Raw genomic sequence first — 227,225 nt, forward strand, 5'->3', positions numbered from 1 at the left:
GCCGCAGGCGCCTGGTCGCGGATGAAGGTTCGGAGGCGCCGCCCGTGTGGCGGCGCATCCATCCCGTCACAACCGACTGAGCGAACCCCATGGATATCGGTTTTACCCTCATCGCCCAGGCCCTGGCCTTTGCCGCCCTGATCTGGCTCATCGCGACCAAGATCTGGCCGCCGCTGATGAACGCGATCGAAGAGCGCCAGCAGAAGATCGCTGAAGGCCTCGCTGCTGCCGACCGCAGCCAGAAAGATCTGGCCCAGGCGCAGGACAAGGTCAATGAAGCGCTGAAGGAAGCCCGCACCAAGGCCAACGAGATCATCGACCAGGCCCACGCGCGTGCCAACCAGATCGTCGACGCGGCCCGCAACGAAGCTGTTGCCGAAGCCACCCGTCAGAAGGACCTGGCCCAGGCCGAAATCGACGCCGCCGCCAACCGTGCCCGTGAAGATCTGCGCAAGCAGGTGTCCGCGCTGGCCGTGACCGGTGCCGAAAAGCTGCTCAAGCGCGAAATCGACGCCAACGCCCACAAGGCGCTGCTCGACGAGCTGGCCTCGGAGATTTAAGGATGAGCCAGGCCCTCACGCTTGCCCGCCCGTACGCCCGCGCCGCCTTCGCGACCGCGCGTGACGAAGGCGCGTTCGCGCCGTGGTCGGACGCTTTGGCGTTCTCCGCCCACGTCGCCGCCGACCCGCGCGTGGCGGCCCTGCTCGCCAACCCGGAGCTGGGTCGCGATGACGCCATCGCCCTGCTGGCGCCGGAGTCCCGCGGCGAGACCTACTCGCGCTTCCTGGCTGTGCTTGCCGAGTCGCATCGTCTGCCGCTGCTGCCGGAGATCGCCGGCATGTTCGACGCCCTGCGCGCCGAGGCCGAGCACGTGGTCAAGGCCACGGTGACCTCCGCGGCCGAGCTGTCGGTTGCCGAGCTGGACGCGATCAAGGCCGCGCTGCGCAAGCGCTTCAACCGCGAGGTCGAAGTGACCACCGCGGTCGACGCCTCGCTGATCGGCGGCGCTGTGATCGACGCCGGCGACGTGGTCATCGATGGTTCGCTGAAGGGCAAGCTGGCCCGTCTGCAGACCGCGCTCGCTAACTGAATTCATTTAACGTCCGGCCCCGCTGCCGGCACTAGGACTTGACGATGGCAACCACGCTCAACCCCTCCGAAATCAGCGAACTGATCAAGAACCGCATCGAGAAGGTCAAGCTGGCCGCGGAATCGCGCAACGAAGGCACCGTGACCAGCGTGTCCGACGGCATCGTGCGCATCTTCGGTCTGGCCGACGTGATGCAGGGCGAAATGATCGAACTGCCGAACAACACCTTTGCCCTGGCCCTGAACCTGGAGCGCGACTCGGTCGGCGCCGTGGTCCTGGGTGGCTACGAGAACGTGCGCGAAGGTGACGTCGCCAAGACCACCGGCCGCATCCTGGAAGTGCCGGTCGGTCCGGAACTGCTGGGCCGCGTCGTCAACGCGCTCGGCGAGCCGATCGACGGCAAGGGCCCGCTGGCCACCCAGCTGACCGCTCCGGTGGAGCGCGTTGCTCCGGGCGTGATCTGGCGCAAGTCGGTCGACCAGCCGGTGCAGACCGGTTACAAGTCGGTCGACTCGATGATCCCGATCGGCCGTGGCCAGCGCGAGCTGGTCATCGGTGACCGCCAGACCGGCAAGACCGCACTGGCCATCGATGCGGTGATCAACCAGAAGGGCACCGGCATCAAGTGCGTGTACGTAGCGATCGGCCAGAAGGCTTCGACCGTTGCCAACATCGTGCGCAAGCTGGAAGAGAACGGCGCCCTGGCGCACACCATCGTGGTGGCTGCCACCGCGTCCGAATCGGCCGCGATGCAGTACATCAGTGCCTACTCGGGCTGCACCATGGGCGAGTACTTCATGGACCGCGGCGAAGACGCGCTGATCGTGTACGACGATCTGTCCAAGCAGGCCGTGGCCTACCGCCAGATCTCGCTGCTGCTGAAGCGCCCGCCGGGCCGTGAAGCCTACCCGGGTGACGTGTTCTACCTGCACTCCCGTCTGCTCGAGCGCGCTGCCCGCGTGTCCGAAGAGTACGTCGAGAAGTTCACCAACGGTGCGGTGACCGGCAAGACCGGTTCGCTGACCGCGCTGCCGATCATCGAGACCCAGGCCGGCGACGTTTCCGCGTTCGTTCCGACCAACGTGATCTCGATCACCGACGGCCAGATCTTCCTGGAAACCGATCTGTTCAACGCCGGCATCCGCCCGGCCGTGAACGCCGGTATCTCGGTGTCGCGCGTCGGTGGTTCGGCGCAGACCAAGATCATCAAGAAGCTGTCCGGCGGCATCCGTATCTCGCTGGCCCAGTACCGCGAGCTGGCTGCGTTCGCGCAGTTCGCCTCGGACCTGGACGAAGCCACCCGCAAGCAGCTTGAGCGCGGCCAGCGCGTCACCGAGCTGATGAAGCAGAAGCAGTACGCGCCGATGTCGATCGCCAACCAGGCGCTGTCGATCTACGCCGTCAACGAGGGTTACCTCGACGACGTGCCGGTCAGCAAGCTGCTGGCGTTCGAAGAAGGCCTGCACGCGCACTTCGCCAACACCCAGGGCGAACTGATCGGCAAGGTCAACGCCACCGGCGGTTGGGACAACGACATCGAAGGTGCCTTCAAGAAGGGCATCGTCGAGTTCAAGACCACCGGCAGCTGGTAATCGAGGTCCTGTAGAGCGGAGCGATGCTCCGCTGGACCAGACGATCAAACGGTTGAACAACGCGGGGCCCCGGCCCCGCGCCACGGGAATAAAAGATGGCAAGCGGACGCGAAATCAAAACCAAGATCAAGAGCGTGCAGAACACCCGCAAGGTGACGCGCGCCCTGGAAATGGTCTCGGCCTCCAAGATCCGCAAGGCGCAGGATCGGATGAAGACCTCGCGTCCGTACGCGCAGGCGATGAAGCAGGTGATCGGCCACCTGGCGCAGGCCAGCACCGACTACCAGCATCCGTTCCTGGTCGAGCGTGAGCAGGTCAAGCGGGTCGGTTTCATCGTGATCTCCTCCGATCGCGGTCTGGCCGGCGGCCTCAACAACAACCTGTTCCGCAGGATGCTTGGCGAAGCCAAGGCCTGGCAGGACAAGGGCGCCGAAGTGGACCTGGTGACCATCGGCCAGAAGGCATCGACCTTCTTCCGCCGGGTCAAGGTGAACATGGTCGGCACGGTGACCCACATCGGCGACACGCCGAAGCTGGAATCGCTGATCGGTGTGATCAAGGTCATGCTCGACGCCTTCACCGAAGGCAAGGTCGACCGCGTGTACCTGGTCTATAACCGCTTCGTCAACACGATGACGCAGAAGGCCAGCTTCGATCAGCTGCTGCCGCTGCCGGCCGCTGAGAAGCAGGTTGCGCACCACGACTGGGACTACCTGTACGAACCCGATGCCGCGACCGTGCTCGAGCACGTGATGACGCGTTACATCGAGTCGCTGGTGTACCAGGCGCTGCTGGAAAACGTCGCTTCCGAGCATGCCGCGCGCATGGTGGCGATGAAGTCGGCCAGTGACAACGCCAACAAGCTGATCGGAACCCTGCAGCTGGTCTACAACAAGGCCCGCCAGGCAGCGATCACCCAGGAAATCTCCGAAATCGTCGGCGGCGCGGCAGCAGTCTGACCGCGTTCGTTAAAAGCACACATTTAGAGGATGCAGCAATGAGTCAGGGCAAGATCGTTCAGATCATCGGCGCCGTCGTCGACGTCGAATTCCCCCGCGAGTCGGTGCCGAAGGTGTACCACGCGCTGAAGGTGGACAACACCGAAATCACCCTGGAAGTGCAGCAGCAGCTCGGTGACGGCGTGGTCCGCTGCATCGCGCTGGGCTCCACCGATGGCCTGAAGCGCAACCTGGTGGCCACCAACACCGGCCGCGGCATCTCCGTGCCGGTCGGCGCTGGCACCCTGGGCCGCATCATGGACGTGCTCGGCCGCCCGATCGACGAAGCCGGTCCGGTCGCCTCCAGCGACAACTGGGAAATCCACCGCGCTGCTCCGTCGTATGAAGACCAGTCCCCGGCCACCGAGCTGCTGGAAACCGGCATCAAGGTCATCGACCTGATGTGCCCGTTCGCCAAGGGCGGCAAGGTCGGCCTGTTCGGCGGCGCCGGCGTCGGCAAGACCGTCAACATGATGGAACTGATCAACAACATCGCCAAGGCGCACAGCGGTCTGTCCGTGTTCGCCGGCGTGGGTGAGCGTACCCGTGAGGGCAACGACTTCTACCACGAGATGAAGGACTCCAACGTCCTGGACAAGGTCGCGATGGTGTACGGCCAGATGAACGAGCCGCCGGGCAACCGCCTGCGCGTCGCCCTGACCGGCCTGACCATGGCCGAGTACTTCCGCGACGAGAAGGACGAGAACGGCAAGGGCAAGGACGTGCTGCTGTTCGTCGACAACATCTACCGCTACACCCTGGCCGGTACCGAAGTGTCGGCACTGCTGGGTCGTATGCCGTCGGCAGTGGGTTACCAGCCGACCCTGGCCGAGGAAATGGGCGTCCTGCAGGAGCGCATCACCTCGACCAAGAATGGTTCGATCACCTCGATCCAGGCCGTCTACGTGCCGGCCGATGACTTGACCGATCCGTCGCCGGCGACCACCTTCGCCCACCTTGACTCGACCGTGACCCTGTCGCGTTCGATCGCTTCGCTGGGTATCTACCCGGCAGTCGATCCGCTGGACTCCACCAGCCGCCAGATGGACCCGCTGGTCATCGGCCACGAGCACTACGACACCGCCCAGCGCGTCCAGCAGACCCTGCAGAAGTACAAGGAACTGAAGGACATCATCGCCATCCTGGGCATGGACGAACTGTCCGAAGAAGACAAGCAGGCCGTGTCGCGCGCCCGCAAGATCGAGCGCTTCTTCAGCCAGCCGTTCCACGTGGCCGAAGTGTTCACCGGCTCGCCGGGCAAGTACGTGTCGCTGAAGGACACCATCCGTGGCTTCAAGGCCATCGTCGATGGCGAGTACGACCACCTGCCGGAGCAGGCGTTCTACATGGTCGGCAGCATCGAAGAAGCGGTCGAGAAGGCCAAGAAGATGGCCGAGAAGGCCTGATGCGGCGGGGACGGGCACACGCCCGTCCCGACCGTGACACGGGGTGGGCCTGCGCCCACCGCTGCGGAATCCCTGCGGTGGGTTCGACCCGCCCCCTAGCGAAGAGAGTTACATGAGCACCATCCGTTGCGACATCGTCAGCGCCGAGCAGGAAATCTTCCGTGGCGAAGCGACCCTGGTCGTGGCCACCGGTGAGCTGGGCGAACTGGGCATCGCGCCCAAGCACGCACCGCTGATCACCCGCCTGAAGCCGGGCAAGGTGGTAGTGACCACGCCGAGCGGCGAGCAGCTGGATTTCGCCATTTCCGGCGGCATCCTGGAAGTGCAGCCGCAGGTGGTGACCGTGCTGGCCGACACCGCGATCCGCGCACAGGACATCGACGAAGCCTCGGTCCGCAAGGCCAAGGAAGAAGCCGAACGCATCCTGGCCAACCGCGGCGAAGCGATGGAAGTGGCCGAGGCCCAGCAGAAGCTGGCAGAGGCCGTTGTCCAGCTGCAGGCGCTGGAGCGCCTGCGCAAGACCCTCAAGCACTGAACGGTGCCGAGGTGATGCCTGCGCCGGCAAGGTGCAGGTGAGTGCAGGAACGCCGGCTGCCAAGCCGGCGTTTTCGTTTGTTCTCTACGAGGGCAGGGAATGCAGCAGTCATCGACAGCGACGCAGGGCACGGGCAGCTGGCAACGTTCCTGGCGCACACCGGAAGGTATGTTCCTTGCTGCCTGGGTGGTGCTGTGCCTGCCATGGCTGCTGGGCATCAAGACCATTCCATTCGACGCGGTGCAGCAGTTCTTCCCGGCAGTGAGCTTCAGCGCTGAACAACTGCGCCATCTACAGGCGCCGTGGTGGAATCCGTATCTGTACGGGGGCTACCCGCAGCTGGCCGACCCGCAGATGATGACGTTGCAGCCGAGCATGCTGCTGCCGATGCTGTTGGCTCCGACGTCGCTGCACCTGTTCAACGTGGTCGTGCTGCTGCACGTGCTGGCAGGTGGCTTCGGTGCGCTGCGGCTGGGCCGCGTGCAGGGAATGACGCCACCGGCGCAGCTGCTGTTCGCGCTGGTACTGATGTTCGGCGGGGTGGTCGCCTCGCGCCTCCAGCACACGCCGATGATCGTCAGTTACAGCCTGCTGCCGTGGCTGTGGCTGGGCATGGAGCAGGTCCGCCGCCAGGGGCGGCTGCGTGACGCACTGCTGGCCGGCATTGCCGGAGGCCTGTGCGCGCTGCAGCTGACCCAGGTTACCTACTTCATCATCCTCGCCTGTGCGATCCATGCGCTGGGCGCGGTTGTGCTGGCGAAGGGCCAGCGCGTGCGGTTGCTGCTGCGATTTGGTCTTGTCGGCGTGCTTGCCGGGCTGATCAGCGCGCCACAGTGGTTGTCCACGCTGGCCTGGCTGGGCGAGACAAATCGCGATGGTTTCTCGTTGGAGGCTGCGTTGCCGGGGGCGATGCACTGGCAGACCCTGGCTACGCTGCTGTCGGGCAACGTGTTCTCGCAGGGGCGCGGTGACAGCTGGGCCTTTGGCGACATCAGTGCCGATTACCTGTATCTCGGCGCGGTGCCCCTGGCGCTCTGGCTGGGATGGGGCGGTGAGGTGCTGCGGCGCAGACCCGCGGCGACCCGCATCGCGCTGGCAGTGGTGATCCTGATGATCCTGGCTGCACTGGGTGGGGCGACGCCACTGTTTCCGTGGCTGTTCACCTGGCTGCCTGGGCTGGATCTGTTCCGACGACCTGCCGATGCCTTGTTCCTCTCGGTTCCCGCTGCGGCTTGGCTGGCTGCCAACGCCTTGCAGGTTGCATTGCAGCGAGGCCCGTTGCGGCCGCCGTGGACATCGGTGGCCGCCGTCATGCTGCTTGCCGTCTCCAGTGCATGGATGGCGATGGAACGCGGCCACCCCGTGGCCTTTGTCTGGCTCGGCATCAGCGCGGCCGTGGGAATCGCCGCGGTGCTGCTGCTGCGTCGTCACCGGGCACCCGAGCGCTGGCTGTTTGTGCTGGTGCTGTTCGACCTGCTGCTGTTCAACGTGGGGACCAGCTTCAACGCAGGCAGTGGCACCAAATCGGTGCTGACCGCCGACCGCGCCGGGCCGGCGCAGCGGGCCTACGCGCTGCTCGCGGCAGAGCGGCAACCCGGTTTGCCTGAGCGCGCCGTGGTCTTCGGCATCGGTGGGCTCACCAACGGTGCTGCGGTCCATGCGATCGCGCTGGCAAACGGCTACAACCCGATGTTGGCCAGCGACTACCTGCAGATGACCGGCATGCCGGGTGAACCGGTGGATACGTTCCAACAGAAGCTGCCGACGGCCTGGGCAACGGACACAAACGCGCCTGTGTACGATCTGCTGGGCGTGCGCTGGCTGCTGGCCCAGGATCCGTTCCCGGGTTCAAGCGCGCAGGGTGACCAGGTCGAGCTCGCGCGACGCGACAGCGTGCTGCCGCGCGTGCTCAATCCTCGGAATGTCCGACGCCACGATGCGCGTCTGCCGCCTGCGGATGAATTCAACCAGACCGATTTCAGCCGGCAGCTCTGGCTGCCAGCCATGGCCGTCGCCGCATGCCCGGAGCATGATGCCGGTGAGGCCAACATCCAGGTGCAGCACTACCAGCCTGGCCGTATCGAGCTCACGGTGGAAGCCGACCGCCCCGCGTGGGTCGTGGTCAACGAGGTGGCTGCCCGTGGCTGGCAGGCCCGCTTGCCCGATGGCACCGTACTGCCGCTGCTGCGTGGCAATGGCCTGTTCCATGCGCTGTGCGTGCCGGCAGGCCGCCATCAGGTGCAGTTGCGTTACAGCCCGCTGCAGTTGTGGCGCGAGGGATTGAGCGTGCGCCTGGCCGGCGACGGTAGCCGTCGCTGAATGCTGGTCAGCGGTACACCACGTGCCGCAGCAGCAGGAACGACACCAGCGCCAGACCACCTTCCACCAGCGGCTTGGCCAGCCACGCGTACTGCAGCCCCAATGCGTGGTCGGCCGCGGTCACCAGCAGGGTGCTGGCCGCGGTGAGCAACGTCCACAGCAGGAGGAAGCGCGCGAAGCGCTTCCAGCCCAGGCGCTGTTGGCCGGCGGCCGAAAAGGTGTAGCGGCCGTTGAGCCAGAAGCCGAGCAGCATGCCGGCCAGGCGGCCGACGACGTTGGCAGGGGCGACGGGCAGCCCGAGTGCGGTGCTGCCCACGAACACCAGCCAGTCCAGCAGCAGCTGCACCAGGCCGACGACGATGTATGAGCTGCCCTGGCGGATGAGCGTCATGACCGTGGGATTGCGATACCGCCCAGCAACAGCGGAGCCATCCAGGGCAACAGATCGGGAAATCGTTCCTGCAGGAAGAGCACGGTTCACGTCGGGTGGGGAAAGAGCTCGGCTATCCTATCAGCCAACCCCCAGATTGCCGCCGCCGTGCGGCCCCTCTCCATGACCCAACCCCTGCACGTGATCATCCTCGCCGCCGGCGCCGGCAAGCGCATGAAGTCGGTGCTGCCCAAGGTCCTGCAGCCGATTGCCGGCCAGCCGATGCTGGCGCATGTGATCGCCACCGCGCGCGAACTGCAGCCGGCCGCCATCCACGTGGTGTACGGCCACGGTGGGGACCAGGTGCGCAGCTGTTTCGCTGACCAGCCGGACCTGTTGTGGGCTGAACAAGCGCAGCAGCTGGGTACCGGTCACGCCGTTGCCCAGGCCATGCCGGAGGTGCCCGACGCCGCACAGGTGCTGGTGTTGTATGGAGATGTGCCGTTGATCCGTGCGCAGACCCTGCGCGACCTGCTGGCCCAGCCGGGCCGGCTGGCCGTGCTGGTGGCCGATGTGGAGGATCCCACCGGCTACGGTCGCGTGCTGCGCGATGCCGAGGGCAAGGTCGGGGCGATCGTTGAGCAGAAGGACGCCGACGATGAACAGCGTCGGGTGCGCATCATCAACACCGGCATCATCACTGCCGAATCGACGGCGCTGCGCCGCTGGCTGTCGCAGCTGTCCAACAGCAACGCGCAGGGCGAATACTACCTGACCGATGTATTCGCCTTTGCCGCCCGCGAGTTCACTCCGGCGGAGATGGCCCTGGTGGCCGATGCGCAGGACGCCGAAGGCGCGAACGATCCGTGGCAGCTCTCGCAGCTGGAACGGGCCTGGCAGCGGCGCGCGGTGCGCGCGCTGTGCATCCAGGGTGCGCGCGTGCGCGATCCAGCGCGGGTAGATGTCCGGGGCGAGGTGATCGTCGGCAGCGATGTGATGATCGATGTCGACGTGATCCTTGAAGGCAAGGTGGTCCTCGGCGATGGCGTGACCATCGGGCCGTTCACCCGGCTGAAGGACGTCACTCTCGGCGCGGGCACCGAAGTGCGTGCGCACTGCGATGTGGAAGGCGTGATCAGCGAGGGCGCGGCCCAGATCGGCCCGTTCGCGCGCCTGCGCCCGGGCACCGTGCTGGCCGACGGCGTGCACGTGGGCAACTTCGTGGAAACCAAGAAGGTCACCCTGGGCGTGGGCAGCAAGGCCAACCACCTGACCTACCTGGGCGACGCGGTGATCGGCAGCAAGGTCAACATTGGCGCGGGCACCATCACCTGCAACTACGACGGCGTGAACAAGTCGACCACCACCATCGGCGACAACGCTTTCATCGGCTCCAACAGTTCGCTGGTGGCGCCGGTGCTGATCGGTGAAGGGGCCACGATTGCGGCCGGTTCGGTCATCACCCGCACTGCGCCGGACGGCAAGCTGACCGTGGCCCGTGCGCGCCAGGAAACCATCGATGGCTGGCAGCGCCCCATCAAGAAAAGCTGAGCCGAGGCCGCCGCGCGTCGAGGAACTGAGTGCGCTGCCGCGCATCGAACAGCGTGCGGGCGAACTGCTGCGCGGGCACGAGGCGTACCCGGTGTTCGCTGGCCATGGACTGGAGCTTCCCACGTTGCAGGCCGGACTGCGGCGTGGCCAGTTGTGGATCATCGAAGGCGCCGATGGCGGCATCGCCGGCTACCTGCTGGGCGATGCGCTCGACGGCGATTTCCATGTGCTGCAGATGGATGTTGATCCCAATCATGCTCGCCGGGGCTACGGACGGGCGTTGCTGCAGCACGCACTCGCCGAGGCCAAGGCGCTTGGCTATCCGGCGGCGGTGCTGACCACGTTGTCCGATGTGCCGTGGAATGCGGCGTTCTACGCCAGCGAAGGATTCACCCTGCTGCCGGAGCCAGAGTGGAACGCGGGCCTGCGAGGGGTGATGGCCGAGGAAGCCGCGTTGGGATTCCCGATGCACCTGCGGGTGGCGATGCGACGGGTGCTTTAGTTCTGCTTCTTCTGTTGATTGCTGAAGGTTGATAACGGTTCATGGGTGTCACTTTTCTTTTCGCGCGAAAAGAAAAGTAACCAAAAGAAACGCGCCGCCAGTCCGCGAGCCGTCGTGCTGCACACGCCGGTACCCTGCGCTCCTCGGTCCGCCGAGGGACGGCGCGGGAACTCGCTGCGCTCAGACACCCGCGCCTCTTCGCCCTCGCCGGACCTGCGGTGCTCGGCTCGCTCAAGGCGGACTCAAGGTCAAATGCCACAGCTGCACCCAGTAGATCCACGCCATGCGTGGATGCTTTTGCTCTGCTTCTCGAGTCCGTCTTGAAGCGAGCCGAGCACCGATGCGCAGCACGACGGCTCGCGGCCGGCGGAACGCTTCTTTTGGTCACTTTTCTTTTCGCGCGAAAAGAAAAGTGACACCCATGAACAATGATCAACCTTCAGCAATCAACAGAAAAAGAAGGAACAAACCTACCCCACCGGCAACAGGATCGACACACACAGCCCGCCCTCGGTGCGGTTCTGCAGTGACACGCGACCACCGTGCGCCTCGACGATCTCGCGGGTGAGGGCCAGCCCCAGCCCGGTGCCGTTGCGCTTGGTCGAATAGAACGGCATCAGCGCATTCTGCAGCACCTGCTCGTTCATGCCCTTGCCGCGGTCCAGCACATCCAGCCGCAGCCACTGCGGCAGCCGGGTCAGCTGCACCTGTACGTCGTCGTTGGGCGGATCGGCTTCGGCGCAGGCCTCGTGTGCATTCTTCAGCAGGTTGAGCAGGGCCTGGCCGAACTGGGCGATGTCGATCCGGCTGCTCAGCTCCTCGTCGGGTGCACGCTCCATCGTGAACGGAATCTGCTGGCACAGGCTGGACAGGAACGGCGCCCAGTGCACGGTCTGCAGCTGCGGCTGCGGCAGCTTGGCGAAACGTGCATAGCCGCGGATGAAGCCTTCCAGGTGGCGGGCCCGGTCTTCGATGGTGGTGAAGATCTCCGGCAGCCGGTCGAAGCGCTCGCGCTTGACCAGTTCGCCGCCGGAGTGCGCAAGCGAGGCGATCGGCGCCAGCGAGTTGTTGAGTTCGTGGCTGATCACCCGGATCACCTTCTTCCAGGTCTGTACTTCCTGCCGGCGCAGTTCGGCGGTGAGCTGGCGTACCAACAGCAGGTCATGCGGGCGGCCGTTGAGCTGGAATGCGCGCCGCGACAGGTGATAGACCTGTTCGTCGTCCTCGTCGCCTTCCACACCGTCTTCGCTTTCCGACTTCACCGCAAACAGGCTGTCGCCGCCGCGGCCGATGGCATCGCGCAGTTCCACCGGCAGCTGCTCGAGCACGTCTTCCATGCGCTGGCCTTCCAGCTTCCAGCCGCTGTGCAGCAGCTTGCGCGCGGCCAGGTTGGAGAACACCACGCGGGAAATGCCATCGCCACCGGCGGCGATCAGCAGCATCGCCACCGGGGTGTTCTGCACCATGGTGTCCAGCAGCAGTTCGCGCTGCACCAGGCCCTGGCGTTGTGCGCGCAGCACTTCCCCGAGCTCGCGGTGTGCCTGCACCAGGTCACCCAGTTCGTCATTGCCGGGCCAGTAGATGCCGAAGTTGTACTCACCGTCGCGGTAGCTGCTGGTGGTCCCGGACAGCGCCCGCATCAACGAGCGCACCGGTGCGGTGGCGCGGCGCAGCGTCCACCACATCAATGACAGCAGGATGATCGTGGAGACCGTGGTCACCACCCAGCCATGGTCCATCCAGTAGGCCAGCAGCCACGGCAGCGCGGCAGCCAGCGCCAGCACCGGCAGCAGGCGCAGGAACAGGCGGAAGGTGAAGGAGCGTCGCTTCATTCGCGTGGGATGCCGTGACGGTCCATGCGCCGGTACAGCGCCTGCCGGCTCAGTCCAAGCTCGTTGGCCGCCTGTGCGATGACGCCGTGGTTGCGCGCCAGCACTTCTTCGATGCGTGCGCGATCGGGATCATTGCCGGCGCTTGGCGTCGGGCGCGACGCAGCCGGTGCACGCGGCAGGTTGAGATCGGCCACTTCGATGCGGTTGCCGGTGGCCAGCAGTTCGGCACGCTGGATCACGTTGCGCAGCTCGCGCACGTTGCCCGGCCACGGGTGGCGCTGCAGTGCGGTGGCCGCCGTGCTGGACAGCGGCTTGCCGATGCTGAGGAAATGCTCGGCCAACGGCACGATGTCGCCTGGGCGGTCGGCCAGCGGCGGCAGCGTCAGTTCCACCGTGTTGAGCCGGTAGTACAGGTCTTCGCGGAACGTACCTTCGCGGATCATCGCCGGCAGGTCGGCATTGGTCGCGCTGACCACGCGCACCTTGACCTGGCGTTCGCGGTTGGAGCCCAGGCGTTCGAAACGTCCTGTCTCCAGCACGCGCAGCAGCTTCATCTGCCCACCCAGCGACAGGTTGCCGATCTCGTCCAGGAACAGCGTGCCGCCGTCAGCTGCCTCGAACTTGCCTTCGCGCGCCTTGTTGGCGCCGGTATAGGCGCCGGCCTCGGCGCCGAACAGTTCGGCCTCGATCAGTTCGGAGGGCAGGGCGCCGCAGTTCACCGCCACGAACGGGCCCTTGGCCACCAGCGAGTTGGCCTGGATGATCTGCGCGATCTTCTCCTTGCCCGCGCCATTGGGGCCGGTGATCAGCACCGGCAGCTCAGAGCGCGCGACCTGGCACGCCAGGGCGATCACCCGCTCGCTGGCGGGGTCGGCGAACACCGCACCACACAACGCGTACTTGTCTTCCAGCGCATGCCGCTGGCGTTGTTCGCGCTGGCGTCGCTGGTCCAGTTCGCGCCGCGCTTCGGACAATTCCAGCAGGTTGTTGACCGTGGTCAGCAGCTTGCGGTCATCCCAGGGCTTGGCCAGGTAGTCGGCGGCACCGGCCTTGACCAGGTCCACCGCGCTGCTCAGGTGGGTCCAGGCGGTCAGCAGGATCACCGGCAGATCGGGGTGGCGTTCGCGGATCTGTGCGAACAGCGCCTCGCCTTCCTCACCGGAGGTGGTGTCCTCGCTGAAATTCATGTCCTGGATCACCAGGTCCACCGGCTGCGATTCCAGCAGCGCCAGCCCTTCGGCCGGGCTCTGCGCCAGCAGGGTGTCGATGTCGTGCAGGGAGAACAGCACGTCCAGCGCGGTACCCACGCTGGCGTTGTCGTCGATGATCAGGATCGCAGGCATGGGTCGCAAAGAGGGTAGCGCCGGGCCATGCCCGGCGGGGCGGGTGCAGTTGCAGCGGCTGGAACCGCCGGGCATGGCCCGGCGCTACCGGGCCGCTCTGCAATATAGCGAAACCAGCGGTAGCGCAGGGGCGTCCGGACTCAGCGCCGTGGCGGGGGCGGCGGTGGCGGTGGTGCTGGCGGGTTCAGCGCCGCCCGCCACGCCGACACCGCCACCGGCACGGTCAGCATCCGGCCATCGCGCCGCAGCAGCAGGTGGACGGTGGGCGTCGATGCCGCCCGTACTGCGTCGGCGAGCTGTTCGATCTGCCGCACCGGCGAATCGTCCACCCGCAGGATGCGGTCGCCGCTTCGCACGCCGAAGCGCGCCTCCGGGCTGGCCGCATCCACCCTCACCACGCCTTCGGTCGAGCGCAGCGCCAGCCGCGCATCGTCCTGGCGCCACGCCAGCGTCTGCGCGCTGCGGCTGCCGGCGAGTACCGGCAGCGGCAGGGCCAGCAACAGAAACAGCAGGCTGGCGCGCATCTCACGCCCCCCGCGTGGCGACGGCCGGTGGCACCGCCGCAGCGCGGCGGGCCGGGCCGAACACGGCGATCTGGCCGAGCAGCCACAGCAGCGCTGCGCCCAGCGGCAGGTACAGCAGCGGCATGCGCGGCAGCTCGTACATGTTCATCAGGGCCAGGTTGATGGCGTACGCCGCCAGCATGCCCAGCACGATGCCCAGCGTGGCCAGCAGGAAGTTCTCGGTCTGGAAGTAGCGCAGGATCTGCCCGCGGGTGGCGCCCAATGCGCGGCGGATGCCGATCTGCTTGCTGCGCTGCTGCACCCAGAAGCTGGCCAGGCCGACGATGCCCAGGGCGGTGACAACCAGCAGCGCCACGCAGACCGTCACCAGCAGGCCGACCATCGAGCGGTCGTTCTTGAAGTAGTCGGCACGCTGTTCCTGGTAGGTCAGTTTCTCGCGCACCAGGCGGTTGGGGTCGTTGTGCTCCAGCGCGGCCAGCGCACCTTTCAGCACTTCATCGCGGCGTTCCGGCGAAGTGCGCAGCATGTACGGGCCGCGGGTGAAGTCGGTACGCACCGGCAGCATCATCGACAGGGTGCTGTTGTCGTTGTAGTCGGTAGGGGGGGCCAGATGGGCGACCACGCCGACCACATGCAGGGCCTGGTTGCCCATGTAGAACGTCTTGCCCAGCGCGCTCTGGTCCGGATACATCTTGGCGGCGACCTGCTGGTTGATGATCACCGGCGCGGCGCGGTCAGGCTTGGGATTCTTCTGGGCTTCCTCATAGTCGATGTATTCACTGGGCAGGAAGTCGCGGCCGGCGACCAGCTGCAGGCCAAGCGTCGGAAGTGCGTTCTCGCTGAACATGTACAACGACACGAACGCGGTCGGGCGCTCCTGGTCACGTTCGCGCGAGATGCTGGTGTTGCTCGAGTTGCGGCGGAATGGCAGCTGGTTGACCTTGGTCACGCTGGTCACGCCGGGAATCGCGCGCAGCGATGCCAGGTCTTCGTTGGTGCGGGCCATGGCGTTGGTCTGCTTGCCGATGCCGCTGACCCGGACCATGACCAGTTCGTTCTCGGCCAGGCCGCTGGGCTGGCTGATCTTTTCCACGCGCTGGGTGACCAGGAACAGGGCATTGCAGACGATGGCGCAGGTCAGGGCGATTTCCAGCACGATCAATGCGGCTGCGGTCTTGTGCCGGCGCAGGGTGCTGAGGATGGGGCGGATGTCCATGGGAAGTCCTCGTTCTGGTGCTTACTGCGACTTGAGCTGGATGGCCGGGGTGACCTGCATTGCGCGCCAGGCGGGCAGGAAGCCGGCAGCAATGCTGGCCAGCAGGGTCAGGCCGAGGGCGAGCAGCAGCATGCTGCCGTCGAGGTGGGCCAGCTTGGCGTAGTCCACCGGCTGCTGGCGTACTGCATACAGGCCCAGCAGTGCCAGGCCGATGCCGAGCACGCCGCCAACCACGCCCACCGCGCCCGCCTCGACCAGGCACTGCAGGAAGATCTGCCCGCGGCTGGCACCCAGTGCGCGGCGCACGCCGATCTCACCGCTGCGGCGCAGGAACTTGGCCAGCAGCAGGCCGACCGTGTTGACCAGGCAGACACCGAGGAAACCCAGGGCCAGCCACATCTGCAGGCGTACGTCGCTGGGTACCGCGTTGTTGAAGGTCAGCCACTCCATCACGGTGCGCAGGCGCACGTTGGCCGGGCGCTCGAAACGGCCGGCAGCCCGCTGCTGGTCCGAGTAGTTCACCAGGTAGCGGCGGTAGTCCTCGGCCTTGGACGGGTCAAGCTCCACCCAGTACTGGATCCAGGTGCACGGCGCGTTGATCGAATTGCTGTCGTCATCGGGTGCGCCGTCGCGGAAGCAGTTCATGTTGCCGTTGCTGCCGAGCTTGAGGTCCATCGCGGTGGACAGCGGCATCATCAGGTCCTCTTCGCGGCCGTAGTTGCCAACGGTCAGGTCGAAGAAGTGCGGTTCCGGATTCCAGGTATCCATTACGCCGATCACGCGCAGCGAATGGCCATCGACCCGGATCTCACGGCCGACACTGTCGGCGCCCTGGAACAGCTTGTCGTTGATCACCTTGGACAGCACCACCACGCGGGAGCGACGGTCATCGTCGCTGGCCGTCCAGGCACGGCCATACAGCATCGGCACATTGAACAGCGGGAAGAAGTCAGCCGAAGTCCAGCGGGTGTCGATGTTGAACGGCTTCAACGTGCTGCCTTCCGGCTCGATGGTCGCGTCACCGGCACTCATCATCGCCTGGCGCTCGCCACGCTTCTCGCGCAGCAGCGTCTCGGCATCGAAGCGGGTCATCTGGGTCTCCGGCTCTTCGCCGGTCAGGTAACCCGAACGCGGGCGCGGATCGACCTGCACGTAGAACAGGCGGTCGCTCTTGTCAGGGATCGGGTCGCCGGACAGCACGTGGAACACGGTCAGGGTGGTCATCGAAGCACCGATGCCCAGCGCGATGGCGACCACCATCAGCGCGGTCAGTACCTTGTTGCGGCGGAAGCTGCGCACCGCCAGTCGGGCGTAGTAGGCGAACATGGTCGTGCCCTCACTCGTTGACGGCGACGATGCGACGCGGGGTGGCCAGCACTGGCTCGCGCACCAGGTCGGTGACCTGGCCGTCGACGATGTGCACGTTGCGCTGCGCGCGTGCGGCCAGTTCCGGGTCGTGGGTGACCATCACGATGGTGGTGCCGGCGGCGTTGATCTCCTCCAGCAGTTCCATCACCCCGCGCGCCATCTGCGTGTCCAGGTTGCCGGTCGGTTCGTCGGCCAGCAGCAGGCGCGGGCTGCCGGCCAGGGCACGGGCGATCGCCGCGCGCTGCTGCTGGCCGCCGGAGAGTTCGTTCGGGTAGTGCTTCATGCGCGAGCCCAGGCCAACCTGGCTCAGCGCCTTCTCGATGCGCTCGCGGCGCTCGCCGGCGCTCATCTTGCGGTAGCGCAGCGGCACGTCCACGTTGTCGAACAGGTTGAGGTCCGGAATCAGGTTGAAGCCCTGGAAGATGAAGCCGATCTTCTGGTTGCGCAGGCGGCTGCGGGCATCATCGCCGAGCTTGCTGACGTCCTGGCCATCAAGCATGTAGGTGCCGCTGGTGAAGGTTTCCAGCAGGCCGGCGATGTTGAGGAAGGTGGTCTTGCCGGAGCCGGACGGACCGGTGACGGCGACGAACTCGCCTTCCTTGACCTGCAGTTCCAGTGAACGCAGCGCGTGGGTTTCCACCTGTTCGGTACGGAAGACCTTGGCGACCGAACGCATTTCGAGCATGTACATGGGGTTTCCTCTCTCCAGGATGTATGAGTTGTCAGTTGACGGAGACGCGTTCGGCGTCCTTGAACAGGTCGCTGCCCGAGACCACGATGCGGTCCCCCGGCTGCACACCCGACTTGATTTCCACTTCGCCCAGGCTGCTGACGCCCAGTTCGATCGGACGACGCACCGCGGTGCGGCCATCCATTACGTACGCCACACCGTTGCCCTGTTCCACGAACGGGCCGCGCTCGATCTTCATGACATTCCTGCGGGTATCCAGCAGCACCCGCACCGACATCCGCTGGCTCTGGCGCAGCCCTTCAGGCTGGGCCGCAGCGAAGCGGACGCGAGCGTTGACTTCACCATTGACCACTTCCGGCGACACCGCACTGATCTCGCCCGGCAACGGCTGGCCATTGCCACCGGTCAGCTGCGCCGGCATGCCGATCGCCAGATCGCGCGCGAAGCTCTCCGGCACCTTGATCTCGACTTCGAACTTGGACAGGTCGACCACGCCCAGCACCGGCGCGTTGGCGGCAAGGTTGGTGGCCTGGGTGGCCTGCACCTGGCCGACCTGGCCATCGAACGGTGCACGCAGGGTCAGTGCGTCCACCTGGCGCCGCACTTCGGCCACTACGGCCTTCTGGCGGTCGGCCAGCAAACGCTTGTTGCGTGCGTCCAGGTCCGCGCCCTGGCTCTGCAGGCGTGCATCGGTGGTGGCATTGACCAGGCTGATGTCGGCCTTCTTCAGGGTGTCCTGGGCCTTGGCCAGGTCGATCTGCGGCACCGCACCGCCATCGAAGCCACGCTGGTAGCGCTGCAGGTCGCGGTCGGCGGCCTGCCGCTCGATGTTGGCCTGGTCGGTTTCCTTGCGTGACTTGGCCCGGGCCAGGGTGGCATCCAGGTTGGCGCGGCTGGCCTCGGCTTCCAGACCGGCCAGGGTGGCCTCCTCCTGGGCGAGCTTGCTGCGCAGCTCGGGGCTGTCGATGATCGCCAGCTCCTGGCCCTTCTTGACCACGTCGCCGGCCACCACTTTCAGGTCCACCGTGCCGGCGGAGATGGCGTACAGCACCGGGCTGTTGGCGGCGATCACGCGGCCGTCGGCGGCGATGTCGCGCACCAGGTCGCCGCGCTGCACTTCGGCGATGCGCACCCGGCTGCTGTCGAACGAGCTGCTGGCATTGGACCACGCATGCACGGCCCAGCCGATGCCGGCCAGCAGCGCGATCCCCGCCAGGGCCGGCCAGCGGTAACGATGCCATGCGGCCTTGGGGGCACTGGCTGAAGCGGAGGAAACGATCTGGTCCTGGGCGGAGGTGTCGCGGATCATCGGGTTCGTGCCTGTCGGTGGTGCCAGAGTGGTGCCAAGGACAAAGCACACAGCGTGCCAACTTTATTTCCTTTCCCATCAATTAGTTGCGGATTTTTCATGACTGTCCGGGTGTCCGCGGACACCTTTCCGGACACTTTCATTAAGCGGACAGGAGGGGGCTGGCGGACACGCACGCTAGAATGCGGCGACCGTCTTCAAGGAACTGCGTGACATGTGTGGAATCGTAGGTGCGATCGCCGGGCGCGACGTGGTGCCGCTGCTGATCGAGGGACTGAAGCGACTGGAATACCGCGGCTACGATTCCTCCGGCATCGCCGTGATCGATCAGGCCGAACGGCCCGAGGTGCGCCGCGTACGCCGCACCGGTCGTGTCTCGGAGATGGCCACTGCTGCCGAGGCTGAAGGCTTCAATGCCAGCCTGGGTATCGGCCACACCCGCTGGGCCACCCATGGTGGTGTCACCGAGGCGAACGCGCATCCGCACATCAGCCATGGCGTGGCGCTGGTGCACAACGGCATCATCGAGAACCATGAGGAGCAGCGCGAGAAGCTGCGCGCGCTGGGCTACACCTTCGAGTCGCAGACCGACACCGAAGTGATCGCCCACCTGATCCACCACCATCTGAAGAATGGCGATGACCTGCTGGTCGCGCTGCAGCACACGGTGAAGGAACTGACCGGTGCCTATGCGCTGGCCGTGGTCAGCCGTGCCGAGCCGCAACGTTTCGTCTGTGCCCGCATGGGCTGCCCGCTGCTGGTCGGTCTGGGCGAGGGCGAGAACTTCGTGGCGTCCGATGTGTCGGCCGTGCTGTCGGCCACGCGCAAGGTGATCTTCCTGGAAGAGGGCGACACCGCCGAGATCCGCCGTGATGGCGTGAGCATCTTCGATGGCAACGATCAGCCGATCGAGCGCGATGTGCATCTCTCCGATGTCTCGCTGGCATCGCTGGAGCTGGGCCCGTACCGCCACTTCATGCAGAAGGAGATCCACGAGCAGCCGCGTGCGCTGGGCGACACCATCGAAGCGGCGATCGACGCTGGTGGCTTCCCGGCCGAACTGTTCGGCAAGAATGCCGAAGCGGTGCTGTCGGGCATCGAGGGCGTGCAGATCCTGGCCTGTGGTACCAGTTACTACTCGGGCCTGACCGCGCGCTACTGGATCGAGGCCATCGCCGGCCTGCCGTGCAGCGTGGAGATCGCCAGCGAATACCGCTACCGCGCGGCCTATGCGAATCCGAAGCACCTGATCGTGACCATCTCCCAGTCCGGCGAAACGCTGGACACGATGGAAGCGCTGAAGTACGCCAAGTCGCTGGGCCACACGCACACGCTGTCCATCTGCAACGTGCCGGAAAGCGCGATTCCGCGCGCCAGCGAACTGGTCTGCTACACCCGTGCCGGCGCCGAGATCGGCGTGGCCTCGACCAAGGCGTTCACCACCCAGCTGGCCGCGCTGTTCCAGCTGACCGTGGTACTGGGCAAGCTGCATGGCCGCGTTGATGCCGCACAGGAAGCGGACTACCTGGAGCAGCTGCGTTTCCTGCCGGGGAGCGTGCAGCATGCGTTGAACATGGAACCGCAGATCGCTGCATGGGCCGAGCGCTTCGCACGCAAGAGCAGTGCGCTGTTCCTCGGCCGTGGCCTGCACTATCCGATCGCCCTGGAAGGCGCGCTCAAGCTGAAGGAAATCTCGTACATCCACGCCGAGGCCTACCCGGCCGGTGAGCTCAAGCACGGGCCGCTGGCGCTGGTGGACGAGGACATGCCGGTGGTGGTGATCGCGCCCAACGACAGCCTGCTGGAGAAGGTCAAATCCAACATGCAGGAAGTGCGCGCGCGTGGCGGCGAGCTGTTCGTGTTCGCCGACCAGGACAGCAACTTCAACGAGTCCGAAGGCGTGCACGTGATCCGCACCCCGCGCCATGCCGGCGTGCTCAGCCCGGTGGTGCACACCATCCCGGTGCAGCTGCTGGCGTACCACACCGCGCTGGCGCGCGGCACCGACGTGGACAAGCCGCGCAACCTGGCCAAGAGCGTTACGGTGGAGTAAACACTCGGGTCCATTGGATGCTGCATGCGAAAGGGGCCCACGTGGCCCCTTTCGTTTACGACGGTGGCGCTGCCAAGTGGGACAGCCGCCGGGTTTTCTGTCCGCGGTCGGCAGCAGGCAATCAATCTTTAATGCGCGACATCGCCTGTATTCAGCGGCGGTTTCAGCCGCGGTGCCATTCTCTGGATCGTCAGTTGGTTCCTACGACGAACTGTCCCATCGATGCCGCTAGTGACCGATGGTCGCAGTCGTAGAATCGAGTTGACCGAGATCCGGGTTGAGCCGTTGAACCCCCTCGTTCGTGTTGCAGCACGACGTCTGCCGATCCATTCCAAGCGGCAGGTGGGTGCGCCAGACGTGCACTGAAAGGTCTGTTCCCGGGGAGGGGGCGAATCGGCAGAGCACACTTTTTTGACTTGAGTGACCTGCACCAGGAAACAAGAATGAACGTCCGCGAGCTCCTGCAATCCAAGAAAGAAGCTGTCATCACCATCGACACGGAAGACACGATCGGTGCCGCTGCGCACAAGATGAGCGCGAATAAAATCGCCGCACTGGTAGTGATGAAGGATGATGCGCCGGTCGGCATCATTTCCGAAAAGGACATCGTCCGCAGCCTGGCCGATGATGGCCCGCAGGCCGGTCGCCGGGTGATTTCCAGCCTGCCGTCCACCGGCCTGGAAGGCATTGCGCCGGACGCCACGTTGAAGCAGGCCATGTCCCTGATGACCTACTCGCGTCGTCGCCACCTGATGGTCACAGACGGCAGCAAGCTGGTCGGCATCCTCAGCCTGGGTGACATCGTGAAGAACCTGCTGGGCGAGCTGGAGCTGGAAAAGGCCGTGTTGCAGGACATCTACATGGCGGCCCACTGAGGCCTGCGCTGCGTGATGAAACGAAGCCGGGCATTGCCCGGCTTCTTCGTTGGTAGCGCCGGGCCATGCCCGGTTTCATTCGTTGGTAGCGCCGGGCCATGCCCGGCGAGTGCGTAGCGCAGGAATCAGAAGCTGACCTTCACCGAATCGGCGCTGTAGTTCGCCGGGCCATGGTAGACAACCTCGATGTTGTTGCCATCCGGATCGAGCACGAAGGCGCCGTAGTAGCCGGGATGGTACGGGCGCTCGCCGGGCGCGCCGTTGTCCTTGCCCCCCGCCGCCAGCGCAGCGCTGTGGAAAGCATCGACGGTGGCGGTATCGCGGGCCTGGAAGGCCAGGTGATGGCGACCGGTCAACTGGCCGGCAGCGGCCTCGCTGCTGGCGCTGGAAATGAACAACTCGTCGGCCCAGAAGTAGTCATCGCCTTCGCCGGCCACCGGGATGCCGATCGTGTCGAACACCGCCTGGTAGAAGCGGCGGCTGGCGGCCAGATCGCGTACGACCAGCTGGATGTGGTCGATCAATCGCCCGCGGTGCAGTTCCATCGTTTCCATACGAACCTCGCAAAAAAGGGGGATGGAGTCGGTAGCGCCGGGCCGTGCCCGGCGAGCGCGCAGCGCGGCCTGCTCAAGGCCGCCGGGCATGGCCCGGCGCTACCGGAATTGTGCCCCTTTCTGCCGGTCAGGCGTTGGCGATGATCTCGACCCAGTAGCCGTCCGGGTCCTTGATGAAGGCCAGGTTCTTCATGCGGCCGTCGGTCAGGCGCTTCTGGAAGGTCACGCCCAGGCCTTCGAAACGCTGGCAGGCCGCTTCGATGTCCGGCACCGACACGCAGATGTGGCCGAAGCCGCGCGGGTCGCTGTTGCCGTCGTGGTAGACGGCGCCTTCCTGGTTCTCGGTGCCATGGTTGTGGGTCAGTTCCAGCACGCCCGGCAGGCCGGCCATCCACAGGCGGCGGGTGTTGTCATCTTCCGGCACCACGGTGCCGGCAGGTACGTAGGCCAGGAAGTACAGGCTGAACTGGGCTTCGGCGAAGTCGCGCTTGTCGATCAGCTGGTAGCCCAGCACGCGGGTGTAGAAGTCCAGCGAGGCGGTGGCGTCCTTGACCCGCAGCATGGTGTGGTTGAAGACGAAGCCGGTGGTCTCGGACGGGGCCTGGGCGGCGACGCCGGGGACATCGCGCAGGGCGGGAATGGTCATGGGGGAGGTCCTTCAGACAGGGCCGTTGCCGGCCGGATGGGTGTCATTCTACGGGCCGGCAGCTGACGGCACCGCGACGTACAATGGCCGGATCGCACCGTTCCGTCCTGATGACCATTGCCCGCCATGTCGCAGCGTGAATGGGTGGCCGCCGCCATCCGCAAGATCGAAGCCGATTTCAACCGTTCCGCCGATACCCACCTGATCCCGCTGGCGCTGCCCGGGTTCGAGGGCATCGAGGTGTACCTGAAGGATGAATCGAGCCATCCCACCGGCAGCCTCAAGCACCGGCTGGCGCGTTCGCTGTTCCTGTATGCGCTGGCCAACGGCTGGCTGCGTGAAGGACGGCCGGTGATCGAGGCCTCCAGCGGCTCTACCGCCGTTTCCGAGGCCTACTTCGCGCGCCTGCTCGGCCTGCCGTTCATCGCAGTGATGCCGGCCACGACGTCGCCGGAGAAGATCGCGGCGATCGAGTTCCACGGTGGCCGCTGCCATCTGGTCGAGCGCGCCTGCGACCTCAACTGCGATTCGGAAAAGCTGGCCCGCGAAACCGGCGGCCACTTCATGGACCAGTTCACCTATGCCGAGCGCGCCACCGACTGGCGTGCCAACAACAACATCGCCGAATCGATCTTCAAGCAGATGGCCGAGGAGCCCAGCCCGATTCCGGACTGGATCGTGTGCAGCCCCGGCACCGGCGGTACCGCAGCAACGCTCGGGCGCTACGTCAGCTATCGCCGGCATGACACCCGCATCCTGTGTGCGGACCCGGAAGTCTCGGTGTTCTACGATGGCTACCAGGCTGCACTGGCCGGCGGCAACGAGTGGCGCGGCATGACCTGCAACGGCGGCTCGCGGGTGGAAGGCATCGGCCGACCGCGGGTGGAGTCCAGCTTCATCCCGACCAGTGTCGATGCCATGGTGAAGGTGCCCGACGCCTTGAGCCTGGCTGCGATGCGTCATGTCAGCCGCCAGCTGGGGCGCCGCGTCGGTGGCTCCACCGGCACCAACTTCATCGGCGTGCTGCAGGCCGCGCAGTGGATGCGCGAGGCCGGCCGCCAGGGCAGCATCGTCAGCATCCTGTGCGACAGCGGCGATCGCTACGCGCACAGCTATTACGACCCGGCCTGGTATGTGCGGCAGGGAATCGATGTGGACGCTGCCGACGCGCAGGTGGCGGCGGCGGTGGCCGGGCAGGGCCTGCCTGGATTGCCGTGGTGCAGTCTGGAAGCGCTGTAAGCCCGTCAGGCATCCGCCGGGCATGGCCCGGCGCTACCAGGACAGGTCGGCAGCGCCGGGCCATGCCCGGCGAGCGCGGCGGCGCATTGGATCGCGCTCAATACCCGGCGGCCATGAAGGCCTCCAGTACCGCATCGCGCAGCGCGTCGGGCAGGGCCTCGATCTCCACGGCGCGGTCGTCCAGGTGCAGTCGCGGGTCCAGGCTGCTGGCCCGGCCCTGGGCCAGGGCCTGCAGCCACAGCAGCACGCAGATGACGAACTCGCGCTCGTGGCCCAGCCGCACCTGGCTGGCACCGCGCTCGATCACTTCGAAGGGATACCATTCCTGCTCGTCGCTGAATCTTCCACCCTGAAGCTGCAGTGCCTGCAACTGCTGCAGGTGGCGCGGTGCATCATCGCCCGCATCGCACAGCGCGGCGATCCAGGCCAGCTCGGTCGGGCTGGCCGACAGCGCCAGCGATGACGTACGTACTGCGGATGGAGCTGGAGCCAGACCTTCCATGTGGGGCCTCCTCGATACGTTCCGCTGCGGTCTCCCCCGCGCCGCAAGCTTCAGCCGACGGACGTCAGGCCGACGTGAACAATGGCCCGCCGCCCCTTGTCTGCCGGCCTGGCCAGCGCCATATCGATCTGGCTGCCCGCGCTGCCGGGCCCGTACCCTGGAGACCTGCCGTGACCGTTGCCAACCCCCTGCTCGATTTTTCCGGCCTGCCGCGCTTCGAGGCGATCCGCCCCGAGCATGTGGCGCCGGCGCTGGACGTGCTGCTGGCGCAGGCCGAAGCGGCGGTCAGCGCTGCCGAGCAGGTGCAGCCGGTAACCTGGCAGACCTTCGTCACCCCGCTGGACGACGCCACCGAACGCCTGTGGCGCGCCTGGGGCCTGGTGGGCCACCTGCAGGGCGTGGTCAACACGCCGGAGCTGCGTGAGGCCTACAACAGCAACCTGCCGCGGGTGACCCGTTTTGCCAGTGCGCTGGGCCAGAACCTGGCGCTGTACCGCCAGTACCAGGCGCTGGCGGCCAGCACCGAAGCGGCCGGTTTCGATGAGGCGCGCCGCAAAGTGATGGACAACACCCTGCGTGATTTCCGCCTCGGCGGTGCCGAACTGGATGCGGACGCGCAGCAGCGTTTTTCCGCCATCAAGGAGGAACTGTCGGCGCTGTCGGCGAAGTTCTCGCAGAACGTGCTCGACGCCACCGATGCGTGGTCGCTGATCGTCGAAGACCCGGCGCGCCTGGCCGGCGTGCCGGACGACGTGAAGGCTGCTGCACGCGCCGCTGCGGAAAAGGACGGCAAGGCGGGCTGGAAGCTGACCCTGCAGATGCCGTGCTACCTGCCGGTGCAGACCTGGGGCGAGGACCGCGACCTGCGCGAGATCCTGTATCGCGCCAGCGCGCAACGCGCTTCCGAGTTCGGCGACGATGCACTGGACAACGGCGGCAACATCGATCGCATCCTTGCACTGCGTGCCGAGTTGGCCGCGCTGCTGGGCTTTGATTCCTACGCCGATTATTCGGTGGCCACCAAGATGGCCAGCGACCCCGCCGAAGTGCTGGGCTTCCTGCGTGACCTGGCAGCGCGCGCCAAGCCGTTCGCCGCCAAGGACCGCGCCGGGCTGGAGCAGTTCGCCCGCGAGCATCTCGGTATCCACAGCCTGCAGGCCTGGGATCTGGCGTTCGCCGCCGACCGCCTGAAGCAGGCGCGTTACAGCTACTCCGAGCAGGAAGTGAAGCAGTATTTCACCGAACCGAAGGTACTGGGCGGCCTGTTCTCGGTGATCGAGCAGCTGTACGGCCTGCGCGTGCAGGAAGACAGCGCGCCGGTCTGGCATGAGGACGTGCGCTTCTTCCGCCTGGTGGATGCGCAGGGCGCCCTGGTGGGCCAGTTCTACCTGGACCTGTACGCCCGCGAGGGCAAGCGTGGCGGCGCGTGGATGGATGACTGCCGCAACCGCCGCGAGCGCGCCGATGGCAGCGTACAGACGCCGCTGGTGTACCTGGTGTGCAACTTCGGCCGTGGTGCCGATGGCAAGCCGGCAACCTTCAGCCACAATGAAGTGACCACGCTGTTCCATGAAATGGGCCATGGCCTGCATCAGCTGCTGACCCGCATCGGCGAACTGGGCGTGGCCGGCATCAACGGAGTGGAGTGGGATGCGGTGGAGCTGCCCAGCCAGTTCATGGAGAACTTCTGCTGGGAATGGGACCACCTGCAGGGCATGACCGCGCATGTGGAAACCGGCGAGCCGCTGCCGCGCGCGCTGTACGAGCGCATGCTGGCCGCACGCAACTTCCACAGCGGCATGGCCACCGTGCGCCAGTTGGAATTCGGTCTGTTCGACATGCTGCTGCACAGCCAGTTCGAGGCGGCGCAGGACAGCGTGCTGGCACTGCTTGAGCGGGTGCGTGCGGAAGTGGCGGTGAACCATCCGCCGAGCTGGAATCGCTTCCCGCACCAGTTCAGCCATATCTTCGCCGGTGGCTATGCCGCCGGTTACTACAGCTACAAGTGGGCCGAAGTATTGAGCGCCGATGCCTACGCCGCGTTAGAGGAAGCACCGCAGGCGCTGGCCGCAACCGGCGCGCGTTTCCGCGACGAGGTGCTGTCGCGCGGCGGCAGTCGCCCGGCTGCCGAGAACTTCAAGGCCTTCCGCGGCCGTGCGCCGCAGATCGACGCGCTGCTGCGCCATTCGGGCATGGCGTAAGCACGTTGCCGCCATCCACGCATGGCGTGGATCTACCGGAATGCTCCGGCATGGCGTAAACGCAGAAAAGGGCAGCGCTCCGGTAGCGCCGGGCCATGCCCGGCGAGCACGTAGCGCGGCGCAGGAAAGCCGCCGGGCATGGCCCGGCGCTACCGGGGCGTCCCGCTTTCAATCGGCGTAGATCATCTTCCGGGTCATGCCGCCGTCGACGATGAAGTCCTGGCCGGTGCTGAAGCCGGACAACGAGGACAGCAGGTACACCGCCAGTGCGCCGATGTCCTCGGGTTCGCCGACGCGGCCAACCGGATGCTGGGCGTGGTCGGTGGCCGAGTACTGCGGCACGTGCTGGCGTGACGGCGCCTGCCAGGCATCGGTGCTGATCCAGCCGGGGCTGATGCTGTTCACCCGCACCGCCGGCCCCGCACTGATGGCCAGAGCGTGGGTGAAGGCCACCAGCCCGCCCTTGGCCGCAGCGTAGGCTTCGCTGTGCGCCTCGGACTGCCAGGCGCGCGTCGATGCGATGTTGATGATCGCGCCTGCGTCGGCCGACAACGCCGGCAATGCGTGCTTGCTGCACAGGAACGCGCCATGCAGCGATGACAGCCGGCGCTGCCATTCTTCCCAGTCCATGTCCTGCAGCAGGGTGCCGTGCGGCCCGGCGATGCCGGCATTGTTGACCAGGCCGTCGATGCGCCCGAAGCGTTGCAGGGCCGCCGCGATGAAGTCGCGCACGCTGCTTTCGTCGGTGATGTCCAGCCGCTGGAACGCGGCATCATCGCCGCGCTGCCATTCGGCCAGGCAGGCCTGGCCCGCCTCTACGTCCAGATCGCCGATCAGCACACGGCCGCCGGCCCCGAGCACCGCCTGGGCGATGCCGCGGCCGATGCCGTTGGCACCGCCGGTGACCAGCACCACCCTGCCGTGCAGTGGCGCGGCCGGCCAGGTGGCAATCGGCGGCACCGTGCTCATGACAGGTCGTCGCCGCGCAGGCGACGGTGCCAGCCCTCGACACCGATCCGGTCCAGGGTCTGGATGTTGCGCTCGACGATCACGTCCGGGTCCGGGTAGACATCCACCGCGCGTGCCACGCTGTCTTCGCGCAGCAGGTGCAGGGTGGGGTAGGGCGCGCGGTTGGTGTAGTTGCTGGCGTCATCGGCGGCGACGCCATCGAACTGGTAGTCCGGATGGAAGCTGGCCACCTGCAGGATGCCCTGCAGGTCCAGCGCCTCGATCGCCGCATCGGCGTTGTCGAGGAAGTCGTTGTAGTCGAGGAAGTCGGTCAGTACATGCGGATGCACGATCAGGGTGGTATCGATCTGCTCGGCCGGCGTGTCGCGCAGCAGCACCAGTTCTTCGGCCAGTTCTTCCACCAGGGCTTCGGGTGTGGTCGCGTCGCTCAGCACGATGCGGACCTGGTCCTTCACGTACACCGCCTTGGCGAACGGGCACAGGTTCAGGCCGATGACGATGCGCTCCAGCCACAGGCGGGTGGCGGCGATCGGGTCATCGGTGGGCAGGGGGGTGTCGGTCATGGCGGGCGCATCGGCTGGCGGGGGTAGCCATTGTAGGCGGGCCGCTGCAGGGGCGCCGTTCACTGTCCAGGAACTGGACAACGGCGATGCTGGAAATTCCCGTCGATTCAATCCCTTGCCGACATCACGCCAATGGCCGATTGCCGACGCTGCGGGCCAGGCGTGCAATGGCGGCACGACACAGGAGGACTTTTCATGACTGCATCTTCCCCATGGCTGCCGGACGCACTCTGGTCAGGCGCCTTCTTCGACGGTCAATGGAGCGCCGCTGCACAGCGCCAGCCGGTGATCGAGCCCGCCACCGGGCAATCGCTTGGCGAAATCGGCCTGGCCGATGCGGCGCAGGTCGCACGTTCGGCGGCCGCGGCGGCGCAGGCGCAACAGGCATGGGTGGCAGCGCCGTACGAACAGCGCGCCCAGGTGCTGCGCAAGGCTGCACGCCTGGCTGAAGAAAACATCGACACGCTGATCGACTGGCTGGTCCGTGAAAGTGGCTCCACCCGCCTGAAGGCCGGTTTCGAAGCCAAGGTGACCATCAAGGCGCTGCATGAGGCCGCCGCGCTGCCTTCGCGCAGCGTGGGTGAGATCCTGCCGTCCGAACCTGGGCGGCTGAACCTGGCGCGGCGCCGTCCGCTGGGTGTGGTGGGGGTGATCTCCCCGTTCAATTTCCCGCTGTACCTGGCGATGCGCGCGGTGGCGCCGGCGATCGCGCTCGGCAATGCCGTGGTGCTCAAGCCGGACCCGCGCACGGCGGTGTGTGGTGGTGCGGTGATCGCACGCCTGTTCGAGCAGGCTGGTCTTCCGCAGGGGGTGCTGCAGATGCTGCCCGGCGACGGCGCCGCCGGTGCCGCGCTGACCAGCGACCCGCATGTGGCGATGATCCAGTTCACCGGCTCGACGGCGGCCGGACGCAAGGTTGGCGAAGCCGCCGGCAAGCACCTGAAAAAGGTGTCGCTGGAGCTGGGCGGCAAGAACGCGCTGATCATCCTTGACGATGCCGATCTCGACCTGGCCGTGGCCAACACCGCCTGGGGCGTGTACCTGCACCAGGGCCAGATCTGCATGGCCACCGGCCGTGTGCTGGTACAGCGCGGCATCCACCAGGCCTTCCTGCAGAAGCTGGTGGCCAAGGCGAAGTCGCTGAAGGTGGGTGACCCGGCACGCGAGGATGTTGCGCTGGGCCCACTGATCAATGCCGCGCAACGCGACCATGCGGCGCGTGTGGTCGACGACGCGGTGAAGGCGGGTGCCACGCTTGAAACCGGCGGCACCCACCAGGACCTGTTCTTCGCACCCACCGTGCTCGGCAACGTCAGTGTCGACAATCCGGCGTTCAACGAAGAGATCTTCGCGCCAGTAGCGGTGGTGGTGCCGTTCGATGACGACGACGAAGCCGTGCGCCTGGCCAATGACAGCGAGTACGGCCTGTCGATGGCGATCGTCTCCCGCAATGTCGGCCGCGCGCTGAAGCTGGGCGAGCGCCTGCGCACCGGTCTGCTGCACATCAACGACCAGACCGTGAACGACGAGGTCATCAATCCCTTCGGCGGGGTAGGGGCGTCCGGCAACGGCACCAGCATCGGCGGCCCGTCCAACGTGGAGGAATTCACCCAGTGGCAATGGATGACGGTCAAGGGCGAAGCCCCGGCCTATCCCATCTGATCGAGGAGAACGCAACGATGAGCAGCAACAGTGGATCGCGTGACATCACCGCAGCGGTGGTGCGCGGCAAGGAACTGCCCTTTGTCATTGAACAGGCGCGCCTGCGGGGCCCGCAGGACGACGAAGTGCTGGTGAAGATCGTAGCGACCGGCCTGTGCCATACCGACCTGATCGTGCGTGACCAGTACTATCCGGTGCCGCTGCCGGCAGTGCTGGGCCATGAGGGTGCGGGCATTGTCGAGGCGGTCGGCCCCAACGTACGCGAACTGAAGGCTGGCGATCATGTCGTGCTGACCTACGGCCAATGCGGCCACTGCAATCCCTGTCGTGGGGGCCACGGTGCGTACTGCCGCGATTTCTTCGCGCTGAATTTCGGTGGTGATGATGGCCACGGCCATACCGCCATCACCGATGCACAGGGCCAACCGCTGCACGATCACTTCTTTGCACAATCGTCGTTCGCTACGTTTGCGCTGGCGCGCGAGATCAATGCGATCAAGGTGCCTGACGATGCGCCGCTGGAGCTGCTCGGTCCGCTGGGCTGCGGCATCCAGACCGGTGCCGGTGCGGTGCTCAACGCGCTGCAGGTGCGATCGGGCAGCAGCTTCGCCAGCTATGGCGCCGGTGCGGTCGGCCTGAGTGCGGTGATGGCGGCCAAGGTCGCCGGTGCCACCACCATCATCGCCATCGACGTGGTGCCCTCGCGGTTGCAGTTGGCCATGGAGCTGGGCGCCACCCATGTGGTCAACAGCCGCCAGACCGATGTGATCGAGGCGGTACGCGCGATCACCGGTGGTGGTGCCGATTTCGCGCTGGAATCGACCGGGCGCCCGGAAGTGCTGTCGGCCGGCATCGAAGCGCTCGGCGGGCTTGGCATGATGGGCGTGGTCGGTGCGCCGAAGCTGGGCACCACTGCCAGTTTCGATGTGAACAACCTGCTGCTGGGCGGCCGCAGCATCCGCGGCATTGTCGAGGGCGACAGCGTGCCGCAGGTGTTCATTCCGCAGCTGGTGACGCTGTACCAGCAGGGGCGCTTCCCGTTCGACAGGCTGGTGAAGTTCTATCCGCTGGAGCAGATCAACCAGGCGGCCGAGGACAGCACGAGGGGGATTACGCTGAAGCCGATTCTGCGGATCGCGGCGTGAGGTGAGGGTGGGTTTGCAGGGCTGCGCCCTGCACCTGCCGAATCAACGGCAACGGCAACGGCAAAAGCGGGCATTCCGTGGGATGGCGGGGTGGGTCCGGTTGCGGGGGACGCTGCAAGTCCCCCTCCGGGGCCCGGCCCAGCCGCTGGCGGCTGTGCGTTCGGGCGCTTGCGAAGCAGTGCTTCGCAAGCAAAGCGCCCTCACCCATGTAAGCTCGGTCGCCGCTTGCTCGTGTGCGCTGTCCTGCGCACACGGCAAGGCCCGGGTTGGGCGTCCTGCCCAACCCGCCCGAGGCATGCCTCGGGCCCATGCGGCTCACGCCCCCGCAACCGGACCCACCCCGCCTTCGACGGGTTCCCGCTGCTGTTGGTGGGTGTCGACCCTGGTCGGCACGTGGATCCACGCCATGCGTGGATGAATGCCGGACGAAATTGGAAACGCTCCGTTGTTGGCACGTAACGCGGGCATGGCGTGCGTGGGTGTACGCTGCATGCATGATGGCCACGACAGTCGGGCAACAGCAGCTGGTGGCGGCTCGGGCCGCCTTCGCCGAGGGTGACGTGCAGTCGCTGGCGATGCTGCCCCTGCCGTTGCAGCAGTCCTGGCAGCGCTCGCATGCGGCCGGTGTGCGCCCCGGGCAGGAGCCGTATTATCCGCCGTTGCAGGGCAATGGACACCGCTTGGAGTCCCGCGATGACCGCCGCCTGGCGCGTTGCGTGCAGCCGGAACTGGAGCAGTTGTGGGCGGCGTTCGGTGCGCGTGGGTGGACGATGTTCTGCGCCAACGGCGAGGGCATGGTGATCGTGCATCGCGCCCATGGCCTGGAAGATGCGCCGCTGCTGCGGCCGATCCAGGTGGGCCGGCGGCTGGGCGAGGCCGAGATCGGCACCACCGCGCCTGCGGTCAGCCTGGCCGACGACCTGCCCGCGCTGGTACGCGGCAATGAACACTATCTGCAGCGGTTCGCCCCCGTGTTCTGCCTGAGTGAGCCGCTGCATGACCTGCAGGGGCAGGTCTGCGGTGCGATCGACATCACCGGCCTGGGGGAACGTGACCCGGCATTGCTGCAGGGCTATTTCCGGCAGGCGGCGCTGGCCATCGAGAACCGCTTGATCCACACGCTCAGGGATGTCCACCTGCTGGCGGTACAGCATGATCCGCGCTGGCTGGCATCTCCGCTGCAGGGCCTGTTGGCGGTGCAGGAAGACGGCCAGTTGCTTTGCGCCAATCGCGTCGCCCGGCGTCTGCTCGGACTGCCGCGGCGTGGGCCGCTGCCGCTGCTTTCGCTGGAAACACTGTTTGCCGGCGCCAGCGCTGCGCAGCGACGTCGACTGCTGCAGCCCGGCCCTGCGCATCGGGTGCGACTGGGCGAGGGCAGTGCGGTCCATCTGCAGCACCTGCAGGCACCGCGCGCCGCACGGACACGTTCACCGGCTACGGCCGCAGCGCCCGTGCAAGCGGCACCATTGCGTGACCAGCAGCGCGATGCGGCAAGGCGAGCCGCCCATACTGCCGACGGCAACCTCAGCCTCGCCGCACGCCAGCTCGGCATCTCGCGGACAACGCTGTACAGACTGCTGCGCGAGTGAGGCCGGCCACCGAGGCCGGCGCTACATCGCGGTGTTGATCAATCGCGGAAGTTGTTGAACTGCAGCGGCAGGTCGAACTTGCCGGCCTTGAGCACCGCGATGGCGTCCTGCAGGTCGTCGCGCTTCTTGCCCTGCACGCGCAGCTTGTCACCGTTGATCTGGCTTTCCACTTTCAGCTTGGCGTCCTTCAGCGCAGCGGCGATCTTCTTGGCGATCTTCTGCTCGATGCCCTGCTTGACGGTGATCTTCTGCCGCGCCTGGGCCAGGTTGGTCTCGATGTCACCAAACTCCAGGCTCAGCACGTCGATACCGCGCGCGGCCAGGCGCGCACGCAGGATGTCGTTCATCTGCTTGAGCTGGAATTCGGTCGGTGCGGTCTGGTTGATGACATCGCCATCGCGCTCGAATTTCGCATCCACGCCCTTGAAGTCGAAGCGGGTGGCCAGTTCACGGTTGGCCTGGTCGATGGCGTTGGTCAGCTCGTGGGTGTCGACTTCGGACACGACGTCGAAGGAAGGCATGGGCGTTACTCCGCAGAAATCAGTGGCGGCCATTCTATCGCGCCGGTCGCGGCGGCAACGCCCGTGGTCGGCGATAATGGGCCATGAACGTGCAACGCTCCCCTTCGCGCGCCGTGGCCTGGATGGTCGCTGCTGTCGCCTGTTTCTCGCTGATGGACGCCGGCATGAAGCAGCTCTCGGCCGGCTATCCCTCGCTGCAGGTCACCTTCCTGCGTGGCGCGGCGTCGCTGCCCTTCGTGCTGGTCTGGGTGCTGGCCAGTGCCGGGCCACGCTCGCTGATCCCGCGCCGCTGGGGGCTGCACCTGCTGCGCGGCGGGCTGGGCATGGCGATGATCGGCTGCTTCGTGTTCGCCCTGCGCGACCTGCCGCTGTCCACCGCCTACACCATTTATTTCGTCGCGCCGCTGCTGATTGCCGCACTGTCGGTGCCGCTGCTGGGCGAGCGGGTCGGGCCGCGGCGCTGGGTCGCCATCGGCATCGGCCTGGTCGGCGTGCTGGTGGTGCTGCGGCCGGGCGTGGGCGGTTTCATCTCGGTGCCGGGCCTGATGGTGCTGGCCGCCGCCACCGCCTATGCCATCGCCGCGATCACCGTCAGCCTGCTGACCCGCACCGATACCTCGCAGTCGATGGTGGTCTGGTTCCTGGTCATCATGGCCATCGGCGCCGGGCTGCTGGCTATTCCCGGCTGGGTACCGCTGCAGCTGGCGCATGCGCCGTTGATTGCCGGCATGGGCCTGGCCGGGGCGCTGGGCCAGATCGCGCTGACCAAGGCCTTCCAGCTGGGTGAGGCCTCGATGATCGCACCGCTCGAATACAGCGGCCTGGTCTGGGTGATCGGCTGGGACCTGGCCTTCTGGGGGCAGCTGCCCGATGGCTACACCTGGGCAGGCGCGGCAATCATCGTCGCCTCGGGCCTGTACCTGCTGCACCGCGAACGGGTGAACCGGCAGGAGCCGCCGAAACCGTTGGACCATCCCTGAACCGATCTGGCTGGGGAAGGGGCTCTGACCGCCGCCGATGTACCGACGTGGGCGGCTTAGAACCAAAAGGAATAACATTCTGGCCCATGGCGCGGGCGCGCGAGCGCCGGCGCTGGTAGGCTGCACGCCCCCTTCCATCGCCCTTCCGGTGAGCTGATCCCGTGATCGAGTTCCAGCGCCTGCACAAATCCTATGCCGTTGCCGGCCGCGCGGTCAGCGCGCTGCAGCCGCTGGACCTGACCATCGAGGCCGGCGAGGTGTTCGGCATCATCGGTCATTCCGGTGCGGGCAAATCGACGCTGATCCGCATGATCAACCGCCTGGAGGAGCCCAGTGGTGGCCGCCTGCTGATCGCCGGCGAAGATGTCACCGCGCTGGATCCGGAAGGCCTGCGCGCGCTGCGCCGCCGGATCGGCATGATCTTCCAGCACTTCAACCTGCTGTCCTCGCGCACGGTGGCCGGCAATGTCGCCTTCCCGCTGGAGCTGGCCGGTACGCCGAAGGCCGAGATCGATGCGCGCGTCGCCGAGCTGCTGCAGACCGTGGGCCTGCAGGCGCATGCGGACAAGTACCCGGCGCAGCTGTCGGGCGGCCAGAAGCAACGCGTGGGCATCGCCCGTGCGCTGGCCACCCGCCCGCAGATCCTGCTGTGCGACGAGGCCACCAGTGCGCTCGACCCGCAGACCACGGCGTCGGTGCTGGCACTGCTGTCGAAGATCAACCGCGAGCTGGGCCTGACCATCGTGCTGATCACCCACGAGATGGATGTGATCCGTCGCGTCTGCGATCGGGTGGCGGTGCTCGATGCCGGCCAGCTGGTCGAGACCGGGCCGGTGACGAAGGTGTTCCTGCATCCTCAGCACCCGACCACGCGCCGCTTCGTCAGCGAATCGGAACAGGTGGACGAGGGGACGCTGCACCGCGATTTCGACGCGGTCGGTGGCCGTGTCGTGCGCCTGACCTTCCTTGGCGCCGACACCTACGAACCCCTGCTCGGCAGCGTCGCGCGGCAGACCGGGGTCGACTACAACATCCTGTCCGGCCGTATCGACCGGATCAAGGACACCCCGTATGGCCAGCTGATCGTCGCCCTGGTGGGCGGCGACCAGTCCGCCGCGCAGGCCGCGTTCGTGGCCGCCGGCGTGCACGTTGAGGAACTGCGTCGATGATCATCGCCACCGCTGGCGGCTTCTTCCGTCACCTGGATGCAGGCAAGTGGGCCGACATCGGCCAGGCCACCATCGACACCCTGCTGATGCTGGCCGGTTCGCTGCCGCTGACCCTGGCCATCGGCCTGCCGCTGGGTGTGCTGCTGTACCTGTTCGGTGCGCCACAGCTGAAACGCCGGCCGGTTGCCTACGGCGTGCTGGCGCTGGTGGTGAACCTGCTGCGCTCGGTGCCCTTCATCATCCTGATGATTGTGCTGATCCCGGTCACCCTGTTCATGATGGGCACCTCGCTGGGCGTGCGTGGCGCGATCGTGCCGCTGGTCATCGGCGCTGCGCCGTTCTATGCGCGGCTGGTGGAAACCGCGCTGCGTGAAGTGGACCGTGGCGTGATCGAGGCGACCCAGGCAATGGGTGCCACGACCTGGCAGCTGGTCACCCGCGTGCTGCTGCCCGAAGCGCGGCCGGGCCTGATTGCCGGTGCTACGGTGACCACCGTGGCCCTGATCGGCTTCACCGCGATGGGCGGTGCGATCGGTTCCGGTGGCCTGGGCGACCTGGCCTTCCGCGACGGCTACCAGCGCTCGCACACCGACGTGGCGCTGGTCACGGTGGTCCTGCTGCTGGTGCTGGTGCAGCTGCTGCAGATGCTCGGCGACCGCCTGGTCGCGCATTACAGCCGCAGATAACAGAATGCCGGGCGGCGCCCGGCATCGTTCACGGTAGTGCCGGGCGCTGGCCGGCAACTTCATGTCTGGTAGTGCCGGCCGCTGGCCGGCACTACCACCGTGCGCAGTCAACGCACGTTCGGTACTTCGTAGCCCAGCTTGCCCACCTGCTCGGGGTGCTGCGGCACGCGCTTGAGCTTGTCGGTGTTCACCCCGTACTCGTCGCGCAGGCGTTCGGCCAGGTCCTTGTACAGGGCCTTGTCCATGTCAGGTGTGCGCGCGAAGATCCAGGCCATCTCGCGGCCCGGGTAGCCGATCAGCGCCCAGGAATAGTCCGGTGCTACTTCCAGTACCCGCGAATGGGTCGGCACGACCCGGTAGAACCAGGTGCGCCAGCCATGGTTGCCACTGTCGGGATCGACGCTGGCGCGCGCACGGATTTCCTGCAGCGGCTCACCGAAACCATCGCGGTAGCGATAGGTGATGGCGACCTTGTGGTCCTCGCGCAGCTCGTACTGATTGACGCTGGTGACGTGGCCGCGCTCGATGAAGTTCGGCACGCGGCCGATCACGTACCAGGTCCCCATGAAGCGCTGCAGGTCGATCGCCCCATCTGCAGAGGCTTCCGCGGCGCTGTTGCGGGACGACGGTGGGGAATTGGCAGCCACTGCCGGACCGCCCAGGGACAGGGCCAGCAACACAGCGCAGAGCGGGCGGATCGAGGTCATGCGGCGGCGGGCTCCAGTGGGCTTGCCCGCGCATGGTCACTGTGTGCAGGCCATCCGTCAATGGTGTCGCAGCCGGTGAGAAGCCCCACAGCCAAGCTGGCCGGCATCGACCCCCGGAGAATCCGCATGCGCACCCGTCCCCGCCACCGCCGGCCAACTGAACGCGTCAGCGAACGCGCCGATCCGCGCCTGTTGCGGGTGGTGCCGCAGCTCGCCCTCGCTGGCCTGGCCGTGGTGCTGGTGTGGCCGGCCGCGCGTGGCAGCAGTGCCTGGCTGGGCTGGTTGCCGCTGTGGCTGGTCGGCATGCCGTTGGCGGCCTGGTGGGCACTGCTGCGCTGCCCGTTGCCAACGCTGGCCATGCTCCGCTCGCTGCAACGCGACCATGGGCAGGCCCGGCGGCGCTCCCCCACGCGTACGCGCAAGGCGCACACCGCCACGGCCTGACCTTCGACACGGGGGCGGCCCCGGTGATCCATGCTAGCGTTTCACGGCTAATGACTGCCTGGAGCTGCAATGTCACGATTCGCTTCCGCCTGCCTGCTGGCCGGCATGATGACCGCTGCCTCGGTGGGTACCGCCGTGGCCGCTGAAGACACCGACCGTTACGCCTGGCTGGAGGACGTCACCGGCGACAAGCCGTTGGCCTGGGTCAAGGAACAGAACGCCAAGTCCGAAGCGCGCCTGGCGCAGACCCCGGCCTTCAAGCAGATGGAGAGCAGCATCCGCGAGGTGCTTGATTCGGACGCCAAGATTCCCGGCGTGCAGAAGATCGGCGATTACTACTACAACTTCTGGAAGGACAAGCAGCACGAGCGCGGCCTGTGGCGTCGCACCACCCTGGCCGAGTACCGCAAGGCCTCGCCGACCTGGGAGACCGTGCTCGACCTGGATGCGCTGAACAAGGCCGAGAACGAGAACTGGGTCTGGCACGGCGCCGACTGCCTGCGTCCGGACTACAGCCGCTGCCTGATCGCGCTGTCGCGCGGTGGTGCCGACGCCGATGTCACCCGCGAGTTCGACCTGACCAGCAAGAGCTGGATCAAGGACGGCTTCTTCCGTCCCGAATCGAAGGGCGGCCTGAGCTGGATCGACCGCGACACCGTGTTCGTCTACACCGATTTCGGCAGCGGCTCGATGACCACCTCCGGTTACCCGCGCGTGGCCAAGCTGTGGAAGCGTGGCACGCCGATGTCCGCCGCCAGCCTGGTCTACGAAGGCAAGCCGGAAGACATGTACATCGCGGCGATGCACGATGACACTCCGGGCTTCGAGCGCAACCTGGTCAGCCGTACGCTGGCCTTCTACAACAACGAGATCTACCTGCGCGGCGACGATGGCAAGCTGACCAGGATCGATGCGCCGAACTCGGCCGAGAAGGGCCTGCACAAGCAGTGGTTGACCCTGGAACTGCGCGACCCGTGGACCGTGGGGGGCAAGACCTACGCCTCCGGCGCGCTGCTGGTGACCAAGCTGGATGATTTCCTGGCCGGCAAGCGTGATTTCGAGGTGCTGTTCACCCCGACCGCGACCACCTCGCTGGCCAGTGCCTCGTGGACGAAGAACCACCTGGTGCTGAATGTGCTGGACGACGTCAAGAACCGCCTGTCGGTGCTGACCTCGACCGCCAAGGGCTGGCAGAAGAGCGATTTCGTCGGCGCGCCGGCCTTCGGCACCCTGGGCGTCAGTGCGGTCGACAGCAATGACAGCGATGCAGTGTGGCTGACCGCCACCGATTACCTGACCCCGACCACCCTGGCGATCGCCGACATCGGCAAGGCGCCGGAAGTGCTCAAGACCATGCCGGCGTTCTTCGATGCCGACGGCAAGGTGATCGAGCAGCATTTCGCCACCAGCAAGGACGGTACCCGCGTGCCGTACTTCGTGGTGCACGACAAGGCGATGAAGCTCGACGGTTCCAACCCGACCCTGCTGTACGGCTACGGTGGTTTCGAGATTTCGCTGACCCCGTCGTACTCGGGCGGCATGGGCCGCGCCTGGCTGGAAAAGGGCGGCGTGTACGTGGTTGCCAACATCCGTGGTGGTGGCGAGTACGGCCCGCGCTGGCACCAGGCGGCGCTGAAGCAGAACCGTCACAAGGCCTATGAAGACATGGCCGCGGTTGCCCAGGACCTGGTCACCCGCAGGATCACTTCTGCCAAGCACCTGGGCGTGCAGGGCGGCAGCAACGGTGGCCTGCTCACCGGCAACATGCTGACCCAGTACCCGGAGCTGTTCGGTGCGGTGGTGGTGCAGGTTCCGCTGCTGGACATGAAGCGTTACAGCCACCTGCTGGCCGGCGCATCGTGGATGGCCGAGTACGGCAACCCGGACACCAGCGACTGGGAGTTCATCAAGACCTTCTCGCCGTACCACCTGTTCGACGCGAAGAAGAGCTACCCGCCGGTGCTGTTCACCACCTCCACCCGCGATGACCGCGTGCATCCGGGCCACGCCCGCAAGATGGCCGCGAAGATGATCGATGCCGGCAAGGACGTGACCTACTACGAGAACATCGAAGGCGGTCATGGCGGTGCAGCCAACAACGCGCAGGCCGCGCACATGTCCGCACTGGCCTACAGCTTCCTGTGGGAGCGGTTGGGCGGTAAATGATGAAATGAAGAACGCCGCCCCCGGGCGGCGTTCTTTGTTGGGCATTCGCTGAACGGTAGCGCCGGGCCATGCCCGGCGGCTCCTTTGCCGCGCTGCGCGCTCGCCGGGCACGGCCCGGCGCTACCGGAATCGTTTCAACCCGCGCGCGATACGCTCCACCGCTTCCTGCAGCCGCGGCACTTCCTGGGTATAGGCCAGGCGTACGTGCTGGTTCGATCGATGGAAGCCGAAATCCAGGCCCGGGGTGAATGCCACGTGCTCGGTTTCCAGGAAGTGCGCGCAGAACGCCTGCGCGTCATCGGTGAACGCGCTGACGTCGGCGTACAGGTAGAACGCCCCCTGCGGCTCCACTTCGATGCGGAAGCCAAGTTCGCGCAGTGCCGGCAGCAGGAAGTCGCGGCGCTGCTGGAAGGCCTGGCGGCGCTGCTCGAAGATCGCCATCGCCTCGTCGCTGAAACAGGCAAGGGCCGCGTGCTGGGCGATGCTCGAAGCGCTGATGTACAGGTTCTGCGCCAGCTTCTCCAGGTCGGGTACCGCCGCCGGTGGCGCCACCAGCCAGCCCAGTCGCCAGCCGGTCATGCCGAAGTACTTGGAGAAGCTGTTCAGCACGAAGGCACTGTCATCGACCTGCAGCACGCTCGCTGCATCCAGGCCGTAGGTCAGGCCGTGATAGATCTCGTCGACCACCAGGTGGCCGCCGCGCGCATGCAGCGAAGCCGAGAGGGCCGCCAGTTCATCGGCTGACAGCACGGTGCCGGTGGGATTGGCCGGCGACGCCACCAGCGCGCCGACGCTGTCGGCGTTCCAGTACTGCTGCACCAGCGAAGGAGTCAGCTGGTAGGCCGTTTCGGGGCCGACCGGAACGAGCTGCGCGCCGCCTTCCACCAGCCGCAGGAAGTGGCGGTTGCACGGATAACCGGGATCGGCCAGCAGCCAGTGGCGGCCCGGGTCGACCAGCAGGCTGCTGGCCAGCAGCAGCGCGCCGGAGCCGCCCGGCGTGACCAGGATGCGTTCGGGGTCGATATCCAGGCTGTAATGACTGCGATAGAAACCGCTGATCGCCTGGCGCAGGACCGGCAGGCCGCGTGCGGCGGTGTAGCGGGTGTGGCCGGCGGCCAACGCCGCCTGGCCGGCACGCACGACCGGCTCGGCGGTGGTGAAGTCCGGTTCGCCGATCTCCAGATGGATCACATCGTGACCGGCCTGTTCCAGCGCCTGTGCGCGGGCCAGCAGGGACATCACATGGAAGGGAGCGATTTCGTGGCTGCGCCGGCTGTAGCCCGGCGTGTGGGGCAGGGTACTCATGCCCCACATGGTACGCCGGGTGTCCCGGTAGTGCCGGCCGCTGGCCGGCAACCTCGGGATGAACAGTCTGCTGCCGTTGCCGGCCAGCGGCCGGCACTACCTCCGCGCGTCCATGACGATCCGCAGGGTTGCCCGCAGCCCCCCTGCCACCCAGACTCAGGCGCAAGGACGCCATTGCATTGCCGATCAAGGAGCCTTATTTCATGAAATCCACTCTCTGCCTGTTGCTTGCGAGCCTGATGACCAGCACCGCTACCGCCGCCACCCCGCCCGTTCCGCCGGATGTTGAGAAGCGTCCGCACGTGGTCAAGGCGCCGTTCGGCGCGACCCGCAACGATGACTATTACTGGCTGCGCGACGACAAGCGCGAGGACAAGGCCATGCTGGCCTACCTGCAGGCCGAGAACGCCTACGCCGACCAGCTGCTGGCACCGCTGAAGCCGCTGGAGGACGCGCTGTACGGCGAGATCGTCGGCCGCATCAAGCAGGACGATGCCAGCGTGCCGGCGCGCGAGCGCGGCTACTGGTACTACAGCCGCTACGAGACCGGCCAGGACTATCCCATCCATGCACGCCGCAAGGCCAGCATGGACGCGCCGGAGGAAGTCCTGCTCAACGTCAACACGATGGCTGCCGGCAAGGGCTATTTCAGCGTCGGCTCGATGGAGGTCAGCCAGGACAACCAGCTGCTGGCCTGGGCCGACGATGACGTGGGTCGCCGCCAGTACGTCATCCGCTTCAAGGACCTGAGCACCGGCGCGGTGCTGCCGGACACGATCACCGGCACCTCGGGTGACCTGGTCTGGGCCGATGACAACCGCACCGTGCTGTATGTCGAGAACGATCCGGAAACCCTGCTGACCGTGCGGGTGAAGAAGCACGTGCTGGGCACCCCGGCCAGCGCCGACACCGTCGTTTACGAAGAGAAGGACGACAGCTTCTACATGGGCATCGGCCGCACCCGCGACGATCGGTTCATCACCATCGGCGTGCACAGCACCGTGTCCTCCGAAGAGCGCTATGCGCCGGCCAGCGACCCGACCACGTTCACCGTGCTCGCCCCGCGCCAGCGCGACGTGGAGTACGACGCCGACCACTACGACGGCCGCTGGGTGATCCGCACCAACGATGGCGCGAAGAACTTCAAGCTGGTGACCGCACCGACCGATGCCACCTCGCGTGCGCAGTGGAAGGACTGGATCGCCCATGACGATGCGGTGTTCATCGAAGGCTTCGAACTGTTCGATACCTACACCGCCATCGCCGAACGTTCAGAAGGCCTGGAGCGCATCCGCCTGCTGTTCAAGGACGGTCGCAACGACTATGTAAAGGCCGACGAACCGGCCTATTCGATGGGCCTGGGCGACAACACCGAGGCTGACACCACGTGGCTGCGCTACGTGTACACCTCGATGACCACGCCGACCACGGTGTACGAACTGAACACCGCCACCGGCGAGCGTCGCCAGCTGAAGCAGCAGCCGGTGATCGGCTATGACGCCTCGAAGTACGAGACCGACCGGGTGTGGATCACCGCGCGCGACGGGGTGAAGGTGCCGGTGTCGCTGGTCTATCGCAAGGGCTACAGGAAGGATGGCACCGGCGCGCTGTTCCAGTACGCCTACGGCAGCTACGGCATGTCGATGGACCCCTACTTCAACCAGACGGCGGTGAGCCTGCTCGACCGTGGCGTGGTGTACGCCATCGCCCACATCCGCGGTGGTCAGGAAATGGGCCGCGACTGGTACGAGAACGGCAAGCTGCTGCACAAGCAGAACACCTTCAACGACTTCATCGACGTCACCCGTGGCCTGGTGGCACAGGGCTGGGCGGCGAAGGATCGTGTCGCCGCGTCCGGTGGCAGCGCCGGTGGCCTGCTGATGGGCGCCATTGCCAACCAGGCGCCGCAGGACTACCGCGTGCTGGTGGCGCAGGTGCCGTTCGTGGACGTGGTCACCACCATGCTCGATCCGACCATCCCGCTGACCACCAACGAGTATGACGAGTGGGGCAACCCCGAGCAGAAGCCGTACTACGAGTACATGCTGTCCTACTCGCCCTACGACAACGTGAAAAAGCAGGCGTACCCGGCGCTGTTCGTGGGTACCGGCCTGTGGGATTCGCAGGTGCAGTACTGGGAACCGGCCAAGTGGGTGGCCAAGCTGCGCGATGACAACACCAGCTCCTTCCCGATCCTGTTCCGCACCAACATGGAAGCTGGCCACGGCGGCAAGTCCGGGCGCTTCCAGCGTTACCGCGAACTGTCCGAGTCGTACGCATTCGTGCTGCAGCAGCTGGGCATCGAAACGCCCGCGGCCGGTGCTGCGACGGAATGACGCATCGTGGCGGCGGTGATATCGCCGCCGCCACCTGCGCTCGGTATCCTTGCGCGATGCGCCCGCCCGAACCGCCCGCCAGCAAGGACCTGCCAACGCCCGCCCGGCCGGTGCGGTTCCGTTGGGCGTGGTGGCTGCTGGCCTACGCCAGCCTGGGCACCGGCATCGTCGGCATCTTCGTGCCGGGACTGCCCACCACCGTATTCATCCTGATCTCGGCCTGGGCCGCCTCGCGCGGCTCCGAGCGCCTGCACGCCTGGCTGCTGCAGCACCCGCGCTTCGGCCCGGCCATCACCCACTGGCAGGCCCACGGTGCGGTCAGCCGCTACGGCAAATGGATGGCCACGATCACCATGGCGGTATGCGCCGGCATCATGCTGTGGTGCGTGCCGGTGGCCTGGGTGAAGTGGTTCTCGATCGGCAGCATGACCGTGGTGGCGATCTGGCTGTGGACCCGGCCGCTGCCGCCGGCCGATTGATCTCTCCGGCCGGGCATGGCCCGGCGCTACCAGGGGTGCTGGGTTGCGGCAGCGCCGGGCCATGCCCGGCGGATGCGTGGCCCGGCGCCCTGCACCAACCGCTCAGCCGCCAATGGCTATACTCGGGGCATGAACATCCCCCATCGCAATGTCATCCTGATTCCGCTGGCAGCGGCCTCGCTGCTGTTCCTCGCCGCATGCGGCAACAAGGGCCCGCTGGTGCTGCCGCAGAAGCCGGTGCCGGTGGAAGAAACCGTCGAACCGGCCACCGATACCGACACCACGCCCGCTGCCACCCAGGACCCCCGCGACGGCAGTCCGTCGGTGACCCCGGACCCGGTCAAGAAGGTGGACGACGGGAATGAGTAAGGCGGTTTCCAACGGCCTGCGCTTCAGCAAGATGCACGGGGCGGGCAACGATTTCGTAGTGATCGACCTGCGCGACGGCACCCCGCCGCCCACCCCGGAACTGGCCGCGCGACTGGCCGACCGCCATACCGGCGTCGGCTGCGACCAGATCCTGACCATCGAGCCGCCGCGTGCCGAGGGCTCGGTCGCTTCGTACCGGATCTGGAACGCCGACGGCTCCAACTCCGAGCAGTGCGGCAACGGCGCGCGCTGCATCGCGGCCTGGCTGGTGCGCGAGGGCAGTGCGCAGGGCGATCGCTTCGTCATCGACAGCCCCCTGGCCAGCCACGCCGTGGACGTCCTGGGCAATGACCAGTACGCGGTGGCGATGGGTGTGCCGGTGTTCGATCCGGCGCAGGTGCCGCTGATCGGCTTCGCCCACCCGCGCGAGGAGTACCTGCTGCCACTGCAGGGCGAGACCGTGCGCTTCGCGGCGGTGTCGATGGGCAATCCGCACGCGGTGATCGAAGTGGGCCTGGTCGATGCCGCACCGGTCGAGCGCGTGGGCGGACTGCTGCAGCAGCATGCCTCGTTCCCGAAGTCGGTGAACGTGGGCTTCGCCCAGGTGATGGGCCCGGAACATGCGCGCCTGCGCGTGTTCGAGCGCGGCGTGGGTGAAACCCTGGCCTGTGGCAGTGGCGCCTGCGCTGCCGCCGTGACCCTGATGCAGCGCGGCCGCCTGCAGCGCGATGCGCGCATCAGCCTGCCTGGTGGCGACCTGCGCATCCAGTGGCCGGGCGATGGCCAGCCGGTGGTGATGGCGGGCCCGACCGCATTCGTCTTCGAAGGGGAGTGGATCGCATGACTGAGACCGTCGACAAGCTCGGTGCCCATGAAGTCGCGGCCTGGTTGCGGCGCCATCCGGGCTTCCTCAAGCAGTTCCCGGACCTGGCGCTGACCCTGGTGGTGCCACGCGATGACGGCCCGACCGCATCGCTGGCCAGCTACCAGCTGGAAGTGCTGCGGGAGAAGAACCGCGAGCTGGCGCGACGGTTGGCCGACCTGGGCGCGACCGCGCAGGTCAACGAGCGGCTGGCGGTGCGCACGCATCAGCTCACCCTGGCCCTGATGAAGCAGGACAACGCCGCCGATACGCTGCGCGCGATGGCCGCATCGCTGCAGGAGGACTTCGCCGGCGATCTGGTGCGGTTGGTCGTGCATGCGCCGGTGGCGGGGCTGGAGCAGGCCGAGTGGCTGCAGGTGCTGGCTGCCGATGATGCGCAGCTGGGCCCGTTCCGCGACTGCCTGAAGGATGGCGAGCCGATCTGCGGCCGCCTGCAGAGTGACAAGAACGCGGTGCTGTACGGCGCGCGCAGCGAGGAAGTGCAGACCACCGCATTGCTGCCGCTGCCGGGCGTCGGCCTGATCGCGGTGGGCAGCCATGATCCGAACCGCTTCTATCCCGGCATGGGCACGCTGTTCCTGCGGATGATGGGCGAGGCCCTGGTGACCGGGCTCAAGCGCTTCGCGGATTGAGCGGGAAACGACGACGATGAGCGCGGTGCAGGCGTTCCTGCAGCACCTGCAGGTGGAGCGGCGGATGTCGGCGCATACGCTCGACGCCTACCGCCGCGACCTGGAGGCGTTGTCGGTGTGGGCCGAACCCCGCGGGGTGGCCGTGGAGGCGCTGGATACCGACGCGGTGCGCCAGTTCGTTGCCGATGAACACCGCCGTGGCCTGTCGGCCAAGAGCCTGCAACGCCGGCTGTCGGCCTGCCGCAGCTTCTATGCCTGGCTGCTCAAGCATGGCCGCATCGAGGCCAGCCCGGCAGCGACACTGAAGGCGCCGCGTGCGCCGCGACGGCTGCCGCAGGTACTCGACGCCGATGAAGCCGTGCAATTGGTTGAACTGGAACCGGAAGGCGAGCTGGGACGTCGTGACCGCGCGCTGCTGGAACTGTTCTATTCCTCCGGCCTGCGCTTGAGCGAAGTCTGTGCGCTGACCTGGCGCGATCTGGATTTCGCCAGCGGCCTGGTCAACGTGATGGGCAAGGGCAACCGGCAACGTCGCGTCCCCTTCGGAAAGCCGGCACGCGAAGCGCTGCTGACCTGGCGCAGCGAAAGCGGTGGTGATGCTGCCACACCGGTGTTCCCCGGCCGCAACGGTCCGATCAGCCAGCGCGCGGTGCAGATCCGCATCCGCCAGTTGGCGCAGCGCCAGGGCCTGTTCAAGCACGTGCACCCGCACATGCTGCGGCACAGTTTCGCCAGCCACATCCTGGAATCCTCCGGTGACCTGCGCGGCGTGCAGGAACTGCTCGGCCATGCCGACATCGCCACCACGCAGATCTACACCCACCTGGATTTCCAGCATCTGGCCAAGGTCTACGATGCGGCGCATCCGCGCGCGAAACGCCGCAAGGACCCGCCCGACACGGGGGGGTAGCGCCGGGCAATGCCTGGCGGCTGTGTGATCCATGTGGCGTGTATGCGCCGCCGCCCGCGCTGCGCGCTCGCCGGGCATGGCCCGGCGCTACCGTTACTGCGCCGCCGATGCACTGGCCTGTGGCAACGGCTCGGGCCGCACCCAGCACCCGATCGAAACCCAGGGTGAAGACTGGTACACCGCCCGGGAGTCGAGCCGAATCCGGACCGGCCATCGCAGGACGAGCGCTGAACGGCAGCTATCGGCACGGGCTTGATCGCTTCGGCGGCTGTCCCCATGTCCCGTGAACAGCTATCGGAGGCCGCATGGACCCCAGTCAGAATCCCACCGTTTTCCACGCCACCACCATCGTCTGCGTTCGTCGCGGCGAGCACGTGGCCATTGCCGGCGACGGCCAGGTCACCCTCGGCCACACGGTGATGAAGGGCAACGCGCGCAAGGTCCGCCGCCTTGGCCGCGATGGCCAGGTGCTGGCCGGCTTTGCCGGTGCCGCCGCCGATGCCTTTACCCTGTTCGAGCTGTTCGAAGCCAAGCTGGAGAAGCATGGCCAGCTGCAGCGTGCCGCGGTGGAACTGGCCAAGGATTGGCGCACCGAGCGCCGCCTCGGCAAGCTCGAAGCCCTGCTGGCGGTGGCCGACAAGGAAACCTCGCTGATCATCAGCGGCACCGGCGACGTGATCGAGCCGGAGGACGGCATCATCGCCATCGGTTCCGGTGGTTCGTATGCGCTGTCCGCTGCACGCGCGCTGATGGCGCACACCGAACTGGATGCACGCACCATCGCCAGCGAAGCGATCAACATCGCCGGTGACATCTGCATCTACACCAACCGCAACGTGGTGGTCGAGGAGTTGTGACGCGGAACTGTCACACGCATTCCTGATCCGCCGGGCATGGCCCGGCGCTACCGACAACGCATTCGTGAGCACACCCATGCCGCACAAGATCGAAGTTTCCTCCGCCACCATGACCCCGCGCGAGATCGTGCAGGAACTGGACCGGCACATCGTCGGCCAGCATGACGCCAAGCGCGCGGTCGCCATCGCCCTGCGCAACCGCTGGCGCCGCATGCAGCTGCAGCCCGAGCTGCGCAACGAGGTCATGCCCAAGAACATCCTGATGATCGGCCCGACCGGCGTCGGCAAGACCGAGATCGCGCGCCGCCTGGCCACGCTGGCCAACGCGCCGTTCGTCAAGGTCGAAGCGACCCGCTTCACCGAAGTCGGCTATGTCGGCAAGGATGTCGAGCAGATCATCCGTGACCTGGCCGATACCGCCGTCAAGCTGTACCGCGAACAGGCCAAGGTGCGCGTGCGCACGCAGGCCGAAGAGCGTGCCGAAGACCGCATCCTCGATGCGCTGCTGCCGCGCCGCAGTGGTGGCATCGGCTTCGACCCGGAGGCTGCGCGCAACGAGCCGTCGGCGCAGGACAACGAGACCCGCATCAAGTTCCGCAAGATGCTGCGCAACGGCGAGCTGGACGATCGCGAGATCGAGCTCGACCTGACCGCCAACGTCAGTATGGACATCATGACCCCGCCGGGCATGGAGGAAATGGGCCAGCAGCTGAAGTCGATGTTCGCCAACCTTGGTGGTGGCGCCAAGGCCCACAAGCGCACGCTGACCATCAAGGCCGCGCGCCCGCTGCTGCAGGAAGAAGAGGCCGGCAAGCTGGTCAACGAGGATGACATCCGCACCGCCGCGATCGAAGCCTGTGAACAGCACGGCATCGTGTTCATCGACGAGATCGACAAGGTCGCCAAGCGGGGTGACAACGTGGGCGGTGGCGATGTCTCGCGCGAAGGCGTGCAGCGCGATCTGCTGCCGCTGGTGGAAGGTTCCAACGTGTCCACCAAGTACGGCACGATCAAGACCGACCACATCCTGTTCATCGCATCGGGTGCCTTCCACCTGGCCAAGCCCAGTGACCTGATCCCGGAACTGCAGGGCCGCTTCCCGATCCGCGTGGAGCTGGGTGCGCTGAGCAAGGCTGATTTCGTGCGCATCCTGACCGAGCCGAAGGCTGCGCTGACCAAGCAGTACGAAGCGTTGCTGGCCACCGAAGGCGTCAAGGTCAGCTTCACCACCGATGCCATCGACCGCCTGGCCGAGATCGCCTTCCAGGTGAACGAGCGCCAGGAGAACATCGGTGCGCGCCGCCTGCATACCGTGCTGGAGCGCCTGCTGGATTCGCTCAGCTACGAAGCACCGGACCGCGATGGTGAAACCCTGGCCATCGACAGTGCCTATGTCGATGCGCACCTGGGTGAGCTGGTGCAGGACCCGGACCTGAGCCGTTACATCCTGTAACCGGGAATGCGAAGAGGCCGCCGAAAGGCGGCCTTTTCGTTATGCAGGGTGGCCGAATCTGCGGCAGCGCCGGGCCATGCCCGGCGGCGCCGTCACGCCTCCGGCAGCGGCTCGGGTAACGAACCCGGTACGAACACGCCTTCCTTCACGTAGGCGGCCAGGGTCATGTCCAGCGCCAGCATGCCGTCGCGCTTGAGGTCCATCAGGTCCGGTTCGACCATCGCCCCGTGCAGCACGCCGAGCACGGTGGCGTGCAGCATGCGCGCGGCGATCTTCGGGTCGGCGCCGTCGCGCAGCTGGCCCAGGTCCTGGGCACGGCGCAGGGCGCGTTCCATCCGGTCCAGGGCATCGCGGAAACCGCTCTGCTGCAGTTCGGTCAGCACCCTGGTGTCGGCCGAGGCATCGCTGCGCAGCATGATCTCCATGGTCTTGCGCAGGCGCTCGTCCTCGGACAGCTCGATGAACGAGTGGATCATCACCGCGCGCAGGTCATGCACCGGCGTGTCGCGCTGGTCGGTGGAGGTGCGCTCCAGCTCCTGCATGAAGGGCAGGTGCACCCGTTCGACGATCGCGGTCAGCACCTCGCCCTTGTTCTTGAAATGCCAGTACACGGCGCCGCGGGTGTAGCCGGCGCGGGCACCGATCATCTCCAGCGTGGTCCGGGCCACGCCGTGTTCGTGGAAACAGGCTTCGGCGGCATCCAGGATGCCTTCGCGGGTTGCCTGGGTGTCCTCTTTGGTCTTGCGGGCCATGAGCGGGTACGAGTGCAGGTGAAACGTGGCTGAATTGTACCTCTTTACAAACAAACACGCATGTATGTATATTTCCGTCCCATCATTCCCGTCGTGTGCGTGGCAGGCCCGTCCCGGCTCCCACTTCACGCGGGTGGGCGCTGTCAGCGCGGTCTTCTCCTGCAAGGGGAGGGGCCTTCGTATCAGCCCCTTCTGAGATCCCTCCCTTCAAGAGCCATTCCCATCATGTTGCTGAGCCGAATCCGACCCTTCGCGTTGTCGCTGGCGATCGCTGCCACCGTCGCTGCCTGTGGCGGCCAACCCCAGGCACCTGAACAGGGACCGGGCCAGGTCAGCGTGGTCACGCTGAAGTCCGAGACCGTCGGGCTGACCCGTGAGCTGCCGGGTCGTACCAACGCCTTCCTGGTGGCCGAAGTGCGCCCGCAGGTCAACGGCATCGTCGCCAAGCGCCTGTTCACCGAGGGTGGGATGGTCAAGGCCGGCGAGCCGCTGTACCAGATCGAGGACGCCAGCTACCGCGCCCAGGCCAACAGTGCGCGTGCACAGCTGGCCCGCGCCGAAGCCACCGCCAATGCGGCGCGGCTGAGCGCCAAGCGCATCACCGAGCTGGCCAAGGTCGACGCGGTCAGCCAGCAGGATCTGGAAAACGCCGTGGCTGCGCAGAAGCAGGCAGAGGCCGATGTCGGCGCCGCCAAGGCCTCACTGGATGCCGCCAACGTGACCCTCGGCTATGCGCGCATCACCGCGCCGATCAGCGGCCGCATCGGCAAGTCCAGCGTCACCCAGGGCGCGCTGGTCAGCGCCGGCCAGGCCACGGCGCTGGCCACCGTGCAGCAGCTGGACCCGATCTACGTCGACCTGACCCAGTCCTCGGCCGAGCTGCTGCAGCTGCGCCGCGAACTGGCCGCCGGCCGCCTGCAGGACAACCAGCAGACGCCGGTCAGCATCCTGATGGAAGACGGCAGCACCTTCGAACACAAGGGCACGCTGGAGTTCTCCGAAGTCAGCGTCGATCCGGCCACCGGCAGCTTCGCGCTGCGGGTCAGGGTCGACAACCCCGATGGCCTGCTGATGCCGGGCATGTACGTGCGCGCGGTGATTGGCGGCGGTGTGCGCAGCGATGCGGTGCTGGTGCCGATGCAGGGCATCGCCCGCGATCCGAAGGGCGATACCAGTGCGATGGTGGTCGGCAAGGACAACAAGGTCGAAGTGCGCCCGGTCAAGGTCAGCCGCACCGTCGGCGACAAGTGGCTGGTCGAGGACGGCCTGAAGGCCGGCGACAAGGTCATCGTCGAAGGCCTGCAGAAGATCGGCCCGGGCATGCCCGTGAATGCCACCGAACAGGGCGCCGCCCCGGCCAAGCCGGCCGCCGCCCAACCTGCAGCTGCGGCCGCAGGCGCGAAGTAAGCGGAGAACTCCATGGCACGTTTCTTCATCGATCGACCCATCTTCGCGTGGGTCATCGCGATCATCATCATGCTCGCCGGCGGCCTGGCCCTGTTCAAGCTGCCGATCTCGATGTACCCCAACGTCGCACCGCCGGCGGTGGAAATCAGCGCCAGCTACCCGGGTGCTTCGGCCAAGGTGGTCGAAGACTCGGTGACGCAGATCATCGAGCAGAACATGAAGGGCCTTGATGGCCTGATCTATTTCTCCTCCAACAGTTCGTCCAACGGCCAGGCCACCATCACCCTGACCTTCGAGAGCGGGACCAACCCCGACATCGCCCAGGTGCAGGTGCAGAACAAGCTGCAGCTGGCGATGCCACTGCTGCCGCAGGAAGTGCAGCGGCAGGGCATCAACGTGGCCAAGTCCAGCTCGGGCTTCCTGAACGTCATCGCGTTCGTGTCCGAAGACGGCAGCATGGATGCCAACGACATCGCCGACTACGTCGGTTCCAACGTCGTGGACCGTCTCAGCCGCGTTCCGGGCGTGGGCAACATCCAGGTGTTCGGTGGCAAGTACGCCATGCGCATCTGGCTGGACCCGAACAAGCTGCACACCTACGGCATGTCGGTGCCCGAGGTGGTCGCTGCGGTGAAGGCACAGAACGCGCAGGTGGCCATCGGCCAGCTGGGTGGTGCGCCGTCGGTGAAGGGCCAGCAGCTCAACGCCACCATCAACGCGCAGTCGCGCCTGCAGACCCCGGAACAGTTCCGCAACATCATCGTGCGCGGTGCGCAGGACGGTGCCGAACTGCGCCTGGGCGATGTAGCCCGCGTCGAACTGGGCGCCGAGTCGTACGACTTCGTCACCCGCTACAACGGGCAGCCGGCCAGCGGCCTGGCGGTCACCCTGGCCACCGGCGCCAACGCGCTGGATACCGCTGCCGGTGTCGATGAAACGCTGAAGGAACTGGAAGGCTTCTTCCCGGCCGGCCTGAAGGCCGAGATCCCGTACGACACCACCCCGTTCGTGCGCGTGTCGATCAAGGGCGTGGTGCAGACCCTGCTCGAAGCGATCGTGCTGGTGTTCGTGGTGATGTACCTGTTCCTGCAGAACTTCCGCGCCACCCTGATCCCGACCATCGCCGTGCCGGTGGTGCTGCTGGGTACCTTCGGCGTGCTGTCGGTGCTGGGCTTCTCGGTGAACATGCTGACCATGTTCGCGATGGTGCTGGCCATCGGCCTGCTGGTGGACGATGCCATCGTGGTGGTGGAGAACGTCGAGCGCATCATGTCCGAAGAGGGCCTGTCGCCGCTGGAAGCCACCCGCAAGTCGATGAGCCAGATCACCGGCGCGCTGGTGGGCATCGGCCTGGTGCTGTCGGCGGTGTTCGTGCCGATGGCCTTCATGAGCGGCTCCACCGGCGTGATCTACCGGCAGTTCTCGGCGACGATCGTCTCGGCGATGGCGTTGTCGGTGCTGGTCGCGATCGTGCTGACCCCGGCGCTGTGCGCGACCATGCTCAAGCCGCTGAAGAAGGGTGAGCACCATGTCGCCCACCGCGGGTTCGCCGGTCGCTTCTTCAACGGCTTCAACCGTGGCTTCGACCGCACCAGCGAGAGCTACCAGCGCGGCGTGCGCGGCATCCTGCACCGTCCGTGGCGGTTCATGGGCATCGTGGCCGCGCTGTTCCTGCTGATGGGCGTGCTGTTCGTGCGCCTGCCCAGCTCGTTCCTGCCCAACGAAGACCAGGGCGTGCTGATGGCGCTGGTGCAGGCACCGGTGGGCGCAACCCAGGAGCGCACGCTGGAATCGATCGCCGCGCTCGAAAAGCACTTCATGGAAAACGAGAAGGGTGCCGTCGAATCGGTGTTCTCGGTGCAGGGCTTCAGCTTCGCCGGCATGGGCCAGAACGCGGGCATGGCTTTCGTCAAGCTGAAGGACTGGAAGGATCGTGACGCCGACAACGGGGTGATGCCGATCACCGGACGTGCGATGGCTGCGCTGGGGCAGATCAAGGATGCCTTCATCTTTGCGTTCCCGCCGCCGGCGATTCCGGAACTGGGCACGGCCTCCGGCTACACCTTCTTCCTGAAGGACAACAGCGGCCAGGGCCACGAGGCGTTGCTGGCGGCCCGGAACCAGCTGCTGGGCCTGGCGGCCGGCAGCAAGAAGCTGGCCAACGTGCGACCGAACGGCCAGGAGGACACGCCGCAGTTCCGCATCGATATCGATGTGGCCAAGGCCAGCTCGCTGGGCCTGTCGATCGACCAGGTCAACACCACCCTGGCCACCGCGTGGGGCAGCTCGTACATCGATGACTTCATCGATCGCGGCCGCGTCAAGCGCGTGTTCGTGCAGGCTGACCAACCGTTCCGCATGGTGCCGGAGGACTTCGATCTCTGGTCGGTGAAGAACGACAAGGGCGAGATGGTTCCGTTCAGCGCCTTCGCCAGCAAGCATTGGGACTACGGCTCGCCGCGCCTGGAACGCTACAACGGCGTGTCGGCTACCGAAATCCAGGGCGAACCGGCCCCGGGCGTGGCGTCCGGTGATGCCATGGCCGAGATCGAACAGCTGGCCAAGCAGTTGCCGGCGGGCTTCGGCGTCGAGTGGACGGCGATGTCCTACCAGGAACGCCAGGCGGGCTCGCAGACGCCGCTGCTGTACACGCTGTCGCTGATGATCGTGTTCCTGTGCCTTGCCGCGTTGTATGAAAGCTGGAGCGTGCCGACCTCGGTGCTGCTGGTGGCGCCGCTGGGCATCCTCGGTGCGGTGCTGGCCAATACCTTCCGTGGCATGGAGCGCGACATCTATTTCCAGGTGGCGATGCTGACCACGGTGGGCCTGACCAGCAAGAACGCGATCCTGATCGTCGAGTTCGCCAAGGAGCATCTGGAGAAGGGCGCGGGGCTGATCGAAGCGACGATGCACGCGGTCCGTGACCGCCTGCGCCCGATCATCATGACCTCGCTGGCCTTCGGCATGGGCGTGCTGCCGCTGGCGATCTCCAGCGGTGCCGGCTCCGGTGCCAAGCAGGCGATCGGCACCGGCGTGCTCGGTGGCATGGTGGTCGGCACCGTGCTCGGCGTGTTCTTCGTGCCGCTGTTCTTCGTCGTGGTGCAGCGCGTGTTCAAGAAGCGCAACGCCACCGAGTGATGAAAACCGGTAGCGCCGGGCCATGCCCGACGGATGCCTCACCGCATGGTCGCCGGGCCCGGCCCGGCGCTACCACCGTGACCCCCAAGGTGTCGCTATGAAATTCTCTTCTCTTGCAGTATCCCTTGCCACCGCGCTGGCGCTCAGCGCGTGCGGCACCCTGGCGCCGAAGAACACCGCAGTGGCCCCGGCCATTCCTTCACAGTGGCCGGCCGAAGCCGCGCAGGGCGAAGTGGCCGATGCAGCCGCGGTCGGCTGGCGTGACTTCTTCACCGACGAGCGCCTGCAGCAGGTGATCGGCCAGGCGCTGGACAACAACCGCGACCTGCGCGTGGCGGTGCTCAACGTCGAAAAGGCGCGCGGCCAGTACCGCGTGCAGCGCGCAGACCGCGTACCGGGCGTGGCCGTGACCGGGCAGATGGACCGCCGCGGTGGCGATGTGCCGGTCACCGAGCAGTTCAGCGCGGGCGTCGGCGTGGCCGAGTTCGAACTGGACCTGTTCGGCCGCGTGCGCAACCTGAGCGAAGCCGCGCTGCAGCAGTACTTCGCTGTAGCCGCCAACCGCCGCAACGCGCAGCTGAGCCTGGTGGCCGAGACCGCCACCGCGTGGTTGACCTACGGTGCCGACGCGCAACAGTTGAACATCGCCGAAGCCACGGTGAAGACCTATGAGGATTCGCTGCGCCTGGCCGAAGCGCGCCATGAGCGCGGTGGCAGTTCGGGGTTGGAACTGACCCAGACCCGCACCCTGGTGGAAACCGCGCGTACCGATGCCGCACGCCTGCGTGGACAGCTGGCCCAGGACCGCAACGCGCTGGCGCTGCTGGCCGGTGGCCAGCTGGATCCGGCGCTGCTGCCGGACAGCATCTCACCGCAGGTGCTTGCGTTGGCGCCACCGCCGGCCGGCCTGCCCAGCGACGTGCTGCTGCAGCGCCCGGACATCATGGCGGCGGAACATCAGCTGCTGGCGGCCAATGCCAACATCGGTGCCGCACGCGCAGCCTTCTTCCCCAGCATCTCGCTGACCGGCAGCATCGGCAGTGGCTCGGGTGAATTGTCCGGCCTGTTCGACAGCGGTACGCGGGTGTGGAGCTTCCTGCCGAAGATCACCTTGCCGATCTTCCAGGGCGGCAAGCTGCGCGCGAACCTGGCCGTGGCCAACGCCGACCGCGATATCGCGCTGGCGCAGTACGAAAAGTCGATCCAGAGTGGTTTCCGCGAAACCGCCGATGCGCTGGCATTGAATGTCAGCCTGGATGAACAGGCGGCCTCGCAGCAGCGCCTGGTGGAAGCGGCCGAGCAGGCCAACCGCCTGTCGCAGGCGCGCTATGACGCGGGCCTGGACAGCTTCGTCACCCTGCTGGATGCACGTCGTACCGCCTACAACGCGCAGCAGAGCCAGCTGCAGACACAGCTGGCGCAGCAGGCCAACCGCATCACGCTGTACAAGGTGCTGGGCGGCGGCTGGCACGAGCGCGGGTAAGCCGCTCTGATTCCGGTAGCGCCGGGCCATGCCCGGCGGCTTTCTCGTTCGGTGTTTACGGTGTCTGCTGCGTTCCGCGCTTCGCGCTCGCCGGGCATGGCCCGGCGCTACCGCATCGGCCAGCGGCACCACGCAAAGGGATACTCATCCAATTGGCTGGTGAGTCCCGCCCGAATGGGATTGCCCAGGATGTAGAGAGCGTGACGCCTCAAGGCTTCCTCGTGACGCACCGCATGGTCAAAGTAGCTGGGCTGCCAAAGCGGTGTATCCACTCCGAACTGCTGCCCCAAGTGTCTGCTGCTGCGTGACTTCACCGTTCCCATCAGTCGGGCAAGTGTTCCACTGCGCAGTTGCACCAGCCAATGGAGATGATCGGGCATGATGACCCATGCAAACGAGTGGCTCATGCCTGCACGTTCCACGAACCGCAGCGCTTCCAGGAGGCATGCGGCATGGTCGGGGTCTTCGAAAACCCGACGCCGCTGGCGTACGACAATGGTGAGCACATAGCAGCTATCGACCCGGGAATCGCGGCCACGAGCAAGATGACGACTGGACATGAAGCCAGTCTGTTGGAACAGCGTGTCTGCTGGCATCGGCAATCGCCACTGATTCTTGTGGGGATCCTCCAGTCTGCGCGCTGGTTGAGTGCCATCCGTATGTGCACACTGCGGTAGCGCCGGGCCATGCCCGGCGAGCGTTGCTGCTGTCACACCGCTTCGTCGTCGCGCCGCTCGGTGCGGCAGGCGCGTACCCGCGTCAATGCGTCGCCGGCTTCGCGTGCCATGCGCTCATATTCGCGGCGGATCTCTTCCAGGCGCTCTTCGTCCAGCTCTTCCAGGTCCAGCAGCTCGTTGTTGGCCTCGGCGGTGGCGCGGATCAGTTCATCCAGCTTGATCTGCATCGCGGCGGTGTCCGAGTTCTGCGTGTGCTGGATCAGAAACACCATCAGGAAGGTGATGATGGTGGTGCCGGTGTTGATCACCAGCTGCCAGGTGTCGTTGAACTTGAATATCGGGCCGGTGATGCCCCACAGCGCCACGATCGCCACCGCGGCCAGGAAGGTCCACGGCGAGCCGGTGGCGGCCGCGGCCTTCTTGGCGATCGTATTGAACAGGTTCCTTGCGCTCATCGTCATCGTTCCACGGAAATGGCGACGATCATCGGCACATGGCCGTGCAGGTACCGTGCAGCAGGCGTGGACTCAGGCGCGCAGGCGCGGTGCTTCCTGGCTGCGCACCGGGCTGGCCAGGTACACGTGCTGCCAGCAGCGTTCGACGAATTCGCGGGCCTGCGCTTCACTCAGGCGCGGCATGATCTGCAGGGCGTACTGGGTCTGGAACAGCTCATCGCGCTGGGCGTTGCTGGCGCGTGGCTGGGTGATCAGCGAATCACAGGCGAACTTGATCCACGGGACATAGGTGCCGAACGAGGTATGCGCGAGTGCGCCATCGGCGTGCTGGCGGCGCCAGTAATCCAGCTCCGCATCGACATTGATGACAGGGGGAATGGCGGGAACTTCAGCGTGCATGACGATCCAATCGGTTGGAGGTGAAGGGAGTGGGGGACCATCACAGTGTGGCCCGGGCGACGGTGCATGCCGCGTCAGCGCGATGTGCAGCCAGCGTGGCGATGGTGCAGCAGCTGCGCGTGTTCAACCGCGCCCAGTTGTTCGGCCATGGCGGCCATCGCATTGCACAGGCGCACCAGGTCGCGGGGATGGTCGTGCAGCAGATTCTGCTGCATGTCCTGGTAGGCGCTCCAGAACGGGGCACTGCGCTGGTGCAGTGCGTATTGCTGCTGCAGTCGGCTCCAGATCGCGGCCAGGGCCGGGTCGCTGCGAGGACGTACGGCATGCGCTTGCATGGTCGGCTCCAATCCGGGGCGGGGGCCCGGTTGCATTCCACCCTAGACGTCGCTGCGCAGCAGGATGTTAGTAGCGCGTGTTGACTGCACACAGCTGACTGCGCAGCAGTTCACGTTGAAGCGTGCAGACGCTGCCGGCACAAGGCTGTGCCGGCACTGAAGCGTTCATCAAGGCGGGCTCATCAGCCGTGGCGGATGCTCATTCGCCGATGTCTTCGTTCCAGATTTCCGGATGTTGCGCAATGAAACCGCCGAGCAGGTCCACGCATTCCTGGTTGTCCAGGTCGATCACGTTGACGCCGCTTTCCCGCAGCCAGTCGATGCCGCCCTGGAAAGTGCGCGATTCGCCGACCACCACCGTGCCGATGTTGAACTGCCGCACCAGGCCGGAGCAGTACCAGCAGGGAGCCAGGGTCGTGACCATGATGGTGTCCTGGTAGCGGCGCTGGCGGCCGGCCTTGCGGAAGGCGTCGGTCTCGCCATGCACGGACGGGTCACCTTCCTGCACGCGGCGGTTATGGCCGCAGCCGAGCAGGCGGCCGTCGTTGTGGTACAGCGCCGCGCCGATCGGCACGCCGCCTTCGGCCAGGCCCTGGCGGGCTTCGGCTATGGCGGTCTGCAGCAGGGCCTGGTAGTCGGGCGTGGTGATCATGCGGGGCTCCGGTAGGTCGTGGGGCGCCATGATACGGCCAGCGTTCCCCGCAGGGGCCCGGCGGTGCGATAATCGGGGGCATGAGCGAATCCCCCTACAAATCCGGTACCACCCATTTCGGGTTCCGCGACGTTGACGCCAAGGACAAGCAGAAGCTGGTCGGCCAGGTGTTCACGTCGGTCGCGCGCAACTACGACCTGATGAACGACCTGATGAGCATGGGCGTGCACCGGGCATGGAAGCGCTACTACGTCGCCACCGCGCAGGTGAAGCCGGGTGACCGCGTGCTCGATCTGGCCGGTGGCACCGGCGATATCGCCGCGCTGCTGAAGGAGCGCGTCGGTGCCGAGGGCTCGGTGGTGCTGGGCGACATCAACGCCGGCATGCTGTCGGTCGGCCGTGACCGCCTGACCAACCGCGGCCTGGTGCTGGGCCTGGACTACGTGCAGTGCAACGCCGAGGCCCTGCCGTTCCCGGACAACAGCTTCGACCTGGTGACCATCGCTTTCGGCCTGCGCAACGTGACCGACAAGGACGCCGGCCTGCGCGAGATGTACCGCGTGCTGAAGGTAGGCGGCCAGGCCCGCGTGCTGGAGTTCTCCGAAGTCACCGCCGACTGGTTCAAGCCGATCTACGACTTCCACTCGTTCAAGATCCTGCCGAAGCTGGGCAAGCTGTTCGCCAACGATTCGGACAGCTACCAGTACCTGGCCGAGAGCATCCGCAAGCATCCGCCGCAGGAAGAACTGAAGGCGATGATGGGGCAGGCCGGCTTCGAGCGCTGTCACTACAAGAACCTGACCGGCGGCATCGTCTCGATCCACTCCGGCTACAAGCTGTAAGCCTTGACGGTCGCCGGGCATGGCCCGGCGCTACCACGCAACGCCCCGGTACCCGTCGGTAGCGCCGGGCCGTGCCCGGCGAGCGCGCTGCGCATGCGCCATTACCCCGCACCGCGCAACGCTTCCCGGCCGGGGGAGAGGTACCATTGGGGTTTGTTCCCCGTAACGGTCCCGATTCATGCGCAATCCGCTGATGCTCCTTCCGCTGGCCGTGGCCCTGGCCGCCGGCTGCTCCCAGGAGGCGGCCGCACCCGCCGCCACCCCGACTGCCCAGAAGGCTCCCGCCGCCCCCGTGAACGCCGAAAACCGCAGCCACGATGAAAGCTCGTACGCCGAGCCGGACAAGGTCGTCGTCAAGGACATCGCGCTGGACCTGAAGCTGGACTTCGACCAGAAGCAGATCGGCGGCACCGCCACCTACACCCTGGAATGGAAGCAGAAGGACGCCAAGCAGCTGGTGCTGGACACCCGCGAGCTGAGCATCGCCAAGGTCGAAGCGATCGCCGCTGACGGCGCGCGCAGCCCGCTGCAGTTCGTGCTGGCCCCGGCCGACAAGGTGTTCGGCAGCAAGCTGACCATCGAAACCCCGGAACAGCCGGCCAAGGTCGAAGTGACCTACCACACCGCACCGACCGCTTCGGGCCTGCAGTGGCTGGCGCCGTCGATGACCGAGGGCAAGAAGCTGCCCTTCATGTTCAGCCAGTCGCAGGCGATCCACGCCCGTTCCTGGGTGCCGCTGCAGGACACCCCCAGCGTGCGTTTCACCTACAGCGCGCACGTGGTCTCGCGCCCGGACGTGATGGTGCTGATGAGCGCCGACAACGATCCCAAGGCCGCGCGTGACGGTGACTACACCTTCAAGATGCCGCAGCCGATTCCGTCCTACCTGCTGGCCATCGCCGCCGGCGACCTGGTGTTCGAGCCGATCTCCGGCCGCTCCGGCGTCTGGGCCGAGCCGACCATGGTCAACAAGGCCGCCAAGGAATTCGAAGACACCGAGAAGATGATCGGTGCCGCCGAGAAGCTGTACGGCGAATACCGCTGGGGCCGCTACGACATGCTGGTGCTGCCGCCGTCGTTCCCGTTCGGCGGCATGGAAAACCCGCGCCTGACCTTCGCCACGCCGACCGTGATCGTCGGCGACAAGTCGCTGGTCTCGCTGGTCGCCCATGAACTGGCGCACAGCTGGTCGGGCAACCTGGTGACCAACGCCAGCTGGAAGGACATCTGGCTCAACGAAGGCTTCACCACCTACGTCCAGGGCCGCATCACCGAAGCCCTGTATGGCAAGGAGATGGCCGAAATGGAAAAGCAGATCGACCAGACCGATCTGCTGGCCGAAGTGAAGGATATGAGCCCGGCCGACCAGGCGCTGGCGCTGCCGCCGCTGAACGAGCGTGACCCGGACGAAGCCCTGAGCCAGGTGGCCTACGTCAAGGGTGCGTGGTTCCTGGAATTCCTGGAACAGCGCTTCGGCCGCGAAACCTTCGACCCGTTCCTGCGCGGCTGGTTCGATGACCACGCCTTCCAGAGCGCCAACACCGACCAGTTCGTGGAGTACCTGAAGAAGAACCTGCTGCCGAAGAATCCGTCGGCGGTGACCGAGGCCGAACTGAAGGCGTGGCTGGACGAGCCGGGCATTCCGGCGTTCGCGGCCAAGGCGCAGTCGCGCAATTTCAGCAGCGTCGATACCGCGCGCATCGCCTTCGCCAGCGCCGGCACCGTGCCGAGCAGCCAGGTGATTGCCGAGTGGAGCACCCAGGAGTGGGTCCGCTTCATCGACGGACTGGGTGCTACCCAGCCGCTGGACAAGCTGGCCACGCTGGACAAGGCGTTCCACTTCACCGGCACCCCGAACGGCGAGATCGCCATGCGCTGGTACCCGCTGACCATCCGCAGCGGCTACGAGCAGGCCAATGAAGCGGCTGCTGCGTTCATCGAGCGTGTCGGCCGTCGCAAGCTGATCCTGCCGATCTACGCTGAACTGGTGAAGACCCCGAAGGGGCTGGAGCTGGCCAAGCAGGCGTTCGAGAAGGCCAAGCCGGGCTACCACCCGATCACCACCGCCTCGGTGCAGGACATGCTGGCCAAGGCTGAAGCAAAGTAAACGGTAGTGCCGGCCGTCGGCCGGCAACCTGATGCTGCGTCACCAGCAACGGCGGGGAAACCCGCCGTTGCTGTATCCGCTTTTCGCTGCCGATAGAATCGGGATGCACCCGTAAAGGACTCCGCCATGAAACGACTGATCCTGCTCACCGCCTGCACCCTGGCCCTGGCCGCCTGCAGCAACCCCGAGGAAGAACGCAAGGCGCAGGAGGCCGCCGCTGCCGCCGCGCAGGCGCAGAAGGAGGCCAAGGCCGAGGACGTGGCCAAGCAGTACGACATGGCCGTGGCCGCGCAGGACTGGGAGCGTGCGCGCCTGCATGGCGCCTCGCTGCTGGACCAGTACAAGGACACCGCCGCCGCCGAGCGCATCGCCGCCGGCTTCGACGAGGTCAAGGCCAAGGGCGATGCCGCGCGCGATCTGCGCCGCATGCAGGCGCTGTGGCAGTACAACCAGATTCCGGTCGGCAGCAAGGGCAACCAGGTGTCGGCACAGATCTTCAGCAAGGAGCGGGTGGATGTGGATGGCAGCGGCGCCAAGCCGGTGCAGCTGGTGTTCCGCGACCACCCCGAATGGAAGCGTCATGCCTACCTGGTGCTGCAGGCCGGCGATTTCCGTTGCCCGCAGTGCACGGTGAAGGTCACGGTGGACGGCGGCAAGCCGGTCTCCATGGCGGCCTGGCGGCCGAAGACCGACGAGGCGATCGCCCTGTTCATCACCGACCAGAAGGCGTTGTGGAAGCTGGCAGCCAAGGGCAAGTCGATCAGCATCGAGTTCCCGGTCAAGGCCGGTGGCACGCGCACGGCCGTGTTCGAGACCGGTGGCGTGGATGCCAGCCGCATGCCGGCGTGGTGGCGTTGACTGTGCAGGCACCGGCGGCTGCGTCGTCGCTGTCGGCGATCCGCCACTGGGTGTTCGACATGGATGGCACGCTGACCGTGGCGGTGCATGATTTCGCGCGGATCAAGCGCGAACTGGCGATTCCGCAAGAGGATGACATCCTCACCCATCTGGCCGGGTTGCCGGCCGCAGAGGCCAGCGCCAAGCACGCCTGGCTGCTGGCGCACGAGCGTGCGCTGGCCGCCGCTTCCCAGCCGGCAACTGGAGCGGTGGCGCTGGTACGCGCGCTGCAGGGCGCCGGCTGCCGGCTGGGCATCCTGACCCGCAACGTGCGCAGCCTGGCTCAGGTCACCCTGCAGGCGATCGGGCTGGGCGACGTCTTTGCCGAAGACGACATCATCGGCCGCGACGAGGCCGAGCCGAAACCCTCACCGGCCGGCCTGCAGTACTTCCAGCAGCGCTGGCAGGTGGAGCCCGCGCGGGTGGTGATGGTGGGCGATTACCGCTTCGATCTGGAATGCGGCCGCGCGGCGGGCAGCCGCACGCTGCTGGTCAATGCCCCGGACAACCCCTGGCCGGGCATGGCCTGTTGGCACCTGGCCGATTGTGCGGCGGTGCTGGAGCGCTGGCGGCACTAGCCCGGCGCTACCAGAGCGGAGCCGGCCGCTGGCCAGCAGTAGGGCAGGCCCTGAGCCGGAGGTAGCGCCGGGCCATGCCCGGCGAGCGCGCAGCGCGGGCTGCATCCGGAATGGAAGGTGTCTGATTGGAAAGCCGCCGGGCGTGGCCCGGCGCTACCAGAGCGGAGCCGGCCGCTGGCCGTCAGTAGGGCAGGCCCCTGAGCCGGAGGTAGCGCCGGGCCATGCCCGGCGAGCGCGCAGCGCGGGCTGCATCCGGAATGGAAGGTGTCTGATTGGAAAGCCGCCGGGCGTGGCCCGGCGCTACCAGAGCGGAGCCGGCCGCTGGCCAGCAGTAGGGCAGGCCCTGAGCCGGAGGTAGCGCCGGGCCATGCCCGGCGAGCGCGCAGCGCGGGCTGCATCCGGAATGGAAGGTGTCTGATTGGAAAGCCGCCGGGCGTGGCCCGGCGCTACCAGAGCGGAGCCGGCCGCTGGCCGTCAGTAGGGCAGGCCCTGAGCCGGAGGTAGCGCCGGGCCATGCCCGGCGAGCGCGCAGCGCGGGCTGCATCCGGAATGGAAGGTGTCTGATCGGAAAGCCGCCGGGCGTGGCCCGGCGCTACCAGAGCGGAGCCGGTCGCTGGCCGGCAGTGTCGACCAAGGTCGACACGTGCCGGTGGCATTCCCCCCGGCGCATCGGGTGGAGTGCGCGGGCAGTTCGCTTACACGCTCAACGCGTAACCGAACTGCTGCTTGAACTGCTCGTTGAACTCATCGAAGGTGAAGCGCTGGTTCTGGGTGCCCGGGTGCTCGACCTTCAGCGCGCCCATCAGGTTGCCCATGCGGCCGATGGTCAGCCAGTCGAAGCCCTTCTGGATGCCGTAGATCAGGCCGGCGCGGAACGCGTCGCCACAGCCGGTCGGATCGACCACGCGGCGCTCGTGCGCCGGCGGGATGTCATAGCTCTTTTCCGGGGTGTGGATCACTGCGCCCTTCGGGCCGCGGGTGGTGATGTAGGCCTTGACCCGGCTGACGATCTCTTTCTCGTTCCAGCCAGTGCGTTCCTGCAGCAGGTTCGACTCGTAGTCGTTGACCACCACGTAATCGGCCTGCTCGATGAATTCGCGCAGTTCCGGGCCGTTGAACAGCGGCATCGCCTGGCCCGGGTCGAAGATGAACGGCACGCCGTCTTCGTGGAATTCCAGCGCGTTCTGGATCATGCCTTCGCGGCCGTCCGGGCCGACCAGGCCCAGGCTGACGCCCGGCACGTCGCGCACGTGGTTTTCGTAGGAACGCATCATCGCGCCCGGGTGGAAGGCGGTGATCTGGTTGTTGTCGTGGTCGGTGGTGATGAACGCCTGGGGGGTGAACAGCTCATCGATCACGCGCACGCGGGTGAGGTCGATACCCAGCGCATCGAAGTGTTCGCGGTACGGGCCGAAGTCCGAACCCACCGTGCCCATCGGAATCGGGTCGCCACCCAGCAGGTGCAGGTTGTAGGCGATGTTGCCGGCGCAGCCGCCGAACTCGCGGCGCATGCGCGGCACCAGGAAGGACACGTTCAGGATGTGCACCTTGTCCGGCAGGATGTGATTCTTGAACTGGTCCGGAAACACCATGATGGTGTCGAAGGCAAGAGAACCACAGATCAGAGCGGACATCGATGTAAGCCTATGCGGTGAATTTTGGGGTGGGCCGGCCCACTTCGGCAGGCAAGCAAACGGCGCCCTTGGGCGCCCGACGGCGCAAAGGTTACCCGCTGGTGCCGCTCAGGGCCAGAACCGGGTGATGCCCGATCAGGCCGAAAGCCTGTGAAGGCGCGGGTTCAGCTAGTTTTCTCCTTGCTCGGCGGCAGGCGGGTTGCTAGGCTTGTCGACCTCGATTTCTGCCCATTTTTTCGCCATCCCGCGTTGGGCGCGACACCCCTCAGGATCAACTCCCAGATGTTCAAGAAACTGCGCGGCATGTTCTCCAATGACCTGTCCATCGACCTGGGCACGGCCAACACCCTCATCTATGTGCGTGGGCAGGGAATCGTGCTGAACGAGCCGTCCGTGGTCGCCGTGCGCCAGGACCGTGCCATCGGCGGTACCCGCTCCGTGGCTGCCGTCGGCGCCGAGGCCAAGCAGATGCTGGGCCGTACCCCGGGCCACATCACCACCATCCGCCCGATGAAGGATGGCGTCATCGCCGACTTCACCTACACCGAGGCGATGCTCAAGCACTTCATCAAGAAGGTGCACAAGTCGCGCTTCCTGCGCCCGAGCCCGCGCGTGCTGGTCTGCGTGCCGGCCGGTTCGACCCAGGTCGAGCGCCGCGCCATCAAGGAATCGGCCGAGGAGGCCGGTGCCCGCGACGTGTTCCTGATCGAAGAGCCGATGGCGGCCGCGATCGGCGCCGGCATGCCGGTCACCGAAGCCCGTGGCTCGATGGTCATCGACATCGGCGGCGGCACCACCGAAGTGGCGGTGATCTCGCTCAACGGCATCGTCTATTCGGCATCGGTACGCATCGGCGGCGACCGCTTCGACGAGTCGATCACCAACTACGTGCGCCGCAACCACGGCATGCTGATCGGTGAAGCCACCGCTGAACGCATCAAGGTCGAACTGGGCTGCGCCTACCCGCAGGCGGAAGTGATCGAGATGGAAATCTCCGGCCGCAACCTCGCCGAGGGCGTGCCGAAGATGATCAAGATCAGCTCCAACGAGGTGCTCGAAGCCCTGCACGAGCCGCTGTCGGGCATCGTCAGCGCGGTCAAGCTGGCGCTGGAGCAGACCCCGCCGGAACTGTGTGCCGACGTCGCCGAGCGCGGCATCGTGCTGACCGGTGGTGGCGCCCTGCTGCGCGACCTGGACCGCCTGATCTCCGAGGAAACCGGCCTGCACGTGCAGGTGGCCGATGACCCGCTGACCTGCGTTGCCCGTGGTGGCGGTCGTGCGCTGGAACTGGTGGACATGCACGGCAACGAGTTCTTTGCGCCGGAATAAGCCGTCCCGGCTGCTTGCGCCCGCAGCGCCCCTCCGGGGTGCGGCCCGCCACGTTGGCGGGTCGGCACCGGCGGGGCGCCCGCGCGTTTCCCTTTCGCCTTCTGCCAGTTGAATCGTTGCCGTGCCGCCCTACGCCGGACCTCCCGTCGCTTCCCGATCCGGTGATGCCGCCAGCCCGCTGCGGCTGCTGGCCTATCTTGCACTGGCAATCACCTTGATCGTCCTCGACGACCAGGCCGGCTGGCTGGCGCGCCTGCGCGAGCAGGCCAACAGCCTGGTGCAGCCGGTGTGGGCGCTGGCCGGCCTGCCCGGCAAGCTCGGCGGGCAAGTGCGTGACACCGCTGCCAGCCACGGCCAGCTGGTGACCGAGAACCGTGAGCTGCGCAACCAGCTGCTGTTGGCCAACGCCCGCCTGACCCGCCTGCAGACCGCCGCACTGGACAACGCCCAGCTGCGCGAACTGCTGAACGTGGCCGAGCGCAGTGGCCTGGACGTGCAGTTGGCGCCGATCCTGGACATCGACCTGGACCCGGTCAAGCAGCGCCTGGTGCTGGACGCTGGCAGCCGCGAAGGCGTGCACGTCGGCCAGGCGGTGATCGACGCCGGCGGCCTGATGGGGCAGGTGATCAGCGTGACCGGTGGCAACGCCACCGTGCTGTTGTTGACCGACCCCGACCATGCGGTGCCGGTGACCGTGGCCCGCAATGGCGTGCGCCTGATCGTCTACGGCCGCGGCGACAAGCTGGAGTTGCGCGACATCCCGCTCAGCGCCGGCGTGGAAGTGGGCGACGAGATCGTCACGTCCGGCCTTGGTGGCCGGTTCCCGGCCGGGTTCCCGGTCGGCACCATCACCGGCCTGCGCCCGGACGATACCCACGCCTTCCTGGTGGGCGAACTGAAGCCGGCCGCTCAGCTTGATCGCGGCCGCGATGTGCTGCTGCTGCGCCCCGGCGCGGCGATCCGTATTCCGCCGAACCTGCGCCTGCAGATGGAACAAGCCGCTCCCGGTGGCCCGGCCGATGCCACAACGCTGCCGACCGGTACCGCACCGACTGCGCCTTCGACGCCGCCGCCCTCCACGGTAGTGCCGGCCGCTGGCCGGCAGCCGTCCTCGTCTGCGAGCCCGGCTGCCCGCGCATCCTCCCTTACCCCCGCGCCTTCGGCGCGCGCCCCTCAACAAGAGGGGGGCTCTCCCCCAGCCAGCTCCCCGGTAGTGCCGGCCGCTGGCCGGCAACCGCAGCAAACTCAACCGCAGCCCACCCAACCGCAGCCCACCCAACCGCAGCCGGAGGCGCAGCGATGAGCCGCCTTCGCGATAATCGCTGGGTGCTGCCGGCCAGCCTGGTGGTGGCCCTGCTGCTGGGCCTGCTGCCGTTGCCGGCGCTGCTGCAGCCGCTGCGTCCGTACTGGCTGGCGCTGGTGCTGGCCTACTGGGTCATCGAAACGCCCGAGCGGGTCGGCCTCGGCATCGCCTTCGCCAGCGGTGTCGTCGCTGATCTCCTGTATGGCGGGGTACTGGGCGAACAAGCGCTGCGTCTGGTGATGCTGGCCTTCATCCTGCAGCGTTTCCGCGCGCGCATCCGCTTCTTCCCGATGTCGCAGCAGATGCTGGCCATCGGCGGCCTGCTGTTCAACGATCGCATCGTCAGCGCGCTGGTCCACATCATGGTGGGCGAGCCGACCCTGCCGTGGTCGTACTGGTGGGCACCGTTGCTGGGCATGGGCCTGTGGCCGCTGGTGTTCGTGCTGCTGGACGCGGTGCGCTTCGGCAAGCGCGGGCGCTGAGCCATGCTGCCGCGCCGCCAGGTCAAGAATCCGCACGCCGAAGCCGAACAGTTCCGGCGCCGTGCGGCGTTGGGCTTCTTCGGCGTACTGGTCTGCCTGCTGGGGCTGGGCGGCTGGTACTTCAAGCTGCAGGTGCTGGACCACGACATCTACGCCACCCGTTCCGAAGCCAACCGCATCAAGCCGCGGCCGGTAGTGCCCGGGCGCGGCATGATCTACGACCGCAACGGCCGCCTGCTGGCCGAGAACGTGCCGGCCTTCCGCCTGGACATCACCCCGGACAAGGTCAAGGACATGGACGCCACCCTGGAAGGGCTGGCGAAGATCATCCAGATCAGTCCGGAAGAGCTGGAAGCGTTCAACAAGTCGCGCAAGGCGCGCCGCAAGTTCCTGCCGGTCACGCTGAAGCTGCGCATGAGCGATGAGGAAATGGCGCGCTTCGCCGTGGACCGCTGGCGCTTTCCCGGCGTCGAGCTGGAGCCGTACCTGACCCGTCGCTATCCCTATGGCGACCTGTTCGCGCACATCATCGGCTACGTCGGCCGGGTCGATGACAAGGACCTGGAGATCCTCGGCGAGGGCAATGCCGCGCTGACCCACATCGGCAAGTCCGGCCTGGAGCGCTATTACGAGCAGGAGCTGCGCGGCAAGGTCGGCTATGAACAGGTCGAGACCAACGTGCAGGGCCGCGCGATCCGCACCATCGGCCGTGTCGCCGCGCAGTCCGGCGCCGACCTGCGGCTGTCGATCGATGCCGACCTGCAACGGGCGATGGTGGCCGCCTTCGGCGAGTTCGAAGGTGCCGCGGTGGCGATGGACCCGCGCACCGGCGAAGTGCTGGCGATGGTCAGCCTGCCGTCGTACGACGCCAACCTGTTCGTCAACGGCATCTCGCACGCCGACTTCAAGGCGCTCAATGAGAATCCCTCGCGGCCGCAGTTCAACCGCCTGGTGCTGGGTGGCGTGGCCCCCGGTTCGACCATCAAGCCACTGATCGGCCTGGCCGGCCTGGACAGCGGGGTGCGCCGCCCCGAAGACAAGATTCTTTCCACCGGCATGTTCTACCTGCCCGGCACCTCGCGGGGCTGGGGCGATGCCAACCGTGGCGGCCATGGCTGGACCGATCTGCGCAAGTCGATCACCCAGTCGGTCAATACGTACTACTACAAGCTGGCCCTGGACATGGGCATCGAGCGTTTCGACCACTACATGGGCTACTACGGCTTCGGCCAGCCGACCGGCATCGACCTGACCGGCGAGATCGGCGGCATCCTGCCGTCGCCGGCATCGAAGTACAAATCACGCAAGGAGCGCTGGTATCCCGGCGACACCGTCAACGCCAGCATCGGCCAGGGCGACTGGAAGGTCACCCCGTTGCAGCTGGTGCACGGCGTGGCCGGCATTGCCAACGGGCAGCTGCGCCAGCCGCACCTGGTGATGCAGCAGCGGGCCGGCTTCGATGCGGACTGGACGCCCATGCCGCAGGGCGAGAGCAAGCCGATCAGCCCGACCCCGAGCAACCTGCAGGCCGTGCGCGAGGGCATGATGGGCACCATGCAGCCCGGTGGCAGCGGCGCGCGCGCAGCGGCCGGCGCACCGTATGTGATGGCGGGCAAGACCGGTACCGCACAGGTGATCAGCCGCCGTGGTACCGCTGCGGTGAACCCGAAGAGCCTGCCGATGCACCTGCGCCATCGCGCGCTGTTCGTTGGCTTCGCACCGGCCGACAACCCGGTCATCGCCGTGGCGATTGCCGTGGAGGGCGGCGGCTACGGTGGTTCGGCAGCCGCGCCGATCGCTCGCAAGGTGTTCGATGCCTGGCTGCTGGGCAAGATGCCCGAAGGCATGCAGCCGCTGGACAGCGAACGCGGTACGACCGCGATCGGCGCCACCGCGTTCGACAACGAAGACGTGGGTGCGCGCCAGGCCGGCGACGCGGCTGCTGCGCAGCTGGGCGAGCATGCGGTCGTGGTCGGTATACCGCCGCCGGCACCTGCACCTGCTCCGGCCACGCATCCTTCTGCGGCACTGCCGGCCACGTCACGTCCCACGGTTGCTGCGGAGGGCGCCCGATGAGCGCGTTCCTGCGTTGGGCCGGGGAAATGCTGCAGCGGTTCTTCAGCAGCCTCGACTGGCTGCTGTGCCTGGCCCTGGGCGCGCTGATGGTGATCGGCCTGGCGACCCTGAAGAGTGCTGGCGGCGACAGCCTGGTGATGGCACAGGGCGTGCGCTTTGCCGTGGGCCTGGCGGCGATGTGGGGCATCTCGCGGGTGCCGATCCTGCGCATCCGCTCGGCTACGCCGCTGATCTACGCCATCTCGATGATCCCGTTGCTGGCGGTGTTCGTGCTGGGCACGGGCAAGTACGGCCGGCAGTGGCTGGACCTGAAGTTCTTCTACCTGCAGCCGGCCGAACTGCTCAAGGTCAGCCTGCCGATGATGGTGGCCTGGTACCTGCACAGGATGCCGCTGCCGCCGCGCTTGAACACCGTGCTGGTGGCGATGGTGATCATCGGCGTGCCTACCGGGCTGGTGATGCTGCAGCCGGACTTCGGCACCGGCGTGCTGATCGCCGCCAGTGGTGTGTTCGTGTTGCTGCTGGCGGGCCTGCCGTGGTGGTGGGTGGGACTGGGCGTGGGCGGTGTGGCAGCGGTGGCGCCGGTCGCCTGGTTCTGGTTGCTGCGGCCGTACCAGAAGGACCGCATCATGATGTTCCTCGACCCGGAAATGGATGCGCTGGGTGCGGGCTGGAACATCATCCAGTCGAAGATCGCCATTGGTTCCGGCGGTTTCGATGGCAAGGGCTGGGGCGAAGGCTCGCAGTCGCACCTGAATTTCATTCCCGAGCAGACCACCGACTTCGCATTCTCGGTGCTGAGCGAGGAGTTCGGCTGGATCGGCGTGGCGCTGGTGCTGACGTTGTACCTGGTGGTGATCGGGCGCTGCCTGTGGATCGCCAGCCAGTCGCGCGATTCGTACTCACGCCTGCTGGCCGGTGCCACGGGTCTGGCGTTCTTCGTCTATGTGCTGGTGAACGGCGGGATGATTTCCGGCCTGCTGCCGGTGGTGGGCGTGCCGATGCCGTTGATCAGTTACGGCGGTACATCGGCGGTGTCGCTGCTGGCCGGGTTCGGGTTGGTGATGGCGGTGCGCAGTCATAACCCGGTGCACGGCGGTTACGGGTAGTTTCCAGCCATCGGCGCAGCCCCTCGTGGGTGGTTGCTGAAAGCAACAGCCGTGGTTGGCCGGGCGGGGTGGATTCGCGGGGGGGCTTGGCCGCGGCATCCATGCCGCGGACACCCCCGCGAACCCACCGCGCCCGGCCTCTGACAGTTTCCTGCGGTGGCCACCCACGCAAAGAGAAATAAAGCAGAGCAGAAGCGGGTCGCTTCGCTCTTTGTAGTGCCGAGCCATGCTCGGCTCAGGGCCGGCATGCGCTGTACGAGAGGCAGGCGAGGGCACAGCGACGTGCGCATCACGCGGCCTGCAGCTGCACGCCCACATATTCCGACAGTCCTCGGCAGGCCAGCAGCAGGCCTTCGCGGGCGTCGTCGGGCAGATGCTGCGTGTCGTCGCCGTCCACGCGCACGCGTTCGCTGGCGTGCAGCAGTTCCAGCAGGAAGGTCAGCCCGGCATTGGCGCGGTCGATGCGCGCCATCGCCATGCACTGCGCCTGCGTTCGCCCTTTGCTCGGCCACGGCTGGCCATCTGCCGCTTCCACTTGGCCGATGCGCTGCAGGCAGTCCAGCAGGGTAGGGCCGCCGGGCGCGTTGGCGGCCTGCGTTGCGGTGAGCGTGGTTTCCAGTGCGCGGGCGATGTCATGCGGCAGCTGGTGAGCAGCCTCGCCCAGCGTGGCGAACAGGTACGGGTAGGTGGAAGCGGACATGGCGGGGCCCTCGTGCGGTCGGCAAGGGCCACCCCGCGTGGAGGCGAGGGTGGCAGGCGATGCGTGGCTCCAATACCGGTGATAGACGCTGGAACGCCGGCGGGCACGAGTCCCTCCACGCACCGCCCGCCAAAGACGCACGGACGGATTGCCAGCCGACGCCGCTCAACAAGGAAAAAGCGACGCCGGCTGGCAAGCGTAAACAACGCATCTATCAAACGGGATTGGAGTCCCGTGCCACCCGTTGTCGGTGGCCGCACATGATGTGCACGGGCCCTTGCGGCTCCAATCAGAATTGTTTGAAACCCGGAGAATCCGGTCGCCCAAGGCAGGTGTCGCCGAAGGAGTCGATAGCGTCAAACAGCGCTGACAGCTTCGCGAAAGCGCCGGTTGCTACCGTGCCGCGGGTGAAATGGAAACGAATGCTTGGTGGCTGCCGTGAGGCGCTGCGTACGATCGATCTGCCGTTGCTGATCGCGTTGTTGATCCTGATGGGCGCAGGCCTGGCGGTGCTGCACAGCGTGAATGGGCCGGTGCACGGGCAGGCGATGCGCTTTGCCGGTGGCTTGGTGGCGATGTGGCTGCTGTCGCGGGTTTCGCTGCTGCGCCTGCGCGCGTGGACGCCGGCGATCTATGCACTGTCGATGCTGCCGCTGATGGCGGTGTACGTGATCGGCACCGGCAAGTACGGGCAGCGCTGGCTCAACCTGGGCGTGTTCTACCTGCAGCCCTCGGAACTGCTCAAGCTCAGTCTGCCGTTGATGATGGCCTGGTATCTGCACCGCCAGCCGTTGCCGCCATCGCCGCGCACGGTGCTGACGGCCGCAGTACTGATCGGGGTGCCAGCGCTGCTGATCCTGATGCAGCCCAATCTCGGTACGGCCACCCTGGTCACCGCCAGCGGCGTGTTTGCCCTGCTGCTGGCGGGCCTGCAGTGGCGCTGGGTGGCGGCCGGACTGGGCGCGGTGTCGGTGGCTGCGCCGTTGGCCTGGTTCGGGCTGCTGCGGCAATACCAGAAGAATCGCGTGCTGACCTTCCTGGATCCGGCTGCCGATCCGTTGGGCACCGGCTGGAACATCCTGCAGTCGCGCATCGCCATCGGCTCCGGTGGCATGCAGGGGCGCGGCTGGGGGCACGGCACGCAGGCCACGCTGGATTTCCTGCCCGAGTACACCACCGATTTCGCGTTCTCGGTATTGGCCGAGGAATTCGGCTGGATCGGCGTGGTGACGGTGTTCGCGCTGTATCTGTTCGTGGTCGGGCGTTGCCTGTCGATCGCGGTGCAGGCACGCGACACGCACGCGCGGTTGTTGGCCGGCAGCCTCGGCCTGGCGTTCTTCGTGTACGTGCTGGTCAACGGCGGGATGATTTCCGGATTGCTCCCGGTGGTGGGCATTCCCATGCCGTTGATCAGTTATGGCGGCACCTCGGCGGTGTCGTTGCTGGCGGGGATCGGGCTGGTGATGGCGGTGCGGGGGCATCGGCCGGTGCACGCGTAGGAGCCTGCTGAAACAGTGCCCGTTGTGCCAAGTGGTGCATTGAAGTGCGCCATTGACGCATGTGCGCCAATGGCGTACATTCATGCCATGATCTTCATTGAGACCCCGACGTTCACGCGCCTCATCAAAGAACTGATGACGGATACGCAGTACAGCGGCTTTCAGCACACCCTCGCCCAAGCCCCCGAATCGGGCGACCTGATCGAGGGCACGGGCGGACTGAGGAAGATTCGTGTCGCGCTACCAGGACGTGGCAAGCGAAGTGGGGCACGCGTGATCTATTACCACTTCGCTTCGGCCTCACAGATCGTGTTGCTTCTCGCATATCCCAAAAACGAGCAGGACAACTTGACCGCAGAGCAGAAGAAGGCGCTTCGGTCCATCATTGAAAACTGGAAGTGAGCTATGGACAAAAATCTTTTTGCTGAGCTGATGGGCAGCGTGTCCGAGGCCAATGAAATTCTCAAGGGAGAGCGGAGCCCCTCGCGTGAGCTTTACATCAGCCCTGTGGAGGTGCGCGAGATCCGCAAGGCCACGGGCCTGTCCCAGCAGAAGTTCGCAACCATCATCCACGTGGAAGTCGGAACACTACGGAACTGGGAACAGGGCCGCCGTGACCCAACAGGCCCTGCGCGAGCCCTGCTTCACGTCATCAAGAAGAACCCCAAGGAAACCTTGCGAGCGCTGGCTGATGTCAGCTAGCGCTTGGAGGCTGCTGAAACATCAATGCGTCCGGTACCAAGCAGCGGCGCGTCGAATGCGTTGCTCTGGCAATTCATGGCGTGGACTGCTGTGCGGGCACAGCAGTCCACGCCATGCACCGGCGCCCTGCGCGCCCGCTGAATCTGCGCAATCCCTGTTGTGCAAACGTTCTCAGACCACCTCCTGTCGGCACCACTCACGACGAAGTTCCATTAAAAGTGGGCGCCAATTCACATTTTGACGCCGCGTTGATCCTGATCAATGGACTTGTCGCAATCGGCCTGCACAATGGCGGCCCGTTCGGCATGGCGCGCCGTCTTTGATGCAGCGCGAGGGGCGTCGGATGGGAAAGCAGTACTGATCCAACGGGTACAGGGAGCGCGGAGCACTGCCACTGGGGAGCGGCAGCCGCGCAGGTACCGACCGGGTCCGGCGGCCGGTTGCGTCTGCGGGGATGGGGACGCAACCGGCAACCTCTGCCTGAATGGGGCAGGTCAATCACAACGTCTTCACATTTCGTGCTGAACGCGAGCAAATCGTTGTGATTCATGGTGTTAGGGGTTTTAATTCATCCATGACCTGCTAACCTGCGGTGATGATTCGACGTTCTCTGGCCTGCATGCTCACCCTCGGCCTGGTCGCCTGCGCGACCCAGCCGACGTCCCCACCGACTTCGCCACAGGCCAGCAGTACGCCACGCCACCCGGCGGCCAAGCCCCACGGCCCGGCCGAGGCCGCGCCGGAAGCGACCGCGGCCACGGCAGCACCGGTCGATCTCACCCCGGTGCCGTTCGAAACCGCGCGCGCCAGATTCATTGCCGACACCGCCAAGCGCTACGGCCTCAAGCCCGACGAGATCCGCAACGTGCTCGACCAGGCGCAGGTGCGCCAGCCGATCATCGCCGCCATGTCGCGGCCGGCCGAACGGGTCAAGCCGTGGAACGAATACCGGCCGATGTTCATCAGCAAGGCACGCATCGATGGCGGCAAGGCGTTTCTTGCCCAGCATCGCGCCGAACTGGACCGTGTGCAGCAGCGCACCGGCGTGCCGGCGGAAGTGATCGTGGCGATCATCGGCGTGGAAACCAGCTACGGCAAGAATGCCGGCAGCCATCGCGTGCTCGATGCGCTGTACACCCTGGCCTTCTATTACCCGCGCAGTGGCGACCCGGCCAAGCTGGAGCGCGAAGTGCGCCGCGAGCTGTTCTTCCGCGATGAACTGGCCAAGCTGTTCGAGCTGGGCCGCGAGGAAAAGCTGGACATCACCACGCTCAAGGGCAGCTATGCCGGCGCGATGGGCATGGGCCAGTTCATGCCCTCCAGCTACCTCGATTACGCCGTGGACGGCAATGGCGATGGTCGCCGTGATCTGTTCACCAGCTACGACGACGTGTTCTCGTCCATCGCCAACTACTTCGTGAAGAAGGGCGGCTGGGTGCGCGGTGGCCAGGTCGCCGTGCCGGCCACGCTCGCCGCCGGCCGCGAGGAGTTCAACCCGACCGAGTGGATGCCCACCTGGTCGCTGGCCGACCTGGCCCAGCGCGGCTACCAGCCCAGCGCGCCGGTGCAGCCGGGTGCCACTGCCACCCCGATCACCCTTGAAGGCAGCACCGGCAAGCAGTACTGGCTGGGCTTCCAGAACTATTACGCAATCACCCGCTACAACCTCTCGAAGATGTACGCGATGGCCGTGTTCCAGTTGTCGCAGGCCATTGCCGGACAGGAGCTGCCCCCGGCATGAACATCAGATGGCTGGTCCCTGGATTGATCGTCCTCGCGCTGGCCGCCTGCAGCAGCGCGCCGAAAAAGCCGGCGACCGCCGGACACGGTGGCAAGCCGTCCGGCACGGTGGTGCAGGGCAAGGGCGGGCGTCCGGCGCATTGTCCGGAGGGCTCGCCGTACGCGGCGGCCACCGAGGACCTGTCCACCCGTGGCAACTACACCGCCGGTGGCCTGTACAAGCCCGGCGTGAAAGACACCACGCCCAGTTACGTGCCCAACGTGGCCTGCATTCCCGAGCCGGTGGTGACCGACGAGGATCGCTCGGCAATCGGCAACAAGTCGCCCTACGTGGTGCTGGGCAAGCAGTACAAGGTGCTCGACGACACCCGCAACTACGTTGAACGCGGCACCGCTTCGTACTACGGCGCCAAGTTCCATGGCCGCCTGACCTCCAACCGCGAGGTCTACGACATGTACCAGTTCACCGCTGCGCACAAGACCCTGCCGCTGCCCAGCTTCGCCCGCGTGACCAACCTGGACAACGGCGAATCGGTGATCGTGCGCGTCAATGATCGTGGCCCGTTCCACGATGGCCGCGTGGTTGATCTCAGCTATGCCGCCGCCGTGCGTCTGGGCATCACCCAGCGCGGTACCGGCAACGTGGAAGTGCGCGCGCTGCAGCCGGGCGAAGGCAACCTGATGGCGCAGAAGCCCTCGCGCCGCGAACGCCGTGCTGCGGAAGCGGCTGCGGCCACCGCTGCCGTCGCCAGCGCGCGCCCTGTACCCGCCGCACGCGCAGTTGCCGACAGTGACATCGATCGCCTGGTCAAGCGCCTGCCGGCCGACGCCGCGCCCGAGCGCGGCCAGCCGGCCACCACCCAGGCCGCCGTCAGCACGATGCCGGAAGTGGCGGTCAGCAGCCTGCCGCCCAGCGCACCCGCGTCGCGTCCGGCAGCGCAGGTCGTGGCCACCGCCGCGCCGCGCAGCCCGGCCCCGGCCAGCAGCCCCAGCCTGTCGCAGAAGGTGGTGGGCGCGGTGATGCTGCAGGTCGCCAGCTTCTCCAACCGCGACAACGCCAATCGGGCGATGGGCCAGCTCAACGCCGCCGGCATCGTCGGTGCCACCATCAGCGACATCGCTGCCGGTGGCCGTACCCTGTGGCGCCTGCGGGTACCCGCCAGCGACCATGCCAGCGCGGCGGAACTTGCCGGGCGCATCTCGGGTCTGGGCTTTGGCTCGCCACAGATCGTCAAGGACTGATTCCGCCCGGGCCGGTGCTGCCGGCCCTTGCCACCTCGGCCTTACAATGGCCACCTCGCCCCATCCTTCATTTTCCGGCCGTCCCCTGGAGCCTGCTGTCCCATGAATTTCCGTTCCGCCGCCACTGCCCTGGCCGCCACCCTGGTGGTGGGCCTGGCCTCCGCCCAGACGCCGCTGCCGACCCCGGCCACCCCGGCGCCTGCCGCCGCTGCTGCCCCCGCCACCGTGGCCACGCCGCCGGCGCCTGCACCCAGCGTTTCCAAGGCCTGGGTGCTGATGGACTACGCTACCGGCCAGGTGCTGGCAGGCGAGAACATCAACGAGCAGCTGGCCCCGGCCAGCATCACCAAGGTGATGACGTCGTACGTGATCGCCGCCGAGGTCAAGAACGGCAAGGTCCGTCCCGATGACCAGGTGATGATGAGCGAACGCGCCTGGCGCGAAGGTGGTGCCGGCACCGACGGCAGCTACAGCGGTTTCCCGGTCAACCAGACCGCGCGCCTGGAAGACATGGAAAAGGGCATGGCGATCCAGTCCGGCAATGACGCCGCGATCGCCCTGGCCGAGCACGTGGCCGGCAGCGAAGAAGCCTTTGCTTCGCTGATGAACAGCTACGCCGCCAAGATCGGCATGAAGAACTCGCACTTCGTGAACGCCCACGGCCTGACCGCCCCGGGCCATCACAGCAGCGCCTACGACCTGGCCCTGCTGGGCCGCGCGATGGTGCGCGACTACCCGGAAACCTACGCTTACAACAAGATCAAGGAATTCCAGGTCGGCACCATCAAGCAGCCCAACCGCAACCTGCTGTTGTGGCGCGATGGCAGCGTGGACGGCATCAAGACCGGCCACACCTCCGAGGCTGGCTACTGCCTGATGAGCTCTGCCCAGCGCGGTGACCAGCGCCTGGTCGCGGTGGTGCTGGGCGGCGCGTCGGAAAAGCAGCGCGCCGATGACAGCCTGGCCCTGTTGAACTGGGGCTTCCGCTTCTTCGAGACCCACCGCCTGTACGAGCCGGGCAAGGCCGTGGCCGAGCACAAGGTATGGAAGGGCACCACCGACAAGGTGCAGCTGGGCGTGGCGCAACCGATGCTGGTCAGCGTGCCGCGCGGTCGTTACAACGACCTGAAGCCGAGCATCGACGTGCCCAAGACCCTGGAAGCGCCGTTCACCGCTGGCCAGCAGATCGGCACCGTCAAGGTCACCCTGGATGGCAAGCTGGTGGCCGAAGCGCCGCTGGTGGCTGTGGCCGCCGTCGAGCAGGCCGGCTTCTTCAAGCGCCTGTGGGACAGCTTCTGGATGTGGTGGGAATCGGAATGATCCGCAGCCTGCTGCGGTGAATGAAAAAGGCCGGCGAATGCCGGCCTTTTTCGTGGGATCCCGCCGGGCATGGCCCGGCGCTACCGGCGATCGGGTAGCGCCGGGCCATGCCCGGCGGACGCACGATCGGGTAGCGCCGGGCCATGCCCGGCGGACGCAGCCCTGGATTACAGCGAGCGATTCAATCCGGTGTGCCGACCAACGGTCGGCACCTACCCGCTTCACCATCAGCCCTGGATTACAGCGAGCGATTCAATCCGGTGTGCCGACCAACGGTCGGCACCTACCCGCTTCACCATCAGCCCCTCGCTTACAGCGAGCGGCTGATGGTGAAGCTGCCGAACACCGGGGCTTCGCGCTGGCCATTGAACTCGCGGGTGCTGTGGTAGCGGGCTACCGCGAACTTCCAGCGGCCGCGCATCACTGCCACGCCGTAACCGCCGTAGGCGACCACATGACGCTTGTCCACGCTGTGGCTGTTGCGGAATGTGTTGCCGTCCAGGGTGATATCGCGGATCACCCATGCCGCATCGGTGGTGGCAAACATGTGCCACGACCAGCCACTGGGCTTGCCCCCCCGGGTCGGCGCGGTGTTCTCGCCGGCCGGGCGCAGCGGGGTGCTGCCGAAGTCGTCGGGAAGCTTCCAGCCGAAACGCACTTCGCCGCCGACGTTGGCCTTGGTTTCCAGGTTGCCGATCGAGCCGCCGTAATGGCTGATCGCATCCCAGCCCCAGCCGTCGGCATTGATGCTGGCATCGCCCGGCCAGCGGCGCATGCGCTCGTGGGTCAGCATGAACACCGGTTCGTTGTGCAGCTGGTTGTCCCAGCCCTGGAACTTCTCGTCACCCAGCACGTCGTGCACCGCGTTCTGCACCTGCCGGCCCTGCGCCCACGGCCCCACCACGCCCAGGGTCAGCTGGGTGGTCTGCAGGTGGTCGCCGCTGCGCGCGTTGTAGCCGAAGCTGGCCACCAGCACGCCCGCATACGGGCGGTCGTCTTCGATCAGGTCCTTCCGGGTGAAATCGGTGGGGGTGAAGATGCCCTGGGCCAGGCTGAAGATCATGTTCTGCTGTTCGAACCTGCCCGGGTGCAGTGCCTCCAGGTGGCTGTTCACCCAGCGCGCCAGGCGCGGCAGGCACGGGTCGTCGGTGTAATCGACCAGGTTGGGCGAGACCAGGGTCAGCTGGGCGCCGTTGGTATAGCCCTGGTCCTGGTGGCGGCCGCCGAACAGGTCGTTGTCGACGCGGAAATTGACCTGCGGCGGATGCTCGCGCATCGCGTCCGGGCCGCATTGCTCGGCTGCGTAAGCGGAAAGGGGGAGGGCGGTGGCCAGCAGGCCGGACAATCCAAAGGATGCGAGATAGCGCATGGATGGGATGATCATCGGGAAGGGGGCATCTGTCTGTCGTTTTATGCAACGACACGGTACTCCCGGCGCTGTGATGGAACGAGCGCGCTGGGATCACTTGTCTGTTCCGAAAACAACATTGTCTGATCGATACAATCGGTTACCGCAGGTGAAGCCGCAGCGATGGGGCAGGGGCCCTGGGAGGTGTCTCCCCGCCTGAATGGACGTTCAGCTGCAACGCAGCGGCCCGCCCGCAGTGCCGCCGGCTTACATGAATACTCTTGGGTTTGTTGCCCTGCGGCCCGATAATGGGCGCATGGAAATCAAGTCCGACAACCCCGAACACGGCTTCCAGTTCCCCGGTCAGTTCGAGCTCAGCGCGATGGGCCCGGCCAACCGCGGCCTGGAGCATGAACTCCCCCGCCTGCTGCTGGCTGCTGGCGTCGACGTGGTGAACGAGCGCATCAGCTGGAAGCATTCGTCCAACGGCAAGTACGTCTCGGTGCGCCTGGTCTTCCGGGCCGAGAACCGTGAACAGTACGACGTGGCCCACCAGGCCCTGCGCGACCACCCGGAAGTGAAGTGGACGGTGTAGCCGTCAGCTGCCCTGCCGAGGCGGCGGCCCCCGAGGCGCGCCCGCCGCGCCCGGCGGTGGTGCGTGACCTGGGGCGCCAGGCCTACGAGCCGGTCTGGCACGCCATGCAGCGTTTCACCGACCAGCGCGACGATGACACGCTGGACGAGCTGTGGGTGGTCGAGCACGATCCGGTGTTCACCCTGGGCCAGGCCGGCAAGGTCGAACACGTGCTGGCACCGGGTGAGATCCCGGTGGTCCACGTCGATCGCGGTGGCCAGGTGACCTACCACGGCCCCGGCCAGATCGTGATCTATCCGCTGCTGCGGCTGCCGCGGCTGGGCATCGGTGTGCGCGACTACGTATGCCGCATCGAGCAGGCCATCATCGACACCCTGGCGGAATGGAACATCGGTGCCGAACGGCTCGATGGCGCCCCGGGCGTCTACGTCGGCGGCGCCAAGATCGCCGCGCTCGGCATCCGCGTGCGGCGCGGCTGCACCTTCCACGGCCTGGCCTTCAACGTGGCCATGGACCTCGACCCTTTCCACCGCATCAACCCCTGTGGTTACGAGGGGTTGCAGGTGACCACGGTGCTAGACTTGGGCGGTCCGTCCGGGATGGACGCCGTCAAGCCGGTGCTGCTGGACCACTTGGCCCGCCAGTTCGGCCTGCTGCTGCAGCCCGTGCCTGAACTGCCTGATCTCTCTGCGGCCGCCTGACCGCCCCCGGAAACGCCATGACTGAAACCACTGCCCGCACCATTCCCCTGCAGATCGTGCAGGCCGAGCTTCCGTCCACCGCGCCGTTGCAGGCCGGGGTCAAGCAGATGGGTGGGGACAAGATCAACCGTTCGCCGGTGCAGTTCGCCGACGTGCCGGTGCTGCGCAAGCCCTCCTGGATCCGCGTGCGCATTCCTTCGGGCAATGCCGTGCAGAACCTGAAAGCCAAGCTGCGCGAGAACCGCCTGGTGACCGTGTGCGAGGAGGCCAGCTGCCCCAACATCCACGAATGCTTCGGCCACGGCACCGCCACTTTCATGATCCTGGGCGAGGTCTGCACCCGCCGCTGCTCGTTCTGCGACGTGGCACACGGCCGGCCGAAGCCGCCCGATGCCAACGAGCCGGCCAGCCTGGGCCAGACCGTGGCCGACATGGGCCTGAAGTACGTGGTGGTGACCAGCGTCGACCGCGATGACCTGCGCGACGGCGGTGCCCAGCACTTCGTCGACTGCATCACCGCCATCCGCGAGAAGTCGCCGGGCACCCGCATCGAAGTGCTGACCCCGGATTTCCGCGGCAAGGGCCGCATGGAGCGCGCGCTGGAAATCCTCGCGCAGAACCCGCCGGACGTGTTCAACCACAACATCGAAACCGTGCCGGACCTGTACCGCAACGTGCGCCCGGGTGCCGATTACCAGTGGTCGTTGAACCTGCTGAAGAACTTCAAGGCGCAGCACCCTGACGTACCGACCAAGTCGGGCATCATGCTGGGCCTGGGCGAGGACTTCGAACAGATCAAGGCCACCATGCGCGACCTGCGTGCGCACAATGTGGACATGATCACCATCGGCCAGTACCTGCAGCCGACCGCGCACCACCACCCGGTGCTGAAGTACTGGACCCCGGACGACTACAAGGCGCTGGAAGTCTACGGTTACGAGCTGGGCTTCAGCCACGTGGCCTCCGGCCCGATGGTGCGCTCGTCGTATCACGCCGACGTGCAGGCCAAGGGCGCCGGCGTTTCCTGACGCTCCGCCGGTGGGTGCGGACTGTTGGTCCGCACGCCTCATCCCCGCCGGGCATGGCCCGGCGCTACCGATGGGTGTCACCACCACCCTGGTGGGTGTCACCACCACCGATGGGTGTCACCATCACCCTGGTGGGTGCGGACCGTTGGTCCGCACGCCTTTGCCTGCATTCACAATTTGCTACACCGGCCCCGCTAGGCTGGTTTTCCACCGGAAGTGGACGGGTGACAAACCCGGCAACTTTCGGCACTGTCGTGGTGTCTGAACACCCTGCAGTCTCCCCCTTGGCAAGGCGCCTTCGAGCACGTCAATGAAATTCAAAGCCCCCGCATTCCTGATGGCCCTGGCGCTGGTTGCGCCGTTGGCGCTGGCGGCCAAGGCCGACTCGCCGGCGTTGCCGGCGGCGGCTACCGCCGATCAGGTGACCACCTCCAAGTTGGTCTACGGCCTGTTGTCCGACAGCCGCTACGCCTATCGCCCGCGTGCGCTCGATGAAGCCACCTCCAAGGATGTGTTCAAGCGCTACCTGGAGACCTTGGACGGCGGCAAGCAGTACTTCACCCAGGCCGACATCACCCGCTTCGCACCGTTCCAGGCCGGCATTGCCAATGCCATCCGCGGCGGCGAGCTGGAGCCGGCCTTCCAGGTGTTCGCGGTGTACAAGCAGCGCGTCGGCGAGCGCGTGGCCTACGCGCGCAAGCTGCTGAAGCAGGAACCGGATTTCACCACCGACGAGCGCTTCGAGTACGACCGCAAGGACGTGCCGTGGGCAGCGTCCAACGCCGAGCTCGACGAGCTGTGGCGCAAGTCGGTGAAGAATGACTGGCTGCGCCTGAAGCTGGCCGGCAAGAAGTCCGATGACATCCGCAAGACGCTGGACAAGCGTTACGCCACGCTGGAAAAGTCGGTCAACGAGCTGAAGGGCGAAGACACCTTCCAGTTCTTCATGAACGCGTACACCAGCGCGGTTGATCCGCACACCGATTACTTCACCCCGCGTACCGCCGAGAACTTCAACCAGGCGATGTCGCTGTCGCTGGAAGGCATCGGCGCGCAGCTGCAGCGCCAGGACGACGTGGTGGTGATCCGCGAGATCATCGCCGGTGGTCCGGCAGCAGTGGATGGCACGCTGAAGCCGGGTGACCGCATCGTCGGCGTCGGCCAGGGCAAGTCCGGGCTGGTGGAAGACGTGATCGGCTGGCGCATCGATGATGTCGTGGCCAAGATCCGTGGCGCCAAGGACACCCAGGTGAAGCTGGAGTTCATTCCGGCCGAAGCGGGCGTCGACGGCAAGCACCACACCCTGGTGCTGACCCGGCAGAAGGTGCGCCTGGCCGAACAGGCCGCCAAGGGCGAGACCATGACCATCCCGGCCGCCAATGGCGAGCCGGCACGCAAGGTTGGCGTGATCAAGCTGCCGACCTTCTACCAGGACTTCGAAGGCCGTCGTCGCAACGCCACCGATTACGCGTCGGCCACCCGCGACGTGGCCAAGCTGCTGGCCGGTTTCAAGGCCGACAAACTGGACGGCGTGGTGCTGGACCTGCGCAACAACGGCGGCGGTTCGCTGGATGAAGCCATCGAGCTGACCGGTCTGTTCATCGAGCAGGGTCCGGTGGTGCAGGTGCGCGAATCCGGTGGCCGTGTCACCGTCAACAGCGACCGCAACCAGGGCGTGGCATGGGACGGTCCGCTGGCCGTGCTGATCAACCGTGGTTCGGCCTCGGCGTCGGAGATCTTTGCTGGTGCCATCCAGGACTACGGCCGCGGCCTGGTCATCGGTGAAACCAGCTTCGGCAAGGGCACGGTGCAGAACATCGTCGACCTGGACCGTTGGCCGAGTGGCGAAGCCCAGCGCTTTGGCCAGGTGAAGCTGACCATCGCCCAGTTCTTCCGCATCAGCGGCAGCAGCACCCAGCACAAGGGTGTAGTGCCGGACCTGGCGTTCCCGGCCAGCGTCGATGCCACCGAGTTCGGCGAGAGCACCTACGACAATGCGCTGCCGTGGACCCGCATCGCCGCGGTGCCGCACACCCAGTACGGCAACTTCGCGCCGCTGCTGCCGAAGCTGGAAACGCGTCACGACGCGCGCATCGCCACCGACAAGGAATTCCAATGGTGGAACGAGGATGTGGAGCAGTTCCGTGCTGAGGCGGCGAAGAAGTACGTCTCGCTGAATGAGGCGACCCGACGTGCCGAGCGCGAGCGCCAGGATACCCAGCGCAAGCAGCGCCAGATCGTGCGCAAGGAACTGGGCCTGGCCCTGGACCCGCTGGCCGATGACAGCAGCGATGACGGCCTGACCGGCAACGAACGCGACATCGTCAAGGATGCCGCCCGCGAGAAGGCCGCCGAGAAGCGTCCGGATCCGTTGCTGCGTGAATCGGCCTCGATCCTGGCCGACGCGGTGAACCTGCTGGAGGCCGACCGTCCGCTGTCGGCGCAGGTGCTGCCGCAGTCCACCGCCGCAGGCCGCTGGGCCGACTGATTGACCGGAAAAGGGGACGGAGGAACAAGTCGTTAGTGGTACAAACGACTTGATCCTTCCGTCCCCTTTTTGCATGAACCGGGTACAACGGTGGGGGACGGGACCAGTGTTTTCGACCCGGCGCACACGGGCAGGGGGCTACCCTCGTGGATACCGTCTTCGCAGGAGTACCCATGCGGGCCTCCCTTCTTTCTGCTTCCCTGCTGGCTGCCACCAGTGCCCTGGCCTTGACCGCCTGTGGCGGTCGTGCCGCCGACAGCAGTCTGTTGCGGGAGTCCTTCGACTCCGGCGACACCTTTTCGCGCACCGTCGATGGCCGTCCGGCCGAAGCCTGCGAAGCAGCCCGGCGCACGCTGCTCAGCCAGGGCTATGCGATCGCACGCTCGGACGATGCGCAGGTGGAAGGCAACAAGAACTTCCAGCCGCGCGAGGACGACCATGAGCAGCTGGTGCTGCGTATCTCGTGCGCGCCGCGTGGCAGCCAGGCGTTGGTGTTCGTCAGCGCCGTGCAGGACCGCTATGCACTGAAGAAGAGCCCGACCTCGGCCAGTGTGGGCGTGGGCGCGCTGGGCTCGGTGTCGCTGCCGTTCGGCAGCAATGACGACTCGCTGGTGAAAGTGGCCAGCAGCACGATCACCGATGCCGAGTTCTATCGGCGCTTCTTCCAGCGCCTGCAGCAGTACCTGCCAGCGGCAGCGAAGCCAGAGCCGCAGCCGCAACCGCAACCGGCCGCGTCGCCGCAGCCTCCTGCCGGGCCTGAGCCCGAACCAGCGCCGGCAGCAACGGACCAGGGCTGAGCGTGCGCGGCAGGGTGATGGCGTGGGCCCTGCTGCTGGGCTGGCCCCTGAGCACGCTGGCCGCTACGGCCGAGTGCAGCCAAGGCCTGCTGCAGCGGCTGGGCTGGCGCTTTGAAACCGCAGCGATCACCACGCCACAGGTACAAGGTGGGCCGGTGTGTACGCGTGCCTCGCTGGCCGAGGCGCAGGCGGCCGGTGATCTGCGCGTGCGTTGGCCGGCAACGCTGGCCGAGGCCGACCGGCAGGCCCTGTTGCAGCAGTTGCTGGATGAGCCGGCCACGGTCTGCGCTTACGCCTTTGAACTGGGCGCCGCCGTGCAACGCGCTACGCAGGCACTGCAGGACAATGAATCCTTCCGCTTCACCGGGGTGCAGCTGGGTTGGATCGGCTTTGGCGCACGTGGCGCCCCGGCACAGGGATGGCAGCGGGTGCGCAGCTTCGGCCGCGGCTATGTACCGGCCGCCAGCAACAGCCGCGCACTGGACGCCTTCTATACGGGCCACGTGCGCGCCGAGTGCGGTGTTGGCCGCCAGGTCGCGCAGCTGGCCACGCAGCGCGAGCTGTACGGCGATACGGCCTTCGATGCGGAATTCGCGCCCGCCGAGCTGTCCATCGGCACGCTCCTTGGCCTGCACGACACCGACAGCATCCTGCTGGGCGCGCAGGCCGGCCAGTTCCTGGCCGACGGCAAGGCCGTGCGCACGTCGGCGATGGGGCGACAGGCCTTTGTCGGGCTGCCGGGCTTCATCGAGCACGTCTTCGACAAAGGCACCTTGGACGATCTGAGCAACCAGGCGGAGAACTTCGTCGTGGTGGAGGTGGGCGAAGGCGCGGCGCAGGCACTGGCGGAGCACGGTGGGCTGGCCTGGTATGACCAGCGCAACCGTGCCCTGTGGCAGCTGGCGCAGGGCATTCCGCGTGTCGGCCAACGCTATTTCGAGCGGTTGCTGTACGAACGCGATCCGGCGCTGCGTGCGCAGCTGGCCCCGCGCTATCGGGACGTCGTGCAGCAGATGGACCAGTTGCTGGACGATGCGTTCTACCAGCAGTTCGTGATCTACGCGCACCCACGCGGTATACGTCCTGTCGGTTATCACATCATCCGCCTGCTCGACCGCAATCCGCGCACGCCGTTTTCCATCGACCTGGCGTTGCACAATCTGCATACCACGCTCTACCGGCGTTGGCGCGAGGCGCAGTTGCGCCACTGCGCAGCCACCGGCAGGCCAGGCAGCCTGACCCTAGACCCCAACTGAAGGTGAAACAATGGATATTGCAATGATCGGCCTCGGCCGGATGGGCGCCAACATGGCCCAGCGCCTGCACCGCGGTGGCCACCGCGTTGTCGGCTACGATCCGGGCGAGGGCGCCCGCCAGCGCGCCGCCGAGGCCGGCCTGGAGGTGGTTGATTCGCTGGCCGCCGCAGTGGCCGCGTTGCCGGTGCCGCGCGTGGTGTGGCTGATGGTGCCCGCCGGCGAGACCGTGGACCAGACGCTCGGCCAGTTGACCCCGCATCTGGCCGAAGGTGACATCGTCATCGACGGTGGCAACTCCAACTACCAGGACTCGATCCGTCGCGCCAAGGCGCTGGCCGAAGATGACCTGGGCTACGTGGACTGTGGCACCAGCGGCGGCGTGTGGGGCCTGCAGGAAGGCTACAGCCTGATGGTGGGTGGCGATGCAGCGGTGGTCGAACAGATCGCACCGCTGCTGCGCACGCTGGCACCGGCCGAGGACCGCGGCTGGGCGCGCGTCGGCCCTTCCGGCGCAGGCCACTTCACCAAGATGGTCCACAACGGCATCGAGTACGGAATGATGCAGGCCTACGCCGAAGGCTTCGCGTTGATGGAGCGCAAGCAGGAGATGGAACTGGACCTGGCCCAGGTGGCCGAGGTCTGGCGCCACGGCAGCGTGGTGCGTTCGTGGCTGCTGGACCTCAGCACCGAAGCGCTCAAGCGCAATCCCGCGCTGGATGGCATCGCACCATACGTGGAAGATTCCGGTGAAGGCCGCTGGACCGTCGCCGAAGCGATCGCGCTGGACGTACCGGCCCCGGTGATCACCTTGTCGCTGCTCGAACGCCTGCGTTCGCGCGAATCCAATTCGTTCACCGACCGCCTGCTGTCAGCGATGCGCAACGAGTTCGGCGGCCACGCCATCAAGAAGTCGTAAGCACCGGTTTTATGTAGATCCACGCATGGCGTGGATCTACTGTGTCGACCAAGGTCGACACCCACCAAGAGCAGATCATGCCGTGTCGACCAAGGTCGACACCCCCAAGAGCAGCGGACAACTGTCGAAGGCGGGGTGGGTCCGGTTGCGGGGGCGTGAGCCGCATGGATGCGGCGACCGAGCTTACATGGACGTACTTGCAGCGTCCCCCGCAATCGGGCCCACCCCGCCATCCCACGCATAGCCCGCTTTTGCTGTTGCTGTTGCTGTTGCTGTTGCCGGCCAGCGGCCGGCACTACCGCTTCGGCGGGTGCAGGGCGCAGCCCTGCCGATCACCCCACCTGCACCCGCCGCCCTTCGCGTGCGCTGTCCATCCCCGCCTGCAGCAATCGCATCACCTGCAGCGCCTGCTGCGCGCTGACCGTCGGCTCGCCCTCACCCTGCATCGCCGCCGCGAAGTCGGCATACAGGCGCCGGTAGTCGCCCGGCAGGTTGTCCACGGTGCTGCGCAGGACGTTGTCCTCCGCATCGCAGTGCAGCAGCTCGCCGTGGCGCGGATCGATACCCCATCCCGGCGCACCTGGCGCGATGCCGCGACGCAGCTGCGCTTCCTGAACGTCCAGGCCCTGCTTGATCCAGCTGGCCCGTGTGCCATGCACGGCGAAACGGGGGCCAGGCGCAGCGACCAGTGAACCGGCATGCACGATCGCGCGATGGCGCGGGTAATGCAGTACCGCGTGGAAATAGTCGACGCCGCTGCCGCCTTCGCGCTGCACCGCAAGGTCCGCATCGATCGCCTGCGGGCAGCCGAACAGCACCAGCATCTGGTCCAGCAGGTGCGGCCCCAGGTCGTACCACAGGCCGCTGCCCGGTCCGTCCTGCTCGCGCCAGCGTTCGCGCACCTGCGGACGGTAGCGGTCGAAATGTGCGTGGCATTCGGCGATGTCACCGAGCGTGCGGTCGGCAAGCAGCGCCTGCAGGGTCAGGAAGTCCGCATCGAACCGCCGGTTCTGGAACACGGTGGCGATGCGTCCAGCGTCGCGCGCTGCGGCCAGCACCTGTTCGGCTTCGCGCACGGTCACGGCGAACGGTTTGTCTACCAGCACATGCTTGCCGGCGGCCAGCGCGGCGATGGCCAATGGCGCGTGCTGTTCGTTCGGCGTGGCGATGACCACCGCATCCACCGCAGGGTCATCGAAGACCTCCTGTGCGGTAGCGCGTACGTGGACGTCGCTGAAGGTGCGCAGCAGCGTATCGCGTTGCGAACTGACCACGCTGTGCAGGGCCAGCCCCGGCGTGTGCTGGATCAGCGGGGCGTGGAAGACGCGACCGGCAAGGCCGTAGCCGATCAGGGCCAGTTGCAGCTCAGGGCGCATGGGAGGACTCCGCGCAGATCGTGAAGTGCAGGACAGGAACCTCAGGGTAAACGAGATGACTACGCGCCCGGAAGCTGAACCATTCCCGCTGCGGGTGCGCCCATTCACGTGAGCGTGACCGCAGCGCCACGCCTGCACTACAAGCACTTGGCGACACTGGGCGCACCAACCAGTAGGAGAACCAAACGATGAGCACCACGACCCGTACGCTGTTGGCTTCCGCCCTCACCCTGGGCCTGGCGCTGTCCTCCTCGGCCGCATTCGCCCAGGACGCCGCAGCGAAGAGCCCGCCGAAAACCGATCATTCGGCGATGACCCACGCAGACCGCCATGATTCCAACGAGCCGGTTACCGACAGCTGGATCACCACCAAGGTCAAGGCCGATCTGCTCGCCAGCAGCAATGTGCCGGGTACCGAAGTAAAGGTGGAGACGGTCAATGGCGTGGTCAGCCTGAGTGGCACCGTTGCTACCAAGGCCGAGCATGACAAGGCCATCGCAACCGCCAAGGGCATCAAGGGCGTGACCCGCGTTGATGCCGCCGCACTGAAGGTCAGTGCCGCCAAGCGTTGATCGACGCCGCAGGTTATCGACAGGGGCGCTCCCACGGGGGCGCCCCTGTCTTGTGCTGTGGGGCCTGCTCGATGCGCGCTGCCGGGCGCCCCGCCGAATGACCCATTAACCCCAGAGATGTGACCGGCTGCGCTATATTGCCGGTTCCGCCGTGGCTGGTCCTGCCCGGATCGCACTCCCCGGCTGAGCTGACGAGGAACTATGGCGCTGGTTTTCAGTGATGACATCTGGGATCGCTGGCGACTGCCTGCTTTGGCACTGGCAGCGGCAGCCATCATCGTGGTCCCGTGGTTGACCCTGCGCAAACTGCAGCAGGACAACGAACTGGCCATGGGCTGGGTGACCCATACCCAGCAGGTGACCGTGGCCCTGCAGCAGCTGCAGACCGACGTGCGCGACATCGAGTCGGCGGCGTTGACGCTGTCCAAGGGCGTGGATGCGCCGGGCCTGCGCGAGCGCATGGCCAAGGCCAACGACATTCCCGAACGTCTGGCCGAACTGGGCCGGATGACCCGCGACAATCCCGACCAGCTGATCCGCATCGGCCGCATCCAGTCGATGCTGGAAGGCCGGCTGGGGGTAGCGCGTGAACTGGCGAAGTCCGAGCCGAACAGCGACCAGCGCGAGCTGGTGCAGGACCTGAGTACGCGCTACCCGATCCGCGGCCTGGTGGAAGAGCTGCAGGCCAGTGAGGAAGCGCTGCTGGCCCAGCGCGCCGCGCAGGCGGAGCGACAGAAGCGGCAGACCAACTTCGTATCGTGGAGCTCGCTGCTGGTGCAGCTGGCGCTGCTCGGCCTGGTGCTGTGGCTGCTGCAACGCCAGATCGGCCGCCGCCTGCAGGCAGAGCGGCAGTCGCAGCGCGCGGCCGCACGCGCGGCATCGGTGCTGCAGACCGTGCGCGAACCGATCGTGCTGCTGGATCGCGAGCTGCGCGTGCAGCTGCACAATCCCGCGTTCTCCGAGTTGTACGGGCTGCAGGATGAGCGCGCCGATGGCCTGCTGCTGGAAGACGTAGGCGACGGTGCATGGCGTGACCCGGTGGTGCGCCAGCGTCTGGCCGACGTGTTGCTGCGCGGCCGCGAACTGTGGGATTTCGAACACGAACAACGCACCGTTGACGGCATGTCCCGTTACATGCTGCTCAACGCACGGCGCATGCCGCTGCCTGACACCGACGATGAAGTGGTGCTGCTGACCGTCAGCGATGTGACCGTGCAGCGTGCGGTGCAGACACGTGTTGAAGAACTGAACCGGCAGCTGGAGGGCAAGGTTGCCCAGGTCTCGGAGGTTAACCGCGAACTGGAAGCGTTCAGCTACTCGGTGTCGCACGATCTGCGCGCGCCGCTGCGCCATGTCGCCGGGTTCTCGGACAAGCTGTCGCGCCATCTGGGCGAGGCTGCCGACGAGAAGAGCCAGCACTACCTGGGGGTGATCTCCGGTTCAGCGCGGCGCATGGCCACGTTGATCGACGACCTGCTGGTCTATTCGCGCCTGGGCCGTGTGGCGATGCGCCAGCAGACCGTGGACATGCAGTCGCTGGTGGCCGATACGCGCGCGATGCTCGACGCGAACGTGCAGAGCGAAGCCGAGAGCAGTGGCCACGCCCATCAGGTGGAGTGGAGCATCGCGCCGCTGCCGATTGTGGTGGGCGACGAAAACATGCTGCGCCAGGTCTGGCTGAACCTGCTGGGCAACGCGGTGAAGTATTCAGCCAACCGCGAGCCGGCCAAGGTCCGTGTGGACTACCAGCAGCAGCCCGATGGCGGTCATCAGTTCACGGTCAGCGACAATGGTGCAGGCTTTGACATGGCCTACGCCGGCAAGCTGTTCGGTGTATTCCAGCGCCTGCACAAGGCCAGCGACTATCCCGGCACCGGTATCGGCCTGGCCAGTGTTCGCAGGGTGCTGACCCGCCATGGCGGCCGCATCTGGGCCGAAGCCGCACCGGATGCCGGCGCCACCTTCCACTTCTATCTTCCCCCCGTGCTCGACGCGGACAAACAGGGCCCCATCGCATGACGACGCTGCGCACCATCCTCCTGGCCGAAGACAGCCCGGCCGACGCCGAAATGGCGATCGATGCGCTGCAGGAAGCGCGCCTGGCCAATCCCATCGTGCACGTCGAAGACGGCGTGGAAGTGATGGATTACCTGCTGCGCCGTGGCGCCTTCGCCAGCCGCGAAGAGGGCCTGCCGGCGGTGCTGCTGCTGGACATCAAGATGCCGCGCATGGATGGCCTGGAAGTGCTGCGGCAGATCCGTGAACACGATGAGTTGAAGCGGTTGCCGGTGGTGATCCTGTCCTCCTCGCGCGAGGAGAGCGACCTGGCCCGCAGCTGGGACATGGGCGTGAACGCGTACGTGGTCAAGCCGGTGGACGTGGACCAGTTCTTCGGCGCGGTGCAGACCCTGGGCAAGTTCTGGGCACTGATCAACCAGGCTCCGGAGATCGAGTAGGCCCATGCCCCTGACCGGTCCCGCGCTCGGCGCATTGCGCATCCTGCTGGTGGAAGATTCCCCGGAGGATGCCGAGCTGATGTCCGAACAGATGCTCGATGCAGGCCTTGAGGCCACCTTCGAGCGTGTCGAGAGCGCGGACGACCTGCGCCATGCGCTGGCGCGCTTCCAGCCGGACATTGTCCTGTCCGACCTGAGCATGCCCGGTTTCTCCGGCGACGACGCGCTGCGCATCGTGCGCGAAGCGTTGCCGGAGGTACCCTTCATCTTCGTCTCCGGCACCATGGGCGAGGAGAATGCGGTGGCGGCCCTGCAGAAGGGCGCCAACGACTACATCATCAAGCACCAGCCGGCGCGCCTGCCGTCGGCCGTGGCGCGCGCGGTGCGCGAGGCACGCAGCGCCATCGAGCGCTCGCGGGTGGAAACCGAGCTGATGCGCGCGCAACGGCTGGAGAGCCTGTCGTTGCTTGCCGCTGGGCTCAGCCACGATCTGCGCAACATCCTGCAGCCGCTGCTGATCATGCCGGACCTGCTGAAGGCGCGTACCAAAGATCCGCAGCTGCACCACCTGGCCGACGTGATCGCCGAGTGCGGCCGTCGTGGTCATGAGATGGCCGAATCGATGCTGTCGTTCGTGCGCGGCTCGCGCAAGGCCAGCGAACGCATCCACATCGATGACCTGTTCCAGGCCGTGGCGCTGCTGTTGCGCAGCAACGTGCCCGATGGCGTCCGCCTGGACCTGGTGGTCGAGGATGAGGGGCTGGTGGTTGATGCCAACTACACCGAGCTGCAGCAGGTGCTGTTGAACCTGGCGCTCAATGCGATCCAGGCGATGCCCCAGGGGGGCAACCTGAGCCTGACCGCCAGCCATGGTGGCCAGCGCGATGGCGAGGACTGGCTGCGCATCGCGGTGGTCGATGAAGGTACCGGCATGGATGCGGACACGTTGTCGCACCTGTTCAACCCGTTCTTCACCACCAAGGCCGATGGCACCGGGCTGGGCCTGATTTCCTGCAAGCGCATCGTCGAAGGTGCCGGTGGTAGCATCCACGTCGACAGCCAGCTGGGGCGGGGCACCTGCTTCGAGCTGCGCTTGCCGATGCATGCCAGCGCCGAGGGCGGCGAACCGATTGAACAGCTCGTGGCACTGGGCAGTGGCCAGTCGATCCTGGTGGTCGATGGGGAAGCCACCCGCCTGTCGCTGTTGGGCAATGCGCTGTCCAGCCAGGGCTATCAGCTGCAGTTGGCCTCCGATGGCCCGGCCGCGCTGCGCTGGATGCAGCAGGAGGCGATGCCGGCGCTGGTGATTGCCGATGCCGGCTCCAAGCTGTTGTCGGCCAGCCAGTTGCTGGGCGAAATGGCCACGCTCGGCTACCGCGGCCCGGCGCTGGTGCTGGAAGACGCTGCCGGGGAGATGCCCGAAGATGTGTTCCCCGCTGGCATCGAGGTGCACCTGCTGCGCAAGCCGCTGCAGATGCAGCAGGTCTTCCGCGCGGTGGCCGACGCGCTGGGCTGAAACAGGGATAGTGCCGGCCGCTGGCCGGCATCCGCAATGATCTGACCACACGCAGTTGCCAACCAGCGGCCGGCCCTACCGGTCCTGCGGTTCCCACGGGAACCGCGGCAGGCTTTCCACCGCCTGTTCCAGCCGCCGCGACCAGTTCTGGTGGATGTCGGCGTACAGCGGTGAATCGGCGCCCAGCCGCAGCTGCTGGTTGATCCGCAGTTCGCCGGCGCGCAGCAGCGCCAGGTCCACCGGCAGGCCCACCGACAGGTTGGAACGGATGGTCGAATCCAGCGAGACGATCGCCGTGCGCGCGGCATCTTCCAGGCGCGTGGATGGGGTCAGGATGCGATCCAGGATCGGCTTGCCGTACTTGGATTCACCGATCTGCAGGTAGGGCGTCTCCGGCGAGGCGGCAATGGCGTTGCCCAGCGGATAGACCATGTACAGGCCGGGCTGTTCACCGGCAATCTGTCCACCGAAGATCAGCGTCGCCTGGGTGTTCACCCCGTCGTGGCCATGCTCGGTGTGCTGGCTCTGTACCTGGCTGTCCACCAGCAGGGAGCCGACGTAGGCCGCAGCCTCGAACAGATGGGCCATGTCGCGCAGGTTCGGCGTGCGCCGCTCCTCGGCATCGCGCTTCAGCCGCGACACCAGCAACTGGGTCGTGGCCAGGTTGCCGGCGGCCATCACCACGTAGGCGGCCTGGCCGGGATATTCGAACACGTGCAGTTTGCGGTGCACGCGGACATCGTCCAGCGCGGCATTGGTGCGGGTGTCGGCGGCGAAGACCAGGCCCTCGTCCACCTCGATTCCAACGCAATAGGTCATGTCGGTGCCCTATCATATGCGTCCCGGATTGTAGGCAGGCCGTTGTGACGATGGCATGCCCGCGCTCCACCTGATTGCCGTCACCGGAACCGCATGACCACCGTGCTCCTGAGCCTGGGCAGCAACGTCCATCCCCGCCGCTACCTCCACGCTGCGGTGGCGGCCCTGCGCGAGCGCTTTGGCGCGCTGCAGGTATCTGCCGCCTACCGCACCGCTGCCGTCGGTTTCGACGGCCCGGCCTTCCTCAACAACGGCGTTGCCCTCGAGACCGACCTGCCGCTGCAGGAACTGGATGACTGGCTGCATGCGCTGGAAGATGCGCATGGTCGTGACCGCAGCGGCCCGCGCTTCTCCGACCGGACCCTGGACGTCGATGTGGTGTTCTATGGCGACCTGGTGGTGGAGGGCCCCGGCCATCTGCGCATTCCGCGCCCGGAACTGAAGCATGCCTTCGTGCTGAAGCCGCTGGCTGACATCGCCCCGGACTTCGTCGATCCGGTCAGCGGCCTGGACCTGGCCACGTTGTGGCGCGCGCACAAGCAGTTTGGTGAAGCGTTCGAGGTCGTGGACCTGGAATGACGGGTGGTTGTTGCCGCTGCGCTCGCCGGGCATGGCCCGGCGCTACCGGTGGTGCCGGCCGCTGGCCGGCAACATTTCAGCTGACCGTACGCCCACCATCCACGCGCAGGGTGTGACCAGTGACGAAGCTGGCCTCGGCCGCCAGCCAGTACACCGCTTCGGCGATTTCCTCGACGGTGCCGATCCGCGCCAGCGGCGTGCGCGCCAGCAGCGCCTCGCGGGCGAAATCGTCCTTGCCCTGTTCCGGCCACAGGATCGCACCGGGTGCCACCGCGTTCACCCGCACCTTCGGCGCCAGTTCCAGCGCCAGCGAGCGGGTCGCCATTTCCAGCGCGGCCTTGGCCATCGTGTAGGCGACGTGGTCGCGCATCGGGTCGGTGCCGTGCAGATCGGTCAGGTTGACGATGCAGCCGTGCTGGCGGCGCAGGTAAGGCGCGGCGGCCTGGGCCAGCAGCAGCGGCGCGCGCGCGTTGACCGCGTACAGCTCGTCCATCGCCTCGGCGGTGACCTGGCCGAGCGGGGTGGGGAAGAAGTTGGAGGCGTTGTTGACCAGCGCATCCAGGCGGCCGAAGTGGGTGACCGCCTGCTCGACCAGATCGGCCAGGGCATCGGCGTCGCGCAGGTCGGCCTGCAACGCCAGCACGCTGCCGGGGCGCTCGTTGTCCAGGTTGAAGGCGGCCTGCTGCAGTTCGGCGCTGGAGGTATGGGCGTGCAGCACCACCGACCAGCCACAGGCGTGGAACTGGCGGGCGATGGCCGCGCCGATCCGGCGTGCGCTGCCGGTGATCAGGGCCACGGGGGCGGTGTCACTCATCGAGGGTCCTCCAAGGCTCGGCTATCCTGTGCACCATTGTCACCGTATTCGAAGACGCCATGCAGCCTACCTTCCCCCTGCCCGAAGCCGATGCCCTGGCCCACAGCGATCAACTGGCCGCCGCCCTGCGTGCCGAGATCCTCGCACAGGGTGGGGCGATGCCGTTCTCCCGCTTCATGGAGCTGTGCCTGTACGCGCCGGGCTGGGGCTATTACAGCGCCGGCGCCAGCAAATTCGGCGGCAGCGGCGATTTCACCACCGCACCCGAGCTTGGCAGCCTGTTCGCCGGCAGTGTGGCCAATGCACTGGCGCCGGTGTTCGGCCAGCTGGATGTGCATGCACGGATGCTGGAACTGGGCGGCGGCACCGGGGCCTTCGCCGAGGCGGTGCTGCTGCGCCTGGCCGAGCTGGAGGCGCTGCCGGCCCGTTACGCGATCCTCGAACCCAGTGCGGACCTGCGCCAGCGCCAGCAGGAGCGCCTGCAGCAGAACCTGCCGCCCGAACTGGCCAGCCGGGTGGAATGGCTTGATCGTCCGTTCGAGGACGACTGGGACGGCGTGGTGTTCGCCAACGAGGTGATCGATGCGCTGCCGACACCGCGCTTCCTCATCAAGGACGGCGAGGTGTACGAGGAAACCGTCGAACTGGACGCGCAGGGCAACTTCATCCGGGGCGCGCAGCCGGCCGACCTCCTGCTCAACGGCGCGGTGCGCCATCTCGAACGCTATCTGCAGAAGCCCTTTGCCGACGGCTACCGTTCCGAAGTGCTGCCGCAGCTGCCGTACTGGCTGCAGGCGGTGGCCGGCGGCCTGCGGCGCGGCGCGATGCTGTTCGTGGACTACGGCTACAACCGGGGCGAGTTCTACCAGGAAGAACGCGATGACGGCACCGTGCGCGCGTTCTACCGCCACCACGTGCACAACGAGATCCATCGTTGGCCGGGCCTGCAGGACATCACCGCATCGGTCGATTTCACCGCCATGGCCGAGGCCGGCCTGCACGGCGGTTTCGAACTGGCCGGGTACTGCAGCCAGGCCAGTTTCCTGCTCGGCAACGGCCTGGACCAGGTACTGACCCTGGCCGAGGAGCGGACCGATGAAGTGGGCCGCATCCAGCTGCGCGACCAGGTGAAGAAACTGACCCTGCCAACGGAGATGGGCGAGCGCTTCCAGGCCATTGGCCTGCAGCGCGACGTCGATTTCGAACCGGCCTTCGAACTGGGCGACCTGAGCTGGCGCCTGTGAGTGCAGCGTTGCCGGTGATCAAGCCGCTGCGGCGGCCGCGACTGTGGACCGCGTTGTGGGTGTTGGCGGTGCTGACGGTGATCGTGGTCTGCCTGATTCCGCCGCCGCCGATCCCGCTGCCGGAAAACAGCGACAAGGGCGAGCATTTCCTGGCCTATTTCATCCTGGCCGGAAGCGCGGTGCAGCTGTTCCGGCGTGGCCGTCCACTGCTGTGGGTGGGTGCCGGCCTGGTGCTGATGGGCGTCGGCATCGAGTTCGCGCAGGGCGCGTTGACCAGCAACCGCATGGCTGATCCGATGGATGCGGTGGCCAACACCGTTGGCGTGTTGGCGGGGATGGCTATCGCGTTGACCCCGCTGCGCGACATGCTGCTGCGCTGGCGGGGGTAAGGCAGCCAGGCATGGCCTGGCTCTACTCTGGGTCCACACCGCGTGTGGCTGAAACTTTCAGAGGCGCGTAGATGCCCAGTAGATCCACGCCATGCGTGGATGGATCTCGCCGGCGCCAACCAGGGTTGGCGTCCACCAAGGCAGCCAGGCATGGCCTGGCGCTACAGTAGATCCACGCCATGCGTGGATGAAACCGCCGGCGCCAACCAGGGTTGGCGTCTACCAAAGGCAGCCAGGCATGGCCTGGCGCTACAGTAGAGCCACGCCATGCGTGGATGGAACCCGCTACAAGAAGATCCGCCGCTATTTCCCCAGCGTCACCTCATCCAGCACCCACATCGCCGGGCGCGTGTCGCCGGTGAAGTTGATGCACAGATCACCCGTACCCGAGGTGCCCTTCGGCAATGCCGCACGCAGGGTCACGAAGCCGTCGGCATCGGTCTGCGCCGGCAGCGGCACCTGCGCCAGGACCTTGCCGGTGCAGTCACCGCGACGGATCAGCATTTCGCCGTGCGCGCTCCGGGCCTTTTCGAAGCGACGCTTCGGCTCGTCGTGGGCCAGCTGGAAGTAGTACGGAATGCGGCCTGCGCGCACTTCCACGCTGCCGATGCCATCCAGCTGTGCCTGCGGCCAACGCCAGCACGGCTGGAAGATGTCGACGGTGAACACCGCTCGCGCACCTTCGCGCGGACCATCATCTTCCAGGCGCAGGACCAGGCCCTTCTCGCCGACGCAGCTGCGCAGTGCTTCGCTGTGACGCGACAGCAGCGACTGCGCGGTGTACGCCGCCACCGTCGGCTTCGCGGCCAGCGGCTGGCCCTGGTAGAAGGCGGCAGCCTGCACCGTCGCCGGCAGCGTGGACGTCAGTGGCTGCCGGTACAGCGGCGATTGCGCGGTCACCGGCTTGCCGTCGCTGCTGTAGCGCACTTCATAGCCCAGTGGATTGGCCAGCGACACGGTCACCGCGTTCGCCGCGCGGTCATCGGTGTAGGCCACGCCTACTTCGAACGGCGTCTGCGCGTAGGCCAGGCCCCAGGCACGGTAGCGCTGCAGCTGCGAGGGCAGGCGGGCCAGGAAGTCGCGGTAATCGCGATGCTCCGGCGTGCTCCAGCCGGTCTCGGCCACGGCGGCCAGGCGCGGGAACAGGTTGTGCTGCAGGCGTGCGTAAGTGCGCGTGTGCTCGGTGAACATGTTCGCCTGCAGGCCGAGAATGTGCCCGCGCTTGTCGGCGGCCAGTTCGGCCGGCACCGGTTCGTAGTTGTAGAGCTTGGCCAGGTTCACCTGCGTCGGTCGGCCCGGCGGCTCGTTCGGCGAGGCCGTCTGCAGGTAATCCAGGTACAGGTGGCTGACCGGCGACATCACCACATCGTGGCCGGCGCTGGCCGCAGCAAGGCCGCCTTCGGTGCCGCGCCATGACATTACCGTGGCCTGCGGCGGCAGGCCGCCCTCAAGGATTTCGTCCCAGCCGATCAGGCGGCGGTCGTGTTGTTCCAGGAAGGTCTCCAGGCGCTTGATGATGTGGCTCTGCATGGCCATCTCATCCTTGATGCCGAGCGCGCGCATGCGCTGCTGCACCTTTTTTGAGGCCTCCCACTGGTCCTTCACCGCCTCGTCGCCACCCACATGCACATACCTGGCCGGGAACAGCTGGATCACTTCTTCCAGCACGTTTTCCAGGAAGGTGACGGTGCCGTCCTCGACGTTGAACAGGTTCGGGAACACGCCCCATTCGCTCAACGGCTTCAATGGCGTGTCGATCGTACCCAGTTCCGGATAGGCGGCGATGGCAGCGGTGGCGTGGCCGGGTACATCGATCTCCGGAATGACCTGGATATGCAGCTTGGCGGCGTAGGCGATCACTTCGCGGATCTGGTCCTGCGTGTAGAAGCCGCAGTACGGATGCTCCTTGCCACTGACCGGATCGATGCCGCCATCACCGGCCGGAAGGCGGCAGCTGCCGACTTCGGTCAGCTTCGGGTAGCGCTTGATCTCCATGCGCCAGCCCTGGTCGTCGGTCAGGTGCCAATGGAAGGTGTTGAGCTTGTGCGCGGCCATCGCATCGAGCACGCGCTTGATCTCGTCCAGGCTCTGGAAGTGCCGCGCCGAGTCGAGCATGAAGCCACGCCAGCTGAAGCGCGGCGCATCCTGGATCTGCACGGCCGGCAGCACGCCGTTGCTGCCGCCGGTGGCGAGCTGGGCCAGGGTGGTGGCGCCGTAGAACAGGCCGGTCTCGTTGCCGGCCTGCACCAGCACGCCCTGTGCGGTGCTTTCCAGCGTGTAGCCCTCGCCGCTGTCGCGGAAGGTCGGCACGATCTGGAAGCGGATGCTGTTGCCCTCGCCGGCGGCCTTGCCGTTGGCCACGGCCAGTCGCGGCCCACCACTGCGCGCCAGCAGGTCGGCGAACTGTGCGGCCACGCGCTGTGCGGCTTCGCCATCGGCATGCAGCACGGTAGCGGCGCCCACGGTGATGCCCGCGCCGTTGCCGCGCTGCACGTTGGCCGGTGCGGGAATCAGCATCAGGCTGCCGGCGCGCAGCTGCGGGCCAGGGCCGGTATCGAGTGCCGGGGCATCGGCGGCCAGTGCCGGCAGCACAGGCAGGGCGGCCAGCAGGCTGCCCAGCAACAGAAGGCTGCGCATCCTGGCGCGGGTGGGCTTCGTCATCGGAAGGACTCCTTGGATCGGGTGCGATGTTCGCTATACATGAAAAACGCCGGGCCCGGAATGACCCAGGCCCGGCGTGCGTGCACGACTCGGCGATGAGGCTGCCGCTGGATCAGTACTTGAAGCGGAAGTTCAGGTAGTACTGGCGACCGTTGCTGTAGAACGAGGTCGGAATGGCAGCGGTCTGGTAGTACTTGTAGGTCGGGTTGTTGAGGTTCAGGCCATCCAGGCTGATGCTCAGCCAGTCGGTGGCCTTGAAGCTCAGCGACGCCGACAGCGTGCCGAAGTCATCCTGGTAGTACGGGTTGGTGCCCGACAGGCTGATCAGGAACGAGGAACGGTGGGTGTAGCTGACCCGTGCACCGAAGCGCTCGTTCTCGAAGTAGGCGCCCACGTTGTAGGTGTTCTTCGAGGTGCCCAGCAGGTTGTGCGAACCATCGGACCAGGTGTGCGCGGTCGTGCCGTTGGCGTAGGTGTAGTTGGCGTTGACGCCGAAGTATTCGCCGATCGGCTGCTCGTAGGCCACTTCCACGCCGGTGACCTTGCCGTCGGCATTGATCGGGGTGGAGATCTGGTAGGTCTCAAGCTGGTTGGTCAGTTCGCTGTACAGCTGGCGCGAGACGACGTCGAAGGCAATGTAGTCCTTCAGGTCCATGTGGTAGGCGCCGACCGACAGCAGGCCACGCGGCATGAAGTACCACTCCAGGTTGGCATCCAGGTTGGTGGACAGGGTCGGCTTGAGATTCGGGTTGCCGCCGCCGCCGGTCCGGTTCAGGTCGGAACCGTACGAGGACGCGCCCAGTGCCGAGTAGTCCGGCAGGGTCTGGGTCTGCGACGCGGCCACGCGCAGCACGAGGTTGTCGTCCAGGTCGAACTTGATGTTGGCGCTGGGCAGTACGCGGTTGCGCTTGTTCTGGAAGGCCATGCGTTCCCACATGCCGAACAGGCTGCTGACATCCGCATCGGCAGCATTGCTGACGGCGTTGTAGGTATCGATGTCCTGCTTGATGTTGACGTAGCGCAGGCCCAGGTTGCCGCTCCACCAGTCACCGCGGAAGTTGGCCTGCACGTAGCCGGCGAAGTTCTTTTCCTTCACCTGCCACTCGGCGCCGTAATTGTGGCGACCGGTCGGACCGTCGTTGCCCGCCAGCCAGGTGGAGTTGTTGGTCACCGCATCCTTCAGCGCACCCGGGGTGAAGTACCAGATGTTGCGCGGGAAGGTGCCGCCGATATCGCCGGCGAAACCGCTCGGATAGTTGGAGGTGGCGCCGTTCTTCAGCGCACTCCAGATGTCACCCGGCGTTGCACCTTCCGGCGACAGCGCTTCGCGCTTGTGGTCGGCGAAGCGCAGGCCGAAGTCGATGGAGCTCAGCACGCCGCCGTCGTTGAAGTACTGGTTGAAGTCGAGCGTGGCCCACTTCTCCTTGTCTTCGGCGGTGACCTGCTGGTTGCCCCAGGTGCCGAAGCTGGTCACGCCGTTGGGCGAGAGGTCGCCGCCGACGTTCCAGTCGATGGGCGAGCCGCTGCCGTGCGTAGCCCAGCTGGCGCCACCGCCGCCGGCCAGGGTGACCTCGGCGATGTACTGGCGCGGGGTCTCACCGGTGCCCTTGGTGCTGCCGGCCTGGAACTTGGCGGTCAGGCTGTCGCTGATCTGCCAGTCGGCGTCGAAGGTGACGTAGCTCGACTTGGCCTTCGACTCGCGGTAGATCATGTCGTACACCGCGTAGTTGGTGCCCGGCACGCCTGCGTAGGTGGCGTTGGTCAGCACGCCATCCTTGACCACATAGCCCGGGTTCGGCGCCTGCGACTTGGCGAAGCTGTTGCCGAACATCATGAAGTTGCGGTTGTAGTTGTTCGCCTTCAGCTCGGAGCTGAAACCATTCAGGCCCAGGGTGAGGGTATCGGTCGGCTTGAACTGCAGCGAGACCAGGCCGCCCTTGCGCTCACGGGTCTGCTCGAACAGGGTCGAGCCCAGCAGGCCGGGAACATTGACGCCGATCAGGTCCGGATTGGTCAGGGCCACCGGGTCGTCGGCGCCGATCTTGAAGAAGCCACCCGGAATTTCCTGCGCTTCACGGCGCAGTTCGCGCTTCTGGCTGAAGCCCTGCACCATCACGCCGAAGGTGTTTTCTTCGTTCTTGTAGTTGAACAATGCCGAGTACTGCGGGTCGTTCGACTTGGCCTGGTCCGAACGCACCATGCCGATCGAACCTTCAGCGGTGAACTGCTTGGAGAACTCCAGCGGCTTGCGGGTGATGATGTTGACGGTACCGGTGGTGCCACCGTCCTGCAGCTTGGCCTGCGAGGACTTGTTCACTTCCACCGAGCTGACCAGTTCCGACGGCAGCAGCGAGTAGCTGACGCTGCGACCGACGTTGTTGCCCTGGCTGAGCACGAACCAGTCGGCCGAACCGACGGTGTGGCCGTTGATCAGGGTCTGGGTGAGGCTGGGGCTGGTGCCGCGCAGGCTGACACGGTCGGCTTCGTCGAAGCCGCCCTCATCGGCGCTGGACGAGCTGATGTTGACGCCCGGCAGGCGCTGCAGGGTGTCGGCGACGTTGTGCGCCGGCAGCTTGCCCACGTCTTCGGCGGTGACCACTTCCACGCGCGCGTTGGCTTCGCGCTTGGTGTCCAGCGACTTCTCCATCGAACCGCGGATACCGGTAACGGTGACGGTGTCCAGATCGGTGGCGGTCGGGGCGGCCTGCTGCGCGTGCGCACTGAAGGCGATGCAGCTGACGATGGCGGCCGAAAGCAAGGTCTTGCGGGTATTCATGATGTCTCTCCTCATCACTCGATTGGATGCCGGCGGCGATATGGGATTGCGGTTGCGATGACGTGCGCGGGGCGGCGGCGATGTCCCGGCATTGGCGTGCCACGTACTGCGTGCTGCGATTGCGTTGAAGCCGATTGCAGGTTCAGGCGTCGGCGTGGAGCAGGTACCAGCTGGCAGCGCCGATCACGCCCAGCTGTCCGTGCTCGACCACCTTCACCGGGATGCGTGCCAGCGCCTCGCCCATCGGCCCCTTCTGCAGGTAGCGTTCGACGAAGGTGCTGGTGCGCAGGTACTCGCGGATCTGCGGCAGGATCCCGCCGGCCAGGTACACCCCGCCGTGGGCGCCGTAGAACAGGGCCATGTCGCCGATGGTGCTGCCGAGCAGGCCGCAGAACACATCCAGCGCCTGCCGTGCCAGCGGATCGGTGCCGGACATCGCCGCAGCGGTGACCGCATCGGGGCTGGCCAGCGCCGGTGCCTGCCCCTGCAGCGCGCAGATCGCGCGGTACAGGTTCATCAGGCCGGGGCCGGAAAGGGCATGTTCGATCGACACGTGCGCGCGGTCGCGCTGCATGTGGCGGACGATCGCCATTTCCAGCTCGGTGCTGGCGGCCAGGGTCGGCTGCCCGGCCTCGGTGGCCAGCACCACCGGGCCGTTGGCGGTGGGAATCCACAGCGCTGCGCCCAGGCCCGTGCCGGGGCCGACCACCAGGGTCGGGCCGCGCGGCGCCGTTTCCGGGCCGCACAGGTGCAGCACGCCGCTGGCATTGACCTGCGCGGCTGCGTAGGCCACCGCTTCGAAGTCATTGACGATGTGCACCCGCTGCAGGCCGACGTCGGCCTCGATCTGCCGCGCCGACAACGGCCACGGCACGTTGGCGGTGATCACCGTGCCGTCTTCGCGGGCGTAGCCGGCGGTGGCGACCACGCAATGCGACGGGCGCGGGCCTTCGGCCAGGAAGTCGGCGAGGATCGCGCTGAGCCCGGCGTGGTCGGCGTTGCGGTACTTGCGGTAATCGAGCACCTGCACCGGATGGGCATCGTCGCCGCTGGCCTGGACCCGGGCGACACGCACATGGGTGCCGCCAACGTCGGCAGCCAGGAACGAGGGCGCGACGCGGGACAGGACATGGGCCGGGGCGGGATGGCTGGCGGTCACGCGGGCTCCTGCTGCAGGTGGGGCCGGCCCCGGGAAGGGCAACGATGGAGCCGGCGATTGGGCGGAGTCTGTAACCGCGTTGACAACGATGTCAACGAGTTCGTGACACTTTCGTTGCTGCGCCGCAACGAATGCAGATCGCCGTAAACGTTTACATGGCGTGAGTACTGCATCCCGGGCGGAACCGTTGCAGCAAGGGGCTTCAAGGGCCAAGCGCATTCAGCGGATGGCCGTGCAATGCGCTGGCGCAGTGCAGCATGAGGTGGGGTGACCCGTGCGTGGAAGTTGACAAACGGTCGCTGTCCATCGAAAGAATGTGACAACGTTGTTCCCAGCCACTCTCCGACGCCGTGTTCTGCGGCCGTCGCCGCAGGAGCCTTCCTGATGTCAGCCGTCCCCGCTGCAAGCGCACGCCCGAATGTGGCCTCGTCCATCGCCATCGTCGGCGTGCTGTTCTTCCTGATCGGCTTCTTCACCTGGCTCAACGGCCCGTTGATCACCTTCGTCAAACTCGCCTTCGAGCTGAGCGAGGTCGGCGCCTTCCTGGTGCTGATGGTGTTCTACCTGTCCTACTTCTTCCTGGCCCTGCCGGCCTCGTGGATCCTGCGCCGCACCGGCATGAAAAAGGGCCTGAGCCTGAGCCTGCTGGTGATGGCCGGTGGCGCGGCGTTGTTCGGTGAATTCGCCACCCAGCGCTGGTATCCCGGTGCACTGGGCGGCCTGTTCGTGATCGGTAGCGGCCTTGCGCTGCTGCAGACCGCGATCAACCCGTACATCTCCATCCTCGGCCCGATCGAAACCGCCGCACGGCGCATCGCGATGATGGGCATCTGCAACAAGATCGCCGGCATCCTTGCGCCGATATTGATCGGCACCCTGGTGCTGCATGGCATCGGTGATCTCGACGCCCAGGTGCAGGCCGCCGATGCGGCCACCAAGGCCACGCTGCTCAACCAGTTCGCGGCCAAGATCCACGCGCCGTATCTGGCCATGGCTGGTTTGCTGGTGCTGCTGGCGGTGGCGGTATTGTTCTCGCCGCTGCCCGAAATCAAGGCATCCGAGGCCAATGCCACACCGGCCGGCGTGCCAGGCAAGGCCGAGCGCAGCAGCATCTTCCAGTTCCCGCATCTGTGGCTGGGCGTGCTCTGCCTGTTCGTCTACGTCGGCGTGGAAGTGATGGCCGGAGATGCCATCGGTACCTACGGTCATGGCTTCGACCTGCCGCTGGACCAGACCAAGATGTTCACCGCATTCACCCTGTTTGCGATGCTCATCGGCTACGTGGTCGGCCTGGTGTTGATCCCGCGAGTGGTCTCGCAGTCGCGCTACCTGACCGTCTCGGCGGTACTGGGCGTGCTGTTCTGCCTGGGCGCCTTCTTCACCCACGGCTATGTGTCGGTCGCCTTCGTGGCGCTGCTGGGCTTTGCCAACGCGATGATGTGGCCGGCGATCTTCCCGCTGGCGATCCGTGGCCTGGGCCGCTTCACCGAAACCGGTTCGGCACTGCTGGTCATGGGCATCGCCGGCGGCGCGATCATTCCGCAGCTGTTTGCCGTGCTCAAGCAGCACATCGACTTCCAGCTGGTGTTCCTGCTGCTGATGGTGCCCTGCTACCTGTACATCCTGTTCTACTCGGTGGTCGGCCATCGCGTCGGCCTGCCGCAGGACAAGGTCTGATCGGCGATGATGGACGGCAGCCAACCCCAGGAAAAGCCGATGCGCAGAGCGACCATCAAGGACGTTGCCGAAAAGGCCAAGGTCTCGCTGAAGACGGTGTCGCGGGTGATCAACAACGAGCCCTCGGTGATGCAGGCCACCCGTGCGCGGGTGCTGCGTGCCATTGCCGAGCTCGACTACGAACCCGATCCGTCGGCGCGCAACCTGCGCAGCGGCACCACCTTCGTGATCGGGCTGGTGTACGACAACCCGAACCCGTACCACATCATCGGCGTGCAGAACGGCGTGCTCGCGGCCTGCCGCGAAACCGGCTTCGGCCTGCAGATCCATCCGTGCGATTCCAGTTCGCCGCTGCTGGCCGATGAACTGGCCGACTGGGTGCAGCGCTCGCGCCTGGCCGGGCTGGTACTGACCGCGCCGATGTCCGAACGTCGCGACCTGGTCCAGGCGCTCACGGCGCGCGGCATCAAGCTGGTGCGGATCATCGCCGCCACCGAAGACCCGGCCGATGGCGCCTGCGTGTTCGTTGACGACCGCGAAGCCGCCTATGAAATCACCGAGCACCTGATCCAGTTGGGCCACCAGCGCATCGGCTTCCTCTGGGGTGGCACCTCGCACCGTTCTTCGGGCGAACGCTACGCCGGTTACGAGGCCGCGCTGAAGGACTACGGCATGACCGTGGACAAGCATCTGGTGGTGCAGGGCGACTACACCTTCGACGATGGTTTCCGCGGTGCGCGGCGCCTGCTGGCACTGCGCGAACCGCCCACCGCCATCTTCGGTTCCAACGATGAAATCGCCGCCGGCGTGCTGGCCGCAGCGAAGTCGGCCGGCATGAACGTGCCCTACGACCTGTCCATTGCCGGCTTCGAGGACAGTCCGTTCTCGCGGCAGTCGTGGCCGCCGCTGACCACCGCCAAGCAGGCCACCGAAGACATCGCCCGCCATGCCGCGCGCCTGCTGATCGCACAGCTGCGCAGCGATGCCTACGACGATGCGCCGGCGCCGCTGCACAACCAGGGCTTCGTGCCGCAACTGGTGGTGCGCGGCTCGACCGCACCGATGCGTCCTGCCGCCGCGCGCCCCCTTCCTTCCGATCCTTCCTGAGCCTGCCATGTCGCTGTCCGATCCCACCGCCACCCTGATGTTCGCCGAGGCCGCCGAAGCGGCCGAGGTCGTTGCCCGCCAGTTCGCCCGCAACCACGCCGTGATGGAGACGCTGGCAGCCAGCCTGCGCGCTGCGCCGCCGCCGTTCGTGGTGACCTGCGCACGTGGCAGCTCCGACCATGCCGCGACCTACGGCAAGTACCTGCTGGAAACCCAGCTGGGCCTGGTCGTTGCCTCGGCCTCGCCATCGGTGGGCTCGGTCTACGCCGCACCGCTGCAGCTGCGCGGTGCGTTGTTCATTGTCATCTCGCAGTCCGGCAAGAGCCCGGACCTGCTGCGCAATGCTGAAGCGGCCAAGGCCGCTGGCGCGCGCGTGGTGGCGCTGGTCAACGTCGAGGATTCCCCGCTGGCACAACTGGCCGATACGGTCATTCCGCTGCATGCCGGCGTGGAGAAGAGCGTGGCAGCGACCAAGAGCTACCTCGCTTCGTTGTCCGCGCTGCTGCAGCTGGCCGCCTACTGGAAGCAGGACAGCGCGCTGCGCAACGCTCTGGACCTGCTGCCCGATGCGATGCGCGAGGCTTGGCAATGCGACTGGAGCGCGGTGACCGATGGCCTGGTGGAGGCCAACAACCTGTTCGTGCTCGGCCGTGGCCTCGGCCTGGGCGCGGCGCAGGAAGCGGCGCTGAAGTTCAAGGAAACCTGCAGCCTGCATGCCGAGGCCTACAGCTCGGCCGAGGTCAAGCATGGTCCGATGGCGCTGGTCGATCGCGGCTTCCCGGTGCTGGCCTTTGCCCAGCCCGATGAGACCGGCGCCGGTACCCGTGCCGTGGCTGAAGAGTTCACCGCACGTGGCGCCAAGGTGTGGCTGGCCGGTGCCGGCGGCAACCTGCCGGTCGCTGCCGCGCCGCATCCGCTGTGCGCGCCGCTGCTGACGGTGCAGAGCTTCTACCGCGCGATCAATGCACTGGCGCTGCGCCGCGGCTTCAACCCGGATCTGCCGCCGCATCTGAACAAGGTGACGGAGACGGTGTGATGGCAACCGTCCTGCGCAATGCCCGCATTCTTGCCGGCGATGAGTTCCGCGATGACCTTGCGGTGGTGATCGAAGACGGCCACATCAGCGCGCTGCTGCCCGACGCGGCGCCGCAGCTGGGTACGGCCGACGAGCAGGTGGACCTGGGCGGTGGCTGGCTGCTGCCCGGCTTCATCGATGTACAGGTCAATGGCGGTGGCGGTGCGCTGTTCAACAACACGCCCGACGTCGAGTCGCTGCGCACGATTGCCCGTGCGCATCGCCGCTTCGGCACCACGGCGATGCTGCCGACCCTGATCAGTGACGACGTGGTCGTGATGCGCGAGGCGATCGGCGCGATGCGCCAGGCCATTGCGCAGGGTGTGCCCGGCGTGATCGGCATCCACCTGGAAGGCCCGTACATCGCACCGGCGCGCAAGGGCACGCACGATGCCAGCAAGTTCCGCGTGCCGGACGAGCAGGAAATCGAACTGGCGTCGTCGCTGGACAACGGCGTGACCCTGCTGACCCTGGCGCCCGAGCGCGTGCCGCTGGAGACCATCCGCGCGCTGGTCGAGCGCGGTGTGATCGTCGCTGCTGGCCACACGGCCGGCACCTATGAAGAGATCCGTGCCGGCCTCGATGCCGGCGTGCGTGGCTTCACCCATCTGTACAACGCGATGTCGCCGCTGCAGGGCCGCGAACCCGGCGCAGTCGGCGCGGCACTGGAAGATCGCGACAGCTGGATCGGCATCATCGTCGATGGCGTGCACGTGCATCCGGCCAGCCTGCGGGTGGCGCTGGCGGCCAAGCCGCGTGGCCGCCTGCTGCTGGTGACCGACGCGATGCCGCCGGTCGGTGCCGACGATCCGAGCTACGTGCTGTATGGCGAAACCATCACTGCCATCGACGGCGTGGTGCGCAACGCGGCCGGCTCGCTGGCCGGTTCGGCGCTGGACATGGCCACTGCCGTGCGCAACACCGTGCAGTTGCTGCGCCAGCCGCTGGCTGAAGCCGCGCGCATGGCCTCGACCTATCCGGCGCAGTTCCTCAATGTCGATGATCGCCTGGGTTACATCGCCGAGGGCTACCAGGCCGACCTGGTGCTGCTGGACGACGCGCTGCAGGTGCGTGGTACGTGGATCGCCGGCCAGTACGAGGCGGCCTGACGATGAACAGCGCGCCGCCACGCCGGTTGGGCTCGATCGACGCCCTGCGCGGCATGACCGTGGCGGCGATGCTGCTGGTCAACAACCCAGGCGACTGGAGCGCGGTGTTCGCACCGCTGCGCCATTCCGACTGGCACGGTTGTACGCCGACCGATCTGGTGTTCCCGTTCTTCCTGTTCCTTGTTGGCGTGTCGATGGCCTTCAGCGTCGCACCGCGCGCGCTGGATCCGGCGGCACGGCCTGCGCTTGCACGTGGCGTGCTGGAACGCGCGCTGCGCATCGCCGTTGCCGGTGTGCTGCTGCACCTGCTTGTTTGGTGGGCACTGCACACGCACCATTTCCGCATCTGGGGCGTGCTGCAGCGCATTGCGCTGTGCGCGGCCGTGGTGGGCGTGCTGGCGGTGTATGCGCGCCCGCGCGTGCAGGCGGCCGCGCTGGTGGCGCTGCTGGTGGGTTACGCCGCGCTGCTGCTGGGCGTGGGTGACCTGGCGCCGTGGACCAACCCGGCCAGTCGCCTGGATACCACCTTGTTCGCGCCATGGATCTACCAATGGCAGGCCGATACCGGTCTGGGCCATGACCCGGAAGGATTGCTGAGCAGTCTCGGCGCATTGGCCAGCACCGTGCTGGGCCTGCTGGCCGGGGGCCTGCTGCGCAGTGGCCGCGCCGGTGCATTGGCCGCGCTGGGTGCGGTCACCGCCGTGCTTGGCCTGCTGCTGGCAACCGTACTGCCGCTCAACAAGCAGCTGTGGACGCCCAGCTACGTGCTGTGGACTGGTGGCCTGGCCGCGCTGGCATTGTGGCTGGGCCACCTGCTGATCGACCGCAAGGGATGGCCCGCGCTGGGCCGGCGCTTCGGCGTCAATGCCATCACCGCCTATCTGGGGGCCTCGGTGATGTCGGTGATCCTGTTGGCCACCGGCGCCTGGGGTTGGGTCTGGCAACAGTTGGCCGCAGCAATGCCACAGGCGCTGGAGCTGGCCTCGATGCTGCAGGCGCTGGCGTTCGTCGCGCTGTGGTGGGGCGTGGCGTGGTGGTTGGACCGACGTCGCATTTATCTGAAGATCTGAGCGCGGCAAACATCGAGGAGAAACGCCCATCCACGCATGGCGTGGATCTACTGGGCATGGCCCATCCGTGTGTGGTGTGGCGCCACGGTTCATCCACGCGTGGCGCGGATCCGGCCCATCCATGCGTGGCATGCCTGCTGTAGATCCACGCCATGCGTGGATGTTCCATCCCGGGCGATGGGAAATGAATCGGTTCATCGACATGCGGGCGGCGTGACTACTACCCGGTTTCACAACGAAAGCGTGACCGACTGCCGATAAGTTCACCTGTCGAAACCATTCATGGCAGGGCAGACTGCATCAGCAGTGTCGTACAGAGCATCCGCAGTTCCTGATCCCCCGACCCAGGAGTGCTGTATGTCCCATGTCGTCCCGCGCGGGTTCCGCCAGCGCCGCTTGACTGTTTCCCTGCTGCAGATCCTGGCGATGCCCTCGCTGCTCGCCCTGTCCGCCCCTGCCGCCTGGGCCGGGTGCGACGCGACGGCTCCCGTAGCCGGGCAGACCGTCACCTGCAGCAGCACCGCCCCCAATCCCGAGACAGCAGCCATCAGTGCCACTGGCGCGGCGGGCATCACCGTGAATGTTGGCAATGGCGCGCAGCTGCAGCAGGCCGGCGCGGGCAGCGCCATCTCCCTGCTCGGCGCTGTCGGGCACGTGCTCACCAATCTCGGTGCCATCAGCTCGGCGAGCGGTACCGCGGTACAGCTTGGCGGCGGCAGCCGCGTCGACAACACCGGCAGCATCAGTTCCGGCAGCGGTATCGCACTGCAGTTCAGCGGTGCCGGCAACAGCGAACTGGTCAACCGCGGCACCATCAGTGGCAGCAGCGGCGTGCAGTCCGGTGCCGGCAACGATCGTCTGCAGATGCTGGCCGGCAGCATCAGCGGCGGCGTGCAGCAGGGCGATGGCAACGATGTACTGCTGCTCAGCGGCGGCACCATCGACAGCCTCGACCAGGGCAATGGCGATGACCAGCTGACCGTCAACGCCGGCACCATCACCGGGCTGGTGACGCAGGGCAGTGGCCGCGATGATTTCGTCATGACCGGCGGCACCATCGGCGCCCTGCAGCAGGGCGACAACATCGACACCTTCCGCATGAGCGGTGGCCGCATCGTCGGCGCGTTCGAAGATGGCGACCAGGCGTGGATGACCGGCGGCCGCATCGGCCGCGTCAACATGAAGCTGGACAAGAACCTGTGGGACATGTCCGGCGGCACCGTCGACGGCAACGTGGTCACCGGCTTCGACACCGACACCATCATCATCTCCAACGACGCCTACATCGGCGGCAACATCAGCGTCAGTGGCGGTGCCGACAGCGTCACCATCACCGGTGGCACGGTGCGTGGCCAGGTGCTGCTGAGTACCGGCAACGACACCTTCAACTGGAATGGCGGCGGCATTGTCTACGGCGCCATCGACATGGGCCCCGACGATGACGTCGCGACCCTGGGCAATCTCAACCAGGCCAACCTCGGCGCTGTACCGCTGTTCGATGGTGGCACCGGCAGCGATCGCCTCAGCTTCAACAACGTCAAGACCGCTGGCGTCGGGCGCTTCCAGAACTGGGAAGCGGTCAGCCTGGCCAGCAGCACCGAGCTCACCTTCGATGGCGACCTGGTGCTGGGCGACAGTGCCACCGGCACCGGCAGCTTGACCGTGGACGAGACCAGCACGCTGTTCGGCGGTGGCGGCAACCATGCGATCCGTCCGTTCGCGGCAGCTGCGCTGGTGAACATGGTCAACGCCGGACGCATTGATCTGACCAACAACAGCGGCGCCGGCGATGCCTTCACCATCCGTGGCAACTACCGCGGCGACGGCGGTGGCGTGTACCTGCAGACCGTGCTGGGTGCGGACGACTCAGCCAGCGACCGCCTGGTCTTCGATGGCGGTACCGCCACCGGCAGCACCGGCCTGGGCATCATCAACACCGGTGGCGCAGGAGCGGCCACGCTGGTCGACGGTATCCTGGTGGTGCAGGCGCTGAACGGCGCAACCACCGCGCCAGGCGCGTTCTCGTTGTTCGCACCGGTCTCGGCCGGTGCCTACGAGTATTTCCTGTTCAAGGGCGGCGTCAGCGCCGGCACCGGCGAGAACTGGTACCTGCGTTCGACATTGGCGGCCGGGCCGGCCCCCGCACCGAACGGCGGCGGCGAAGTACTGCCACCGCCACCGCCGACGCCACCGGTGGCGCCACCGCCGCCGATTCCCCCGGCACCCCCGCCGCCGCCAGAGGGTGCCACCGATCCGGACCTGACCGCAGGCGAGACCGCACCGCCACCACCACCGCCGGAACCTGCGCCCGTAGCGCCGCCCAGCGATCCACCCGTACCGGACGTGCCGGTGGCCGGTGGCAGCCTGCCTGGTACCGGTTCGCCGCCGCCCAGTGCGGGGGCAAGGCCCGCCGCGCCGAACGAGAACGGCCTGGTGCCGCTGTACCGCCTGGAGACCGCGGCCTACGCCGTGGTGCCACCGCTGCTGCGCGAGACCTCGCTGGCCAGCCTGGGGACCTTCCATGAGCGCCAGGGCGAACAGCGCCTGCTGTACAACCAGGGCGCCTTCCGCACGGCATGGGGACGGCTGGTCGGGCAGAGCAGCGAGATCCACTGGAAAGGCGATGCACGGCCCGGCTTCGATGGTGACGTGATGGGTGTGCAGGCAGGCCTGGATGTGTGGGCTGCCAGCGGTGACAGCCACCGCAACCAGATCGGCGTGTTCGTCGGCCGCACTCGCGCCGATGGCAGGATCACCGGCCTGGCGGTGGGCTGGGACAACGTGTTGGTCGGCCAGAGCCGGTTGGACGACAAGCACGTGGGCCTGTACTGGACGTTGACCGACAGCAGCGGCGGCTACATCGACGCGGTGGCGATGCAGAGCCGCTACGACGGCCGCACGCGCTCCTCGCGCGGGCTGGGCATCGACCTCAAGGGCGATGGCACCACGCTGTCGCTGGAAGCGGGCAAGCCACTGCTGCAGTTCGGGCAGTCATCGTGGTGGCTGGAGCCGCAGCTGCAGGTGATCTGGCAGCGCAGTTCACTGGATGACCAGCGTGATCTGGTGTCCACCGTTTCCTTCGACAACGACAACGCGTGGACCGGCCGCGTCGGCCTGCGCCTGGCGGGCGATTACCAGTTGGCCGACAACGGCTGGCAGCCGTACTTCAAGTTGAATTACTGGCATGGCCGTTCGGGCGAGGACCGCATCCTGTTCGACAGCGACGCGATCATCAATTCGCAACGCTCGCGTGCTGTGGAGGCCGGTGTCGGCGTGGTCGGGCGCTTCAACCGCACGATCAGCGCGTATGCCGTGGCCGACTACACCCGCGAGGTTGGTGGCAGCGACAACGGCAAGCGTCGCATCATCGAAGGCAACATCGGCCTGCGCGCGGACTGGTGACGATCGCCGCTTTGGTGGGTGTCGACCTTGGTCGACACGCCTTTCCACCAGTCAAGCAATCCCAACGCCGCTGCATTACAACGGCGAACGCCCCAGCAACGCGCCCGCGTGATCGGCCAGCAGCTGCACCGCGTGCAACAGCCCTTCCTCCGTCAGCGGCGGGCACTGCGCCTCCGCGTCGTCCAGTTCACGCGCTGCCTGCGTCGCCAGCAGCACACCCCCCAGCGCCGACAACGCCAGCAGGCAACGCGTGGTGCAGGCCAGATCGCGCGCCCGCGCCGGCGTGATGCGCAGTTCCGTCCACGGCTCGCCGTCAGCGGCGTGGCAGCGCGTGACGTCGCGCAGCCGCTTGAAGAAGGCGGGCGTGGGGGCAGCTTCATCGGCTTCGGCCAGCGCGTCTTCCAGCGCTTCGGCGGTGGCGTTGGGCAGCTGCAGGTCGGGCAGGGCATCACCCAGCAATGCGTGCAGGCGCGGATAGGTGGGGTAGAGCGTGGTCATGGCAACAACCTCACAGGGCTGGGCCACCTGCGGGATGCAAGGTGGCGGGCGGTGCGGGTTGGCGTGCCGGTCAAAATCCAAGCGAAAAAGCCGACGGATCGCGAGGATCCCCACGCACCGCCCACCATGGGCGAGCAGGTGCATTGTCGTGATTGCCGTTGAAGCGGCAACGCGATCGCTTGAATGTTTGATTCGGGACGCCAATCCCGGCCAGCGCAGGTGGCGCCGGCACAGCGACCTTCGCGCGTTTGCCAGCATGCCGACATGGGCAAAGTTGTAAATCGCAGTCCGATCCTGACGTGCCTTATGCGACACGCCGCGCGGCGGCCAAGGCGCTATGCTTCGCCTTCATTCAACGACAGGGAGATGTCGATGCGGAACAGCAAAGGATTGCCGGGACGCGCCCTTCTCATCGCCGCGCTGCTGGCAACGACCGCTGCCACGGCGGCCGACGCCATCGAGATCCCATCACCCGCCGCACAGGCACAGCTGCTGGACATGCTTGAACGCGAGGCGCTGTACCGAGGCAGGGTCGATTGGCCTGCCACGCGCACGCGGCTGAAGGATGCGCAGGGCGATCCGGCCAAGGTCCGGACCGTCCTGGCCGAGGCCATCGGTCGCAGTTCAGGCGGTCACGGCAGCTGGATGACCCCGCAACGACAGCAGCAACGCGTGGAGGGTTTCGCCCGCGAAAACGCCACTGCCGCTGCCCGCAGCGAAAGCGACACCACCCGCGCACGTGACCCGCGTATCGGCCAGGTGCTGATCGAGGGCTATGCGGCAGATCCCGGTGCGCCGCCGCAGCAGCTGCAGCAACAGAACATCCAGCGTGCGGTGCGTTGGCAGAACATCATCCGTGAAAAGGACAGCACGCCTCGCTGTGGCTGGATCGTCGACCTGCGCGACAACACCGGCGGCAACATGTGGCCGATGCTGCTGGGCGTTGCGCCGCTGCTGCGCACCTCGGCGATGGCTATCGAGGACGTGGGCTCATTCGAGACCGCCGACGGTCCGGTACGCTGGCAGACCACTGCCAGTGGCGTGCGCATGGGCGAGGCGACGCGCCTGGATTTCGGCCAGCCCGGCTATCTGCCCCGCCAGGTTGGCGCGCCGGTGGCGGTGTTGACCGGCCCGCGCACCGCCAGTTCCGGCGAAGCGACCGTACTGGCGTTCCGTGGCCGCGCGCAGACCCGCAGTTTCGGACAGCCCACGGCGGGTGTATCGACGGCCAACGTGGTGCGCCGGCTGGTGGACGGCAGCGCGTTGGTGCTGACCACCAGCGTCATGCGCGATCGCAATGGAAATGGCGACGGGCGGAAGATCGCGCCGGACCAGGCCACCGTCGGCGATGACGCCACGGTGGCCGCGGCCGAAGCCTGGCTGCTGGCCCAGCCCGCCTGCAAGGAGGGCTGAACCTTGCTGCTGATCGGCCAACACGAACGGGTGCTGATTGTCGTCCCCACCGAAGCACACCACTGCCTGCGCTGCCAGACCGAAACCGAATTCGCCCCGCAGCTGCGCTACAGGATGGCGCGCATCGACCTGCTGTTCGGCTTCGTCTACCAGCGCCGCTACGAGCTGGCCTGCACCGGCTGCGAGCACGGCTGGGTGCTGGATACCGAAAGCATGGACCAGCAGCTGGGCGGGGTGCCGATCCCGTTCCGGCACCGCTTCGGCCTGCCGGTGATGCTGATGGTGGTGGCCGGGCTGGCGGTGGCGGGGTGGATGTGGCGGCATGGACACGTCGCTTGAAGACGCGGGCTGCTAAAGTTGCAGCCAGTAGCCACGCAGTCGGACCCCTACCATGGACCACGAAACGCCTTTCGAACCCGCCAACGACCTGGAAGTGCGCCTGTTGCAGGCCCAGGACGGAACCCTGACGGCCTCGCAGTTCCTTGATGGCCTGTTGACCGCACCGGTGTTCGTGCTGCTGGACAAGGCCATCGGTGAAGACGGCGCCTGGGACGAGAGCATTTCGCCGCTGGTGCTGACCAGCGAAAGCGGCGAGCCGATGTTTGCGGTGTTCACCGCGCCCGAGCGCGCGGAGATCTGGCACGAGCAGCTGCCGCAGTTTGCCCACGCCATGCCCATCGCGGTGCATGCACTGCTGTCGGGCATCGGCGAGGGCGTCGGCCTGGTGCTGAACCCCGGCCTGGACGTGGGCATGGAGATGATCCCCGACGCGGTGGCGCAGCTGAAGGAACGTGCTGCGGCGATCACCCGTGGGATGGCGCACTGATAGCGCTGTGGTTGCCGGCCAGCGGCCGGCACTACCGGTAAAAGTGCCGGATAAGCATCAGCGGGCGGCGGCGATCGCCTTCACCCGCGCCTTGGCCAGCGCCTCACCAATGGCCGGGCCTTTCAGGTGTGTGGTGTCCAGGTCACGCGCCTGCACTGACAGCGCCGCCCGGTGCAGGCGCTTCAGCGTCTCGCCCTGTGGGTAGTCGCTGTCCTCGAAACCGAGCCGGCCGCGCTTGTCGGCCTCGCAGCACAGCGCGATGCGTGCCACCCGCTCCGGCCGGCGCAACGCATCGCAGCGGCCCAGCAGTTCCAGCACGGTGGCATCGCGCAGTTCGTCGATGCGATGCACGTTCAGATGCTCGCGGCAGACGGCCTCGGCCAGTTGCTGGTGCTCGGCCGGAATCTTCAGGCGCGCGCACAGTGCTTTCAGCGGTTTGATGCCGCGCTGCTCGTGCATGATGTGGCGCGGCCATTCCTCGGCCGGGGTCAGGCCCTTGCCGAGGTCGTGGGTCAGTGCGGCGAAGCCGACCAGATCATCACCGGGCGCCAGCGTCGCCGCCATGTCGCTGACCATTTCCTGGTGGATGCCGGTGTCGACTTCCGGATGGAATTCCGCGCGCTGCGGCACGCCGTACAGCGCTTCCAGCTCTGGCAGTATCGGGCCAAGCGCGTGCGCGTCGTGCAGGGTGCGCAGGAACGCCGATGGGCGCTCGCACACCAATGCCTTGCGCAGTTCCTGCCACACACGTTCCGGCACCAGCGCGTCGAGTTCGCCACTGGCGGCCACCTCGCGCATCAGCGCCATGGTTTCCGGCGCGACGGTGAAGCCGAGCGAAGCGAAGCGGGCCATGAAGCGCGCCGCACGCAGCACGCGTAGCGGGTCTTCAACGAATGCGGGACCGACATGGCGCAGCACGCGCTGCTCGATGTCGCGCGCGCCGCCATAGGGATCGACCAGCGCGCCGCTGTCTTCATCGCAGGCGATGGCGTTGATGGTGAAGTCGCGGCGCTGCAGGTCTTCTTCCAGCGTTACCGCCGGATCGGCATCGACCACGAAGCCGCGGTAGCCACGGCCGGATTTGCGTTCGGTGCGGGCCAGCGCGTATTCCTCGCCGGTCTTCGGGTGCAGGAAGACGGGAAAATCACGGCCCACGGCGGTGAAGCCCTGCGCTTCCATCTGCGCGGGCGTGGCGCCGACGACGACCCAGTCACGGTCGCCGGCAGGCCGCTGCAACAGGCGGTCGCGCACGGCGCCGCCGACAAGATAGATCTTCATGGGGGGATGATGGCACGGTAGCGCCGGGCCGTGCCCGACCGAACACATGGCGTTCGCCGGGCATGGCCCGGCGCTACCGATAGCACGTGATCAATCGCCGCCCTGGTCGGCGTTGGCGGCGCAGGTGAAGGCCTTGCGCTTGTCCACCAGGCGACCCATCAGGCGGTCGCTCAGCGGCAATGCGTCGCCATTGAGTCGCCAGTCGTAAATCACGCTGAAGGCCAGCACGCGGGCGACATACTCGCGCGTTTCCTTGTAGCTGATGGTCTCGATCCACAGGTCCGGATCGAAGCCCGGGCGCTGGGTCTGCCAGCGTGCGGTCGGCGTCGGGCCCGCGTTGTAGGCGGCGATGGTCACGTAGGGCAGGCCGTCGTACTTGTTCATCAACTGCCGCAGGTACGCGGTGCCGATGGCGATGTTGGTATCCGGGTCGTACAGGCTGTCAGCGCCGCCGTAGCCGGTCAGGCCGATGGACCTGGCCACGCCGGCGCCGGTCGCCGGCAGTACCTGCATCAGGCCCATGGCGTTGGCAGGCGAACGCGCGCGCGGGGTGAAGGTGCTCTCGGCGCGGATCTCGGCGGCCACCCAGGCCGGGTCGATGGCATTGCGTGCCGATTCACGGCGGATCGTGGCGTCGTGGTGCAGCGGGAAGCGCAGGTCGTACAGGCGTTGCTCCTGCGGTTGCTTGCCGAGCGCGAACACCGCGCGGTCGAACCAACCGTTGTCCTGCGCCACGCGCACGGCGAGGCGACGCTGGGTGTCATCGAAGCGCGACAGCGCATTGTTCCATTCGGCCACCGCCCAGCCGGCGCGGTCGATCTGGTACAGCGCCATCGCCCGCTGGATGGCCGGATCGCGGGCCACCGCGGCCTGCGCCTGTGCGCTGTCGTTGGGCTTCCACGGGCACAGCGTGTAGGGCTGCTGCAGTTTGTCCGCAGCGAGGAAGCCATGGAAGGTCGGTGCGCGCGCGGCTTCGCGGAACAGCGGCTGCGCCTGCTGTGCCTGGCCGGTCTTTTCCAGCATGCGGCCTTCGAAATAGCGCCAGCGCGAATCGTTGCGCTGGGTCGGGCCCATCTTGCGGATCGCTGCCAGCGTCGCCGGCCAATCGCCGCGCGACATCGCTTCGCGCGCGCGCCATTCGTGCAGGCGTTCGTCGTAGGCCGCATCGGGCACGGCATTCAAGCGGCGGGCAGAGTCGGGCAGGTACGACGCCACCGTCCACAGGGCGATCTGGTAACGCACCTGGACCTGCTGTTCGGCGCTCAGGCCCAGCGCCTGCGCGTACTGCGGCAGCTGCTGTTCGGTAGCATCCGGGTCGGCCTTGGCCAGCTTGGCCAGGCCGTCGGTGGCGATGCGCCGGCTGCGCTCGTTGCGCGGCCAGTTCAGGGCGCTGGCATTGGGCTTGTCGACGAAGGCGGCGTAGGTGTTGGCCAGGGCCAGATCACTGGCCGGCAGGCCGCGCGCGGCCGAACGCATCACCGCCGGCTGCTGTGCATCGGCAGCGGCATCGATGCGTTCCCAGCGCAGCGCATCGCTCATGCCACCCTGCGCCTGCAGCACGGCGAACACGGCGTCGCAGGCATCGGGCAACGACTTGCCGTTCTTGCGCCACAGATCCTGGGCTTCACCGATCCACTGCGGGTCCAGCTTGCCGGTGGCCTGGCGCGCTGTCAGCTGGGCACAACGCAGGCCGAGGTTGTCGGTGGGAGCCCAGTTGGCCAGCAGCGTCGGCCAGTCCTGGCGGCGCGCTACAGAGGGCAGCCACGCGCTGCGGAAGCTGTTGGCCACGGCCTGGCCCTGGTAACGCTTGAGGAAGGCCTGTGCCTGCGCAGTATCGACGGTGTCGATGTTGCGCCGCAGGTTGGCGAACTCCAGCCAGCCATACGCGGGATGGCGGCTGAGCGCGGCGGCCTGGCCGGGATCGAACTGGCCACGTTCGGCGGCGGCGATGGCGGCCTTCAGCTGGGCGTTCTGGGCATCGAGGGACTGGGCACTCGCGCAGCCGATCAGCAGCGTGGTGGCCAGCGGGAGCAGGGACAGGGCGGTCGAAGATCGTCGGGTCATGGCGACCAGCATAGCGGGCAGTGGCTGAATTCAGTTTCGCATTGTGTACACGGCCGAAGACGGCAACGACAGCTGAATGATGGTGGGATCCGCACTGCCGCCAGGGCGGTTGTGCGGCGTAGGTTTGGGCTGGGGCGACCGGCCCTGCTGCAGGGAGCGGCACATGGCATTCAGTAGCGCAGGAAGAAGCGGCCCGCTGGCGGACATCAACGTCACGCCACTGGTGGATGTAATGCTGGTGTTGTTGATCATCTTCATCGTGACCGCGCCGATGTTGTCGCGGCCGATCAACGTGCAGTTGCCGCAGGCCACCGATCGCGTGGTGGATCGCCCCGAGCTGCCGCCGCCGATCGAACTGCGCCTGGATGCGTCCAGCCAGTTGAGCTGGGACGGGCAGCCGATGGCCATCGGTGATCTGCAGTCGCGCCTGCAGGCGCAGGCCAGCGAGCATGCCGGCAACCTGCCGGAGCTGCGCATCAGCACCGATCCGTCGGCCGAGTACGACGGCATGGCCAAGATCCTGGCCGCCGCCGAAGCCACCGGCATGCAACGCATCGCGTTCGTGCAGTGAGTGGATCACCGGTGCGGCCTTCCCAAGGGAAGGCCGCACGTGCACCGGTAACGCCGGGTCATACCCGGCGGCAGGCCTGCGATGCGCACCGGGCTTGGCAGAGGCGTGTTCGACAATTCGCCGGGCATGGCCCGGCGCTACCGTGACCCCGGCGGGAGAATGACCCAGCGCTACGGCGATGTTGTCGTACGCACATTTCGGTGAATGCGTAGGCAATTGACGTTATCTGCTCTCAGAATCGTCAAATTCGCGTGAAAGAGTGTCGGGCATCACGCCGCGATGTTTACCGCTTGTTTACAAAGGAGACGCTGCCGCCATGCAGGGGGGAGCGCGGCAGTCCATGTCCCGACATTCCTTTGGAGAGAGAGCGAATGAATTACCTGCATCACCGCCCCTTGGCGGTTGCCGTCGCGCTGTGCGTGACCGCACTGGCCCCGTTGGGGGCTGCTGCCCAATCGGCCACCACCGACCTGGATCGCGTCGAAGTCACAGGTACCCGCATCAAGCGCGCTGAAGTGGAAGGCCAGGTGCCGGTGCAGACGCTCAATCGCGCCGACATCGAACGCACCGGCCTGACCTCGATCGGTGAAGTGCTGCAACAGCTCACCGGCTCGGGCTCGGCGCTCAATGCCAAGTTCAATTCGTCGGGCAACTTCGGTTTCCCACCCGACGGTAGTGGCGTCGGCGCGGGTTCGGCGCAGGTGGACCTTCGCCATCTCGGAGCCAAGCGCGTACTGGTGCTGGTCGATGGCATCCGCTGGGTCAATGAATCCTCGGCCTCGGGCGTGGGCTCGGCCACCGATCTCAACACCATCCCGCTGGCGATCGTTGAGCGCATCGAAGTGCTGGAAGACGGCGCATCGTCGCTGTACGGCTCCGATGCCATCGCCGGTGTGGTCAACATCATCACCCGCCGCGATTTCGATGGCGGCCAGGTGACGTTGAACTACGGCCAGTACGGCAAGGGCGATGGCACGCAGAAGGGCGTGGACCTGGCCTGGGGCAAGAGCGGCGACCGTTACAGCCTGTTCCTGGGGGCAAGCTGGACCAAGCAGGACCCGGTGTATGCGAAGGACCGCGAGCAGTCGCGCTTCCCGATTCCCGGTACCGGCCTGGCCTTCGGCAGCGGCGGCATTCCGCAGGGGCGCTTTGCCTTCGTCGATCCCAACACCGGTGCCGAACAGGACATCGTGCCCAACACCGGCGTGAGCAGCCCGCGTTACGACGGCAGCGCCGGCTGCAACCGCACCGACGACTACCACTGCTTCACCAGCGCCGACCGCTTCAACTTCGCCGAATACAACATGGTGCTGACACCGTCGGAGCGTAAGGGCCTGTTTGGCCAGTTCCGGTTCGACATCACCGACAACGTGCAGTGGTACGTCAAGGCGCTGGGCAACCGCCGCGAGTCGACCAACCAGGCCGGCCCGGAACCGCTGTTCTTCGGCCCTGATGGTGCCACCGGCAATCCGCTGGCCGACAACATCGTGGTCTCGGCACTGAACCCGTACAACCCGTTCGGCTTCGACCTGGTGTCGTCGGGCAACATGAGCCTGATCGGCCGCCGTCCGGTGGAAGGCGGCGCACGCGTATTCGAACAGCAGGTGGACACCACGTACTTCGCCACCGGCCTGGTCGGCAACTTCCAGGCCGCTGACCGCAGCTGGTACTGGGACGTCAACGGCATGTACAGCAAGAACAAGGCCGAGCAGACCAACTACGGCAGCTACAACATCTACAACGTCAACATGGCGCTGGGCGATCCTGCGGTGTGCGCGGCCACGCCGGGCTGCGTACCGCTGAACATCTTCGGTGGCGCCGGTTCGATCACCCCGGACATGCTGCGCTGGATCCAGCCGGTGGTGCGCGACCGCAGCCAGAACGAGCTGAGCCTGTTCACCGCCAACCTGTCCAGCGATCTGTTCACCCTGCCGGCCGGCCCGGTGTCCTTCGCCACCGGCCTCGAACACCGCAAGTACAAAGGTTCGTACCAGCCTGATCCGCTGACGGTGATCGGCCACTACAACGGCGTACCGTCGCAGCCGACGTCCGGCTCCTACGACGTCAACGAAGCGTACCTGGAGCTGAGCGTGCCGATCTTCGCCGACTCGGCACTGGGCAAGAAGCTGGACCTGAGCCTAGCTGGCCGCTACTCGGATTACTCAACCTTCGGTGGCGAGTTCACGCCCAAGTACGGCCTGCGCTGGCAGGTGACCGATGACTTCGTGCTGCGTACCACCTATGCCGAAGGCTTCCGCGCACCGTCGATCGGCGAGCTGTACGGCTCGGCCGCGCGCGCCGATCTGCAGTTGTTCGATCCCTGCTCGGTGGGCCTGGGTGGCACACCGCCGCGTGGCAGTGCGGCCAACTGCGCGTCGCTGGGCGTGCCAACCGGCTTCCAGCAAGCCAACTCGCAGATCTCGGTGACCACCGGCGGCAACCGCGAGCTGGAGCCGGAGCAGTCACGCAGCTTCAGTGCCGGTTTCGTGTGGAGCCCCTGGTTCGGCAACGATGCATCGTGGTCGGAGCGCTTCGACGTGGAAGTGACGTTCTACCGCCACAACATCGATGGCGCGATCCAGGCGATCAACGCGCAGACCCAGCTGGACCTGTGCGTGGATACCCTGGACCCGATCTACTGCGACGGCATTACCCGTGCCAGCACCGGTGCGGTCAGCAGCTTCAACAACCGCCTGACCAACCTGGGTTCGATCAAGACCGACGGCTGGGATGTGGACCTGTTCTGGACCCTGCCGCAGAGCTCGATCGGCCAGTTCAAGCTGGGCTGGAAGAACACCTTCGTCGGTCGCTATGAGGCCACCGGTGCGGCCGGCCAGCGGCAGCCGCAGAAGCCCGGCGTGGAAGTGGCTGACAGTTCGATTCCGGAGTGGACCAGCAACGCCAGCATCGGCTGGACGCTGGACAACTGGAGCGCCAACTGGACGGTACGCCACATTCCCGAACTGACCGAAGACTGCGGTGACGCCGTGGCGTTCCCGGTGTGCAGCAACCAGGCCGCCGGCACCAACACGCTGTCGGCCACCACCTTCCATGACATGCAGGTGGGCTACAGGATCGACTGGATGAAGGGCCTGCAGCTGACGGCGGGCCTGAACAACGTGTTCGACAAGGACCCGCCGATCTGCCTGTCGTGTTCGTTGAACGGCTATGACGCCTCGACCTACGACATCCCGCGTGGCCGTTACTGGTACCTGCGCGCGGACCTGCGGTTCTGATGTGAGTACAGCAGCGCCGGAGAGATTCCGGCGCTGCTGTTGCCGCGGTAGCGCCGGGCCATGCCCGGCGACGTTTCCTTCAGAACGACCAGGTAAACGTCAGCGAGCCGTTGCGACCATCGCCATACGCACCGTAGCCATTGATCTGCGAGAGGTACTTCTTGTCCAGCAGGTTGTTGAGGTTGGCCTGCACGCTGAACTCCGGCGAGATGCGGTAGCGCACGAAGGCGCTGACCAGTGCGTAGCCGCTCTGCTCGATGCGGCCATAGGCCGGCACCGGGTAGTAGATGCGGTTCTGCCAGTTGGCGCCGCCACCGACAGTCAGTTCCTGCAGCGACTGCGGGGTGTAGCTGGTGAACAGCTTCAGCGCGGTCTGCGGCAGGTTGGTGTTGATGTCGGCATCGTTGGCATCCTTGGCCACGTAACGGGAGGCGCCGAACGTGGCGTTCCAGCCCGGTGCCAGTTCGCCGTTGAGCTCGAACTCGAAGCCACGGCTCACCGTGCCGCGTGCGGCGCGATAGGCGAATTCGTTCTGGCTGCCGGGCACCGGTTCGCCAGTGATCTGGCCGACGTTGTCCTGCTCGATGCGGAACACCGCCAGCGAAGCATTCAGGCGGTTGTCGAACCAGGCGCCCTTGACCCCCACTTCGTAGCTTTTGCCATCCACCGGGTCCAGATAGCTGCCGTTGCGGTCCTTCAACGTCTGCGGCTGGAAGATCTCGGTGTAGCTGGTGTACGCCGAGTAGGTGTTGTTGATGTCGAACACGAGGCCGGCATACGGCGTGGTCACCTTGTGCTGGCGATCCGCGCCTTCGCCCTCGCTCTTCCAGTCGGTGTAGCGCGCGCCGATGATCAGCTTCAGCGGATCGGCCAGCGATAGGCGTGCGGCGGCATAGCCGGCCTTCTGGGTGATGGTGCCCTCGCTGGCCAGCGCCAGCGGGTTCCAGTCCGGCTCGCTGATGTTGCCCGTCCAGTTGAGGTAGCTGGCGAACGGGTCCCAGCTCTGGCCGGCGCCGCCGACCTGGTAGTCGCCGTAGTTGGCGTAGTCGCGCTTGTTGTAGCTCAGCCCGGCCATGAACTGGTGCTCGCGGCCGAACAACTGGAACGGACCATCAACGTAGCCATCGACACCGGTGACCTTGCGCTCGGTGTTGTAGAAGCCTGCGGAGGGCGAAATGCCCGCACCGGTGGTCTTGTCGAAGTTCGACGCGCCGGTGGTCCAGTCGTTGTAGGCCGGGTAGAACAGCTTGTCGTCGGCCCGGGTCTCATCGTGGGTGGCACCGACCTTGAACTTCCAGCCGTTGCTGAAGGCGTGCTGCAGGGTGGCGAAGGCGCGCTTGCTGGTGGTGTCCCAGTAGGTCCACTTCGGGCTCGCGTTGAACGATTCGTCGTAGCCGGTGGGCGAGCCATCGGAATACAGCATCGGGAAGCCGCCCCAGGTAGCGCCGTTGGCGCGCTTCTGCTGGTAGTCGTAGCCCACGCTGAGCTGGGTGTCCGGCGTCAGGTCGGCATCGATGACCGCATAGCCCAGCGTCTTGCGCTGGTTGTAGCGATCCATCTGGCCGTCGGTGTCCAGGTAGCTGCCGATCACACGGCCGCGCACGGTGCCGCTGGCGTTGAGCGCGCTGCCCACGTCCACGGTGGTGCGGGTGCGGCCCCAGCTGCCGACGTTTACCGACACGCTGCCGGTCAACTCAGCGCTGTCGGCGTGCTTGCGGATCAGGTTCACCGATGCCGAGGGGTTGCCGGCGCCACTGAGCAGGCCGGTGGCGCCGCGCACCACTTCCACGCGGTCATACAGGGCCAGGTCCAGGCCGGAGTCACCGTAGCTCCAGTTCTGCACCATCTGCGTGGGCAGGCCATCGAACTGGTACGCATCGATGTAGAAGCCGCGCGCATAGAACTCGGTGCGCTCGCTGTCGGACTGGGTGCTGGTGACGCCGGTGGTGTTGCCCAGCACGTCGATGATGTCGTCCAGCTGCTGATCTTCGATGCGCTGGTGGCTGATGATGCTGACCGACTGCGGGATCTCGCGCGGCGCCAGGTCGAAGCGGGTGCCGGCCGAGGTACGGCGCACCGAATAGCCTTCGGCGCGCTCGCCCTTCACTACGACCTTGTCGAGGGTGGTCGGGTCGGTGGCGGTTTCGGCGAAGGCGGTGGGGGCGACGGCGCAGAGCGCGACGAGCACGGCAACGGACAGCCGCTGCGGCTGCGGGGTACGAAAGGCGGGACGAATCATGCGGATTCCTGCAACGGGCACGCGCGTTCGGCCGTCATCCAGGAGTCGAGGCGCTACGGGTAGGGGAAGGGCGGGCAGGCCGTCCTGGCACCACCGGAAACGAAACAAATGGTAATACGAACTATTCCTATTTACAAATCATGAGCAAGCGCATGCGGCCTTGAGGCTCGGCTCGGTTGCCGTCAGCGGGTGCCCTGCGGTTGCAGCAGCGGCAGCGGGTCCCGCGCGCCGTCGGCGCCGTAGATGCCCCAATGCAGATGGGGCGGCGTGCCCTTGGCGTTGCCGCTGTCGCCGACATGGCCGAGCAGGTCGCCGGGTTGCACGACCTGGCCGCGTGCCAGGCCATCGGCCCAGTCTTCCAGGTGCGCGTAGTAATAGCGCTCGCGTCCCGGCCCGATCACCCAGACCTGGCGGCCACCGAGTCCGCTGTCGCGGATGTCGGCGACAACGCCGGGGGTAGCGCTGCGCACCGGCGTGCCGCGCTTGCCGAAGATGTCGATACCCGCGTGCGTGCGGTCGCGCCCGCGCGGTGCGCCGAAGGTATCGGCGATCTGCCGGGGCCGCACGCCGTCCACCGGCACTGGCAGTTGCGTGGCCGGTGGCATGCGCGAGAGTGTCCACAGCATCTTCGGTGCGGCAGCCCACGGGCTGTTCCAGAAGGCCATCGCCGCGATGACCAGGATCAGCAGGACGGCGCCACGCAGCAACCAGCGGCGCAGGCGTCTGGCGTTGGAGGGGGAAGCGGTGTTCATGCGTCACCAGTGTAGGAGCAGGACAGGCTCGACGGCATCTGCGTCATGTCAGCGGCACGTCGAACCCGCGCTTCAACGTGCCCAGCACCACCGACGTGCGGAAGCGCTCGATGTTGTCATCACCGCCGAACAAGCGCTCGGTGATCGCCTCGTATTCCTCCATCGATGCCGCCGAGAGCAGCAGCAGGAAATCGCCGTCGCCGGTGATCGCGTAACACTGCTGCACGGCAGGGTCGTCCTGCACGCGGCGGCGGAACGGGGCGACCTTCCCGCGCTGTTCGCTGACCACGCGCACCTCGACGATGATGGTCAATGGCCGGCCGATTTTCGCAGCGTCGATCACCGCCACGTTGGCGGCGATCACCCCGCTGTCCTGCAGGCGCCTGATCCGCCGCTGCACCGCCGGCGTGGACAGGTGCACGGCTTCGGCGATCTGCCGCTGCGGCAGGGTGTTGTCCTGCTGCAGGAGGGCGAGGATGGCGCGGTCGAAGCTGTCCAGCACGGGGGTGGTGGCCATGGTGAGCAGAAGTTGCGCGGACGGGCCGTCAATTGAGCCAAGTGCTCGCCGCCGACGCAATAGACTGGCGGCATGCAGACGTCTCGAATCGCGCCGATGTTGCCGGCGCTGGCGGTGCTCGGCTCGGTCACCGCACTGGCCATTGGTACCTCCTACGCCAAGCAGCTGTTTCCGTTGATCGGCGCGCAGGGCACCAGTGCGCTGCGCGTGGGCTTTTCGGCGCTGTTGCTGCTGCTGTTCTGGCGGCCATGGCGCTGGAAGACCAGCCGCGTGGATGCGGTCACCATCCTGCGCTACGGCCTCACCCTGGGCCTGATGAACCTGTTGTTCTACATGGCCTTGCGCACGATCCCGTTCGGCATCGCGGTGGCCATCGAATTCACCGGCCCGTTGACGGTGGCGATGCTGTCGTCGCGGCGGCCGATCGATTTCCTGTGGGTGGGTTGCGCGGCAGTCGGGCTGCTGTTGCTGCTGCCGATCGGTGGCGGCCCGGCACTGGACCCGGTGGGCGTGCTGTACGCCATGGGGGCGGCAGCGTGCTGGGGCCTGTACATCGTGTTCGGCAAGCGCGCCGGCCACCTGCACGCCGGGCATTCGGTGTCGCTGGGGCTGCTGGCCGCGTCGCTGGTGGTGGTGCCGGTGGGCGTGGTGCATGCCGGCGCGGCGTTGCTGGAGCCGAAGATCCTGCTGGCCGGGCTGGTGGTGGCGCTGGTGTCCAGCGCGATCCCGATGTCACTGGAAATGATGGCGCTCAAGCGACTGCCCAAGGAGACCTTCGGCATCCTGATCAGCATGGAACCGGCGGTGGCCGCGCTGTGGGCGATGCTGCTGCTGCATGAGCACCTGCATGGCCTGCAGTGGCTGGCCATCGGCTGCACGGTACTGGCCTCGGTGGGCAGCACGATGACCGCACGGCGGTTGAAGGTGCCGGTGGCGCAGGCGGGGTAGCGCCGGGCCATGCCCGGCGGAGAGCGTGCGGACCAACGGTCCGCACCCACCAGGGAAGCCTGCCAACGGTCCGCGCCCACCAGGGAAGCCTGCCAACGGTCCGCACCCACCAGGGAAGCCTGCCAACGGTCCGCACCCACCAGGGCAGCGTGCCAACGGTCCGCACCCACCAGGGCAGCGTGCCAACGGTCCGCACCCACCAGGGCAGCGTGCCAACCAGGGTTGGCCCCTACCAGGGTCGGTAGCGCCGGGCCATGCCCGGCGAGCGTAGCGGCAGCGCGTCAGCGCAGGGCGTCGGCCGGGACGTCGATTGCCATGGCCAGGGCAAGATGGTCGGAGAACGCAGCGGGCACCGCTTCCACGGTGCGGGTCTGCAGGCCGCTGCTGACCAGGATGTGGTCGATGGCGCGGTCGGGGCGCCAGCTGGGGAAGGTCGGCACGATGCAGCCGGGCGGCTGCAGCCGGGTCTTCTGGTACAGCACCTGCATTTCCGGACGTTCGGCCAGGCAGTTGAAGTCGCCCATCAGCACCGCATTGGGATGGTCGGACAACAGCTCGGCAATGAAGCCGAGCTGGGCCATCCGCGAACCGGCGCCCAAGGACAGATGCGCTACCGCAACGGCCAGGCCATCGCGGCCATCGCCGAACTTGGCCAGCAGCACGCCGCGCCCGCCGATACGGCCGGGCAGGGCGTGGTCCTGCACTTCCACCGGTTCCAGCTTGCTCAGCAGGCCGTTGGCGCTGGAGGCGACGCCACCCATGCGCCGGTTCGGCTGGTGGCTCCAGTAATTGAAGCCGGCGCGTTGGGCCAGGTAATGGGTCTGGTTGGTGAAGCCCGAGCGCAGGCTGCCCGGGTCGGCCTCCTGCAGGCCGACGATGTCATGACCGCGCGCCAAAGTGGCAATCGCGTCAAGGCTGCTGCGCTTGCGACCCGCCGGCAGCGCATGTGACCAGCTGCGGGTCACATAGTCGCTGTAGCGGCGGGTGCTCGAGCCGGCCTGGATGTTGGCCGTCAGCAAGCGCAGGGTCCGTGTTGTGGGGGAAGTCACGGCCGGGAAAACGTCTCTTTGATCAGTGAGCCTGGGCCGCACCGCGTTCGCGGGCGATCAGGTGGTCGGCAATGCGCAGCATGTCCGGGAAGCTCTTGCCCTTCACCAGGTACTTGCCGTTGACGATGATCGACGGGGTGCCGCTGATCTGGCTGCGCTGGGCGAACTGCTTGGCCGAGTTGGTCTTGGCATTGACCGCGAAGCTGCCCATGGTGGCGGCGAACTGCTTCGGATCCACGCCGTAGGCACCATAGAACTTGGCGATGTCATCGACCGAATCAGCACCGCGCTCGCCCTTCAGGGTCTTCTGCGAGTGGATGGCCGAGTACAGCGCTTCGTGGGTCTTCTCCTGCACGCCCAGGGTCTGTGCGGCGTAGAAGGCACGGGCGTAGTTGTCCCAGGTGCCGCCGAACATGGCCGGCACGTAGACGAAGTTCACATCGCTCGGCAGGCCAGCCTTCCACGGGCCGACCAGCGGCTGGAACGCAGCGCAGGCCGGGCAGACGTAACCGAAGATCTCGACCACTTCGACCTTGCCGGCGGCCGGCTGGAACGGCTGGCCGTTCGGGATCAGCTGGTAGTCGGCGCCTTCCACCGGGGCCGGGCCGGTCAGCGCGGCGGTGGTCGGGGCAGGCGCAGCGCTGGCAGCGGTCTTGTCACCTTCGGCAGCCGGTGCAGCGGCTTCGGCGCCTGCGGCCGGCGCGGCCGGTTCGGTGCTGGCCGGGGTCGCTGCCGGTTCTGCCGGGGCGGAGGTGTTGGTGGTGCCATCGTCGGCCTTGCAGGCCGCCAGGATCGGCAGCAGCGCTGCGAGGGCGAGGGCGGCGAAACGGGTCTTCATGGAAGCGTCTCCAGCATCTGGAAAGGTGGGGCCGGCGTCAGGCGCCGGCCAGAGGGAAATGATGACATGCGGCGGCGACAGCGCCGTGTCGATGGTGTGTGTTGGTTCAGCGGCCGCGGGCGGCGCGGGCCTGGGCGATCAGCGCCGAGGCGATGCGCAGCTGGTCGTCGAAGCTCTTGCCACGGACCAGGTACTGGCCGTTGATGATGATGGCCGGGGTTCCCGGCACCTGGGTGCGCTGGGCGAAGGCACGGGCGGCATCGACCTTCTTCTGTACCGCCTCGCCGCGCAGGGCCTGCGTGTAGCGCTCCGGGGTCACGCCGTAGGCCTTGTAAAAGCTGGCGAGCTCATCGGCCGAGACGTTCTGCATCGGCAGCGTGCCGTCATCGTGCAGGGCCTTGAACACAGCGGCGTGGCTGCGCTTGGCCACGCCCACTTCGTCGGCGGCGTAGTAGGCCAGTGCCCAGGCATCCCAGGCACCGCCGAAGGCGGCCGGGACCGGGGTGAAGCGCACGTCGGCCGGCAGCTTGGCGGCCCAGGCGGCCAGCTGCGGTTCGAAATGGGCGCAGTGCGGGCAGGTGTAGCCGAACACCTCGACGACCTCGATCTTGCCGGCCAGCGGCTGGAACGGGCCAGGCTGGGCGATGCGCTCGTAGTCTTTGCCTTCGACCAGCGGGGCGTTGGCGGGGGTGGCGGCGCAGGCCGCCAACGGCAGCAGCACCAGCAGGGACAGCAGAAGGCGGGGAATCAACCTCATCGACACGCATCTCCGTTGAAAATGACAACGCCGGCGCAGCCGCCGGCGTGAAGGAAACATACCGCAGCGACGGGCCGTCGTGGCGACCGGCGCCGACCAGTGGCGGTCAGGGGGCGGCAGCCGGTCGCGTCGAAGCGCCTTCGGCGGCGAGATCGTCGGCCTTGTTGTGCAGGCCCTGCAGGTAGCTGGAAAGGGCCTGCACCTCCTGCTCGGTCAGCTTCTGCGCCACCGTGGCCATGATCTGGAAGTGCGCCTTGTCGGTCTCGTTGGTCTGCCCGGCCTGGTACTCCTGCAGGCGCCGGGCGACATAGCTGGCGTGCTGGCCGCCGATGTGCGGGTAGGCCGGGCCGGGGTTGCCGGCGCCGCTGGGGCCGTGACAGGCCATGCAGGCCGGCAGCCCGCGCTGGGCATCGCCGCCGCGGTAAAGCTGCTGGCCGATCTGGTAGAACTTCATGCCCTTGTACGGGCCCTCGGCCACCGGCGTGTCGTCGGCGATGCCGGCGTTGGCCTTCTGGGTGGCGAAGAACGCGCCGATATCGCGCATGTCCTGCGGGGTGAGGTTCTGCACGAAGGGCACCATCGCCACGGCGGCGCCGGAACTGCGCTGGCCATTGGCGATCAGGGCCATCTGCTGGGCGACGTAGCGTTCGCTCTGGCCGGCGATGCTGGGATACATCTCCACCGTGGAATTGCCATCGGCACCATGGCAGGCGGCACACGCGGTGGCCTTGGTCTGGCCGGCCTTGGCGTCGCCCCAGGTGGTCTTGCTGAAATCCACCTCGAGCGAGGCGGTCTTGATCGGGCCGTTGTCGGGCAGCGGGGTCAGCGTGGTCTGCGCAAAGGCAGCAGCGGCAACAACGGCAGTAGCAAGGGCGGATACGGCAAGAACGCGAGCGTGGCGCATGCTGAAGCTCCGTATGGACCGGCCGGGCGGCGGCGGCCGGCATCGCCCGGATTATCAACGCCGTTTCCTTGCACGGTCAACGCAGCAGTGCAGCATTTTCCCGCGGGAAGGCCCCGGGCCGGGCGCGCGGCGCCGCAACATGCGATCCTATGCGCATGTCATTGCTCATCGAACGCGCCCAATACCACCTCTCTGCCCACAACATGGGGCAGCTGCCGCCCGATGAAGGTTCTGAAGTGGCCTTTGCAGGTCGCTCCAACGCCGGCAAGTCCAGCGCGCTCAATGCGCTGACCCGCCAGAACAGCCTGGCCCGGGTCTCCAAGACGCCTGGCCGGACCCAGCAGCTGGTGTTCTTCCAGGTTACCCCGGACGCCCATCTGGTCGATCTGCCCGGTTACGGCTACGCCAAGGTGCCGCTGGACCTGCAGGCGCACTGGCAGGCCTTCATCGACCGCTACTTCCGCACCCGCGAGGCCTTGAAGGGGCTGGTGGTAGTGATGGACATCCGCCATCCGCTGAAGGACTACGACCGGCAGATGCTGGCCTATGCCGTGCAGCGTGGCCTGCCGGCGCATGCGCTGCTGACCAAGGCCGACAAGCTGAGCCGCAGCCAGCAGATGCAGACCCTGCAGAAGGTACGCAAGGAACTGCATTCGTCGTTCGGCGATACGGTGAGTGTGCAGGTGTTCTCCGGCTCGGCCCGTACCGGCGTGGATGAAGCCCGCGGCATCATCGGCGGCTGGCTGGGGCTGGAATAAGGCGCTTGCCGGGCATGGCCCGGCGCTACCCTGATGTTTTCCGTCACCGCCATCCGGTAGCGCCGGGCCATGCCCGGCGGCACATCATTTCAGTGGCGAATATTCCGCCGGTACCCATGCATAGGCCTTGCCTTCGCTGCGCACGTGCCCCAGGCCGGGGAAGGGCAGGTGCGCGCCAGCAACCCACCAGCCCTTGGCGGTGGCTTCCTGCAACAGGCTGCGACGGCTGGCCGTAGCCGCCTTGCGATCCGAATCGGCCTCGAATGCCGCTTCCGGGTGTGCGAACTGCACCGCATGGAAATGCAGCACATCGCCCCACACCAGCAGTGACTGGCCTTGGCCGTCGAAGCGGTAGGACACATGCCCCGGCGTGTGGCCGTGGGTATCCATCGCCACCGCGTGCCCCGGCAGGGCGTCGCCAGGCTGGAAGGTGTGCAGGCGACCGGCGGCCTGGTACGGCGCGATCGCGTTGCGTGCCAGCGCGAAGGCAAAGCGCACGCCCTGCGGTGCCGTGGCTTCGCTGACCGGGTCGAGCCAGTAGCGGGCATCGGCCTTGGACAGCCACACCGTCGCATTCGGATAGGCCGGCTTGCCCTGTGCATCGAGGATCCCGCACAGATGATCGGGATGGGCATGGGTCAGCAGCACCTCATCGATCTCGGCCGGGTCTACGCCGGCCGCACGCAGGTTGCCCAGCACCTGGCCCTGGTCAGGGCCGAAGCACTGCGCGGTGCCGGCATCGACCAGGGTCAGGTGCTTGCCCTGGCGCACCAGGAAGGCGTTGATCGCGGTCTGCAGGCCTTTCTTGTCTTCGGGCACATAGCGGCCTTCGAGCAGGCGGCTGACCAGCGTTGGCGGCACGTCGACCACTTCCTGCCGGCCGAGCGCAACCACGCCGTCGAACAGGGCCGTGACCTGCAGCGCACCGATGCGCTGGTGTTGCACGCCCGGCACCTGCTGGGTGGGGGCGGGCGAGGTGGCCTCGGCCAGCGCGGCCAGCGGCAGGGAGGACAGGGCCAGCAGGAGGGCGGCGTGCAATGGCAGATGACGCAGGGTCATGGCGGTTCTTCTCGGTGAGTGATGGGCAGGCCCGTTGCGCACAGCGTGCCGTGTTGCGCGTGCGTGCGGCGCTCAAAGCACTGCGCGGAATGCTCAATGGGGGGTATCGGCAGGGCTGCGCCCTGCACCCGCAGAGGCAACGGCCGAAGCAGCAGCAGAAGCTGGTTTCCTGTGGGAGGCGGGGTGGGTCCGGTTGCGGGGGACGCCGTGAATACGTCCCTGTAGGCTTGGCCGCGGCATCCATGCCGCGGACACCCCCGCAACCGGACCCACCCCGCCTTCGACAGGTTTCTGCGATCTGTCGGGATGGCATGGCCTGCTTTTGGTGGGTGTCGACCTTGGTCGACACGTAGATCCACGCCATGCGTGGATGCTCTTCGAATTCAATTCGGAATCATCGAAATGAATCGAATGGAAGGGGAGAAAATCATCCACGCATGGCGTGGATCTACTGGCCACCGGAATCTGTCAGAGGTGGGGCGGTGTCGGAGTGCGGGGTGTCAGCCGCATGGATGCGGCTGCCAAGCCTACAGGGACGTACTTGCGGCGTCCCCGCACTCCGACACCGCGCCGCCATCCCACGGAATGCACGCTGTTGCTGTTGCTTCGGCTGTTGCCGTTGCCTCTGCGGGTGCAGGGCGCAGCCCTGCCGAACAACCTAGATATCTGTGGGAGCCAGCCCGTACTGCTCGGCGAAGCGCTTGCTGAAACTCGCTGCGGAACGATACCCCGCGCGCGCTGCCACGGTCTTCAACGGCAGATCGGTGGTGTACAGCAGCTGCATGCCATGGGCCAGGCGCGCTTCGGTCAGCAGCTGGCGCAGGCTGGTGGCTTCGGCGGCCAACCGCCGCCGCAGGGTCGCGCCACTCAGTGCGAAGTGCGCTTCAACGTCGCGCGACTGCCAGTCGCGGGCCGGTTCGGCGGCGATGCGGTCGCGGATCTGCTCGCCCAGCGTCGGTGCGTGCGGCAACAGCAGGTTGCCGTGGCCCTGCCGGCACCACGCCAGCACCAGCGTGGCCAGTGCCAACCGCGCTTCGCTGTAGTGGCCGTCCTGCAACGACTGCCGCCAGCTGCGCAGCACCGTGGCGTGATCGCCCAGCGCCTGCCGGGCCAGCGCCGCTCCGGCCGTTGGCAAGGCCTCGCTCCACAGCGTGCGCGCCGCCGCCAGGACTTCCGTGCACAGCGGCACGATCGCGCTGAGGTAGCGGCCGGTCTGCGGGTCCGGTGTGTTGACCACGTCGATGCGGCAGCGCTGGGTGATCAGCAGGATGTCACCGGGCACGAAGGTCAGCGACTGGTGGGCGGTACGTACCTGCTTGCGGCCTTCCAGCAGGATGGCGAACTGTGGCTGCGGAATCTCCACCGAAACGGCACCGTGCTCGCGGCGGGCGGTGATGCAGGCATAGCCTTCAGCGCGTTGGCAGCCGGCCAGGCTGGCCATCTCCGCCAGTAATGCCATCGCGGTGGGGGGCATGCCGGTCATACGACGTGCGCGCCCAGCAGGCGGCCGACACCCGCTGCGGCGGCCATCGCCAGTGCACCCCAGAACATTACGCGCAGGGCGCCGCGCGTGGAGGATGCGCCACCGGCGCGTGCCGCCATCGCGCCGGTCAGGCACAGGCCGGCCAGCGTGCTGACCGTGGTGGCCGTGGCGACGTTCTGTACCGGCGTCAGCAGTGCGGTCAGCACCGGCAGCGCGGCGCCACAGGTGAAGGCGGCGGCCGACGCCAATGCGGCCTGCAACGGCCGCGCGCGCAGTTCCTCGGTGATGCCCAGTTCGTCGCGCGCGTGGGCACCCAGCGCGTCGTGGGCGGTCAGCTGTTCGGCAACCTGGCGCGCCAACGCCGGCTCCAGCCCGCGATGGCGGTAGATCGCGGTCAGTTCGTCCAGTTCGCTGTGCGGGTCTTCGTGCAGCTCGCGCTTCTCCATCGCCAGATCGGCATTTTCGGTATCGGCCTGGGTCTGTACCGACACATATTCGCCGGCGGCCATGGACATCGCGCCGGCCACGGTGCCGGCCACGCCGGTGGCCAGGATCGTGCTGGCCGAGGCGCCGCTGGCGGCCACGCCGACCACCAGGCCGGCGACCGAGACGATGCCATCGTTGGCGCCCAGTACAGCGGCCCGCAGCCAGCCGACGCGATCGGCACGGTGCAGCTCGGGATGTCGTGAATGGCGGCTCATGGCCCTGAGTGTACGAGGGTCAAGAGGGTGTCGGTAGGATGCTGAAACCCGTCATCGTCGCATGACGTAACGAGCCGCCACGCTATAGTGCGCCCTTGCGATGCAAGGCTCCCAGCCCCACATCCCCTGCCACCGTCCAGCGAGCCACCCCCTTGTCGAGCCCCAGCCACGTCGCCGATACGCCCATTACCGACCGCTCGCAACTGGTGGCGGAGATCGCCTCCGGCGAGAAGCCCCGTTCGCAGTGGCGCATCGGTACCGAGCACGAGAAGTTCGGGTTCCGCCTGGATGACCTGCGTCCGCCGACCTTCGATGGCGAGCGCGGCATCGAGGCCCTGCTCAACGGCCTGGTCCGCTTCGGCTGGAAGCCGGTGCAGGAGAACGGCAACACCATCGCCCTGCTGCGTGATGGCGCTTCGGTGACCCTGGAGCCGGCGGGCCAGCTGGAGCTGTCCGGTGCGGCGCTGGAAACCATTCACCAGACCTGCGTGGAAACCGGCACCCACCTCAATGAAGTGGCGCAGGTGGCCGGCGAACTGCAGCTGGGTTTCCTCGGCGTGGGCTTCCAGCCGAAGTGGGCGCGCGATGAAATGCCGTGGATGCCCAAGGGCCGCTACAGGATCATGCGCTCGTACATGCCCAAGGTCGGTTCGCTCGGCCTGGACATGATGACCCGCACCTGCACCGTGCAGGTGAACCTGGATTACGCCAGCGAAGCGGACATGGTGAAGAAGTTCCGTGTGTCGTTGGCGCTGCAGCCGATCGCCACCGCACTGTTCGCCGACTCGCCGTTCACCGAAGGCAAGCCGAACGGCTACCTCAGCTATCGCTCGCACATCTGGACCGATACCGATGCCGACCGTACCGGCATGCTCGACTTCGTGTTCGAGGACGGCTTCGGTTACGAGCGCTATGTCGACTACCTGCTCGATGTGCCGATGTATTTCTCCTACCGCGATGGCATCTACCACGATGCCAGCGGGCAGAGCTTCCGCGACTTCATGCAGGGCAAGCTGCCGGTGCTGCCGGGCCAGCTGCCGACCCTGCGCGACTGGTCGGACCACACCACGACCGCGTTCCCGGAAGTGCGGTTGAAGAAGTACCTGGAAATGCGCGGTGCCGATGGTGGCCCGTGGAGCCGCCTGTGTGCGCTGCCGGCCTTCTGGGTGGGCCTGCTGTACGACGACACGGCGCTGGATGCGGCGTGGGATCTGGTGCGTGACTTCAGCCTGGCCGAGCGCCATGCGCTGCGTGATGGCGTGCCCAAGCACGCGATGGGCCTGCCGTTCCGCGGTGGCACCGTGCGCGACCTCGCCCGCGAGGCGGTGAAGATTTCGGTGGATGGGCTCAAGCGCCGTGCGGCGCGCAATGCCGATGGCCAGGATGAAAGCAAGTTCCTGGACGTGCTGCAGGAAATCGTCGAGTCCGGCCTGACCCCAGCCGAGCGCAAGCTGGCGCTGTTCCATGGCCGCTGGCACGGTGACGTGGATCCGGTGTTCCGCGAGTTCGCGTACTGAAAATACGCCCGGCGCTACCCGCCACGAATCCGGTGGCGCCGGGCCATGCCCGGCGGGTGGCGTACGCAAAAAAAACCCCGGCAATGCCGGGGTTTCTTCATTCCATCAGCGCAGCGATCAGGCCTTGATGGTGGCCATGTCGATCACGAAGCGGTAGCGCACATCGTTCCTGGCCATGCGCTCCCAGGCTTCGTTGACGTTCTTGATGTCGATCATCTCCACGTCGCTGACGATGCCGTGCTCGGCGCAGAAGTCCATCATCTCCTGGGTTTCGGCCATGCCGCCGATCGCCGAGCCGGTCAGGTTCCTGCGACCGAAGATCACGCTGCCACCGGTCAACGGCGGGTCCAGTTCGGTCAGCACACCGACCAGGCACATGGTCGCTTCGCGCTTGAGCAGGCCCATGTACGGGTTGGTGTCATGGCTGACCGGGATGGTGTTGAGCAGGAAGTCGAAGCTGCCGGCGTGTGCCTTCATCTGCTCGGCGTCGCGCGAAACCAGCACTTCGTCAGCGCCCAGGCGCTTGGCATCGGCACCCTTTTCCGGGGTGGTGGTGATCATCACCACGTGCGCGCCGAGCGCCTTGGCGAACTTCACGCCCATGTGGCCGAGGCCACCCAGACCGATCACGCCGACCTTCTGGCCCGGGCCGACCTTCCAGTGGCGCAGCGGCGACCAGGTGGTGATGCCGGCGCACAGCAGCGGCGCGGCTGCCTTCAGGTCCAGCGTTTCGGACACCTTGACCACGAAGCGCTGCTCGACCACCACGTGGTCGGAATAGCCGCCGTAGGTCGGTGCGCCGCTTTCACGCTCGCGGCCGTTGTAGGTCCAGGTCGCACCTTCGGCGCAGTACTGCTCCAGGTCGTGCTGGCAGGCATCGCAATGGCGGCAGGAATCGACCATGCAGCCGACACCGGCGTGGTCGCCGACCTTGAAGCGGGTGACCTCGCTGCCGACTTCGGTGACCCGGCCGATGATCTCGTGGCCCGGCACCATCGGGTAGATCGAGCCACCCCAGTCGTCGCGGGCCTGGTGCAGGTCGGAATGGCAGATGCCGCTGTACAGGATCTCGATGCGCACATCGTTCGGGCCAACCGCGCGGCGCTCGAATTCGAAGGGCACCAGCGGGTCGGTATGGGTGTGGGCGGCGTAACCACGGGCGAGGGACATGGGGAATCCTTGGCAGGGTTTGTCGAAAGGCGTTTTACAATACGCCCCGTACCCCAGGGTAAGAAGCGGATATATCGGCATGATTCATCAAGGCAGACTGCATAATCATGGCCACTGACAACCTGACCCACCTGGCCGCCTTCGCTGCGGTCGCGCGCCACCGCAGCTTCCGCCGCGCCGGTGCCGAACTGGCCCTGTCGACCTCGGCGGTGAGCTATGCGATCCGCGCGCTGGAGGAACGGCTGGGGGTGGGCCTGTTCCACCGTACCACCCGCAGCGTGGCCCTCACCGAGGCCGGGCAGCGCCTGCTGGAGCGCCTGCAGCCGGCGCTGGGGCAGGTGCACGATGCGCTGGAGGAAATGAACCACTTCCGCGCGGTGCCGGCCGGCCTGCTGCGGATCAATGCGACGCGGGCGGCGGTGGCGACCCAGTTGGGGCCGCGGCTGGCGCGGTTCCTGCACGCGCATCCGGACGTACGGGTGGAGCTGACCGAGAACGATGGCCTGGTCGATATCGTTGCCGAGGGCTACGACGCTGGCGTGCGCCTGCACGAGTTCGTGCCCGAGGACATGGTGGCGGTGCCGATGGGGCCGCCGCTGCGCGGCTTGATTGTCGGTTCACCGGAGTACCTGCGGCGCCGGCCGGCCCCACAGCATCCGCGCGACCTGGCCGCGCACGAGTGCGTACGTTTCCGTTTCGCCAGCGGCCATCTGTACAAGTGGCAGTTCGAGCGCGATGGCCAGACCCTTGAGATCGACGTACCGGGTCGGCTGACGCTGTGCGAGCAGGGCACCGTGGTTGGCGCAGTGCTCGATGGCATCGGTCTGGCCTATGTGCTGGAAGACACCGCGCGGCCGTATCTGGACGACGGCCGCCTGGTGGCGGTGCTGGAAGACTGGAGCGAGCCCTTCGCCGGGTTTGCGCTGTATTACCCGAAGCAGCGGCAGATGCCCGGTGCGCTGCGTGCGTTCGTGGACATGCTGCGCGAGTGAATCGCGGTGAGTGATGCGGTGCCGACCAACGATCGGCACCCGCCCGCGTCGGTAGATCCACGCCATGCGTGGATTGCTGCCCGCTACGCAGCCACCAGTTCATTCGACCAGCGCGTCATACCCTGCATCGCTGAACTGGATCAGGCAGAAGCCATGGCCGAACGGATCGGACAGCACGGCGATCGTTCCCCAGCGGCGTTCGCGGATGGGACGTTCGAGTGCGGCTCCGGCCGCAACCGCGCGGGCAAGCGCCGCGTCGATGTCAGTGACCACCCAGTCCAGATGCACGGGCGTCCAGTGGCGCTCGTAATCGCGGACATCGCCATCCTCGGTCGCTGCGCTGCCGGCATCGTTCTGCAGCAGGTACAGCGGCGTGGGGGCGCCGAGCAGTTCCAGCGCACCGGGGCCAAGGCGGCGGCCGCTGCGCAGGCCAAAGGCCCGGGTGTAGAAGGCTTCGGCGGCGGTGATGTCAGGGACGTCGAGGTTGACGATGAAGGAGGCGGCGGAGGCGTTCATGGGGCAGGACCGAGGTCGGGCCGGGCCACGATGCGCTCATGGCCCGGCAGGATCAAGGCGCGGCACACCGGCGGTGGCCGGTGCAGCGCACCCACGCGTGGCGTGGATCTACGGGGCCGGCGGGTAGTCGAGGTAGCCCTCGCTGCCGCCGCCGTAATAAGTGCTGCGGTCGGGGATGGCCAGCAGGACATCGCGCTGCAGGCGCTCGACCAGATCCGGGTTGGCGATGAATGGTTGGCCGAAGGCGGCCAGATCGATGCTGCCTTCCTCGACCAGCCGCAGGGCGCGTTCGCGGGTCATGCCGCCGGCCAGGATCACCGTGCCGCCGTAGGCCTGCTTGAAGGCCTTGAGGAAGGCTTCGCCGATCGCCGGTGCGCCATGCAGGTAGTTGTCGTTCAGATGCACATAGGCCAGCCCGCGCTTGCCCAGTTCCTCGGCCAGGTACAGATAGCTGGCTTCGTTTTCCGCATAGGCGGGCATATCGAAGACCTGGCTGTTGGGCGCAAGGCGCACGCCGATGCGGTGCGCGCCGATGCGCGCGGCCATCGCATCCACGGTGTCCAGGATCAGCCGCGCGCGGTTGCGCAGCGAACCGCCGTACACGTCCTGACGGTCATTGGTGACCGGGTTGAGGAACTGCTCGAACAGATAGCCGTTTGCCGCATGCAGTTCGATGCCATCGAAGCCGGCGGCGATCGCGTTGTCAGCACCCTGCACGAAGTCGGCGACGATGCCCGGCACTTCTTCCGTGCTGAGTGCACGCGGCGGTGTCGGATCGGCATGGCCACGGCTGCCGTCGTCCAGGTACACGAACGAGGTGTTCTTCGGATCGCTCGCCACCGGCCGCGTGCCAGCGCTCACCGGCTGGCCGCCGTCGGGCTGCAGCGAGCTGTGTGACATGCGGCCGACGTGCCACAGCTGCGCGAACATCGCGCCCTGCGCAGCGTGTACGGCGTCGGTGACGAGCTTCCAACCGCCGACCTGTTCGGCCGACCAGATGCCCGGCACGTCGATGTAGCCCTGGCCCTGCGGTGAGACCGGGGTGCCTTCACTGATGATCAGGCCGGCACTGGCGCGCTGCCGGTAGTACTGCGCGGTCAGTGCATTGGCGACGGCGCCGGGGTTGCGGGCGCGGGTCATCGGCGCCATCGCGATGCGGTTGTGCAGGGGCAGTCCAGCGAGGTCGAAGGGGCGGAACAGGGCGGCAGTCATGTCAGTCATCTCGGAGCGGGGGAGAGCGCCAACGGCGCGACAGCACCATGATGGAGTTGACATGCGGGCATATAAAGGCAGTAGATTTCCCGTCAGGCGGGACAATCTGTCCCCAATAAGCGAGCCTGCCGATGCTTCCCGTTGAATCCCTGAATGGCTTGGCGACTTTCGTCACCACGGCGCGCTCGGCCACCTTCACCGAAGCCGCCGACGCGCTGGGCATCTCCCGCTCGGCGGTCGGCAAGGCCATCGCCCGGCTGGAAACGCGGCTGGGCGTGCGCCTGTTCCATCGCACCACCCGGCGCATCGCGCTGACCACCGACGGCGAGGCGTACTACGCCTCCTGTGCCGCGGCCCTGGATGAAATCGCGGCGGCCGAAGCCTGCCTGGGCTCGGCTGCGCATCTGCCGAGCGGCCGCCTGCGCATCGACATGCCGTCCTCGTTCGGGCGGCTGGTGGTGCTGCCGGTACTGCTGCGCATGTGCAATGAACACCCGGACCTGCAGTTGACGATGACCTTCACCGATCACTTCGTTGACCCGGTGGAAGAGGGCATCGACCTGCTGATCCGCTTTGGCGGCCTGCATCACGCCGAGCACCTGGTCGCGCGCAAGCTGGCCAGCCAGCGCCTGGTGACCTGCGCGTCGCCGGCCTACCTGCAGGCCTATGGGGTGCCGCAGACGCTGGACGAACTGCGCGACCATCGCAGCGTGGTCGGCTTCCGTCATGGCCAGTCGGTGGCGTGGCGGATCGGCAGCGAGGGCACCAACGGCAGCTTCATCCCCAGTGCCACGCACCAGCTCAATGATGGCGATGCGGTGATCGAGGGGGCGATCGCCGGGTTGGGGATCTGCCAGATGCCGATGTCACTGGTGCGCCATCACCTGGAATCCGGTGCGTTGCAGACGGTGCTGGACCACTGCACGCAGCACCATGTGGACATCCATGCGCTGTGGCCACAGACGCGGCATCTGCGGCCGAAGGTGCGTTATGTGGTGGAAGAGCTGACCCGGCTGGCCGCAGAAGGGGCCTTTGATTGAGGTCCGGATCGGCTTCTGTATACTATCCCCCAGTATAGTTCCGAGACCGGCCCACGATGCCGCACTCTCCCGAAGAGAAAAAGAAGGTTCTGGCCCGTGTGCGCCGCATCCGCGGCCAGTGCGATGCGCTGGACCGCGCGCTGGAAGCCGGCGCCGACTGCGGGCCGGTGCTGCAGCAGATCGCCGCCATCCGTGGCGCGGTCAACGGCCTGATGTCCGAAGTGATGGAAGCGCACCTGCGCGAGGAGTTCGGCCAGCCCGCCGCCTCCGATGAACAACGCGCCGAACGCGTGCGCGACATGAGCGCGTTGATCCGCTCGTACCTGAAATGAACGACGGCGCGACACCGCGCCGCGCATCCTGTTTTCCGCAAGCCCTTTCTGGAGAGTGCCATCATGAAATCCCGTGCCGCCGTCGCCTTTGGTCCCGGCCAGCCGCTGCAGATCGTCGAGATCGACGTCGCCCCGCCGAAGGCGGGCGAAGTGCTGGTCAAGATCACCCACACCGGCGTCTGCCACACCGATGCGTTCACCCTGTCCGGCGATGATCCGGAAGGCCTGTTCCCGGTGGTGCTGGGCCATGAAGGCGCCGGCATCGTGGTGGAGGTGGGCGAGGGCGTGACCAGCGTCAAGCCGGGTGACCACGTCATTCCGCTGTACACCGCCGAATGTGGTGAGTGCCTGTTCTGCAAGAGCGGCAAGACCAACCTGTGCGTGTCGGTGCGTGCCACCCAGGGCAAGGGCGTGATGCCCGATGGCACCAGCCGCTTCAGCTACAACGGCGAGCCGATCTACCACTACATGGGCTGCTCGACCTTCAGCGAATACACCGTCGTTGCCGAGGTGTCGCTGGCGAAGATCAACCCGGAAGCGAACCCGGAGCATGTCTGCCTGCTCGGCTGCGGCGTGACCACCGGCATCGGCGCGGTGCACAACACCGCCAAGGTGCAGGAAGGCGACAGCGTGGCCGTGTTCGGCCTGGGCGGCATCGGCCTTGCGGTCATCCAGGGTGCGCGCCAGGCCAAGGCCGGGCGCATCATCGCGGTGGACACCAACCCGTCCAAGTTCGAGCTGGCCCGCGAATTCGGCGCCACCGACTGCATCAACCCGAAGGACTTCGACAAGCCGATCCAGCAGGTGATCGTGGAGATGACCACCTGGGGCGTGGACCACAGCTTCGAGTGCATCGGCAACGTCAACGTGATGCGTGCGGCGCTGGAATGCGCCCACCGTGGCTGGGGCCAGAGCGTGGTGATCGGCGTGGCCGGTTCGGGCCAGGAAATCTCCACCCGTCCGTTCCAGCTGGTCACCGGCCGCAAGTGGATGGGCACCGCGTTTGGTGGCGTGAAGGGCCGCAGCCAGCTGCCGGGCATGGTCGAAGACGCGATGAAGGGAGAGATCGAGCTGGCCCCGTTCGTCACCCACACCATGGACCTGGACAAGATCAACGAAGCCTTCGACCTGATGCATGAAGGCAAGTCGATCCGTTCGGTCGTCCACTACTGAGCCGCGCCGGGCGGCAGGCGCTTGCCTGCCGTCCCTCGGGAGGAAACCTCATGGAACGTATCGAACACCGTGCCTGTGCCGGCGGCTGGCAGGACGTCTACCGCCATCATTCCACCACGCTGGGCTGCGACATGCAGTTCGCCGTGTACCTGCCGCCGCAGGCCGAAACCCGGAAGCTGCCGGTGCTGTACTGGCTGAGCGGGCTGACCTGCACCGAGCAGAACTTCATCACCAAGGCCGGCGCGCAACGCTATGCGGCCGAGCACGGCGTGATCATCGTCGCCCCGGACACCAGTCCGCGTGGCGATGACGTGGCCGATGCCGAGGGCTATGACCTGGGCAAGGGCGCGGGTTTCTATCTCAACGCCACACAGCAGCCGTGGGCCAAGCACTACCGCATGCACGACTACGTCGCTCACGAGCTGCCGGCGTTGATCGAGGCGGGTTTCCCGGCAACCGACGCACGAGGCATCAGTGGCCACTCGATGGGCGGCCATGGCGCGCTGGTGATCGCGCTGCGCAACCCGGGCCGTTACCGCAGCGTGTCGGCGTTCTCGCCGATCGTGGCACCCAGCCACGTGCCGTGGGGGCAGAAGGCATTCGCCGCCTACCTCGGTGACAACCCGGCCGACTGGGCGCAGTGGGATGCCTGCGAACTGGTGGCCCACGCTGGCGAGCGCCTGCCGCTGCTGGTTGATCAGGGCGAGGGGGATGAGTTCCTGCACACCCAGCTGCAGCCGCAGCGCCTGCAGCAGGCCTGCGAAGCTGCCGGTCATCCGCTGAACCTGCGCCTGCAGCCCGGCTACGACCACAGCTATTACTTCATCGCCAGCTTCATCGGCGAACACATCGCCCACCACGCCCGCGCGCTGTACGCCTGACGTTTTGCGGGTAGTGCCGGCCGCTGGCCGGCAACCTGCAGACCCGTGATTCCCTGGAGTTGCCGGCCAGCGGCCGGCACGACCAGCGCATGTGCCCGGAGTGTCGTTTTGTCGCAGTGGATCACGCCGCTGTGGCGTGCCGGCACGCTATCTTGCCGCCATACGGCCTTGCGCATGGGGGATGCATGCTGGTTGTGCTGGCGCTGATGTTCCTGATCTGCCATGGCGTGGTCGTGGCGTTCTGGCCGGGTGCGGCCGGTGAGGGATCGTTCGTGTTCCTGACCGTGGCCCCCCTGCTGGCGGCTGCGGCCTGCCTGTGGCGTGGCCAGCGCGACCGTGCTGCCCTGGGCTGGCGTGCCACTGCAGTGGCGCTGCTGCTCTGGGCCGGTGGCATGGCCTTCAACATGGCAGACGCACTGGGCGCCGGACGGGCCGACATCACCCCGCGCGCCAGCCTGCTGCTGTATGTGCTGTACGGTGTGCCGCTGGTGTTCATCCTGGCCCGCGCCCGTCGCGAACGCTGGACCATCAGCCTGATCGACGGCGTGATGGCCGCCCTGCTGGGTGTGTTGTTCTTCGTGCATACCCAGTCCTTCGCCGACCGCATCGATATCGACGACCAGGCGATGGCGCACATGCAGCGCATGTTCGACATCCAGAACCTGTGCATCGCCGGTTTCGCGGTGGTGCGCTGGGTCGCCGGCGATGCGCCTGAACGGCGCAGCTTCTACCGCGCGCTGGCGCTGTATGCGCTGTCCTATCTGCTGGTTGCGTTCTACATCAATCACTACACCGCCGAGCAGTCGTTCGGCGCCTACAACGATCTGCTGATCGACCTGCCGTTCCTGCTGATGGCGCTGATGGCCCTGCGCCAGGCACCTGCACCGGGCTTCGTGCTGCATCCCCGCCTGCTGCGATTGGTGCAGGCCGGTGGACCGATCATCCTGCCCTTGTTGCTGCTGGTGGTCGGTACCCTGGTGGTGGACCACGCGCGGCCGTTGGCGCTGACCGGGTTCGTGGTGGCAACGCTGGGCTTCAGCCTGCGCAGCACGTTGCTGCAGCTCGACCTGCTGGAGCGGCAGGCAGGCCTGGATCAGCTGGCACGGCAGGATGGCCTGACCGGCGTAGCCAATCGCCGCCAGTTCGATACGCTGCTGCTGGCCGAATGGAACCGGGCGCGTCGCAGCGGCAGCGAACTGGGATTGCTGCTGGTGGACATCGACCATTTCAAGGCATTCAACGACGAGCACGGTCATCCTGCCGGCGACCGCTGCCTGCAGGCGGTGGCCGCGGTGCTGCAGGCCACCGCCGGGCGCGCGGCCGACAGCGTGGCGCGCTATGGCGGTGAGGAATTCGCGGTGATCGTGCCCGGCAGCCCGCTGTCGGGTGTGTTGGCGCTGGCCGAGCGCCTGCGCGAGGCGGTGGAAGCGCTGCCGCTGCCGGAAGGCCGGGTCAGCATCAGCGTGGGCGTGGGTTACCTGCATCCGCCGGCGCTGGCTACCGCCGAACAGTTGCTGGCCGATGCCGATGCCGGCCTGTACGCGGCCAAGCGTGCGGGCCGCAACCAGGTGATCCTGCACGCACACGTGCTGGACGACGACGGGGGTGCGCACGACACGCTGGACTGTTGAGCATGGCTGCGCGACTGCCACGGCAGGAACGTGCGTGGTTGATCGGGGCTGGCGCGATCGCCCGGTCGGATCCAGCAGGCGCAGGCGTTGCCGGCCAGCGGCCGGCACTACCCTGGCCGGCAGCCCGGGTCAGGCCGCCGGCTTTTCGCGCTTGCGGAACAGCAGATAGGGCCAGATACCGATCAACACCGCTGCGATGACCGTGCCGTAGACCAGCGCGAACACTGACTTGCCAGGCTCGGTCCAGACCATGCCCAGCAGAAGCAGGCCGAACACGATGGTCGGCCCGCCCAGCAGGATCATGGCGAAGGTCTTTATGCGTCCACTGGTGGGCGCATTGGCGAGCTTGCCGACCATGTCTGTACCACCGAAATGCACCTGCAGTGCATCGTTGGTGGATCGGGCGGGCTGCGGTTTTGCAGGTTCCGGCGGTGCCACCGGCTGCTGGAGATCCATTTCCCGAGGCACCGGCGGCAGCAGGTCCGACAGGTTGGTCTGCTCGATGAGCGCTTTCAGCTTGGGGTCCATGTGCAATCCATGCGGTCACCGTTGGCGGCGGCACGATACCAGCACACTCAGACGCCGGGTAGTGCCGGCCGCTGGCCGGCAGCTCGGCAAACTGAAGCCGGTAGTGGCCAACCTTGGTTGGCAGCCTTCAGGAAAGCGCCAACCAAGGTTGGCGCCTACCAAAGCGGGTGGTCTCAGCGCACGTCGCGCAGTTCCCAGTGGTGCCCGGCCAGCAGGCGCAGGCGCTGCTTGAATACGTCACTGTCGATGCGGGTGGTGGCCACCAGGTTGATGCGCAGGTCCTTCTGCTCACCGGTCACGGTGGCTTCGGGATCGGTCGCGCCCCACTGCGGCTCCACCGCATCCGGGTCCGGCTGCTTGTCGCGCCAGCGCTCGAACAGGCTGCCATTGCGCAGCGCGTTCTGCAGTTCTTCGGCGAGGCCGGCAGCGCCCTGCGAATGGAACGACAGGTCGGGGTCGTTGCCGCGGGCCTTGGACGGTTCGGGCAGGCTGATGTGGTACTGCGCAGGCATGTTGATCTCCTTGAGGTGCGGCTAGGCTGGCATAGGCGCGGTGGAATCGATGTGCAGATTCCAGAGCGCGGTTGGCCTTCATTCAAACCGATGCGGCCCATCGGCAAAACCCACGGTGACCGCGCCCTTGCCGACGTTGACCATGCCGGTCAGGCTCATCACCGATTCGTACACGGTCACGCCATGGTCGGCGCAGACCTCCTTCATCTGCGCATAGCCGGGCAGGGCACGCAGCTCGTCCAGTTCGCCGCCGTAGCTGACGCACACGGTCGGCGTCATCAGGCCGGCGCGTACGCGCTGGCCGACCACGCCGAACAGCTTCAGCACGGCGCTGTCGAAACCCTTGATCTTCGCCACCGGCCCGGTCTGCCCGCGATAGCCATGCAGCACTGGCTTGATGTCCAGCGCACTGCCCAGTGCTGCGCTGAGCAGGCCAACGCTGCGGTCGCCCTTGTGCCGGGCGCGGGCACGCATGTAGTACAGGTCGCGGGTGACCATGTAGCCGTGCACGTTGCCGGCCAGTTCTTCCAGGCGCTCACGGATCTGCTGCACGCTGGCATCACTGGCGCGCAGGCGCACCGCTTCCACCGCCGTCACCGCCTGGGCGGCGAACAGGTTCTGGGTATCCAGCACGCGCAGCGCGAACGGCGAGTTGAAGCCGGCCGCCTGCCGCACCGGCTTGTAGTCGTTGAGGATGGCGAAGCTGGCCTGCAGTGCGTTGTCGTGGATCGGGCTGCGGGTCTTGGTGATGGTCATGCAGAACACGTGGTCGTAGTCGATCACCAAGCGTTGCAGGAACAGGTCGCGGATCTGGCTGACGCTGAAGGGGATGGTCTCCGCTTCGGCGCCGTGCTCGGCGACGTGCGCGTGCAGGAAGCTGAGCGTTGCCTGCTCGTCGCGGTGGTCGGCAAGCACCGCTTCGCCGATCCGCACGGTGATCGGCAGCAGCACGATGTTGTGCTCGGCAATGAAGTCCTGCGGCAGGTCGCAGGCCGAGTCGACGACGATTCCGATGCGCATCCGCGGCTCCCCCTCCAGGGCGGTTGTAGGTTCGGAAATGTGAAAACTATCTCAAAACGGGACCGGGCGCGCGAGGGAAAAGCGCCACTGCCTGTTCAGCGACTGCGCTGCACCGCCACCGGCAGCGCCACCGCCTGCCGCCATTCCGGCCGGTCCAGCAGGCTGGGGTCGTCCAGCACCGCTGCCATCAGCGGGTGGGTATCGTTGCCCCAGAACAGTTCGCCGTCGATGGCCAGGGTCGGCACGCCGAACACCCCGGCCTCGATCGCCGCCTCGGTGTTGCGTCGCAGCTGCTCCTTGATGGCCGGCTCGCCAATGGCCGCCTCTACGTCGCTGATACCCAGCCGGGCGGCGGGTTCGCGCAGGGTCTCGGCCGTGTCGCCGGCGTGGCCGTCGCGCCAGATCCAGTCGAACAGCACGTCCACTGCCGCAGTGCTGGCACCGGTGGCCAGGCACAGGCGCAGGGCCGCCAGCGGATTGAACGGGTGCCCGGGCGGGAAGCGCAGAGGGGTGCCCTCGGCCTGCGCAGTCCACAGCAGCTGGCGGTACATGAAGCGGCGCTTGGCCGGAATCTCCGCCGGGCCCAGGTTGCCCAGATGGTGCAGCACCGCACCAAAGGCGATGGGCACCGGTTGGATGCGCCCGAACTGCGGCAGCTGTTTCACCTTCTGCCAGTGCAGGTAGGAATAGGGCGAGACGAAGTCGAAATACCAGCGCAGGGTGGGCATTGATGGCTCCTGGTAATGGTCAAGGCTGCGCGTTGCGCTGCAGGTAGCGGTCGCGCAGTTCGGTCTGGCGCGAGCGCATCGGCATTGCGCGGCCGCCCAGCCAGACCTGTTCGGCATAGTGCGCCACATCCAGCGGATCGCCTTCCCACAGCACCAGGTCTGCACGCTTGCCCGGTTCGATGCTGCCGATCTGGTCGGCCACGCCCAGCACCTCGGCCGGTATCCGGGTCAGCCCGGCCAGGCCGTCGGCCCAGGGCAGGCCATTGGCCACCGCGTTGCCGGCCAACTGGCGCATCTTGCGCGCGTTGTGCGAGGCGTCATCGCGCTGGGCGAAGGCCACCGGTACGCCCGCGCGCTGCAGCCGCGCGGCGTTTTCCAAGGTGGCGCCGATCTGGTCGAAGGTGGCCGGCAGGTTGCCCAGCGCGTCGACGAATACCGGTACCTTGGCCGCTGCCAGTTCCGGTGCCAGCTGCCAGGCCTCGGCACCGCCGGCGACGGCGATCTTCACCTTCTCGCGGGCCGCCCAGCGCAGCAGCTGGCGGATGTCGGCTGCACGGTCCACTTCCACCACAATGCGGCCCTGCCCGGACAGATAGCGGGCCAGCGTGCGGCGACCGGCCGGGGTCAGCAGCGCATGCGGCGAGTCGGCGGCCACCTGGCCGCGTGCCTCGTCCACCATCTGCTGCAGCAGCATCCACTGCGCCGCGCGCGATTGACCGGTCAGTTCAGATGCTGCAGCACCCAGGCGCAGGAACAGCGCGCGCGGGCCGATCGGGTCGGCACTGCCATCGAAACGCACCACGCCGCCCTGGCCGGCAACGAAGCCACCGCCGGTGGCCGCGCCCAGCGCGGTGAAGCCGATGCCGTCCAGGCGCCCCACCGGAATCAGCACGGACGCCGGGTTATAGGCCAGTGTCACGTCGAACTCCGGGCGCAGCGGCTGCTCGCCGATCTTCAGTGCGCTGTCGACCGTGCTCGATTCACCGGATACTTCCTCGATGCCGATCTCGGTGATGCCACCGAACAGGGCAGGGGTCAGCATGCGGCCCTTGGCTTCGACCACCGGCACACCGGCCGGTGCGGACAGGCCCCGGCCCACCGCGCGGATGATGCCGCCCTGCACCAGCACATCGGCGTCTTCCACGTTGCCACGTGCGCTGGCGGTAGCGACGGTCGCACCGCGCACCAGCAGGTCCTGCGCCGAGGCTGCGGTTGTCAGCAACAACAGCGCAACCAAGGTAGTGCCGGGCCATGCCCGGCGGCGCTTGTTCAACATGCCCATCAGCGCAACTCCTGTCCAAGCTGGAAATCCGACCGCGGCGTTGCCGGTGGCATGCTGCGGTCGTACACACGGCGGCCATCGACGAACACCTGCTCGGCCAGTGCATACGAACTGAAGGGGTTGCCGTTCCAGATCACCACATCGGCCATTTTCCCGGCTTCCAGCGTGCCGGTCTGCGCCTCGATGCCCAGCGCCTTGGCGGCGTTGGCGGTCATCCAGGTGATCGCGCGTTCCGGTGCGATCTCCGGCATGTGCGCGCGGCGCGCGGCGGCCATCACCTTGGCTGCTTCCTGGTTCAGGCGCTGGATGCCCTCGGGCGAGTCGGAGTGGACGATGGCGCAGCTGTTCTTTGGCCGGTCGACCAGCGCGATGTTCTCGGCTATGCCGTCGAAGGCTTCCATCTTGAAGCCCCACCAGTCGGCCCACAGTGCCCCGCACACGCCTTCGGCCGCCAGCCGGTCGGCCAGTTTGTAGGCCTCCACGCCGTGGTGGAAGGCGGCCACCTTGAAGCCGAATTCCTTGGACAGGTCGAGCATGGTGGCCATTTCATCGGCGCGATAGCAGTGGATGTGCACGCGGATATCGCCCTGGATCGCACCGGCGAGCGTATCCAGCTTGAGGTCGCGCTTGCCGCCGGCATCACCGGCGCTGTCGCCCTTGTCGCTGCCGAACCAGCCCTTGCGCTTGGCCGGCTTCGGCGTGTTCTTGGCGATGTAGTCGGCCGCGTCGATGAAGGCTGCGCGGTAACCGGCCACGTTGCCCATCCGCGTTGCAGGTGCCACGCCCTTGCCGCCACCGTAGACGCGCTTGGGGTTCTCGCCGCAGGCCATTTTCAGGCCCCACGGCGCGCCGGGGAACTTCATCGCCTGGTAGGTGGTGGCAGGCACGTTCTTCAGCGTTACGCCGCGGCCACCGACCAGGTTGGCCGAGCCGGGCAGCACCTGCATGCTGGTCACGCCGCCTGCCAGTGCCGCCTGGAAACCTGGGTCCTGCGGCCATACCGAATGCTCGGCCCAGACGTTGGCGGTGACCGGCGCGGTCATCTCGTTGCCGTCGCTGTGCGCGCCGACACCGGGGCTGGGATAGACGCCCAGGTGCGAGTGCACGTCGATCAGGCCGGGCGTCACCCATTTGCCGTCGGCGTTGATGCGGGTGACGCTGGCATCGACCTGCAGGGCATCGCCGACGGCGACGATGCGACCGTCGCGCAGCAGCACATCGGCGTTGTCGAGGCGCTGGCCGGTGCCGGTCAGCACTGTGGCGTTGTGGATCAGCAGCGGCCCATCGGGGTGCGCCTGGTAGGTGCTCGGGTAGGGATCGGCCACGAAGCGCGAAGCGCCCACGGCCGGCGCCGTGCTCAGCGATACCAGCGCCAGACCCAACCCGGCGCGCAACAACGTCGATGTCATGCAGATCCCCTTGGCAGCGTGTTCAACCCACCGACGCTAGCCGGGGAGCGGCGTGCTTGCCAAGTGACCTTGGGCAGGGGCGAAGTGGGGATTTTCCCGACAGTACCAATGTGAAAAATATATTAAGTTGCGGGCACGCCCGCCGATAGCGACATGCGGGTGAGCGCGCGCTGACTCGCCGCGCAGGTGTTCCCACTCAGCTCCATGAGGGAGCAGCACCTGAAACAATCCATGGAATCAAGGACGTAATCCCCGATGACTGCTGCAACGTCGTATCGCTCCACCTCTCTCCGTCGTTCTTTCCTGCCTTCCCCGCTCGCATCGGCCATCGTAGGCTCGCTGCTGATGGCAGCCACCCTGCCGGCCCTGGCGCAGGGCACCCCCGACGACCTGTCCCGCTACCAGTACCAGCGCAGCCTGCAGGCCGCATTCGCGCGCCCGACCGTGACCGCAGCACCGGCAACCGCACCGCTGCAGGCGCCTGTCGGCAGCGCGCCGATGGCCAGCGTCGAGCCGCAGCCGGTGATGGGCGCCCCCGCTGACCGCGCCAGCTGGCGTACCAGCGAGTTCAACCGCGACTGGGGTCTGCAGGCCATCAATGCCGACGCCGCCTATGCGCGTGGACTGACCGGTGCAGGGATCCGCCTGGGCGTGTTCGACAGCGGCACCGGACTGGATCATTCCGAATTCGCCGGCAAGAACCACCGCAGCATCCACTTGGCCGATCACCTGGCTGACGGATCGTTGTGTACCAACACCACCATGCTGAGCGGACCGGATGCCTGCTTCAGCAGCGATGGCAATGACGTGGCCATCGACATGACCCTGCTCGACATGGACCAGGCGAACATTGACAACGTCAACAGCCAGGGCTTGTTCGAAGGGCTGGCCTACAACACGCATGGCACGCACGTATCGGGCACCATCGCTGCCAACCGTGATGGCTCTGGTACCCACGGCGTCGCCTTTGGCGCCGATCTTTCGGTGGCACGCCTGTTCTTCAACAGCCTCACCGTATGGGATGTCGATCCGTCGACCCTGCAGTACCGCAATGGCTCGGTCGGCATTGGTGCGTCCGATGCGGTGTTTGCCGACCTGTACGAGCAGTTGAACGCGCAGCAGGTGCGGGCCGTCAACCACAGCTGGGGTTTCACCAACGAGCCGACCACGGCTGGCCAGCAGGACGCGCAGTTCTTCAACAACCCGGCCTACGACGACTATTTCCAGATCATCGGCGATGGTTCGCGTGCCAATGGCATGATCCAGGTGTGGGCTGCCGGCAATACCTATCCGTACAACACCTCGCCGGAAGACGCGCCGATTGCCGGCGTGCACGCCACCCTGCCGCGCTTCCAGGCCGACCTGGAACCGTACTGGCTGAGCGTGGTCAACGTTGACCGCAACCTGGTCCTGGCCGAAAGCTCCATGCGTTGTGGCCTGAGCGCCAACTGGTGCCTTGCGGCACCGGGCAGCGACATCACCTCCACCGCCTACGGCGCTGACTCGCAGATCATCGGTGCGCCGTTCCAGACCGGCAACGATATCGGCCTGGACATCCAGCAGCGCATGCCGACCTATGCCTACGAGGACATGACCGGCACCTCGATGGCCGCACCGCATGTCACCGGTGCGCTGGGCCTGCTGTTCGAGCGTTTCCCGTACCTGGACAATGCGCAGGTGCGCGACGTGCTGCTGACCACCGCCACTGACCTCGGCGCCGCTGGCGTGGACGATGTGTATGGCTGGGGCATGATGAACCTGGCCAAGGCCATTGAAGGCTACGGTTCGCTGCGCGTGGACACCGACGTGGTGATGAACCAGAAGGCCGGCGGCCTGAAGGTGTGGGAAGGCGATGCGTGGGACGACTGGACCAACGACATCGGCGGTCCGGGCAAGCTGACCAAGAGCGGCATCGGCTGGCTGCGCCTGAGCGGCAACAACAGCTTCAATGGCGCCGTGGTGCGCGAGGGTGTGCTGGAACTTGACGGCGTCAATACGCTGGGCAGCGTGTGGGTACCGGGCGGTCGCCTGGCGCTGAACGGTTCGCTGGTATCGACCCTCCTGGGTGTCGACGGTGGCGAGGCCCGGCTCAACGCCGGATCCGTGGCAAGCAACACCGACATCAATCTGTCAGCCGGCAAGCTGGTGGTCGCCGGTAGCGTCGATGGTCGCTGGTTGAACGTGACCGGTGGCACCGGCACCATCACCGAGACCGGCAAGGTCCGCATGGACAACATCGACATGCGCGACGGCACGCTGCAGGTGGACGGCACGCTGAGCAGCACCCTCTTCTACATGTACGGCGGCAATACCCGGGTGGGCACCACCGGCGTACTGGACAACACCCTTCTGGATATCGTCGGCGGCGTGGTGTCGTTCAACGGTACCCAGAACGGTGGGATGACCGCGGTGGAAGTGGGCGCAACGCTGAAGGGCACCGGCACGCTCGGCTACACGATCGTGAAGGGCACCATTGCACCGGGCAATTCGATCGGCACGCTGACCATCAACGGCGACTACGTGCAGACCGAGACCGGCGTGTACCAGGCCGAGGTGGCACCGGGCAGCCGCAGCGACCAGCTGCATGTCACCGGCACCGCCACGCTCGGCGGCACCCTGGTGGCGCTGCCGGAGCCGGGCATCTACTACCTGGGTGAGCAGTTCAACTTCATCCGTGCCGATGGCGGCGTGAACGGACAGTTCGCCATCACCGACTTCAGCGCGTTCTCGCCGTTCATGCAGTTCAACCTGGCCTACGGCGCCACCGGCGCACGCATTGAAGTGACCCGCGGCAACTCGCTGGCCAGCTCGGCCAGCACCGCAAACCAGCATGCCGTGGCTACCGTGGTCGATACGCTGGCGATCAACCAAGGGCTGCCCAAGCCGCTGACCACGCTGTTCCCGCAGCAGGTGGGCGCAGCGCTGGACAGCCTCAGCGGTGAACTGCATGCAGCCACGTCGATCGCGCTGGTCGAAGGCAGCCGCCATGTCCGCGATGCGGCGCTGTCGCGTCGTGCGGGAGCGACCTCTCCGGGCAGTGACGAGCCGGCCGCGACCGGTGTGTGGGTGCAGGCAATCGGTGGCAGCGGCACGCTGGATGGCAATGCCAACACTGCCCGCACCGAGGCCAACAGCAACGGCCTGCTGATGGGCGTGGACCGCCAGTTCGGCGGTTGGCAGGTGGGCCTGCTGGCCGGCACCGGCCGCACCGACGTCAAGCAGCAGGACGGCCGTCGGGCGAAGTCGAAGATCGACAACACCCACTTCGGTGCATACGCCAGCCACAACTGGGGCGGTTTTGGTCTGCGTGGCGGCCTGGCGTGGAGCGAGCACGACATCGACAGCACCCGTGAACTGGCATTCGCCGGCTACAGCGATACGCTCAGCGCGCGCTACGACGGGCGTACCCGCCAGGCCTTCATCGAAGCGGGTTACCGTTTCGGCGGCCGCGAGGCAGGCCTGGAGCCGTACCTGCAGGTGGCACGCGTTGAAGTGGACATGAAGTCGATCAACGAGCGCGGTGGCGCGGCGGCCCTGCAGGGTGACGTGGACGATACCCGCACCACCCTGGCTACGGCCGGTGTGCGCTTTGACAAGGGTCTGAAGGCTTCGTTCCAGCAGGACAGCTGGCTGCACGTGCGCGGCGGGGTGGGGTATCGCCACGCTTCGGGCGACCGCAACCCGATGGCCAGGCTGGGCTTTGCCAGCGGTGGCGATGCGTTCGCGGTCAGCGGTGCGCCGATCGCCGACAGCGCGGTGGTGGCGGAACTGGGGCTGTCGGCCTGGCTGACGGCCAACCAGCAGCTGGAGCTGGGCTACACCGGCCAGTTCGGCGATGAAAGCCGTGACCATGGCGCCAATCTGCGTTGGTCGGTGCGTTTCTAAGCCGGCCGGCTGCCAAGGCAAACCCCGGGAGGGCGGCCGCAGGGCCGCCCTTCTTCGTTGCCGCAGCCGCATGTATGGCGGGGGCGGGCGGGGGCCTACAATATCGGCCCCACGCCGTACCGGAGCGCCCATGAAGAGCAAGCAGGACATCGTCGACAATTGGCTTCCGCGCTATACCGGCGTGCCTCTGGACCAGTTCGGCCAGCACATCCTGCTGACCAACTTCGGGGGCTACCTGCATACGTTCTCCGCGCTGACCGGGGCGCCGGTGATCGGCCTGGACCGGCCGATGGCCAGCGCCACCATCGACGGCATCACCATGATCAACTTCGGCATGGGCAGCCCCAATGCCGCGATCATCATGGATCTGCTGTCGGCGGTGATGCCCAAGGCCGTGCTGTTCCTGGGCAAGTGCGGCGGGCTGAAACGCAAGAACCAGCTGGGCGACCTGGTGCTGCCGATCGCCGCCATCCGCGGCGAGGGGACCTCGGGCGACTACCTGCCGCCGGAAGTGCCGGCCTTGCCGGCCTTCGCCCTGCAGCGTGCGGTTTCGACCATGATCCGCGACCTGGGCCATGATTACTGGACCGGCACCGTCTACACCACCAACCGCCGGGTCTGGGAGCACGACGATGCCTTCAAGGAGCGGCTGCGGGCGATGCGCTGCATGGCCATCGACATGGAAACCGCGACGATCTTCGCTGCCGGCTTCGCCAACCACATTCCCAGCGGGGCCCTGCTGCTGGTTTCAGACCAGCCGATGATCCCGGACGGGGTGAAAACCGAGGCGTCCGACGCCAAGGTCAGCTCGCAGTTCGTGGAAAACCATATCCAGATCGGCATCGAGGCGCTTAAGCTTATCCGGCGCAACGGCAAGTCGGTCCGCCACCTGCGCTTCGACGAATGATGATGATGGCCTGGCGCGGCGCGCCGGCCCTGGGGAGTAGGTGATGGACGTTGCCGCGCAAGTGGTGGAATTCTGGAAGGACGCGGGCCCTGAAAAGTGGTTCGCCCGCGATGATGCGTTCGACGCGCGGTTCCGTACGCTGTTCGCGGACGAACACCACGCTGCCGCATCGCGCGCGCGCGAGCACTGGCTGGGCAGCGCCGAGGGCGCGCTGGCGCTGATGCTGCTGCTGGACCAGTTCCCCCGCAACTGCTTCCGCGGCACGGCCCATTCCTATGCCACCGATGGCCTGGCACGTCACTACGCCACGCGCGCGATCGAGGAGGGGCTGGACCTGCAGCTGGTCCCCAAGCTGCGCGCCTTCATCTACCTGCCGTTCGAGCACTCCGAAGATCCGCTGGACCAGGACCGCTCGGTCGCGATGTTCGACGTGCTGGGTGACAAGGAATACCTGCAGTACGCCGAACTGCACCGCGACATCATCCGCCGCTTCGGCCGGTTCCCGCACCGCAATGCGGTGCTTGGCCGCATTCCGTCGCCGGAAGAACTGGATTACCTGGCCGAAGGCGGGTTCGCCGGGTAACCGGAACGTCAGCCCCCGCGCTTGGGGCATGGAAGGAGTAGATCCACGCCATGCGTGGATGGGCTCAACAGAAAACGCCGGCTTTCGCCGGCGTTTTCCCATGTATCAAGCGCCGCCGATCAGTACTTCGGCACGCCGTTGTCCACTTCGTCCGACCAGGCATCGATGCCGCCGGTGACGTTGAACACCTTGCTGAAGCCCAGCGCACGGAACTGCTCCGCTGCCTGCGCGCTGCGGCCACCGTGATGGCACAGGAAAGCCAGGGCGGTGTCCTTGGGCAGGGCTTCCAGCTCGGCGCGGCCGTTGCCATCGAAGCTCTTGAACGGCACGCCGACAGCGGCGATGGCGCGTTCTTCGGCCGGACGCACGTCCACCAGCATCACGTTGCCGGCACGCACCAGGTCGTCGGCATCACGCACGCTGATTTCCTGCACCGGCTTGGGCGCGTTCGGGTTGTCGATCGCCAGGCCCTTGCCACGGATGTCGTCGACCCAGTCGATGGTGATGCCATCGGCGCGGCGGGCGCTGGCCAGGTCGAACTGCACGCGCAGGCCGTTGGACTCGGCGGCGATCGCGCCTTCATCGTACGGGGCCAGCTGGAAGTTCGGCTGGAAGCGGGCATCGATGCCCAGCTGCAGCGACGCACCCGGCGAATCGGCCAGCGCGCCCTTCAGCATTTCCACCGCGGCGGGGGTGACGGTGATGCGCGGCGGGGTGCGGTCCGGTGCAGCCAGGCCCAGCACGCTGCTCAGCTCACCGCTGGCGGCCATCTGCAGCACGATGTCGCTGCCGCCGACCAGTTCGCCGTCGATGTACAGCTGCGGGATGGTCGGCCAGTCGCCATAGGCCTTGATGCCTTCACGGATCTCCGCGTCAGCCAGCACGTTGACGTGGGCGAACTCCACGCCCAGGTCCTGCAGGGCACCCACGGCCTTGGCCGAGAAGCCGCACTGCGGCATCGACGGCTGGCCCTTCATGAACAGCACGACGCGGTTGTCGTTGAGGATGGTTTCGATGCGCGAACGCAGGGCGGGATCGAGGGACATGGCAGTCATGGGTCCGAAAAATTCGAATCATCAATTCTACCCCCCATGGCATCATGGGGCATGACCAACGCAGGAACATTGCATCGCATCCCGACCCGGCCCTGGCGCTGGGTGCCCTGGCTGGTGCTGTCGCAGCTGGCCGTGATCCTGGTCTGGGTGCTGGCGGGCTGGCACTGGGGCCTGGCCCTGATGGTGGCAAGCCACGCGTTGTTCATGGTGCCGGTGTTCCTGCCCAACAGCCGCTTCTATGCGCCGGTGCTGAGCCGGTTGCCCGCGGCCGGCAACAGCGTCTGGCTGACCATCGATGACGGCCCCAGTGAACAGACCCCGGCGGTGCTGGATCTGCTGGACCGGCACCAGGCGAAGGCGACCTTTTTCCTGGTCGGCGAGCGCGTATTGGCGCATCCGGCCTTGGTGGAGGAGATCCTGCGTCGCGGACACGACCTCGGCAACCACAGCCACAGCCATCCGCAGGCGCGCTTCTGGCGGCTGGGCCCGGGCACGATGGCGGCGGAAATCGAGGGCTGCCAGCAGGCACTGCAGGCGGTGAGTGGGCGACCGGTGCGCTGGTACCGCTCGGTGGTGGGCATGACCAACCCGTTCGTGGCGCCGGTACTGCGCAAGCTGGGCCTGGTGCGCGTGGGCTGGAGCGCCCGCGGTTATGACGGCGTCGGCTGCACGCCGGATGGCGTGCTGGCGCGTCTGCTCCCGGACCTGCGCCCGGGCGCGATCGTGCTGCTGCATGAAGGTGCCGCACATGGCCACAACCTGGCCATCATCGAACGGGTGCTGCAGGTGCTGGACGAGCGCGGCCTGAAAGCCGAACTGCCGGCCAGGTGACCGGTAGTGCCGGGCCACGCCCGGCGAGCGCGCAGCGCCGCAAGAGCGAAGCGACCCGCGTTTGCCCTTCGCTTTTCTCCTGTCTTCCGTGGTGGACGTACCCGTAAACCGTCCGTGCCCGGGTGGGATGGGCTGCGCGGGGTATCCGCGCCATGGATGGCGCGGCTAAGCCCCCAAGGAGGGGTTCACGGCGTCCCCGCGCAGCCCATCCAGCCCGGGCAGCCCCCGTAGACAGCCGCCCACCACGAGGGGCTCAGCCGTTGGCCGCAGTTCCCGGCCGCTCGGCCACCAGCAACCAGCTGTTGAACGGCGTGCGCCCATGCAGCGGACGCAACGGAGCCACCTGCATGCCGGCAGCCGCCAGCGTGGCCTGCAGCCGCTGCGGATCCGGGTAGTGGCGAGGTCGCGTGCCCATCCAGCCGACCAGCCAGGCCAGTCGGTCAGCCACCCGCGTGGTGCGGTCGCGGCGGTCGCCGGTCGCCAGCGGCGTGCGCAGCAGCAGACGGCCACCGGGCGCGACCCGCGCGCTCACCGCGCGCAGCAGCTCCAGTTGCGGCGCTTCCTCCAGGTACTGCAGCACATCCAGCAGCAGCACATGCCCACCATGCACCGGCAACGGCGCCTGCACATCCAGACAGTCGAACCGTACGTCGGCCAGGCCACTGCCGGCGCGCTGCGCACGGGCGATCTTGTCGCTGTCCACGTCGACCCCGAGATACCGCTGCTGGCGGCCGCGCTGGCGCAGCACATGCGCGAACAGGCCCAGCCCGCAGCCCAGGTCGAGCACCGGCTGGCCGTCGTCGGGAAGGTGCTGCAGTACGCCGTCATACAGCGGGTCGCTGCCCAGCTTGCCGCGCGTGTAGTAGTAATCGCGGCGGCTGCCCCAGGCCTGCATCGGCCGGAAGGACTCGGCGATCAGGCGCGCCTGCCCGGGATCCAGTGGCGAACAGGGCAGGGGCGTGCCGTTCCGTGGCGTGCCGTCCATCGTCTCAGTCCGTCCTGCCCAGCAGGTGTGCGGCCACCGGCAGCGCACGCGCGCTCCACAGCGCGTACATCCGTGCGGACGGGTGCAGGCCATCCTCGGCGATCATCGCCGGGTCAGCGCCGGTGTCGCGGCTGATATCGGTGATGTCGACGAAGGCCACGCCCTGCTGGGTGCTGATCACCTCGGCGGCAGCGTTGAACTCGTCGGTTTCCAGTTCGATCTGGCCCAGGTCGCGACCGCTGCCTGCACCGTACGGCGTGGTGCCCCAATCCGGGAAGGACAGCACCAGGACCCGGTCCGCACGGCCGCCGGCAAAATCAATCGCGCGCTGCAGCAGGGCCTGGAACTGCACCTGGTACTCGTCCAGCGGACGCCCGCGATACTGGTTGTTGACGCCGATCAGCAGGCTGACGAAGTCGAACGGCCCTTGCGGCGCAACGTCGTTGATGCCGGCATCGAGCTCGTCGGTGGTCCAGCCGGTGGTGGCGATGGTCTGCGGGTCGCCCAGCGCGATGCCCTGCGCGCGCAGGGCGGCGGCGAGCTGATGCGGCCAGCGGCCGTCGACCGCGACCGCTTCACCGATGGTGTAGGAATCGCCCAGGGCCAGATACGACAAGCCCATCGATCAAGCCACCGACCGGCGGGGCTTCAGCGGCACCACCTTGGTGGCGTCTTCGGCACGGCGGGCGAGGGCGCGGTCGATACGGGCGAACACGTCGCGCATCACCGACGCCTCCGGCAGCAGGGTCACGCGGAAGTGATGGCGGTAAGGCACGTTGAAGCTCGAGCCCGGCACCACCAGCACGCCGTCGTTGTTCATCAGGTCCAGCGCGAAATTATGATCGTCGAAGCCCTTTGCAGCGGCACCGACTACGGCCGGGAACGCGTACAGCGCACCAGCGGGGGCAACCAGCGACAGGTGCTCGCTGGCCGCGCAGGCTTCGATCACCGCGCGGCGGGTTTCATACAGGCGGCCACCCGGCGCGCACAGCTCCGAGATGGTGTCCGGGCCGTTCACTGCGGCGTCGATGGCGTACTGGCCCGGCACGTTGGCACACAGGCGCAGCGCGCCCAGCAGGTCCAGTGCGGCACGGAAGTCGCCCAGCCGCGCGTCGTCACCGCTGAGGTGTGCCCAGCCCACGCGCCAGCCGCAGGCGCGGTGCACCTTGCTCAGGCCGCTGAAGGTCAGGCAGGGATGGTCGCCGGCCAGTGGTGCGACCGGCTGGAACACCGCGTCGTCGTACAGGATCTGATCGTAGATCTCATCGACCAGCAGCAGCAGGTTGTGGCGGCGCGCGATCTCGACCACCTGCTCCAGCAGCTCGCGCGGGTAGCTGGCACCGCTGGGATTGTTCGGATTGATCAGCACGATGGCGCGGGTGCGCGAGGACACCAGCGTCTCGATCTCGCTTGGGTCCGGCTGGAAGCCGTTCTCGGCGGCGCAGCGGTAATACACCGGGCGGCCATCGTTGAGGATGGTCGAGGCCGACCACAGCGGGTAGTCCGGCGAGGGCACCAGCACTTCGTCGCCCGGGTTGAGCAGCGCACGCAGCGACAGGTCGATCAGCTCGCTGACACCGTTGCCGACGAACACGCGGTCCGGATGGGCATCCGGTGCGCCACGGCGAGCATAGGCAGCGGCGATGGCCTCGCGGGCGACCGGCAGGCCCTGCTGGTGGGTGTACGGATCGGTGCGGCCCATGTCATCGGCGATCGCGCGCTGCAGGTGTTCCGGTGCACGGAAGCCGAAAGCGCCGGGATTGCCGATGTTGAGCTTGATCAGCTTGTGGCCCTGCGCTTCCAGCTCCCGGGCTCGCCGTGCCAGTTCTCCGCGGATTTCGTAGCGCACTTCGGAAAGGCGCTCGCGGATGACCAGGGGTTTGGGCGAGGGAGTGGACATGGGCGGTGGGCCGCAAAAGGCATGGGGCTTCCATGGTAGCGGAATTGCTGCAGCGCATGGCAAGGGCCGCAGGGCCCGCCAACATTGGGCTGGGCGGCACCACACAGGTAGAATGGCGGCGATGACCCAGACCCCCGATTTCACTGCTCTGCAGACCATTGGCTGGCCCTGGCCGGGCCCGCCGCAGCAGGCCGACTGGCAGGCTGTGATGGCCGCACACCCGCAGGCCCACCCGGCGCGGGTGATCGAGCAGCATCGCACCCACTATGTGGTGGCTGATGGCCCGGAGGCATCGATCAAGGCCGAATCGCTGCCGGAGTGGCAGCGCCCGCGCTTCCCCAGCCACGAACGGCCGGCGGTGGGCGACTGGGTGCTGCTGGATGGCATCCGCATCGTTGCCCTGTTGCCGCGCCGTACCGCCATCAAGCGTGGCGCTGCCGGTGAGCATTACCACCAGCAGGTGATCGCCGCCAACATCGATACCGTCTTCATCGTCTGTGGCCTGGATGCGGACTTCAATCCGCGCCGTATTGAACGCTATCTGCTGCTGGTCGGCGGTGGCGGTGCCGAGCCGGTGGTGGTGCTGACCAAGGCCGACCAGACCGAGTACAGCGAAGATGCGCTGGCGGTGCTGGAAGAGCTGGAGATGCAGGGCATCGCCCTGCATGCGATCAATGGCCTGGATGCCGACAGTGTTGCAGTGCTGGAGCCGTGGCTGGGCCCCGGCCGCACGGTGGTGCTGGTGGGTTCTTCCGGTGCGGGCAAGTCGACGCTGACCAACACGCTGCTGGGCGAACAGCGCATGAAGACCAATACGGTGCGCGCCAACGATTCGCGCGGCCGCCATACCACCACCCACCGCGCACTGATGCCACTGCCGATGGGCGCCTGCCTGATCGATACGCCGGGCATGCGCGAACTGAAGCCGACCGGCGAAGAAACGCTGGCCGAAGGCGGTTTCGCCGACATCGAAGCACTGGCCGCGCAGTGCCGCTTCCGCGACTGCATGCACCAGCAGGAACCCGGCTGTGCCGTGCGTGCGGCGATCGATGCCGGCGAGATCGAAGAGAGCCGGCTGCTGAATTACTTCAAGTTGAAGGAAGAAGTGGCCGCCGCCGCCGCCAAGCTGGCCGTGCGCCAGGCCGAGACCGCGCAGGAACGCGGTGGCAGGAAGGGCAAGAGCCAGCAGTTCCGCCCGGCGGGCAAACCGCGCCGGCGCTAAGGCTGGAGAATGGTGGCTGCCAACCTTGGTTGGCACTGTCACGGCAGGGGCAGCCCAGTAGATCCACGCCGTGCGTGGATGCTTTCCGCGCATGCATATCTGTGCCAACCACGGTTGGCACCTACCAACGTGCGGGCAGGGCGTTATAGTCCGCCCATGGAACCGACCGCGACGCTGGACCGTGACGTGGCCCACCATGCAGCGCTCGATGCGCGCCTGGTCGAGGCCGTAGGAGGCATCCGCCTGCTGGGCCTGACCAGCTGGCCGGCGACACTGCAGGCACCCTTCCTGGACAGCGTGGCCCGTGGCCAGCCGACGCTGCCGGTGGTCGACTACCCGAAGCTGGACTTCAGCGCCGAGCGTCGCGCGCTGGCGGCACTCGCTGCCGAGTGTGACGACAGCCATCCGCTGGGCCATTACGTGCGGCAGTCCGCGCAGAGCTGGGATCTGGCCGCGCAGCTGCTGGAAGGCCTCGGCACCGCAGCCGTGGATGCCTGTTCGGTGCAGTTGTTCGGGTCACCCGAGCAGCCTTTGCCGGGCAACGGACCGAGCACGCGCGATGCGGCGCGCCACTTCATCCAGATTGCTGCCGAACTGGATCACGAACTGCTGGCACCGGAAGAGCAGGTGCCGGTTTCGGCGATCGCCCTGCAGTTGCAGCTGCAGAATGATCTCGATGCGTTTTTCGAATCACGCATCATCCAGGTGCAGCTGGACCCGGAGCTGGTCTCGAAGGCGGCTGCCGGACCGACCCGCATCCGCCTGCGCACCAGTGCGCGATTCAGCGCCTACGATCGCGCGCAGCTGTTCCACCACGAAGCGCTGGTGCATTCGTTGACGGCGTTGAACGGTCGCGCGCAGCCGGTGCTGCCGAGCCTGGCGCTGTCCTCGCCACGGGTGACGGCCACCCAGGAAGGACTGGCGACGTTTGCCGAGCAGATCACCGGCAGCATCGACATCGAGCGCCTGAAGCGCATCAGCCTGCGTACCGAGGCGATCGCGATGGCGCGCGAAGGTGCGGACTTCATCGAGGTGTTCCGCTACTTCTGCGATGCCGGGCAGAACCCGGAAGAGAGCTTTGCCTCGGCGCAGCGGGTGTTCCGCGGAGTGCCGCCAAGTGGGGGCCTGGCCTTCACCAAGGACACGGTGTACCTGCGCGGGCTGGTGTCGGTGCATACCTTCTTCCGCCACATGCTGGCCGAGGATCGCCTGCAGGTCTGCCGCTGGTTGTTCGCCGGCAAGATGAGCCTGACCGATGCGATCGCGTTCGCCCCGTTGTTCGAATCGGGTGTGCTGAAGCCCCCGCGCTGGCTGCCGCACTGGATGAGCCGGGCCAACGGCCTGGCCGGCATGCTGGCGTTCTCGCTGTTCGCCAACCGCATCCGGATGGACCAGCTGGCGCCGGAATGAAATGCGTTGGCGGCTTGTCGCGTCTTGATTGATATCGGGAGAGCGGGGGGCTTGCGCTGGCCAGGACACGCCGCAAGTACGTCCCTGTAGGCTCGGCCACGGCATCCATGCCGTGGACGGTCCTGGCCAGCGCAAGCCCCCCGCTCCAGACAATTTCCCGCTAGACGGCCAGCAATCCACCAGAGGGATTGCGTTTGAAAAGCTTGAAAAGCAAAGAGCCGGGCAATGCCCGGCTCTTTGCTTTTGCTCTTGCTTTCCATTGCCTCCGCGCCGGCGCAGGAAATCGTCGAGCGAGGTGGGACGGGCCGAGGCTGGACCGTGAGGCGCATGGATGCGCCGACCGAGCCTACAGGGACGTACTTGCGGCGTGTCCTGCCTCGGCCCGTCCCACCTCGCCCCGCTGCGGTACTGATGCGCCGCAGCGCCCGCTTCTGACTTAGAACTCCGCCGCCACCGTCATGAAGATCTGCCGCGGCGCACTCGCATGGATTGCATACCGCGTGCCCTTCGGATCGGTCGGTGCGAACGAACTCAGCTGGCCGGCATAGCGCTTGTTGGTCAGGTTGGTCGCGTTCAACGACACCCGCACGTTGCGCAGGCCCATGCCCGGGCCGAAGTCGTAGCCGGCGCCGGCATCGAAGGTGGTCACGCCCGGCACCGACTGGTCGTTGGTGTAGGTGTAGTACCGCTTGCCGGTGTACTTGGCGCGCAGGCTGGCGAAGAAGCCATCGCGGTTCCAGCTGATCTCGCTGGACGCCATGCGCTGCGGCGTATCCACGGTGATTTTGCCGGCCACCGGCACGATCGCACCGCCCGAGGTGTAGTCATCCTCGTAGGTGGTCTTGTTCCAGGACAGCGCGTTGTACCACTGCAGGCCATCGACCGGCTTGAGGATGAAGGTCAGCTCTGCGCCATGGCTCTTCACCGAACCGACGTTGATGAAGCGCGTCACGCACTCCGGACGCGTGCCTACCTCGATGCTCGAGCACGGGTTCAACGACAGCAGACGGTTGTCGAACTTCACGTTGTAGGCCGCGATCGATGCCTGGTATTTCTCGCCGAAGGTACGGAAACCAGCTTCCAGGCTCTTGGACTTCTCCGGCTCCAGGCCGGCGCTGGCCGCGAACGATTCCGGCGACACCTGCAGCGGGCCACCGCTGCCGCCGCCGACGAAGGCGGCGATGTTCTCGGCGTACGAGGCGAACACTTCATTGTTGGCGTTGAGCTTGAAGCCCACGCCCAACTGCGGCAGCACCGATTCCTTGGCGGTCAGCGTGCCCGAGGCGATGCTGGTTTCCACGCCTGGCTGGGCCTTGGCGCTCATGCGGGTGTTGGGGCTCTTGATGCCCACGTCCACGGTCAGGCGCTGGTCGAGGAAGCGCATGCGGTCCTGCACGTAGAACTGGCGGGTACGGATGTCGAAGTCCTGGTTGAACAGGCGACGGTCCGGGTTCTGCAGGTACAGGTCGTCCAGGAACGGGCCGCTGATGTAGTAGAAGTTGCGCGAGACGTTATGGTCGTTCTGCTCGTACCACACGCCGGCTTCCAGTTCGTGGATGCCCAGCGTCCACGACAGCGCAGCGGTCACGCCATCGCGGTTGATGGTGTAGTTGGTGCTGCGGATCGAGATCGGCAGCATCCTGTCGGTGCCCGGGTAGGACGGCTGGCCCGGTGCCCACCAGTGGCCCTGGCCACGGTTTTCGTGGTGGTAGCCCAGCAGCTTCAGGCGGCCCTGCTCACCCAGGCGGATGTCGGCGTCGATCGAGTACAGGTTGTCATCGCGCAGCGCACGACTCTGGTAGTAGGCATCGTCGATACTGTTGACCCCACCGCTGAATGCACAGCGCGCCTTGTTGTAGGTGCCCGGTGCGCAGTATGCAGCCGCGACGGCGCGATCCCAGTCCGGTGCATAGATGTTCCAGTCATAACCCAGGCCGCGCGCCAGCATGTCCTTGGACAGGTAGGCATAGTTGGCCTGGCTGGCGCGCGAGGTGGCGACGAAGGCACCGAAGCGGTTGTCGCCCACGTTCCATACCGCCTTGGCATTGAACTGGCGGGTGGTCTGGTTCTGGTACGGCGCGGCCCACATGTCCTGGTCCTGGTGCACGCCGGACACGTAGGCCGAGAAGCCGTTGATGTCGCCGGTGTCCACCCGCAGGTAGCCGCGGCGCTGGTTGTCATCGCCGACGGTTATGCTGGCGCGGCCGCCAAATTCGGTGGACGGGTCCATCGAGAAGTACTGGATGGTGCCGCCAAGGTTGCTGGTCGAGGCCACGCCCAGCGAGCCGATGCCCTGCGACAGCTCGGCGCCGGCCAGGTTCTCGGCGATCAGTGCACGGGCGATGCTGAGGCCGTTGTAGTTGCCGTAGCTGTTGTCGCCCAGCGGGATGCCGTCCAGCGTGTAACCCAGGCGGCTCTTGTCGAAGCCACGCAGGCTGATGGTCTGTGATTCCTCGTTGGCACCGAACGCATCGTTGGACTGCACCGACACGCCGGGCAGGCGGTCGAGGATCTTCTGGCCGCTGGTACCCGGCGGCAGCACCTGCTTGTCGACGGTGGTGATGCGCTGCACCTGGCGGGTCTCGCCCTGGCCGATGACCGAGACGGTATCCAGCGTCTGCGCGCTCAGCGCGGTATCGGCGGTGGCGTCGGTGGCTTCAGCGGCATGGGCGCTGGCGGCGGAAAGCGCGATCGCCACGGCGATCGTCAGGTATCGGGTCTGCATGATGGTCCGTTGCATGGGGGATGGTCACCGGCCCGGGGGCGTGGTGCACGGCCACTATGCGAACGGAACATGAAACCTTGTTTACGGAAAACCAACGAACGGCGTCGTGGGGGAAGCCGCGCAGGGCGTGAATCTGCCGGGGGAGGGAAGCAGACCCACGCCCTGCGCGGAGAGGGCTAGCCCATGTACAGGCCACCGTTGACCGGATAGTCGGCACCGGTCACGTAGGAGGCTTCATCCGAAGCCAGCCAGGCACACAGGCCGGCCACTTCTTCCGGGCGACCCAGGCGCCGCACCGGTACCGACGCGGCCAGGCGATCCAGCACGTCCGGCGGGAAGCTGCTGATCGCCTGGCTGGCGATGTAGCCTGGCGACAGCGTGTTGACGGTGACCCCGCGCGAGGCGACTTCAGCGGCCAGCGCACGGCTGAAACCGTGCATCGCGGCTTTTGCCGTGGCGTAGTTCACCTGGCCGATCTGGCCCTTGTGCGCGCTGACCGAACCGATGTTGATGATGCGGCCCCAGCCGCGCGTGGCCATGCCATCGACCACCTGCTTGGTCAGGTTGAACAGCGAATTGAGATTGGAGGCGATCACTGCATTCCAGTCCTCCACCGCCATCTGCCGGAACAGCAGGTCGCGGCTGCCGCCGGAGTTGTTGACCAGCACGTCCACCTCGCCCACTTCGGTGCGGACCTTGGCGAAGGCCGCCGTGGTCGACGCCCAATCGGTGGCGTTGCCTTCGGAGGCGATGAAATCAAAGCCCTGTTCGTGCTGCTCGCGCAGCCAGTTGGCCTTGCGTGGCGAGTTGGGTGCGCAGCCGGCAACCACGGTATGGCCGGAACGGGCCAGGCTCTGGCAGATGGCAGTGCCGACACTGCCCATCCCGCTGGTGACGTAGGCGATGCGAAGAGTCATTGCAGAACGCTCCTTGGTAAGGGAATCAGGCCGTGAAGGGATAGAGTCCGAACAACAGGCCGCCGATCATCAGCAGCAGCGAAATGGCGATCGCCCACTTCAGGGTGAACTTCTGGTGGTCGGCGAATTCAACCTTGGCCAGCCCCACCAGCAGATAGGTGGAAGGCACCAGTGGGCTGAGCAGGTGCACCGGCTGCCCGGCCAGCGACGCGCGGGCCATTTCCACCGGGGTGATGCCGTAGTTGCCGGCCGCCTCGGACAGGATCGGCAGCACGCCGAAGTAGAACGCGTCGTTGGACATGAAGAAGGTGAACGGCATCGAGGCCACGGCGGTGATCACCGCCAGGTACGGGCCCCAGCTGTCTGGGATGATCGCCAGGAAGCTGTGCGACATCGCCTCGACCATGCCGGTGTTGTTGAGGATGCCGGTGAAGATGCCCGCGGCGAAGATCAGCGCCACCACCGACAGCACGCTGCCGGCGTGGCTGACCACGCGGCGGCGCTGTTCGGCCAGGTTCGGGTAGTTGATCACCAGCGCGATGGCGAAGCCGATCATGAACAGCACCGGCATCGGCAGCACACCGATGATGAGCGCGCTCATCAGCGCCAGGGTCAGCACCAGGTTCACCCACAGCAGCTTGGGGCGCTTGGTGTCTTCGGCGTCTTCCACGGTCGGTAGCGTGTTGCCGTCGTCGGACACGCTGTTGTCCAGCCAGCTGCCGCCCTGGGGCAGGGTCACCACGCCCAGGCGACGACGCTCCTTCAGGCCCAGGTACCAGGCCAGCAGCAGCACGCCGGCGCAGGCGATCACCATCGAGGGAATCAGTGGCACGAACACATCAGCCGGATCCACGTGCAGGGCGGTGGCCGCGCGTGCGGTCGGGCCGCCCCACGGGGTCAGGTTCATCACGCCGCCGGCGAGAATGGTCACGCAGGTCATGTTCAGCGCGTTCATGCCCAGCCGCTGGTACAGCGGCAGCATCGCCGAGACGGTGATCATGTAGGTGGTCGAGCCATCGCCATCGAGCGAGATCAGCATCGCCAGCACGGCGGTGCCAAGCACGATCTTCATCGGGTCGCCCTTGACGAAGCGCAGGATGATCCGCACCAGCGGATCGAACAGGCCCGCATCGATCATCACGCCGAAGTAGAGGATGGCGAACATCAGCATCACGCCGGTCGGCGCGATCTTCTTGATGCCTTCCAGCATCATTTCGTCGATGCCGGCGGCAAAGCCACCGATCAGGGCGAAGATGATGGGAATGGTGATCAGGGCAACGAGTGGCGACAGCCGTTTGCTCATGATCAAGTACATGAACGTAATGACCATGCCAAAGCCGAGGATGCTCAGCATCATCTGCGGACTCCTAGAGGAAACAGGACGGGGGACGTGGAAGGGGCCCGAGCGTGCGTGCCCGGGGAAAACGCGTCAGAAGTCGAACTGCAGGCGCCCGGTGACCGCGCGCGTGCGATCCACCGTGGTGCCGGCGAGGCGGTCGCGGTTGCGGCTTTCGATCACGTTGAGCATGAAGCGCAGGTTGTCGCGCAGGTACCAGTTGCCGCCCAGCGTCCAGCCTTCGGTACTGCCACGGCGCAGGTCCGGCGCACCATCGAGGTGCTGCGCGCCCCACATCTGGTCGTAGCGCAGGGCCACTTCGAAGGCACCGGCCTTGTGGCGGATGTTCTTGACCCGGGCGAAGCGGCCGGTCTTGCGGTCGTAGGCGCGGCTTTCGCCGGTAACGAACCAGCTGAGCATGCCGTAGGCGGCCATCACATCACCGCGCTGGGCGCCATCATCGAAGGTGGCGCCGCTGAACTCGCCCTGCCATGACAGCGGGCCGCGCACCTGCGCATATTCCAGCGACCACTTGTTGACGTCGGTATCGCGGCCAGCGGAGAAGTCGACCAGGGTCAGGCGGCTTTCGTCGGACAGATGGCCGGCCGGACGCGGACGGATCTTCAGGCCCGGGGTGCCGTTGCCGCCCGGGTTGTCATAGGCCTCGCGGGCCAGCGACAGGCCCAGGTGCAGCACGTCGCCCTCGCTGGGTGACGGCGCCCAGGTGACGCGTCCACCCGCAGCGCGGCCCTTGACCTGCCAGGCATCGATGCTCTCCAGGCTGTACACGCTGGCCGCCCAGGTGAAATCGCCCGGATTGGCCTGCCACGAGGCGCCCAGCCGGTACAGCGGCGCCAGCGTGGTGCCGGCGTTGCCGCGCTCCAGGAAGCTGCCGTAGTTGGAACCGGTGCGGTCGTCCAGCGAGAAATACTGCTTGAACTGGCCCACGGTGAGGCGGCCGGCATCGCCGAAGCTGCGGCTCAGGTAGACGTCCTTGGCCTCGACCCGGTCGCCGGAGAAATCAGCTTCCAGCTTGTAGTCGACCACGAAGAACTTGCCGGACACGTCAACCCAGGCGCGGCGGATCTCGGTGTCGTCCTTGTTCGGCGTACCCCGGTTGTCGTTGTCGAAGGTGGCGAAGTCCAGGTGCAGGCGGCCGCCCACAGTGGCGGTCACTGGACGTTCGTCTTCGGCGAAGGCCGGCGCGGCCAGCGCAGCCAGGGCCATCATGGCGGCAGGACGCCGCCAGGCAATGCTCAATTCCACAAACCCTCCCAGGTGCACGCCAGGCGCGCGGCAATCGTGGGCACCGGACGGTGCGCGGCCGCAGTCTGTGTCGCGCAAGCTGTCATCGTCCTGTCAGCGGTTTGTGCGGTGCAGCGTAAATGGTCTCCGCTGCGCTCGCCGGGCATGGCCCGGCGCTACCCGGCGACGATGCCCCCGGTGGCGCCGATCCATGACCGGCGGAACAGGTCAGCATCGGTAGCGCCGGGCCAAGCCCGGCGAGCGCAGCGGCGCCATGCGGTAGCATTCGTTTCCCCTCCCACTGTCGTGCCCATGCGCCTGCTGCTGGTCGAAGACAACCCGGACCTGGCCGATGCGATCATCCGTCGCATGCGCCGCAGTGGTCACGCGGTGGACTGGCAGGCCGACGGCCTGGCCGCCGCCAGCGTGCTGCGTTACCAGAGTTTCGATCTGGTGGTGCTGGATATCGGCCTGCCGAAACTGGATGGGCTGCGGGTGCTGGCCGGCATGCGCGAGCGTGGTGACAGCACACCGGTGCTGATGCTGACCGCACGCGATGGCATCGAGGATCGCGTGCAGGCACTCGATGTCGGTGCCGACGACTACCTCGGCAAGCCATTCGACTTCCGTGAATTCGAAGCGCGCTGCCGCGTGCTGCTGCGACGTGCACGCGGGCAAGCCAGCGAAGTGGTGCAGATCGGTGGCTTCCAGTTCGACAACGCTGCGCACCGGGTGACCCTGGATGGCGAGCCGATCGAGCTGCCCAACCGCGAGTATCGCTTGCTGGAGATCCTGGTCGGGCGCTTGGGCCAGGTGGTGGGCAAGGATGAGATCGGCAATGGCCTGTTCGGCTTCGATGACGAAGCCGGGCCGAATGCCATCGAGCTGTACATCGGCCGCCTGCGCAGAAAGCTGGCGGGCGCGCCGCTGCGCATCACCACGGTGCGTGGTGTCGGCTATCTGCTTGAAGCCAGCGACGGCCCGGCCGATGCCGATGGCTGACGCGCGCAGCGCAAGTGCCGCCCCCGGGTCGCTGCGGCGCACCCTGCTGCTGTATCTGGGCGCGTTGCTGGCGGTGTTCGCGGTGGCGCTGCTGTTCGCTGCACGCGACTACGGCCAGCGCGCCGCCAACCGCTCTTACGACCATCTGCTGGTGTCGTCGGCCCTGTCGATCGCCGATTCGGTGGCATTGGTCGATGGCCAGTGGCAGGTGGACCTTCCGTATGCCGCGCTGGACCTTCTGGCGATGGCGCCGGAAGACCGCGTGTTCTACCGGATCGCCGACAGCCGCGGCAACCTGATCACCGGCTACGGTGACCTGCCTGCGTCGCCGCGGCGGCCGGGCACGAAACCGCAGTTGTTCGATGCGCCCTACAGCGGTGAAACCGTGCGTTTCGTCGTGGTCGGCCGCAGCTTTGCCGCGGCCTCCGCGCAGGGCGAGGTGCAGGTGCAGGTGGGGCAGACCCGGCGTGCGCGCGAAGCGGTGGCGCAGGAGCTGGTCACCCGCGCGCTGTTGGCCATCGGCGTGCTGTCGGGGTTGCTGCTGGCACTGGTGGCATTCGGCGTGCACCGCGCGTTCCGGCCGCTGGTGCGGGTCGAGCGCGAACTGTCACGCCGTGAGCCGTCCGACCTGAAACCGCTCGATGCGCGCGTGCCACGCGAGATGGACCAGATGGTGGCCGCGCTGAACCGCTTCATGGAGCGCCTGTCCAGCAGCAATGAAACCCTGCGCGCGTTCATGGCCGAGGCCGCGCACCAGATGCGCACGCCGTTGGCCGCGCTGCGTGCGCAGGCACAGCTGGCGCTGGACGACGACGATCCGGAAGACATGCGGCGCAGCCTGCAGGCGATCGAGCGCAACGCCACCCACATGAGCCGGCTGCTCAACCAGCTGCTCAGCGATGCCAGCGTGATCCATCGGTCACATCTGCAGCGCTTCGCCACCGTGGACCTGGCCGAGACCGTGCACCAGGCCCTGCATGAAGCGCTGCCGCAGGCAGGGCCCGCCCCGCGCGTGCAGCTGGCGATGACGGCCGAGCCGGTGCAGGTGCATGGCGACGCGCTGCTGTTGCGCGAGGCCATCAAGAATCTGGTCGACAACGCGCTGAAGTACGGCGGTGATGGTCCCTTGCAGATCGCGCTGACCGCTGAAGGCGGGCAGGCCGTGCTGACCATCGCCGACCACGGCACCGGTATCGCCGCCGCCGATGCCGAACGCGTGTTCGAGCGTTTCGCGCGCGGCGAGGGCGCACCCTCCGGCGGTGCAGGCCTTGGCCTGGCCATCGTCAAGCGGGTGGTCGACAGCCATGGCGGCCAGATCGATCTCAGCAATCGACCGCAGGGTGGCCTGGTCGCCACCATCCGCCTGCCCCGGAGCAGCACATGATCCGCCTGTTCGCCGCAGCCTTTGCCCTGTTGCTGGCCGTGCCGGCCCTCGCTGCGCCGGGCGATGTACGCCGCTTCCCCGCCCAGGGCGCCGCCACCGCTCAGCTGCGCATCCACGGCACCACCGATATCGAGGTCTTCGCCGAGGTCATCGCCGACTACCAGCGGCTGCATCCGGGCAGCGAGGTGGTGTACGAAGACATCATCACCCAGGACCTGTACGCGCGTTACCTGCGCGACCGCAACGGGCCTGCGTCGCCGGACCTGCTGATCTCCAGCGGCATGGACCTGCAGACCAAGCTAGTCAACGACGGCCACGCGTTGCCACACCGCTCGCTGCAGACCCAGGCGCTGCCAGCGTGGGCGCAATGGCGTGGCGAGGCCTTCGGCATCAGCTACGAACCGGTGGTGATGGTCTACAACACCCGCAGGCTGCCGGCCGCGAAAGCGCCGCACACGCGTCGACAGCTGCTGGACCTGCTGCGCGCGGAGGGGGCGCCGTTGCGCGGCAAGGTTGGCACCTACGATATCGAACGCAGCAGCGTGGGCTACCTGCTGGCGACCCAGGACGCCCAGCGCGGCAGCATCGCCGGCGCGTTGCTCGGTGCGCTGGGCGACAACGCGGTGGTGCGCGAGGAGCGTACCGGGGTGCTGCTGGACCAGGTGGCCAGCGGCCAGTTGTCGCTGGTCTACAACGTGCTGGGCTCGTATGCGCAGGCGCGTATCGATGCGGGCGCACCGCTGGCCATCGTCGAGCCGGAAGACTACACGCTGGTGGTGCTGCGTACGGCGGTGATTCCGCGCACCGGCGCGCACCCGCAGGAAGCGCGGCGTTTCCTCGACTACCTGCTGTCGCCGCGCGGCCAGCAGGTGCTCGCGCGGGAAGCGCGGCTGATGCCGATCGTGCGCAGCGATGCAGGCGTCGGGGATGCCCCTGGCCGCAGCCGTCGCCCGATCCAGCTCGGCCCCGGCCTGCTGGTCTACCTGGATGCGCTCAAGCGCCGCCAGTTCCTGGATGCATGGCGCAGCAGCGTGGAGCCGGCGGGGCGGTAGCGCCCGTACTGGTGCTCCAGTAGCGCCGGGCCCTGCCCGGCGGAGGCAGTTCGCTGCCCGTACAATGGCCGCATGAGCGAATACACCATCCTGATCGCCGATGACCATCCGCTGCTGCGTTCGGCGGTGGTGCAGTCGTTGCGGCAGAGTCTGCCGCTGGCGCAGGTACGCGAGGTCGCCAGCGCCGAAGCACTGGCCACTTCGCTGGACGCACAGCCCGATGTGGATCTGGTGCTGCTGGACCTGACCATGCCGGGCGCACATGGATTCTCCGCGCTGCTGCACGTGCGCGGTTCGCACCCGGACATTCCGGTGGTGATCCTGTCCTCCAACGACCACCCGCGGGTGATCCGTCGCGCGCAGCAGTTCGGCGCGGCCGGTTTCATTCCCAAGTCCGCGCCTGCCGAAACCATCGGTGAAGCGGTGGCAGCGGTGCTCGATGGTGGCCTGTGGTTCCCGGCGATGGCGGCCGAGCGTTCCGAGGCCGACGCGTTGCTGGCCAGCCGCCTGGCGCAGCTGACGCCGCAGCAGTTCCGGGTGCTGCTGTGCCTGGCCGACGGGCTGCTCAACAAGCAGATCGCCTATGAACTAGGCTTGGCCGAAAACACGGTGAAGGTGCACGTGACCGCCATCCTGAAGAAGCTTGAATGCCACAGCCGCACGCAGGCGGCAGTGCTGGTGAAGGCACTGGAGCCGGAAGGTGATGCGCGCGTTGGATTGGATGGCTGACAGAGACGGGACGTTGGCGCATGTACTGCGTCGTTGTGGATGCTGTTCCGCTTTCCTGATCAGTTCCCGCTGATCGAATTCAGTTCGGGATCGGTAGAGAACATGAATCTGTTCTCGTATCCAGCGCCGAGCTTCTCAGATACTTCGGCGTAGCTGTATGTGGGAGATGATCGGTCTGACGCCAGTCTGTGGCCCTCGCTCAGGTGCGACTGGCTTACCCGCGATGCCGCAACAGCAGCTGCGTCATCAACGCCCGCAGCGCCGGCGGCCGCACGGGCTTGAGCAGGAAGCCCCAACCGTTCTCGGCAGCATGCACTTTCAGCGCATCATCGCGCTCAGCGGTCACCAGGATCACCGGCGGCCGCGCCTTCCACAGCGTGCACAGCGCTTCATACAGGTCCGGTCCGTGCCATTGCCCCATGCGTACGTCCAGCAGCAACAGCTGCGGCACGTTCAGCGCACTGGCGATTTCCAGTGCCCCCTGGGGGCCATCGGCAAGTTCCACATGGCAGCCCCAGCGTTCCAGCAGAGCACGGGTTGCCGCACAGACGTGGGGGTCATCATCGATGCTCCAGACCCGACATTCGCGCAGCGGGCTGTCATCGGACGGTTCGGTCGCGACGACCGGCGCCGCCGGCGGCGCAATCACTTCGTCGGCGCGCCCGAGTGCCACGCTCACGGTGAATACGCTGCCCTTGCCCAGCGTGGAACGCAGGCTGATGCGGTGGCCGAGCAGTCGGCCGATACGCTCGACGATGGCCAGGCCCAGGCCAGCGCCCCGTTCCTGCTCCACGCCGTCGTTGAGGCGCCGGAATTCTTCGAAGATCTCGCCCTGCAGGCTTTCCGGAATACCTGGTCCCTGGTCATGCACCTCGATGCGCAGCTGGTCGCCTGCACGCCGGCAGCCGATCAGCACGCGGCCACGTGGCGTATAGCGCAGCGCATTGGACAGGAAGTTCTGCAGGATGCGCCGCAGCAGTGCTTCGTCGCTGACGATCACCGCACGGGTGTCCACCCAGTCCAGCTGCAGGCCGCGGCTCTGTGCGGCGATGCCGAACTCGCGCGCCAGGGTTTCCAGCAATGGAGAAAGCGCGAATGCGCGCACCTGTACCTGTAACGACCCCGACTCCAGCCGTGAAATATCCAGCAGGCTGTTGAGGATCGCGTCCTGCGCGGCCAGTGCGGCGTCGATATGGTCGCTGGTCTGTTGCTGTTCGGGGTCGGTGAGCTTGCCGCGCAGCACCGACACGAACATGCGCGCGGCATTCAGCGGCTGCAGCAAGTCGTGCACGGCCGAGGCGACGAAGCGGGTCTTGTAACGGTTGGCCTGCTCGGCTTCGCGGCGGGCTTCGTCCAGATCCTGGGTGCGTTCGGCCACGCGGTGTTCCAGCGCATCGGCCAGCGAACGCAGCTCGCGTGCAGCGTTCTTGTAGCTGGTGATGTCGGCATAGCTGGTGACGAAACCACCGTCGGGCAGCGGGTTGCCGCGGATCTCCAGCACCGTGCCGTCGTCCTTCTCGCTCTCGCGCATGTGCGGGCGGCCACTGCGCAGGTGGGTCAGACGGCGTTCGATGGCCTCGTCGATCGGACCGGGGCCCAACAGGCCACGACGTGCGTTGAAGCGGAACAGTTCCTCGATCGGGCGGCCCACCCGCACCAGCCCCGCCGGGAAGCGGAACAGCTCCAGATAGCGCGAATTCCACGCGACCAGACGCTGTTCCTTGTCGATCACCACCACGCCCTGCGGCAGATGTTCGAGGCTGCGGCTCAAGCCAACGTCGGCATCGGTCGCGGCTTCCAGCAAGCCGTCCTGGGCGGTCCGCAGTTCCTGTGCATGCTGCTTGAGCAGGGTTTCCAGTTCACGCCGGCTGCGCTGGCGGTGCTTGGACAGACGACGCCGTTGCTGCACGAACAGCACCAGGAAACCCAGCGCCAGCCAAGCGGCGGCGCCGGCCACTGCCGCGCCGCGGCCGGCGCTGGTGGCTGCGCTGGCGTCGTGCAGCAGGTGCAGGCTCCAGTCTTCGTCGGGCAGCGCCAGGGTCTGCCACAGCATCGCCTGCGGCAGTGCCGGGTCGAGCAGGCGCACCATGCGGCCGCCATCGGCCAGCACGTCCTCGGTGCGCACGCGCAGCGGCTGCAGCGAGCGGTCGGCGTACTGCCGCGCCGCGCGCATCTCGCGGCGTTCCTCCGTGCCGAGCGGGCGCAGCAGGCGGTAGCGCCAGGCATCGCGGTTGGCCAGGAACACCACGTCGTGGTTGTCGCTGGTCAGCACCACGTCCGGGCTGTTCAACCATTCCTGTTCCAGCGCCGACAGCTCGATCTTGATCACGATCACGCCGATGCGCTGGCTGTCGGCATCGAGGATGGCCTCGGACATGAAATAGCCGGGCACGCCGGTGGTCATGCCGATGCCGTAGAAGCGACCACGGCCATGGGCCAGTGCTTGCTGGTAGTAGGGGCGGTAGCTGTAATCCTCGCCGACGTTGCTGGTCGGCTGGTCCCAGTTGCTGGCGGCCACGGCCACCCCATCGCGTCCGACCAGGGTCAGTGTCGAGGTGCGGGTGACCTGGTTGGCGCGCTGCAGTTTGAGGTTCAGGCGTTGCCGCTCGGCGGGCGAGGGCGGCACCTGCAATGCTTGCAGCAGGTCCGGGTCCAGCGCCATCACCTGCGGCAGGGTGCCGAACCGGTCGATGCGCTGTTGCAGGCCCTGGCCATACAGCTGCAGCTGGCGCTGCACCTGCGCGCTTTCGGTGCCCAGCGCGCGACGCCAGGCATAGTGGCCTGCGGCGGCCGCGCACAGCACGGTGCCGGCCACCATCACCAGAACGGTCAGCAACTGCAGGCGGTGTCGGCTGAGCCAGTACATGGCGGCAGTCTACGCAGGGCCGGCGGGCGTGGCATGCACACCCGCCGGGATCTGACGCGTGGAAGGGATCAGAAGTGCATCTGCGCGCGAAGTTCGAAGATCTCCGGGGTGCTGTGCACACCACGACGGCTGGCGTCGACCTTCACGTAGTTGGCCTGGAACTTGAAGTGGCTGGTCAGGTACCAGTTCGCGCCCAGGGTCAGGTCGTGCTGGCGGCCACCGAGGATGCTGCCGTCGTCCAGGTCCAGGCGGCTGTAGCGGGCCACCAGTTCCACCGCACCGTAGTCGTGCGCCGGCTTGATGTTGGCAACGGCGCCGGCGTTGTACGGGCGCGATTCGCCGGTCAGCACCCAGCTGGCCATCGCGTACTGGCCGTGGCCGGTGTAGTCGGGCTTGCCATCATTGCGGGTGACGGTGGCCTGCAGCGCTTCGGCCTGCAGCGAGAACGGACCGCGGATCCAGATGCCTTCCAGGCCGGTGCGGCGGATCTGGTCGGCGGTGACCAGCGCCCCCGAATCGACCAGGCGGATGTCGGTCAGGCCGGCTTCCGGACGGGCCCGCAGGCGCGCGCTGGCTTCGTGGTGCACGTCGCGGCCATCGTGGTAACCGCGCGGATTTTCCTGCGAATAGGCCAGGCCGAGGTGGATCACGTCACCCGGTGCCTTCACCGGCGTCCACACCGCACGCACCGCCTGGGTGGTGCCGGGGTTGTCGCCCTGCAGGTCCTTGCCGCCATAGGCGCCGGCCTGCAGCAGGTACTGCGGACGCTCCAGCACCCATTCCACGCCGGTGCGGCGGCCTGCGTAGAACGCCTGCACGGGCAGCGCGGTTTCCAGGAAGCTGCCGGCGCGCGAGGAGGTGTTGGCATCCAGGCCGACCGGGGTCTTCATGTAGCCGAAGCGGAAGCGGCCGACATCGCGGCCGAAGAACGCCTTGCTCTCCAAGCGCACGAACACGTCCAGCCAGGTATCGGCCTGGAAATCGTAGTAGACCATCGCGTCGTACACGCCCTTTTTTTTCAGGGTCGCGCCGAACTCCTTGCGACGCACCGCATCGTCATCCTCGATGCCGCTGGCGGACGAGAAGTCGTTGTAGTCGTAGGCGATGTTGGCGGTAGCGGCCAGCTCGGTGCCGTCGCCGAAGGCGTACTTGGTCGGCCAGTTGTCGAAATCCGCAGCGGATGCGAAGGCGGGGAGGGCGGCCAGGGACAGGGCCAGCAAGGTGGGAATCGGGCGCATGGGTGGTGCGGCTCTCTCGGATTGCGTGTGGACAGGACAACAACGGCCGCGATGGCCGGAACTTTCGCAATGACGCGCCCGGCCGTTCAGGTCGGGCCACCGGCGTCCCCGCGATCAGGGGTGCGGCGCCAGTGTAGGCAGCGCAGCCACCTGAACCGGGGGGCTAGTACCAATAGGTTATCTGCGCTGGCGTGCCCGGCGCGTACAAAGGCGTCCATTGGTCGCACCCCTGCGCCTGCAGTCACGGGGCGTGCGGTCAGTTTCCACGGTAACGGTTCCCGTGCATTTCCGGGGCCGTACGTGCCTGAAAACGCCCCTTCCGGAGTCCGCCATGCACATCCCGACCGCTGCGCCGGTGCCCAGCAAGCCGTTGCCGCTCTACCGCCAACTGTATTTCCAGGTGATCGTGGCGATCGTCCTGGGTGCTGTCCTCGGCCACTACGAGCCGCTGATCGGCGAGAAGATGAAGCCGCTCGGCGATGCCTTCATCAACCTGGTGAAGATGATCATCGCCCCGGTGATCTTCCTGACCATCGTCACCGGCATCGCCGGCATGACCCACCTGCGCACGGTGGGCCGGGTGTTCGCCAAGGCGATGGCGTATTTCCTGTTCTTCTCCACGCTGGCGCTGATCGTCGGCATGATCGTGGCGCACGTGGTGCAGCCCGGCGCCGGCATGAACATCAACCCGGCCGAGCTGGACCAGACCGCGGTGCACAGCTATGTCGAGAAGTCGCACGACCTGACCCTGGTCGGCTTCCTGATGGACATCATCCCGAAGACGCTGATCAGCGCCTTCGTTGACGGCAACATCCTGCAGGTGCTGTTCGTGGCGGTGCTGTTCGGCATCGCGCTGGCCTCGGTGGGCGAGAAGGGCAAGCCGATCCAGAACTTCCTGGAAGCGCTGGTCGCGCCGGTGTTCAAGCTGGTGCACATCCTGATGAAGGCTGCGCCGATCGGTGCCTTCGGTGCCATCGCCTTCACCATCGGCAAGTACGGCGTCGGCTCGCTGGTCAACCTGGCCTGGCTGGTCGGCTCGTTCTACCTCACCGCGTTCCTGTTCGTTGCGGTGATCCTGGGCGTGGTCTGCCGCCTGTGTGGCTTCTCGGTGTTCAAGCTGGCCCGTTACCTGAAGGCCGAGCTGCTGCTGGTGCTGGGCACCTCGTCGTCGGAGTCGGCGCTGCCGTCGCTGATGGAGAAGATGGAACGTGCCGGCTGCAGCAAGTCGGTGGTCGGCCTGGTGGTCCCCACCGGTTACTCGTTCAACCTGGACGGCACCAACATCTACATGACCCTGGCCGCGCTGTTCATCGCCCAGGCCACCAACACCGAACTGACCCTGGGCCACCAGATCGCGCTGCTGCTGGTGGCGATGCTCAGCTCCAAGGGCGCTGCCGGCGTCACCGGTGCCGGCTTCATCACCCTGGCCGCCACCCTGGCGGTGGTGCCGGAAGTGCCGGTGGCCGGCATGGCGCTGATCCTGGGCGTGGACCGCTTCATGAGCGAGTGCCGCTCGCTGACCAACTTCATCGGCAACGCAGTGGCCACGGTGGTGGTCTCGCGCTGGGAAGGTGCGCTGGACCGCGATCGCCTGAAGCTGGCGCTGGATGGTCGCGAAAGCGAACTGCCGCCGCCGGTCGATGCCGTGCCGCTGGCGATGGCCGAGGCGCTGCCCGCCAAGGGCTGATCCGGGTGTGTGGTACTGCGGGGCCGGCCACGACAGTGGCACGGCCCCGCAGCGTTTCGAGGCGTCCCACGGCTGTCATCGCCAGCGCCGAAGCTGCGCTCTGGTAACGTCGCATACGCCATGGAATTGTGCGGTCGCAGCATCACTGCGACAGCATAGCGACAGGTCCGACCGCTCCAACGGGGGTATGATCCCCTGTCCCTTCTGCCCATTCATGTAACCCACATCGATGTCCAACGAAGATTTCAAACAGGCCGCCCTCGATTACCACCGGATGTCTCCGCCCGGCAAGATCAAGGTTTCCGCTACCAAGCCCATGCTGACCCAGCGCGACCTGTCGCTGGCGTATTCGCCGGGCGTGGCGTACGCCTGTGAAGCGATCAAGGCCGATCCGCAGCAGGCCAGCGAGCTGACCGCCCGCGGCAACCTGGTGGCGGTGATCTCCAACGGCACCGCGGTGCTGGGCCTGGGCAACATCGGCGCGCTGGCCGGCAAGCCGGTGATGGAAGGCAAGGGCGTGCTGTTCCAGAAGTTCGCCGGCATCGATGTGTTCGACATCGAAGTGGACGAGAACGACCCGGACAAGCTGGTCGACATCATCGCCTCGCTGGAGCCGACCTTCGGCGGCATCAACCTGGAAGACATCAAGGCACCGGAGTGCTTCATCGTCGAGCGCAAGCTGCGCGAGCGCATGAAGATCCCCGTGTTCCATGACGACCAGCACGGTACGGCGATCATCGTCGGTGCTGCGGTGCTGAACGCCATGGCGATCACCGGCAAGAAGATCGAAGAAGTGAAGCTGGCGACCACGGGCATGGGCGCGGCCGGCATTTCCTGCGTGAACATGCTGGTGCAGCTGGGCCTGAAGCCGGAGAACATCCTGGCCTTCGACCGCGAAGGCGTGATCCACACCGGCCGTACCGACCTGGACCCGGAAAAGCTGCGCTATGCGCGCGACACCGACAAGCGCACCCTGGCCGAGATCGTCGACGGCGCGGACATCTTCCTGGGCCTGTCGGCGCCGGGCATCCTGACCGCCGAGATGGTCAAGACGATGGCGCCGGACCCGGTGATCTTCGCCCTGGCCAACCCGACCCCGGAAATCATGCCGGAGCTGGTGCGTGCTGCGCGTCCGGACGCGATCATCGGTACCGGCCGTTCGGACTATCCGAACCAGGTCAACAACGTGCTGTGCTTCCCGTACCTGTTCCGCGGTGCGCTGGACGTCGGTGCGACCGCGATCAACGAGGAAATGAAGATCGCCTGCGTGCGCGCGATCGCCGCGCTGGCCCGCCGCGCCGCCACCGACATGGGTTCGGCCTATGGCGGTGAGACCCCAAGCTTCGGCCGCGAATACCTGATCCCGCGTCCGTTCGATCGCCGCCTGCTGGTGGAGCTGTCGGCCGCCGTGGCCCAGGCCGCGATGGATTCGGGCGTGGCCGCCCGCCCGATCGCCGACATGGAAGCCTACCGGCAGAAGCTGTCGCAGTTCGTCTACCGCACCAGCCTGATGATGAAGCCGGTCTACGACCGCGCGCGCAGCGACAAGCAGCGCGTGGTGTATGCCGAGGGCGAAGAAGAAGTGGTGCTGCAGGCGGTGCAGAATGTGGTCGACGACGGTCTGGCACATCCGATCCTGATCGGTCGCCCTGACGTGATCGAATCGCGCATCGAGCGCCTCGGCCTGCGCCTGAAGATCGGCGAGAACATTGAAGTCACCAACATCAATGACGATCCGCGCTTCAACGAATACTGGCAGTACTACCACGGCCTGACCGGCCGTCGTGGCGTCACCGTGGCCGCCGCCAAGAACCTGATGCGTTCGCGGCCGACCCTGATCGCTGCGGTGATGGTGGCCCGTGGCGAAGCCGATGCGATGCTCACCGGTATCGTCGGCCGCTTCCACAAGAAGCTGGGCTACGTGCGCAGCGTGCTGCCGCTGGAATCGAAGGTCACCTCGACCTCGGCGATGACCGGCGTGATCAACCAGCAGGGTGTGTTCTTCTTCGTCGATACGCACGTGCAGGAAGACCCGACCGCAGAGCAGCTGTGCGAAGCGACCCTGCAGGCCGCTTACCGCATGAAGTTGTTCGGCGTCGAACCGAAGGTGGCACTGCTGTCGCACTCCAACTTCGGCAGCCACGATTCGAAGGATGCGCTGAAGATGCGCCAGGTGCGCGAGCTGCTGCTCAAGCGCAACCCGCGTCTGAACGTGGACGGCGAAATGCAGGGCGACACCGCATGGGATGAAGCCCTGCGCCAGAAGCTGCTGCCGGGCTCGACCCTGCAGGGCCGTGCCAACCTGTTCGTGCTGCCGAACCTGGAAGCGGCCAACATCGCCTACAACCTGGTGCGCGTGTTCACCGATGGCGTGGCGATCGGTCCGATCCTGATGGGCGTCAACAAGCCGGTGCACATCCTGACCACCAGCGCGACCTCGCGCCGGATCCTGAACATGACCGCGATCGCCGCGGTGGATGCGCAGATCCGCAAGCAGATCGAAGCGGAAAAGAAGGCATAAGCCTTCGTTCCGCTGCGATCTGCGGAAGCGCGCCCCATGGGGCGCGTTTCTGTTTCCGCAACGCGGAAACCGGATCGGGTAGCGCCGGGCCATGCCCGGCGAGCGCGCAGCGCGGTGCTTCTTGTATTCCGCCGGGCATGTTCCGCCGGGCATGGCCCGGCGCTACCGGAGAAGCAGCGCGGAAACGGTAGTGCCGGCCGCTGGCCGGCAACCGCGCAGCGCGGCGCTTCTTGTATTCCGCCGGGCATGGCCCGGCGCTACCGGAGAACTGCAGCCGCCCGGTAACCGCCCTGCAACCTCGCTGCGGCCCAATACGCCCACGCGGCCTGGCCGTGGGAAGGGACCGGACCGGCCTTCCCACCCTGGGCCCGACCAACTTTCCATGGGCGGAGCAGTGTCATGCGCAGTCGAGTGAGCAAGCGGTATTTCCAGCAGCTGTTCGCGCTGTACGCCGGCTTCGTGCAGTCGCGTTGAAGGCCGGGGCATCGCCCCGGCAACGTCGAGCTTACCGCCGCTTCGCGCGCCGCGCGGGCGGCGGCGCAGGGGCCGGGGAGCGCGGCTTGGCATACTCCGCCCACAGCGCCGGCAGGGTCTTGCCGGTGTGCTTCTGCCATAGCGCCGGCGCATAGCGCCCGTCGCGCAGATCCTTGTCCAGTGCCAGCACCAGCCCCGGGTGCGCCGCTTCGGCCCACTTTAGGAAGGCACCGGTCACCCGGTAGCCGCTTTCCACCGTCTGGCCCTGGCTCAGCTTGTCCGGCAACGCCCAGCCGGCAGCGGCGTTGTTCATGCCGTAGCGATCACGGGCGTAGTCGGCGATGCCCTCCACCAGCCAGCCCGGCACGCGCTTGTCGCCATAGCCGGGGTAGCCCTGCACGATGTGCATCGCTTCGTGGGTGACCAGATCGATGTCATCCGGGTGCTGGACCAGCCAGCCCGGATTGATCGTGATCGTGCTGGCCTTGTCCTTGTCGCCGACGAAGGCGACGCCGTTGTACGCCGGATCGATCACGATGCGCACTTCGTTGGGCGCGGCCGGGCGGAAGTCCGCACGCTCGCGCAGGTAAGCGAAGTAGAACGTATCGATGATGCGCTTGCGCACCGGCGCGGCCAGCGCGCCGGTGGCATCCTGGTAGTACAGGGTCACCCCGTCACGGCTGACCTGGCCATCGAAGGCCTGGGTCTGCGGTTGTGCGTGGCTGAGGCTGGGAAATACAAGGGCGGCAAGAGCGAGGGGGAGCAAACGTAGGCGCATGGACGTCATTGTAGAGGGGAGGGCGCCAACAGTTCGATCTCGGCCAGCTGCAGGCGCCCCGGCGCAGCCAGGCGCAGACGGTACTCGGCGTAGCGTGAGGGCGAGGCGATACGGAACGGGCGGGTCTGCCGCGCCGAGGTGAAATCTTCGCCGCGTCGCTGGTCCAGCGTTACCCAGCGCCCGTTGCCGGCACGCGCTTCCAGCGTCCACTCACCGCCACGGATCGTGCCGTCACCGCTGGTCAGCGTGTACATCGTCGGTACGCCATCGCCTACGTGGCTCAGTGCGATGGTCACGCCACCGCCCAGCGGCACGGCCGTGTTGGCATCGTCGTCGACCAGCGCGGGCAGGGCACGGCCATCAGCCAGTGCCGCCTGCGCGCCATTGCCGAGCAGATCATGCAGCAACTGCGGGCGCTGGCCACGGGCGGTCAGCGAGCGCGGTACATCATCCACGCCGCTGCCCCAGCGTGACGGCTGCGGGCCCATCACGAAGTCCAGGGTTGCACCCTTGGCGATCACTTCGTGCGGCACCCAGGTCTTCGTCCACGGCTTGCCGTTGATCTTCAGCGACTGCACGTATACGTTCTCCGACGAATTCTGTGGTGCATTGACGGTCAACACCGCGCCGCCCTGCAGCTCGACGCGCGCATGCTGGAACGCCGGCGAACCAATCACGTACTCCGGTGCCCCCATCCGCAGCGGATACAGGCCCAGCGAGGCCAGCACGTACCACGCCGAGGTTTCGCCGTTGTCTTCGTCGCCCGGGTAGCCCTGGCCGATCTCGCTGCCGACATACAGTCGCGACAGGATCTCGCGCACATGCTGCTGGGTCTTCCACGGCTGCCCGGCATACAGGTACATCCACGGAATGTGGTGTGCCGGCTGGTTGCTGTGCGCGTACATGCCCATGCGCACGTCGCGCGCTTCAGTCATCTCGTGGATGGTGCCGCCGTAGGAGCCGGCGAACGCGGCGTCGGCGGTTTCCGGCGTGGCGAAGAAGGTGTCGAGCTTGGCGGCCAGCTTGTCGCGGCCACCGTACAGCGCGGCCAGGCCCTCGCCGTCGTGCGCGGCGGTGAAGGCGAACGTCCAGCCATTGGATTCGGTGTAGTCGTGGCCCCATACGCGGGGGTCGTAGTCCTTGGCCTGCAGGCGCCAGCCGCCATCGGGCCGGCGGCCCTGGAAGAAGCCGGCGGCCGGATCGAACAACGTCGCGTAGCTGCCGGCGCGGTGACGGAAGTAGTCGGCCTCGGTGGCGTAGCGTTCGCGTCCGGACGGTGTCGTCGCGCGCTTGGCCAGGGCATCGGCCATGTTGGCGATGCCGAAATCATTGAGCGCACCTTCCATCGTCCACGACATGCCTTCATGCACATCGGCGCTGGCGTAGCCGCGGAACGTCGAACGATCCATGCCCTTGCGGCCGACGTGGCGGTCCGGTGGCACCACGGTGGCGTTCTTCAGCGCTGCGGCGTAGGCCTCTTCCGGATCGAAGCCACCGATGCCCTTCAGCCACGCATCGGCGAAGGCGACGTCCGAGCTGGTGCCGACCATCAGGTCCGCGTAGCCCGGCGAGGACCAGCGCGCGACCCAGCCACCGGCGCGGTACTGCTCGATGAAACCCTGTACCAGCTGCCCGGCATCATCCGGGGTGAACAGCGCATACGCCGGCCAGGTGGTGCGGAACGTGTCCCAGAAGCCGTTGTTGACGAAGACCTTGCCGTCGCGCACCGGTGCGAAACTGCGCGTCGCGCTGCCGTCGGTGTTGTCATCGGCGGCGCTGGCCTGGCTGGCATAGCGCCACTCGGGCGCGGCGGCGGTGCCCGCATTCTCGTGGCCGGAATTGGGGTACAGGTACAGCCGGTACAGGCTGGAGTACAGCGTGGTCTTCTGGTCGTCGCTGGCATTGCCGATGTCGAAACGGGCCAGGCGCGCATCCCACGCATCCTGTGCACGTCCGGCCACGCTTTCCAGCGTATCGGCGGCGGCGATTTCCAGCGCCAGGTTGTGCCGCGCCTGCTCGACGGAGATCAGCGAGGTGGCGATGCGCATCGTCACCCGGCGCTCGCTGCCTGGGTCGAACTTGATGTAGCCGGTCGGGCGGCCGGTGCCGATCTTGCCGCTGCTGCGCCACGGCCTGTCGAAGCTGGCCACCACGTACATGCGGGTGGCGCCGTTGGACAGGCCGCTGCGGGTATCGGTGTAGCCGGTCAACGTCTGCGTGGCGGCATCGAGGGTGAGTCCGCCGCGGGCATCGACGTTGTCGAACAGCAGGTTGGCGTCGCCACCTTCGGGAAACTCGAAGCGGAACAGCGCGGCATGGTCGGTGGGGGCGATGGACGCGGCGATGCCGTTGTCGAAGCGCACGTCGTAGCGATACGGGCGCGCGTTTTCCTGCGTGCGGTCGAAGGACAACGCCCGCTTGCTGCGATCAGCCTCGGGCATACCGCGCGTGGCGGAGGGCATCACCTGGAAGGTCTGGCGGTCGCCCATCCACGGGCTGGGCTGGTGGCTCAGCGCCAACGCCTGAAGCTGCGGCCGGTTCTTCGCATCGTTCTGCTCGTTCCAGCGGTACAGCCAGTTCAGGGCGCTGGCATCGGTCACCGGCGTCCAGAAGTTGAAACCGTGCGGTACCGCAGTGGCCGGGAAGTTGTTGCCGCGCGAGAAGGTGCCGTTGGCCTGGGTTCCGCGCGTGGTCAGTACCCAGTCGGAGACGCGCTGCGGCGCCTGCCGTGGCTGTACGTCCAGGCGCACGTCGTCGATCCAGCCCGACACAGGCGCGCCGTTGGCGCTGGCTACCTCGAGCTCGATGGCCAGCACGCGGCGGCCCTTCAGCGCCGGCATGTCGCCCAGCCTGACCGCCTTGCGCGCCCACTGCTGCGGGTACAGCGTCTTCGAATCACCCTGCGCCTGTGCGCCCAGCGCTACGCCGTGCTGGTCGCGCGCGCCGCTGGCGGAGACGCGGCTGCCATCGTCCAGCAGCAGGTCCAGCGAGACATAGGTGGAGGCCACGGTGTCCTTGCCGACGATCTCCGGCAATACCAGCCAGGACAGCGTGGTGTCGGTGTCGATGGGCAGATCGGTCTTGAACAGTTCGCGGCGCGCCTGGCCGCCACTGGCGCTGTAATGCAACGCATGCAGGCCGCTGTAGCCGACGTTGCGCTTGGCCGCGTACGGCGCGGCAGGACCACTGCCGACCTCGACGGACAGCGCGCCAGCGGACCTGGCCGGTGCCGGTTCGCCCGGCTCGAAGGAGGTCTGCAGCCCTTGCGCCAGCACCGGCGTCGCAGTGGTCGCACAGGCCAGGGCCAGGGCGAGCGGAAGCAGGGCGCGGCGTGGATCGGACAGGGTCATGCAGGGTCTCCCGGTAGGGCAGGCGGCAGGCAGAACCCGCATCGGCGAACACCACGGACAGCATCGCCCCGTCCGCCGCAGGGCAGTCGGGGAGGCGATGCAGGTCCGGTGGGGGGCGGGCCATGCGATCGGGTCAGGAATGGATCGCTGCCGATGCTGCAACAGCCGGCAGCGCCCTGACAAGTGCCATTTAGTTCGATCCAAATGCGGAAAATTCGAACGACGACCGATTCCGCGCGGAACTGACTGGCCGGCCTGGGATTTCCCGCCGATGGGGGCAGGGCGACGGCGGCGCGGGAGGGGCAGGGCGGTCGCACGTGGCTGCGCCGGCGAAGGCTGCAAGCGGGCCGCCGCGCGCAGCGGCCACGCAGCGCACGGTGTTTGCCGGGCCCAGATGCTAGAATCGCAGGCCTCGCAATCCGTTCATCGACATCCGCCATGAGCCATACCGCCACCGCGCCCGCCAATGCCGAAAAGCGCTACACCGTGCACCGCAGCGATCTGCCGCTGAGCTGCCCGACCCCGGAAATGGCGCTGTGGAACTCGCATCCGCGGGTGTACCTGCCGATCGAAGACGAACCCAACGGGCAAGCGCAGTGTGCTTACTGCGGCGCCGTGTTCGTGCTGGCCGACTAAACGGCTGCCCCCTCGATGCGCCGATTGACCGTGGTGCAGTTGCTGCCGGCGCTGCACTCCGGCGGTGTCGAGCGCTCGACCCTTGAAATCGCCGCGGCCCTGGTCGCTGCCGGCCATCGCGCGCTGGTGGTGTCCGCTGGTGGTCGCCTGGTGCAGCCGCTGCTCGACAGTGGTGCCGAGCACCTGACCCTGGATATCGGCCGCAAGTCGCTGCTGACGCTGCGCCATCTGCCTACCCTGCGTCGCCTGTTCACCGAAGTGGGCGCCGACATCGTCCACGCCCGTTCGCGCCTGCCGGCGTGGCTGGGGCTGTACGCCATCCGTGCGATGCAGCCGGCACAGCGGCCGCATTGGGTGACTACCGTGCATGGGCTGAATTCGCCCAGCCGCTACAGCGCGGTGATGACCAGCGGCGAACGCGTGATCTGTGTGTCCAACAGCGTGCGCGACTACGTGCACACGCATTACCCGACGGTGCCGCACGACAGGCTGCAGGTGATCCCGCGCGGGGTGGATGTCAGCCAGTTCCCACGTGTGGCACGCGCCGATCGGCGGCCCCGGCTGGCGCTGGCGGCGGACTACCCCTGGCTGGCCCAGGTCGATGGACCGCTGTTGCTGTTACCGGGGCGCGGCACCCGGTTGAAAGGCCACGCCCACGCGTTGCAGCTGCTTGCCGATGTCCGTAAAGCCGGGGTGCCGGCGCAGCTGTGGATGCTGGGCACCGACGAGCCTGGCCGGGAAGCCTATGTGGCAGAGCTGCGCAGGCAGGCGGCCGCACTCGGCGTGACCGGGGCGGTGCACGTCAGCACGCCGACTGCGCGCATCGCCCAGGCGTACGCCGCCAGCGATCTGGTGCTGCAGCTGTCGGACAAACCGGAAGCCTTTGGTCGCACCGTGGTCGAAGCGTTGTCGGTCGGCCGCCCGGTGCTGGGTTGGAACCATGGTGGGGTCGGCGAACTGCTGCAGCAGCTGCAACCCAGTGGCGCCGTGCCGCTGGGCAATGCGCAGCTGCTGGGTGAACGTGCGCTGGCCCTGCTGGCACAGCCGCCATCGCTGCCGGGCCGTATCCCGTTTACCCTGCAGGCCATGCAGCGCGATACCCTCCGCCTTTATGCCGACCTCGCTGGCTGACGCCACGCCGCCCCTGCACGATGAGCGCGCCGGCCGCTGGGCACCCTGGTGGGTGCTGGCCTACGTCGCGTTGTGGCCGCTGCCGGGTATCGCCGAAACAGTGCTGGGCCTGGGGGCGTTGTACGCCGCCGCACGCATGGTCATCCGCAGGGTGCAGCATCGCCCTCATCTGCTGAGCCCGGCAGCGTGGGCACTGACATCGATTCTTTTCCTCGGCTACTGGTTGCCGCAGGCGTTCTCGGCCTTCGATGCCGTGGACCCTTCGGCGTCGTGGACCAAGGCTGCGGCCGGGCTGCGCTATCTGCCTTTCATGTGGCTGGTGGCGATCGCCGTGGCCACCCCGCAGCGGCGGCGCCTGACCCTGGGTGGGTTGGCGGTGATCACCGGCCTGTGGACGCTCGATGCGCTGGTGCAGGCACTGGCAGGCACCAGCCCCTGGTTCTGGTCGCTGCAGCAGATCAAGCTGGCCATCAGCGGCCACGCATTGTGCCCGGCTGAAGAAGCCGCGCTGGCCGACCGACTCAGCGGCGCGCTTGGGCCGTGCAACCTGAAATTCGGCCAGGTGCTGGCCAGTCTTTCGCCGTTCCTGTTGTTGCCGGCGGCGCGCCGTTTCGGCAATGCGGGCTGGCTGCTGGCCGCTGCTGCAGTGGGCGTGGTGCTGCTGCTGGCCGGCTCGCGTGCCTCATGGATCACCTTCGGCCTGGTGGTCGCCTACAGCGGCGTGCGCCAACTGGGATGGAAGCGGCTGGGTCTGCTGGCACTGGCCGCTGTGCTCACGGCGGGCGTGTTGACGGCCAGCGTGCCGCAACTGCGCGAGCGTGTGGCGCGCACGGCAATGGCCTGGGACGGTGGCGAGGACGGGGTCGAGCAGGCCCTGTCCGGCCGTACCCGCATCTGGAGCGCGGCGGCCTGCATGATCGAAGCACATCCGATCAATGGTGTCGGTGCACGTGGCTTCCGCGATGCCTATCCCCACTGCGTTGCAGATGAAGGGCCGGCGGTGTGGGGCACCATGCCCGCGCTGCACGCCCATCAGATCGTGCTGGAGATCCTGGCCGAGACCGGTGTGCTGGGGCTGCTGCTGTGGCTGGCGGCGGTGGCACAGGCGTGGCGGGCATGGCGTTTCGCCCCGCCCCCGGCGCGCGAACGTGCACGCCCGGCAATGCTGGCACTGGCGGTCACCGTGTTCCCGCTCAACACCCACCTGGCGTTCTATTCCGCGTTCTGGGGCGGCCTGACCGTCCTGCTCGCCGCGCTGTTCGTCGGCACGTTGCTGGCGCGCGAACCGGACGATCAGCCGGGCGCCGGGTAATCTCCGCATCCACGCATGGCGTGGATCTACTGAATCACGCGGGGTTGGGGAACGTCCCATCCACGCATGGCGTGGATCTACTTGCGTGTGCGGTACGGGGCCTATCCACGCATGGCGTGGATCTCCGGGGACGTGTCTGGCGGGGGAGCAGTAGATCCACGCCATGCGTGGATGGGCTTTCCCATGAACATTGGCCAGTGTCGCGGCTTTTCCCGACCGTCCGCAGGGTGGTCCGCCAATGCAAGGATGACCGCGCAAACCGCAGTCTGTCCCCATGGCAAGCCCCAGACTCCGCTACGGTCGCTACTCCCGCACGGGAAATGTCTATTCCCTGACCACGACAACACACGGCCGGGAGCCATTCTTCTCCGACGCAGGCAATGTCGCTGTGCTGGTGGACGCGCTGCGCTTCGTCGAACGCAGCGGCATCAGCCACAGCCTTGCCTGGGTGGTGATGCCCGATCACCTGCACTGGTTGATGGAGCTGCAGAAGGGAACGCTGGCCCAGTGCATGGCGTTGCTGAAATCACGCAGCAGCCGGCAGCTGAACCGGATATCGGGACGAAAAGGGCCGCTCTGGCAGCACGGCTATCACGACCATGCGGTGCGTACCGATGAATCCCTTCATGACAAGGCGATGTACATCCTGGGCAATCCGGTGCGGGCCGGATTGGCTGGTGGGCTGGGGGACTACCCTCACGCCTGGTGTCGTTGGCCGTTGTAGATTCCGGCATCGGAAGAGAGAACATCCACGCATGGCGTGGATCTACTGATCGGCGGCTGGCTGCTGATCGGCATTCCCGGTAGATCCACGCCATGCGTGGATGAAACCAGCCGCCGGGTAGATCCACGCCATGCGTGGATGAGCCATCCAAATCTCACGTCACTTGTAGAAATCGCTGCGCCCGCCTGGCTGGCGCTTGAAGCGGCGATGGATCCACAGGTACTGGTCCGGTGCCTCGCGCACCATCTGCTCGATGGCCTGGTTGACCCGCGCGGTATCGGCTTCGACGTCCTCGCTGGGGAAATTCTCCAGCGGCGCGCCGATCTTCAGGAAGTACTTCCCGCCTTCGCGGCGATGGAAGTAGGGGATGACCGCACAACCGGTCATCCGCGCCAGCTGGTGGGTGGCGGTGATGGTGGAGGCAGTGTGGCCGAAGAACGGCACGAACACGGTGTCCTTGCCGCGCATGTCCTGGTCGGGGGCGTACCAGAGGAAGCCGCCCTTTTTCAGGTGGCGCACCGTCGCGCGGATGTCCTCGTTGGCGTACATCGCCTTGGCATAGCGCAGGCGGCCGAACTTCACCGCCCACTCGTACACCGGGTTCTTGTGCTTGCGGTACATGCCGGACAGGTCGACGTGGTCGCACAGCAGGCGGCCGCACATCTCCAGGGTCATGAAGTGGCCCGAGACCAGCAGCACGCCACGGCCTTCGGCCTGCATCTGCTTGAGGTGTTCCAGCCCTTCGATGTGCACCTGCGGGCGGATGCTGTCGATGCTGCCCCACCAGGAACGCGCGCATTCGAAGATGCCCACACCCAGGGCATCGAAGCTGTCGCGCACCAGGCGCTTGCGCCAGGCCTCGTCCTTCTCGGGGAAGCACAGCTTGAGGTTGACCTCGGCGGCATGGCGGCGGCTGCCGGCCAGGCGCCAGGCGATCGAGCCGACCCCACGGCCCAGCACGCGCTGCAGCGTCCACGGCAGCCGGGCGATCCCGAAGGCAGTGAACATGACGGCAAACATCGGCCAGTTGCGTGGATCACGCAGCGACGGACGGACGGCGGTGGTGGCATCGGACATGCCGCCATTCTACCAATCCGGCCGCGTGTCTTTCCCGGGGGGCTCCCGTATCCTTGCCGCATGCGTAAAGACCCTGTCGAATGGATCCTGCGTGGCCTGTACTCGGCCGTGCTGTACCTCCTGCTGCCGATCACCGTGTACCACCTGGTCTGGCGCGGCTTCCGGGTCCGTGAATACTTCCGGCGCTGGGATGAACGCTACGCATCCTATCCGCAGCCCAGCGGCCAGCCCCGGGTCTGGCTGCACGCGGTTTCGGTGGGCGAGGTCAACGCCGCTGCGCCGCTGGTCAATGCGCTGCGCGCACAGCGGCCGGACATCCGCTGGGTCATCACCACCATCACCCCGACCGGCTCGGAACGGGTGCGCGCGCTGTGGGGCGATGCGCTGGACCATGTGTACCTGCCATACGACGTGCCGGGCAGCGTCAACCGCTTCCTCGGGCACTTCCAGCCCAGCCTGGCGCTGATCCTGGAAACCGAGCTGTGGCCGAACATGCTGTTCGGTTGCCGCGACCGTCGCATTCCGGTGTACATCCTCAATGCGCGCCTGTCGGCCCGATCGCTGCGCGGCTACCGCGTGCTGGCGGCGTTGATCCGGCGTGCGCTGCGCACGGTCACCTGCGTGGCCGCACAGTCGCAGGATGACGCTGCGCGGTTCGTGCAGCTGGGCGCGGCGCCGGAACAGGTGCAGGCACTGGGCAACCTGAAGTTCGACATCGCCACGCCGGACGTGCAGCCCTTCATCGAACAGTTCCATGCCCATGTGCCGGCCACGCGCCCGGTGTGGATCGCGGCCAGCACGCATGATGGTGAGGAGCAGGCAGTGATCGACCTGCACCGCCGCCTGCGCCAGCAGCATCCGGACCTGCTGCTGCTGTGGGCGCCGCGGCATCCCGAGCGCTTCCCCAGGGTGGAGGCGCTGGCCCGCGAGCAGGGCTGGAACGTGTCGACGCGGCGCGCACAGCAGTGGCCGGACGCGCGTAGCGATGTCTTCGTCATCGACACGCTGGGCGAACTGATGCCGTTCTACGGCTGTGCCCAGGTCGCCTTCGTCGGTGGCAGCCTGCAGGCCATCGGCGGCCACAACCTGCTGGAACCGGCAGCGATGGGCACCGCAGCGGTGACCGGCCCGCACCTGCACAACTTCGCCGAGATCTCGCGGCGCATGCGCGAGGCCGGTGCCCTGCTGATCGGCGAGGACGTGCAGGCCGTGGGTGATCTGCTGCTGCACCTGCTCGAGGACGTGCAGGCGCGCGAAGACATGGCCCGCGCCGGTTGCACGCTGGTCAGCAATGGCCGCGGCGCGCTGCAGCGGACCCTGCAGCTGGTGGCGCCGCACCTGCCGCCGCCGCTGGCCTGAGACCCGGCCTGTCGTCATCAGGTGTTTCAAGGGCGGCCCGGCGTTGCGCTGTCGTGAACGCCTGCATCAAGTCTGCTTGATGGTGGTGAATCTGTCGTGGTTGGACCGCTACCACCGCCCACGGCGTGCAAGCTGTCACATCATCGTTCGTATGGCGCAGATTCCGATTCCGCTTACCGCGTCAGGCTGCCAGCTTGTTGTCGACCACGCTTGGGCGACATCAAGGGAGCTTTGAATGATCGGCGACAACGGAGGCGCGCTGCACGCCAGCGCGAAGCCCGGGAGGCTGGGCACCGACCATCTGCTGGTGGTGGCGCTGACCCTGCTGTTGGGCGGCAGCGTTGTCGCCCTGGTCGGGCAGCACACGGCGGCTCAGGCGGGGCCCGCCATTGTCTTCAGCCTGTTGCTGGCGGCGCTGGGCGCAGTGCCGATGCTGTATTGCCTGCGCATGGCGATGCGGCGCCTGCCGGAGGCTTCGGGTCTGCATGGTCTGCTGCGTGCCGCCTGGGGCAGGCTGCCTGCCGACGTACTGGTGATTGCCCTGCTGCTGGAACTGACGGCGACCATCGCAGGGCTGGCGCAATCGATGGCGCGTCATCTGTACGCAGCCGCCGAGGTCATCGACGCTGCACCCGGGCAGTGGCTGCCCTTGCCGCTGGCGGCGGCGATCCTGGTGCTGCTGCTGGGGGCCGCCGCTGCAGTGCTGCGGACGCCGCGCGCGCTGTTGTTGGCCAGTGCACTGTTGACGGTGAAGCTGGGCGTGGGCCTGCTGCTGTTGTTGCTGGCAGCACGCCATGTGCACTACGCGCATTGGATTCCGTGGCTGCCATCGGCTACCGCGCCCTATCGCTTCGGGGTGGGTGGCGTGCTGGCAGCGGGCGTGGCATTGCTCGGCGTCCTGCAGGGTGCAGGCCTGCTGGCAGGGTTCTGCGGGCGGGTGCCGCGCCCTCGTTCGCAGGTTTCCAGAGCCGCCGGCGCAGCGGTGCTGATGGCGATGTTGTGGCTGATGGTACTGGCTGCGCTGCAGTCGGGCCTCGTCGAGTTTGCCGCGTTGGCCAGCACGCGGCCGCTGTCGGTGGCGTTGCAGGGGATCCCGCAGCTGCAGTGGTTGCTGCCACTGTTGCCGTTGGCGGGCGGCGCGGGGCTGGCGGCCCTGCAGTTGGTGCTGCTGCTGTTGGCCGCGCGGCTTGGGAGGGAAGTCTGGCCGCCGAAGTCCGGCGAAGTGGGTACCGGTGCGCGTTTGCTGCTGACGCTGGCGCTGACCGTGCTGTCGGCGGCGTTGGCGCTGTCGCTGCCGGAGGGGTGGCTTCCACAGCTGCCGGGCCCTGCTGGTCTACTGGTGCTGGCCGCCGTGTGCCTGGGCGTTGCGCGCAGTCATTGGCGGGCGACGGATGTGGCCGGCGAACGGCGGTTGATCCCGATGGTGCTTGCCCCTTTGGCAACTGCACTGTGCCTGTTGCCGGCAGTCACGTCGCGTCTGTTCGTACCCGTGCTGGTGGTGCTGGTGGTGCTGGTGGTCGGGTTGGCAGGCGGCCTGGTGCGTCGACGCGCCGGGCGTTCGCGTTAGCGCCCCTCACCGCAGGCCATCTGCAATCAATAAAAAAGCCACCCTCGCGGGTGGCTTTCTGACCAGGCCGGTCGCGCCGACTCAGTTCGTGGTCGTCGACGGGTTGCCCGCGTCCTGGGTCAGCAGGCGGTTGATGTCCTGCAGTTCGGCGACATCCAGGCCACCCACGGCCTGGCTCAGCAGCAGGCGGTTCTGCAGGAAGTTGTAGCGGGCCTGCGCGTAATCCAGCTGTGCGGAGAACAGGATGCGCTGGTTCTGGATCACGTCCAGCACGGTGCGGGTACCCACTTCCAGGCCGACCTGCGAGGCATCGTAGGCGCTCTGCGCGGAAACCACGGCCAAACGGCGCGCTTCCACTTCGCTGATGCCCTGCACCAGGGTCTGGTAGGCATTGCGGGTGTTGCGGTCCAGCGCGCGCTTCTGCTGCTCGAAACCGTCCTGGGCGATGTCACGCTGGGCCAGCGCCTGGCGCACGCCGGACTGGGTGGCGCCGCCGGAGAAGATCGGCACGCTCAGGGTCAGGCCGATGCTGTTGGTGCGTGCATCGGGCGAGAGCGAACCGGCGCCGACGCTGTCGCCCCAGGTTGCGCTCTTGCCCCAGCTGCCGCCCAGCGACAGGGTCGGGTAGTGACCGCCACGGGCGGCCTGCACGCCGGCTTCGGCGGCACCGACCTTCAGCTCCTGCGCCTTCAGCGCCGGATTCTGCGTGGTCGCCTGCTGCACCAGCTGGTCCAGGTTGCCGCGGTTGGCCGGCACTTCCGGACGGAAATCGGCCGGCAGGCCCTTCAGGTTGACCACCGGCTGGCCGGTCAGTTCGGTCAGGGCCTGGTAGTTGTCGGCCAGGGTGTTCTGCGCAACGATGGTGTTGGCACGCGCCTGGTCGTACTGGGCGCGGGCCTCGTGCACGTCGGTGATCGGCGCCAGGCCCACTTCCAGGCGCTTGTCGGCGAAGTCGAACTGCTTCTTCGCGGCCGCTTCGTTGGTCTGTGCGGCGTTCAGCGATTCGATCGCCACCAGCACGTTGAAGTAGGCCGCCGAGGTGCGCACGATCAGGTTGTCGTTGGCCGAATCGAGGGTGAAATCAGCCGCCTTGCTCAGCTCGCGCTGCGAACGCAGGTTGTTGATCTGGGTCCAGTTGAACAGCGTCTGCGAACCGTCGATCGTGTAGTTGCGACGCTTGCTGGTGACCGTGCCGGAGTTGGCATCATGGTCGGCTTCGGTGCGGGTGCGGCTCAACTGGGCCTGGCCATTGATCTGCGGCAGCAGCGCAGCACGCGCCTGCACGGCGCCTTCCTTGTCGTACAGCCGGGTGGATTCGGCGGCGGACAGCTGCGGGTCACCATTGCGCGCCATTTCATAGACCTGCAGCAGGTCGGCGGCATGGGCGGACAACGGCAGCAGGGCAGTGGCCAGCGCAACAGCGAGGGATCGGCGGATCATTGCGGCTTCCTTGGACTCAGAGGTGGAACTGGGGGGCCGGGGCGGCACCACGCAGGTAATCGATATCGGTCTCGAACAGCGACTCGGTGCTGCCATCGGCCTTCACCAGCAGTGCTTCCATCGCCGGCGAACGGCCCTGGATGACATACAGGCGACCACCCGGACGCAACCACGAAGCAAACTGTGACGGCACCACGTCGACGGCGCCAGTGACACAGATCACGTCGAAGCGGCGTTCGGTCTGCCAGGCCAGGCCATCGGCCACTTCCACGCGCACGTTGGTACCCAGGCCGGTGGCATCCAGGCGGGCGCGCGCAGCGGCGGCCAGTTCCGGATCGATCTCCAGGCTCAGCACGTCGCGCGCCAGCGCGCCGATGCAGGCCGACAGGAAGCCGCTGCCGGTGCCGATTTCCAGCACTTCGTCACCCGGCTGCAGATCCAGTGCCTGCAGGGTACGGCCCTCGATGACCGGCTTCATCATCTTCTGGCCGTTGCCGATCGGCAGTTCGACATCGGCATAGGCCAGCGCCCGGTGCGCGTCGGCGACGAAGACCTCGCGCGGCAGGCGGGCCAGGACGTCGAGCACCTTGATGTCCAGCACGTCCCAGGGACGGATCTGCTGTTCCACCATCAGTTCGCGGGCGTGGGCGTAATCAATCGTCATGAGGTTCAAATCCAGCGCAGTGGGCCGGCCATTTTACCGGTGCCGGGGGCCGGCGGCGCGCCCAGAGCATCAGCTGCGGGGTGGCCGGGGTCGCAGTGCCGGAAGTCATCGCGACCTCCGGTTCGTTCAGTTTTGGTTATCCAGCGTTCCCCGCCCCCCGCGGCGCGTAGGCGCGCAGGAAGAAATCCACGCTGGCGGCCACGTGGATCGCAGCATCGGTCTCGACGGGGGACAGTGGCATGCCGCACATCATATGCATGTGCACTTCGCCCTTCACCAGGGTCAGGAACTGCTGGCCGGCGATGTAGCAGTCGGGGATATCCAGTTCGCCGCGCTCGGCACGCGAACGCATGAAGTCGGCCAGTGCCTCGCAGGTGCGTTGCGGGCCCGCCTGCCAGAACAGTTCGCGCAGGCGCTCGTCGGTCTCCGGCGCCATCATCATCCGCTGGATCGACAGGGCCGCGTCGGAGGTGATCATTTCGAAGAACGCCATGCCGATGCCCAGCAACTGGTCACGCAGGGGGCCTTCGACGTCGGCCACGAACAGCGCGTCGGGCAGCATCTCGATGCACTTGGACTGCACAGCTTCGGAGAACAGGGTCTCTTTGTCGCCGAAATGGCTGTAGACGGTCAGCTTCGAGACGCCGGCCTGGGCAGCAATGCTGTCCATGCTCACGCCGCTGTAGCCCTGCTCGATGAACAGTGTCTTGGCTGCCTCGAGAATCGCCGCGCGCTTGCCCAGATCCTTGGGGCGCCCGGGACCGGCAGCCTTGGCAACGGGCTTGGCCGTCGGCTTTCGGGAAGTGGGAGAACTCATTCCACTAATACTAGACCAAGCGGTTCGATATTTATACTATACCGACTGGTTCACTAATGTCCGCGCTGCAACAGCATGTTGCCGGCGCGTTCCCCCCGGTTTTCTTTTCAGGTCCTGTACCTCATGAAAAACATGCGTTGGTTGGGCGTAGGCGTGCTGGTCGTGGTGTTGGCAGCGTGCGGCAAGCAGGCCGCCGAGCCGGCGGCGGCCATTCCGGTGCTGGTGGTGCATCCCACCACGCAGGATGGACAGGCCGCGGCCGCCTACCCCGGCGAGGTGCGTGCCCGCCAGGAAAGCCCCTTGTCGTTCCGGGTTGGCGGCAACCTGGTCAAGCGCCATGTCGACGCTGGCGAGCGGGTGAAGAAGGGCCAGCTGCTGGCCGAGCTGGATGCGGCCGACTACGCCTCGCAGGCGGCGGCGTCGCAGGCGCAGCTGGCGGCGGCGGAAGCAGACCTGGTGCGCGCCCGCGATGACCAGAAGCGCTATGCCAAGCTGGCGGAAGACCAGCTGGTGAGCCGCTCGGCACTGGACCAGCAGACGGCGGCATTCAAGGCTGCACAGGGGCAGGCCAACGCCGCCCGGGCCAACCTCGCCGTAGCCCGCAACCAGGCCGAGTACGCGCAGCTGCGCGCGCCCGCCGATGGCGTGATCGCCAGCCGCCAGGCCGAAGCCGGGCAGGTCGTGAGCGCGGGGCAGACGGTGCTCACCCTGGCCGCCGATGGTGGCCGTGAGGTGCTGATCGCGCTGCCGGAAAGCAGCATCCGCGACTACAAGGTCGGCCAGTCGGTGCAGGTGGAACTGTGGAACCGCCCGGGCCAGCTGCTGCCGGGTACCCTGCGCGAGATCGCCCCGGCCGCCGATGCACAGGCCCGTACCTATGCCACGCGCGTGAGCCTGGCGCCGGAAGCTCTGAGCGAAGTGGAACTGGGCCAGAGTGCGCGGGTGTTCGCCACCGCCGGGCGCAGTGGTGCGTTGCAGCTGCCGCTGGCGGCCGTGCTGCGCGGCAGTGATGGCAAGGCCAGCGTGTGGGTGGTCAATCCGTCCAATGGTGCACTGAAGGCAACGCCGGTGCAGGTCGGTGCCTACGGCGCGCAGGCCGTGCCGGTCGTGTCCGGCGTGGGCGCGACGGACTGGGTGGTCGCTGCCGGCGGCCATCTGCTGCGCGAAGGCCAGGTGGTGACGCCGGTCGACCGCCAGAACCGCCCGGTGCTGGCACCGTCGGCCGCCAAGCCGGCGCCGGCCGCAGGCAAGGGGCACTGACCCGTGCGCCGCTTCAATCTCTCCGAATGGGCGCTGGGCAACCGTGCGCTGGTGTTGTTCGCGATGCTGGCGTTTGCCGTCATTGGTGCCTGGTCGTACAAGCATCTGGGCCAGTCCGAAGATCCACCCTTCACCTTCAAGGCGATGGTGGTACGCACGATGTGGCCGGGCGCGACCGCCGAGCAGGTCTCGCGTCAGGTGACCGAGCCGATCGAAAAAGCGTTGATGAACACCGGCGAGTACGAATTCATCCGTTCGTACTCGCGGCCGGGCGAATCGCAGGTGATCTTCATGGCGCGCGACAGCCTGCGCTCCAAGCAGATCCCGGACCTGTGGTACCAGGTGCGCAAGCGCGTGGGCGATATCCGCGCGACGCTGCCGAGGGAGATCGTCGGGCCCTTCTACAACGATGAGTTCGGCGACACCTTCGGCAACATCTATGCATTGACCGGCGAAGGCTTCGACTACGCGGTGATGCGCGACTATGCCGACCGCATCCAGCTGGAGCTGCAGCGCGTACCCGACGTCGGCAAGATCGACCTGGTCGGCCTGCAGGACGAGAAGGTGTGGATCGAGCTGTCCAACACCAAGCTGGCCACGCTGGGCGTGTCGCTGCAACAGGTGCAGCAGGCGCTGGCCGACCAGAACGCGGTCAGCGCCACCAGCTTCTTCGAAACCCCGACCGACCGCGTGCAGCTGCGCGTGACCGGTCAGTTCGATTCGATCGAGGACATCCGCAAATTCCCGATCCAGGCCGGCGAACGCACGCTGCATCTGGGCGACATCGCCGAGGTCAAGCGCGGCTTTGCCGATCCGGCCTCGCCTAAGATGCGCTTCATGGGCCAGGATGCGATCGGCCTGGCGGTGGCGATGAAGGACGGCGGTGACATCCTCAAGCTCGGTGCCACCCTGGATGCCGAGTTCGAACGCCTGCAGAAGACCCTGCCGGCCGGCATGCAGCTGCGCAAGGTGTCCGACCAGCCGCATGCGGTGGAAGAGTCGGTGGGCGAGTTCGTGCAGGTGCTCACTGAAGCGGTGGTGATCGTGCTGCTGGTCAGCTTCTTCTCGCTGGGCCTGCGTACCGGCCTGGTGGTGGGCGTGACCATCCCGTTGGTGCTGGCGATGACCTTCTTCGTCATGCACTACTTCGATATCGGCCTGCACAAGATTTCGCTGGGTGCACTGGTGCTGGCACTGGGCCTGCTGGTGGACGATGCGATCATCGCGGTGGAGATGATGGCCACCAAGATGGAGCAGGGCTACGACCGCCTGCGCGCGGCCAGTTTCGCCTGGGAATCCACCGCCTTCCCGATGTTGACCGGTACCCTGATCACTGCCGCTGGCTTCCTGCCCATCGCCACGGCGGCATCCAGCACGGGTGAGTACACCCGTTCGCTGTTCCAGGTGGTGACCATCGCGCTGGTGGTGTCGTGGATCGCGGCAGTGCTGTTCATCCCGTACCTGGGTGACAAGATGCTGCCGGACCTGTTCAACCCGCAGCTGCCGAAGCCGGACAGCCTGGCCGGTCGCTGGCGCGCCAAGCGCCTGCAGTGGGCCGACCGGCATCCGTCACTCGCGCGCTGGATCGCACCGAAGGAGCATGCGCACGATCATGATCCGTACCAGCGGCCGTTCTACACGCGCTTCCGGGCGTTCCTGGATACCTGCCTGCGCCATCGCTGGTGGGTGATCGCTGCGACCATCGCCCTGTTCATCGGTTCGTTGATGCTGTTCCGCTTCGTGCCACAGCAGTTCTTCCCCGACTCGACCCGTCCGGAACTGATGGTGGACATCGAGCTGGCCGAAGGTGCGTCGCTGGCCGCGACCCAGGCACAGGCCGACAAGCTGGAGAAGCTGCTGAAGGGGCGCGAAGGCATCAGCAACTACGTGGCCTACGTCGGCACCGGTTCGCCGCGCTTCTACCTGCCGCTGGACCAGCAGCTGCCGGCCACCAACTTCGCCCAGTTCGTGGTGCTCACCGAAGACGCCAAGGCCCGCGAATCGACCCGCGACTGGATGCTGAAGGACGTGATCAGGCAGTTCCCGGATGTGCAGATGCGGGTGACGCGCCTGGAGAACGGGCCGCCGGTCGGTTATCCGGTGCAGATGCGCGTGTCCGGCGAGCACATCGCGCAGGTGCAGGCGATCGCGCGCCAGGTCGAGGCCAAGGTGCGCGAGAACCCGCACGTGATGAACGTGAACCTGGACTGGAGCGAGCCGAGCAAGGTGGTGCGGCTGGTGATCGACCAGGACCGCGCCCGCGCGCTGGGCGTCAGCAGTGCGCAGGTCAGCCAGTTCCTCAGCAGCTCGTTGTCGGGCATGAGCGTGAGCACCTATCGCGAAGGCAACCGCCAGATCGAGATGCTGCTGCGTGGCCCGGACAACGAGCGTGCGCAGCTGGACCTGCTCGGCAGCCTGGCGATCCCGACCAGCAGCGGCACCGCGGTGACGCTGTCGCAGGTCGCGCGGCTGGAATACGCCTTCGAAGACGGCATCATCTGGCACCGCAACCGTTTGCCGACGGTGACCGTGCGTGCCGACATCAGCGATGGCATGCAGCCGCTGGATGTGGTGCAGCAGATCGTGCCGACCCTGGACGGCATCCGTGCCGATCTGCCCAGTGGCTACCTGCTGGAGACCGGCGGCTCGGTGGAGGATTCGGCGCGCGGGCAGAACTCGATCAAGGCCGGCATGCCGCTGTTCCTGATCGTGGTGGCCACGTTGCTGATGCTGCAGCTGCGCAGCTTCTCGCGTGCGGCGATGGTGCTGGTGACCGCTCCGCTGGGCATCATCGGCGCGACGCTGTTCCTGTTGCTGTTCCGCGCGCCGTTCGGCTTCGTGGCGCTGCTGGGCACCATCGCGCTGGCGGGCATGATCATGCGCAACTCGGTGATCCTGATCGACCAGATCCAGCAGGACATCGATGCCGGGCATGACCGCTGGCATTCGATCATCGATGCGACGGTGCGGCGTTTCCGCCCGATCGTGCTGACTGCGCTGGCGGCGGTGCTGGCGATGATCCCGCTGTCGCGCAGCGCGTTCTATGGCTCGATGGCGATTTCGATCATGGGTGGATTGATTGTCGGCACGGTGCTGACGCTGGTGTTCCTGCCGGCGCTGTATGCAGCGTGGTTCCGGGTCAAGCCGGACGAATCCGGGGCGTGATGCCCCGGGTTTCCCGGCCACCGGGCTGAGCCCCCTCTGCGGTGGTGGCAGTAGTGCCGTGGTTGGCCGGGTGGGCAGGTGGGCTGGGGGACGCCGCAGGTACGTCCCTGTAGGCTCGGGCGCGCCATCCATGGCGCTTACGCCCCCAGCCCACCTGCCCACCCGGCCACGGACAGTTTCCTGTGGCCTCCACCGCAGGAAGAGAAAGTAGAAGATCAAAAGCAAAGGCAACAGCAACAGCAACAGCAACAGCAACAGCAACAGCAACAGCAACAGCCGCGTGCTGATGGTTGGGGTCGGATACACCTCATCCACGCATGGCGTGGATCCACCAACCGTCATCGGGAAATTGTCGGAGGCGGGGAGGGGGCAGGTGGCGGGACCGTCCACGGCATGGATGCCGTGGCCGAGCCTACAGGGACGTACTTGCGGCGTGTCCCGCCAGCTGCCCCCTCCCCGCCAACCAAGCAACAACCCAGAGCCGCTCCGGCTTTTGCAGTTGCAGTTGCCGTCGCCTCTGCGGGCGCCGGGCAGCCGCCCGGCCGATCACCCCTGCAACTGCAGCCGCTCACGCAGCAGCGGCACCAGCCAATCCAGGAACACCTGCACACGTTGCGCGCGATGCTGCCGGTGCGGCAGCAACAGGGTCACCGGCAGCGGCTGCGCCGCGTACTGGGGCATCACTTCCACCAGCGCACCGGTTTGCAGTTCGGCCTGCACGTCGTAGCGTGGAATCTGCAGCAGTCCCAGCCCCGCGACGCAGCAGGCAATCGACGCCTCGGCGCTGTTCACCCGCACCCAGCCGGGCATCGGCAGCGTGCGCAGCTGCGCGCCGTCCTGCCATTCCCACGGTTCCACCCGCGCCGTGGTCGGCGACGCATAGTTCACCGCGCGGTGCTGCTGCAGGTCGGTGGGGTGCTGCGGTACGCCGTGCGCGTGCAGGTACGCCGGCGCGGCAACGTTGACGAAGTCCAGCTGGCCCAGCGTGCGGGCCACCAGACTGGAGTCACCCAGCTGCCCCACCCTCAGCACCGCATCGCAGCCGTCCTCGATCAGATTCACCGCGCGATCGGTCATGCCCAGGTCCAGCTCGACCTGGGGGTGCCGTGCGAAGAAGTCCGGCAGCGCCGGGGCGATGATGCGGCGGCCGATGCGGCTGGGTACATCGATCTTCAACAGGCCACTCGGCTGTGCGTCGTCCTGGCGGAACAGCGACTCGGCGTCTTCCACCTCGGCAATCAGGCGCAGGCAGCGAACATAGAACGTGTCGCCATCGTGGGTGGTGGAGACCCTGCGGGTGGAGCGCTGCAGCAGGCGCGTGCCCAGGCGCTGCTCGAGTTCCGCCACGGCCGCCGAGACGGTGGAGCGGGGCAGGCCGAGCTGGTCGGAGGCGCGGGTGAAGCTGGTGCACTCCACCACCCGGGCAAAGATGCGGAAACGCTCGATCCGGTCCATTGTTCGCCCGCTTTGGAAAGTTAAGTCAATGTTGCGGTCTTTATCCGCAATTTCTGCACGATATCGTCGTCGGCACAGGGTTGCCAGCCCGGCAGCCTCTTCCCGAGACCGATGCCATGACCGACCACCGTATCCAGGGCAAGACCGTGCTGATCGCCGGCGGTGCCAAGAACCTCGGCGGGCTGATCGCCCGCGACTTCGCCGAACAGGGCGCCAAGGCCATCGTCATCCACTACAACAGCGCCGCCACCCAGGCCGACGCGGAGGCGACCGTTGCGGCGGTGCAGGCCGCAGGTGCCAAGGCCGTGGCGTTGCAGGCCGATCTGACCTCGGCCGCTGCGATGGAGCGTCTGTTCGCCGACGCGGTCGCCGCCGTCGGTCGCCCCGACATCGCCATCAACACCGTCGGCAAAGTGCTGAAGAAGCCGATGCTGGACATCAGCGAAGCGGAGTACGACCAGATGAGCGCGGTCAATGCGAAGACGGCCTTCTTCTTCCTCAAGGAGGCAGGACGCCATGTCAACGACGGCGGCCGCATCTGCACGCTGGTCACGTCGCTGCTGGGCGCGTTCACGCCGTTCTATTCCAGCTACGCGGGCACCAAGGCGCCGGTGGAACACTTCACCCGCGCGGCATCGAAGGAGTTTGGCGAGCGTGGAATCTCGGTGACTGCGATCGGACCCGGGCCGATGGATACGCCGTTCTTCTATCCGGCCGAGAGTGCCGATGCGCAGGCCTACCACAAGACTGCTGCGGCGCTGTCGCCTTTCACCCGTACCGGCCTGACCGACATCGCCGACATCGTGCCGTGGATCCGCTTCCTGGTGACCGATGGCTGGTGGATGACTGGGCAGACCATCCTGGTCAATGGTGGTTACACCACCAAGTAGAGGCACGCGAGGCTTGGGTTTGCGCAGTAGATCCCCAAGTGGACAGCTTCAGGGCGTTCACGGGCACAATAGCGGGCTGTCCCGGGGCCGGAGAGCCTGCATGTTCCCTCGCACGATCCGCGCTTGCGTGCTGATGCTGGTTGCCTGCTGCGGTCTTGCCGATGCAGAGCCGGCGCAGACCGAGGCCCTGCGCTTCGAGCAGAACCTGCTTGCCGTGCTCGAATGCCGTGCCAATGTTGATACCCGGCGAAACGTCGCCAGCACCCTGCGGGCGGCACGCTACGGCGATCCAGCCGGTCGCCCGTTGCATCTGCGTGATTGGCATTTCGAGCAGGCCGGGGGCGCCGACGCTGCTTCGGTGACGGTCATCGAGTTGCCGGTGCCGTTGACCGTGCAGGGCGTCCGGACCCTGCGCGTTTTCGCAGACGCGCAGGGGTTGTCCATTGCCATCGACGCTGCAGCGCGTGATCGTATCGTTGCCCGCCATGGCCTGCAGCTGCAGTCGAGCACGCTGCATGAACCCTTCCGGGTGTGGTCCGCACGATCGGTTGATGGCAACACGTCGGCCCCGTCGATCATGGTGAGCAGCGATGGCGACGGCTACCGGTTGGGATGTACTGCCCAATCTGCCAGCACGCAGGGAACGTTGCCACTGGATCGGCAGCAGCGTGCAGATGCCAATGACCTCACAGCGGCCATCGAGTGCCGTGCCGACGATGCGGCCCTGCGCCGCGTCGGGCGCTTGCTGCAGCAGGTGATGGAACAACCGCAGGGCGAATGGCCGGCAGAGGTGCACGCAGTGTCGGCACCCACGCATGCGATCAACGGCACGGTGCTTCCCGTCTTCCAGATCGAACTGCAGACGCCGCTGCAGATCCAGGGCATCGCCACCGACAAGGTGCTGGCCGCACCGGCCGGCCTGTTCGCTGCAGACCTTGGCAGAATCAACGTGGCAAGCGTGTTGCTCGATGCCGGTCTGACAACTGCTCACCAGCAGGCCGGCGTGCAGGTCTGGCAACGCGAAGCGTCGCGCAGCGGCCTGCCTTCGGGCAGCATCCGAATCCATGAACGCGTGGTGGCCAGAGCCGACGACGGCACTGTCCTGACCGGATGCAGCAGCTCGCAGATGCGCGCGGCCGCGAGCGATCCGCAGAGCGCGAACATCCCGCACTGAGTGAGTCAGTGCGGGATGCGCAGAGAGAACGGGTACCGGACGCCGTCCGGTACCCCGATCACTCATCCCAGTTTGGCCAGCACCGCGTCGGTGGCCGTCGCCGTGCTCACCGCGTGGCCCTTGGCGGCCAGGTCTGCGGTGAAAACGCCATCGTCCAGCACCGCGTGCACCGCCGCTTCCACCGCTGCTGCTTCGTCTTCCAGCCCCAGCGAATGGCGCAGCAGCATCGCCGCGCTGAAGATCGTCGCGTACGGGTTGGCGATGCCCTTGCCGGCGATGTCCGGTGCCGAGCCGTGGATCGGCTCGTAGATACCCACCGCACCCGGCTCGCCCAGCGATGCCGATGGCAGCAGGCCCAGCGAACCGGCCAGCATCGAGGCCTCATCGGTGAGGATGTCGCCGAACATGTTCTCGGTCACGATCACGTCGTACTCGCGTGGCTTGGCCAGCAGATGCATCGCCATGGAATCGACCAGCTGGTGTTCCAGCGCCACGTCCGGGAATTCCTCGCGGCCGATGCGCGCGGCCACGTCACGCCACAGGCGTGAGGTTTCCAGCACGTTGGCCTTGTCCACCGAAGTGACCTTGCCGCGACGCTGCTGCGCCAACCGGAAGGCACTGCGCAGCACACGCTCGATCTCGGCCACGGTGTAGCGGCACAGATCGCTGGCGCTGTTGGCATCGCGGGTCTTGTCGCCGAAGTAGATGCCACCGGTCAGTTCGCGCACCACCACGAAGTCCACGCCCTGCAGCAGTTCGGCCTTGATCGGCGAGGCGTGCAGTGCGGCTTCATGGGTGCGCACCGGACGCAGGTTGGCATACAGGCCCAGCGCCTTGCGGATCGCCAGCAGGCCCTGTTCCGGGCGCACCTTGGCGTTCGGGTCGGACCACTTCGGCCCGCCCACGGCGCCCAGCAGCACCGCGTTGGCGGCCTGGCAGGCGGCCAGGGTCGCTGCCGGCAGCGGTTCGCCGTGGCGGTCGATGGCGATGCCACCGATGTCGTGCTCGCTGAAGGTGAAGGTGTGGTTGAAGCGCTTGGCGACGGCGTTCAGAACGGCGACCGCGGCGGCGGCCACTTCCGGGCCGATGCCATCACCGGGCAGGACAACAATTTCAGCGTGCATGCTCACTCTCGTAACGTTCGATTTCAGGGACACGGCCCAATAGATAACCCAGTTGATCGACGCCTTCCAGCAGGCAGGTCTGCGAGAAGCCGTCCAACGGGAAGGAGTAGACGCGGCCATCGGGCGTGCGCAGCTCGCGCGCCGCAACGTCGATGGTCAGCTCATCGTCAGGGCGCTGCATCAGCAGCTGCACGTCGGCCTCGTCCAGCACGATCGGCAGCAGGCCGTTCTTCAGCGAATTGCCGCGGAAGATGTCGGCGATCTCGCTGCTGACGATGGCACGCACGCCGAGATCGGTCAGCGCCCACGGCGCATGTTCGCGCGATGAGCCGCAGCCGAAGTTGCGCCCGGCCAGCAGGATGCTGCGGCCGGCGTTGTGCGGTTGGTTGAAGGCGAAGTCCGCCACGGGCGAGCCATCGGCCTGCCAGCGCCAGTCGTTGAACGCATTGCGGCCCAGGCCAGCGCGCTCGGTGGTTGACAGGAACCGCGCCGGAATGATCTGGTCGGTGTCGATGTTGGTCTGGCGCAGCACCACGCTGGCCGAGCTCAGGGTGCGGAAGCCGCTCATCAGGCCACCTCCTGGGCGAACAGTTCACGGGCATCGGCGACGTGGCCCTGCACCGCGGCCCAGGCAGCACTCATCGGCGAGGCCAGCAGCGTGCGCGAGCCCGGGCCCTGGCGGCCTTCGAAATTGCGGTTGCTGGTGCTGACCGCCAGTTGGCCGGGGGCGACCAGGTCGCCATTCATGGCGATGCACATCGAGCAGCCCGGTTCGCGCCATTCGGCACCGGCCGCGCGTACGATCTCGTGGATGCCTTCGGCCTCGGCCTGGCGCTTGACGATCTCGGAACCGGGCACCACCAGCATGCGCACGCGCTCGGCGACGCGACGGCCGCGCAGCACCTGTGCCACTTCGCGCATGTCGCTCAGCCGGCCATTGGTGCAGGAGCCGACGAACACCACGTCCACCGGCGTGCCGGCCAGCGTCTGTCCCGCCTGGAAGTGCATGTAATCCAGGCCCTTCTGCGCGGCGGCATCGTTGGCCGCCGGGATCGGCGCATCCACCGCGATGGCGGTGCCGGGGTGGGTGCCCCAGGTCAGGGTCGGGCGGATATCGGCGGCATCGATGCGCACCTCGCTGTCGAAGCGCGCGCCTTCATCGCTGCGCAGCTGCGTCCAGCGGGCAACGGCAGCGTCGAAGTCGGCGCCCTTGGGGCCACGCGGCGTATTGGCGACGAAGTCGAATGTCACCTGGTCGGGCGCGACCATGCCGGCGCGTGCGCCGGCTTCGATCGCCATGTTGCACAGGGTCATGCGCTGTTCCATGTCCATCGCTTCGATGGTGCTGCCGCGGAACTCGATCACGTGCCCGGTGCCACCATTGACGCCGATCACGCCGATGATGTGCAGGACCACATCCTTGGCGCCGATACCCGGCGCGAGCTTGCCATCGACGGTGATCGCCAGCGTCTTCGCCTTGCGCTGCAGCAGGCACTGCGTGGCCAGTACATGGCCGACTTCGCTGGTGCCGATGCCGAAGGCCAGCGACCCGAATGCGCCGTGGGTGGAGGTGTGGCTGTCGCCGCAGACGATGGTCATGCCCGGCTGGGTGAAGCCCTGTTCCGGTGCGATCACATGGACGATGCCGCGGTTGTCCGAGGCCATGTCGAACAGTTCGATGCCGTGCTCGGTGCAGTTGCGCGCCAGCATCGCGACCTGTGCTTCGGAGGCGGCACTGGCGTAGGGCAGCGTACCGTCTGCAGCGGCCGGCAGGGTCGGCGTGGAATGGTCCATCGTGGCCTTGGTCCGATCCGGACGGCGCGGCTTCAGGCCGCGCTCGCGCAACTCGGTGAAGGCCTGCGGAGAGGTCACTTCATGGATCAAGTGCAGGTCGATGTACAGCACGGCGGGCGCGCTGTCGGTTTCTGGAACCACCACGTGGGCGTCCCACAGTTTGTCGTACAGGGTGCGGGGTGCGGAAGTCATGCGTTTGCCTGGCAGGAGTACGGAGTAACGGGCATCGAAGAGAAAGTAACAGGAGCAGGTCAGCGGCGCCGCGCGAGCACGCGCAGGCGCACGTAGTCGGCCAGCGGCTGGCCGGCGGCATTGCGCGGCAGGTCGGCCAGCAGGGCCGTGGCGGCATCGCGTACCGTGGCGCGCGCCTCGGCTGGCAGGTCGTCCAGCAGTGGAGCGGCGAATACCCGCAGCCAGCCGGCAACGCCGGTCGGCAGCGCGGTCGGGCGCGGCAGGCATTCGATCAGCTGCACCTGGAAGCCATGCTGGCGCAGGCGGTCTGCGTAGGCATCGGCGGTGGGGAAGTACCACTGGAATGCGCTGGCACCATGGCCATGGGCGACGCGCGCGGCCTGCACGGCGGCAGTGATCGTGGCCACGTTGCCATGGCCGCCGAACTCGGCGACCAAGCGCCCGCCGGGGCGCAGGGCGCGGCGCACGCCCTCCAGCACGCGATCCGGGTCGGGCATCCAATGCAGGGCGGCGTTGCTGAACACCGCATCGAACACACCGTCGAAGGACAGGGCGTGGCCGTCCATCACCTGCGCATCGACGCCCCGCGCACGCGCGGCGATCACCATTTCCGGCGAGGCATCGACGCCCAGCATGTGTGCGCCGCTGAGGGCCAGTTCGGTGGTGAGCACGCCATCGCCACACCCCAGGTCGAGAATGCGCTCGCCGGCACGCGCATCGAGCAGGCGCGCTACGGCGCCACCGAGGGTCGGCACGAAGCCGGCATCGATCGCATAGTCCTGGGCATTCCACTGCTGGCCGGCGCTGCTGGGGGTGGTCGCGGTGTCGAAGGCGCTCATCTCACATTCCTCAGGCGGTGGCGGTGGCAGGTGATTCAGTACTGATGCCGGCGTTGGCCTGGCGCTGGCGCAGCAGGCGGTTGGCCACGTCCAGCCAGGCCAGCGCGGACGCTTCGATGATGTCCTTGCTGGTACCGGTGCCGTCGTACTCCACACCCTCGTGGCGCACGCTCAGGTTGGCCTCGCCACGCGCGTCGGCGCCGATGCCGACGCTGTGCACGTGGTAGCTGTCCAGCATCAGCTGCACGCCGGTGGCGGCCGACAACGCGCCGAACAGCGCATCGACCGGGCCGTCGCCCTGCGCGGTCTCGGCCACGCGGTTGCCGTCCGGGTCGGACAGTTCGACCAGCGCGTTGGCGCGGCTGCCGACATCGCTGATGGTCATCGAGGCCAGACGGTAGCCCTGGGCATTGGAGCCGCCCTGCATCAGCGTCTGCAGGTCGGCATCGGTGACAACGCGCTGCTGCTCGCACAGCCCCTTGAACTGCTCGAACACCAGCTTCAGCTCGTCTTCTTCCAGCCAGAAGCCCAGTGCGCGCAGGCGGGCTTCGACGGCGGCGCGGCCACTGTGGCGGCCCAGCACCATCTGCGAATCTTCCCAGCCCACGTCTTCCGGACGCATGATTTCGTAGGTGCCGCGGTGACGCAGCATGCCGTGCTGGTGGATGCCCGACTCATGGGCGAAGGCATTGGCACCCACGATGGCCTTGTTGCGCTGTACCGGCATGCCGACCAGGCGCTGCAGCAGCTGCGAGGTGCCGACGATGCGCGGGGTGTCGATGGCGGTGTCCTGCTCGTAGAAAGCCTGGCGCACCTTCAGCACCATCGCGATCTCTTCCAGAGAGCAGTTGCCGGCGCGCTCACCGATGCCGTTGACGGTGCATTCGACCTGGCGCGCGCCGCCTTCGATGGCGGCCAGCGAGTTGGCCACGGCCAGGCCCAGGTCGTTGTGGCAGTGGGCGCTGAAGATCACGTTGGCTGCGTTCGGCACATCGGCGACGCCAGCGATGACCTGCTGGAACATCGTGCGGATCTCTTCCGGCGTGGTGAAGCCGACGGTGTCGGGCAGGTTGATGGTGGTGGCGCCGGCAGCGATCGCCACGCGCGAGACCTCGATCAGGTAGTCCAGTTCGGTGCGGGTGGCGTCCTCGGCGGAGAACTCCACGTCATCGATGTAGGAGCGGGCCAGTGCTACGTGCCTGCGTACCGATTCCAGTACCTGCTCACGGGTCATCCGCAGCTTGTGCTCACGGTGCAGCGGGCTGGTCGACAGGAACACATGCAGGCGCGGGTTGGCAGCGGCTTCCAGCGCACGCGCCGAGGTTTCGATGTCGGCCTGCAGGCAGCGCGACAGCACCGCCAGGCTCAGGCTCGGGCGGCGCAGTTCGCGGCCGATCAGGGCCATCGCTTCGCGGTCGGACTGCGAGCTGGCCGGGAAGCCGGTCTCGATGATGTCCACGCCCAGTTCGTCCAGCGCACGCGCCATCACCAGCTTCTGCGGCGGGCTCATGCTGCAGCCGGGGGACTGCTCGCCGTCACGCAGGGTGGTGTCGAAGATGCGGATGCGCGGGGTGGTAATTCGTTCGATGGTGGTCACAGGGAAATCTCCTCGACAGCGGGTGCGACGGCTTGCAGGGGGGAAGGGGAAGGCGTGGGAAAAGCGGTGGCGGTCGCCTTGCCGGGCGAGCGCGGGGTTTCTGCCCGGCGCCGGCGCGGCTTGCGTGGCGGGCGTGGACGGATGTCGGTGAGCAGGCCGGCGAGCACGCCGGCGTCGATGTTGCCGCCGGAGACGACCGCGCACTTGCGGCGCCCAGCGACGCGACGGCCGGCGGCCAGTGCCAGCGCACCGGCGCCTTCGGCGATGATGTGTTCTTCCAATGCCAGCCGCACCAGGGTCTCGCGCAGCTCGGCTTCGCGCACGATCACCACGTCGTCCAGCAGCGAGGTACACAGGCGACGGGTCAGGAAACCGGGGATCTTCACCCGCACGCCATCGGCCAGCGACGGCACAGGATTGATCTCGCGCACGTCGCCGCGGATCGCACGGGCCATCGAATCGACTCCCTCGACCTGCGCGCCGACGATGCGCACGCCCTGCGATTTCAGCGCCAGGGCGACGCCGGATGCCAGGCCGCCACCGCCGATCGGTACGATCACCACGTCCGGCGCGTGTGCGGCCAGCTCGATGCCGACGGTGCCCTGGCCGGCGATGACATCAGCATCGTCGAAGGCGGACAGGAAGCGATAGCCATGACGCTGCGCCAGTTCAACGGCGAAGGCATAGGCCTCGTCATAGCTGTTGCCGTGCTGGCGCACCGTTGCACCCCAATGGGCGACGCCAGCGATCTTGGTGGCCGGTGCGCCATGCGGCATCACGGTGATGGCCGGCACATCCAGGCGATAGGCGGCCCAGGCTACGCCCTGGGCGTGATTGCCCGCCGAGGCGCAGATCACCGGCCGGGTATCGCCACGTTCGCGGGCGGCCAGCAGGGCATTGAGTGCGCCGCGCACCTTGTACGAGCCGGTGCGCTGCAGGTTTTCCAGCTTCAGCCAGGTGCCGAAGCGCTCGGCATGATGCAGCGGTGTAGGCGGCAGGAAGCGGCGCAGGCGGGCCTGCGCGGCCAGTACGTCGGCAACGGTTACGTCGCCGACATCGCTTTCCTTGCTGGCGTCAGCGGCCGGCATGGGCCACCAGCAGGGTGTTGCCGACCACCGCATGCGGGTACGGGCGGCGAAGAAGACGCCTCCGTACCGGCACCGTGTTGCATACGGTACGGGCGTTCATGCGGATGCTCCTTCCAGTGCGGTCATCTGCACCGAAACGCAGTCGTAGATCTTTTCCATCTGCCGGCACAGCGTTTCCGGTGGGCGCTGGCTGTCCACCACCAGTTGCAGGTGCCAACGGCCATCATCGGTGGCCACCGGCGCACCGGTGATCGCGCGCGGTGCGAAACCACGGCGTTCGGCCATGCCGATCACGCGCAGCAGCGCGCCCTCGGCCGGTTGCAGCACCAGGTCAAGCCGGTATTGCATTGGGGATCTCCTGGCGTGCATGTGCAGGGTTGCTTTCCAGCATGGTGCTGTTGGCGGTATTGGGCGGTACCAGCGGCCACACGTTCGCGCGTGCATCGATGGCCACGTGCAGCAGGGCCGGGCCAGGTTCGGCCAGCAGCGCGGCCAGGCCACCTTCGACGTCATCACGTGCGTCGATGCGCGTGGCCGCGATGCCGAACACCTTGGCCAGGGCGACGAAGTCCGGGTTGTCGGACAGGTCGATCTCGCTGTAACGCTCGGCAAAGAACAGTTCCTGCCACTGCCGCACCATGCCCAGCGAACTGTTGTCCAGCAGGATGATCTTCACCGGCAGGCGGCAGCGGGCGATGGTCGCCAGCTCCTGCACGTTCATCATGAAGCTGCCATCGCCGGACACCAGCACCACCGTGCGCTCGGGGCAGGCGAACTGCGCGCCCATCGCCGCCGGCAGGCCGAAGCCCATCGTGCCCAGTGCGCCGCTGGTCAGGTGGTTGCGCGGATGAGTGAAGCGGCAGTGCTGCGCAACCCACATCTGGTGCTGGCCGACGTCGCAGGCGACCACCGTATCGGCCGGCGCCAGTTCGCTCAGGCGCTTCAGCAGCGCCGGGGCGTAGATGTGCTGGCCGGGTGCGTCGTAGCGCGCGGCGAAACGATCGCGATGCTGTGCGCAGCGCTTGCGCCATGCGTCTTGGTGGGCCTTGGGGGAGGGGAAGGCCGCACGCAGGGCGCGGATGGCGTGGCCGACGTTGCCGGGCACGGCGACATCGGCGCTGCGCAGCTTGGAGATCTCGTACGCATCGGCATCGATGTGCACCACGCGGGCAAACGGTGCGAACTCGGCCAGCTTGCCGGTCGCCCGATCATCGAAGCGCGCACCCAGCACCAGCAGCAGATCGCTTTCCTGCACGGCCATGTTCGCCGCGCGGGTGCCGTGCATGCCCAGCATGCCCAGCGACTGCGGGTGCTGGGGAGGCAGCGCGCCCAGCCCACGCAGGGTCATCACGGTGGGGGTGGCGCTGGCTTCGACGAATTCGCGCAGGTCCTGCACGGCATCGCCCAGGGCGATGCCACCACCGGCGTAGACCACCGGCTTCTCGGCCGCCGCCAGCGCCGCGATGGCCTCGGCGATGGCCGCGTCGGCAGGGGCTGGCGGCGGTTCCACATTGGCCGGCACATGCGCCGGCAGGTGGCTGGCATCGGCCAGCTGCACGTCCTTGGGCAGATCGATCAGCACCGGGCCGGGACGGCCTTCGCGGGCGATGCGGAAAGCATCGGCCACCACGCGCGGCAGGTCATCGACGCTGCGCACCAGCCAGCTGTGCTTGACGATCGGCATCGTCAGGCCGAACACGTCCAGTTCCTGGAACGCATCGGTGCCCAGCAGCGGCGTGGCGACCTGGCCGGTGATGCAGACCATCGGCACCGAATCGAGCATCGCATCGGCGATGCCGGTGACCAGGTTCGAGGCGCCCGGCCCGGAGGTCGCCACGCAGACGCCGACCTGGCCACTGGCGCGCGCAAAGCCGTTGGCGGCCAGTGCAGCGCCCTGCTCATGGCGCACCAGGATGTGCTTCAGCGACGAATCCACCAGCGCGTCGTAGAACGGCATGATGGTGCCGCCCGGATAGCCGAACAGCGTACGGACACCCTCGGCCTCCAGCGCCTGGGTCAGCCAGCGCGCGCCGTTGGGCGGCGCGCTGCGGTGTGTGGGAGAGTTCATGGGGGAACCTTGCAGAGCGGGTGGGGGTGCCGCGTTGTTACGCGGCTTGACCTTGCAACCAGACCATCTTGGCGCGCAGTTCCTTGCCTACCTTCTCGATCGGGTGCTCCAGGTCGGCCTGCTTGAACTTGTTGTAGTTCGGCAGGCCCGCTTCGTACTCGGCCACCCAGTTCTTGGTGAAGGTGCCGTCCTGGATGTCCTTCAGCACTTCCTTCATGCGCGCCTTGGTACCGGCGTCGATCACCCGCGGGCCGCTGACGTAGTCGCCGTACTGCGCGGTCTCGGAGATGAACTCCAGCATCCGCGAGATGCCGCCTTCGTAGAACAGGTCGACGATCAGCTTCAGTTCGTGCAGCACTTCGTAGTAGGCGATTTCGGGCTGGTAACCGGCTTCGACCAGCGTCTCGAAGCCCGCCTGCACCAGTGCCGAAGCGCCGCCGCACAGCACCGCCTGCTCGCCGAACAGATCGGTTTCGGTTTCTTCCTTGAAGGTGGTCTGGATCAGGTTGGCGCGCGCACCACCCAGGCCGGCCGCATAGGCGAGCGCGTACTCGGCGGCCTTGCCGCTCTTGTCCTGGTAGACCGCCCAGATGCATGGCACACCGCGGCCGATTTCATATTCGCGACGGACCAGCGCACCAGGGCCCTTCGGTGCGACCAGCACGACGTCCAGGTCTTCGCGCGGCTTGATCATGTCGAAGTGCACGTTCAGACCATGCGCGAACAGCAGCACCGCGCCCTGCTTCATGTTCGACGCCAGCACGTCCTCGTACAGCTTCTTCTGCACCATGTCCGGGGTCAGTACCGCGACCAGGTCGGCATCCTTCACCGCATCGGCCGGTGCCTTCACGGTGAAGCCATCGGCCTGTGCCTTGACCTCGGTGGGGCCGCCCGGACGCAGGCCTACCACCACATCGAAGCCGGATTCACGCAGGTTCAGCGCGTGCGCGCGTCCCTGGCTGCCGTAGCCGATGACGGCGATCTTGGTCTGGGGCAGTTCGTTGGTGCTCATGGGGGAGGTTCCTTGCGGGTGGGAAGAAAAAAGACGGCCGGCAGTCGAAGCGACGTACCGGCCGGTCAGGGAAAAGTGGGGAGGGCAGCGCCGCGCATCGCACAGGTACTGCCACCACGAGAGTTCGTGGTGCAGCAGGTCTGGGTTGTGCGATGGGCGGTGGTCATGGTGGTTGCGTCTGAAACCAGGTCCTGAAATGAAAAAACCCGCACCTGGGGGGGTGCGGGTTTTTGAAGAGTTCCGGTGTGTTTGTTGCTTACACGCTGGCTCGTCCCGCACCTGTTGGTTGGGTAATAAGTACGAGCACAAGAATCGAACGCAGCGAGGCAGCGCCGGTATCGGCGGCTTCGATATGGGTTCGCGGTGGTGTGTTGTGATGCAACATGTGATCGAGAAAACCACAGCCATTTCCGCCGTGTCAACCCTCGCAGCACTATTTCCGTCAGTTTCCGCTGCATGCAGTGCAATCGCTTGTGGCACAAGGATGGTTGCTGCTGAAAGTGTTTCGGTGAACCCGAATTCACTCTTTTCAACGGGTTTTTTGCGCGGATTCCGGCGATACCAGCTGCGCTCGCCGGGGAGTGCAGCGCCCTCAGGTGCCGCGGGAGGTTCGGCGCGCATTGCGATGCGTTCGTGGCAATGGCGCCCGTGGCTCCATGAAGCGCCCCATGACCTATGCCCGATGGCCCCCGGTCGCGGTAGCGGCGAAGATCGGGTCACCACCCCTTCCCTCGGAACCTGACCGTGTCCCGACGTCTTGCCCGTTCCCTGCTGGCTGCTGCCGTGCTGGCTGCCGTGCCCATGCTGTCCCAGGCCGCCGACCGCATTACCGGCCACACCTTCGCCACCCGTTCGGAGGTGATCGCCCCGCATGCGATGGCCGCCACCTCGCAGCCGCTGGCTACCCAGATCGCGCTGGACGTGATGAAGGCCGGTGGCTCGGCCGTCGATGCCGCCATTGCGGCCAACGCAGCGCTGGGGTTGATGGAGCCGACTGGCAATGGCGTCGGCGGCGACCTGTTCGCCATCGTGTGGGACCCGAAGACGCAGAAGCTCTACGGCTACAACGGCTCGGGCCGTTCACCGAAGTCGCTCACCCTGGCCGAGTTCCAGCGTCGTGGCCTGAAGGAGATCCCCGCGACCGGCCCGCTGCCGGTATCGGTGCCGGGCGCGGTTGATGGCTGGTTCGCGCTGCACGAGCGCTTCGGCCGCAAGCCGATGGCCGACAACCTGGCCCCGGCCATCCGCTACGCACGCGATGGTCATCCCGTTGCCGAAGTGATTGCCTATTACTGGGATCGCTCGGTGCCGAAGCTGTCGCAGTATCCGGGTTTCAAGGAACAGTTCACGATCGATGGCCACGCGCCGCGCAAGGGCGAGATGTGGAAGAACCCCAACCTTGCCGACACCCTGCAGAAGATCGCCGACGGCGGCCGTGATGCTTTCTACAAGGGCGACATCGCCCGCACCATCGGCGATTACTTCAAGAAGAACGGTGGCTACCTGAGCTACCAGGACATGGCCGACCATCATGGCGAGTGGGTCGAGCCGGTCAGCAGCAACTACCGCGGCTACGACCTGTGGGAACTGCCGCCCAACAGCCAGGGCATCGCCGCGCTGCAGATCCTCAACGTACTGGAAGGCTACGACTTCTCGAAGATTCCGTTCGGCTCACCCGAGCACGTGCATCTGTTCGTGGAAGCCAAGAAGCTGGCCTTCGCCGACCGTGCGCGCTTCTACGCCGACATGGCCTTCCAGCCGGCGCCGGTACAGAAGCTGATCTCCAAGGAGTACGCAGCGCAGCGTCGCGCGCTGGTCTCGATGGACAAGGCGCTGAAGGAAGTACAGCCGGGTACGCCCAAGCAGCTGGAAGAGGGCGACACGATCTACATGACCGTGGCCGATGCCGACGGCATGATGGTGTCACTGATCCAGTCCAACTACCGCGGCATGGGCAGCGGCATGGCCCCGCCGGGGCTGGGCTTCATCCTGCAGGATCGCGGCGAGATGTTCGTGCTGCAGAAGAACCATCCCAACGGTTACGCACCGGGCAAGCGTCCCTTCCAGACCATCATTCCGGCCTTCATCACCAAGGGCGGCAAGCCTTATGCAAGCTTCGGGGTGATGGGTGGTGCGATGCAGCCGCAGGGGCACGCACAGATCGTGATGAACCTGGTGGACTTCGGCATGAACCTGCAGGAGGCCGGTGATGCACCCCGCATCCAGCATGAGGGATCGACCGAACCGACCGGGCAGGCGACGGCCATGACTGATGGTGGCGAGGTCAATCTGGAAACCGGGTTCCCGTACGAGACGGTGCGGGCGCTGATGCGCAAGGGGCACCGGGTGGTATTCGCCGATGGTCCGTATGGCGGTTACCAGGCGATCCTGCGTGATCCGGAAACCGGCGTGTACTACGGCGCGTCGGAGAGCCGCAAGGATGGGCAGGCGGCGGGCTACTGAGGTTTCCCGGCCACCGGGCTGAGCCCCCTCTGCGGTGGATTCCGTAATGCTGGGTTGGGCCGGGCGGGTGGATTGTCTGGGGGCCGCCGTGAATACGTCCCTGTAGGCTCGGTCGCCGCATCCATGCGGCTCACGCCCCCAGCCAACCCACCCGCCCGGCCACGGACAGTTTCCTGTGGCCGCCACCGCAGTAAGAGAAAGAAGAAGATCAAAAGCAAAGGCAACAGCAACAGCCGCGCGCTGTGTGTTGGGGTCGGATCCGTTTTCCTTTGGAAAACGGATCCGACCCCTCCTTGTTTTCCGATACACCTCATCCACGCATGGCGTGGATCCACCAACCGTCACCGGGAAATTGTCGGAGGCGGGGAGGGGGCCGATGGCGGGACCGTCCACGGCATGGATGCCGTGGCCGAGCCTACAGGGACGTACTTGCGGCGTGTCCCGCCATCTGTCCCCTCCCTGCCAGGCAAGCAACAACTCAGAGCCGCCTTGGCTTTTGAAGTTGCACTTGCAGTTGCTTGAAAAAAAGCGGTGCAGCCGCTGGCTGCAAAACACCCTCAATCCTGATCCTGCGCGCGTGCCGCCTCCGCCTGGGTCTCTTCCTGCGCCGCCATCTCGCGTGCGATCCACGCATCGATCATGCGCCGCTGGCGCTGCGCCTGCCGCCGCTCGCGCGTGTATTCCTGGTCCAGTACCCGGTACAGCGACACCATCACCAGCACCATCAGCAGCGCGAACGGCAACGCCGCAATCGTGATCATGCCCTGCAACGCATCCAGTCCGCCCGCGAGCAGCAATGCCGCCGCAATCAACGCTACCGCGATTCCCCACGCCAGCTTGCGCTTCAGCGGCGGATCTCCGGCTTCGTCGGTGGACATGCTGGCCAGTACCAGCACCGCCGAATCGGCCGAGGTCACGAAGAAGATCATCAACAGCACCAACGCCACCGCCGACAGCATCAGCGACGCCGGCAGGCTGTCGAACAGGGTGAACAGCACCGTCTCATAGCCATTGCCCAGTGCCTGCACAAGGTCGGCGTGGCCGAAGATCTGCGCCCACAATGCCGTTCCGCCGAACACGGCGAACCAGAAGAAGCCCAGCAGGGTCGGTGCCAGAACAACGCCGATCACGAACTCGCGCACGCTGCGGCCGCGCGAGATGCGCGCGATGAAGGAACCCACGAACGGGGCCCACGAAATCCACCACGCCCAGTAGAAGATCGTCCAGTCGGCCACCCACGTGCTGCCGGAGAACGGCGACATGCGCAGGCTCATGGTCACCAGCTGGTTGAGGTAGGAACCCAGCGTGGTGGTGAACGTATCGAAGATGAATCCAGTCGGCCCAAGCACAAGTACGGTCGCGGCCAGCAATGCAGCCAGTGCCAGGTTGAAGTTGGACAGCCACTTCACGCCGCGCTCCACACCGCTGGCGGTCGAGGCCATGTACAGCACGAAGGCAATGGCGATGATGGTCATCTGCACCGGTACAGTCGCCTGCAGGCCAAATACACGCTCCACGCCTGCAGCGATCTGGATGGTGCCGAAGCCGAGCGTCGTCGCCACGCCGATCGCCGTGGCGACCACCGCCGCGATGTTGACGACACGGCCGATCCAGCCGCGATGGTGGCGGCCGATGATCGGCTGCAGCATGTCGCTGACCAGGCCGCGTCCATTGCGGTTGAACTGGAACCAGGCCATCGCCAGGCCGATCAGTGCATAGATCGCCCACGGATGCAGGCCCCAGTGGAAGAACGCATAACGCATCGATGCACGCGCGGCATCCATGCTTTGCGGTTCAAGGCCTTCAGGTGGCTTGGTGAAGTGCGAGATCGGCTCGGCGGCGCCCCAGAACACCAGGCCGATGCCCATGCCGGCGGCGAACAGCATCGACATCCAGCTGGCGCGCGAAAATTCGGGTTCAGCGTCTTCGCCACCGATGCGCAGGTTGCCGAAGCGGCCGAAGGCCAGGTACATCAGGAACACCAGCGCCAGGAACACCACCAGCAGGTACAGCCAACCGACGCTGCGGATGACATCAGCCAGCGCCGCCTGCACGACAGTATTGAAGGGACCGGGCGCGAGGCCGGCCAGCAGCACCAGGGCAAGCACCAGTGCGATGGAAATGCGAAACACCATGAAGGAGCTTCTCCGATCAAGGGATTGAGGGGAGCGAGCGAAAGCTTGCAGGGAGCAGGCCGGCGGCAGTGTGCGCGCACCGGACAGGCACCGCGATGGCGGCAGCTAAAGCGCCACGTGCAACGGTGCGGCGCGCGTGCACGTTACTGAATGCGACGTCACGGTTCTGTTAACGCGGGTGCGGCAGATCTGCGCCCTGCGTGGATGAACGGGCAGGAGGTCGAGTGGTTTCTATGCTCTAATGCCCACCAAGAAGCGGGGGTACCGCGGCCTTGTGGCCACGGTTGAGATAGTCCCTTGGAACCTGATCCGGCTCATACCGGCGTAGGGAAGCTTTGCAATGCAACCGTACCCGGAACCTGCCCAGGGAGCGCCTTGGTGCCGTCCGTGCGCGGGTGCAGTGCGCCGCCGCTTCGTCCCTGACCTTCCTGGACGATGCCCGATGAACGCACAGCTCTCCGCCCTGCAGCAACAGGCCCAGCAACTCTCCGAATCCGTGACCCGGCCCATTCCCGGCTCGCGCAAGATCCACGTGCCTGGCTCGCGCCCGGACCTGCAGGTGCCGATGCGCGAGATCGCGCTGACCCGCACGCCGACCGTGTTCGGCGGCGAAGAGAACGCACCGGTCACCGTCTACGACACCTCCGGCCCGTACACCGATCCGGACGTGCGCATCGACCTGTCTACGGGCCTGCCGGCACTGCGCCGTGGCTGGGTGGAGGAGCGCAACGACACCGAGCAGCTCGACGGCCTCAGCTCCTCGTTCGGCCGCGCGCGCGAACATGATCCGAAGCTGGACCCGGTGCGTTTTCCCGCGCGCAGCCTGCCACGTCGCGCGCGGGCGGGCGCCAACGTCACCCAGATGCACTATGCGCGCCGCGGCATCATTACTCCGGAAATGGAATTCGTGGCAATCCGCGAAAACCAGCGGCTGGAAGCGATCCGCGATGCCGCACTGCTGCAGCAGCATCCGGGCGAAGCATTCGGTGCGTCGATCCAGCAGATCATCACCCCGGAATTCGTGCGCGAGGAAATCGCCCGCGGCCGTGCGGTGCTGCCCAACAACATCAATCACCCGGAAAGCGAGCCGATGATCATCGGCCGCAACTTCCTGACCAAGATCAACGCCAACATCGGCAACAGCGCGGTGTCCTCGGGCATTGCCGAGGAAGTGGAAAAGCTGGTGTGGGCGATCCGCTGGGGCGGCGACACGGTGATGGACCTGTCCACCGGCAAGCACATCCATGAAACGCGCGAATGGATCATCCGCAATTCGCCGGTGGCGATCGGTACGGTGCCGATCTACCAGGCGCTGGAAAAAGTCGACGGCCGCGCCGAAGCGCTGACCTGGGAGATCTTCCGCGACACCCTGATCGAACAGGCAGAGCAGGGCGTGGACTACTTCACCATCCATGCCGGGGTGCTGCTGCGCTATGTGCCACTCACCGCCAGGCGGGTTACCGGCATCGTCAGCCGCGGCGGCTCGATCATGGCCAAGTGGTGCCTGGCCCACCACAAGGAGAACTTCCTCTACACCCATTTCGAAGACATCTGCGAAATCATGAAGGCCTACGACGTGACCTTCTCGCTGGGTGATGGCCTGCGTCCTGGTTGCATCGCCGATGCCAACGATGCGGCACAGTTCGGCGAGCTGGAGACGCTGGGCGAGTTGACGAAGATTGCGTGGAAGCACGACGTGCAGACCATGATAGAAGGCCCCGGCCATGTGCCGATGCAGCTGATCAAGGAGAACATGGACAAGCAGCTGCGCGAGTGCGGCGAGGCGCCGTTCTACACGCTCGGTCCGCTGACCACCGACATCGCGCCGGGCTATGACCACATCACCAGCGCGATCGGTGCGGCGATGATCGGTTGGTTCGGCACTGCCATGCTCTGCTACGTCACGCCGAAGGAGCATCTGGGCCTGCCCAACCGGCAGGACGTGCGCGACGGCATCATGGCCTATCGCATCGCCGCCCATGCTGCTGACCTGGCCAAGGGGCATCCGGGTGCGCAGGTGCGTGACAACGCGCTGAGCAAGGCACGCTTCGAATTCCGCTGGGAAGACCAGTTCCACCTCGGCCTGGACCCGGAGAAGGCCAAGGAATTCCACGACGAGACCCTGCCCAAGGACGCGCACAAGCTGGCCCACTTCTGTTCGATGTGCGGCCCGCATTTCTGTTCGATGAAGATCACCCAGGACGTGCGCGAGTACGCCGAGAAGGGCATGCAGGAAAAGTCCGAGCAGTTCCGGGCGGCCGGCGCCGAGGTGTACCAGCAGGGCTGATCGCAGATGGGCAGTGCCGGCTCATGCCCGGCACCGTCCAGTCACCCAACTCACCGACATGCCGCTATCCTCGCCCCATCGTTCCCCGGGGACACGCAACCATGCCCATTGCCGTCACCACCCGCTGGCTGGCCATCGCCCGCCGTCATCCCTCGGCCTGGCTGCTCGGCGCACAGCTGCTGTCGGTACTGCTGTACCCGGCGTTGGACGAAACCGCTGCCGGGCGCGCGGCAGTAGGCGTATTCGGCATGGCCGTGCTCGGCCTGGCACTGTGGGTGGTGCAGCGCAGCCCGCTGGGGACATGGCTGGCGTTGGTGCTGGCCATCCCGGCGGTGGTGTTTTCCCTTTCGGCGGCCCTGCTTGATCGGCCTGCACTGGGCATCACCGCGCAACTGCTGGAAAGCCTGCTGTATTTCTACACCGCCGGTGCGCTGATCGCTTACATGCTGCAGGACCACAAAGTGACGCGCGACGAGCTGTTCGCCGCCGGTGCCACGTTCACTCTGCTGGCATGGGCATTCGCTTTTACCTTTGCCGTATGTCAGCAGTGGTATCCGGGCAGTTTCCAGGGCGCCAATGGCGGGGCGCAGCGCACGTGGATGGAGCTGCTTTATCTGAGCTTCAGCTTATTGTCGGGGGTGGGTCTCAGCGACGTCGTGCCGCTGCATCCGCAGGCCCGCGCGCTGGTAATGCTGGAGCAGTTTTCCGGCGTCATGTACGTAGCGTTGGTGGTTTCGCGGCTGGTTGGCCTGACCATGCTGAAACGCTTCTGAAAATGAACGCCAGATAAAAATATCGCGCCCAGAAGGGCGCGAATGATGATGCGTATTATGTGAATGCGTCGGCGAGAGAGAGCCTGATGTCGACCACGCGATAGGCGAGGTAACTCGCATAGGCTAATATCCGGAGGCTTCGTTTTTTTTGCGGTATGCGCCGATGCTTTGTGCGGAATCTGGCTTCTTGCTGTGCCAAGGATGGGAAGGGATCGATGGTGAACAGTGTTTGCGGCCTGTTTCAGCCCCATAGCAACGAATGATCAACAGCGAAATCCAGTCGCCTGAATCCGACCGCGTCCGCGTCGGCGAGTGCATCGTTACTTTGTCCTCGCGTGAGGTTGAAGTTGCCGGTGCCCGCCGTACACGCCGTTTGACGCCCAAGTCGCTGGGCGTGCTGCGCGTGTTGATGCGGCAGCCGGGGCGGGTGGTGACCCGTGACGAGCTGTTCGCCGAAGTGTGGCCGGACACGCTGCCGACCAATGATGTGCTGACCCAGGCTGTCACCCAGCTGCGCAAGGCGTTCAGCGTCGACGATGACAACGGCCAGGCCTACATCGAGACCATCGCCAAGACCGGTTACCGCCTGCTTGTGCCGGTGCAACCGCTGGCGGACCACGAGACCGATGCGATCGCCGTTGCAGAGGACTCGACCGCATCGCCACCGCCTGCGCCGGAGGCGGTGGCCACCGGCGGCGCGCCGGTGGTCGATCGCGGAAGCCGCCGCTGGCGCCGTTGGCGTCGTCGCCTGTTGCTGGCACTGGGCGTGGCGATGCTGCTTGCGCTGGTGGTGTTGAGCGTACTGCTGCTGCACCGCCCGGCGCCGGTGAATTCCCCGGTGGATGCGGCAGTGGAGAACGGCACGCGGGTGATCGGGAGTCCGGAGCGGCCGTATCGATTGATTACCGCAACGGCCGGTTTTGAGACCTATCCCACACTTTCTCCTGATGGATCGCAGGTCGCCTACGAAGGCGCCAACGACGATGGCACCGGCGGCAACGCCATCAAGGTGCAGACCTCCGGCAATGCCCCCGCGCGCCAGCTGCTATCGCCACCGGCAGGTGCCAGCGACCGCTTCCCGAACTGGTCGCCCGATGGCCGCGAAATCGCCTTCGCCCGCTTTGGCGCCGATGCCAGCTGCCAGGTGCTGATCGCCAGCGCCACCGGCGGCGCCGTGCGCCAGGCCACGCGCTGCGACGGCACCGAGCTGCTCAGTTTCGACTGGACGCCCGATGGCCGTGGCCTGGTCTTCGGCAGCATGGTCGGTCGCTATGCCCATCGCGGCATCCGCGTGCTGGATCTGGCCACCGGCCAATGGCGTGCGCTTGATTACGCGGTCGACGAGGATGATTTCGACTACGCCCCGCGCTATTCCCCGGATGGCCGATGGCTGGTGTTTGTCCGCAACCCTCAGCTGGGCGACCTGTGGCGTATGCCTGCCAGTGGCGGTACGCCCGAGCAGTTGACCACCGAATCGGCCGAGCTGCGTGGTTGGGCGTGGCTGGGCGACGGCCGGCATATCGTGTTCGGTCGCCGCGTGGACAGCGAAGCACGCCTGTACTACCTCGACGTCGAGCGCCGCACGCTGCGCGACGCCGGGCTCGATGATGCGCAGTGGCCGGCAGTGTCCCGCCGCGGCGACATGCTGGCGTTCGTGCATCGGCGCGCGCAGTTCGGGGTGTTCAGGATGCCCGCGCAGGGCGGTGCCGGTGAGCGCCTGTTCGCCTCCAGTGGCCGCGACGGGCAACCGATGGTGGCACCGGATGGGCGGCAACTGGTGTTCAGTTCCGATCGTTCGGGCAGCTTCGCCCTGTGGTGGGCCGACATGCAGCGGCCGGAGTCGCTGCGGCCGATCGAAGGACTGAAGCCAGAGGCACGGCAGGCGCCGGACTGGTCGGCCGACAGCCGGCATCTGCTGGTGGTCGGCCGCGATGAGCATGGCGAAGCGGTTGTCTACGAGATCGCACCGCGCGATGAACAACTTCAGCGGCTTCCGGTCCCCGCCGATCAGCCATTGCAGGCGTTGTACGGCGCAGACGCGGAGCAGCTGCTGGTGGTCGAACGTGATGCCGACCAGCACACCCGCTTGAGCCTGTTCGACCGCAGCGTGCAGCCATGGCGGCGGTTGGCCAGCCTGGAGGGGGTGTCGCAGGCGCGTTTCGACCGCAGCACCGGGCGGGTGCTGTTCACCCGGCTGGCAGCCGGTGGGCTGTGGTCGGTGGACGCGGCGTTGACCCCCGGCAGCGTGCAGCAGGTCAGTGAGGACCGACCCAGCCGCTGGCGCTACCGGACCTGGACGGTGGCCGGCAACGGCAGCATCGACTACCTCGGCAGCAGTGCCAGCTGTGGCACGACCCTGGTCCGCATCCAGTCCGGACGCGAAGAAGCGGAGCGCTGCCTGGACGCCCAGCGGTTGAGCGCGGGCAATGGACTGAGCGCCAGTGCCGACGGAAGCAACCTGTACCTGGCCCTGGCCATCAGCGATGGTGCCGACATCGGCGTAATGCGACTGCCCGAACAACCGCCCGCCCTGTTCCCGGCATTTTCCAAGCTGTTGATCTTGAACGAGAAAGGGCCTTCGTAATTTCTTCGTGACGATCTCGCCGCGAATTCGTGGCGATCTCGGCAGTCTTTCCTGACGCGCTGCCACCTCATTTGGCAAAACGGAGGCCTGTACTTGGCAAATCCGTGGTGCCCCTATGCGTCAACTCTCGCTGGCCGATCGTGGCCAAACCGTATCCCTGGACAAGGCGATCGACGATGTCGCGCCGACCTGCATGGGGGTGGCCCGCCTCGGCAGCCTGCAGACCGCCGGCACCAGCTTCAGCGTCTGGATGCAGGTGCGCGGCACCTCGTGGGTGGAAGCCAAGGAAGGGCGGTTCCGGCTTCGCCAGGGCGAGTGGATCGCGTTCGAGAAGGAGTCCAGGCCACTGGTCCAGGCCGGACGCAACGGCTTGTGCGTGGGCATGAACCTGAACGTGGAAGCGCTGCGCGTGCTGACCGAAATGGCCGACTGCGGCCTGTACGCCGGTCGTGGCCAGATGAACCGCGCTGATGCGCGGGTGGCGCTGCGCCTGTGGCGTGACGCCCTGGCCAGTGGGCAGCCGGCGCAGGCACTGCGTCCGTTGCTGCTGCATCTGGCCGGTCTGCAGCGCAGCCTGGCCGACAACGTACAGCGTTGCCCGGGCCGCTCGCGCAGCCGCAAGCGCCAGGTGTTTGGTCGCATGCAGCGCGCGCGCCTGTATCTGGAAGGCAACAGCCACCGTGTGGTGCGCATCGGCGAACTGGCCGAGCTGACCAACTTCTCCAGCTGGTATCTCTCCAAGACGTTCCAGAGCCTGTACGAGGAAAGCCCGCAGTCGCTTTCGGCACGGTTGCGCCTCGAACGTGCGGCCGACCTGCTGCGCGATACCGACATGATGGTCGGCGAAGTCGCTGCCGCCAGCGGTTTTGACAACTGCTGCAGTTTCGCGCGTGCCTTCCGCGCCCGCTACGGCCAGTCCGCCTCACGCTTCCGCGAGAATGACGGACAGCTTCCGCCACACTCCGCAAAGTCTCCGGTTGTGTCGCGCAAATACAGCGCTGCAACGCAATCGTAACGTGCTACGGCGTTTTAACACGCTACTAACACGTACCTTGGAGAGATTGATGAACGTTCGTATTCCTGCGGTGCGGCTCGGCTTGTTGCCGGCCGGCATTGCGCTTGCCTTGGCACCGTCCTTCGCTTCGGCGCAGGACGCAGCTGCCGGCGGCACGACCGACCTGGACCGCATTTCGGTCACCGGTTCGCGCATCCGCCAGGCGAGCATGGAAACCGCGCAGCCGGTGATCGCGCTGCAGCGCGCCGACATTGAAAAGCAGGGCTTCACCAGCGTTGCCGACATCGTGCAGAACCTGTCGGCGACCGGTTCGCCGGCGATCAGCCGCGCCGACGCCCTGTCTTCGGGCGAAGAAGTCGGCGGCCAGTACGTCGACCTGCGCAACCTCGGCCCGGAGCGCACCCTGGTGCTGCTGGACGGCAAGCGCATGGGCACCAGCACCGGCGGCTACACCGACCTGGCCTCGATCCCGACCTCGGTCGTGGAACGCATCGAAGTGCTGACCGACGGTGCATCGGCCATCTATGGTTCCGACGCCATCGCCGGCGTGGTCAACATCATCACCCGCAAGAACTTCGACGGCCTGGAAGCCAGCGTCTACGGTGGCCAGTACGGCCAGGGCGACGGCCAGAAGCAGGTCTACAACTTCGTCTACGGCCAGACCGGTGAGCGCGGTTCGATCACCTTCGGCGCCGAATACAGCAAGGAAGACGAGGTCAAGGCCAAGGATCGTTCCTTCAGCCGCTACCCGAACGGTCGCTTCCACCCGTTCCCGACCGACGACGATGCCAATGGCTGGTCGCCGGCGTCGAACCAGGGCGTGCTGATCGACGACATGGGTACCCCGAAGGACGCCAACGACGATATCTGGTACACCCGTGCCAATACCGGTGCCGGCAACGGCATGGGCGACTTCCGTGAGTTCGGCACCGCCGACTACACCAATGCCAGCCAGGAAATGTGGCTGCAGAACAAGCTGACCCGTCGCTCGGTCTTTGCCAACGGCAACTACGACCTGACCGACAACATCCGCGCCACCGCGAACGTGCTGTACACCAAGCGCACCGCGACCTCGCAGATTGCCGGCTACCCGTACCAGTCCGAGGTCTACGGCACCCCGCTGTCGGCCGACAGCATCTACAACCCGCTGGGCAAGGACGCGAACTTCATCCGTCGCACCTCCGAGTTCCCGCGCCAGACCGAATCCGAGCAGGAAACCTTCCGCTTCTCGGCCGGCCTGGAAGGTTCGTTCGAGTTCGCCGACAAGTTCTGGGACTGGGACGTGGGCTACGTCTACAACCAGAACAAGGGCGTCAAGACCGGCACCGGCAACCTGTT

189 protein-coding genes, 1 pseudogene and 1 riboswitch (1 of these 191 cut by a window edge) are annotated in these 227,225 nt (G+C 66.8%); of the genes and pseudogenes, 110 read left to right on the top strand and 80 right to left on the bottom strand.

Features of this window, described 5'->3' with window-relative positions:
• Positions 1-89 precede the first annotated feature (89 nt).
• The 7 genes from K5K93_RS15300 (at position 90) to K5K93_RS15330 (ending at position 7,940) form a co-directional block, all read left to right on the top strand.
• A complete protein-coding gene (locus K5K93_RS15300; protein WP_025877365.1) occupies positions 90-560 on the top strand; it encodes a F0F1 ATP synthase subunit B in 471 nt (156 codons plus the stop codon).
• Positions 561-562: 2 nt separating this feature from the next.
• Positions 563-1,090 (top strand): F0F1 ATP synthase subunit delta, encoded by a 528-nt coding sequence (locus K5K93_RS15305; protein WP_049464303.1) that lies wholly within the window; start codon positions 563-565, stop codon positions 1,088-1,090.
• Positions 1,091-1,134: 44 nt separating this feature from the next.
• Entirely contained in the window at positions 1,135-2,682 is a 1,548-nt protein-coding gene (gene atpA / locus K5K93_RS15310) for a F0F1 ATP synthase subunit alpha (RefSeq protein ID WP_025877361.1), read from the top strand.
• Positions 2,683-2,777: 95 nt separating this feature from the next.
• The gene (atpG, locus tag K5K93_RS15315; protein ID WP_025877359.1) at positions 2,778-3,641 is read left to right on the top strand and encodes a F0F1 ATP synthase subunit gamma; all 864 of its coding nucleotides are present in this window, start codon (positions 2,778-2,780) and stop codon (positions 3,639-3,641) included.
• A 38-nt stretch (positions 3,642-3,679) separates the two neighbouring features.
• Entirely contained in the window at positions 3,680-5,086 is a 1,407-nt protein-coding gene (atpD, locus tag K5K93_RS15320) for a F0F1 ATP synthase subunit beta (RefSeq protein WP_093818068.1), read from the top strand.
• A gap of 112 nt (positions 5,087-5,198) precedes the next feature.
• Positions 5,199-5,621, top strand: a complete 423-nt coding sequence (locus tag K5K93_RS15325) for a F0F1 ATP synthase subunit epsilon (RefSeq protein WP_025877355.1) — start codon at positions 5,199-5,201, stop codon at positions 5,619-5,621.
• Between the two features lie 168 nt (positions 5,622-5,789).
• Entirely contained in the window at positions 5,790-7,940 is a 2,151-nt protein-coding gene (locus K5K93_RS15330; RefSeq protein WP_261311862.1) for a hypothetical protein, read from the top strand.
• Between the two features lie 7 nt (positions 7,941-7,947).
• Here K5K93_RS15330 and K5K93_RS15335 read toward each other — a convergent pair whose 3' ends face one another.
• On the bottom strand, positions 7,948-8,331 hold the full coding sequence (locus K5K93_RS15335; protein WP_093818066.1) for a GtrA family protein: 384 nt from the start codon (positions 8,329-8,331) through the stop codon (positions 7,948-7,950).
• A gap of 162 nt (positions 8,332-8,493) precedes the next feature.
• Here K5K93_RS15335 and glmU point away from each other — a divergent pair, with 162 nt between their 5' ends.
• Together glmU and K5K93_RS15345 are read left to right on the top strand one after the other, a co-directional pair.
• Positions 8,494-9,861: a bifunctional UDP-N-acetylglucosamine diphosphorylase/glucosamine-1-phosphate N-acetyltransferase GlmU gene (gene glmU / locus K5K93_RS15340; protein WP_222388331.1), complete on the top strand. Its 1,368-nt coding sequence runs from the start codon at positions 8,494-8,496 to the stop codon at positions 9,859-9,861.
• Positions 9,830-10,363: a GNAT family N-acetyltransferase gene (locus K5K93_RS15345; protein ID WP_222388332.1), complete on the top strand. Its 534-nt coding sequence runs from the start codon at positions 9,830-9,832 to the stop codon at positions 10,361-10,363. Before glmU ends, K5K93_RS15345 begins: the two co-directional genes overlap by 32 nt.
• A gap of 470 nt (positions 10,364-10,833) precedes the next feature.
• On the opposite strand, the pseudogene K5K93_RS15350 reads toward K5K93_RS15345, so the two are convergent.
• The 7 genes and pseudogenes from K5K93_RS15350 to K5K93_RS15380 all read right to left on the bottom strand — a co-directional run.
• Positions 10,834-12,267 (bottom strand): annotated as a pseudogene (locus tag K5K93_RS15350) (ATP-binding protein); the annotation flags it as partial.
• Positions 12,192-13,538: a sigma-54 dependent transcriptional regulator gene (locus K5K93_RS15355; protein ID WP_222388333.1), complete on the bottom strand. Its 1,347-nt coding sequence runs from the start codon at positions 13,536-13,538 to the stop codon at positions 12,192-12,194. The gene K5K93_RS15355 and the pseudogene K5K93_RS15350, both read right to left, overlap by 76 nt.
• 140 nt (positions 13,539-13,678) lie before the next feature.
• Positions 13,679-14,062: a PDZ domain-containing protein gene (locus K5K93_RS15360; protein WP_222388334.1), complete on the bottom strand. Its 384-nt coding sequence runs from the start codon at positions 14,060-14,062 to the stop codon at positions 13,679-13,681.
• A gap of 1 nt (position 14,063) precedes the next feature.
• The gene (locus K5K93_RS15365) at positions 14,064-15,278 is read right to left on the bottom strand and encodes an FtsX-like permease family protein (protein WP_222388335.1); all 1,215 of its coding nucleotides are present in this window, start codon (positions 15,276-15,278) and stop codon (positions 14,064-14,066) included.
• A 21-nt stretch (positions 15,279-15,299) separates the two neighbouring features.
• Positions 15,300-16,604 carry an ABC transporter permease gene (locus K5K93_RS15370; protein WP_222388336.1) on the bottom strand — a complete coding sequence of 435 codons (1,305 nt, stop codon included), beginning with the start codon at positions 16,602-16,604 and terminating at the stop codon, positions 15,300-15,302.
• Between the two features lie 10 nt (positions 16,605-16,614).
• Positions 16,615-17,337 carry an ABC transporter ATP-binding protein gene (locus K5K93_RS15375; protein ID WP_032976565.1) on the bottom strand — a complete coding sequence of 241 codons (723 nt, stop codon included), beginning with the start codon at positions 17,335-17,337 and terminating at the stop codon, positions 16,615-16,617.
• Positions 17,338-17,368: 31 nt separating this feature from the next.
• On the bottom strand, positions 17,369-18,646 hold the full coding sequence (locus K5K93_RS15380) for an efflux RND transporter periplasmic adaptor subunit (RefSeq protein WP_222388337.1): 1,278 nt from the start codon (positions 18,644-18,646) through the stop codon (positions 17,369-17,371).
• 214 nt (positions 18,647-18,860) lie between these two features.
• Here K5K93_RS15380 and glmS point away from each other — a divergent pair, with 214 nt between their 5' ends.
• Complete coding sequence (glmS, locus tag K5K93_RS15385; protein ID WP_222388338.1) at positions 18,861-20,699, top strand: glutamine--fructose-6-phosphate transaminase (isomerizing); 1,839 nt, start codon at positions 18,861-18,863, stop codon at positions 20,697-20,699.
• A gap of 443 nt (positions 20,700-21,142) precedes the next feature.
• The gene (locus tag K5K93_RS15390) at positions 21,143-21,574 is read left to right on the top strand and encodes a CBS domain-containing protein (RefSeq protein ID WP_025877332.1); all 432 of its coding nucleotides are present in this window, start codon (positions 21,143-21,145) and stop codon (positions 21,572-21,574) included.
• 125 nt (positions 21,575-21,699) lie between these two features.
• On the opposite strand, the gene K5K93_RS15395 is transcribed toward K5K93_RS15390, so the two are convergent.
• Together K5K93_RS15395 and gloA are read right to left on the bottom strand one after the other, a co-directional pair.
• Positions 21,700-22,128 (bottom strand): VOC family protein, encoded by a 429-nt coding sequence (locus tag K5K93_RS15395; RefSeq protein ID WP_025877330.1) that lies wholly within the window; start codon positions 22,126-22,128, stop codon positions 21,700-21,702.
• Positions 22,129-22,255: 127 nt separating this feature from the next.
• Positions 22,256-22,774 carry a lactoylglutathione lyase gene (gene gloA, locus K5K93_RS15400; RefSeq protein WP_222388339.1) on the bottom strand — a complete coding sequence of 173 codons (519 nt, stop codon included), beginning with the start codon at positions 22,772-22,774 and terminating at the stop codon, positions 22,256-22,258.
• A 126-nt stretch (positions 22,775-22,900) separates the two neighbouring features.
• Here gloA and K5K93_RS15405 point away from each other — a divergent pair, with 126 nt between their 5' ends.
• On the top strand, positions 22,901-24,013 hold the full coding sequence (locus K5K93_RS15405) for a PLP-dependent cysteine synthase family protein (RefSeq protein WP_025877326.1): 1,113 nt from the start codon (positions 22,901-22,903) through the stop codon (positions 24,011-24,013).
• Between the two features lie 97 nt (positions 24,014-24,110).
• On the opposite strand, the gene K5K93_RS15410 is transcribed toward K5K93_RS15405, so the two are convergent.
• Positions 24,111-24,515, bottom strand: a complete 405-nt coding sequence (locus K5K93_RS15410) for a hypothetical protein (protein WP_222388340.1) — start codon at positions 24,513-24,515, stop codon at positions 24,111-24,113.
• 170 nt (positions 24,516-24,685) lie between these two features.
• On the opposite strand from K5K93_RS15410, the gene K5K93_RS15415 reads away from it, so the two are divergent.
• Entirely contained in the window at positions 24,686-26,716 is a 2,031-nt protein-coding gene (locus tag K5K93_RS15415; protein ID WP_222388341.1) for a M3 family metallopeptidase, read from the top strand.
• A gap of 168 nt (positions 26,717-26,884) precedes the next feature.
• On the opposite strand, the gene K5K93_RS15420 is transcribed toward K5K93_RS15415, so the two are convergent.
• On the bottom strand, positions 26,885-27,685 hold the full coding sequence (locus tag K5K93_RS15420) for an SDR family oxidoreductase (RefSeq protein WP_222388342.1): 801 nt from the start codon (positions 27,683-27,685) through the stop codon (positions 26,885-26,887).
• Positions 27,682-28,248 (bottom strand): DUF1415 domain-containing protein, encoded by a 567-nt coding sequence (locus tag K5K93_RS15425; RefSeq protein ID WP_222388343.1) that lies wholly within the window; start codon positions 28,246-28,248, stop codon positions 27,682-27,684. Before K5K93_RS15425 ends, K5K93_RS15420 begins: the two co-directional genes overlap by 4 nt.
• A gap of 195 nt (positions 28,249-28,443) precedes the next feature.
• Between K5K93_RS15425 and K5K93_RS15430 the strand changes: the two genes are divergently transcribed.
• The 3 genes from K5K93_RS15430 to K5K93_RS15440 all read left to right on the top strand — a co-directional run bounded on the left by K5K93_RS15430 (position 28,444) and on the right by K5K93_RS15440 (position 32,644).
• A complete protein-coding gene (locus K5K93_RS15430) occupies positions 28,444-29,910 on the top strand; it encodes a benzaldehyde dehydrogenase (RefSeq protein ID WP_222388344.1) in 1,467 nt (488 codons plus the stop codon).
• Between the two features lie 17 nt (positions 29,911-29,927).
• A complete protein-coding gene (locus K5K93_RS15435) occupies positions 29,928-31,055 on the top strand; it encodes an NAD(P)-dependent alcohol dehydrogenase (protein WP_261311863.1) in 1,128 nt (375 codons plus the stop codon).
• Positions 31,056-31,552: 497 nt separating this feature from the next.
• Positions 31,553-32,644: a helix-turn-helix domain-containing protein gene (locus tag K5K93_RS15440; protein WP_261311864.1), complete on the top strand. Its 1,092-nt coding sequence runs from the start codon at positions 31,553-31,555 to the stop codon at positions 32,642-32,644.
• Positions 32,645-32,682: 38 nt separating this feature from the next.
• Here K5K93_RS15440 and K5K93_RS15445 read toward each other — a convergent pair whose 3' ends face one another.
• Positions 32,683-33,165 carry a YajQ family cyclic di-GMP-binding protein gene (locus tag K5K93_RS15445; RefSeq protein WP_080149807.1) on the bottom strand — a complete coding sequence of 161 codons (483 nt, stop codon included), beginning with the start codon at positions 33,163-33,165 and terminating at the stop codon, positions 32,683-32,685.
• Positions 33,166-33,248: 83 nt separating this feature from the next.
• Between K5K93_RS15445 and K5K93_RS15450 the strand changes: the two genes are divergently transcribed.
• From K5K93_RS15450 to K5K93_RS15460, 3 genes are all read left to right on the top strand, one after another.
• Positions 33,249-34,145, top strand: a complete 897-nt coding sequence (locus K5K93_RS15450; RefSeq protein WP_049465804.1) for a DMT family transporter — start codon at positions 33,249-33,251, stop codon at positions 34,143-34,145.
• A gap of 161 nt (positions 34,146-34,306) precedes the next feature.
• Positions 34,307-35,314 carry a methionine ABC transporter ATP-binding protein gene (locus tag K5K93_RS15455; RefSeq protein ID WP_025877309.1) on the top strand — a complete coding sequence of 336 codons (1,008 nt, stop codon included), beginning with the start codon at positions 34,307-34,309 and terminating at the stop codon, positions 35,312-35,314.
• The gene (locus tag K5K93_RS15460) at positions 35,311-36,000 is read left to right on the top strand and encodes a methionine ABC transporter permease (RefSeq protein ID WP_025877307.1); all 690 of its coding nucleotides are present in this window, start codon (positions 35,311-35,313) and stop codon (positions 35,998-36,000) included. The genes K5K93_RS15455 and K5K93_RS15460 overlap by 4 nt, the downstream gene beginning before the upstream one ends.
• Positions 36,001-36,107: 107 nt before the next feature.
• On the opposite strand, the gene K5K93_RS15465 is transcribed toward K5K93_RS15460, so the two are convergent.
• Positions 36,108-36,707 (bottom strand): lipocalin family protein, encoded by a 600-nt coding sequence (locus K5K93_RS15465; protein ID WP_222388346.1) that lies wholly within the window; start codon positions 36,705-36,707, stop codon positions 36,108-36,110.
• A gap of 126 nt (positions 36,708-36,833) precedes the next feature.
• On the opposite strand from K5K93_RS15465, the gene K5K93_RS15470 reads away from it, so the two are divergent.
• On the top strand, positions 36,834-37,151 hold the full coding sequence (locus tag K5K93_RS15470; RefSeq protein ID WP_093818049.1) for a hypothetical protein: 318 nt from the start codon (positions 36,834-36,836) through the stop codon (positions 37,149-37,151).
• A 69-nt stretch (positions 37,152-37,220) separates the two neighbouring features.
• Complete coding sequence (locus tag K5K93_RS15475) at positions 37,221-39,317, top strand: prolyl oligopeptidase family serine peptidase (protein ID WP_222388347.1); 2,097 nt, start codon at positions 37,221-37,223, stop codon at positions 39,315-39,317.
• A 120-nt stretch (positions 39,318-39,437) separates the two neighbouring features.
• Here the strand turns inward: K5K93_RS15475 and K5K93_RS15480 are convergent, their stop codons facing one another.
• The gene (locus K5K93_RS15480; protein ID WP_222388348.1) at positions 39,438-40,622 is read right to left on the bottom strand and encodes a pyridoxal phosphate-dependent aminotransferase; all 1,185 of its coding nucleotides are present in this window, start codon (positions 40,620-40,622) and stop codon (positions 39,438-39,440) included.
• Between the two features lie 203 nt (positions 40,623-40,825).
• On the opposite strand from K5K93_RS15480, the gene K5K93_RS15485 reads away from it, so the two are divergent.
• The 9 genes from K5K93_RS15485 (at position 40,826) to hslU (ending at position 48,541) form a co-directional block, all read left to right on the top strand.
• Positions 40,826-42,958: a S9 family peptidase gene (locus K5K93_RS15485; protein ID WP_222388349.1), complete on the top strand. Its 2,133-nt coding sequence runs from the start codon at positions 40,826-40,828 to the stop codon at positions 42,956-42,958.
• 56 nt (positions 42,959-43,014) lie between these two features.
• Positions 43,015-43,437, top strand: a complete 423-nt coding sequence (locus tag K5K93_RS15490; RefSeq protein ID WP_222388350.1) for a YbaN family protein — start codon at positions 43,015-43,017, stop codon at positions 43,435-43,437.
• Between the two features lie 129 nt (positions 43,438-43,566).
• Positions 43,567-43,806, top strand: a complete 240-nt coding sequence (locus tag K5K93_RS15495; RefSeq protein ID WP_049465812.1) for a lipoprotein — start codon at positions 43,567-43,569, stop codon at positions 43,804-43,806.
• Entirely contained in the window at positions 43,799-44,650 is an 852-nt protein-coding gene (dapF, locus tag K5K93_RS15500; RefSeq protein WP_222388351.1) for a diaminopimelate epimerase, read from the top strand. Before K5K93_RS15495 ends, dapF begins: the two co-directional genes overlap by 8 nt.
• Positions 44,647-45,321 carry a DUF484 family protein gene (locus K5K93_RS15505; protein ID WP_100462415.1) on the top strand — a complete coding sequence of 225 codons (675 nt, stop codon included), beginning with the start codon at positions 44,647-44,649 and terminating at the stop codon, positions 45,319-45,321. Before dapF ends, K5K93_RS15505 begins: the two co-directional genes overlap by 4 nt.
• 16 nt (positions 45,322-45,337) lie before the next feature.
• Entirely contained in the window at positions 45,338-46,231 is an 894-nt protein-coding gene (gene xerC / locus K5K93_RS15510; protein WP_222388352.1) for a tyrosine recombinase XerC, read from the top strand.
• Positions 46,232-46,307: 76 nt separating this feature from the next.
• Positions 46,308-46,487, top strand: coding sequence for a DUF3079 domain-containing protein (locus K5K93_RS15515; protein ID WP_261311974.1), 180 nt, complete (start codon positions 46,308-46,310; stop codon positions 46,485-46,487).
• A gap of 49 nt (positions 46,488-46,536) precedes the next feature.
• Positions 46,537-47,088: an ATP-dependent protease subunit HslV gene (hslV, locus tag K5K93_RS15520; RefSeq protein ID WP_025877284.1), complete on the top strand. Its 552-nt coding sequence runs from the start codon at positions 46,537-46,539 to the stop codon at positions 47,086-47,088.
• A 76-nt stretch (positions 47,089-47,164) separates the two neighbouring features.
• Positions 47,165-48,541: an ATP-dependent protease ATPase subunit HslU gene (hslU, locus tag K5K93_RS15525; RefSeq protein ID WP_025877282.1), complete on the top strand. Its 1,377-nt coding sequence runs from the start codon at positions 47,165-47,167 to the stop codon at positions 48,539-48,541.
• 92 nt (positions 48,542-48,633) lie between these two features.
• Here hslU and smeT read toward each other — a convergent pair whose 3' ends face one another.
• Positions 48,634-49,293, bottom strand: a complete 660-nt coding sequence (smeT, locus tag K5K93_RS15530; RefSeq protein ID WP_222388353.1) for an efflux transporter SmeDEF transcriptional repressor SmeT — start codon at positions 49,291-49,293, stop codon at positions 48,634-48,636.
• 225 nt (positions 49,294-49,518) lie between these two features.
• On the opposite strand from smeT, the gene smeD reads away from it, so the two are divergent.
• From smeD to smeF, 3 genes are all read left to right on the top strand, one after another.
• A complete protein-coding gene (gene smeD / locus K5K93_RS15535; protein WP_032976547.1) occupies positions 49,519-50,700 on the top strand; it encodes a multidrug efflux RND transporter periplasmic adaptor subunit SmeD in 1,182 nt (393 codons plus the stop codon).
• A gap of 12 nt (positions 50,701-50,712) precedes the next feature.
• The gene (gene smeE / locus K5K93_RS15540; protein ID WP_032976546.1) at positions 50,713-53,838 is read left to right on the top strand and encodes a multidrug efflux RND transporter permease subunit SmeE; all 3,126 of its coding nucleotides are present in this window, start codon (positions 50,713-50,715) and stop codon (positions 53,836-53,838) included.
• A gap of 97 nt (positions 53,839-53,935) precedes the next feature.
• Positions 53,936-55,321 (top strand): multidrug efflux RND transporter outer membrane subunit SmeF, encoded by a 1,386-nt coding sequence (gene smeF / locus K5K93_RS15545; RefSeq protein ID WP_222388354.1) that lies wholly within the window; start codon positions 53,936-53,938, stop codon positions 55,319-55,321.
• Between the two features lie 107 nt (positions 55,322-55,428).
• Here the strand turns inward: smeF and K5K93_RS15550 are convergent, their stop codons facing one another.
• From K5K93_RS15550 to K5K93_RS15570, 5 genes are all read right to left on the bottom strand, one after another.
• Positions 55,429-55,881: a transposase gene (locus tag K5K93_RS15550; protein ID WP_222388355.1), complete on the bottom strand. Its 453-nt coding sequence runs from the start codon at positions 55,879-55,881 to the stop codon at positions 55,429-55,431.
• A 149-nt stretch (positions 55,882-56,030) separates the two neighbouring features.
• Positions 56,031-56,453, bottom strand: a complete 423-nt coding sequence (locus K5K93_RS15555; protein WP_093818039.1) for a low affinity iron permease family protein — start codon at positions 56,451-56,453, stop codon at positions 56,031-56,033.
• A gap of 72 nt (positions 56,454-56,525) precedes the next feature.
• Positions 56,526-56,852 (bottom strand): hypothetical protein, encoded by a 327-nt coding sequence (locus tag K5K93_RS15560; protein ID WP_025877273.1) that lies wholly within the window; start codon positions 56,850-56,852, stop codon positions 56,526-56,528.
• Positions 56,853-56,926: 74 nt separating this feature from the next.
• Positions 56,927-57,187: a hypothetical protein gene (locus tag K5K93_RS15565; protein WP_093818038.1), complete on the bottom strand. Its 261-nt coding sequence runs from the start codon at positions 57,185-57,187 to the stop codon at positions 56,927-56,929.
• Between the two features lie 199 nt (positions 57,188-57,386).
• Positions 57,387-57,839, bottom strand: coding sequence for a nucleoside deaminase (locus tag K5K93_RS15570; RefSeq protein WP_093818037.1), 453 nt, complete (start codon positions 57,837-57,839; stop codon positions 57,387-57,389).
• Between the two features lie 80 nt (positions 57,840-57,919).
• Between K5K93_RS15570 and ubiE the strand changes: the two genes are divergently transcribed.
• The 4 genes from ubiE to K5K93_RS15590 all read left to right on the top strand — a co-directional run bounded on the left by ubiE (position 57,920) and on the right by K5K93_RS15590 (position 62,263).
• Positions 57,920-58,681, top strand: a complete 762-nt coding sequence (gene ubiE / locus K5K93_RS15575; RefSeq protein ID WP_032976541.1) for a bifunctional demethylmenaquinone methyltransferase/2-methoxy-6-polyprenyl-1,4-benzoquinol methylase UbiE — start codon at positions 57,920-57,922, stop codon at positions 58,679-58,681.
• A 178-nt stretch (positions 58,682-58,859) separates the two neighbouring features.
• A complete protein-coding gene (locus tag K5K93_RS15580; protein ID WP_222388356.1) occupies positions 58,860-60,788 on the top strand; it encodes a M1 family metallopeptidase in 1,929 nt (642 codons plus the stop codon).
• Between the two features lie 126 nt (positions 60,789-60,914).
• Positions 60,915-61,646 carry a hypothetical protein gene (locus K5K93_RS15585; protein WP_222388357.1) on the top strand — a complete coding sequence of 244 codons (732 nt, stop codon included), beginning with the start codon at positions 60,915-60,917 and terminating at the stop codon, positions 61,644-61,646.
• Between the two features lie 59 nt (positions 61,647-61,705).
• Complete coding sequence (locus tag K5K93_RS15590) at positions 61,706-62,263, top strand: HAD family hydrolase (RefSeq protein WP_261311975.1); 558 nt, start codon at positions 61,706-61,708, stop codon at positions 62,261-62,263.
• Between the two features lie 695 nt (positions 62,264-62,958).
• On the opposite strand, the gene K5K93_RS15595 is transcribed toward K5K93_RS15590, so the two are convergent.
• Positions 62,959-63,897, bottom strand: a complete 939-nt coding sequence (locus K5K93_RS15595; protein ID WP_049463859.1) for a carbohydrate kinase family protein — start codon at positions 63,895-63,897, stop codon at positions 62,959-62,961.
• Positions 63,898-64,179: 282 nt separating this feature from the next.
• Here K5K93_RS15595 and K5K93_RS15600 point away from each other — a divergent pair, with 282 nt between their 5' ends.
• The 5 genes from K5K93_RS15600 (at position 64,180) to rodA (K5K93_RS15620) (ending at position 70,196) form a co-directional block, all read left to right on the top strand.
• Complete coding sequence (locus K5K93_RS15600; RefSeq protein ID WP_017355500.1) at positions 64,180-65,226, top strand: rod shape-determining protein; 1,047 nt, start codon at positions 64,180-64,182, stop codon at positions 65,224-65,226.
• A gap of 121 nt (positions 65,227-65,347) precedes the next feature.
• The gene (gene mreC, locus K5K93_RS15605; protein WP_222388358.1) at positions 65,348-66,529 is read left to right on the top strand and encodes a rod shape-determining protein MreC; all 1,182 of its coding nucleotides are present in this window, start codon (positions 65,348-65,350) and stop codon (positions 66,527-66,529) included.
• The gene (gene mreD, locus K5K93_RS15610) at positions 66,526-67,011 is read left to right on the top strand and encodes a rod shape-determining protein MreD (protein WP_093818032.1); all 486 of its coding nucleotides are present in this window, start codon (positions 66,526-66,528) and stop codon (positions 67,009-67,011) included. Before mreC ends, mreD begins: the two co-directional genes overlap by 4 nt.
• A gap of 3 nt (positions 67,012-67,014) precedes the next feature.
• Positions 67,015-69,087: a penicillin-binding protein 2 gene (gene mrdA, locus K5K93_RS15615; RefSeq protein WP_093818031.1), complete on the top strand. Its 2,073-nt coding sequence runs from the start codon at positions 67,015-67,017 to the stop codon at positions 69,085-69,087.
• A complete protein-coding gene (rodA, locus tag K5K93_RS15620) occupies positions 69,084-70,196 on the top strand; it encodes a rod shape-determining protein RodA (protein ID WP_093818030.1) in 1,113 nt (370 codons plus the stop codon). Before mrdA ends, rodA (K5K93_RS15620) begins: the two co-directional genes overlap by 4 nt.
• A gap of 289 nt (positions 70,197-70,485) precedes the next feature.
• On the opposite strand, the gene K5K93_RS15625 is transcribed toward rodA (K5K93_RS15620), so the two are convergent.
• The gene (locus K5K93_RS15625) at positions 70,486-70,896 is read right to left on the bottom strand and encodes a hypothetical protein (RefSeq protein WP_222388359.1); all 411 of its coding nucleotides are present in this window, start codon (positions 70,894-70,896) and stop codon (positions 70,486-70,488) included.
• A gap of 422 nt (positions 70,897-71,318) precedes the next feature.
• Between K5K93_RS15625 and rodA (K5K93_RS15630) the strand changes: the two genes are divergently transcribed.
• The 6 genes from rodA (K5K93_RS15630) (at position 71,319) to K5K93_RS15655 (ending at position 77,399) form a co-directional block, all read left to right on the top strand.
• The gene (gene rodA / locus K5K93_RS15630; protein ID WP_222391101.1) at positions 71,319-72,395 is read left to right on the top strand and encodes a rod shape-determining protein RodA; all 1,077 of its coding nucleotides are present in this window, start codon (positions 71,319-71,321) and stop codon (positions 72,393-72,395) included.
• 87 nt (positions 72,396-72,482) lie between these two features.
• A complete protein-coding gene (locus tag K5K93_RS15635; RefSeq protein WP_222388360.1) occupies positions 72,483-72,797 on the top strand; it encodes a type II toxin-antitoxin system RelE/ParE family toxin in 315 nt (104 codons plus the stop codon).
• 3 nt (positions 72,798-72,800) lie between these two features.
• Positions 72,801-73,097: a NadS family protein gene (gene nadS, locus K5K93_RS15640; protein WP_093818027.1), complete on the top strand. Its 297-nt coding sequence runs from the start codon at positions 72,801-72,803 to the stop codon at positions 73,095-73,097.
• Between the two features lie 595 nt (positions 73,098-73,692).
• A complete protein-coding gene (gene mltB / locus K5K93_RS15645; RefSeq protein ID WP_033832243.1) occupies positions 73,693-74,838 on the top strand; it encodes a lytic murein transglycosylase B in 1,146 nt (381 codons plus the stop codon).
• On the top strand, positions 74,835-76,079 hold the full coding sequence (locus tag K5K93_RS15650) for a septal ring lytic transglycosylase RlpA family protein (protein ID WP_222388361.1): 1,245 nt from the start codon (positions 74,835-74,837) through the stop codon (positions 76,077-76,079). Before mltB ends, K5K93_RS15650 begins: the two co-directional genes overlap by 4 nt.
• Positions 76,080-76,181: 102 nt before the next feature.
• Positions 76,182-77,399, top strand: coding sequence for a D-alanyl-D-alanine carboxypeptidase family protein (locus K5K93_RS15655; protein ID WP_032975369.1), 1,218 nt, complete (start codon positions 76,182-76,184; stop codon positions 77,397-77,399).
• Positions 77,400-77,709: 310 nt separating this feature from the next.
• Here K5K93_RS15655 and K5K93_RS15660 read toward each other — a convergent pair whose 3' ends face one another.
• On the bottom strand, positions 77,710-78,783 hold the full coding sequence (locus K5K93_RS15660) for a lipid A deacylase LpxR family protein (protein ID WP_025878706.1): 1,074 nt from the start codon (positions 78,781-78,783) through the stop codon (positions 77,710-77,712).
• A 280-nt stretch (positions 78,784-79,063) separates the two neighbouring features.
• Between K5K93_RS15660 and K5K93_RS15665 the strand changes: the two genes are divergently transcribed.
• The 7 genes from K5K93_RS15665 to gnd all read left to right on the top strand — a co-directional run bounded on the left by K5K93_RS15665 (position 79,064) and on the right by gnd (position 86,528).
• Positions 79,064-79,342, top strand: coding sequence for a YbeD family protein (locus tag K5K93_RS15665; RefSeq protein WP_032975372.1), 279 nt, complete (start codon positions 79,064-79,066; stop codon positions 79,340-79,342).
• Positions 79,343-79,398: 56 nt separating this feature from the next.
• Positions 79,399-80,043: a lipoyl(octanoyl) transferase LipB gene (lipB, locus tag K5K93_RS15670; RefSeq protein WP_223483263.1), complete on the top strand. Its 645-nt coding sequence runs from the start codon at positions 79,399-79,401 to the stop codon at positions 80,041-80,043.
• 17 nt (positions 80,044-80,060) lie between these two features.
• On the top strand, positions 80,061-81,071 hold the full coding sequence (lipA, locus tag K5K93_RS15675; RefSeq protein WP_033832023.1) for a lipoyl synthase: 1,011 nt from the start codon (positions 80,061-80,063) through the stop codon (positions 81,069-81,071).
• A 310-nt stretch (positions 81,072-81,381) separates the two neighbouring features.
• On the top strand, positions 81,382-83,559 hold the full coding sequence (locus K5K93_RS15680; RefSeq protein WP_140225486.1) for a carboxy terminal-processing peptidase: 2,178 nt from the start codon (positions 81,382-81,384) through the stop codon (positions 83,557-83,559).
• A 173-nt stretch (positions 83,560-83,732) separates the two neighbouring features.
• A complete protein-coding gene (locus K5K93_RS15685; protein WP_025878701.1) occupies positions 83,733-84,356 on the top strand; it encodes a DUF2242 domain-containing protein in 624 nt (207 codons plus the stop codon).
• Between the two features lie 17 nt (positions 84,357-84,373).
• Positions 84,374-85,612: a hypothetical protein gene (locus tag K5K93_RS15690; protein ID WP_222388362.1), complete on the top strand. Its 1,239-nt coding sequence runs from the start codon at positions 84,374-84,376 to the stop codon at positions 85,610-85,612.
• 10 nt (positions 85,613-85,622) lie between these two features.
• A complete protein-coding gene (gene gnd, locus K5K93_RS15695) occupies positions 85,623-86,528 on the top strand; it encodes a phosphogluconate dehydrogenase (NAD(+)-dependent, decarboxylating) (RefSeq protein WP_099843691.1) in 906 nt (301 codons plus the stop codon).
• 332 nt (positions 86,529-86,860) lie between these two features.
• Here the strand turns inward: gnd and K5K93_RS15700 are convergent, their stop codons facing one another.
• A complete protein-coding gene (locus tag K5K93_RS15700; RefSeq protein WP_222388363.1) occupies positions 86,861-87,904 on the bottom strand; it encodes an oxidoreductase in 1,044 nt (347 codons plus the stop codon).
• Positions 87,905-88,092: 188 nt separating this feature from the next.
• Between K5K93_RS15700 and K5K93_RS15705 the strand changes: the two genes are divergently transcribed.
• The 4 genes from K5K93_RS15705 (at position 88,093) to K5K93_RS15720 (ending at position 92,448) form a co-directional block, all read left to right on the top strand.
• Positions 88,093-88,476, top strand: a complete 384-nt coding sequence (locus K5K93_RS15705; protein WP_025878697.1) for a BON domain-containing protein — start codon at positions 88,093-88,095, stop codon at positions 88,474-88,476.
• 201 nt (positions 88,477-88,677) lie between these two features.
• A complete protein-coding gene (locus K5K93_RS15710) occupies positions 88,678-90,495 on the top strand; it encodes an ATP-binding protein (protein WP_093818020.1) in 1,818 nt (605 codons plus the stop codon).
• On the top strand, positions 90,492-90,932 hold the full coding sequence (locus K5K93_RS15715; RefSeq protein WP_025878695.1) for a response regulator: 441 nt from the start codon (positions 90,492-90,494) through the stop codon (positions 90,930-90,932). Before K5K93_RS15710 ends, K5K93_RS15715 begins: the two co-directional genes overlap by 4 nt.
• Before the next feature lie 4 nt (positions 90,933-90,936).
• Complete coding sequence (locus K5K93_RS15720; protein WP_222388364.1) at positions 90,937-92,448, top strand: hybrid sensor histidine kinase/response regulator; 1,512 nt, start codon at positions 90,937-90,939, stop codon at positions 92,446-92,448.
• A 75-nt stretch (positions 92,449-92,523) separates the two neighbouring features.
• On the opposite strand, the gene K5K93_RS15725 is transcribed toward K5K93_RS15720, so the two are convergent.
• On the bottom strand, positions 92,524-93,267 hold the full coding sequence (locus K5K93_RS15725; protein WP_222388365.1) for a 20S proteasome subunit A/B: 744 nt from the start codon (positions 93,265-93,267) through the stop codon (positions 92,524-92,526).
• A gap of 93 nt (positions 93,268-93,360) precedes the next feature.
• Here K5K93_RS15725 and folK point away from each other — a divergent pair, with 93 nt between their 5' ends.
• A complete protein-coding gene (gene folK, locus K5K93_RS15730) occupies positions 93,361-93,846 on the top strand; it encodes a 2-amino-4-hydroxy-6-hydroxymethyldihydropteridine diphosphokinase (protein ID WP_025878692.1) in 486 nt (161 codons plus the stop codon).
• Between the two features lie 76 nt (positions 93,847-93,922).
• Here the strand turns inward: folK and K5K93_RS15735 are convergent, their stop codons facing one another.
• A complete protein-coding gene (locus K5K93_RS15735) occupies positions 93,923-94,660 on the bottom strand; it encodes a pteridine reductase (RefSeq protein ID WP_088100951.1) in 738 nt (245 codons plus the stop codon).
• Between the two features lie 59 nt (positions 94,661-94,719).
• On the opposite strand from K5K93_RS15735, the gene K5K93_RS15740 reads away from it, so the two are divergent.
• Together K5K93_RS15740 and K5K93_RS15745 are read left to right on the top strand one after the other, a co-directional pair.
• The gene (locus tag K5K93_RS15740; protein ID WP_222388366.1) at positions 94,720-95,904 is read left to right on the top strand and encodes an SAM-dependent methyltransferase; all 1,185 of its coding nucleotides are present in this window, start codon (positions 94,720-94,722) and stop codon (positions 95,902-95,904) included.
• Complete coding sequence (locus K5K93_RS15745; protein WP_093818016.1) at positions 95,901-96,293, top strand: hypothetical protein; 393 nt, start codon at positions 95,901-95,903, stop codon at positions 96,291-96,293. Before K5K93_RS15740 ends, K5K93_RS15745 begins: the two co-directional genes overlap by 4 nt.
• A 303-nt stretch (positions 96,294-96,596) precedes the next feature.
• Here the strand turns inward: K5K93_RS15745 and K5K93_RS15750 are convergent, their stop codons facing one another.
• The 3 genes from K5K93_RS15750 to K5K93_RS15760 form a co-directional block, all read right to left on the bottom strand.
• Positions 96,597-98,954 (bottom strand): family 20 glycosylhydrolase, encoded by a 2,358-nt coding sequence (locus tag K5K93_RS15750; RefSeq protein WP_222388367.1) that lies wholly within the window; start codon positions 98,952-98,954, stop codon positions 96,597-96,599.
• A 112-nt stretch (positions 98,955-99,066) separates the two neighbouring features.
• Positions 99,067-101,730: a TonB-dependent receptor gene (locus tag K5K93_RS15755; protein WP_222388368.1), complete on the bottom strand. Its 2,664-nt coding sequence runs from the start codon at positions 101,728-101,730 to the stop codon at positions 99,067-99,069.
• A gap of 142 nt (positions 101,731-101,872) precedes the next feature.
• Positions 101,873-102,889 carry a glucokinase family protein gene (locus K5K93_RS15760; RefSeq protein WP_222388369.1) on the bottom strand — a complete coding sequence of 339 codons (1,017 nt, stop codon included), beginning with the start codon at positions 102,887-102,889 and terminating at the stop codon, positions 101,873-101,875.
• Positions 102,890-103,273: 384 nt separating this feature from the next.
• Between K5K93_RS15760 and K5K93_RS15765 the strand changes: the two genes are divergently transcribed.
• The 6 genes from K5K93_RS15765 to K5K93_RS15790 all read left to right on the top strand — a co-directional run bounded on the left by K5K93_RS15765 (position 103,274) and on the right by K5K93_RS15790 (position 112,329).
• Positions 103,274-104,566 carry a sugar MFS transporter gene (locus K5K93_RS15765; RefSeq protein ID WP_025878685.1) on the top strand — a complete coding sequence of 431 codons (1,293 nt, stop codon included), beginning with the start codon at positions 103,274-103,276 and terminating at the stop codon, positions 104,564-104,566.
• 39 nt (positions 104,567-104,605) lie between these two features.
• Positions 104,606-105,673 carry a LacI family DNA-binding transcriptional regulator gene (locus tag K5K93_RS15770; RefSeq protein ID WP_025878684.1) on the top strand — a complete coding sequence of 356 codons (1,068 nt, stop codon included), beginning with the start codon at positions 104,606-104,608 and terminating at the stop codon, positions 105,671-105,673.
• A gap of 7 nt (positions 105,674-105,680) precedes the next feature.
• Positions 105,681-106,709, top strand: coding sequence for an SIS domain-containing protein (locus K5K93_RS15775; RefSeq protein WP_025878683.1), 1,029 nt, complete (start codon positions 105,681-105,683; stop codon positions 106,707-106,709).
• Positions 106,709-107,857, top strand: coding sequence for an N-acetylglucosamine-6-phosphate deacetylase (gene nagA, locus K5K93_RS15780; RefSeq protein ID WP_032975389.1), 1,149 nt, complete (start codon positions 106,709-106,711; stop codon positions 107,855-107,857). Before K5K93_RS15775 ends, nagA begins: the two co-directional genes overlap by 1 nt.
• A 2-nt stretch (positions 107,858-107,859) precedes the next feature.
• Positions 107,860-108,927, top strand: a complete 1,068-nt coding sequence (locus K5K93_RS15785) for a heparan-alpha-glucosaminide N-acetyltransferase domain-containing protein (protein WP_222388370.1) — start codon at positions 107,860-107,862, stop codon at positions 108,925-108,927.
• Positions 108,928-109,284: 357 nt separating this feature from the next.
• On the top strand, positions 109,285-112,329 hold the full coding sequence (locus K5K93_RS15790) for an autotransporter domain-containing protein (RefSeq protein WP_222388371.1): 3,045 nt from the start codon (positions 109,285-109,287) through the stop codon (positions 112,327-112,329).
• A 75-nt stretch (positions 112,330-112,404) separates the two neighbouring features.
• On the opposite strand, the gene K5K93_RS15795 is transcribed toward K5K93_RS15790, so the two are convergent.
• Positions 112,405-112,827: a hypothetical protein gene (locus tag K5K93_RS15795; protein ID WP_222388372.1), complete on the bottom strand. Its 423-nt coding sequence runs from the start codon at positions 112,825-112,827 to the stop codon at positions 112,405-112,407.
• Positions 112,828-113,199: 372 nt separating this feature from the next.
• Between K5K93_RS15795 and K5K93_RS15800 the strand changes: the two genes are divergently transcribed.
• From K5K93_RS15800 to K5K93_RS15810, 3 genes are read left to right on the top strand one after another with little or no spacing between them, the layout of a single operon-like run.
• Positions 113,200-114,240, top strand: a complete 1,041-nt coding sequence (locus tag K5K93_RS15800) for a S41 family peptidase (RefSeq protein WP_222388373.1) — start codon at positions 113,200-113,202, stop codon at positions 114,238-114,240.
• Between the two features lie 3 nt (positions 114,241-114,243).
• Positions 114,244-114,579 carry a hypothetical protein gene (locus K5K93_RS15805; protein WP_222388374.1) on the top strand — a complete coding sequence of 112 codons (336 nt, stop codon included), beginning with the start codon at positions 114,244-114,246 and terminating at the stop codon, positions 114,577-114,579.
• Positions 114,580-114,631: 52 nt separating this feature from the next.
• Complete coding sequence (locus K5K93_RS15810) at positions 114,632-115,066, top strand: SseB family protein (protein ID WP_059065110.1); 435 nt, start codon at positions 114,632-114,634, stop codon at positions 115,064-115,066.
• Between the two features lie 57 nt (positions 115,067-115,123).
• Here the strand turns inward: K5K93_RS15810 and K5K93_RS15815 are convergent, their stop codons facing one another.
• Both K5K93_RS15815 and K5K93_RS15820 read right to left on the bottom strand, forming a co-directional pair.
• Positions 115,124-116,344: a multifunctional CCA addition/repair protein gene (locus K5K93_RS15815; protein ID WP_222388375.1), complete on the bottom strand. Its 1,221-nt coding sequence runs from the start codon at positions 116,342-116,344 to the stop codon at positions 115,124-115,126.
• A gap of 90 nt (positions 116,345-116,434) precedes the next feature.
• Positions 116,435-118,420 carry a transglycosylase SLT domain-containing protein gene (locus tag K5K93_RS15820; protein ID WP_222388376.1) on the bottom strand — a complete coding sequence of 662 codons (1,986 nt, stop codon included), beginning with the start codon at positions 118,418-118,420 and terminating at the stop codon, positions 116,435-116,437.
• Between the two features lie 151 nt (positions 118,421-118,571).
• Here K5K93_RS15820 and K5K93_RS15825 point away from each other — a divergent pair, with 151 nt between their 5' ends.
• Positions 118,572-118,979 (top strand): biopolymer transporter ExbD, encoded by a 408-nt coding sequence (locus tag K5K93_RS15825; protein WP_222388377.1) that lies wholly within the window; start codon positions 118,572-118,574, stop codon positions 118,977-118,979.
• Positions 118,980-119,350: 371 nt separating this feature from the next.
• Positions 119,351-122,215 carry a TonB-dependent receptor gene (locus K5K93_RS15830; RefSeq protein WP_222388378.1) on the top strand — a complete coding sequence of 955 codons (2,865 nt, stop codon included), beginning with the start codon at positions 119,351-119,353 and terminating at the stop codon, positions 122,213-122,215.
• Positions 122,216-122,294: 79 nt separating this feature from the next.
• Here the strand turns inward: K5K93_RS15830 and fhuE are convergent, their stop codons facing one another.
• The 3 genes from fhuE to K5K93_RS15845 form a co-directional block, all read right to left on the bottom strand.
• Positions 122,295-124,454: a ferric-rhodotorulic acid/ferric-coprogen receptor FhuE gene (fhuE, locus tag K5K93_RS15835; RefSeq protein WP_222388379.1), complete on the bottom strand. Its 2,160-nt coding sequence runs from the start codon at positions 124,452-124,454 to the stop codon at positions 122,295-122,297.
• A gap of 182 nt (positions 124,455-124,636) precedes the next feature.
• On the bottom strand, positions 124,637-125,206 hold the full coding sequence (locus K5K93_RS15840) for a M23 family metallopeptidase (protein ID WP_025878669.1): 570 nt from the start codon (positions 125,204-125,206) through the stop codon (positions 124,637-124,639).
• Positions 125,207-125,249: 43 nt separating this feature from the next.
• The gene (locus tag K5K93_RS15845; protein ID WP_093818005.1) at positions 125,250-125,723 is read right to left on the bottom strand and encodes an Lrp/AsnC family transcriptional regulator; all 474 of its coding nucleotides are present in this window, start codon (positions 125,721-125,723) and stop codon (positions 125,250-125,252) included.
• A gap of 72 nt (positions 125,724-125,795) precedes the next feature.
• On the opposite strand from K5K93_RS15845, the gene K5K93_RS15850 reads away from it, so the two are divergent.
• Positions 125,796-126,671 carry an EamA family transporter gene (locus K5K93_RS15850; protein ID WP_025878667.1) on the top strand — a complete coding sequence of 292 codons (876 nt, stop codon included), beginning with the start codon at positions 125,796-125,798 and terminating at the stop codon, positions 126,669-126,671.
• 281 nt (positions 126,672-126,952) lie between these two features.
• Here the strand turns inward: K5K93_RS15850 and K5K93_RS15855 are convergent, their stop codons facing one another.
• From K5K93_RS15855 to K5K93_RS15870, 4 genes are all read right to left on the bottom strand, one after another.
• Complete coding sequence (locus K5K93_RS15855) at positions 126,953-127,690, bottom strand: endonuclease/exonuclease/phosphatase family protein (protein ID WP_025878666.1); 738 nt, start codon at positions 127,688-127,690, stop codon at positions 126,953-126,955.
• 52 nt (positions 127,691-127,742) lie between these two features.
• A complete protein-coding gene (locus K5K93_RS15860; protein ID WP_222388380.1) occupies positions 127,743-128,558 on the bottom strand; it encodes a thiol:disulfide interchange protein DsbA/DsbL in 816 nt (271 codons plus the stop codon).
• Between the two features lie 106 nt (positions 128,559-128,664).
• The gene (locus tag K5K93_RS15865) at positions 128,665-129,315 is read right to left on the bottom strand and encodes a thiol:disulfide interchange protein DsbA/DsbL (protein ID WP_093818001.1); all 651 of its coding nucleotides are present in this window, start codon (positions 129,313-129,315) and stop codon (positions 128,665-128,667) included.
• Positions 129,316-129,421: 106 nt separating this feature from the next.
• The gene (locus K5K93_RS15870) at positions 129,422-130,219 is read right to left on the bottom strand and encodes a c-type cytochrome (protein WP_025878663.1); all 798 of its coding nucleotides are present in this window, start codon (positions 130,217-130,219) and stop codon (positions 129,422-129,424) included.
• A 155-nt stretch (positions 130,220-130,374) separates the two neighbouring features.
• Here K5K93_RS15870 and yihA point away from each other — a divergent pair, with 155 nt between their 5' ends.
• Positions 130,375-130,977, top strand: coding sequence for a ribosome biogenesis GTP-binding protein YihA/YsxC (gene yihA / locus K5K93_RS15875; protein ID WP_025878662.1), 603 nt, complete (start codon positions 130,375-130,377; stop codon positions 130,975-130,977).
• 84 nt (positions 130,978-131,061) lie between these two features.
• On the opposite strand, the gene K5K93_RS15880 is transcribed toward yihA, so the two are convergent.
• From K5K93_RS15880 to K5K93_RS15890, 3 genes are all read right to left on the bottom strand, one after another.
• Positions 131,062-132,036 carry an MBL fold metallo-hydrolase gene (locus tag K5K93_RS15880; protein ID WP_222388381.1) on the bottom strand — a complete coding sequence of 325 codons (975 nt, stop codon included), beginning with the start codon at positions 132,034-132,036 and terminating at the stop codon, positions 131,062-131,064.
• A gap of 658 nt (positions 132,037-132,694) precedes the next feature.
• Positions 132,695-133,519 carry a helix-turn-helix transcriptional regulator gene (locus tag K5K93_RS15885; protein ID WP_093817999.1) on the bottom strand — a complete coding sequence of 275 codons (825 nt, stop codon included), beginning with the start codon at positions 133,517-133,519 and terminating at the stop codon, positions 132,695-132,697.
• Complete coding sequence (locus tag K5K93_RS15890) at positions 133,516-134,220, bottom strand: VIT family protein (RefSeq protein WP_222388382.1); 705 nt, start codon at positions 134,218-134,220, stop codon at positions 133,516-133,518. Before K5K93_RS15890 ends, K5K93_RS15885 begins: the two co-directional genes overlap by 4 nt.
• 152 nt (positions 134,221-134,372) lie before the next feature.
• Between K5K93_RS15890 and K5K93_RS15895 the strand changes: the two genes are divergently transcribed.
• Entirely contained in the window at positions 134,373-135,737 is a 1,365-nt protein-coding gene (locus K5K93_RS15895; protein WP_222388383.1) for a glutamate--cysteine ligase, read from the top strand.
• Between the two features lie 117 nt (positions 135,738-135,854).
• Here K5K93_RS15895 and K5K93_RS15900 read toward each other — a convergent pair whose 3' ends face one another.
• The gene (locus K5K93_RS15900) at positions 135,855-136,907 is read right to left on the bottom strand and encodes an NAD(P)-dependent alcohol dehydrogenase (protein WP_093817996.1); all 1,053 of its coding nucleotides are present in this window, start codon (positions 136,905-136,907) and stop codon (positions 135,855-135,857) included.
• A gap of 107 nt (positions 136,908-137,014) precedes the next feature.
• Here K5K93_RS15900 and K5K93_RS15905 point away from each other — a divergent pair, with 107 nt between their 5' ends.
• A complete protein-coding gene (locus tag K5K93_RS15905; protein ID WP_025874084.1) occupies positions 137,015-137,899 on the top strand; it encodes a LysR family transcriptional regulator in 885 nt (294 codons plus the stop codon).
• Between the two features lie 99 nt (positions 137,900-137,998).
• Here the strand turns inward: K5K93_RS15905 and K5K93_RS15910 are convergent, their stop codons facing one another.
• Positions 137,999-138,415, bottom strand: a complete 417-nt coding sequence (locus tag K5K93_RS15910) for a VOC family protein (RefSeq protein WP_093817995.1) — start codon at positions 138,413-138,415, stop codon at positions 137,999-138,001.
• 108 nt (positions 138,416-138,523) lie between these two features.
• Positions 138,524-139,627: an alkene reductase gene (locus tag K5K93_RS15915; RefSeq protein WP_222388384.1), complete on the bottom strand. Its 1,104-nt coding sequence runs from the start codon at positions 139,625-139,627 to the stop codon at positions 138,524-138,526.
• Positions 139,628-139,758: 131 nt separating this feature from the next.
• On the opposite strand from K5K93_RS15915, the gene K5K93_RS15920 reads away from it, so the two are divergent.
• From K5K93_RS15920 to K5K93_RS15940, 5 genes are all read left to right on the top strand, one after another.
• Entirely contained in the window at positions 139,759-140,667 is a 909-nt protein-coding gene (locus K5K93_RS15920; protein ID WP_093817993.1) for a LysR family transcriptional regulator, read from the top strand.
• Positions 140,668-140,723: 56 nt separating this feature from the next.
• Positions 140,724-140,999 carry a formaldehyde-responsive transcriptional repressor FrmR gene (gene frmR, locus K5K93_RS15925; RefSeq protein ID WP_005411009.1) on the top strand — a complete coding sequence of 92 codons (276 nt, stop codon included), beginning with the start codon at positions 140,724-140,726 and terminating at the stop codon, positions 140,997-140,999.
• Positions 141,000-141,062: 63 nt separating this feature from the next.
• Positions 141,063-142,172: an S-(hydroxymethyl)glutathione dehydrogenase/class III alcohol dehydrogenase gene (locus K5K93_RS15930; RefSeq protein WP_093817992.1), complete on the top strand. Its 1,110-nt coding sequence runs from the start codon at positions 141,063-141,065 to the stop codon at positions 142,170-142,172.
• A 50-nt stretch (positions 142,173-142,222) separates the two neighbouring features.
• Entirely contained in the window at positions 142,223-143,053 is an 831-nt protein-coding gene (gene fghA, locus K5K93_RS15935; protein WP_222388385.1) for an S-formylglutathione hydrolase, read from the top strand.
• Positions 143,054-143,238: 185 nt separating this feature from the next.
• The gene (locus K5K93_RS15940; protein WP_093817990.1) at positions 143,239-144,684 is read left to right on the top strand and encodes a GGDEF domain-containing protein; all 1,446 of its coding nucleotides are present in this window, start codon (positions 143,239-143,241) and stop codon (positions 144,682-144,684) included.
• Between the two features lie 129 nt (positions 144,685-144,813).
• On the opposite strand, the gene K5K93_RS15945 is transcribed toward K5K93_RS15940, so the two are convergent.
• The 6 genes from K5K93_RS15945 to K5K93_RS15970 all read right to left on the bottom strand — a co-directional run bounded on the left by K5K93_RS15945 (position 144,814) and on the right by K5K93_RS15970 (position 150,163).
• Positions 144,814-145,212 (bottom strand): hypothetical protein, encoded by a 399-nt coding sequence (locus tag K5K93_RS15945; RefSeq protein WP_222388386.1) that lies wholly within the window; start codon positions 145,210-145,212, stop codon positions 144,814-144,816.
• Between the two features lie 173 nt (positions 145,213-145,385).
• On the bottom strand, positions 145,386-145,724 hold the full coding sequence (locus tag K5K93_RS15950) for a hypothetical protein (RefSeq protein ID WP_222388387.1): 339 nt from the start codon (positions 145,722-145,724) through the stop codon (positions 145,386-145,388).
• Positions 145,725-145,802: 78 nt separating this feature from the next.
• Entirely contained in the window at positions 145,803-146,744 is a 942-nt protein-coding gene (locus K5K93_RS15955) for a DegV family protein (RefSeq protein WP_093817987.1), read from the bottom strand.
• A 95-nt stretch (positions 146,745-146,839) separates the two neighbouring features.
• Positions 146,840-147,472: a 2-hydroxychromene-2-carboxylate isomerase gene (locus K5K93_RS15960; RefSeq protein ID WP_222388388.1), complete on the bottom strand. Its 633-nt coding sequence runs from the start codon at positions 147,470-147,472 to the stop codon at positions 146,840-146,842.
• A 19-nt stretch (positions 147,473-147,491) separates the two neighbouring features.
• Complete coding sequence (locus K5K93_RS15965) at positions 147,492-148,754, bottom strand: amidohydrolase family protein (protein WP_222388389.1); 1,263 nt, start codon at positions 148,752-148,754, stop codon at positions 147,492-147,494.
• Complete coding sequence (locus K5K93_RS15970) at positions 148,754-150,163, bottom strand: amidohydrolase (RefSeq protein ID WP_222388390.1); 1,410 nt, start codon at positions 150,161-150,163, stop codon at positions 148,754-148,756. Before K5K93_RS15970 ends, K5K93_RS15965 begins: the two co-directional genes overlap by 1 nt.
• Before the next feature lie 345 nt (positions 150,164-150,508).
• Here K5K93_RS15970 and K5K93_RS15975 point away from each other — a divergent pair, with 345 nt between their 5' ends.
• From K5K93_RS15975 to K5K93_RS15985, 3 genes are all read left to right on the top strand, one after another.
• Complete coding sequence (locus K5K93_RS15975; RefSeq protein ID WP_314818553.1) at positions 150,509-154,048, top strand: autotransporter domain-containing protein; 3,540 nt, start codon at positions 150,509-150,511, stop codon at positions 154,046-154,048.
• A 130-nt stretch (positions 154,049-154,178) separates the two neighbouring features.
• Positions 154,179-154,955 carry an AMP nucleosidase gene (locus tag K5K93_RS15980; protein WP_222388392.1) on the top strand — a complete coding sequence of 259 codons (777 nt, stop codon included), beginning with the start codon at positions 154,179-154,181 and terminating at the stop codon, positions 154,953-154,955.
• Between the two features lie 43 nt (positions 154,956-154,998).
• Positions 154,999-155,538: a DUF924 family protein gene (locus K5K93_RS15985; RefSeq protein WP_032975420.1), complete on the top strand. Its 540-nt coding sequence runs from the start codon at positions 154,999-155,001 to the stop codon at positions 155,536-155,538.
• Between the two features lie 119 nt (positions 155,539-155,657).
• Here the strand turns inward: K5K93_RS15985 and grxD are convergent, their stop codons facing one another.
• A complete protein-coding gene (grxD, locus tag K5K93_RS15990) occupies positions 155,658-156,584 on the bottom strand; it encodes a Grx4 family monothiol glutaredoxin (RefSeq protein WP_025874107.1) in 927 nt (308 codons plus the stop codon).
• Between the two features lie 60 nt (positions 156,585-156,644).
• On the opposite strand from grxD, the gene K5K93_RS15995 reads away from it, so the two are divergent.
• The gene (locus K5K93_RS15995) at positions 156,645-157,424 is read left to right on the top strand and encodes a polysaccharide deacetylase family protein (RefSeq protein ID WP_025874108.1); all 780 of its coding nucleotides are present in this window, start codon (positions 156,645-156,647) and stop codon (positions 157,422-157,424) included.
• Positions 157,425-157,677: 253 nt separating this feature from the next.
• Here the strand turns inward: K5K93_RS15995 and K5K93_RS16000 are convergent, their stop codons facing one another.
• Genes K5K93_RS16000 through K5K93_RS16010 form a run of 3 tightly spaced genes read right to left on the bottom strand, consistent with a single transcriptional unit; the run spans position 157,678 to position 160,309 of the window.
• Complete coding sequence (locus K5K93_RS16000; RefSeq protein ID WP_222388393.1) at positions 157,678-158,409, bottom strand: class I SAM-dependent methyltransferase; 732 nt, start codon at positions 158,407-158,409, stop codon at positions 157,678-157,680.
• A gap of 4 nt (positions 158,410-158,413) precedes the next feature.
• Positions 158,414-159,031: an SGNH/GDSL hydrolase family protein gene (locus tag K5K93_RS16005; protein ID WP_222388394.1), complete on the bottom strand. Its 618-nt coding sequence runs from the start codon at positions 159,029-159,031 to the stop codon at positions 158,414-158,416.
• A 3-nt stretch (positions 159,032-159,034) separates the two neighbouring features.
• Complete coding sequence (locus K5K93_RS16010; RefSeq protein ID WP_117311357.1) at positions 159,035-160,309, bottom strand: pyridoxal phosphate-dependent aminotransferase; 1,275 nt, start codon at positions 160,307-160,309, stop codon at positions 159,035-159,037.
• Between the two features lie 121 nt (positions 160,310-160,430).
• On the opposite strand from K5K93_RS16010, the gene rsgA reads away from it, so the two are divergent.
• Together rsgA and K5K93_RS16020 are read left to right on the top strand one after the other, a co-directional pair.
• Positions 160,431-161,531 (top strand): ribosome small subunit-dependent GTPase A, encoded by a 1,101-nt coding sequence (rsgA, locus tag K5K93_RS16015; RefSeq protein ID WP_227416527.1) that lies wholly within the window; start codon positions 160,431-160,433, stop codon positions 161,529-161,531.
• A gap of 156 nt (positions 161,532-161,687) precedes the next feature.
• Positions 161,688-162,941, top strand: a complete 1,254-nt coding sequence (locus tag K5K93_RS16020) for a flavohemoglobin expression-modulating QEGLA motif protein (RefSeq protein WP_222388395.1) — start codon at positions 161,688-161,690, stop codon at positions 162,939-162,941.
• Between the two features lie 436 nt (positions 162,942-163,377).
• Here the strand turns inward: K5K93_RS16020 and K5K93_RS16025 are convergent, their stop codons facing one another.
• The 4 genes from K5K93_RS16025 to K5K93_RS16040 form a co-directional block, all read right to left on the bottom strand.
• Positions 163,378-165,666 carry a TonB-dependent receptor gene (locus K5K93_RS16025; RefSeq protein WP_099785353.1) on the bottom strand — a complete coding sequence of 763 codons (2,289 nt, stop codon included), beginning with the start codon at positions 165,664-165,666 and terminating at the stop codon, positions 163,378-163,380.
• 176 nt (positions 165,667-165,842) lie between these two features.
• Positions 165,843-166,583 (bottom strand): acetoacetyl-CoA reductase, encoded by a 741-nt coding sequence (gene phbB, locus K5K93_RS16030; protein WP_222388396.1) that lies wholly within the window; start codon positions 166,581-166,583, stop codon positions 165,843-165,845.
• Positions 166,584-166,608: 25 nt separating this feature from the next.
• On the bottom strand, positions 166,609-167,937 hold the full coding sequence (locus tag K5K93_RS16035; protein WP_222391103.1) for a CitMHS family transporter: 1,329 nt from the start codon (positions 167,935-167,937) through the stop codon (positions 166,609-166,611).
• A gap of 75 nt (positions 167,938-168,012) precedes the next feature.
• Positions 168,013-169,149: a porin gene (locus tag K5K93_RS16040; RefSeq protein ID WP_025874117.1), complete on the bottom strand. Its 1,137-nt coding sequence runs from the start codon at positions 169,147-169,149 to the stop codon at positions 168,013-168,015.
• A 327-nt stretch (positions 169,150-169,476) separates the two neighbouring features.
• On the opposite strand from K5K93_RS16040, the gene K5K93_RS16045 reads away from it, so the two are divergent.
• The 4 genes from K5K93_RS16045 to K5K93_RS16060 all read left to right on the top strand — a co-directional run bounded on the left by K5K93_RS16045 (position 169,477) and on the right by K5K93_RS16060 (position 173,331).
• Entirely contained in the window at positions 169,477-170,166 is a 690-nt protein-coding gene (locus tag K5K93_RS16045) for a response regulator transcription factor (protein WP_025874118.1), read from the top strand.
• Positions 170,159-171,550 carry a sensor histidine kinase gene (locus K5K93_RS16050; protein WP_222388397.1) on the top strand — a complete coding sequence of 464 codons (1,392 nt, stop codon included), beginning with the start codon at positions 170,159-170,161 and terminating at the stop codon, positions 171,548-171,550. Before K5K93_RS16045 ends, K5K93_RS16050 begins: the two co-directional genes overlap by 8 nt.
• Positions 171,547-172,602, top strand: a complete 1,056-nt coding sequence (locus K5K93_RS16055) for an ABC transporter substrate-binding protein (RefSeq protein ID WP_222388398.1) — start codon at positions 171,547-171,549, stop codon at positions 172,600-172,602. The genes K5K93_RS16050 and K5K93_RS16055 overlap by 4 nt, the downstream gene beginning before the upstream one ends.
• A 72-nt stretch (positions 172,603-172,674) precedes the next feature.
• On the top strand, positions 172,675-173,331 hold the full coding sequence (locus K5K93_RS16060) for a response regulator transcription factor (RefSeq protein ID WP_033831979.1): 657 nt from the start codon (positions 172,675-172,677) through the stop codon (positions 173,329-173,331).
• A 214-nt stretch (positions 173,332-173,545) separates the two neighbouring features.
• On the opposite strand, the gene K5K93_RS16065 is transcribed toward K5K93_RS16060, so the two are convergent.
• Entirely contained in the window at positions 173,546-176,197 is a 2,652-nt protein-coding gene (locus tag K5K93_RS16065; RefSeq protein ID WP_222388399.1) for a PAS-domain containing protein, read from the bottom strand.
• Positions 176,198-176,265: 68 nt separating this feature from the next.
• Positions 176,266-177,435, bottom strand: a complete 1,170-nt coding sequence (locus tag K5K93_RS16070; protein WP_093817970.1) for a porin — start codon at positions 177,433-177,435, stop codon at positions 176,266-176,268.
• A 331-nt stretch (positions 177,436-177,766) separates the two neighbouring features.
• Here K5K93_RS16070 and K5K93_RS16075 point away from each other — a divergent pair, with 331 nt between their 5' ends.
• A complete protein-coding gene (locus K5K93_RS16075) occupies positions 177,767-179,122 on the top strand; it encodes a dicarboxylate/amino acid:cation symporter (protein WP_049466649.1) in 1,356 nt (451 codons plus the stop codon).
• Between the two features lie 229 nt (positions 179,123-179,351).
• Positions 179,352-181,643: an NADP-dependent malic enzyme gene (locus K5K93_RS16080; protein ID WP_093817969.1), complete on the top strand. Its 2,292-nt coding sequence runs from the start codon at positions 179,352-179,354 to the stop codon at positions 181,641-181,643.
• Positions 181,644-182,148: 505 nt separating this feature from the next.
• Here K5K93_RS16080 and K5K93_RS16085 read toward each other — a convergent pair.
• Positions 182,149-182,904 carry a basic secretory family protein gene (locus tag K5K93_RS16085; RefSeq protein ID WP_222388400.1) on the bottom strand — a complete coding sequence of 252 codons (756 nt, stop codon included), beginning with the start codon at positions 182,902-182,904 and terminating at the stop codon, positions 182,149-182,151.
• Positions 182,901-186,245: a GH92 family glycosyl hydrolase gene (locus K5K93_RS16090; protein WP_222388401.1), complete on the bottom strand. Its 3,345-nt coding sequence runs from the start codon at positions 186,243-186,245 to the stop codon at positions 182,901-182,903. The genes K5K93_RS16085 and K5K93_RS16090 overlap by 4 nt, the downstream gene beginning before the upstream one ends.
• 438 nt (positions 186,246-186,683) lie before the next feature.
• On the opposite strand from K5K93_RS16090, the gene K5K93_RS16095 reads away from it, so the two are divergent.
• The 4 genes from K5K93_RS16095 (at position 186,684) to K5K93_RS16110 (ending at position 190,048) form a co-directional block, all read left to right on the top strand.
• Positions 186,684-186,881, top strand: coding sequence for a zinc-finger domain-containing protein (locus K5K93_RS16095; protein WP_025874129.1), 198 nt, complete (start codon positions 186,684-186,686; stop codon positions 186,879-186,881).
• Positions 186,882-186,896: 15 nt separating this feature from the next.
• A complete protein-coding gene (locus tag K5K93_RS16100; protein ID WP_222388402.1) occupies positions 186,897-188,012 on the top strand; it encodes a glycosyltransferase in 1,116 nt (371 codons plus the stop codon).
• Positions 187,993-189,324, top strand: coding sequence for an O-antigen ligase (locus tag K5K93_RS16105; RefSeq protein WP_222388403.1), 1,332 nt, complete (start codon positions 187,993-187,995; stop codon positions 189,322-189,324). Before K5K93_RS16100 ends, K5K93_RS16105 begins: the two co-directional genes overlap by 20 nt.
• 274 nt (positions 189,325-189,598) lie before the next feature.
• A complete protein-coding gene (locus K5K93_RS16110) occupies positions 189,599-190,048 on the top strand; it encodes a transposase (RefSeq protein WP_059065052.1) in 450 nt (149 codons plus the stop codon).
• A 159-nt stretch (positions 190,049-190,207) separates the two neighbouring features.
• Here the strand turns inward: K5K93_RS16110 and K5K93_RS16115 are convergent, their stop codons facing one another.
• Entirely contained in the window at positions 190,208-191,125 is a 918-nt protein-coding gene (locus tag K5K93_RS16115) for an LpxL/LpxP family Kdo(2)-lipid IV(A) lauroyl/palmitoleoyl acyltransferase (RefSeq protein ID WP_025874133.1), read from the bottom strand.
• Positions 191,126-191,185: 60 nt separating this feature from the next.
• On the opposite strand from K5K93_RS16115, the gene waaA reads away from it, so the two are divergent.
• Both waaA and K5K93_RS16125 read left to right on the top strand, forming a co-directional pair.
• Positions 191,186-192,484: a lipid IV(A) 3-deoxy-D-manno-octulosonic acid transferase gene (waaA, locus tag K5K93_RS16120; RefSeq protein ID WP_222388404.1), complete on the top strand. Its 1,299-nt coding sequence runs from the start codon at positions 191,186-191,188 to the stop codon at positions 192,482-192,484.
• A 235-nt stretch (positions 192,485-192,719) separates the two neighbouring features.
• On the top strand, positions 192,720-194,051 hold the full coding sequence (locus K5K93_RS16125) for an amino acid transporter (protein WP_261311865.1): 1,332 nt from the start codon (positions 192,720-192,722) through the stop codon (positions 194,049-194,051).
• Between the two features lie 81 nt (positions 194,052-194,132).
• Here K5K93_RS16125 and K5K93_RS16130 read toward each other — a convergent pair whose 3' ends face one another.
• The 3 genes from K5K93_RS16130 to K5K93_RS16140 all read right to left on the bottom strand — a co-directional run bounded on the left by K5K93_RS16130 (position 194,133) and on the right by K5K93_RS16140 (position 196,972).
• Entirely contained in the window at positions 194,133-195,491 is a 1,359-nt protein-coding gene (locus K5K93_RS16130) for a TolC family outer membrane protein (protein WP_025874136.1), read from the bottom strand.
• A gap of 16 nt (positions 195,492-195,507) precedes the next feature.
• Positions 195,508-196,155, bottom strand: coding sequence for a protein-L-isoaspartate O-methyltransferase (locus tag K5K93_RS16135; protein ID WP_222388405.1), 648 nt, complete (start codon positions 196,153-196,155; stop codon positions 195,508-195,510).
• 136 nt (positions 196,156-196,291) lie between these two features.
• On the bottom strand, positions 196,292-196,972 hold the full coding sequence (locus K5K93_RS16140) for a TetR/AcrR family transcriptional regulator (RefSeq protein WP_117311341.1): 681 nt from the start codon (positions 196,970-196,972) through the stop codon (positions 196,292-196,294).
• A gap of 123 nt (positions 196,973-197,095) precedes the next feature.
• Between K5K93_RS16140 and K5K93_RS16145 the strand changes: the two genes are divergently transcribed.
• The gene (locus K5K93_RS16145) at positions 197,096-198,232 is read left to right on the top strand and encodes an efflux RND transporter periplasmic adaptor subunit (protein ID WP_222388406.1); all 1,137 of its coding nucleotides are present in this window, start codon (positions 197,096-197,098) and stop codon (positions 198,230-198,232) included.
• 3 nt (positions 198,233-198,235) lie between these two features.
• The gene (locus tag K5K93_RS16150) at positions 198,236-201,397 is read left to right on the top strand and encodes an efflux RND transporter permease subunit (RefSeq protein ID WP_093817963.1); all 3,162 of its coding nucleotides are present in this window, start codon (positions 198,236-198,238) and stop codon (positions 201,395-201,397) included.
• A gap of 546 nt (positions 201,398-201,943) precedes the next feature.
• Here K5K93_RS16150 and K5K93_RS16155 read toward each other — a convergent pair.
• Entirely contained in the window at positions 201,944-202,852 is a 909-nt protein-coding gene (locus tag K5K93_RS16155; protein WP_222388407.1) for a LysR family transcriptional regulator, read from the bottom strand.
• Between the two features lie 116 nt (positions 202,853-202,968).
• Between K5K93_RS16155 and K5K93_RS16160 the strand changes: the two genes are divergently transcribed.
• Complete coding sequence (locus K5K93_RS16160) at positions 202,969-203,742, top strand: SDR family oxidoreductase (RefSeq protein ID WP_222388408.1); 774 nt, start codon at positions 202,969-202,971, stop codon at positions 203,740-203,742.
• A gap of 100 nt (positions 203,743-203,842) precedes the next feature.
• A complete protein-coding gene (locus tag K5K93_RS16165; protein ID WP_222388409.1) occupies positions 203,843-204,916 on the top strand; it encodes a hypothetical protein in 1,074 nt (357 codons plus the stop codon).
• Positions 204,917-204,978: 62 nt separating this feature from the next.
• Here the strand turns inward: K5K93_RS16165 and leuB are convergent, their stop codons facing one another.
• The 9 genes from leuB to ilvC all read right to left on the bottom strand — a co-directional run bounded on the left by leuB (position 204,979) and on the right by ilvC (position 214,630).
• Positions 204,979-206,040 (bottom strand): 3-isopropylmalate dehydrogenase, encoded by a 1,062-nt coding sequence (gene leuB / locus K5K93_RS16170; protein ID WP_222388410.1) that lies wholly within the window; start codon positions 206,038-206,040, stop codon positions 204,979-204,981.
• A complete protein-coding gene (leuD, locus tag K5K93_RS16175) occupies positions 206,030-206,608 on the bottom strand; it encodes a 3-isopropylmalate dehydratase small subunit (RefSeq protein WP_093817958.1) in 579 nt (192 codons plus the stop codon). The genes leuB and leuD overlap by 11 nt, the downstream gene beginning before the upstream one ends.
• The gene (leuC, locus tag K5K93_RS16180) at positions 206,608-208,026 is read right to left on the bottom strand and encodes a 3-isopropylmalate dehydratase large subunit (RefSeq protein ID WP_222388411.1); all 1,419 of its coding nucleotides are present in this window, start codon (positions 208,024-208,026) and stop codon (positions 206,608-206,610) included. The genes leuD and leuC overlap by 1 nt, the downstream gene beginning before the upstream one ends.
• A gap of 59 nt (positions 208,027-208,085) precedes the next feature.
• Positions 208,086-208,865, bottom strand: coding sequence for a class I SAM-dependent methyltransferase (locus K5K93_RS16185; protein ID WP_222388412.1), 780 nt, complete (start codon positions 208,863-208,865; stop codon positions 208,086-208,088).
• A 10-nt stretch (positions 208,866-208,875) separates the two neighbouring features.
• Positions 208,876-210,462, bottom strand: coding sequence for a 2-isopropylmalate synthase (locus K5K93_RS16190; RefSeq protein ID WP_025874148.1), 1,587 nt, complete (start codon positions 210,460-210,462; stop codon positions 208,876-208,878).
• Complete coding sequence (locus K5K93_RS16195; RefSeq protein ID WP_025874149.1) at positions 210,459-211,550, bottom strand: threonine dehydratase; 1,092 nt, start codon at positions 211,548-211,550, stop codon at positions 210,459-210,461. The genes K5K93_RS16190 and K5K93_RS16195 overlap by 4 nt, the downstream gene beginning before the upstream one ends.
• Positions 211,551-211,646: 96 nt before the next feature.
• Positions 211,647-211,898 carry an ACT domain-containing protein gene (locus K5K93_RS16200; RefSeq protein WP_093817954.1) on the bottom strand — a complete coding sequence of 84 codons (252 nt, stop codon included), beginning with the start codon at positions 211,896-211,898 and terminating at the stop codon, positions 211,647-211,649.
• Positions 211,882-213,618 (bottom strand): acetolactate synthase 2 catalytic subunit, encoded by a 1,737-nt coding sequence (gene ilvG, locus K5K93_RS16205; RefSeq protein WP_222388413.1) that lies wholly within the window; start codon positions 213,616-213,618, stop codon positions 211,882-211,884. Before ilvG ends, K5K93_RS16200 begins: the two co-directional genes overlap by 17 nt.
• Before the next feature lie 37 nt (positions 213,619-213,655).
• Positions 213,656-214,630: a ketol-acid reductoisomerase gene (ilvC, locus tag K5K93_RS16210; RefSeq protein WP_025874152.1), complete on the bottom strand. Its 975-nt coding sequence runs from the start codon at positions 214,628-214,630 to the stop codon at positions 213,656-213,658.
• 801 nt (positions 214,631-215,431) lie between these two features.
• Here ilvC and ggt point away from each other — a divergent pair.
• Entirely contained in the window at positions 215,432-217,093 is a 1,662-nt protein-coding gene (gene ggt, locus K5K93_RS16215) for a gamma-glutamyltransferase (protein WP_093818215.1), read from the top strand.
• A gap of 557 nt (positions 217,094-217,650) precedes the next feature.
• Here ggt and K5K93_RS16220 read toward each other — a convergent pair.
• Positions 217,651-219,228, bottom strand: a complete 1,578-nt coding sequence (locus tag K5K93_RS16220; RefSeq protein ID WP_222388414.1) for a BCCT family transporter — start codon at positions 219,226-219,228, stop codon at positions 217,651-217,653.
• Between the two features lie 247 nt (positions 219,229-219,475).
• Positions 219,476-219,577, top strand: a riboswitch (TPP riboswitch).
• 93 nt (positions 219,578-219,670) lie between these two features.
• On the opposite strand from K5K93_RS16220, the gene thiC reads away from it, so the two are divergent.
• The 5 genes from thiC to K5K93_RS16245 form a co-directional block, all read left to right on the top strand.
• The gene (gene thiC, locus K5K93_RS16225) at positions 219,671-221,515 is read left to right on the top strand and encodes a phosphomethylpyrimidine synthase ThiC (protein WP_222388415.1); all 1,845 of its coding nucleotides are present in this window, start codon (positions 219,671-219,673) and stop codon (positions 221,513-221,515) included.
• Positions 221,516-221,616: 101 nt separating this feature from the next.
• Positions 221,617-222,288 (top strand): ion channel, encoded by a 672-nt coding sequence (locus tag K5K93_RS16230; RefSeq protein ID WP_093817951.1) that lies wholly within the window; start codon positions 221,617-221,619, stop codon positions 222,286-222,288.
• A gap of 259 nt (positions 222,289-222,547) precedes the next feature.
• Positions 222,548-224,872 (top strand): winged helix-turn-helix domain-containing protein, encoded by a 2,325-nt coding sequence (locus K5K93_RS16235; protein WP_222388416.1) that lies wholly within the window; start codon positions 222,548-222,550, stop codon positions 224,870-224,872.
• Positions 224,873-224,987: 115 nt separating this feature from the next.
• Complete coding sequence (locus K5K93_RS16240) at positions 224,988-225,887, top strand: helix-turn-helix transcriptional regulator (RefSeq protein ID WP_025874158.1); 900 nt, start codon at positions 224,988-224,990, stop codon at positions 225,885-225,887.
• A gap of 49 nt (positions 225,888-225,936) precedes the next feature.
• Positions 225,937-227,225, top strand: partial view of a TonB-dependent receptor gene (locus K5K93_RS16245; RefSeq protein WP_177176989.1) — the beginning only. Its footprint extends 1,600 nt past the window's final position; the window shows 1,289 of its 2,889 coding nt (coding positions 1-1,289); its start codon is at positions 225,937-225,939; the stop codon falls past the right edge of the window.

Source organism: Stenotrophomonas sp. DR822 (assembly GCF_019793815.1).
Lineage (GTDB): Bacteria > Pseudomonadota > Gammaproteobacteria > Xanthomonadales > Xanthomonadaceae > Stenotrophomonas > Stenotrophomonas indicatrix.

What these genes read in the sequence shown, in the direction of transcription:
- K5K93_RS15440 (WP_261311864.1), top strand. Translation starts at nt 31,553, where the DNA reads ATGGCCACGACAGTCGGGCAACAGCAGCTGGTGGCGGCTCGGGCCGCC.
- K5K93_RS15305 (WP_049464303.1), top strand. Translation starts at nt 563, where the DNA reads ATGAGCCAGGCCCTCACGCTTGCCCGCCCGTACGCCCGCGCCGCCTTC.
- K5K93_RS15465 (WP_222388346.1), bottom strand. Translation starts at nt 36,707, where the DNA reads ATGACCTCGATCCGCCCGCTCTGCGCTGTGTTGCTGGCCCTGTCCCTG.
- K5K93_RS15470 (WP_093818049.1), top strand. Translation starts at nt 36,834, where the DNA reads ATGCGCACCCGTCCCCGCCACCGCCGGCCAACTGAACGCGTCAGCGAA.
- K5K93_RS15910 (WP_093817995.1), bottom strand. Translation starts at nt 138,415, where the DNA reads ATGAACGCCTCCGCCGCCTCCTTCATCGTCAACCTCGACGTCCCTGAC.
- smeF (WP_222388354.1), top strand. Translation starts at nt 53,936, where the DNA reads ATGAAATTCTCTTCTCTTGCAGTATCCCTTGCCACCGCGCTGGCGCTC.
- K5K93_RS15880 (WP_222388381.1), bottom strand. Translation starts at nt 132,036, where the DNA reads ATGACCCTGCGTCATCTGCCATTGCACGCCGCCCTCCTGCTGGCCCTG.
- K5K93_RS15750 (WP_222388367.1), bottom strand. Translation starts at nt 98,954, where the DNA reads ATGACGAAGCCCACCCGCGCCAGGATGCGCAGCCTTCTGTTGCTGGGC.
- K5K93_RS15445 (WP_080149807.1), bottom strand. Translation starts at nt 33,165, where the DNA reads ATGCCTTCCTTCGACGTCGTGTCCGAAGTCGACACCCACGAGCTGACC.
- K5K93_RS15930 (WP_093817992.1), top strand. Translation starts at nt 141,063, where the DNA reads ATGAAATCCCGTGCCGCCGTCGCCTTTGGTCCCGGCCAGCCGCTGCAG.
- K5K93_RS15900 (WP_093817996.1), bottom strand. Translation starts at nt 136,907, where the DNA reads ATGTCCCTCGCCCGTGGTTACGCCGCCCACACCCATACCGACCCGCTG.
- K5K93_RS15680 (WP_140225486.1), top strand. Translation starts at nt 81,382, where the DNA reads ATGAAATTCAAAGCCCCCGCATTCCTGATGGCCCTGGCGCTGGTTGCG.
- K5K93_RS15370 (WP_222388336.1), bottom strand. Translation starts at nt 16,604, where the DNA reads ATGTTCGCCTACTACGCCCGACTGGCGGTGCGCAGCTTCCGCCGCAAC.
- K5K93_RS15665 (WP_032975372.1), top strand. Translation starts at nt 79,064, where the DNA reads ATGGAAATCAAGTCCGACAACCCCGAACACGGCTTCCAGTTCCCCGGT.
- K5K93_RS15790 (WP_222388371.1), top strand. Translation starts at nt 109,285, where the DNA reads ATGTCCCATGTCGTCCCGCGCGGGTTCCGCCAGCGCCGCTTGACTGTT.
- K5K93_RS16145 (WP_222388406.1), top strand. Translation starts at nt 197,096, where the DNA reads ATGAAAAACATGCGTTGGTTGGGCGTAGGCGTGCTGGTCGTGGTGTTG.
- K5K93_RS15685 (WP_025878701.1), top strand. Translation starts at nt 83,733, where the DNA reads ATGCGGGCCTCCCTTCTTTCTGCTTCCCTGCTGGCTGCCACCAGTGCC.
- leuD (WP_093817958.1), bottom strand. Translation starts at nt 206,608, where the DNA reads ATGAGCGGCTTCCGCACCCTGAGCTCGGCCAGCGTGGTGCTGCGCCAG.
- K5K93_RS16005 (WP_222388394.1), bottom strand. Translation starts at nt 159,031, where the DNA reads ATGGGCTTGTCGTATCTGGCCCTGGGCGATTCCTACACCATCGGTGAA.
- K5K93_RS15625 (WP_222388359.1), bottom strand. Translation starts at nt 70,896, where the DNA reads ATGTCCGCTTCCACCTACCCGTACCTGTTCGCCACGCTGGGCGAGGCT.
- K5K93_RS15595 (WP_049463859.1), bottom strand. Translation starts at nt 63,897, where the DNA reads ATGTCCGCTCTGATCTGTGGTTCTCTTGCCTTCGACACCATCATGGTG.
- K5K93_RS15965 (WP_222388389.1), bottom strand. Translation starts at nt 148,754, where the DNA reads ATGGGCATGTTGAACAAGCGCCGCCGGGCATGGCCCGGCACTACCTTG.
- yihA (WP_025878662.1), top strand. Translation starts at nt 130,375, where the DNA reads ATGTCATTGCTCATCGAACGCGCCCAATACCACCTCTCTGCCCACAAC.
- K5K93_RS16115 (WP_025874133.1), bottom strand. Translation starts at nt 191,125, where the DNA reads ATGTCCGATGCCACCACCGCCGTCCGTCCGTCGCTGCGTGATCCACGC.
- smeD (WP_032976547.1), top strand. Translation starts at nt 49,519, where the DNA reads ATGTTGCTGAGCCGAATCCGACCCTTCGCGTTGTCGCTGGCGATCGCT.
- K5K93_RS15700 (WP_222388363.1), bottom strand. Translation starts at nt 87,904, where the DNA reads ATGCGCCCTGAGCTGCAACTGGCCCTGATCGGCTACGGCCTTGCCGGT.
- K5K93_RS15820 (WP_222388376.1), bottom strand. Translation starts at nt 118,420, where the DNA reads ATGCTGGTCGCCATGACCCGACGATCTTCGACCGCCCTGTCCCTGCTC.
- K5K93_RS16135 (WP_222388405.1), bottom strand. Translation starts at nt 196,155, where the DNA reads ATGACGATTGATTACGCCCACGCCCGCGAACTGATGGTGGAACAGCAG.
- K5K93_RS15425 (WP_222388343.1), bottom strand. Translation starts at nt 28,248, where the DNA reads ATGACCGACACCCCCCTGCCCACCGATGACCCGATCGCCGCCACCCGC.
- K5K93_RS15475 (WP_222388347.1), top strand. Translation starts at nt 37,221, where the DNA reads ATGTCACGATTCGCTTCCGCCTGCCTGCTGGCCGGCATGATGACCGCT.
- K5K93_RS15705 (WP_025878697.1), top strand. Translation starts at nt 88,093, where the DNA reads ATGAGCACCACGACCCGTACGCTGTTGGCTTCCGCCCTCACCCTGGGC.
- hslU (WP_025877282.1), top strand. Translation starts at nt 47,165, where the DNA reads ATGCCGCACAAGATCGAAGTTTCCTCCGCCACCATGACCCCGCGCGAG.
- K5K93_RS16065 (WP_222388399.1), bottom strand. Translation starts at nt 176,197, where the DNA reads ATGTACTGGCTCAGCCGACACCGCCTGCAGTTGCTGACCGTTCTGGTG.
- mltB (WP_033832243.1), top strand. Translation starts at nt 73,693, where the DNA reads ATGATTCGACGTTCTCTGGCCTGCATGCTCACCCTCGGCCTGGTCGCC.
- K5K93_RS15755 (WP_222388368.1), bottom strand. Translation starts at nt 101,730, where the DNA reads ATGAATACCCGCAAGACCTTGCTTTCGGCCGCCATCGTCAGCTGCATC.
- K5K93_RS16230 (WP_093817951.1), top strand. Translation starts at nt 221,617, where the DNA reads ATGCCCATTGCCGTCACCACCCGCTGGCTGGCCATCGCCCGCCGTCAT.
- K5K93_RS16125 (WP_261311865.1), top strand. Translation starts at nt 192,720, where the DNA reads ATGATCGGCGACAACGGAGGCGCGCTGCACGCCAGCGCGAAGCCCGGG.
- fhuE (WP_222388379.1), bottom strand. Translation starts at nt 124,454, where the DNA reads ATGATTCGTCCCGCCTTTCGTACCCCGCAGCCGCAGCGGCTGTCCGTT.
- K5K93_RS16240 (WP_025874158.1), top strand. Translation starts at nt 224,988, where the DNA reads ATGCGTCAACTCTCGCTGGCCGATCGTGGCCAAACCGTATCCCTGGAC.
- frmR (WP_005411009.1), top strand. Translation starts at nt 140,724, where the DNA reads ATGCCGCACTCTCCCGAAGAGAAAAAGAAGGTTCTGGCCCGTGTGCGC.
- dapF (WP_222388351.1), top strand. Translation starts at nt 43,799, where the DNA reads ATGAGTAAGGCGGTTTCCAACGGCCTGCGCTTCAGCAAGATGCACGGG.
- K5K93_RS15775 (WP_025878683.1), top strand. Translation starts at nt 105,681, where the DNA reads ATGTCGCTGTCCGATCCCACCGCCACCCTGATGTTCGCCGAGGCCGCC.
- K5K93_RS16075 (WP_049466649.1), top strand. Translation starts at nt 177,767, where the DNA reads ATGCACATCCCGACCGCTGCGCCGGTGCCCAGCAAGCCGTTGCCGCTC.
- ubiE (WP_032976541.1), top strand. Translation starts at nt 57,920, where the DNA reads ATGAGCGAATCCCCCTACAAATCCGGTACCACCCATTTCGGGTTCCGC.
- K5K93_RS15960 (WP_222388388.1), bottom strand. Translation starts at nt 147,472, where the DNA reads ATGCCCACCCTGCGCTGGTATTTCGACTTCGTCTCGCCCTATTCCTAC.
- K5K93_RS15815 (WP_222388375.1), bottom strand. Translation starts at nt 116,344, where the DNA reads ATGAAGATCTATCTTGTCGGCGGCGCCGTGCGCGACCGCCTGTTGCAG.
- K5K93_RS16040 (WP_025874117.1), bottom strand. Translation starts at nt 169,149, where the DNA reads ATGATGGCCCTGGCTGCGCTGGCCGCGCCGGCCTTCGCCGAAGACGAA.
- K5K93_RS16025 (WP_099785353.1), bottom strand. Translation starts at nt 165,666, where the DNA reads ATGCAGACCCGATACCTGACGATCGCCGTGGCGATCGCGCTTTCCGCC.
- fghA (WP_222388385.1), top strand. Translation starts at nt 142,223, where the DNA reads ATGGAACGTATCGAACACCGTGCCTGTGCCGGCGGCTGGCAGGACGTC.
- K5K93_RS15870 (WP_025878663.1), bottom strand. Translation starts at nt 130,219, where the DNA reads ATGCGCCACGCTCGCGTTCTTGCCGTATCCGCCCTTGCTACTGCCGTT.
- K5K93_RS16080 (WP_093817969.1), top strand. Translation starts at nt 179,352, where the DNA reads ATGTCCAACGAAGATTTCAAACAGGCCGCCCTCGATTACCACCGGATG.
- K5K93_RS15390 (WP_025877332.1), top strand. Translation starts at nt 21,143, where the DNA reads ATGAACGTCCGCGAGCTCCTGCAATCCAAGAAAGAAGCTGTCATCACC.
- K5K93_RS16020 (WP_222388395.1), top strand. Translation starts at nt 161,688, where the DNA reads ATGGAACCGACCGCGACGCTGGACCGTGACGTGGCCCACCATGCAGCG.
- rodA (WP_222391101.1), top strand. Translation starts at nt 71,319, where the DNA reads ATGCTTGGTGGCTGCCGTGAGGCGCTGCGTACGATCGATCTGCCGTTG.
- K5K93_RS15345 (WP_222388332.1), top strand. Translation starts at nt 9,830, where the DNA reads ATGGCTGGCAGCGCCCCATCAAGAAAAGCTGAGCCGAGGCCGCCGCGC.
- K5K93_RS15800 (WP_222388373.1), top strand. Translation starts at nt 113,200, where the DNA reads ATGCGGAACAGCAAAGGATTGCCGGGACGCGCCCTTCTCATCGCCGCG.
- K5K93_RS15995 (WP_025874108.1), top strand. Translation starts at nt 156,645, where the DNA reads ATGACCAACGCAGGAACATTGCATCGCATCCCGACCCGGCCCTGGCGC.
- K5K93_RS15405 (WP_025877326.1), top strand. Translation starts at nt 22,901, where the DNA reads ATGTCGCAGCGTGAATGGGTGGCCGCCGCCATCCGCAAGATCGAAGCC.
- K5K93_RS15655 (WP_032975369.1), top strand. Translation starts at nt 76,182, where the DNA reads ATGAATTTCCGTTCCGCCGCCACTGCCCTGGCCGCCACCCTGGTGGTG.
- K5K93_RS15715 (WP_025878695.1), top strand. Translation starts at nt 90,492, where the DNA reads ATGACGACGCTGCGCACCATCCTCCTGGCCGAAGACAGCCCGGCCGAC.
- mrdA (WP_093818031.1), top strand. Translation starts at nt 67,015, where the DNA reads ATGCTGCCGCGCCGCCAGGTCAAGAATCCGCACGCCGAAGCCGAACAG.
- K5K93_RS15515 (WP_261311974.1), top strand. Translation starts at nt 46,308, where the DNA reads ATGGCCCGGCGCTACCGTTACTGCGCCGCCGATGCACTGGCCTGTGGC.
- nadS (WP_093818027.1), top strand. Translation starts at nt 72,801, where the DNA reads ATGGACAAAAATCTTTTTGCTGAGCTGATGGGCAGCGTGTCCGAGGCC.
- leuB (WP_222388410.1), bottom strand. Translation starts at nt 206,040, where the DNA reads ATGCACGCTGAAATTGTTGTCCTGCCCGGTGATGGCATCGGCCCGGAA.
- K5K93_RS15375 (WP_032976565.1), bottom strand. Translation starts at nt 17,337, where the DNA reads ATGTACATGCTCGAAATGCGTTCGGTCGCCAAGGTCTTCCGTACCGAA.
- K5K93_RS15840 (WP_025878669.1), bottom strand. Translation starts at nt 125,206, where the DNA reads ATGAACACCGCTTCCCCCTCCAACGCCAGACGCCTGCGCCGCTGGTTG.
- glmU (WP_222388331.1), top strand. Translation starts at nt 8,494, where the DNA reads ATGACCCAACCCCTGCACGTGATCATCCTCGCCGCCGGCGCCGGCAAG.
- K5K93_RS15885 (WP_093817999.1), bottom strand. Translation starts at nt 133,519, where the DNA reads ATGACCGGCATGCCCCCCACCGCGATGGCATTACTGGCGGAGATGGCC.
- K5K93_RS15485 (WP_222388349.1), top strand. Translation starts at nt 40,826, where the DNA reads ATGAAATCCACTCTCTGCCTGTTGCTTGCGAGCCTGATGACCAGCACC.
- K5K93_RS15430 (WP_222388344.1), top strand. Translation starts at nt 28,444, where the DNA reads ATGACTGCATCTTCCCCATGGCTGCCGGACGCACTCTGGTCAGGCGCC.
- K5K93_RS15860 (WP_222388380.1), bottom strand. Translation starts at nt 128,558, where the DNA reads ATGAAGACCCGTTTCGCCGCCCTCGCCCTCGCAGCGCTGCTGCCGATC.
- K5K93_RS15710 (WP_093818020.1), top strand. Translation starts at nt 88,678, where the DNA reads ATGGCGCTGGTTTTCAGTGATGACATCTGGGATCGCTGGCGACTGCCT.
- ilvC (WP_025874152.1), bottom strand. Translation starts at nt 214,630, where the DNA reads ATGAGCACCAACGAACTGCCCCAGACCAAGATCGCCGTCATCGGCTAC.
- K5K93_RS15410 (WP_222388340.1), bottom strand. Translation starts at nt 24,515, where the DNA reads ATGGAAGGTCTGGCTCCAGCTCCATCCGCAGTACGTACGTCATCGCTG.
- K5K93_RS15940 (WP_093817990.1), top strand. Translation starts at nt 143,239, where the DNA reads ATGCTGGTTGTGCTGGCGCTGATGTTCCTGATCTGCCATGGCGTGGTC.
- K5K93_RS15945 (WP_222388386.1), bottom strand. Translation starts at nt 145,212, where the DNA reads ATGGACCCCAAGCTGAAAGCGCTCATCGAGCAGACCAACCTGTCGGAC.
- K5K93_RS15355 (WP_222388333.1), bottom strand. Translation starts at nt 13,538, where the DNA reads ATGCCTGCGATCCTGATCATCGACGACAACGCCAGCGTGGGTACCGCG.
- rodA (WP_093818030.1), top strand. Translation starts at nt 69,084, where the DNA reads ATGAGCGCGTTCCTGCGTTGGGCCGGGGAAATGCTGCAGCGGTTCTTC.
- K5K93_RS15650 (WP_222388361.1), top strand. Translation starts at nt 74,835, where the DNA reads ATGAACATCAGATGGCTGGTCCCTGGATTGATCGTCCTCGCGCTGGCC.
- K5K93_RS16130 (WP_025874136.1), bottom strand. Translation starts at nt 195,491, where the DNA reads ATGATCCGCCGATCCCTCGCTGTTGCGCTGGCCACTGCCCTGCTGCCG.
- K5K93_RS15460 (WP_025877307.1), top strand. Translation starts at nt 35,311, where the DNA reads ATGATCATCGCCACCGCTGGCGGCTTCTTCCGTCACCTGGATGCAGGC.
- K5K93_RS15335 (WP_093818066.1), bottom strand. Translation starts at nt 8,331, where the DNA reads ATGACGCTCATCCGCCAGGGCAGCTCATACATCGTCGTCGGCCTGGTG.
- K5K93_RS16055 (WP_222388398.1), top strand. Translation starts at nt 171,547, where the DNA reads ATGATCCGCCTGTTCGCCGCAGCCTTTGCCCTGTTGCTGGCCGTGCCG.
- K5K93_RS15850 (WP_025878667.1), top strand. Translation starts at nt 125,796, where the DNA reads ATGCAGACGTCTCGAATCGCGCCGATGTTGCCGGCGCTGGCGGTGCTC.
- K5K93_RS15570 (WP_093818037.1), bottom strand. Translation starts at nt 57,839, where the DNA reads ATGATCACCACGCCCGACTACCAGGCCCTGCTGCAGACCGCCATAGCC.
- gnd (WP_099843691.1), top strand. Translation starts at nt 85,623, where the DNA reads ATGGATATTGCAATGATCGGCCTCGGCCGGATGGGCGCCAACATGGCC.
- hslV (WP_025877284.1), top strand. Translation starts at nt 46,537, where the DNA reads ATGGACCCCAGTCAGAATCCCACCGTTTTCCACGCCACCACCATCGTC.
- gloA (WP_222388339.1), bottom strand. Translation starts at nt 22,774, where the DNA reads ATGACCATTCCCGCCCTGCGCGATGTCCCCGGCGTCGCCGCCCAGGCC.
- K5K93_RS16200 (WP_093817954.1), bottom strand. Translation starts at nt 211,898, where the DNA reads ATGCAATACCGGCTTGACCTGGTGCTGCAACCGGCCGAGGGCGCGCTG.
- K5K93_RS15585 (WP_222388357.1), top strand. Translation starts at nt 60,915, where the DNA reads ATGAAACGACTGATCCTGCTCACCGCCTGCACCCTGGCCCTGGCCGCC.
- K5K93_RS16090 (WP_222388401.1), bottom strand. Translation starts at nt 186,245, where the DNA reads ATGACCCTGTCCGATCCACGCCGCGCCCTGCTTCCGCTCGCCCTGGCC.
- atpA (WP_025877361.1), top strand. Translation starts at nt 1,135, where the DNA reads ATGGCAACCACGCTCAACCCCTCCGAAATCAGCGAACTGATCAAGAAC.
- K5K93_RS15505 (WP_100462415.1), top strand. Translation starts at nt 44,647, where the DNA reads ATGACTGAGACCGTCGACAAGCTCGGTGCCCATGAAGTCGCGGCCTGG.
- atpD (WP_093818068.1), top strand. Translation starts at nt 3,680, where the DNA reads ATGAGTCAGGGCAAGATCGTTCAGATCATCGGCGCCGTCGTCGACGTC.
- K5K93_RS15720 (WP_222388364.1), top strand. Translation starts at nt 90,937, where the DNA reads ATGCCCCTGACCGGTCCCGCGCTCGGCGCATTGCGCATCCTGCTGGTG.
- K5K93_RS16010 (WP_117311357.1), bottom strand. Translation starts at nt 160,309, where the DNA reads ATGTCCACTCCCTCGCCCAAACCCCTGGTCATCCGCGAGCGCCTTTCC.
- smeE (WP_032976546.1), top strand. Translation starts at nt 50,713, where the DNA reads ATGGCACGTTTCTTCATCGATCGACCCATCTTCGCGTGGGTCATCGCG.
- K5K93_RS15950 (WP_222388387.1), bottom strand. Translation starts at nt 145,724, where the DNA reads ATGCCTGCGCAGTACCACATCAGCCTGCCCGAACCGTCCAAGGCCCGC.
- K5K93_RS15600 (WP_017355500.1), top strand. Translation starts at nt 64,180, where the DNA reads ATGTTCAAGAAACTGCGCGGCATGTTCTCCAATGACCTGTCCATCGAC.
- K5K93_RS15905 (WP_025874084.1), top strand. Translation starts at nt 137,015, where the DNA reads ATGGCCACTGACAACCTGACCCACCTGGCCGCCTTCGCTGCGGTCGCG.
- K5K93_RS15865 (WP_093818001.1), bottom strand. Translation starts at nt 129,315, where the DNA reads ATGAGGTTGATTCCCCGCCTTCTGCTGTCCCTGCTGGTGCTGCTGCCG.
- nagA (WP_032975389.1), top strand. Translation starts at nt 106,709, where the DNA reads ATGGCAACCGTCCTGCGCAATGCCCGCATTCTTGCCGGCGATGAGTTC.
- K5K93_RS15450 (WP_049465804.1), top strand. Translation starts at nt 33,249, where the DNA reads ATGAACGTGCAACGCTCCCCTTCGCGCGCCGTGGCCTGGATGGTCGCT.
- xerC (WP_222388352.1), top strand. Translation starts at nt 45,338, where the DNA reads ATGAGCGCGGTGCAGGCGTTCCTGCAGCACCTGCAGGTGGAGCGGCGG.
- K5K93_RS16185 (WP_222388412.1), bottom strand. Translation starts at nt 208,865, where the DNA reads ATGAGCGCCTTCGACACCGCGACCACCCCCAGCAGCGCCGGCCAGCAG.
- K5K93_RS16050 (WP_222388397.1), top strand. Translation starts at nt 170,159, where the DNA reads ATGGCTGACGCGCGCAGCGCAAGTGCCGCCCCCGGGTCGCTGCGGCGC.
- smeT (WP_222388353.1), bottom strand. Translation starts at nt 49,293, where the DNA reads ATGGCCCGCAAGACCAAAGAGGACACCCAGGCAACCCGCGAAGGCATC.
- K5K93_RS15435 (WP_261311863.1), top strand. Translation starts at nt 29,928, where the DNA reads ATGAGCAGCAACAGTGGATCGCGTGACATCACCGCAGCGGTGGTGCGC.
- K5K93_RS16155 (WP_222388407.1), bottom strand. Translation starts at nt 202,852, where the DNA reads ATGGACCGGATCGAGCGTTTCCGCATCTTTGCCCGGGTGGTGGAGTGC.
- K5K93_RS15495 (WP_049465812.1), top strand. Translation starts at nt 43,567, where the DNA reads ATGAACATCCCCCATCGCAATGTCATCCTGATTCCGCTGGCAGCGGCC.
- K5K93_RS16060 (WP_033831979.1), top strand. Translation starts at nt 172,675, where the DNA reads ATGAGCGAATACACCATCCTGATCGCCGATGACCATCCGCTGCTGCGT.
- K5K93_RS16105 (WP_222388403.1), top strand. Translation starts at nt 187,993, where the DNA reads ATGCCGACCTCGCTGGCTGACGCCACGCCGCCCCTGCACGATGAGCGC.
- K5K93_RS15480 (WP_222388348.1), bottom strand. Translation starts at nt 40,622, where the DNA reads ATGAGTACCCTGCCCCACACGCCGGGCTACAGCCGGCGCAGCCACGAA.
- K5K93_RS15690 (WP_222388362.1), top strand. Translation starts at nt 84,374, where the DNA reads ATGGCGTGGGCCCTGCTGCTGGGCTGGCCCCTGAGCACGCTGGCCGCT.
- K5K93_RS15890 (WP_222388382.1), bottom strand. Translation starts at nt 134,220, where the DNA reads ATGAGCCGCCATTCACGACATCCCGAGCTGCACCGTGCCGATCGCGTC.
- K5K93_RS15830 (WP_222388378.1), top strand. Translation starts at nt 119,351, where the DNA reads ATGAATTACCTGCATCACCGCCCCTTGGCGGTTGCCGTCGCGCTGTGC.
- K5K93_RS15300 (WP_025877365.1), top strand. Translation starts at nt 90, where the DNA reads ATGGATATCGGTTTTACCCTCATCGCCCAGGCCCTGGCCTTTGCCGCC.
- grxD (WP_025874107.1), bottom strand. Translation starts at nt 156,584, where the DNA reads ATGTCCCTCGATCCCGCCCTGCGTTCGCGCATCGAAACCATCCTCAAC.
- K5K93_RS15795 (WP_222388372.1), bottom strand. Translation starts at nt 112,827, where the DNA reads ATGACCACGCTCTACCCCACCTATCCGCGCCTGCACGCATTGCTGGGT.
- K5K93_RS16095 (WP_025874129.1), top strand. Translation starts at nt 186,684, where the DNA reads ATGAGCCATACCGCCACCGCGCCCGCCAATGCCGAAAAGCGCTACACC.
- folK (WP_025878692.1), top strand. Translation starts at nt 93,361, where the DNA reads ATGACCACCGTGCTCCTGAGCCTGGGCAGCAACGTCCATCCCCGCCGC.
- K5K93_RS15785 (WP_222388370.1), top strand. Translation starts at nt 107,860, where the DNA reads ATGAACAGCGCGCCGCCACGCCGGTTGGGCTCGATCGACGCCCTGCGC.
- glmS (WP_222388338.1), top strand. Translation starts at nt 18,861, where the DNA reads ATGTGTGGAATCGTAGGTGCGATCGCCGGGCGCGACGTGGTGCCGCTG.
- atpG (WP_025877359.1), top strand. Translation starts at nt 2,778, where the DNA reads ATGGCAAGCGGACGCGAAATCAAAACCAAGATCAAGAGCGTGCAGAAC.
- K5K93_RS16100 (WP_222388402.1), top strand. Translation starts at nt 186,897, where the DNA reads ATGCGCCGATTGACCGTGGTGCAGTTGCTGCCGGCGCTGCACTCCGGC.
- K5K93_RS15725 (WP_222388365.1), bottom strand. Translation starts at nt 93,267, where the DNA reads ATGACCTATTGCGTTGGAATCGAGGTGGACGAGGGCCTGGTCTTCGCC.
- K5K93_RS16160 (WP_222388408.1), top strand. Translation starts at nt 202,969, where the DNA reads ATGACCGACCACCGTATCCAGGGCAAGACCGTGCTGATCGCCGGCGGT.
- K5K93_RS15765 (WP_025878685.1), top strand. Translation starts at nt 103,274, where the DNA reads ATGTCAGCCGTCCCCGCTGCAAGCGCACGCCCGAATGTGGCCTCGTCC.
- K5K93_RS15395 (WP_025877330.1), bottom strand. Translation starts at nt 22,128, where the DNA reads ATGGAAACGATGGAACTGCACCGCGGGCGATTGATCGACCACATCCAG.
- K5K93_RS15735 (WP_088100951.1), bottom strand. Translation starts at nt 94,660, where the DNA reads ATGAGTGACACCGCCCCCGTGGCCCTGATCACCGGCAGCGCACGCCGG.
- K5K93_RS15980 (WP_222388392.1), top strand. Translation starts at nt 154,179, where the DNA reads ATGAAGAGCAAGCAGGACATCGTCGACAATTGGCTTCCGCGCTATACC.
- K5K93_RS16000 (WP_222388393.1), bottom strand. Translation starts at nt 158,409, where the DNA reads ATGGACGGCACGCCACGGAACGGCACGCCCCTGCCCTGTTCGCCACTG.
- K5K93_RS16035 (WP_222391103.1), bottom strand. Translation starts at nt 167,937, where the DNA reads ATGCTGAGCATCCTCGGCTTTGGCATGGTCATTACGTTCATGTACTTG.
- K5K93_RS15550 (WP_222388355.1), bottom strand. Translation starts at nt 55,881, where the DNA reads ATGTCCAGTCGTCATCTTGCTCGTGGCCGCGATTCCCGGGTCGATAGC.
- K5K93_RS15555 (WP_093818039.1), bottom strand. Translation starts at nt 56,453, where the DNA reads ATGAGCGCAAGGAACCTGTTCAATACGATCGCCAAGAAGGCCGCGGCC.
- K5K93_RS15740 (WP_222388366.1), top strand. Translation starts at nt 94,720, where the DNA reads ATGCAGCCTACCTTCCCCCTGCCCGAAGCCGATGCCCTGGCCCACAGC.
- K5K93_RS15920 (WP_093817993.1), top strand. Translation starts at nt 139,759, where the DNA reads ATGCTTCCCGTTGAATCCCTGAATGGCTTGGCGACTTTCGTCACCACG.
- K5K93_RS15330 (WP_261311862.1), top strand. Translation starts at nt 5,790, where the DNA reads ATGTTCCTTGCTGCCTGGGTGGTGCTGTGCCTGCCATGGCTGCTGGGC.
- K5K93_RS15580 (WP_222388356.1), top strand. Translation starts at nt 58,860, where the DNA reads ATGCGCAATCCGCTGATGCTCCTTCCGCTGGCCGTGGCCCTGGCCGCC.
- lipA (WP_033832023.1), top strand. Translation starts at nt 80,061, where the DNA reads ATGACTGAAACCACTGCCCGCACCATTCCCCTGCAGATCGTGCAGGCC.
- ilvG (WP_222388413.1), bottom strand. Translation starts at nt 213,618, where the DNA reads ATGAACTCTCCCACACACCGCAGCGCGCCGCCCAACGGCGCGCGCTGG.
- K5K93_RS15955 (WP_093817987.1), bottom strand. Translation starts at nt 146,744, where the DNA reads ATGCGCATCGGAATCGTCGTCGACTCGGCCTGCGACCTGCCGCAGGAC.
- K5K93_RS16165 (WP_222388409.1), top strand. Translation starts at nt 203,843, where the DNA reads ATGTTCCCTCGCACGATCCGCGCTTGCGTGCTGATGCTGGTTGCCTGC.
- K5K93_RS15915 (WP_222388384.1), bottom strand. Translation starts at nt 139,627, where the DNA reads ATGACTGCCGCCCTGTTCCGCCCCTTCGACCTCGCTGGACTGCCCCTG.
- K5K93_RS16195 (WP_025874149.1), bottom strand. Translation starts at nt 211,550, where the DNA reads ATGCCGGCCGCTGACGCCAGCAAGGAAAGCGATGTCGGCGACGTAACC.
- K5K93_RS16070 (WP_093817970.1), bottom strand. Translation starts at nt 177,435, where the DNA reads ATGCGCCCGATTCCCACCTTGCTGGCCCTGTCCCTGGCCGCCCTCCCC.
- K5K93_RS15825 (WP_222388377.1), top strand. Translation starts at nt 118,572, where the DNA reads ATGGCATTCAGTAGCGCAGGAAGAAGCGGCCCGCTGGCGGACATCAAC.
- K5K93_RS16140 (WP_117311341.1), bottom strand. Translation starts at nt 196,972, where the DNA reads ATGAGTTCTCCCACTTCCCGAAAGCCGACGGCCAAGCCCGTTGCCAAG.
- K5K93_RS15380 (WP_222388337.1), bottom strand. Translation starts at nt 18,646, where the DNA reads ATGATCCGCGACACCTCCGCCCAGGACCAGATCGTTTCCTCCGCTTCA.
- waaA (WP_222388404.1), top strand. Translation starts at nt 191,186, where the DNA reads ATGCGTAAAGACCCTGTCGAATGGATCCTGCGTGGCCTGTACTCGGCC.
- K5K93_RS15490 (WP_222388350.1), top strand. Translation starts at nt 43,015, where the DNA reads ATGCGCCCGCCCGAACCGCCCGCCAGCAAGGACCTGCCAACGCCCGCC.
- K5K93_RS16220 (WP_222388414.1), bottom strand. Translation starts at nt 219,228, where the DNA reads ATGGTGTTTCGCATTTCCATCGCACTGGTGCTTGCCCTGGTGCTGCTG.
- K5K93_RS15985 (WP_032975420.1), top strand. Translation starts at nt 154,999, where the DNA reads ATGGACGTTGCCGCGCAAGTGGTGGAATTCTGGAAGGACGCGGGCCCT.
- leuC (WP_222388411.1), bottom strand. Translation starts at nt 208,026, where the DNA reads ATGACTTCCGCACCCCGCACCCTGTACGACAAACTGTGGGACGCCCAC.
- K5K93_RS15365 (WP_222388335.1), bottom strand. Translation starts at nt 15,278, where the DNA reads ATGGACATCCGCCCCATCCTCAGCACCCTGCGCCGGCACAAGACCGCA.
- K5K93_RS16045 (WP_025874118.1), top strand. Translation starts at nt 169,477, where the DNA reads ATGCGCCTGCTGCTGGTCGAAGACAACCCGGACCTGGCCGATGCGATC.
- mreD (WP_093818032.1), top strand. Translation starts at nt 66,526, where the DNA reads ATGAGCCGCCTTCGCGATAATCGCTGGGTGCTGCCGGCCAGCCTGGTG.
- K5K93_RS15325 (WP_025877355.1), top strand. Translation starts at nt 5,199, where the DNA reads ATGAGCACCATCCGTTGCGACATCGTCAGCGCCGAGCAGGAAATCTTC.
- K5K93_RS15660 (WP_025878706.1), bottom strand. Translation starts at nt 78,783, where the DNA reads ATGATCATCCCATCCATGCGCTATCTCGCATCCTTTGGATTGTCCGGC.
- K5K93_RS15420 (WP_222388342.1), bottom strand. Translation starts at nt 27,685, where the DNA reads ATGAGCACGGTGCCGCCGATTGCCACCTGGCCGGCCGCGCCACTGCAC.
- ggt (WP_093818215.1), top strand. Translation starts at nt 215,432, where the DNA reads ATGCTGTCCCAGGCCGCCGACCGCATTACCGGCCACACCTTCGCCACC.
- thiC (WP_222388415.1), top strand. Translation starts at nt 219,671, where the DNA reads ATGAACGCACAGCTCTCCGCCCTGCAGCAACAGGCCCAGCAACTCTCC.
- rsgA (WP_227416527.1), top strand. Translation starts at nt 160,431, where the DNA reads ATGACCCAGACCCCCGATTTCACTGCTCTGCAGACCATTGGCTGGCCC.
- K5K93_RS15970 (WP_222388390.1), bottom strand. Translation starts at nt 150,163, where the DNA reads ATGACATCGACGTTGTTGCGCGCCGGGTTGGGTCTGGCGCTGGTATCG.
- K5K93_RS15565 (WP_093818038.1), bottom strand. Translation starts at nt 57,187, where the DNA reads ATGCAAGCGCATGCCGTACGTCCTCGCAGCGACCCGGCCCTGGCCGCG.
- K5K93_RS15635 (WP_222388360.1), top strand. Translation starts at nt 72,483, where the DNA reads ATGATCTTCATTGAGACCCCGACGTTCACGCGCCTCATCAAAGAACTG.
- K5K93_RS15560 (WP_025877273.1), bottom strand. Translation starts at nt 56,852, where the DNA reads ATGCACGCTGAAGTTCCCGCCATTCCCCCTGTCATCAATGTCGATGCG.
- K5K93_RS16110 (WP_059065052.1), top strand. Translation starts at nt 189,599, where the DNA reads ATGGCAAGCCCCAGACTCCGCTACGGTCGCTACTCCCGCACGGGAAAT.
- K5K93_RS16085 (WP_222388400.1), bottom strand. Translation starts at nt 182,904, where the DNA reads ATGACGTCCATGCGCCTACGTTTGCTCCCCCTCGCTCTTGCCGCCCTT.
- K5K93_RS15590 (WP_261311975.1), top strand. Translation starts at nt 61,706, where the DNA reads ATGGATGGCACGCTGACCGTGGCGGTGCATGATTTCGCGCGGATCAAG.
- K5K93_RS15360 (WP_222388334.1), bottom strand. Translation starts at nt 14,062, where the DNA reads ATGCGCGCCAGCCTGCTGTTTCTGTTGCTGGCCCTGCCGCTGCCGGTA.
- K5K93_RS15975 (WP_314818553.1), top strand. Translation starts at nt 150,509, where the DNA reads ATGGCAGCCACCCTGCCGGCCCTGGCGCAGGGCACCCCCGACGACCTG.
- K5K93_RS15845 (WP_093818005.1), bottom strand. Translation starts at nt 125,723, where the DNA reads ATGGCCACCACCCCCGTGCTGGACAGCTTCGACCGCGCCATCCTCGCC.
- K5K93_RS15770 (WP_025878684.1), top strand. Translation starts at nt 104,606, where the DNA reads ATGCGCAGAGCGACCATCAAGGACGTTGCCGAAAAGGCCAAGGTCTCG.
- phbB (WP_222388396.1), bottom strand. Translation starts at nt 166,583, where the DNA reads ATGACTCTTCGCATCGCCTACGTCACCAGCGGGATGGGCAGTGTCGGC.
- K5K93_RS15810 (WP_059065110.1), top strand. Translation starts at nt 114,632, where the DNA reads ATGGACCACGAAACGCCTTTCGAACCCGCCAACGACCTGGAAGTGCGC.
- K5K93_RS16235 (WP_222388416.1), top strand. Translation starts at nt 222,548, where the DNA reads ATGATCAACAGCGAAATCCAGTCGCCTGAATCCGACCGCGTCCGCGTC.